Origin of the sequence: Hyphomonas sediminis (genome assembly GCF_019679475.1) — a bacterium.
GTDB classification, from domain to species: domain Bacteria; phylum Pseudomonadota; class Alphaproteobacteria; order Caulobacterales; family Hyphomonadaceae; genus Hyphomonas; species Hyphomonas sediminis.
Window position 1 is genome coordinate 112,787 of the sequence record NZ_JAIEZP010000001.1, and the last position, 225,271, is coordinate 338,057.

Annotated in this window: 217 protein-coding genes, 1 tRNA gene, 1 other RNA gene and 1 pseudogene (2 of these 220 cut by a window edge); 100 read left to right on the top strand and 120 right to left on the bottom strand. The window is 63.1% G+C overall.

Annotation, left to right across the window (positions count from 1 at the left end):
* Positions 1-644 carry the final stretch of an Rne/Rng family ribonuclease gene (locus K1X12_RS00555; RefSeq protein ID WP_220985693.1) on the top strand. It extends 2,125 nt beyond the left edge of the window, so the window shows 644 of its 2,769 coding nt (coding positions 2,126-2,769); the start codon falls outside the window, past its left edge; its stop codon occupies positions 642-644.
* Between the two features lie 95 nt (positions 645-739).
* On the opposite strand, the gene K1X12_RS00560 is transcribed toward K1X12_RS00555, so the two are convergent.
* From K1X12_RS00560 to K1X12_RS00590, 7 genes are all read right to left on the bottom strand, one after another.
* Positions 740-1,072, bottom strand: a complete 333-nt coding sequence (locus tag K1X12_RS00560; protein ID WP_220985694.1) for a hypothetical protein — start codon at positions 1,070-1,072, stop codon at positions 740-742.
* Between the two features lie 186 nt (positions 1,073-1,258).
* Positions 1,259-3,490 (bottom strand): 3-hydroxyacyl-CoA dehydrogenase NAD-binding domain-containing protein, encoded by a 2,232-nt coding sequence (locus tag K1X12_RS00565; RefSeq protein WP_220985695.1) that lies wholly within the window; start codon positions 3,488-3,490, stop codon positions 1,259-1,261.
* A 29-nt stretch (positions 3,491-3,519) separates the two neighbouring features.
* On the bottom strand, positions 3,520-4,725 hold the full coding sequence (locus K1X12_RS00570; protein WP_220985696.1) for an acetyl-CoA C-acetyltransferase: 1,206 nt from the start codon (positions 4,723-4,725) through the stop codon (positions 3,520-3,522).
* A gap of 19 nt (positions 4,726-4,744) precedes the next feature.
* Positions 4,745-5,185: a PaaI family thioesterase gene (locus K1X12_RS00575; RefSeq protein WP_220985697.1), complete on the bottom strand. Its 441-nt coding sequence runs from the start codon at positions 5,183-5,185 to the stop codon at positions 4,745-4,747.
* Between the two features lie 7 nt (positions 5,186-5,192).
* The gene (locus K1X12_RS00580) at positions 5,193-6,359 is read right to left on the bottom strand and encodes an acyl-CoA dehydrogenase family protein (RefSeq protein WP_220985698.1); all 1,167 of its coding nucleotides are present in this window, start codon (positions 6,357-6,359) and stop codon (positions 5,193-5,195) included.
* A 110-nt stretch (positions 6,360-6,469) separates the two neighbouring features.
* Positions 6,470-8,254 carry an acyl-CoA dehydrogenase C-terminal domain-containing protein gene (locus tag K1X12_RS00585; protein ID WP_220985699.1) on the bottom strand — a complete coding sequence of 595 codons (1,785 nt, stop codon included), beginning with the start codon at positions 8,252-8,254 and terminating at the stop codon, positions 6,470-6,472.
* A gap of 109 nt (positions 8,255-8,363) precedes the next feature.
* Complete coding sequence (locus K1X12_RS00590) at positions 8,364-8,843, bottom strand: MerR family transcriptional regulator (RefSeq protein WP_035593225.1); 480 nt, start codon at positions 8,841-8,843, stop codon at positions 8,364-8,366.
* Positions 8,844-9,114: 271 nt separating this feature from the next.
* Here K1X12_RS00590 and K1X12_RS00595 point away from each other — a divergent pair, with 271 nt between their 5' ends.
* Entirely contained in the window at positions 9,115-12,837 is a 3,723-nt protein-coding gene (locus K1X12_RS00595; RefSeq protein WP_220985700.1) for a peptidoglycan-binding protein, read from the top strand.
* 11 nt (positions 12,838-12,848) lie between these two features.
* On the opposite strand, the gene K1X12_RS00600 is transcribed toward K1X12_RS00595, so the two are convergent.
* Positions 12,849-15,011: a beta-propeller domain-containing protein gene (locus tag K1X12_RS00600; protein WP_220985701.1), complete on the bottom strand. Its 2,163-nt coding sequence runs from the start codon at positions 15,009-15,011 to the stop codon at positions 12,849-12,851.
* 130 nt (positions 15,012-15,141) lie between these two features.
* On the opposite strand from K1X12_RS00600, the gene nudC reads away from it, so the two are divergent.
* Together nudC and K1X12_RS00610 are read left to right on the top strand one after the other, a co-directional pair.
* Positions 15,142-16,059 (top strand): NAD(+) diphosphatase, encoded by a 918-nt coding sequence (gene nudC / locus K1X12_RS00605; RefSeq protein WP_220985702.1) that lies wholly within the window; start codon positions 15,142-15,144, stop codon positions 16,057-16,059.
* Between the two features lie 103 nt (positions 16,060-16,162).
* Complete coding sequence (locus K1X12_RS00610) at positions 16,163-16,387, top strand: hypothetical protein (RefSeq protein ID WP_220985703.1); 225 nt, start codon at positions 16,163-16,165, stop codon at positions 16,385-16,387.
* A 242-nt stretch (positions 16,388-16,629) separates the two neighbouring features.
* Here the strand turns inward: K1X12_RS00610 and K1X12_RS00615 are convergent, their stop codons facing one another.
* Positions 16,630-17,088 carry a YHS domain-containing (seleno)protein gene (locus K1X12_RS00615; protein ID WP_220985704.1) on the bottom strand — a complete coding sequence of 153 codons (459 nt, stop codon included), beginning with the start codon at positions 17,086-17,088 and terminating at the stop codon, positions 16,630-16,632.
* 77 nt (positions 17,089-17,165) lie between these two features.
* Positions 17,166-17,693: a hypothetical protein gene (locus K1X12_RS00620; protein WP_220985705.1), complete on the bottom strand. Its 528-nt coding sequence runs from the start codon at positions 17,691-17,693 to the stop codon at positions 17,166-17,168.
* Positions 17,694-17,834: 141 nt separating this feature from the next.
* On the opposite strand from K1X12_RS00620, the gene K1X12_RS00625 reads away from it, so the two are divergent.
* A complete protein-coding gene (locus tag K1X12_RS00625; protein ID WP_225907818.1) occupies positions 17,835-18,737 on the top strand; it encodes a LysR family transcriptional regulator in 903 nt (300 codons plus the stop codon).
* On the opposite strand, the gene K1X12_RS00630 is transcribed toward K1X12_RS00625, so the two are convergent.
* Complete coding sequence (locus tag K1X12_RS00630; protein WP_220985707.1) at positions 18,721-19,557, bottom strand: prephenate dehydratase; 837 nt, start codon at positions 19,555-19,557, stop codon at positions 18,721-18,723. The genes K1X12_RS00625 and K1X12_RS00630 overlap by 17 nt on opposite strands.
* A 163-nt stretch (positions 19,558-19,720) precedes the next feature.
* Here K1X12_RS00630 and K1X12_RS00635 point away from each other — a divergent pair, with 163 nt between their 5' ends.
* Complete coding sequence (locus K1X12_RS00635) at positions 19,721-20,485, top strand: c-type cytochrome (protein WP_220985708.1); 765 nt, start codon at positions 19,721-19,723, stop codon at positions 20,483-20,485.
* Positions 20,486-20,566: 81 nt separating this feature from the next.
* Here the strand turns inward: K1X12_RS00635 and K1X12_RS00640 are convergent, their stop codons facing one another.
* Complete coding sequence (locus K1X12_RS00640; protein ID WP_220985709.1) at positions 20,567-21,442, bottom strand: C40 family peptidase; 876 nt, start codon at positions 21,440-21,442, stop codon at positions 20,567-20,569.
* Between the two features lie 31 nt (positions 21,443-21,473).
* The gene (locus K1X12_RS00645; RefSeq protein ID WP_220985710.1) at positions 21,474-21,857 is read right to left on the bottom strand and encodes a MarR family transcriptional regulator; all 384 of its coding nucleotides are present in this window, start codon (positions 21,855-21,857) and stop codon (positions 21,474-21,476) included.
* 129 nt (positions 21,858-21,986) lie between these two features.
* Here K1X12_RS00645 and K1X12_RS00650 point away from each other — a divergent pair, with 129 nt between their 5' ends.
* The 3 genes from K1X12_RS00650 (at position 21,987) to K1X12_RS00660 (ending at position 23,774) form a co-directional block, all read left to right on the top strand.
* Positions 21,987-22,484, top strand: a complete 498-nt coding sequence (locus K1X12_RS00650; RefSeq protein WP_220985711.1) for a transcriptional repressor — start codon at positions 21,987-21,989, stop codon at positions 22,482-22,484.
* Complete coding sequence (locus tag K1X12_RS00655) at positions 22,481-23,407, top strand: thioesterase family protein (protein ID WP_220985712.1); 927 nt, start codon at positions 22,481-22,483, stop codon at positions 23,405-23,407. Before K1X12_RS00650 ends, K1X12_RS00655 begins: the two co-directional genes overlap by 4 nt.
* Positions 23,408-23,486: 79 nt before the next feature.
* Positions 23,487-23,774 carry a DUF1330 domain-containing protein gene (locus tag K1X12_RS00660; protein WP_220985713.1) on the top strand — a complete coding sequence of 96 codons (288 nt, stop codon included), beginning with the start codon at positions 23,487-23,489 and terminating at the stop codon, positions 23,772-23,774.
* A gap of 30 nt (positions 23,775-23,804) precedes the next feature.
* On the opposite strand, the gene K1X12_RS00665 is transcribed toward K1X12_RS00660, so the two are convergent.
* The 3 genes from K1X12_RS00665 to K1X12_RS00675 all read right to left on the bottom strand — a co-directional run bounded on the left by K1X12_RS00665 (position 23,805) and on the right by K1X12_RS00675 (position 27,038).
* Complete coding sequence (locus tag K1X12_RS00665) at positions 23,805-24,995, bottom strand: amino acid aminotransferase (protein WP_220985714.1); 1,191 nt, start codon at positions 24,993-24,995, stop codon at positions 23,805-23,807.
* Positions 24,996-25,085: 90 nt separating this feature from the next.
* Complete coding sequence (locus K1X12_RS00670) at positions 25,086-25,685, bottom strand: TetR/AcrR family transcriptional regulator (protein WP_220985715.1); 600 nt, start codon at positions 25,683-25,685, stop codon at positions 25,086-25,088.
* A 384-nt stretch (positions 25,686-26,069) separates the two neighbouring features.
* On the bottom strand, positions 26,070-27,038 hold the full coding sequence (locus K1X12_RS00675; RefSeq protein ID WP_220985716.1) for a M48 family metallopeptidase: 969 nt from the start codon (positions 27,036-27,038) through the stop codon (positions 26,070-26,072).
* Positions 27,039-27,141: 103 nt separating this feature from the next.
* Between K1X12_RS00675 and K1X12_RS00680 the strand changes: the two genes are divergently transcribed.
* The 5 genes from K1X12_RS00680 (at position 27,142) to K1X12_RS00700 (ending at position 30,346) form a co-directional block, all read left to right on the top strand.
* The gene (locus K1X12_RS00680) at positions 27,142-27,867 is read left to right on the top strand and encodes a hypothetical protein (protein ID WP_220985717.1); all 726 of its coding nucleotides are present in this window, start codon (positions 27,142-27,144) and stop codon (positions 27,865-27,867) included.
* Between the two features lie 55 nt (positions 27,868-27,922).
* Positions 27,923-28,657, top strand: coding sequence for an MBL fold metallo-hydrolase (locus K1X12_RS00685; RefSeq protein WP_220985718.1), 735 nt, complete (start codon positions 27,923-27,925; stop codon positions 28,655-28,657).
* A gap of 85 nt (positions 28,658-28,742) precedes the next feature.
* Positions 28,743-29,339 (top strand): TetR/AcrR family transcriptional regulator, encoded by a 597-nt coding sequence (locus tag K1X12_RS00690; RefSeq protein WP_220985719.1) that lies wholly within the window; start codon positions 28,743-28,745, stop codon positions 29,337-29,339.
* 105 nt (positions 29,340-29,444) lie between these two features.
* A complete protein-coding gene (locus tag K1X12_RS00695; protein ID WP_220985720.1) occupies positions 29,445-29,930 on the top strand; it encodes a hypothetical protein in 486 nt (161 codons plus the stop codon).
* 71 nt (positions 29,931-30,001) lie between these two features.
* Entirely contained in the window at positions 30,002-30,346 is a 345-nt protein-coding gene (locus K1X12_RS00700; RefSeq protein ID WP_220985721.1) for a YMGG-like glycine zipper-containing protein, read from the top strand.
* A 177-nt stretch (positions 30,347-30,523) separates the two neighbouring features.
* On the opposite strand, the gene K1X12_RS00705 is transcribed toward K1X12_RS00700, so the two are convergent.
* Complete coding sequence (locus K1X12_RS00705) at positions 30,524-31,765, bottom strand: hypothetical protein (RefSeq protein WP_220985722.1); 1,242 nt, start codon at positions 31,763-31,765, stop codon at positions 30,524-30,526.
* Positions 31,766-31,769: 4 nt separating this feature from the next.
* Positions 31,770-32,948, bottom strand: coding sequence for a hypothetical protein (locus K1X12_RS00710; protein WP_220985723.1), 1,179 nt, complete (start codon positions 32,946-32,948; stop codon positions 31,770-31,772).
* A gap of 359 nt (positions 32,949-33,307) precedes the next feature.
* Between K1X12_RS00710 and carB the strand changes: the two genes are divergently transcribed.
* From carB to K1X12_RS00725, 3 genes are all read left to right on the top strand, one after another.
* Positions 33,308-36,586, top strand: a complete 3,279-nt coding sequence (gene carB / locus K1X12_RS00715) for a carbamoyl-phosphate synthase large subunit (RefSeq protein ID WP_220985724.1) — start codon at positions 33,308-33,310, stop codon at positions 36,584-36,586.
* Positions 36,587-36,656: 70 nt separating this feature from the next.
* Positions 36,657-37,130, top strand: coding sequence for a transcription elongation factor GreA (greA, locus tag K1X12_RS00720; RefSeq protein ID WP_220985725.1), 474 nt, complete (start codon positions 36,657-36,659; stop codon positions 37,128-37,130).
* Positions 37,131-37,181: 51 nt separating this feature from the next.
* Positions 37,182-38,246 carry a mitochondrial fission ELM1 family protein gene (locus tag K1X12_RS00725; protein ID WP_220985726.1) on the top strand — a complete coding sequence of 355 codons (1,065 nt, stop codon included), beginning with the start codon at positions 37,182-37,184 and terminating at the stop codon, positions 38,244-38,246.
* A gap of 1 nt (position 38,247) precedes the next feature.
* Here K1X12_RS00725 and K1X12_RS00730 read toward each other — a convergent pair whose 3' ends face one another.
* From K1X12_RS00730 to K1X12_RS00775, 10 genes are all read right to left on the bottom strand, one after another.
* Complete coding sequence (locus tag K1X12_RS00730; protein WP_220985727.1) at positions 38,248-38,799, bottom strand: chloramphenicol phosphotransferase CPT family protein; 552 nt, start codon at positions 38,797-38,799, stop codon at positions 38,248-38,250.
* Complete coding sequence (gene mnmA, locus K1X12_RS00735; protein WP_220985728.1) at positions 38,799-39,983, bottom strand: tRNA 2-thiouridine(34) synthase MnmA; 1,185 nt, start codon at positions 39,981-39,983, stop codon at positions 38,799-38,801. Before mnmA ends, K1X12_RS00730 begins: the two co-directional genes overlap by 1 nt.
* Before the next feature lie 85 nt (positions 39,984-40,068).
* Entirely contained in the window at positions 40,069-41,679 is a 1,611-nt protein-coding gene (locus K1X12_RS00740) for a SulP family inorganic anion transporter (protein ID WP_439649730.1), read from the bottom strand.
* A 153-nt stretch (positions 41,680-41,832) separates the two neighbouring features.
* On the bottom strand, positions 41,833-42,669 hold the full coding sequence (locus K1X12_RS00745) for a CheR family methyltransferase (protein WP_220985730.1): 837 nt from the start codon (positions 42,667-42,669) through the stop codon (positions 41,833-41,835).
* Between the two features lie 69 nt (positions 42,670-42,738).
* Positions 42,739-43,104 (bottom strand): response regulator, encoded by a 366-nt coding sequence (locus tag K1X12_RS00750; RefSeq protein WP_220985731.1) that lies wholly within the window; start codon positions 43,102-43,104, stop codon positions 42,739-42,741.
* A 90-nt stretch (positions 43,105-43,194) separates the two neighbouring features.
* Entirely contained in the window at positions 43,195-43,842 is a 648-nt protein-coding gene (locus K1X12_RS00755) for a histidine phosphotransferase family protein (RefSeq protein WP_220985732.1), read from the bottom strand.
* A gap of 100 nt (positions 43,843-43,942) precedes the next feature.
* Entirely contained in the window at positions 43,943-44,173 is a 231-nt protein-coding gene (locus tag K1X12_RS00760) for a hypothetical protein (protein ID WP_220985733.1), read from the bottom strand.
* A 171-nt stretch (positions 44,174-44,344) separates the two neighbouring features.
* Positions 44,345-44,689, bottom strand: coding sequence for a YdbL family probable chaperone protein (locus K1X12_RS00765; protein WP_220985734.1), 345 nt, complete (start codon positions 44,687-44,689; stop codon positions 44,345-44,347).
* A gap of 24 nt (positions 44,690-44,713) precedes the next feature.
* A complete protein-coding gene (locus K1X12_RS00770) occupies positions 44,714-44,905 on the bottom strand; it encodes a YnbE family lipoprotein (RefSeq protein WP_220985735.1) in 192 nt (63 codons plus the stop codon).
* Between the two features lie 76 nt (positions 44,906-44,981).
* Entirely contained in the window at positions 44,982-48,239 is a 3,258-nt protein-coding gene (locus tag K1X12_RS00775) for an intermembrane phospholipid transport protein YdbH family protein (protein ID WP_220985736.1), read from the bottom strand.
* A 252-nt stretch (positions 48,240-48,491) separates the two neighbouring features.
* On the opposite strand from K1X12_RS00775, the gene K1X12_RS00780 reads away from it, so the two are divergent.
* Complete coding sequence (locus K1X12_RS00780) at positions 48,492-49,862, top strand: M23 family metallopeptidase (RefSeq protein ID WP_220985737.1); 1,371 nt, start codon at positions 48,492-48,494, stop codon at positions 49,860-49,862.
* Between the two features lie 121 nt (positions 49,863-49,983).
* The gene (locus K1X12_RS00785; RefSeq protein ID WP_220985738.1) at positions 49,984-51,360 is read left to right on the top strand and encodes a M23 family metallopeptidase; all 1,377 of its coding nucleotides are present in this window, start codon (positions 49,984-49,986) and stop codon (positions 51,358-51,360) included.
* Positions 51,361-51,402: 42 nt separating this feature from the next.
* Here the strand turns inward: K1X12_RS00785 and clpB are convergent, their stop codons facing one another.
* From clpB to K1X12_RS00815, 6 genes are all read right to left on the bottom strand, one after another.
* Positions 51,403-54,021, bottom strand: a complete 2,619-nt coding sequence (gene clpB / locus K1X12_RS00790) for an ATP-dependent chaperone ClpB (RefSeq protein WP_220985739.1) — start codon at positions 54,019-54,021, stop codon at positions 51,403-51,405.
* A gap of 194 nt (positions 54,022-54,215) precedes the next feature.
* Positions 54,216-54,950, bottom strand: coding sequence for a DUF4167 domain-containing protein (locus tag K1X12_RS00795; RefSeq protein WP_220985740.1), 735 nt, complete (start codon positions 54,948-54,950; stop codon positions 54,216-54,218).
* A 222-nt stretch (positions 54,951-55,172) separates the two neighbouring features.
* On the bottom strand, positions 55,173-56,030 hold the full coding sequence (gene prmC / locus K1X12_RS00800; RefSeq protein WP_220985741.1) for a peptide chain release factor N(5)-glutamine methyltransferase: 858 nt from the start codon (positions 56,028-56,030) through the stop codon (positions 55,173-55,175).
* Positions 56,027-57,103, bottom strand: coding sequence for a peptide chain release factor 1 (gene prfA, locus K1X12_RS00805; RefSeq protein WP_220985742.1), 1,077 nt, complete (start codon positions 57,101-57,103; stop codon positions 56,027-56,029). The genes prmC and prfA overlap by 4 nt, the downstream gene beginning before the upstream one ends.
* A gap of 61 nt (positions 57,104-57,164) precedes the next feature.
* Positions 57,165-57,596, bottom strand: coding sequence for an MAPEG family protein (locus K1X12_RS00810; RefSeq protein WP_220985743.1), 432 nt, complete (start codon positions 57,594-57,596; stop codon positions 57,165-57,167).
* A 37-nt stretch (positions 57,597-57,633) separates the two neighbouring features.
* Positions 57,634-58,911 (bottom strand): glucuronyl esterase domain-containing protein, encoded by a 1,278-nt coding sequence (locus tag K1X12_RS00815; protein ID WP_220985744.1) that lies wholly within the window; start codon positions 58,909-58,911, stop codon positions 57,634-57,636.
* Between the two features lie 122 nt (positions 58,912-59,033).
* Between K1X12_RS00815 and K1X12_RS00820 the strand changes: the two genes are divergently transcribed.
* Together K1X12_RS00820 and K1X12_RS00825 are read left to right on the top strand one after the other, a co-directional pair.
* Positions 59,034-59,636, top strand: coding sequence for a DUF1214 domain-containing protein (locus tag K1X12_RS00820; protein ID WP_225907819.1), 603 nt, complete (start codon positions 59,034-59,036; stop codon positions 59,634-59,636).
* Positions 59,633-60,166, top strand: a complete 534-nt coding sequence (locus K1X12_RS00825) for a DUF1254 domain-containing protein (protein ID WP_220985746.1) — start codon at positions 59,633-59,635, stop codon at positions 60,164-60,166. The genes K1X12_RS00820 and K1X12_RS00825 overlap by 4 nt, the downstream gene beginning before the upstream one ends.
* An 11-nt stretch (positions 60,167-60,177) precedes the next feature.
* On the opposite strand, the gene ispG is transcribed toward K1X12_RS00825, so the two are convergent.
* The 4 genes from ispG to K1X12_RS00845 all read right to left on the bottom strand — a co-directional run bounded on the left by ispG (position 60,178) and on the right by K1X12_RS00845 (position 66,007).
* Positions 60,178-61,317, bottom strand: coding sequence for a flavodoxin-dependent (E)-4-hydroxy-3-methylbut-2-enyl-diphosphate synthase (ispG, locus tag K1X12_RS00830; protein ID WP_220985747.1), 1,140 nt, complete (start codon positions 61,315-61,317; stop codon positions 60,178-60,180).
* A 79-nt stretch (positions 61,318-61,396) separates the two neighbouring features.
* Positions 61,397-62,365, bottom strand: coding sequence for a helix-turn-helix domain-containing protein (locus K1X12_RS00835; protein WP_220985748.1), 969 nt, complete (start codon positions 62,363-62,365; stop codon positions 61,397-61,399).
* Between the two features lie 101 nt (positions 62,366-62,466).
* Positions 62,467-64,701: a phosphoenolpyruvate--protein phosphotransferase gene (gene ptsP / locus K1X12_RS00840; RefSeq protein WP_225907820.1), complete on the bottom strand. Its 2,235-nt coding sequence runs from the start codon at positions 64,699-64,701 to the stop codon at positions 62,467-62,469.
* Positions 64,702-64,759: 58 nt separating this feature from the next.
* Positions 64,760-66,007 (bottom strand): aspartate kinase, encoded by a 1,248-nt coding sequence (locus tag K1X12_RS00845; RefSeq protein WP_220985750.1) that lies wholly within the window; start codon positions 66,005-66,007, stop codon positions 64,760-64,762.
* Positions 66,008-66,101: 94 nt separating this feature from the next.
* Here K1X12_RS00845 and ubiG point away from each other — a divergent pair, with 94 nt between their 5' ends.
* Together ubiG and K1X12_RS00855 are read left to right on the top strand one after the other, a co-directional pair.
* Positions 66,102-66,878: a bifunctional 2-polyprenyl-6-hydroxyphenol methylase/3-demethylubiquinol 3-O-methyltransferase UbiG gene (ubiG, locus tag K1X12_RS00850; RefSeq protein ID WP_220985751.1), complete on the top strand. Its 777-nt coding sequence runs from the start codon at positions 66,102-66,104 to the stop codon at positions 66,876-66,878.
* Complete coding sequence (locus K1X12_RS00855) at positions 66,875-67,486, top strand: DUF924 family protein (protein WP_220985752.1); 612 nt, start codon at positions 66,875-66,877, stop codon at positions 67,484-67,486. Before ubiG ends, K1X12_RS00855 begins: the two co-directional genes overlap by 4 nt.
* Before the next feature lie 15 nt (positions 67,487-67,501).
* On the opposite strand, the gene K1X12_RS00860 is transcribed toward K1X12_RS00855, so the two are convergent.
* Positions 67,502-68,908 (bottom strand): MFS transporter, encoded by a 1,407-nt coding sequence (locus tag K1X12_RS00860; RefSeq protein WP_220985753.1) that lies wholly within the window; start codon positions 68,906-68,908, stop codon positions 67,502-67,504.
* A gap of 86 nt (positions 68,909-68,994) precedes the next feature.
* Between K1X12_RS00860 and K1X12_RS00865 the strand changes: the two genes are divergently transcribed.
* Positions 68,995-70,488 (top strand): M20 family peptidase, encoded by a 1,494-nt coding sequence (locus K1X12_RS00865; RefSeq protein ID WP_220985754.1) that lies wholly within the window; start codon positions 68,995-68,997, stop codon positions 70,486-70,488.
* A gap of 73 nt (positions 70,489-70,561) precedes the next feature.
* Here K1X12_RS00865 and K1X12_RS00870 read toward each other — a convergent pair whose 3' ends face one another.
* Both K1X12_RS00870 and hslO read right to left on the bottom strand, forming a co-directional pair.
* Positions 70,562-70,927: a hypothetical protein gene (locus K1X12_RS00870; protein WP_220985755.1), complete on the bottom strand. Its 366-nt coding sequence runs from the start codon at positions 70,925-70,927 to the stop codon at positions 70,562-70,564.
* Between the two features lie 541 nt (positions 70,928-71,468).
* Entirely contained in the window at positions 71,469-72,389 is a 921-nt protein-coding gene (gene hslO, locus K1X12_RS00875) for an Hsp33 family molecular chaperone HslO (RefSeq protein ID WP_220985756.1), read from the bottom strand.
* A gap of 174 nt (positions 72,390-72,563) precedes the next feature.
* Here hslO and yidD point away from each other — a divergent pair, with 174 nt between their 5' ends.
* Both yidD and K1X12_RS00885 read left to right on the top strand, forming a co-directional pair.
* A complete protein-coding gene (gene yidD, locus K1X12_RS00880; protein WP_220985757.1) occupies positions 72,564-72,926 on the top strand; it encodes a membrane protein insertion efficiency factor YidD in 363 nt (120 codons plus the stop codon).
* On the top strand, positions 72,923-73,111 hold the full coding sequence (locus K1X12_RS00885) for a hypothetical protein (protein ID WP_220985758.1): 189 nt from the start codon (positions 72,923-72,925) through the stop codon (positions 73,109-73,111). The genes yidD and K1X12_RS00885 overlap by 4 nt, the downstream gene beginning before the upstream one ends.
* 20 nt (positions 73,112-73,131) lie before the next feature.
* On the opposite strand, the gene argF is transcribed toward K1X12_RS00885, so the two are convergent.
* On the bottom strand, positions 73,132-74,058 hold the full coding sequence (gene argF, locus K1X12_RS00890; protein WP_220985759.1) for an ornithine carbamoyltransferase: 927 nt from the start codon (positions 74,056-74,058) through the stop codon (positions 73,132-73,134).
* A 223-nt stretch (positions 74,059-74,281) separates the two neighbouring features.
* Here argF and K1X12_RS00895 point away from each other — a divergent pair, with 223 nt between their 5' ends.
* Positions 74,282-74,659, top strand: coding sequence for a hypothetical protein (locus tag K1X12_RS00895; protein ID WP_220985760.1), 378 nt, complete (start codon positions 74,282-74,284; stop codon positions 74,657-74,659).
* Between the two features lie 9 nt (positions 74,660-74,668).
* Here K1X12_RS00895 and K1X12_RS00900 read toward each other — a convergent pair whose 3' ends face one another.
* A complete protein-coding gene (locus K1X12_RS00900; RefSeq protein WP_220985761.1) occupies positions 74,669-74,989 on the bottom strand; it encodes an antibiotic biosynthesis monooxygenase family protein in 321 nt (106 codons plus the stop codon).
* 152 nt (positions 74,990-75,141) lie between these two features.
* On the opposite strand from K1X12_RS00900, the gene K1X12_RS00905 reads away from it, so the two are divergent.
* Genes K1X12_RS00905 through nspC form a run of 3 tightly spaced genes read left to right on the top strand, consistent with a single transcriptional unit; the run spans position 75,142 to position 77,733 of the window.
* Entirely contained in the window at positions 75,142-76,356 is a 1,215-nt protein-coding gene (locus K1X12_RS00905) for a saccharopine dehydrogenase family protein (RefSeq protein WP_220985762.1), read from the top strand.
* 2 nt (positions 76,357-76,358) lie between these two features.
* Positions 76,359-76,613, top strand: coding sequence for a hypothetical protein (locus tag K1X12_RS00910; protein WP_220985763.1), 255 nt, complete (start codon positions 76,359-76,361; stop codon positions 76,611-76,613).
* Positions 76,603-77,733: a carboxynorspermidine decarboxylase gene (gene nspC / locus K1X12_RS00915; protein WP_220985764.1), complete on the top strand. Its 1,131-nt coding sequence runs from the start codon at positions 76,603-76,605 to the stop codon at positions 77,731-77,733. Before K1X12_RS00910 ends, nspC begins: the two co-directional genes overlap by 11 nt.
* Before the next feature lie 128 nt (positions 77,734-77,861).
* Here nspC and K1X12_RS00920 read toward each other — a convergent pair whose 3' ends face one another.
* A complete protein-coding gene (locus K1X12_RS00920; protein ID WP_220985765.1) occupies positions 77,862-78,707 on the bottom strand; it encodes a carbon-nitrogen hydrolase family protein in 846 nt (281 codons plus the stop codon).
* Between the two features lie 103 nt (positions 78,708-78,810).
* On the opposite strand from K1X12_RS00920, the gene K1X12_RS00925 reads away from it, so the two are divergent.
* Entirely contained in the window at positions 78,811-80,019 is a 1,209-nt protein-coding gene (locus K1X12_RS00925) for a lipase family protein (RefSeq protein WP_220985766.1), read from the top strand.
* A 6-nt stretch (positions 80,020-80,025) separates the two neighbouring features.
* On the opposite strand, the gene K1X12_RS00930 is transcribed toward K1X12_RS00925, so the two are convergent.
* From K1X12_RS00930 to hisS, 7 genes are all read right to left on the bottom strand, one after another.
* Positions 80,026-82,659, bottom strand: a complete 2,634-nt coding sequence (locus K1X12_RS00930; RefSeq protein WP_220985767.1) for an ATP-binding protein — start codon at positions 82,657-82,659, stop codon at positions 80,026-80,028.
* A 251-nt stretch (positions 82,660-82,910) separates the two neighbouring features.
* A complete protein-coding gene (locus K1X12_RS00935; protein WP_220985768.1) occupies positions 82,911-83,459 on the bottom strand; it encodes an AAA family ATPase in 549 nt (182 codons plus the stop codon).
* 42 nt (positions 83,460-83,501) lie between these two features.
* Positions 83,502-84,341, bottom strand: a complete 840-nt coding sequence (locus tag K1X12_RS00940) for a thioesterase family protein (RefSeq protein WP_220985769.1) — start codon at positions 84,339-84,341, stop codon at positions 83,502-83,504.
* Between the two features lie 126 nt (positions 84,342-84,467).
* The gene (locus K1X12_RS00945) at positions 84,468-85,655 is read right to left on the bottom strand and encodes an aspartate aminotransferase family protein (protein WP_220985770.1); all 1,188 of its coding nucleotides are present in this window, start codon (positions 85,653-85,655) and stop codon (positions 84,468-84,470) included.
* A 398-nt stretch (positions 85,656-86,053) separates the two neighbouring features.
* Positions 86,054-86,764 carry an ATP phosphoribosyltransferase gene (gene hisG / locus K1X12_RS00950; protein ID WP_220985771.1) on the bottom strand — a complete coding sequence of 237 codons (711 nt, stop codon included), beginning with the start codon at positions 86,762-86,764 and terminating at the stop codon, positions 86,054-86,056.
* On the bottom strand, positions 86,761-87,882 hold the full coding sequence (locus tag K1X12_RS00955) for an ATP phosphoribosyltransferase regulatory subunit (protein WP_220985772.1): 1,122 nt from the start codon (positions 87,880-87,882) through the stop codon (positions 86,761-86,763). Before K1X12_RS00955 ends, hisG begins: the two co-directional genes overlap by 4 nt.
* Positions 87,879-89,372 (bottom strand): histidine--tRNA ligase, encoded by a 1,494-nt coding sequence (gene hisS / locus K1X12_RS00960; RefSeq protein WP_220985773.1) that lies wholly within the window; start codon positions 89,370-89,372, stop codon positions 87,879-87,881. The genes K1X12_RS00955 and hisS overlap by 4 nt, the downstream gene beginning before the upstream one ends.
* 311 nt (positions 89,373-89,683) lie before the next feature.
* On the opposite strand from hisS, the gene chrA reads away from it, so the two are divergent.
* Together chrA and K1X12_RS00970 are read left to right on the top strand one after the other, a co-directional pair.
* Positions 89,684-90,982, top strand: coding sequence for a chromate efflux transporter (gene chrA / locus K1X12_RS00965; protein ID WP_220985774.1), 1,299 nt, complete (start codon positions 89,684-89,686; stop codon positions 90,980-90,982).
* Between the two features lie 152 nt (positions 90,983-91,134).
* Positions 91,135-92,190, top strand: a complete 1,056-nt coding sequence (locus K1X12_RS00970) for a TerC family protein (RefSeq protein WP_220985775.1) — start codon at positions 91,135-91,137, stop codon at positions 92,188-92,190.
* Positions 92,191-92,208: 18 nt separating this feature from the next.
* Here the strand turns inward: K1X12_RS00970 and K1X12_RS00975 are convergent, their stop codons facing one another.
* Positions 92,209-92,679 (bottom strand): PaaI family thioesterase, encoded by a 471-nt coding sequence (locus tag K1X12_RS00975; protein ID WP_220985776.1) that lies wholly within the window; start codon positions 92,677-92,679, stop codon positions 92,209-92,211.
* Positions 92,680-92,775: 96 nt separating this feature from the next.
* Here K1X12_RS00975 and K1X12_RS00980 point away from each other — a divergent pair, with 96 nt between their 5' ends.
* A complete protein-coding gene (locus tag K1X12_RS00980; RefSeq protein ID WP_220985777.1) occupies positions 92,776-93,540 on the top strand; it encodes a phospholipase A2 family protein in 765 nt (254 codons plus the stop codon).
* Between the two features lie 4 nt (positions 93,541-93,544).
* Here K1X12_RS00980 and K1X12_RS00985 read toward each other — a convergent pair whose 3' ends face one another.
* Both K1X12_RS00985 and K1X12_RS00990 read right to left on the bottom strand, forming a co-directional pair.
* The gene (locus K1X12_RS00985) at positions 93,545-93,721 is read right to left on the bottom strand and encodes a rubredoxin (protein ID WP_220985778.1); all 177 of its coding nucleotides are present in this window, start codon (positions 93,719-93,721) and stop codon (positions 93,545-93,547) included.
* Positions 93,718-94,416: a TetR/AcrR family transcriptional regulator gene (locus K1X12_RS00990; RefSeq protein WP_220985779.1), complete on the bottom strand. Its 699-nt coding sequence runs from the start codon at positions 94,414-94,416 to the stop codon at positions 93,718-93,720. Before K1X12_RS00990 ends, K1X12_RS00985 begins: the two co-directional genes overlap by 4 nt.
* 116 nt (positions 94,417-94,532) lie before the next feature.
* Between K1X12_RS00990 and K1X12_RS00995 the strand changes: the two genes are divergently transcribed.
* Positions 94,533-95,807: a cytochrome P450 gene (locus K1X12_RS00995; protein WP_220985780.1), complete on the top strand. Its 1,275-nt coding sequence runs from the start codon at positions 94,533-94,535 to the stop codon at positions 95,805-95,807.
* A 342-nt stretch (positions 95,808-96,149) separates the two neighbouring features.
* Here the strand turns inward: K1X12_RS00995 and K1X12_RS01000 are convergent, their stop codons facing one another.
* Entirely contained in the window at positions 96,150-97,514 is a 1,365-nt protein-coding gene (locus K1X12_RS01000) for an ABC1 kinase family protein (RefSeq protein ID WP_220985781.1), read from the bottom strand.
* A 256-nt stretch (positions 97,515-97,770) separates the two neighbouring features.
* Between K1X12_RS01000 and K1X12_RS01005 the strand changes: the two genes are divergently transcribed.
* From K1X12_RS01005 to K1X12_RS01055, 11 genes are all read left to right on the top strand, one after another.
* Positions 97,771-98,553: an enoyl-CoA hydratase-related protein gene (locus tag K1X12_RS01005; RefSeq protein WP_220985782.1), complete on the top strand. Its 783-nt coding sequence runs from the start codon at positions 97,771-97,773 to the stop codon at positions 98,551-98,553.
* 117 nt (positions 98,554-98,670) lie between these two features.
* Entirely contained in the window at positions 98,671-98,934 is a 264-nt protein-coding gene (gene rpsT, locus K1X12_RS01010) for a 30S ribosomal protein S20 (RefSeq protein ID WP_220985783.1), read from the top strand.
* Positions 98,935-99,457: 523 nt separating this feature from the next.
* The gene (locus K1X12_RS01015; RefSeq protein ID WP_220985784.1) at positions 99,458-100,945 is read left to right on the top strand and encodes a chromosomal replication initiator protein DnaA; all 1,488 of its coding nucleotides are present in this window, start codon (positions 99,458-99,460) and stop codon (positions 100,943-100,945) included.
* Positions 100,946-101,134: 189 nt separating this feature from the next.
* A complete protein-coding gene (gene dnaN / locus K1X12_RS01020) occupies positions 101,135-102,256 on the top strand; it encodes a DNA polymerase III subunit beta (protein ID WP_220985785.1) in 1,122 nt (373 codons plus the stop codon).
* Between the two features lie 2 nt (positions 102,257-102,258).
* The gene (locus tag K1X12_RS01025; RefSeq protein ID WP_225907821.1) at positions 102,259-102,651 is read left to right on the top strand and encodes a putative quinol monooxygenase; all 393 of its coding nucleotides are present in this window, start codon (positions 102,259-102,261) and stop codon (positions 102,649-102,651) included.
* Positions 102,652-102,656: 5 nt separating this feature from the next.
* Entirely contained in the window at positions 102,657-103,769 is a 1,113-nt protein-coding gene (gene recF, locus K1X12_RS01030) for a DNA replication/repair protein RecF (protein ID WP_220985786.1), read from the top strand.
* 72 nt (positions 103,770-103,841) lie between these two features.
* Entirely contained in the window at positions 103,842-104,948 is a 1,107-nt protein-coding gene (locus tag K1X12_RS01035) for an S-(hydroxymethyl)glutathione dehydrogenase/class III alcohol dehydrogenase (RefSeq protein ID WP_220985787.1), read from the top strand.
* A gap of 12 nt (positions 104,949-104,960) precedes the next feature.
* Positions 104,961-105,407 (top strand): hypothetical protein, encoded by a 447-nt coding sequence (locus tag K1X12_RS01040; RefSeq protein ID WP_220985788.1) that lies wholly within the window; start codon positions 104,961-104,963, stop codon positions 105,405-105,407.
* Positions 105,408-105,419: 12 nt separating this feature from the next.
* On the top strand, positions 105,420-105,797 hold the full coding sequence (locus K1X12_RS01045) for a VOC family protein (protein WP_220985789.1): 378 nt from the start codon (positions 105,420-105,422) through the stop codon (positions 105,795-105,797).
* Positions 105,798-105,838: 41 nt separating this feature from the next.
* Positions 105,839-106,189: a DUF2314 domain-containing protein gene (locus K1X12_RS01050; RefSeq protein WP_220985790.1), complete on the top strand. Its 351-nt coding sequence runs from the start codon at positions 105,839-105,841 to the stop codon at positions 106,187-106,189.
* The gene (locus K1X12_RS01055) at positions 106,189-106,470 is read left to right on the top strand and encodes a hypothetical protein (protein WP_220985791.1); all 282 of its coding nucleotides are present in this window, start codon (positions 106,189-106,191) and stop codon (positions 106,468-106,470) included. Before K1X12_RS01050 ends, K1X12_RS01055 begins: the two co-directional genes overlap by 1 nt.
* A 131-nt stretch (positions 106,471-106,601) precedes the next feature.
* Here K1X12_RS01055 and K1X12_RS01060 read toward each other — a convergent pair whose 3' ends face one another.
* On the bottom strand, positions 106,602-107,693 hold the full coding sequence (locus K1X12_RS01060; protein WP_220985792.1) for a glutathione S-transferase N-terminal domain-containing protein: 1,092 nt from the start codon (positions 107,691-107,693) through the stop codon (positions 106,602-106,604).
* A gap of 140 nt (positions 107,694-107,833) precedes the next feature.
* On the opposite strand from K1X12_RS01060, the gene fghA reads away from it, so the two are divergent.
* Positions 107,834-108,679, top strand: coding sequence for an S-formylglutathione hydrolase (gene fghA, locus K1X12_RS01065; RefSeq protein WP_220985793.1), 846 nt, complete (start codon positions 107,834-107,836; stop codon positions 108,677-108,679).
* 4 nt (positions 108,680-108,683) lie between these two features.
* Here fghA and hemN read toward each other — a convergent pair whose 3' ends face one another.
* Positions 108,684-110,000 carry an oxygen-independent coproporphyrinogen III oxidase gene (gene hemN / locus K1X12_RS01070; RefSeq protein ID WP_369426044.1) on the bottom strand — a complete coding sequence of 439 codons (1,317 nt, stop codon included), beginning with the start codon at positions 109,998-110,000 and terminating at the stop codon, positions 108,684-108,686.
* Positions 110,001-110,164: 164 nt separating this feature from the next.
* Here hemN and K1X12_RS01075 point away from each other — a divergent pair, with 164 nt between their 5' ends.
* The 4 genes from K1X12_RS01075 (at position 110,165) to K1X12_RS01090 (ending at position 115,964) form a co-directional block, all read left to right on the top strand.
* The gene (locus tag K1X12_RS01075) at positions 110,165-112,273 is read left to right on the top strand and encodes a DEAD/DEAH box helicase (protein ID WP_220985795.1); all 2,109 of its coding nucleotides are present in this window, start codon (positions 110,165-110,167) and stop codon (positions 112,271-112,273) included.
* 173 nt (positions 112,274-112,446) lie between these two features.
* Entirely contained in the window at positions 112,447-114,894 is a 2,448-nt protein-coding gene (gyrB, locus tag K1X12_RS01080; protein WP_220985796.1) for a DNA topoisomerase (ATP-hydrolyzing) subunit B, read from the top strand.
* Positions 114,895-114,911: 17 nt separating this feature from the next.
* Complete coding sequence (locus tag K1X12_RS01085; RefSeq protein WP_220985797.1) at positions 114,912-115,712, top strand: hypothetical protein; 801 nt, start codon at positions 114,912-114,914, stop codon at positions 115,710-115,712.
* Positions 115,713-115,781: 69 nt separating this feature from the next.
* Positions 115,782-115,964 (top strand): DUF3008 family protein, encoded by a 183-nt coding sequence (locus K1X12_RS01090; protein ID WP_220985798.1) that lies wholly within the window; start codon positions 115,782-115,784, stop codon positions 115,962-115,964.
* A gap of 124 nt (positions 115,965-116,088) precedes the next feature.
* Here the strand turns inward: K1X12_RS01090 and K1X12_RS01095 are convergent, their stop codons facing one another.
* Both K1X12_RS01095 and K1X12_RS16850 read right to left on the bottom strand, forming a co-directional pair.
* Entirely contained in the window at positions 116,089-116,814 is a 726-nt protein-coding gene (locus tag K1X12_RS01095; protein ID WP_220985799.1) for a VOC family protein, read from the bottom strand.
* Between the two features lie 161 nt (positions 116,815-116,975).
* A complete protein-coding gene (locus K1X12_RS16850; protein WP_225907822.1) occupies positions 116,976-117,128 on the bottom strand; it encodes a hypothetical protein in 153 nt (50 codons plus the stop codon).
* A 33-nt stretch (positions 117,129-117,161) separates the two neighbouring features.
* Between K1X12_RS16850 and K1X12_RS01100 the strand changes: the two genes are divergently transcribed.
* Positions 117,162-118,013: a cation diffusion facilitator family transporter gene (locus K1X12_RS01100; RefSeq protein ID WP_225907823.1), complete on the top strand. Its 852-nt coding sequence runs from the start codon at positions 117,162-117,164 to the stop codon at positions 118,011-118,013.
* Positions 118,014-118,105: 92 nt separating this feature from the next.
* Positions 118,106-119,074 (top strand): thioredoxin-disulfide reductase, encoded by a 969-nt coding sequence (gene trxB, locus K1X12_RS01105; protein ID WP_220985801.1) that lies wholly within the window; start codon positions 118,106-118,108, stop codon positions 119,072-119,074.
* 9 nt (positions 119,075-119,083) lie between these two features.
* Here the strand turns inward: trxB and K1X12_RS01110 are convergent, their stop codons facing one another.
* The gene (locus K1X12_RS01110; RefSeq protein WP_220985802.1) at positions 119,084-119,848 is read right to left on the bottom strand and encodes a hypothetical protein; all 765 of its coding nucleotides are present in this window, start codon (positions 119,846-119,848) and stop codon (positions 119,084-119,086) included.
* A 49-nt stretch (positions 119,849-119,897) separates the two neighbouring features.
* Between K1X12_RS01110 and K1X12_RS01115 the strand changes: the two genes are divergently transcribed.
* The 3 genes from K1X12_RS01115 to K1X12_RS01125 all read left to right on the top strand — a co-directional run bounded on the left by K1X12_RS01115 (position 119,898) and on the right by K1X12_RS01125 (position 123,460).
* Positions 119,898-121,028: an NAD(P)/FAD-dependent oxidoreductase gene (locus K1X12_RS01115; protein WP_220985803.1), complete on the top strand. Its 1,131-nt coding sequence runs from the start codon at positions 119,898-119,900 to the stop codon at positions 121,026-121,028.
* A gap of 57 nt (positions 121,029-121,085) precedes the next feature.
* Positions 121,086-121,162 (top strand) — tRNA-Met (locus tag K1X12_RS01120).
* 60 nt (positions 121,163-121,222) lie between these two features.
* Positions 121,223-123,460, top strand: a complete 2,238-nt coding sequence (locus tag K1X12_RS01125; protein WP_220985804.1) for a patatin-like phospholipase family protein — start codon at positions 121,223-121,225, stop codon at positions 123,458-123,460.
* Positions 123,461-123,464: 4 nt separating this feature from the next.
* On the opposite strand, the gene K1X12_RS01130 is transcribed toward K1X12_RS01125, so the two are convergent.
* The 3 genes from K1X12_RS01130 to recQ all read right to left on the bottom strand — a co-directional run bounded on the left by K1X12_RS01130 (position 123,465) and on the right by recQ (position 127,800).
* Positions 123,465-124,634, bottom strand: a complete 1,170-nt coding sequence (locus K1X12_RS01130) for a hybrid sensor histidine kinase/response regulator (RefSeq protein ID WP_439649722.1) — start codon at positions 124,632-124,634, stop codon at positions 123,465-123,467.
* Between the two features lie 540 nt (positions 124,635-125,174).
* Complete coding sequence (locus K1X12_RS01135) at positions 125,175-125,777, bottom strand: ATP-dependent Clp protease proteolytic subunit (protein ID WP_220985806.1); 603 nt, start codon at positions 125,775-125,777, stop codon at positions 125,175-125,177.
* A gap of 187 nt (positions 125,778-125,964) precedes the next feature.
* The gene (gene recQ / locus K1X12_RS01140; RefSeq protein WP_220985807.1) at positions 125,965-127,800 is read right to left on the bottom strand and encodes a DNA helicase RecQ; all 1,836 of its coding nucleotides are present in this window, start codon (positions 127,798-127,800) and stop codon (positions 125,965-125,967) included.
* A 237-nt stretch (positions 127,801-128,037) separates the two neighbouring features.
* Between recQ and K1X12_RS01145 the strand changes: the two genes are divergently transcribed.
* The gene (locus K1X12_RS01145; RefSeq protein WP_220985808.1) at positions 128,038-128,769 is read left to right on the top strand and encodes a DUF8692 domain-containing protein; all 732 of its coding nucleotides are present in this window, start codon (positions 128,038-128,040) and stop codon (positions 128,767-128,769) included.
* A gap of 41 nt (positions 128,770-128,810) precedes the next feature.
* Here the strand turns inward: K1X12_RS01145 and K1X12_RS01150 are convergent, their stop codons facing one another.
* Positions 128,811-129,566 (bottom strand): hypothetical protein, encoded by a 756-nt coding sequence (locus K1X12_RS01150; RefSeq protein ID WP_220985809.1) that lies wholly within the window; start codon positions 129,564-129,566, stop codon positions 128,811-128,813.
* Positions 129,567-129,695: 129 nt separating this feature from the next.
* Here K1X12_RS01150 and K1X12_RS01155 point away from each other — a divergent pair, with 129 nt between their 5' ends.
* From K1X12_RS01155 to K1X12_RS01165, 3 genes are all read left to right on the top strand, one after another.
* Positions 129,696-130,391 carry a pirin family protein gene (locus K1X12_RS01155; protein ID WP_220985810.1) on the top strand — a complete coding sequence of 232 codons (696 nt, stop codon included), beginning with the start codon at positions 129,696-129,698 and terminating at the stop codon, positions 130,389-130,391.
* Positions 130,392-130,606: 215 nt separating this feature from the next.
* Positions 130,607-131,062 carry a peptide-methionine (R)-S-oxide reductase MsrB gene (gene msrB, locus K1X12_RS01160; protein ID WP_220988760.1) on the top strand — a complete coding sequence of 152 codons (456 nt, stop codon included), beginning with the start codon at positions 130,607-130,609 and terminating at the stop codon, positions 131,060-131,062.
* Between the two features lie 114 nt (positions 131,063-131,176).
* On the top strand, positions 131,177-131,647 hold the full coding sequence (locus K1X12_RS01165; protein WP_225907825.1) for a hypothetical protein: 471 nt from the start codon (positions 131,177-131,179) through the stop codon (positions 131,645-131,647).
* A 108-nt stretch (positions 131,648-131,755) separates the two neighbouring features.
* On the opposite strand, the gene K1X12_RS01170 is transcribed toward K1X12_RS01165, so the two are convergent.
* The 4 genes from K1X12_RS01170 to queC all read right to left on the bottom strand — a co-directional run bounded on the left by K1X12_RS01170 (position 131,756) and on the right by queC (position 134,952).
* The gene (locus tag K1X12_RS01170) at positions 131,756-133,120 is read right to left on the bottom strand and encodes a mechanosensitive ion channel family protein (RefSeq protein WP_220985811.1); all 1,365 of its coding nucleotides are present in this window, start codon (positions 133,118-133,120) and stop codon (positions 131,756-131,758) included.
* Positions 133,121-133,205: 85 nt separating this feature from the next.
* A complete protein-coding gene (locus K1X12_RS01175; RefSeq protein ID WP_220985812.1) occupies positions 133,206-133,634 on the bottom strand; it encodes a 6-carboxytetrahydropterin synthase in 429 nt (142 codons plus the stop codon).
* The gene (gene queE, locus K1X12_RS01180; RefSeq protein ID WP_220985813.1) at positions 133,589-134,236 is read right to left on the bottom strand and encodes a 7-carboxy-7-deazaguanine synthase; all 648 of its coding nucleotides are present in this window, start codon (positions 134,234-134,236) and stop codon (positions 133,589-133,591) included. The genes K1X12_RS01175 and queE overlap by 46 nt, the downstream gene beginning before the upstream one ends.
* Positions 134,233-134,952 (bottom strand): 7-cyano-7-deazaguanine synthase QueC, encoded by a 720-nt coding sequence (gene queC / locus K1X12_RS01185; protein WP_220985814.1) that lies wholly within the window; start codon positions 134,950-134,952, stop codon positions 134,233-134,235. The genes queE and queC overlap by 4 nt, the downstream gene beginning before the upstream one ends.
* A gap of 226 nt (positions 134,953-135,178) precedes the next feature.
* On the opposite strand from queC, the gene K1X12_RS01190 reads away from it, so the two are divergent.
* Together K1X12_RS01190 and K1X12_RS01195 are read left to right on the top strand one after the other, a co-directional pair.
* Positions 135,179-138,187, top strand: a complete 3,009-nt coding sequence (locus tag K1X12_RS01190) for a TonB-dependent receptor (RefSeq protein WP_220985815.1) — start codon at positions 135,179-135,181, stop codon at positions 138,185-138,187.
* 137 nt (positions 138,188-138,324) lie between these two features.
* The gene (locus K1X12_RS01195) at positions 138,325-139,479 is read left to right on the top strand and encodes a PQQ-dependent sugar dehydrogenase (RefSeq protein ID WP_220985816.1); all 1,155 of its coding nucleotides are present in this window, start codon (positions 138,325-138,327) and stop codon (positions 139,477-139,479) included.
* A gap of 116 nt (positions 139,480-139,595) precedes the next feature.
* Here K1X12_RS01195 and K1X12_RS01200 read toward each other — a convergent pair whose 3' ends face one another.
* The 3 genes from K1X12_RS01200 to K1X12_RS01210 form a co-directional block, all read right to left on the bottom strand.
* A complete protein-coding gene (locus K1X12_RS01200) occupies positions 139,596-140,009 on the bottom strand; it encodes a Fur family transcriptional regulator (RefSeq protein WP_220985817.1) in 414 nt (137 codons plus the stop codon).
* 46 nt (positions 140,010-140,055) lie between these two features.
* Positions 140,056-140,964: a dienelactone hydrolase family protein gene (locus tag K1X12_RS01205; protein ID WP_220985818.1), complete on the bottom strand. Its 909-nt coding sequence runs from the start codon at positions 140,962-140,964 to the stop codon at positions 140,056-140,058.
* A gap of 77 nt (positions 140,965-141,041) precedes the next feature.
* Positions 141,042-141,494: a GNAT family N-acetyltransferase gene (locus K1X12_RS01210; RefSeq protein WP_220985819.1), complete on the bottom strand. Its 453-nt coding sequence runs from the start codon at positions 141,492-141,494 to the stop codon at positions 141,042-141,044.
* A gap of 109 nt (positions 141,495-141,603) precedes the next feature.
* Between K1X12_RS01210 and K1X12_RS01215 the strand changes: the two genes are divergently transcribed.
* Complete coding sequence (locus K1X12_RS01215) at positions 141,604-142,899, top strand: Hsp70 family protein (protein ID WP_220985820.1); 1,296 nt, start codon at positions 141,604-141,606, stop codon at positions 142,897-142,899.
* Here K1X12_RS01215 and tsaB read toward each other — a convergent pair.
* From tsaB to K1X12_RS01260, 9 genes are all read right to left on the bottom strand, one after another.
* On the bottom strand, positions 142,896-143,540 hold the full coding sequence (gene tsaB, locus K1X12_RS01220; protein ID WP_220985821.1) for a tRNA (adenosine(37)-N6)-threonylcarbamoyltransferase complex dimerization subunit type 1 TsaB: 645 nt from the start codon (positions 143,538-143,540) through the stop codon (positions 142,896-142,898). The genes K1X12_RS01215 and tsaB overlap by 4 nt on opposite strands.
* 9 nt (positions 143,541-143,549) lie before the next feature.
* Entirely contained in the window at positions 143,550-144,149 is a 600-nt protein-coding gene (locus K1X12_RS01225) for a malonic semialdehyde reductase (RefSeq protein WP_220985822.1), read from the bottom strand.
* Positions 144,150-144,284: 135 nt separating this feature from the next.
* Positions 144,285-144,854, bottom strand: a complete 570-nt coding sequence (locus tag K1X12_RS17135) for a NifU family protein (protein ID WP_220985823.1) — start codon at positions 144,852-144,854, stop codon at positions 144,285-144,287.
* 66 nt (positions 144,855-144,920) lie between these two features.
* Positions 144,921-146,036 (bottom strand): hypothetical protein, encoded by a 1,116-nt coding sequence (locus K1X12_RS01235; protein ID WP_220985824.1) that lies wholly within the window; start codon positions 146,034-146,036, stop codon positions 144,921-144,923.
* A 95-nt stretch (positions 146,037-146,131) separates the two neighbouring features.
* On the bottom strand, positions 146,132-146,587 hold the full coding sequence (locus K1X12_RS01240) for a copper chaperone PCu(A)C (RefSeq protein WP_220985825.1): 456 nt from the start codon (positions 146,585-146,587) through the stop codon (positions 146,132-146,134).
* Between the two features lie 79 nt (positions 146,588-146,666).
* Positions 146,667-147,704, bottom strand: a complete 1,038-nt coding sequence (gene trpS, locus K1X12_RS01245; RefSeq protein WP_220985826.1) for a tryptophan--tRNA ligase — start codon at positions 147,702-147,704, stop codon at positions 146,667-146,669.
* A gap of 25 nt (positions 147,705-147,729) precedes the next feature.
* Positions 147,730-149,286 (bottom strand): murein biosynthesis integral membrane protein MurJ, encoded by a 1,557-nt coding sequence (murJ, locus tag K1X12_RS01250; protein WP_220985827.1) that lies wholly within the window; start codon positions 149,284-149,286, stop codon positions 147,730-147,732.
* Between the two features lie 22 nt (positions 149,287-149,308).
* Positions 149,309-152,152, bottom strand: a complete 2,844-nt coding sequence (locus tag K1X12_RS01255; protein WP_220985828.1) for a [protein-PII] uridylyltransferase — start codon at positions 152,150-152,152, stop codon at positions 149,309-149,311.
* Between the two features lie 35 nt (positions 152,153-152,187).
* Complete coding sequence (locus tag K1X12_RS01260) at positions 152,188-152,658, bottom strand: Lrp/AsnC family transcriptional regulator (protein ID WP_220985829.1); 471 nt, start codon at positions 152,656-152,658, stop codon at positions 152,188-152,190.
* 111 nt (positions 152,659-152,769) lie between these two features.
* Here K1X12_RS01260 and K1X12_RS01265 point away from each other — a divergent pair, with 111 nt between their 5' ends.
* Positions 152,770-153,972 carry a methionine gamma-lyase gene (locus tag K1X12_RS01265; protein ID WP_220985830.1) on the top strand — a complete coding sequence of 401 codons (1,203 nt, stop codon included), beginning with the start codon at positions 152,770-152,772 and terminating at the stop codon, positions 153,970-153,972.
* A 3-nt stretch (positions 153,973-153,975) separates the two neighbouring features.
* Here the strand turns inward: K1X12_RS01265 and K1X12_RS01270 are convergent, their stop codons facing one another.
* The 8 genes and pseudogenes from K1X12_RS01270 to K1X12_RS01300 all read right to left on the bottom strand — a co-directional run bounded on the left by K1X12_RS01270 (position 153,976) and on the right by K1X12_RS01300 (position 161,087).
* Entirely contained in the window at positions 153,976-154,344 is a 369-nt protein-coding gene (locus K1X12_RS01270; protein WP_220985831.1) for an EthD domain-containing protein, read from the bottom strand.
* On the bottom strand, positions 154,341-155,576 hold the full coding sequence (locus tag K1X12_RS01275) for an acyl-CoA dehydrogenase family protein (protein WP_220985832.1): 1,236 nt from the start codon (positions 155,574-155,576) through the stop codon (positions 154,341-154,343). Before K1X12_RS01275 ends, K1X12_RS01270 begins: the two co-directional genes overlap by 4 nt.
* A 72-nt stretch (positions 155,577-155,648) precedes the next feature.
* A complete protein-coding gene (truA, locus tag K1X12_RS17140) occupies positions 155,649-156,395 on the bottom strand; it encodes a tRNA pseudouridine(38-40) synthase TruA (RefSeq protein WP_369426150.1) in 747 nt (248 codons plus the stop codon).
* Between the two features lie 174 nt (positions 156,396-156,569).
* Positions 156,570-156,929, bottom strand: a pseudogene (locus tag K1X12_RS17145) (GNAT family N-acetyltransferase); the annotation flags it as partial.
* Complete coding sequence (gene fmt, locus K1X12_RS01285) at positions 156,926-157,867, bottom strand: methionyl-tRNA formyltransferase (RefSeq protein WP_220985834.1); 942 nt, start codon at positions 157,865-157,867, stop codon at positions 156,926-156,928. The gene fmt and the pseudogene K1X12_RS17145, both read right to left, overlap by 4 nt.
* Before the next feature lie 177 nt (positions 157,868-158,044).
* Positions 158,045-158,575, bottom strand: a complete 531-nt coding sequence (def, locus tag K1X12_RS01290; protein WP_220985835.1) for a peptide deformylase — start codon at positions 158,573-158,575, stop codon at positions 158,045-158,047.
* A 42-nt stretch (positions 158,576-158,617) separates the two neighbouring features.
* Positions 158,618-159,955: a DNA recombination protein RmuC gene (locus K1X12_RS01295; RefSeq protein ID WP_220985836.1), complete on the bottom strand. Its 1,338-nt coding sequence runs from the start codon at positions 159,953-159,955 to the stop codon at positions 158,618-158,620.
* Between the two features lie 154 nt (positions 159,956-160,109).
* Positions 160,110-161,087: an NAD(P)H-dependent flavin oxidoreductase gene (locus tag K1X12_RS01300; protein WP_225907826.1), complete on the bottom strand. Its 978-nt coding sequence runs from the start codon at positions 161,085-161,087 to the stop codon at positions 160,110-160,112.
* 325 nt (positions 161,088-161,412) lie between these two features.
* Here K1X12_RS01300 and K1X12_RS01305 point away from each other — a divergent pair, with 325 nt between their 5' ends.
* Positions 161,413-162,312 (top strand): HAD family acid phosphatase, encoded by a 900-nt coding sequence (locus tag K1X12_RS01305; protein ID WP_220985838.1) that lies wholly within the window; start codon positions 161,413-161,415, stop codon positions 162,310-162,312.
* Positions 162,313-162,317: 5 nt separating this feature from the next.
* A complete protein-coding gene (locus tag K1X12_RS01310) occupies positions 162,318-163,055 on the top strand; it encodes an alpha/beta fold hydrolase (protein WP_220985839.1) in 738 nt (245 codons plus the stop codon).
* Positions 163,056-163,093: 38 nt separating this feature from the next.
* Here K1X12_RS01310 and K1X12_RS01315 read toward each other — a convergent pair whose 3' ends face one another.
* Positions 163,094-165,694 (bottom strand): response regulator, encoded by a 2,601-nt coding sequence (locus tag K1X12_RS01315; protein WP_220985840.1) that lies wholly within the window; start codon positions 165,692-165,694, stop codon positions 163,094-163,096.
* Between the two features lie 192 nt (positions 165,695-165,886).
* Between K1X12_RS01315 and K1X12_RS01320 the strand changes: the two genes are divergently transcribed.
* Positions 165,887-167,746 (top strand): DUF885 domain-containing protein, encoded by a 1,860-nt coding sequence (locus K1X12_RS01320; protein WP_220985841.1) that lies wholly within the window; start codon positions 165,887-165,889, stop codon positions 167,744-167,746.
* A complete protein-coding gene (locus K1X12_RS01325) occupies positions 167,719-168,387 on the top strand; it encodes a YceI family protein (RefSeq protein ID WP_220985842.1) in 669 nt (222 codons plus the stop codon). Before K1X12_RS01320 ends, K1X12_RS01325 begins: the two co-directional genes overlap by 28 nt.
* On the opposite strand, the gene K1X12_RS01330 is transcribed toward K1X12_RS01325, so the two are convergent.
* Together K1X12_RS01330 and dksA are read right to left on the bottom strand one after the other, a co-directional pair.
* Positions 168,365-169,459 (bottom strand): FliM/FliN family flagellar motor C-terminal domain-containing protein, encoded by a 1,095-nt coding sequence (locus K1X12_RS01330; protein ID WP_220985843.1) that lies wholly within the window; start codon positions 169,457-169,459, stop codon positions 168,365-168,367. The two genes, K1X12_RS01325 and K1X12_RS01330, sit on opposite strands and share 23 nt — an antisense overlap.
* A gap of 288 nt (positions 169,460-169,747) precedes the next feature.
* Positions 169,748-170,194, bottom strand: a complete 447-nt coding sequence (gene dksA, locus K1X12_RS01335; RefSeq protein WP_220985844.1) for an RNA polymerase-binding protein DksA — start codon at positions 170,192-170,194, stop codon at positions 169,748-169,750.
* A 229-nt stretch (positions 170,195-170,423) separates the two neighbouring features.
* On the opposite strand from dksA, the gene K1X12_RS01340 reads away from it, so the two are divergent.
* Positions 170,424-171,764 (top strand): hypothetical protein, encoded by a 1,341-nt coding sequence (locus tag K1X12_RS01340; RefSeq protein WP_220985845.1) that lies wholly within the window; start codon positions 170,424-170,426, stop codon positions 171,762-171,764.
* A 26-nt stretch (positions 171,765-171,790) separates the two neighbouring features.
* On the opposite strand, the gene K1X12_RS01345 is transcribed toward K1X12_RS01340, so the two are convergent.
* From K1X12_RS01345 to K1X12_RS01355, 3 genes are read right to left on the bottom strand one after another with little or no spacing between them, the layout of a single operon-like run.
* Positions 171,791-172,441 carry a MarC family protein gene (locus K1X12_RS01345; protein WP_220985846.1) on the bottom strand — a complete coding sequence of 217 codons (651 nt, stop codon included), beginning with the start codon at positions 172,439-172,441 and terminating at the stop codon, positions 171,791-171,793.
* 12 nt (positions 172,442-172,453) lie between these two features.
* Positions 172,454-172,765 carry a hypothetical protein gene (locus tag K1X12_RS01350; protein WP_220985847.1) on the bottom strand — a complete coding sequence of 104 codons (312 nt, stop codon included), beginning with the start codon at positions 172,763-172,765 and terminating at the stop codon, positions 172,454-172,456.
* Positions 172,765-173,145: a flagellar biosynthesis repressor FlbT gene (locus K1X12_RS01355; RefSeq protein ID WP_220985848.1), complete on the bottom strand. Its 381-nt coding sequence runs from the start codon at positions 173,143-173,145 to the stop codon at positions 172,765-172,767. Before K1X12_RS01355 ends, K1X12_RS01350 begins: the two co-directional genes overlap by 1 nt.
* Positions 173,146-173,512: 367 nt before the next feature.
* Here K1X12_RS01355 and K1X12_RS01360 point away from each other — a divergent pair, with 367 nt between their 5' ends.
* Positions 173,513-174,397: an AAA family ATPase gene (locus K1X12_RS01360; RefSeq protein WP_220988762.1), complete on the top strand. Its 885-nt coding sequence runs from the start codon at positions 173,513-173,515 to the stop codon at positions 174,395-174,397.
* Positions 174,398-174,454: 57 nt separating this feature from the next.
* Here the strand turns inward: K1X12_RS01360 and K1X12_RS01365 are convergent, their stop codons facing one another.
* Positions 174,455-175,207 carry a DUF2270 domain-containing protein gene (locus tag K1X12_RS01365; RefSeq protein WP_220985849.1) on the bottom strand — a complete coding sequence of 251 codons (753 nt, stop codon included), beginning with the start codon at positions 175,205-175,207 and terminating at the stop codon, positions 174,455-174,457.
* A gap of 61 nt (positions 175,208-175,268) precedes the next feature.
* Positions 175,269-176,063 (bottom strand): hypothetical protein, encoded by a 795-nt coding sequence (locus K1X12_RS01370; protein WP_220985850.1) that lies wholly within the window; start codon positions 176,061-176,063, stop codon positions 175,269-175,271.
* A 119-nt stretch (positions 176,064-176,182) separates the two neighbouring features.
* Here K1X12_RS01370 and K1X12_RS01375 point away from each other — a divergent pair, with 119 nt between their 5' ends.
* The 4 genes from K1X12_RS01375 (at position 176,183) to K1X12_RS01390 (ending at position 179,724) form a co-directional block, all read left to right on the top strand.
* Positions 176,183-177,364: a vWA domain-containing protein gene (locus tag K1X12_RS01375; RefSeq protein WP_220985851.1), complete on the top strand. Its 1,182-nt coding sequence runs from the start codon at positions 176,183-176,185 to the stop codon at positions 177,362-177,364.
* 80 nt (positions 177,365-177,444) lie between these two features.
* Complete coding sequence (locus tag K1X12_RS01380; RefSeq protein ID WP_220985852.1) at positions 177,445-177,930, top strand: DUF2165 family protein; 486 nt, start codon at positions 177,445-177,447, stop codon at positions 177,928-177,930.
* Between the two features lie 86 nt (positions 177,931-178,016).
* Positions 178,017-178,922, top strand: a complete 906-nt coding sequence (locus K1X12_RS01385) for an alpha/beta fold hydrolase (protein ID WP_220985853.1) — start codon at positions 178,017-178,019, stop codon at positions 178,920-178,922.
* 22 nt (positions 178,923-178,944) lie between these two features.
* Positions 178,945-179,724 carry a crotonase/enoyl-CoA hydratase family protein gene (locus K1X12_RS01390; protein ID WP_220985854.1) on the top strand — a complete coding sequence of 260 codons (780 nt, stop codon included), beginning with the start codon at positions 178,945-178,947 and terminating at the stop codon, positions 179,722-179,724.
* A 99-nt stretch (positions 179,725-179,823) separates the two neighbouring features.
* Here K1X12_RS01390 and K1X12_RS01395 read toward each other — a convergent pair whose 3' ends face one another.
* The gene (locus tag K1X12_RS01395; RefSeq protein WP_220985855.1) at positions 179,824-180,078 is read right to left on the bottom strand and encodes a CBU_0592 family membrane protein; all 255 of its coding nucleotides are present in this window, start codon (positions 180,076-180,078) and stop codon (positions 179,824-179,826) included.
* 36 nt (positions 180,079-180,114) lie between these two features.
* Entirely contained in the window at positions 180,115-180,726 is a 612-nt protein-coding gene (locus K1X12_RS01400; protein WP_220985856.1) for a GNAT family N-acetyltransferase, read from the bottom strand.
* A gap of 101 nt (positions 180,727-180,827) precedes the next feature.
* Between K1X12_RS01400 and K1X12_RS01405 the strand changes: the two genes are divergently transcribed.
* Entirely contained in the window at positions 180,828-182,093 is a 1,266-nt protein-coding gene (locus tag K1X12_RS01405) for a TCR/Tet family MFS transporter (protein ID WP_220985857.1), read from the top strand.
* On the opposite strand, the gene K1X12_RS01410 is transcribed toward K1X12_RS01405, so the two are convergent.
* The gene (locus K1X12_RS01410) at positions 182,082-184,271 is read right to left on the bottom strand and encodes a putative bifunctional diguanylate cyclase/phosphodiesterase (protein ID WP_220985858.1); all 2,190 of its coding nucleotides are present in this window, start codon (positions 184,269-184,271) and stop codon (positions 182,082-182,084) included. The two genes, K1X12_RS01405 and K1X12_RS01410, sit on opposite strands and share 12 nt — an antisense overlap.
* A gap of 177 nt (positions 184,272-184,448) precedes the next feature.
* Positions 184,449-184,718: a hypothetical protein gene (locus K1X12_RS01415; protein ID WP_220985859.1), complete on the bottom strand. Its 270-nt coding sequence runs from the start codon at positions 184,716-184,718 to the stop codon at positions 184,449-184,451.
* A gap of 143 nt (positions 184,719-184,861) precedes the next feature.
* Between K1X12_RS01415 and K1X12_RS01420 the strand changes: the two genes are divergently transcribed.
* Positions 184,862-185,392 carry a D-glycero-alpha-D-manno-heptose-1,7-bisphosphate 7-phosphatase gene (locus K1X12_RS01420; protein ID WP_369426045.1) on the top strand — a complete coding sequence of 177 codons (531 nt, stop codon included), beginning with the start codon at positions 184,862-184,864 and terminating at the stop codon, positions 185,390-185,392.
* Positions 185,393-185,464: 72 nt separating this feature from the next.
* A complete protein-coding gene (locus K1X12_RS01425) occupies positions 185,465-186,199 on the top strand; it encodes a class I SAM-dependent methyltransferase (RefSeq protein ID WP_220985861.1) in 735 nt (244 codons plus the stop codon).
* Positions 186,200-186,247: 48 nt separating this feature from the next.
* Here K1X12_RS01425 and K1X12_RS01430 read toward each other — a convergent pair whose 3' ends face one another.
* The 5 genes from K1X12_RS01430 to K1X12_RS01450 form a co-directional block, all read right to left on the bottom strand.
* On the bottom strand, positions 186,248-186,685 hold the full coding sequence (locus K1X12_RS01430) for an EVE domain-containing protein (RefSeq protein ID WP_220985862.1): 438 nt from the start codon (positions 186,683-186,685) through the stop codon (positions 186,248-186,250).
* A gap of 30 nt (positions 186,686-186,715) precedes the next feature.
* Entirely contained in the window at positions 186,716-187,540 is an 825-nt protein-coding gene (locus tag K1X12_RS01435; RefSeq protein WP_220985863.1) for a heme-dependent oxidative N-demethylase subunit alpha family protein, read from the bottom strand.
* 11 nt (positions 187,541-187,551) lie between these two features.
* Positions 187,552-188,178 carry a class I SAM-dependent methyltransferase gene (locus K1X12_RS01440; protein ID WP_220985864.1) on the bottom strand — a complete coding sequence of 209 codons (627 nt, stop codon included), beginning with the start codon at positions 188,176-188,178 and terminating at the stop codon, positions 187,552-187,554.
* Positions 188,175-188,897, bottom strand: coding sequence for a hypothetical protein (locus K1X12_RS01445; RefSeq protein ID WP_220985865.1), 723 nt, complete (start codon positions 188,895-188,897; stop codon positions 188,175-188,177). The genes K1X12_RS01440 and K1X12_RS01445 overlap by 4 nt, the downstream gene beginning before the upstream one ends.
* A 124-nt stretch (positions 188,898-189,021) precedes the next feature.
* On the bottom strand, positions 189,022-189,816 hold the full coding sequence (locus K1X12_RS01450; RefSeq protein ID WP_220985866.1) for a sulfite exporter TauE/SafE family protein: 795 nt from the start codon (positions 189,814-189,816) through the stop codon (positions 189,022-189,024).
* A gap of 158 nt (positions 189,817-189,974) precedes the next feature.
* Here K1X12_RS01450 and K1X12_RS01455 point away from each other — a divergent pair, with 158 nt between their 5' ends.
* The 3 genes from K1X12_RS01455 (at position 189,975) to K1X12_RS01465 (ending at position 192,699) form a co-directional block, all read left to right on the top strand.
* Entirely contained in the window at positions 189,975-190,838 is an 864-nt protein-coding gene (locus tag K1X12_RS01455; protein ID WP_220985867.1) for an MBL fold metallo-hydrolase, read from the top strand.
* A gap of 224 nt (positions 190,839-191,062) precedes the next feature.
* Positions 191,063-191,965 carry a DMT family transporter gene (locus tag K1X12_RS01460; protein WP_220985868.1) on the top strand — a complete coding sequence of 301 codons (903 nt, stop codon included), beginning with the start codon at positions 191,063-191,065 and terminating at the stop codon, positions 191,963-191,965.
* Positions 191,965-192,699, top strand: coding sequence for an N-acetylmuramoyl-L-alanine amidase (locus K1X12_RS01465; protein ID WP_220985869.1), 735 nt, complete (start codon positions 191,965-191,967; stop codon positions 192,697-192,699). The genes K1X12_RS01460 and K1X12_RS01465 overlap by 1 nt, the downstream gene beginning before the upstream one ends.
* Here the strand turns inward: K1X12_RS01465 and K1X12_RS01470 are convergent.
* The gene (locus tag K1X12_RS01470) at positions 192,657-193,532 is read right to left on the bottom strand and encodes a YhjD/YihY/BrkB family envelope integrity protein (RefSeq protein ID WP_220985870.1); all 876 of its coding nucleotides are present in this window, start codon (positions 193,530-193,532) and stop codon (positions 192,657-192,659) included. The two genes, K1X12_RS01465 and K1X12_RS01470, sit on opposite strands and share 43 nt — an antisense overlap.
* 1,111 nt (positions 193,533-194,643) lie before the next feature.
* Between K1X12_RS01470 and rnpB the strand changes: the two genes are divergently transcribed.
* The 3 genes from rnpB (at position 194,644) to K1X12_RS01485 (ending at position 196,804) form a co-directional block, all read left to right on the top strand.
* Positions 194,644-195,037, top strand: an RNA gene (rnpB, locus tag K1X12_RS01475) — RNase P RNA component class A.
* Positions 195,038-195,108: 71 nt separating this feature from the next.
* Positions 195,109-195,726 (top strand): TetR/AcrR family transcriptional regulator, encoded by a 618-nt coding sequence (locus K1X12_RS01480; protein ID WP_220985871.1) that lies wholly within the window; start codon positions 195,109-195,111, stop codon positions 195,724-195,726.
* A gap of 25 nt (positions 195,727-195,751) precedes the next feature.
* A complete protein-coding gene (locus tag K1X12_RS01485; RefSeq protein ID WP_220985872.1) occupies positions 195,752-196,804 on the top strand; it encodes an NAD(P)H-dependent flavin oxidoreductase in 1,053 nt (350 codons plus the stop codon).
* Between the two features lie 18 nt (positions 196,805-196,822).
* On the opposite strand, the gene K1X12_RS01490 is transcribed toward K1X12_RS01485, so the two are convergent.
* From K1X12_RS01490 to hflK, 7 genes are all read right to left on the bottom strand, one after another.
* Positions 196,823-197,860 (bottom strand): threonine aldolase family protein, encoded by a 1,038-nt coding sequence (locus K1X12_RS01490; protein ID WP_220985873.1) that lies wholly within the window; start codon positions 197,858-197,860, stop codon positions 196,823-196,825.
* Between the two features lie 13 nt (positions 197,861-197,873).
* On the bottom strand, positions 197,874-198,626 hold the full coding sequence (locus K1X12_RS01495) for an SDR family oxidoreductase (RefSeq protein WP_220985874.1): 753 nt from the start codon (positions 198,624-198,626) through the stop codon (positions 197,874-197,876).
* Entirely contained in the window at positions 198,623-199,612 is a 990-nt protein-coding gene (locus K1X12_RS01500) for a calcium/sodium antiporter (RefSeq protein ID WP_220985875.1), read from the bottom strand. The genes K1X12_RS01495 and K1X12_RS01500 overlap by 4 nt, the downstream gene beginning before the upstream one ends.
* 263 nt (positions 199,613-199,875) lie before the next feature.
* A complete protein-coding gene (locus tag K1X12_RS01505; RefSeq protein WP_220985876.1) occupies positions 199,876-201,330 on the bottom strand; it encodes a Do family serine endopeptidase in 1,455 nt (484 codons plus the stop codon).
* A gap of 97 nt (positions 201,331-201,427) precedes the next feature.
* A complete protein-coding gene (locus K1X12_RS01510; protein WP_220985877.1) occupies positions 201,428-201,628 on the bottom strand; it encodes a DUF2065 domain-containing protein in 201 nt (66 codons plus the stop codon).
* Positions 201,629-201,646: 18 nt separating this feature from the next.
* Positions 201,647-202,543 (bottom strand): protease modulator HflC, encoded by an 897-nt coding sequence (gene hflC / locus K1X12_RS01515; protein WP_220985878.1) that lies wholly within the window; start codon positions 202,541-202,543, stop codon positions 201,647-201,649.
* Positions 202,543-203,691 (bottom strand): FtsH protease activity modulator HflK, encoded by a 1,149-nt coding sequence (gene hflK / locus K1X12_RS01520; protein WP_220985879.1) that lies wholly within the window; start codon positions 203,689-203,691, stop codon positions 202,543-202,545. Before hflK ends, hflC begins: the two co-directional genes overlap by 1 nt.
* A 155-nt stretch (positions 203,692-203,846) precedes the next feature.
* On the opposite strand from hflK, the gene K1X12_RS01525 reads away from it, so the two are divergent.
* The 4 genes from K1X12_RS01525 to K1X12_RS01540 all read left to right on the top strand — a co-directional run bounded on the left by K1X12_RS01525 (position 203,847) and on the right by K1X12_RS01540 (position 207,280).
* Positions 203,847-205,079 carry an Mrp/NBP35 family ATP-binding protein gene (locus K1X12_RS01525; protein ID WP_220985880.1) on the top strand — a complete coding sequence of 411 codons (1,233 nt, stop codon included), beginning with the start codon at positions 203,847-203,849 and terminating at the stop codon, positions 205,077-205,079.
* A 335-nt stretch (positions 205,080-205,414) separates the two neighbouring features.
* Complete coding sequence (locus K1X12_RS01530) at positions 205,415-206,086, top strand: hypothetical protein (RefSeq protein WP_220985881.1); 672 nt, start codon at positions 205,415-205,417, stop codon at positions 206,084-206,086.
* Between the two features lie 112 nt (positions 206,087-206,198).
* Positions 206,199-206,738, top strand: coding sequence for a 3'-5' exonuclease (locus K1X12_RS01535; RefSeq protein ID WP_220985882.1), 540 nt, complete (start codon positions 206,199-206,201; stop codon positions 206,736-206,738).
* An 86-nt stretch (positions 206,739-206,824) separates the two neighbouring features.
* Positions 206,825-207,280: a RidA family protein gene (locus K1X12_RS01540; protein WP_220985883.1), complete on the top strand. Its 456-nt coding sequence runs from the start codon at positions 206,825-206,827 to the stop codon at positions 207,278-207,280.
* 188 nt (positions 207,281-207,468) lie between these two features.
* Here the strand turns inward: K1X12_RS01540 and K1X12_RS01545 are convergent, their stop codons facing one another.
* Positions 207,469-208,392 carry an SMP-30/gluconolactonase/LRE family protein gene (locus tag K1X12_RS01545; RefSeq protein ID WP_220985884.1) on the bottom strand — a complete coding sequence of 308 codons (924 nt, stop codon included), beginning with the start codon at positions 208,390-208,392 and terminating at the stop codon, positions 207,469-207,471.
* Between the two features lie 101 nt (positions 208,393-208,493).
* A complete protein-coding gene (locus K1X12_RS01550) occupies positions 208,494-209,024 on the bottom strand; it encodes a dihydrofolate reductase (RefSeq protein ID WP_220985885.1) in 531 nt (176 codons plus the stop codon).
* Positions 209,025-209,167: 143 nt separating this feature from the next.
* Between K1X12_RS01550 and K1X12_RS01555 the strand changes: the two genes are divergently transcribed.
* Positions 209,168-209,830: a VUT family protein gene (locus tag K1X12_RS01555; RefSeq protein ID WP_220985886.1), complete on the top strand. Its 663-nt coding sequence runs from the start codon at positions 209,168-209,170 to the stop codon at positions 209,828-209,830.
* Positions 209,831-209,956: 126 nt separating this feature from the next.
* Here K1X12_RS01555 and aqpZ read toward each other — a convergent pair whose 3' ends face one another.
* Positions 209,957-210,637: an aquaporin Z gene (gene aqpZ, locus K1X12_RS01560; RefSeq protein WP_220985887.1), complete on the bottom strand. Its 681-nt coding sequence runs from the start codon at positions 210,635-210,637 to the stop codon at positions 209,957-209,959.
* A gap of 149 nt (positions 210,638-210,786) precedes the next feature.
* Between aqpZ and K1X12_RS01565 the strand changes: the two genes are divergently transcribed.
* Complete coding sequence (locus tag K1X12_RS01565) at positions 210,787-211,290, top strand: hypothetical protein (RefSeq protein ID WP_220985888.1); 504 nt, start codon at positions 210,787-210,789, stop codon at positions 211,288-211,290.
* Positions 211,291-211,322: 32 nt separating this feature from the next.
* Here the strand turns inward: K1X12_RS01565 and K1X12_RS01570 are convergent, their stop codons facing one another.
* A complete protein-coding gene (locus tag K1X12_RS01570) occupies positions 211,323-212,117 on the bottom strand; it encodes a thymidylate synthase (RefSeq protein WP_220985889.1) in 795 nt (264 codons plus the stop codon).
* A gap of 180 nt (positions 212,118-212,297) precedes the next feature.
* Here K1X12_RS01570 and K1X12_RS01575 point away from each other — a divergent pair, with 180 nt between their 5' ends.
* The 4 genes from K1X12_RS01575 to K1X12_RS01590 all read left to right on the top strand — a co-directional run bounded on the left by K1X12_RS01575 (position 212,298) and on the right by K1X12_RS01590 (position 216,988).
* Positions 212,298-213,683, top strand: a complete 1,386-nt coding sequence (locus K1X12_RS01575) for a vWA domain-containing protein (RefSeq protein ID WP_220985890.1) — start codon at positions 212,298-212,300, stop codon at positions 213,681-213,683.
* Between the two features lie 44 nt (positions 213,684-213,727).
* Positions 213,728-215,263: a TadE/TadG family type IV pilus assembly protein gene (locus tag K1X12_RS01580; RefSeq protein ID WP_220985891.1), complete on the top strand. Its 1,536-nt coding sequence runs from the start codon at positions 213,728-213,730 to the stop codon at positions 215,261-215,263.
* Positions 215,264-215,307: 44 nt separating this feature from the next.
* Positions 215,308-215,964: a CDP-alcohol phosphatidyltransferase family protein gene (locus K1X12_RS01585; RefSeq protein ID WP_220985892.1), complete on the top strand. Its 657-nt coding sequence runs from the start codon at positions 215,308-215,310 to the stop codon at positions 215,962-215,964.
* 259 nt (positions 215,965-216,223) lie between these two features.
* Complete coding sequence (locus K1X12_RS01590) at positions 216,224-216,988, top strand: L,D-transpeptidase family protein (RefSeq protein WP_220985893.1); 765 nt, start codon at positions 216,224-216,226, stop codon at positions 216,986-216,988.
* Here the strand turns inward: K1X12_RS01590 and K1X12_RS01595 are convergent.
* Both K1X12_RS01595 and serB read right to left on the bottom strand, forming a co-directional pair.
* Positions 216,976-217,446 (bottom strand): NUDIX domain-containing protein, encoded by a 471-nt coding sequence (locus K1X12_RS01595; RefSeq protein ID WP_220985894.1) that lies wholly within the window; start codon positions 217,444-217,446, stop codon positions 216,976-216,978. The genes K1X12_RS01590 and K1X12_RS01595 overlap by 13 nt on opposite strands.
* A gap of 8 nt (positions 217,447-217,454) precedes the next feature.
* Positions 217,455-218,354, bottom strand: a complete 900-nt coding sequence (gene serB / locus K1X12_RS01600) for a phosphoserine phosphatase SerB (RefSeq protein WP_220988763.1) — start codon at positions 218,352-218,354, stop codon at positions 217,455-217,457.
* 80 nt (positions 218,355-218,434) lie between these two features.
* Here serB and miaA point away from each other — a divergent pair, with 80 nt between their 5' ends.
* From miaA to K1X12_RS01635, 7 genes are all read left to right on the top strand, one after another.
* On the top strand, positions 218,435-219,385 hold the full coding sequence (miaA, locus tag K1X12_RS01605; RefSeq protein ID WP_220985895.1) for a tRNA (adenosine(37)-N6)-dimethylallyltransferase MiaA: 951 nt from the start codon (positions 218,435-218,437) through the stop codon (positions 219,383-219,385).
* Positions 219,386-219,638: 253 nt separating this feature from the next.
* Positions 219,639-221,372 (top strand): acetolactate synthase 3 large subunit, encoded by a 1,734-nt coding sequence (locus K1X12_RS01610; RefSeq protein ID WP_439649731.1) that lies wholly within the window; start codon positions 219,639-219,641, stop codon positions 221,370-221,372.
* A 37-nt stretch (positions 221,373-221,409) separates the two neighbouring features.
* The gene (locus K1X12_RS01615; RefSeq protein WP_220985897.1) at positions 221,410-222,108 is read left to right on the top strand and encodes a hypothetical protein; all 699 of its coding nucleotides are present in this window, start codon (positions 221,410-221,412) and stop codon (positions 222,106-222,108) included.
* Positions 222,105-222,671, top strand: coding sequence for an acetolactate synthase small subunit (ilvN, locus tag K1X12_RS01620; protein WP_220985898.1), 567 nt, complete (start codon positions 222,105-222,107; stop codon positions 222,669-222,671). The genes K1X12_RS01615 and ilvN overlap by 4 nt, the downstream gene beginning before the upstream one ends.
* Entirely contained in the window at positions 222,671-223,285 is a 615-nt protein-coding gene (locus K1X12_RS01625) for a hypothetical protein (RefSeq protein ID WP_220985899.1), read from the top strand. The genes ilvN and K1X12_RS01625 overlap by 1 nt, the downstream gene beginning before the upstream one ends.
* 51 nt (positions 223,286-223,336) lie before the next feature.
* Positions 223,337-224,356 (top strand): ketol-acid reductoisomerase, encoded by a 1,020-nt coding sequence (gene ilvC / locus K1X12_RS01630; protein ID WP_220985900.1) that lies wholly within the window; start codon positions 223,337-223,339, stop codon positions 224,354-224,356.
* 18 nt (positions 224,357-224,374) lie between these two features.
* Positions 224,375-224,941 (top strand): GNAT family N-acetyltransferase, encoded by a 567-nt coding sequence (locus K1X12_RS01635; protein WP_220985901.1) that lies wholly within the window; start codon positions 224,375-224,377, stop codon positions 224,939-224,941.
* Between the two features lie 4 nt (positions 224,942-224,945).
* Here K1X12_RS01635 and K1X12_RS01640 read toward each other — a convergent pair whose 3' ends face one another.
* A protein-coding gene (locus K1X12_RS01640; protein ID WP_220985902.1) for a GH25 family lysozyme crosses the window boundary here: on the bottom strand, positions 224,946-225,271 show its final stretch. It continues 349 nt past the right edge of the window; the window shows 326 of its 675 coding nt (coding positions 350-675); its start codon lies beyond the right edge, outside the window; it ends in the stop codon at positions 224,946-224,948.

Genomic DNA, 225,271 nt, shown 5'->3' on the forward strand with positions numbered 1-225,271 from the left:
ACGACGAGGATGGCGACGAGGCCGGGAACGACGCCCGCGCCGAAGACGGCGACTCGCCGCGCAAACGCCGCCGCCGTGGCCGCCGGGGTGGGCGCCGCCGTCGCCGGGGTGGCGAGGGCCGCGATATCCCGATGGTGGCCGATGGCGGCGCGCTGCTGGATGGCCTGTCGGTCAGCGCTGAGGTGATGCTGTCGGAAGATGAGCCTTCGATTGGTCTGCCGGCACCGGCAGACGTCGAAGCGGAAGCGGAGGCTGTTGAGGCCGCCGAAGCGCCACCGGAAGCAGATGCTCCGGCTGCGGAGGTTGCCGAAGCAGCTCCTGCAGAGGCGGCAACTGAAGCTGAGTCCAAGCCGGAAGAAGCTGAAGCACCCGCACCGAAGCCGCGTTCGCGCCGTGGACGCTCCAAGGCTGCGGCAGACGAGGCACCTACTGCCGCGCCGGCTGAAACGCCGGCGGAAGAAGCCCCAGTCGTTGCAGTTGTTGAGGAGGCTCCGCCTGCTCCTGCCGTAGTCGAGGAGCCGGCGACGGAACCAGAAATGGCTGCAGCCGAAGCGCCCGCCGAAGCAGCACCGGAAACACCTCCTGCCCCGGCGGAGCCGCCGGCACCCAAGCGCAATGGCTGGTGGAGCCGCGGGAAGAAATAACCTCCCGCTCCTCCGGCAACGGACAATCAGACAAACAAAAAGGCCGGAGCGATGCTCCGGCCTTTTCTTTTTCATGAGGAATCGCCCCCCACGCCTTACTCGGCGGCAGAGCAGGACTTCTTCATATACAGGTCCATCAGGTGCGCGCGGCGCTTCTCAACGAGCTTTTCCGCTTCAGACGCATTCATATAGTTGCCGACAGCGGCCGGCCAGAAGAACACAACGGCAGCGACGTTTGCAGTGTTCACACCCTTGTCGCCGGAAGCATCTTCCATGACCTGGTCGAGCTTGTCGAACTCACCTTCGATTTCTTCGCACGACATCTTCAGATCAGTCGGCTTTTCAACCGCAACTTTCTCGGTCGTTGTACATGCAGTCAAAACAAGTGCGCTTGCGGCGACGAGCACCGCAGTCAGAGTTTTCTTCAATGGGACCCCCAAGTTGAATATTTGCTCTCTTTGAGCGAGAGGATTTCAACAGTCTGAGGCATTTCAGATCAACCCAAAAGTGCCCCAGCGGCCATAATTTTCCACAGAATCAAAAAGGGAGACGCTACGCGCCTCCCTTTATCTGTATACGCTGAATTGAAACCAGTCTCAGCGCCGCAGGCGAGGTCAGGCGGCAGCTTTCTTTTCGCCCGCGGGCGGGAAGCGTCCGTAGAAGCTTTCGCCTTTTTCGGCCATTTCGCGCAGCAGTTTACCGGGGCGGAAGCGCTCGCCGTATTTGTCGGCGAGGCGGTCTGCCTCGGCAACAAAGGCGGGCACGCCCCAGATCAGATCCATGTAGCTGACGCAGCCGCCGGTATAGGGCGCAAAGCCCCAGGCGAGGATCGAGCCGATGTCGCCATCGCGCGCATCGGTGATCACGCCTTCCTCAAAGCAGCGGGCCACTTCGATCGCCTGACGGATCAGGAGACGGTTGGTCAGCTCTTTCTTCAGGGCGGGCGGGCACTCGTCGACCTTGATCTCGACTTGCTCGTTCAGGCCCGGCCAGAGGCGATCCGGCTTTCCCTGTTCGTTATAGTCGTAGAAGCCCTTGCCGGCCTTGCGGCCAACGCGGCCCTTGTCTTCGACAACCCAGGCCATGAGGCGGCCAAGTGGGGCTTCGTTGTAATCGAAGCCGGTGGCCTTGGCGGTTGCGCGGCCGACTTTGAGCGCCGTGTCGAGACCAACGGAGTCGGACACTTCGAGTGGGCCCATCGGCATGCCGGACTGACGGCCGACATTCTCAATGATCGCCGGCTTGATGCCTTCCGACACCATTTCCAGGCCTTCCTGGGTGTAGGTGCCAAAGCAGCGCGAGGTGTAGAAGCCGCGGCTGTCATTGACGACAATCGGCGTCTTCCGGATTTTCAGGACATAGTCGATCGTCTTGGCGAGGGTTTCCTGGCTGGTTTCCTTACCCATGATGATCTCGACAAGCCCCATCCGCTCGACCGGCGAGAAGAAGTGGATGCCGATGAACTTGTCCTGACGCTTCAACGGAGTGGAGAGCTGGGTGATCGGCAGGGTCGAGGTATTGGAGCCGACGATGGCGTTCTCGCCTACTGCGGCCTCAACATCGGTCAGCACCTTGTGCTTGAGGTCCATGTCCTCATAGACAGCCTCGATCACCAGATCGCAATCTTCCAGGAGCTTATAATCCGTGGTCGGCGTGATGAGCGAGAGAAGCGCATCGCCCTTCTCTTTCGTGCTCTTGCCACGGGAAACGGCCTTCTCGACGAGGCGGACGGAGTATTGCTTGCCCTTGTCGGCCGCTTCCTGCTTCACATCGACGAGCACGGTGCGGATGCCTGCGCGTGCCTGTTCATAGGCGATGCCAGCGCCCATCAGGCCAGCGCCGATGACGCCGACTTTCTTGATCTCCGCCTTCTCGAAGCCTGCCGGACGATTTGCACCTTTCGACAGGGCCTGCGTGGAAAGGAACAGCGAACGGATCATCGCCTTGGCTTCGGGGCGCTGCTGCGTGTTGATGAAGTAGCGCGTTTCAATGCGCAGGCCGGCATCGATCGGCACCTGAATGCCCTCATAGACGCAGGAGAGGATATTCTTCTGGGCCGGATAGTTTCCATACGTTTTGGCCGACAGCATCATGTTCGAGAATGTGGCCACCTGGCCAGCGCCCGGCGATTTGTGCGGCACGCCGCCCGGCACCTTGAAGCCCTTCTCATCCCACGGCGCTTTCGCCTTTGGATTGGCCTTCACCCATGCCTTGGCACGAGCAACTGTTTCCGCACCCGGAGCAAGCTCCTGAACGACGCCCATGGCGTGGGCTTTCTCTGCATTGAAGCTTTCGCCCTGCAGGATCAGCGGGAGTGCGGCCTGAACGCCGACGAGGCGCGGCATGCGCTGCGTGCCGCCAGCGCCCGGCAGGAGGCCAATCTTGGCTTCCGGCAGGCCGAACTGGATGCGCGGATTGTCATTGGCCGCAACGCGGTAATGACAGGCAAGCGCCACTTCGAGACCGCCGCCAAGGGCGAGGCCGTTGAGCGCAACGGCGACCGGCTTGCCGCAGGTTTCGAGCTTGCGCAGCGTGCCGTTGAGGGCAAAGCCCGCATCGAACTGTTCTTTCTTCAGCTCGGCTTCAGACTTTTTCTGTTGCTCGCCGCCGCTGCCGGCGCGGTCGCCCATCTCGCCAAGGTCTGCCCCGGCGCAGAAGCCGGTTTCCTTGCCCGACGAAATGACCAGGCCCTTGATGGCGTCATTCGTCGCCACTTCCTGGGTGATCGCGATGATGTCCGCCACGGCCTTGCCGGTGAGCGTATTCATGCTGCGGCCGGGCACGTCGAAGATCGCGTGGGCGATGCCGTCGGCATCGATGTCGAATTTGAAAGTTTCAAGTTTCATGACTGTGTTCTCAATATTCCGTAGTGTGATCAGACGCGCTCGATGATGGTGGCCGTGCCCATGCCGGCGCCAACACAGAGGGTGATGAGGCCGGTTTCCTTGTCGGAGCGCTCAAGCTCGTCCAGAACCGTGCCGAGGATCATGCCGCCGGTTGCGCCCAGCGGGTGGCCCATCGCAATGGCGCCGCCATTGACGTTCATCTTCTCGTGCGGAATTTCGAGCAGCTTCATCATCAGCATGACGACAGACGCGAAGGCTTCGTTGAGTTCGTAGATGTCGATGTCGCCAACATTCATGCCGGCTTTCTTCAGCACCTTCTGCGTCACATAGGTCGGGCCGGTGAGCATGATGCCCGGCTCCGAACCGATGGAGGCCATGGCGCGGACCTTTGCGCGCGGCTTCAGGCCAAGCGCTTCGCCCATTTCCTTCGAGCCGAAGAGAACGGCGGACGCGCCATCCACGATGCCCGAGGAGTTGCCGGCGTGGTGAACGTGGTTGATCTTCTCAAGCTCCGGATAGCGCTGCTTGATGACTTCATCGAAGCCCATCGCGCCCATGCCGGCGAAGGACGGGTCCAGCGCGGCAAGCGATTGCATGGTTGTGTCCGGGCGCATGTGCTCGTCATGGGCAAGGCGGATGCCGCCCATCTGATCCTTGACCGGAACGATGGATTTGGAGAAGCGGCCCTCCTTCCAGGCTTGGGCGGCGCGCTTTTGGCTTTCGAGGGCGAAAGCGTCCACGTCATCCCGGCTGAAGCCGTATTTCGTGGCGATGGTGTCGGCGCCGATGCCCTGGGGCGTGAAGTAGGATTTGAGCGCAATCTGCGGATCAGCCGACCACGCGCCGCCTGACGCGCCCATGGGCACGCGGCTCATCGATTCAACGCCGCCGCCAATGGCAAAGTCGGCTTCGCCGGCAATGACTTTTGCCGCCGCCATGTTGCAGGCTTCGAGGCCCGACGCGCAGAAACGGTCAACCTGCACGCCCGCGGTGGTTTCGGCATAGTCCGCGTTCAGAACGGCAACGCGCGCGATATCAGCCCCCTGCTCTCCCACCGGAGAGACGCAGCCGAGGACAACATCGTCAACCTTGGACGTGTCGAGGTCATTCCGGTCACGGATGGCCTGGAGGACCTGTGTGGCAAGGCTGAGCGAGGTGATCTCGTGCAGCGCGCCGGAGGATTTGCCTTTGCCGCGGGGTGTACGCACGGCGTCGTAGATATAGGCTTCGGGCATGGGGTGGCTCCTTTGGAAGTCAGGATCTTGGGGTTTGGGCCGGTGCTTTGGCCGGGTTGAGCGTGAGCGAGGCAGTGGCCCTCGCGGCTTCCTTGCCGCGGGAGTCGAAAAGGTCGGCCTCGGCGAAAACCATCGCCCGGCCGACATTGCGAAGCCGCGCGGCCACCTCGATGGGGCCAACGCGGACGGGGCGGAGGAAATGCGTGTGCAAGTCCACCGTGGAAGGGTATTTTGACGTGCCGGCCTTGATGGTCGTCAGCATGCCGATGGCATCATCCATCATGGCAACGAGATAGCCGCCCTGGATATAGCCGGCGGGATTTGTGAATTCCGGGCTGCCATTGAACCGGACGCGCGTGGTCATCGCCTTGGCGTCCAGCTCAATGATCTCAAAGCCAAGGGACACCGAGCTGCGCGCGGGCGTTGGGAAGACTTCGCGGAGCAAGTGCCTGTCTGGCATAATCCCTCTACATCGTCCTCGCGATCAGCATTTTCATCACTTCGTTGGCGCCGCCATAGATGCGCTGGACGCGGGCGTCGGCATACATCTGGGCGATGGGATATTCATCCATATAGCCGAAGCCGCCATGCAGTTGCAGGCACTCGTCGATAATCTTGCATTGCAGATCCGACACCCAGTATTTCGACATCGAGGCGGTGGACGCATCGAGCTCTCCCTTCAGGAGAAGCTCCGTACAGTGATCTGCGAACACTTTTGCGACAGTCGCCTCGGTCTTGGCTTCGGCGAGCTTGAACTGGGTGTTCTGGAAATCGAAGATGGTCTGGCCGAACGCCTTGCGGCCTTTGACATAGGCCACCGTCTCATGGATTGCGCGCTCGATCATGCCGACGCCCTGAAGGCCGATGACATGACGCTCCTGCGGCAGTTTCTGCATGAGCTGGATGAAGCCCTTCCCTTCTTCCCCGCCGAGCAGGTTTTCTGCAGGAACGCGGACTTCATCGAAGAAGAGTTCAGACGTGTCGGCTGCGTGCTGGCCGACCTTGTCGAGGTTGCGGCCACGGCGGAAACCTTCGGCCTTGTCGGCTTCGACAACAACGATGGAGATGCCCTTGGCGCCCTTGGTCGGATCGGTCTTGGCGCAGACGAGGATCAGGTCTGCGGTCTGGCCGTTGGAAATGAAGGTTTTCGAGCCGTTGAGGATGTAGCTGTCGCCATCCTTCTTCGCGGTCGTTTTCATGCCCTGAAGGTCGGAGCCTGCGCCCGGCTCGGTCATCGCGATGGCGGTGACGAGTTCGCCGGTGCAGATTTTCGGCAACCAGCGCTGCTTCTGCTCTTCGGTGCCATAGGCGGTGATGTAGGGGGCGATGATGGCGTTGTGCAGGGTGATGCCGAAGCCGTCGATACCCTTCCACTGCTGCTGCTCGATGATGATGGCCTCATGGCGGAAATCGCCGCCCGCGCCGCCGTATTCCTCGGGAACCGAAGCGCCGAGCAGGCCCATTTCGCCGGCCTTGGTCCAGATCTCGCGCGGAACGATGCCGGCCTTGCGCCATTCGGCGACATGCGGGGCGCATTCCTTCTCGAAGAACTGGCCCACGGCATCAGCGAAAATCTCGAGCTCTTCGTCCTGACGCCAGTTGGCTTTCGGGACGTTCAGCGGGCTCTCATGCATCGGTATCCTCCACTTCGTGTCGCGGCGTCAGGTTGCCGCTTACGTTCACGTCAGCATGTAAGCGTGGCGGCCCGGATTCTCCAGCCGTGCCGCCACGTCAGGACTGCGCCTCAGAACTCGGCTGCTTCCAGCGCCATCATGGCGCCAGCGCCGGTCTTCACCTTGGCGAGGTGGGCGGCCGCATCGGGCAGCATCCGCTCGACAAAATAGCGGCCGGTGGCAAGCTTGGCGGTGTAGAACGGGTCGCCCGCGTCCTTCTTCTCCAGCGAGAGTTTTGCCATGCGTGCCCACATATAGGCGAGCGCCGTGAGGCCCATCAGGTGCAGGTAGTCATGGCTGGAGGCGCCGGCATTGTTGAAGTCGCTCATGCCGTTTTGCATCAGCCACATTGTGCCATCCTGCAGCTGGGCGCGAACGGTTTTCAGGCCCTCGATATAGGGCTCGAGACCTTCCATCTTTTCGTTCTCGGCGATGAACTCGTCCATCTCGCCGAAGAAGGAGAAGACAGCGCGGCCGCCATTGGCGCCGAGCTTGCGGCCGACGAGATCGAGCGCCTGAACGCCGTTCGTGCCTTCATAGATGAGGGTGATGCGGCAATCGCGGACGACCTGCTCCAGGCCCCATTCGCGCGTGAAGCCCGAGCCGCCATGGATCTGCAGGCCAAGGTTTGCACTCTCATAGCCCTTATGGGTGAGATAGGCTTTCACCACCGGTGTCAGCAGGGCCATATAGTCCCCTGCCTTCTCGCGCACTTTTTCGTCCGGCGATTTGTGTTGCAGGTCCCCCTGGAAGGCCATCCAGTAGGCGAAGGCGCGGGCGCCCTCAATGAACGCCTTCTGCTCCAGCAGCATGCGGCGCACATCCGGATGGACGATGATCGGGTCGGCAGGTTTTTCCGGAGCCTGCGCGCCGGTCAGCGAGCGGCCCTGGACGCGGTCTTTGGCGAAGTCGAGCGAGTTCTGATAGGCGAGCTCTGCCTGCGACAGGCCCTGCAGACCGACGCCAAGGCGCGCTTCGTTCATCATCACGAACATGGTGCGCATGCCCTTGTGTTCTTCCCCGACCAGCCAGCCGGTGGCGCCGTCATGGTTCATCACGCAGGTCGCGTTGCCGTGGATGCCCATCTTCTCTTCAAGGCCGCCGCAGAAGACCGGGTTGCGCTCGCCGAGGCTGCCATCCTCGTTGACCAGGAACTTCGGCACCAGGAAGAGCGAGATGCCCTTGATGCCTTCCGGGCCGCCCTCGATACGGGCAAGGACAAGGTGAATCACGTTTTCGGTGAGGTCCTGCTCGCCGCCGGAAATCCAGATCTTCTGGCCGGTGATCTTGTAGGTGCCGTCTGGCTGCGGGACGGCTTTGGTCTTGATGAGGCCGAGGTCCGTGCCGCAATGGGGCTCGGTCAGGTTCATCGTGCCGGCCCATTCGGCAGAGGCCATCTTGGGGCCGTACTTGGCTTTCAGCTCGTCCGAGCCGCCGGCCATCAGTGCCTGGAAGGCGCCGTGCGTGAGGCCCGGATACATGCCGAACGCCATGTTCGAGGCCGAGACCATCTCAGTCCAGGCAATATTGACGACATGGGGAAGCCCCTGCCCGCCCATTTCCGGATCGGTCGCCAGCAGCGGCCAGCCATTCTCGACCAGCTGTTTGTAGGCATCGGGGAAACCGTCAGGGGTCTTCACGCTCGCATCGGCATTGCGCTTGCAGCCTTGCTTGTCGCCCACGGCGTTCAGCGGGAACAGGACGTTCTTGGCGAATTTCGCGCCTTCATCGAGGATCTGGTCGATCGTTTCTGGCGTCGCATCGGCAAAGCCGGGAAGGTTCGCATGGTTCTGCAGCTGCAGCACTTCATGAAGCACGAACTGCATGTCGCGGACGGGGGCGTCATAACGGGGCATCTTGGAAGGCTCCTCGATTGGAAAAGGTTTGACGCCTTAAATGGCAAAGCGTGTTGGAAAAGTCATTCCAACACGCTCCGTTATCTTCAAAATTGTCAGTAGTGAAGTATCAGACTTCGTCGAGCTGCTTCCGGGCGACCTGCTCGTAAGCGGCTGCCTGACGCTTGGTTTCTTCGGACGGGCCGGGATTTTCGACGATGCCCTGCAGCCAGTCGATGCCCTTATAAAGCTCGGTCAGGGCGGTATCGATGTCCTGGCGCTGGACTTCGAGTTCGCGGGCCTGCTTGCGGAACTTCTCCAGCATCATGCGCGTCTGGGCGCGTTTGCCGTCATTCAGGGCGTACAGGTCAAGGATTTCGCGGATATCGGCCAGCGGAAGGCCGAGGCGCTTCAGGCGGACGATAATGGTGAGGCGTGCGCGGTCGCGGTTGGAATACAGGCGCATCATGCCGTCGCGGGCCGGATGCAGCATGTCCTTGTCTTCGTAGAAGCGCAGGGCGCGGGGGGTAACCCCAAACTCGCGGGCAAGCTCGGAGATCGTGTAAGTACGTGATTCTGCAGCAGAAATCGATGAGGTGGGCTTGTGCATGGCTGTCTCCCTTGATGTGCAGTTTTTATTATTCTTATTATTAGTCAGGGCAGACTATCCGGGTTTCCGCGAACGTCAACGTAAATTTCCGCTTACGCGAACGGAAACTGTTGGCAGGGCACCTGTCAGCATTCCACAACTGCCCTAATCCCCGGAATTAACAGAATTAACGCGCCCTTAAGGGAATGCGCCGCATTTCTGGACAAGTATGAACAAATAGGCCGCTCGCCTTAACCTGGCTGGGCGGCTGACTGCGCAAGGAGTGGGCGCAATGAGCCAGACGGGACCCTGGAGCGTAAAGGGAATCGACCAGCGAGCCCGCGAGGCGGCGCGCGAAGCCGCCATGGCGGAAGGGATTACGCTGGGCGAATACCTGAACCGCCTGCTGATGGCGGCCGAGGATACTCAATATGATGAGTACCGCGCATCTTATGACGGTCCCAGCTATGGCCAACCGACCTACCGCAATCCGCCACGTCAGGCCCGCCCGGACTATCGCGGCGAATACCGCGCCGATCCCCGCCCCCAGCAGGACGCTGCCTCTGCGCTGGAACGCCTGTCACGCCGCATCGAAGCAACCGAGGCACGCTCGACCCTGGCCATCACCGGCATTGACCACACAGTGCTCGGCCTGGTCGCCCGCATCCAGAACACCGAACAGACCAATGCCGCCGTTGCAGGCCATGTCGAAGGCCTGATCGAAGAAATGCGCGCCACGCATGAGGCGCTGCAGGCCAAAGTCCGCCGAATGGAGCAGGATGAAGCAGGCAAGCAGAACCTTGACGCGCTCAAAGCGCTTGAGGCTGCGCTCGGGAAACTGGCTGACCATGTCTATGAAGAAGCCGAGCTGACGCAGAATGAGGCACTCGCAATCAAAGGCCGTGTGGAGTCCGGCTTCGGCGATCTCACCGAACGGGTTGAGAGCATGGAGACGAAAGTCTCCAGCTCGCTCTCAGAAACCGCCGCGCGTATCGACCGCGCTGTCGAGCAGGCAGAGCAGCGCGCCGAAGGCGTAACCCGCCACCTTTCCGAACGCCTCGGCAAGCTGGAAACCGATTTCGAGGACCAAGCCGTCCAGATCGAAGCCAGCGTCAACGCACGCATCGACGACCTTGAACTGCAGACCAGCGCACGCCTAGCTGATGCTCAGAAGGCGGAAGAGCGCCTGACTGCCGTTGAGGACGATGTTTCGGGCGCGCTGACCTCAATGGAAGCGACACTGCTGCGCGTGCAGGAACGGCTGAACCGCGCGGAAACAACAACAGATACGGCCCTCAAGGGGCTGGAATCGACCTTCGCATCGCTGGATGAGCGTATCGACGCTGTCGCCAAATCGGTTGATCCAGAACTGGCAGAGCGCCTGCGCAAGGAATTCGAGGCCCGCTTCGAAGACATCGCACAGATGGTCCGCTCGACCGTCGACAATGCGCGCGAGGAGATGGCGAGCGAAATCTCACGCGCCGCCGAACAGGACGCGGAAGCAGAAAATCTGCTTCGAACCGAGATCGGTGATCTCAAGGCCCGCCTCGCCGAAGTGGAAGCCCGCGATCCCGAAGACATGACGGCAGGCGTGCGCGAAGAGATCGAGCGCCTTGGCACGACTGTGACCGAGCGCATGGACGCGTTGGCTGAGCACGTCGAAACGCGGCTGGAAGAAAGCGAGATCCGCAGCGCTGAGGCCATCGAACAGGTGGGTGAGCAGGTGACCGTCGCGGCTGTGCGCCTGCAGAAACGTCAGGACGAAGCCCTGTCTGCACTGGCACAGGAAATTGAGGCCAGTCGCCAGACGACCGATGCGCGCCTCTCCGACGCGCTCGCCAGCGTCTCTGAACGTCTCGAAGAGATCCACAGTCAGTCGACCGAGTCGCTTTCGCCAGTGCAGCGCGCCATCGCCGCACTCGCCACACGCCTCGAGAGCCTGGAGGCTTTCACCGTGCCGCCCGGCACGGAGCTGCCGCCACCGCAATTGCTGCCGGAACCACCTTCTTCGTACACAGAAGAAGTCAACCCGACGGTCTTCGCGGAAGAGCCCCCCCCTCCCCCGGCGGATCTGGCCGAGGACGATGCCGAGGATTTCGAAGCGGGCGTCAGCTTCGAAGACCTGCTCACGCCCCCCGAGGCCTCCGCGGAGGCCGAGTTCAGCACCGGATTTGCCGACTGGGACAAGCCGCAGGAAGAAACCGTTGACAAGGCCCCCGAAGAAGAAAGCCCCTATGGCGCAGACTTCGATGCGATCCGGGCCGCCGTTGAACGCCTGAGCTCGGTAACGAGCGGCGCACAGCCTGAAGAAGCCCCAGAGGCAGAGGCTCCGGCCCAAGAGGAAGCGGGCAGCGCTTATGCCGAAGCAGCAGACGACCATTCAGAAGACGATGTCTTCGATGATGCGTTTGAAGATGACTTCGTCGCCGGCATCGGCGCGGACGATGCCTTCACGGCAGGCCCGCCGGACGCGTTTGCCGAAGACGAGGAAGACTACGATCCACTGGCCGAACTTGCCGGGCTGGAAGAGGCCCGCAGCGAGGCGCGCGAGTCCGATATTTTCGATAGCGAAGATATCGACACCGGCTTTGTTGCAGACGCCGCACCGGAAGAAGACGAAGCCGGCCTGATCGACACGCTCGACAATGCCGTGGCTGACCGCGACGCAGAGACGAGCGACTATATCGCCCGCGCTCGCCGCGCAGCGCTTGCCGCCGCAGACCCCCAGTCAAAAGCGCGCCTTCTGCCGGGCAATCAGCCCAAACAGAAAAGCCGCGGCAGCGCGCGTGCGCCGTTGCTGATCGCTGCATCTGCCGCAGTGCTGACCGGCGCAGCGGCGGGTGGCTACATCTATCTGCGCGGCAAGCAGCCCCATGCGCCCACAATTTCCGGCCCTATCGACACATATCTCGACCCGGTCTTCGCGGCAGCTCCGCCAGCTGAAGAAACATACACCGAGTTCGCCGCCATCGACGACATGGCGATGGGAGCCGTTGCCGAAGAAGAAGAGCTCTTCGACAGCGCCGAGGGCGCAATCGAGGAAGACATCTTCGGATCGCCGGAAGCTGGCATGCAGGAGGCTGCCGAGACGTCGATCCCGGTGGTCGAGGCTGCCGCCCAACAAGTCACCGCCCCCGCTACAGCGCCAGTCGAAACGCTGGCCTCGCTGAACCCGCCCAAGGCGGCAAGTTATCCGCAGATCCCGGCCGTCGTCACGATCGAGTCCGAGGCGAACGCGGGCAACGCCATTGCCCAATACCAATTGGCACGCAGCCAGATGGCAGATGGCGACCTTGACGCTGCCGTGCCGCTCCTGCGCCGCGCCGCGCTCAAAGGCATGGCGCCGGCTCAGTATGATCTGGGCAAGCTCTATGAGCAGGGTCTTGGCGTCGACCAGGACATGGTTGAGGCACGCAGCCTCGTCGCCAAGGCAGCTGACGCTGGCCATGTCGGCGCGATGTATGATCTTGCGCTCTTTATGGCGGAAGGCGAAGGCGGCGATCTTGACGAAGCCGGCGCCGTCCAGTGGTTCCGCAAGGCTGCAGATCACGGCTTCCTCGACGCGCAGTATAATCTGGGCGTGATGTATGCAGAAGGGATCGGTACACAGCAGGATCTCGCCGAGGCGCTTTACTGGTTCGATCTTGCCTCACGCGGCGGCGACAACGGCGCGAAGCTGGAAGTTGGCCATCTGACATCCCGCCTGCCCGCCGAGACGGTTGCAGACGTAGCGGAGGCTGCCAGCAACTGGACGGAGTTGCCGAGCATCGCGATTGCCAATGGCCGCTTTGGTGCTCAGCGCTGGAACACTGGCAATCCGCTCCAGGTGCAAGCCGTGCAAACTGCGCTGTCGCGCCTCGGCTTCCTTTCCGGGGAAGCGGACGGCGTACTTGGTCCGCAGACGGCAAACGCCATTCGCGCCTATCAGAACAGCGAAGCCTTGCCGGCAACGGGCACGGTTACGCCGGAGCTGATCGAACGCCTCAACGCCGGCGCCGTGCGCGGTCGGGGCTGAGGCGCTTCAGCCTAGTCGCCAATCGGAGCCGTGAGGTCGATCCGGCGCAGCTCGGTGACCTTGCCGCCCTCGACTTTGCCTTCGACAAGCTCAGAATTGATCAGCGCCAGCACGCGACCGCCCGTGAAGATGGGACGCGCATTGCCGTACCAATCGACGCAGGACACTTCGCACTCATAGCCAGAAGGCGATGGCAGATCAGGATCGACGCGGGTTGCGTCGAGCAGGCCAGCTTCGGAGAGGCTGCCATCGGGTGACGCGGTCAGATAGGTCATGTCTGAGCTTTCCGACCACCACCACCAGCGGTCGGCATCGTCCGAAAGCGGAACTGTAGGCAGGCCGATCAGACCCTTGCCGTCTGCATCGATCCGGCTGTTGAAGGCGTGGCTGCGGTTCTCGCTTTCAAAGCGTCCCTTCAATGTCAGCGTTCCAGACACGCGCGGCTCTGCGCGCAAGTCGATCAGCGACAGGCTGAGGCCTGCATGATCGTGGTAGCCGGTCACCGCCATGTAAGGCCCTGCCCGCTCGGCGCGGATCACATCGTGCGGCAGCTCCAGCGTGACGGGCTGTGACGGATCGGCGACCGGCACGACGATGGCTCTGCCATTGTCTCTCATTTCGTCATCAGAGGGGGGCCATCCGCCCCAGCCTTCGCGCGCGCCATAGACCAGATGCTTTTCAGTGAACCGCGCTTCGTAGGAAGAGACGCCCGGAGAAGGCAGATCGAAGTAGCGTCCACCTGCTGCATCCTGAAAGACGTAGCCAAGGTCACTGAGCGGTACGTCGAAATAGGTAAGATCAGCCGCGTCCTTCTCATACCAGGGCGAGCAGTCGCGGTGGCGCCAATCGAGCACGGCGCGGAAGGTGCCGGCATCCATGTCGAGCGAGAACTGGTTCTGAGGCTCACCGCGCACGCTCAGCACGGACGGCATCGCGCCATCAATCGGCAGGCGCACCAATGCCGAGGGCGCAATGTCTGCAAGCTGAGGGCGCAGACCTTCGGAACAATCGGGATAATCCATATCCTCGCCCAGTTCGCGCTCCAGCTCTTCTTCAGCCGGGCTCATCCAGAGCCAGAAGGCATCCTTCGTCACGAGGAACTCATGCGTCTCGGTGCCGATGATTGCCGTCGCCTTGCAGGCAGGCACCGCTACGTCGGTGACGCCTGCAATATCGCAGACCGTCACGGTATGGATCACCGGCTTGAGTGTGCGCTGAACCGGCATCCAGATGTCGGTTGCCGAGAAAAGCGGGCGGCCGTCTTCCAGTTCGGTTCTCTCGCGGAAGCCATCGCCGTCTTCGCGGCGCCATTCGCGGATCACCGGAATGTCCAGCTCATCCCACCAGCCACGCCCTTCAAGATAGATGGGCGTGTGGATGACGAGCTTTCCGCCGATCATGCGCGTGGCATAGTTCGATCCCGAATAGTAATCGTTGGACGAAATGTAGAAGGTCGCCTGCCGCGTCACCTTCCCGTCTTCACCGAGATTGAGCACAGTGTATTCGGTCGCCTCTTCCGCATAGGAATATCCCGTCACCAGGATCGTGCGGCCCGCGACCAGCACTTCATCATACCAGGTGTCTTCGTCGCTTGAGCGGTAGACATCAGCGCGGTCTGCAAGCTTCAGCCCCGGCGCCCCATCCGGCATAAGGTCCGTCACGAAGAGACGCCCATCCTGAAGCACGACGAGATATTGCCCAATCTGCTTGATGATGCCGCCTTCATCGACGCCGGCTTTCTGATTGTTGGTGATCTCCGGATTGTCGGCCGAGCCTGGAATGGAACTGCCGGTCACGGTGATCGTCTCTTGCGCGGCTTCGGCGGGCGCCTCAGCTGCCATCTCACCGTCCATCGAGCCGGGCATCGCCATCATCGGCATCGGTGGCGGGCGCACTACGCCGCGCTCGCGCGCAGCTTCACGTGTCAGCTTCAGCCAGCCAGAGAACTCTTCTTCCGAGCTGAACTTGGAAAGTGCCGGAGACCGCAGCGCATCAATCGCGGGATCTTCGAACACGGAGAGCGCTTCATCCATCTTCGGCAGAGCTAATTCCGCAAACCGGTTCTCGAGAACAACCGCTTGCTCAACAAGATCGTCCGGCTTCGTCGGTTGCGCAAAATTGCTGCACGCCGTCACCACGAGCGCGAGCAGCGGAAGGCCATAGATCAGTTTCATGATGCGCGTCCCCTCAAACGTATGCTCATACTAGCCCAACCAACTGCGGCAGAGTAGTGGCCGTGCCGGGGCAGAGTTGGCGCGGCGTCGGCAGTTCCCTTCCCCGCAAAACCGGCATACGTCTTCGCGCATGACAAACTCAAACGACATGCCGCTCGCCGCCAAGCCCATCAACCGCGCCGCCCATCGCCGTACGGACGAAGCCTGGCTTGAGCAGGCCATCCTGCGCGAAGACGCCCTGATACTCCTGCTGAAGGCCGGCGAACCTTTCGTCACGGCTGAAGGCGGCCTTTACTGGTTCGGACCTGAAGCGTTGCGCGTCTCGCCCGGCAGCCCGCGCCTCTTCCTTGGCGAAGACAAAGCAGGCGCGCCAATCTTTGCGCTCGACCTTCCGCCCAAGTTCGATCTTGCCGGTTCGCTCATCGCCGGCGCGGGAGAGTTCTCCGACTTCCGGCAGGCAGCAGCGGGCATGGCCGCGATGGATGCCAACTGCGCATCCACCGCGCGCAGTCTTTTCCTGTGGCATCAGAGCCACAGGTACTGCGCAAAATGCGGCGGCGCGAACGGCGTGGTCGAAGCCGGCTGGAAGGCACAGTGCGCCAACTGCGGCGCCGAACATTTTCCGCGTACCGATCCTGTCGCCATCATGCTTGCCGTGAAGGATGACCGCGCGCTGATAGGCCGGCAGAAATTCTGGCCACCAGGCTTCATGTCCTGCCTTGCAGGCTTCTGCGAACCTGGTGAGACGATTGAACAAGCTGCGGCACGCGAGTTGTTTGAAGAAGCCGGAATCCTCTGTGATCCCAGCAGGGCCGAGTATGTTGCCTGCCAGCCATGGCCGTTCCCTTCTTCGCTGATGATGGGCTTCATCCTGCCCGCTGACAACGAAGACATCACGGTCGACTCCAAGGAGCTTGAGAGCGCGCGCTGGGTCACACGCGCGGAGATGCGGGACATTATCGAAGGCAAACATGCAGAGCTCTTCTGCCCGCCGCCGACGGCCATCGCACATCACATCATGAAAGTTTGGGCGTTTCGGAGCGATTGACCGTGCACGGAATGCTCCAAGGATTCTCCTCATTTGTGAAAATCAGGAGTTGATTTCTCCCGAATCACGATATTATTGGCGGGCCATAGATAGGAGATCAGACATGGCAGTTGCAAAGAAACCCGCCGCCGCGAAAAAGCCGGCTGCTAAAGCTCCGGCGAAAAAAGCTCCGGTTGCTAAAGCTGCTCCGGCCAAAAAACCGGCCGCCAAAGCTGCACCGGCGAAAAAGCCGGCCGTGAAGGCTAAAGCTGCTCCGGCCGCTAAAGCTGCACCGGCGAAAAAGCCGGCAGCGAAGCCCGCTGCAAAGCCGGCCGCTAAGAAGAAGTAAGTCCACGGACGATCTTCGGACCAAACGGGCGGGCCAGTCTCGCCCGTTTTTTTGTGTCTGAAATCAAGGCATTACAAACTTCGCCAAACATGCCGCCCAGCACTCAAATCCGGAAGGTTTTCAGATCCGGTTTTACATACCGCGCTACTCAAAATCACCGCGCGCTCCACGCCACCAAGGCAATGCACCGGTTCCTTTCCGGAACCAGCGCCTCGCTTCGGCCTCGCTGAAGCGCCATAGCCCTACTCGTTCAGCGCAGGCCAGTTCGTGTCGGCGCGCGCGATGAAGCCAGGAATGTCCGCCTCCCATTTCTTCTGAACTGCGGCGCTGTAGTTCAGGTAGAGCTTCCCATCAATGATCTTCCAGAAACGCGCATCGCCCTTCGCGTGGTAGCCTTGCGAAACAGCCCATGCGCAATACCCACCATACTGAGGCGCATAGGTTTCAGGCGCAGCAAGAAACACATCGCGGTTTGCTGCGCTGGCGAAGCGGAAGGTCGCTCCATTATAGGACGCGGTGAACGCCCGCTCTCCTTTTACCGGCTTGCCTTCCCGGAAGTAGGCGACCGGATCGTAACCCTGCACCGCTACGCCTGAGAAGAGATCCGTATAGACAGGAGGTTCAGCGGCTGCCTGGGGCGCGAGCGCGGCCATCGGCGCTATCATGATGGCGGCTGCGAAGAGAAGAGGCCGGGGTTTCATCCGTGGAGGACCTTTCCTTTAGGTGATGGCTGGCGAGCCGCGGAAGCCAGAGGAGATCGACGCTTCTGCGGCTCGCATCATGCAGAGCCGGGAGAGGGCGGCGCCTGCTCCGCATGTTGCCTGGCGCCTGGCGCCACCAGGACATTGACGATCGCAACGGCCAGCGCGCCAAGCGTTGCGCGCCCTGCGATCACCATGGCGATAGATGAAAGCCAGACGACAACTGCCATCGCGAAAAGGCCGCCGCCATCCATGTTGGGATCAACGCCGAGCGGCGTGAAAAGATGGAAGCTGACTGCGCCCGTCATCACGGCTGAGGCGATCAGCGCCCCAAGCGTGCGCAGGCGTGCCAGTCTTGGCAAGAGGCTCGCCAGGAGCAGAGTGGACGCCACAAGCTCCGCCGATCCGATCACATACTGGCTGAAGAGGCCTGTCTGCGCGAAGAGACCACCTGCACCGAAGCTGGCCGCCCAGGCATCGAGCTTGCCAAAGATCGTCTGCGTCTCGGGCGCGTTGGTAAACTTGAAGCGCAAACTGTCCAGGAAGACTACAGAGGCCACCAGACTATAGGCAACGGGAACTAGACTGCTCAGACGTATCTTCATTGGCCTCCCCTTCTCCATCCGGCTTGTGTTGTGCCACCGCTTGGGTTTTCGGCACAAAGCAAGTAGTCGTGAGGAAGATACACAGCCGCGTGATCGCGGCTCTTCAGCTTCCGGAGGGATGGTTTGGACAGGATTGAAGCAATGCGGCTCTTCGTGCGGGTTGCCGATGCGGGCAGCTTCTCGCGCGCCGCCGCCGATCTGGAGCTCGGCCAGCCGACTGTCTCGCGGCGGATCCAGGATCTCGAAGCAAGCCTTGGCACAACCCTCTTCCAGCGGACGACACGTGCGCTAAGCCTGACCGAAGCGGGCAATCGGTTCTATCGCCGTGCAGTCGACATCCTGACGGAGTTTGATGAAGCGGAAGCCGAAGCGCGCGGCCTTGAGCATGCGCCGGTCGGACTCCTGCGCGTTTCCTGCTCGCACTCCTTCGGCCGCCGGGTTGTCGCCCCCGCCGTGCCGAGCTTCCTCACGGCTTACCCTTCAATCCGTTTCGACCTTATCTCAGACGATGCGATCACGGACCTTGTCGCCGATGGCGTCGACATTGCATTCCGGCTGGGCGAACTGCGGGACTCACGCCTCATGGCCAAGAAGCTTGGCGAGGCGCCTCAGGTGCTTTGGGCGTCACCAGAGTATGTCGCCCGCAAGGGCGCGCCGCAAACCGTCGAGGAATTGAAGGACCACAATGCAGTGGTGTTCCGTCATGTGCGCCAGACGAGCTGGGAACTTCGCCGCGCCAATGAAGTGTTCGAAGCGCGCGTCGATGGCCCGTTCCGCGCCTCATCCGGTGAAACGCTGCTGGAGGCGGCCGCCGGCGGCCTTGGCATCTTCCTCGCGCCGGCCTGGCTCGCCTCCGAATGCTATGGCGATCACAGGCTTGTCCGTGTGCTGCCAGACTGGGAAGGCCCTTCCCTGTCCATTCACGCGGTTTGGACCTCGGGCAAGCTCCGCGGCAAGGCGCGACTCTTCGTCGAGCATATCGAGCCCGCGATTGCGCACGCCTGCTCGCTCGCAAAACTGCAGACGGCTACAGACGCGCGCTGATCGCCTTGGGGAAAACGCCGAGAATCTTCAGCGACTGAGAAAAGAAGCCAAGCTCTTCCAGCGCGAGCTGCACCGGGCGCTCATCGGGATGCCCTTCGATCTCGGCATAGAATTGCGATGCTTCGAATGAACCGCCGACGAGGTAGCTCTCCAGCTTCGTCATGTTTACGCTATTGGTCGCGAAGCCACCGAGCCCCTTATAGAGCGCTGCCGGAATGTTGCGCACTTCGAAGAGGAATGCCGTCTTGGCGGGACCATCGCCCGCATCGATCTCTGCCGGCTCACGGGACATGATGACGAAACGCGTCGTGTTGTGCGCGGCGTCCTCGATATTCTCTGCCAGGATCTCTAGGCCATACACTTCAGCCGCAAGGCGCGGAGCAATTGCGGCGACAGAAGGATCGTTGAGCTCAGCAACTTCACGGGCGGCGCCGGCGGTATCTGCTGCAGTGACCGGATCGATCGAGTGCTTGCGCAGGAAGTTGCGGCACTGGCCGAGACCCATGATGTGCGAGCGTGCCTTTTTCACCTGATCCAGCGATGTGCCGGGCAGCGCCATCAGCTGGAAGCGGATCGGCAGATAATACTCGCCGACAATGTGCAGTTGGGTGGTGGGCAGCAGGTAGTGGATGTCGCCCACGCGGCCGGCAATGGTGTTTTCCACAGGGATCATTGCCAGTTCGGCATCGCCCCGCTCCACGGCCATGAAGCAGTCTTCAAAGGTCCGGCAGGCCATCGGTTCGAAATCCGGAAACGCCTCACCGCACGCAATGTGCGAGTTCGCGCCGGGTTCGCCCTGATAGGCAATTTTGCTGGTCATGCCGGAATTCCCTGTGTTGAAGAGCCCCCGGCATGCGTCTGATCGCCGCGACGGCGGGGGGAAGCGCCTGGAACAGGCACCGTTTATATTGTGCGCACCCGGTTAGCGTGCCAAAAGGCGCGCGCCAAGACGGAATAACGACACAGATTCGAAGGAATGCCCCATGGGAGAGCTCGGTCTAAACAAGATCATCGGAGCATTGCTCGCAACGGCGCTCGGTATCATGTTGCTCATGCAGCTTCCGAACGTTGTGTTTGCCAGCAGCGCCGGCGGTCACCATGGCGACGAGCATGGCGAAGCCGCCTCAATGTCGGAACAGATGTGCCAGAAGTTCCACTACTGCGTTGAAATCGCTGAATCTGCCGGCCCTGCTGTCGTAGAAGAAGTGTTCGACCTGGGCGCAGCCCTTGCCAGCGCGGACCTGTCGCGCGGTGAGCGTCTGTTCGCCAGCCAGTGCTCGACCTGCCATACCATTAATGCGGGCGGCGCCAATGGCACCGGCCCGAACCTCCACAACGTCGTGGGCGCCAACAAGGCTCACCTCGCTGGCTTCGCTTATTCGGGCGCCATGGCCAACGCTGGCACCAGCTGGACCTACGAGAACCTTGATTCCTGGATCAAAAATCCCGGCGCTTACCTGCGCGGCACGTCGATGTCGTTCGCTGGTATCCGCCGTGACAGCGACCGCGCGGCGGTGATTGCCTACCTGGCGGCCAACACCGAAAACGCCCCGGCGTTCCCGGAGCCGCTGCCGGCTGCGGATGAAGCGACCGATGAGGCGGCTGTCCCGGCTGAGGGTGAAGTGGTTGAGGGTGAGGCTGCACCTGCTGAAGATGCTGCAGTTCCAGCCGAAGGCGAAGCTGCACCGGCGGCGGAAGAAGGCGCTGCGCCTGCTGAGGCCCCGGCTGAAGAAGCCCCGACCGAGTAAGGCGAACCCGCCGCTCCAAAGAATGACAAACCCCGGCTTCGGCCGGGGTTTTTCTTTTGGAAACAAGGGGATGACCTGAGCTTACAGCCAGACCGGCGGCTGGGCGCGGGCAGCGGCGAGGTCGATGCGGCGGACCGACAGGACTGGGCCGACGATTTTCCCAATTCTTTCAACGGCTTCGGCGAGGGGTTCCTCGGCGGTCATCATGTGATGGGCGTTGGCGTGCAGCAGGTGGCCAGGGGCGGTGAGGATGCCGACATGGCCTTCCCAGAAGACCAGATCTCCGCGCCGGAGCGTGTCATTCTGTGCCCAAACCGTGTCATTTTGAGTACTTTTGGATACGGGCGGTGTCACTTCGGTCCCGCTCCATGCCATTTGCATATCGGAGTCGCGCGGGAGGAGGACGCCGCAAGCCTCGAAGGCCTGCTGGGTGAGACCGGAGCAATCAAGCCCGAGACTTTCCCGCCCGCCCCAGAGATAGGGCGCGCCCAGAAAGCGGCTGGCGACCCCGGCGGGGTCACCCTCGAACACGCCGAGGCCAGCCAGGTGTCTTTCATGAACCCAGCCTGCCCGCGCACACTCGACCCAGGCCCCTTCCCGGAGGCCCGTCGCAGTGACCCGCGCGCCGAGGCTGAGGGTCAGGACGGGCGGCGCTTTCACATCCGGCGCCGGGAAGGCGTAGGTGCGCAGGGCGGAGACCTTATGGGTGGGCGTCAGAATGGCCGGGGCGAGGCCTGCGGCGAGCGCCCAGCCGGTATAGCGATCGCGCCGGCACTGGACGCGGGCGAAGGCGCCCTCCTGCCCGAACACGTCCAGCGTTTCGCCGTGCAGGGCAAAGGTACCGGCTTCGGCATCGGCGCGCGGCGCCTTGCGGACAGCAACTGCGCCGGAAGCGACCTGGAATAGGGTGGCAGGACCAGCCGGGCGGGCAAGGCGCGGATCGTTAAAGTCCGGCATTGGCGGGCAGCTCCCTTAGCGGGCGCCCTGCTCAGGCCACCGCAGAATTGCGGCGGGCAGGTTTGCCCGAGCCTGCTTCTTCGCCGGAAGCTGCGGCGAGGACAAGGCGGGCGAAGGCGCGCAGATAGCCCATGCCTTCGGGCGTGCGTTCCACGAAGATGGAGCGCAGGTCCGTATCGTCCGGCAGACGGCGGATGAAGCCGAGGCGTTCGAGCGCATCCAGCGCGCGGGTGATGGCAGGCTTGGCGATGCCGAGATGTTCAGCCAGGCCGCGCACCGTATGCGGGCCGGGCGCGAGCGCGATGGTCATCAGAACGGCTTGCTGGCGCGCGGTAAGATCGGGCGCATCAGACCGCACCGATGCCGTGACCGCCTTGCGCCAGAGATCCAGCCCTTCCCGCTCCGACAACTGCATCCCGCCATGCCTCCTACGCTACGATCATTTCGCCTGAAAACTGAATCTCAGGTGATTTGCAGGCAGCGTCCAGAGCCTCTTGCCGCCTACCCCCTTCACATTCGGCTCAAAACACCAGACATAGGGAACATGGCTCGATCAGACGCCCATCCACACGGCCACACTCATGGACCGGCGAACACGCCCTGCGCTCCGCAGGACGCAGACGCCTTCCTTGCGGAAGCTGAAACGCTTGTCGCGCGCCGGGGCCAGAAAATGACGCGCATCCGCCGCAAGGTGCTTCGCCTGCTGCTGGAAAGCGAGGGGCCAGCAAAGGCGTATGACCTGCTGGCGAACCTAGACGGCGAAGGCGCCGCCAAGCCGCCAACCATCTACCGGGCGCTGGACTTCCTTCAGGAGACCGGCCTCGTTCACAAGATCGAAAGCCTCAACGCCTATGTCGCCTGCGGCCATACGAGCCACAGCCATTCGGCAGTGTTTCTCATCTGCGAGGAATGCCAGTCTGCTGAAGAGCTGCACGCAGTTGAGACAAGCAAGGCGCTTGAGAAAGAAACTGAAGCCGCCCGCTTCCATTTGACCCGCGCCGTGATCGAAGTGCGCGGGCGTTGCAGGAGATGTGCCGCATGATCCCACTCTGGCAGGGTAGCTGCAACCAGTGGGACTGCGACGAGATGGGGCACATGAATGTGCGCATCTATGTCGAGAAACAACTGGAAGGCCTGGTGACGCTGGCCCATGAGCTGGGCATGCCTGAAGCGTTCCGCCCGAACGCGCCGTCAACCGTCGTGCCCGTGGACCAGCATATCCGCTATGTGCGCGAAGTGCTGCCGGGCAAGCCGATTTCGATGCAGGGCTGCGTGCTGGAGATCGGGGAAAGCGACGCGGTAATCTATCAGGAAATGCGCCATTCCGATGGCCGCCTGGCAGCCGCCTTCCGCACACGAATTGCCCATATCGACACCGCCGAGGGCGAGCGTTTCCCCTGGACCGCCAAGACCCGCGCACGCATGGAAGCCCTGAAAGGCGAAACGCCTGAAGAGGCCCTGCCCCGCAGCTTCGATCCCGAAAAGCCGGGCATGGCACTGAAAGACATTACGCTGGACTACGCAAAATCCATCGGCGCACCCTATATCGGCATGGGCGCCGTTCCGCCCGCCCATTGCGGCGTGCACGGATGGATGGAAGCCTCCTGGGTGATCGGGCGGCTGTCCGACATGGTACCCAACCTTCTCTATGACTGGCGCCAGCGCGTGGGCGAAGCGAGCGCCGATAACAAGCGCATGGGCGCGGCCGTCCTGGAATACCGCCTGCGCTATCACCGCCTGCCGCGCGTGGGCGACCGGTTTGTGGCGTACTCTTCCTTTGGCGGGGTGAACGGCAAAACGCATTCGCTGGTCCACTGGCTGATGGACCCGGAAACCGGCCGCCCCTGGGCGACCAGCGAAGCAGTCGCCATCACACTGGACCTGGACGCGCGCAAGGCCGTGGCCGCGCCGCCGGAGATGATGCAGGAACTGGAAAAGATCGCGCCGCGCGGGCTGGGCATCTGAACCGCCGCAACGGCAGGGATTTACAAGCCCCGGCACCATCGCAAGGAATTCTTCCGGACAAACAACTGGAGGAAACCCAATGGCAGCCTATGTGATCCTGATCCGCGAACGCCTGCGCGACGCAGATGCCATGGCGCGTTATGGCGAGGGCGCCAAGAACGCCCGCGGCGACCACAACATCACGCCGCTGGCCTTTTACGGGAAACATGAAGTGACCGAAGGGGCCGAGGCGGACGGCATTGTCATCCTCTCCTTCCCCACCATGGCCGAAGCAAAAGCCTGGTATGACAGCCCCGCCTATCGCGAAGCGCGCGACCACCGTTTTCAGGCGGCCGATTATCGCGTCATCTTCGTCGAAGGCGTGTAAGGCGCCCCCGCACAGGCGGGGGCCGCCCCATCAGACCAGATAGCGGGCGAGGATTTCGCCAAGGCGCGGGATATCATCCGGGTGCAGACCGGCGATATTGATGCGGCCGGACGAGGGCATGTAGATGCCATCAACCTCACGCGCCTTGACCGTATCTTCCGCGCAGATGGGCAGCTGGGAGAACATGCCGTTCTGCTTCTTCAGCGCGCCGAGCAGGTTTGACCCGGTATGCGAAACGAGACTGTCGGCAAGCTGTTCGCGCAGCGAGATCATCCGCAGGCGCATGGCCGAAAGCTCGGCCTCCCATTCTGCGCGCAGCTCCGCGTCGCCAAGGATGGTGGCGACAATCCCTGCCCCATGGGCCGGGGGCATGGACCAGGTGGCGCGGCTCATATCAGCGACATGCGTGGTGGCCGCCGCAATGCCCTCTGCCGTTTCGCCGACGGCGAGGAAGCAGCCGGTGCGCTCCCGGTAAAGACCGAAATTCTTTGAGCAGGAATAGGAGATGAGGGCTTCGCCGGCTTCTTCGATGAAGGCGCGCACGCCGTCCATGTCCTTGTCCAGGCCGGAGGCGAAGCCGTGATAGGCAACGTCCAGCAAGGCGATAACGCCTTTATCCTTGCAGAGGCGGCCCAGCTCGCGCCAATCATCCGTTGACGGATCGATTCCCGTGGGGTTGTGGCACGACCCCTGGATGATGACGCCATCGCCGCGCTCCGCGGTGGAAAGGTCTGCCAGCGCGCCGAGCTTGTAGAAAGCGCCGTCGCGGGAATAGGCATATTCCTGCACTTCAAGGCCAAGCGATTTGACGACGTTGGGATGGTTCGGCCAGGTGGGCTTGGATACCCAGACGCGGCGCGCGCCCATGCGGCGCATGAGGCCGACGCCAAGGAAGAGAGCGCCGCAACCGCCCGGCGCCGTGAAGGAAAGGACGCGGCCTTCCTTCAGCGCGGGATGGTCCTTGCCGAACACGAACTGTTCGATATGGGCGCAGAAATCGGTGTTGCCGCGCGGGCCTTCATAAACCTTGGTGGTTTGGGCGGCGAGCATCTTGGCCTCGCCCTTGCGCACCGCCGAGAGGATCGGCGTTTCGCCATTTTCGTCCTTATAGACACCAACGCCGAGATCGAACTTCTCCGCGCGCTCATCTGCCCGGTAGGCAGTCATGAGGCCAAGAAGGGCATCCGGCGGGAGGGTGGACAGGGGCGAGAAATGGGACATGAGCTTTTGGCCTTCCGGTTCATTCTCGCTGACCCGTATCGGCTTTTGGACGCATAATAAACCCCGGCGGCTGGCTTCGCCGCGGGAAGATCAGGCCGGCGGCCGGAAGCTGCGCAGGATCTGTGCGAAGGTGGCGAAGATTTCTTCGCGTGTCACGTCCCGGTAGCCGGAGGACAGCGCGAAGCCCGCCCCGTTGAGCGCGGCCTGGAGGAGAATGGCGGCGGGGCGGATGCTGGATTCCGGCAGCAGACCCTGGCGGGCGAGCCAGGCGGCGCCCTGGGTCATGTTATCCATGCCGAGCTTGAAATCGAGTTCGTGCCAGCGCGCCATGCCAAACACCGAAGGACCATCGACCAGGACGATCGCCTGATAGTCCGGCCGGGTGGCCCATTCGAGATAGACCTCGCAACCGGCGAGAAAGGCCGCATAGGGGTCGGATTTCGAGCGCGCGGCGATGGCGGCTTCGCGGGCGGCGGTGTCCATTTCCAGCTGAAGCGCGGTCCAGACGGCGAGGAACAAGTCTTCCTTACTGCTAAAATAATGAAACAGCGCGCCCTTGGTTGTGCCTGCGGCAGCGGCCACGGAGGCGACGCTGGTGGCGCCAAAGCCCTGTTCTGCAAAGGATTTACGTGCGGCGCGCAGCAATGCTTCGCGCGTTTCCGCCGCCTGCTCTTTTGTGCGTTTCGGCATGTCCCACCTCTTGCGCACGATCATACCAGTGGTATGTAAAAAGCGTAACCATCTGGTTGCGGGCTTTTTCAAAAAGCCAAGCTGCTCACTTGAGACTATGCAGGCTGGGTGAACGCCGGTGGACGGCACGGACTGCATGTATTGCCGCGAAGCACTCTGGGAGGAGGAGTCTTCGCGGCTTTTTTTGCCCGCTTTTCTGCCAGGCCGGCGCGGACATTTTCACCGATTTAACTGAACGCACGATGCCAAAGCTGTTATCAGCCGTTCAGGCAAATACGAATACTCAGGTTTGAAAGGGCGGAAGGACGGAGGCTCGTTTCTCCCGAATTCCACGATGGGGAATGGCCCTTTGACGGCCCCCGCTCCGGCGGGGGCCGTTTCCATTTACAGACCGCCGCAGCGGCGCTCATATTCTGCAATGGCCTCTGGCATCCATTTCCGGAAATTCTCGGCGCGGGTCGAGGAAGCCGGGTGGGTGCTCATCCATTCGGGCGGGCGGGCCCCGCCGCCGGCCTGGCCCATGCGTTCCCACAGCTCTGGCGCCTCGCGGGGGTCGTAACAGGCCCGCACCAGCAGATCGAGGCCGATCTTGTCGGCCTGGGTCTCATGCTCCCGCGAGAAGGCGAGGAAACCGCCCTGCGCGGCCACGCCGAGCGCCTGGAGGACTGCCTGCTGCTGCATCGGCTCCATATCCGACACCCCGACCGAGAGGGCCACCTGCCCTATCTGGAGCATCTGCTGGGTGCTCATGCGGGCGGCGCCATGATGGGCGAGCGCGTGGCCGATCTCGTGGCCCATGACGACGGCGAGCTTGTTATCGTCGGCGATGTCGTCGAGCGTAACGCGGCCATCATGATTGCCGGTGATGTCGAGAATGCCGGTATAGACCGCCACATAACCGCCCGGCAGGCAGAAGGCGTTGGGCGTGGGCGAGTCGACGACATAGTAGGTCCAGTCGAAGGCTTCGACGACGCCGGGGATGTCGTAGCCGGCGGCGCGGTAGTCGTTTTCCAGCTCCAGCGCGGCGCGCTCCAGGCGCTGGCCGATCTGGCGGACCTTCTCCGTCAGCAGGCGCGCGTCACCCGTGCAGGATCGCTCCTCGGCGCAGAGGACGGTGTTTCCCTGCGAATGTTCCTGCTGGAGGATCTGCATATAGGCATCGGCGCCAAGCTTTACTTCCTGCGCGACGGAGATGGTGTTGAACTGCTTCTTGCCGGGGGCGAAGGGCACCTCTTTCTGGTTTGACTGCCAGTAGATGAACAGGCCGACCAGCGCGATCAGGATGATGCTGCCGCGCCCGCCGAGAATATCTCCGAGGCCATTGGCGCGAACGGGCGGGCGGCGATCCTGCATCAGACAATCCTCACAATGACCAAAGCGGCCTTTGCGCAGAGATTGCCCGCGAGCGCGCAACAGGCAAGGATGATTGACGGGACAAGGCAGTGGGGAATGCAAAATGGATGGGTCCGCATGGGGGAAACCGCGCAGCAGCGTCTACATCGCACTGGGCGTGACGGGCCTGCTCGTGGCGGTGACGGGCTTTTCGACAACCTATTTCTTTCCCATCGCCGGCGGCAGTTTCCACGCGCCGCTGATCGTGCACCTGCACGGGCTGGCGGCGTTTTGCTGGGTGGCGCTGTTCCTGCTGCAACCGACGCTGATCCGGCTGAACGCTTTCCCCGCGCACCAGCTGGCCGGCATGGCGGCCATTCCGGTGGCAGGCATGGTGCTGATCGGCGGGGCGGGCACGGGCGTGTTTGCCGTCAGCCGCGACCTTGCCGCCGGGATGGGCGACTTCGCCTATGCCAGCATTGTGGGCACGGTGGCGGGGCTGGTGATCTTCTTCTGCCTGGTGGTCGCAGGCATCCTCAACCGGCAGCGGCCGGAGACGCACAAGCGCCTGATGGTGCTGGCGACGATCATCCTGCTGTGGCCCGCCTGGTTTCGCCTGCGCCACATCTTTCCCGGCATCCCGAACCCGGAAGTGACGCTGGCCTTGCTGGCAGCCGACTCGCTGATCCTGATCGTAATGGCGCGCGACAAGCTGGCCGAGGGGCGCGTGCATCCGGTTTACCTCTGGCTTGGCCCGGCGATCATTGCCGAGCAGACGCTGGAAGTGCTGCTTTTCGGGTCGCCCGGCTGGATTGACGCGGGCAAGGCGATCTACGGCGCCCTGAGCTGAGGCCCACCCCAGCGGCAGGGTTTGCAGGGGGCGAGCCAGTCGCTATCTATCCAGCATGACCGATGCGACCCCTGCCCCCAAACTCGAGATCCGGATCATTCCGGTGACCCCGCTGCAACAGAACACCTCGATGATCTGGTCCACCGAGACCAAGGAAGGCGTGTTCGTCGATCCGGGCGGCGAGATCGACAAGCTGATGCAGGCAGCCGACCATTTCGGCGTGAAGATCGTGGGCGTGTGGCTGACCCATGGCCATCTCGACCATGTGGGCGCGGCGATGGACGTGAAGGAACGCACCGGTTGCGAGATCATCGGCCCGCATGAGGACGATCAGTGGCTGCTGGATGAAGTGGAAGCCAGCGGCGCGCGCTATGGCATTCGCGACGGGAAGAATGTGACGCCCGACCGCTACCTGCAGGATGGCGACGAGCTGGACCTTGGCGGCACCAAGTTCGGCGTGGCCCACTGCCCCGGCCATACGCCGGGCCATGTGGTGATCTACCAGCCCGAAGGCGCGCTGGCCTTTGTCGGCGACGTGCTGTTCCGCGGCTCTGTGGGGCGCACGGACTTTCCGCGCGGCAACCACCAGCAGCTGATCGATTCCATCACCGGCAAGCTGTGGCCGCTGGGCGACCAGATGCGCTTCGTGCCCGGCCATGGCCCGATGTCCACCTTCGGGCAGGAGCGCCAGGACAACCCCTTCGTGGCCGATGCCGTGACCGGATATAATGGCGCGGAAAAAGGCGACGTGGACCTCGTCAGCCAGCGCCTTTCCAAACGCTACACCTGACAAAAAGTCAGTTCCGATGAAAACGTGTCAGTTTTCATGACATGAGCCATTGCGTGCGAATTTCTTTCGTGTCATATGATCTGACATGTCGTCAGAAACACTGTCTCTCCGTGAAGCCCAGCGCGAACTCACCCGGAACCGCATTCTCGATGCGGCGCTGGACCTGATTTCCGAAGAACCGCTGGACGCCATCACCCTCGCCAACGTCGCCGCGCGCGCTGCCGTGACCGAGCGTACGCTCTACCGATACTTCGCCACCCGCGACGAGCTGGTCGAAGCCCTCTGGCCCCGGATCAATGACCGGGCCGCGCATGGCCGCACCTTTCCAGAAACGCCCGAAGCGATGATCCGGCAGCCTTCTGAAATCTTTCCCGGCTTCGACCAGGAAGAAGGGCTGACGCGTTTCGTCTTTACCCGGCAGGGGCAAGAGCTGCGCCTCTCGGTGAACGACAAGCGGCAGGCCGCATTCCTTCAGGCGGTCGCCAAAGCGCGGCCTGACCTGGGTGAAAGCGACCGCCGGGAACTGGCCGCGATTTGCCAGCTGCTCGACTCGTCCTTCGCCTGGGTATCCCTGAAGGATTACTGGGGCATCGAAGGCAACCAGTCCGGCCCGCTCGCCTCAGAAACGATACAGCTGCTGCTGGCGCAATTCCGGCGAAAGGGCGCAGGCGACACGTCCTGAGCCCGGCCTCCCTCGCACACTGACCAATTTCCAATTACAATAACGGGCGCCGGAGGACCGGGCCCGGACGGGCAGAGTTTGCCCGTTACCCCAGGAGTGAACGCAATGATGATCGCACATGTTTCCCTTCCCGCGGACGACACGGCCAAAGTGGCTGAAACGCTCGCCCGGATCATGAATGGCACGGCCGTGCCCATCCCGCCGGGCGGCCCCGGCGCGTGGATGGCCTGGTCGGGCGATGAGCTGGTCGAGATTGAAGTTATCCCGCGCGGCGCCGTGATGCAGCCTGCCGAAGGCGGCGGCAACTGGCAGCCCCAGGCGGAGGCCGCCAGCACCTCACGCCGATCCGAATGCCACTTCGCCCTTTGCGTGGATCGTCCGGCCAAGGAGGTTATCGACATCGCAGAAGCCGCCGGTTGGCCAAGCACGATCTGCGACCGGGGCGGGTTCTTCCATGTTGTGGAAGTATGGATTGAGGACGCCTTCCTGATGGAAGTGCTCGATCCGGAATATACGGCGGCTTACAAAGCCTCCATGTCTCTGGCCAATTGGCACAGCGTTTTCGGCACGGCGCAGGCGGCGCTGAAATAGGGCGAGAATTGGGCCGGAACCAAGACCGCATGCGGGCGTTCCCTTTCCACGAACAAGGAAAGGAACGACCCATGATTGGATACCTGAAAATCGCCGCGATTGGCGCAGGCGCCCTCGCTATGGCGGCCTGCACTTCATCTGGCACCGCAGAGCGCAATGCCGCCGTTGGCGCCGCCGTTGGCGCAGCTGCGGGCGCTGCCATCGGCAACAATGTCGGCGATGGCGACGCGAAACGCGGCGCAGCAATCGGCGCAGCGGTTGGCGGTGTTGCCGGAGCCGTGCGCGGCTGTAACCAGGCCGGCGATTGCGGCAGCGGCAAACGCCCCGCCAATTACGATCCGTACAACTACGATACCGACGGTGACGGCGTGGTTGACGCCCGCGACCGTTATCCCAACGACGCTCGCAGCTGGTAATCCACGGTGACGCAGAACAAAGAACAGGCCCCCGCTCCCTCCCTCAGGGTGACGGGGGCCTATCTGATGGCCACACGGAAATGAAATCCCGCAATGAGCTCCGGTTCTGAGCAAAGGCGGCTGAACCCAGTCCTTTCCGGCGATGGTTGGAGCACGTGAACGATACAGGCTGATCCGCTAAGGCGCCTCACCCTGCAGTTCGGCGATCTTGTTCGCGTGAACCCCGAGCATAAGCTCATACAGCCAGTTCGGCATGCCCGGAAGGTCTGCGGTTTCGGGCGTACGGATATCCCCTGACTGGAAGAGGGCGAGCGCATCGTTGAGCATCAGGCGCCCGGCAATACCCTGTCCGGCGGCGTCTGCCTCGGTTGTCATGACGGCAACCAGGGCCCTGAAGGCAGCCCGGGCCGGAGCTGTTTCCTCCGCTGGCGGATTACCAACCCCCGCAGCCAGGGGCGTCCAGTGGCGGCTGAGTTCCAGGGCAATGGAAACTGTCGCAGCCTCCGTGCCGACTTGGCCGGGCGCGAACCAATCGGCCCTTGGAACCTCCGTGAACGCCGCACCGTCAAAGAGACGCCGGCTGACGCCATGCTGTTCAAACAGCTTGTCGAGATTTGCCTGATCCGTCTTTTGCCACAGGCCATATGGCGGCTCTTTCTCACCGAGATATTGCGAGACGTCACGGAGCGCTTCTCGCAGGTAGAAGTGGACATCCTTCTGTCCAGTTATCTGTCCGCCCTCGACTTGCCGCATGATGGCCTTGGCGCGCTGGGCCAGAGGGTTCCAGTCCGTGAACTCCGCAGACCCGCGGCAAGCGTCGGCCAGCGTGCTGAGCAGCCTGAGCGATGAGGGGCGCCTGATGGTATTGTAGGCCGATGCGCCGGTCGCCATCGTCCGGGTGACATAGTTGCAGCTTAGCGTGGGCGGCGCGTCCGAGACGAGCGGATGAACATCATGCCCCGCTTCTGCATAGCTCGTCAGGGCGTCGGTTCCCTCCTTTACGATGCCGGCCCAGTCATCATAGGTCAGATTGAAGCCGCCATGGTTCAGGCGCTCCGGAATATCCTGCTGCGCGGCGAGAATATGATCGATCGCCCGGGCGATATATCGGGCGTGCGAGGCCTTGCGGCCTTCACCTGGCGGTGTCGCGGCTTCAAGTCGCTTGACCCATTTCAACTCTACTCCCGCCGCGATGATCTGAACCCAGCCCGTTTCCGGGCAGCGTTTGGCATCCAGGCGGATTTCCGCGAGATGCTCGCCAAAGGCCTGGTCAGACACCGTGGACTGGCCGAGAGCATTGTAGGCCTTTGCCCCTTTCACGATGCGGTTCGGCCCGCAATCGAATGGCGAGGCCAGCGCCGGGCCTACCCCCAGCATCGCAACAAGCACCAATCCGGCGATCCTTACAGAACAATGCATCTCGCTACCCTTCCTTCTGGGGCCCGTAGGTGTTTTTCAGCACGTCAAACAGCCACTGGGGAGGCAGGTCGTAGCCGCCCATCCTGTGCGTGCGCACGCGGCTTTCCTGCACATCGGACAGGGCATGGAGAATGACCATGCGCGTCTCGCCTTCCAGCCCCGCTTCCCGGCCCTCGGCCAGAATGCCGGAGACGAAATTGGTATAGACCGTGGCTGCAGACGCGACCGTTTTGTCACCCGCTTCAATCTCGGCGGCGAGGCCTGCCCATGTATCACTGAGCGTCCAGGCCAGGCTGAACGCCACCTCCTCGCCGCGTATGTGTTCCGCCGTAAACCACTGCTGCCGCGGCAGGAGACCGGCCTGCGCATCGACCCCATGCTTGCGCAAAAGGCCGTCGAGCTCTTTTGAAGTGATCTTGGAGAGTATGATGCCGAACCGGCCCCCATTCATATAGAGATAGGTGTCGCGCGCATCTCGTGCGGCGTGCAGCAAGCCGGCGGCCTGCGCCGGATCGGTGACCCCACCTGTCCGCACAAGATGGGTATAGGCGTAGGCTTTGACGGCAACGGGCGTATCGTCTTTCTTGACCGGGTCATCGCTGCAGGCGTCTGCCGCAGCATCGAGGAAGGGCCGGAAAATCAGATCCGCCTCTGTATCCATACCATAGCCGACGGTCTGCGAATCCGGGGCCAGCCAGCCTGTGCAGGCAGGCGGTGTTTCAGCCGCGATATAGGGATGCACGGTGCCCAGCCTGGCGAGGGTCATGAGCTTGGAGACGATGTCCTTCCGATTTTCAGCCGCAGCGCTGTAAGTCAGACTTCCTCTTCCTGAGCCTGTCTGGACAGCAATGCGGTCGGCGCGGCTTTCGGCAGGCGCGGCGATATACTTGTTGGACCGATCGTATGCGCGGACCAGATAGTTCAACGCCGACTGGTTGATCTGGTTATTGTTGCCGCGGACCAGGACATCATAGGCACGCATGTCCATGACTGCGCCCATCATGTTGATCCATGGATGGTCAGGGCAGCGCGAGACCTGCCCGTCTATTTCCGTCAGAGCCTGCTGGAACTGCTCGGCCGTATTGGTTGGCCGCAGGCTGGCCTCCAGCGCCTTCGGGAGGTGGTCGGTCTCGCAGGCATCTTCAGCACGCGCCACGCCCCCTGCCAGGGCCAATACCAGCATGGACAGCACCCCGAAGCGGAATGCGTCTACCCCGCTGATTTGACTTCCGGAATGAAGGGACTCAGCGGCGCCGGCCAAAGGCATAATCTTCATGGATCTGTTCCCCCTCCGAGCGTTCCGAAGGAAATCACTCCGCCTCCCCGCCGCCCCTCCTCCTCCATGCGGCGATAAGGCAGGTCACAAATGCGGCGCAGGGCGAGCGTTTCATCTGGATTTCTTTCACTACAGCCCGTAGCACCGCCCGAAGCAGGATGCCTCCCCCTGTATGGGGGTATATCGTACACCTTGCGCCTTGCCCCCCGGCCCGACTCCCTGCTATCGGGCAGCCGTTTGACCGCCTGTGAGGAGACCACAAACCCATGCCCAAGCGCACCGACATCTCCTCAATCCTCGTTATTGGCGCCGGCCCGATCATCATCGGCCAGGCCTGCGAGTTCGATTATTCCGGCGTACAGGCGGTCAAGGCGCTGAAAGCCGAGGGCTACCGGGTGATCCTGGTGAACTCGAACCCCGCCACCATCATGACCGACCCGGAACTGGCGGATGCGACCTATATCGAGCCGATCCTGCCCGAAGTGGTCGAAAAGATCATCGAGGCCGAGCGCCCCGACGCCCTGCTGCCGACGATGGGCGGGCAGACGGCGCTGAACTGCGCGCTGGACCTGCACTATGCTGGCATCCTGGAAAAATACGGCGTCGAGCTGATCGGCGCGAAGGCCCCGGCCATCGAAATGGCTGAAGACCGCAAGCTGTTCCGCGAGGCGATGGACCGTCTTGGCCTCGAAAACCCGCGCGCCGCGATCATCTCCTCGCCGGAGCTGCCGTCCGAGCCGGGCAAGCCGAAGCGCTATGACCGCCTGGCGGGCCTGCGTGAAGCGATGGACGCGCTGGAGACCGTCGGCCTGCCGGCGATCATCCGCCCCGCCTTCACCCTTGGCGGCACAGGCGGCGGCATCGCCTACAATATCGAGGAATATGAAGAGATCTGCCGTTCGGGCATCGCGGCCTCGCCGAACGCCCAGATCCTGATCGACGAAAGCCTGCTCGGCTGGAAAGAGTATGAAATGGAGGTCGTCCGCGACAAGGCGGACAATGCCATCATCATCTGCTCGATCGAGAATATCGACCCGATGGGCGTGCATACCGGCGACTCCATCACCGTGGCCCCTGCCCTGACCCTGACGGACAAGGAATACCAGGTGATGCGCAACGCCTCGATCGCGGTGCTGCGCGAGATCGGCGTGGAGACGGGCGGCTCGAACGTGCAGTTTGCCGTGAACCCGAAAGATGGCCGCCTTGTCGTCATCGAGATGAACCCGCGCGTGTCGCGCTCCTCGGCGCTGGCATCGAAGGCAACCGGCTTCCCGATTGCCAAGGTCGCCGCCAAGCTCGCCGTCGGCTACACGCTCGACGAGCTGGACAATGACATTACAGGCGTGACGCCGGCCTCCTTCGAGCCGACCATCGACTATGTGGTCACCAAGATCCCGCGCTTTGCCTTCGAGAAATACAAGGGCGCCGAAGCGGTACTGACCACCGCGATGAAATCGGTGGGCGAGGCGATGGCCATTGGGCGCAGCTTCCAGGAGAGCCTGCAGAAGGCGCTCTGCTCGCTGGAGACCGGGCTTTCCGGCCTCAATGAAATTCCGTTCGAGGACGAGACCGCGCTGCGCCAGGCGCTGGGCATTCAGTCCCCGGACCGTCTGCGCGTGATTGCGCAGGCTTTCCGCATGGGCCTCAGCGTCAGCGATGTGCAGGCGATCACCTCGTTCGACCCCTGGTTCCTGCGCCAGATTGAAGACATCGTGAAAACCGAGGACGCCATCCGCCAGAACGGCCTGCCGGAAACGCCGGCAGAGATGACCGAGATCAAGGCGAAGGGCTTCTCCGACAAGCGCCTTGCCGAGCTGACCGGCCATACCGAGGACGGCGTGCGCACGACGCGCCACATGATGGGCGTGCGCCCGGTCTACAAGCGGATCGACACCTGCGCGGCCGAGTTTGCGGCCAAGACGCCTTATCTCTACTCGACCTACGAACACGCCCCTTTCGGTCAGGACGCGCCCGACTGTGAGGCGATGCCGTCTTCGCGCAAGAAGGCGATCATCCTGGGCGGCGGCCCGAACCGGATCGGCCAGGGCATCGAGTTCGACTATTGCTGCTGCCATGCGGCCTTCGCGATGGAAGACCTCGGCATTGAATCGATCATGGTCAACTGCAACCCGGAAACGGTGTCCACGGACTATGATACGTCTGACCGCCTGTATTTCGAACCGCTGACCATCGAGCATACGCTGGAAATCATCCGCAAGGAGCAGTCTTCCGGCGAGCTGGCAGGCGTCATCGTCCAGTTCGGTGGCCAGACCCCGCTGAAGCTGGCAGGCCCGCTGTTCGACGAGCAAGTGCCCATCCTCGGCACAAGCCCGCAATCGATCGACCTGGCCGAAGACCGCGAACAATTCGCCGCCCTGCTCGACACGCTGAACATCCAGCAAGCGCCCTCGCGCACCGCGCGCAGCGTCCCCGAAGCCGAAGTGAAGGCGAACGAGATCGGCTATCCGGTCATGCTGCGCCCCTCTTTCGTGCTGGGCGGCCGCGCGATGGAAATCGCCCGCAATGACGAAGACCTGCGCAAGTTCGCTGCCGAGGCCCTGAAGGTTTCGGGCGATGCGTCGCTGTTTATCGACCGCTATCTGGCCGACGCCATCGAAGTGGACGTTGACGCCCTGTGCGACGGCAAGACCGTGCATGTGGCCGGCATCATGGAGCATATCGAGGAAGCGGGCGTACACTCGGGCGACTCCGCCTGCGCCCTGCCGCCCTTCACGCTGTCTGCCGAGATGCAGAAGCGCCTGGGCGACCAGGCCGGCGCGCTTGCCATGGCGCTGAACGTCCGGGGCCTGATCAACATCCAGTTCGCCGTCAAAGGCGAGGAAATCTACGTTCTGGAAGCCAACCCGCGCGCCAGCCGCACCGTGCCTTTCGTGGCCAAGGCCGTCGGCGCGCCGATTGCCGGTATCGCAGCCAAGGTGATGGCAGGCGAAGCGCTTTCGGGCTTCGACCTTTCCAATGCCCGCCCGCGCCGCATCGCCATCAAGGAAGCCGTCTTCCCGTTCGCCCGCTTCCCCGGCGTTGATCCGCAACTCGGCCCGGAAATGCGCTCGACCGGCGAAGTGATGGGCTGGGACGATGATTTCGGCATGGCCTTCCTCAAGAGCCAGCTGGGCGGCGGCATTCGCCTGCCGTCTGAGGGCACCGTGTTCATCTCCGTGCGCGATGGCGACAAGAAGGCCGTAGAAGAGGCCGCCCGCGGCCTGGTGGACCTTGGCTTCACCATCCTGGCGACCAGTGGCACGGCCAACCACCTCGAATCGCAGGGCATTCCGGTCAAGCGCGTGAACAAGGTGCTGGAAGGCCAGCCACATATCGTCGACGCAATGATTAACGGCGACGTGCAGCTGGTGTTCAACACCACCGAGGGGGCCGCCTCCCTGTCCGATTCCGGGTCCATTCGGCGGACGGCTGTGGCGCGGAAAATTCCTTATTTCACAACGCTGGCGGCCTCTTTGGCAGCCGTTAGAGCCATCGCCAGCATGAAATCACAAGAAATCTCCGTACGCGCCTTGCAAAGCGCCTGACTGGCCACCACTTGACGCCCTTAGTTTTTGCGACAACGGTTTTTGCCGCTGAAGATGAGGGACACTCACGATGGAACGCATTCCGATGACTGCCGAGGGGCATGCAGCGCTTCAGGCTGAACTGAAGGTGCTCAAGTCTGTTGAGCGCCCCAGTATCATTGCCGCCATTTCCGAAGCCCGCTCGCATGGCGACCTTTCGGAGAACGCCGAATATCACGCGGCCAAGGAGAAGCAGAGCTTCATCGAAGGCCGCATCAGCGAGCTGGACGACAAGCTGGCCCGCGCCGACGTGATCGATGTCTCCAAGCTTTCGGGCTCGAAAGTGCGCTTTGGCGCGACGGTCACCATCGTCGATGTCGATACCGAAGAAGAGCAGACCTACAAGATCGTCGGCGAAGACGAGGCGGATGTGAAAGGCGGCAAGATCTCGGTCACCTCGCCCATCGCCCGCGCCCTGATCGGCAAGGAAGAAGGCGACGAGGCCGAAGTGGCCGCGCCTGCCGGCGCCCGCGCCTATGAAGTCGCCAAGGTCGTCTACAAGTAATTCCCGCCATTTCGGCCCGCCTACGGCCGGCTAACGGAAGGACCGGCCAGCATGGCCACCCTCGGCCCCTCTATCTGGGCGGTCTCCGATGGCCGCGCCGGCAACGCCGCGCAGGTGCGCGCACTGACGCAGGCGCTGGGCGCCACGCATCGCTGGATGCGCATTGCTCACATCGCGGGTGAAGGCCACCGGCAGGCGCCGCTGGTCTTCACCCCGAAGGCGCCGTGGCGGTGGCTGCCGGCAGACCGCTGGCCCTCAACCCTCAGTGCCCTGCCGAAAGACCAGCGCGCCCAGCTGGCCCCGCCCTGGCCGACCCTATGGATCGCGGCGGGAAGGCGCTCGGCAGCGCTGACGAAATATGCCCGGCGCGCCTCGGACGGCAAAACCTTCACGGTGCAGATCCTCGATCCTTATATCGCGCCATCGAATTTCGACCTTCTGGTCGTGCCCGAGCATGACGCCGTAGACGGACCAAATGTGATCCGCACGGTCGGCTCGCCGGCCTATTTCGCCCCGGAGATGCTGGAAGACGCCGCGCAGAATTTTGCCAACCTTGCCGACGAGACGCAGCGCTCTGCGATCGTGATCCTGGGCGGGGATTCGCGGGTGCATTCCTTTACCCAGGCAGCCGCCGACAGGCTGGAAGACCAGCTGCGCGGGCTGGCCGCCGAAGGCTGGCGCCTGCGCCTGACGGCTTCACGCCGCACGCCTGTGCCGATTGCGGCGCGCTTCCGCCAGATGGCAGGCGACATCGGCTCGGCCTTCTGGGCGGGGCCGCAGGACGGGCCGAACCCCTATCTCGCCTGGCTGCTTTTCTCCAACGCCGCTATCGTGACCGAAGACAGCGCCAACATGCTGTCGGACGCCGCCTGGCATGGACTGCCGGTGCATATTGCGCGGCTGGACGGCCGGGCGGAGAAGTTCGACCGGCTGCATGAAAGCCTGATCGACCGGGGCATCGCCCGCTGGTTTACCGGCAAGCTCGATCAGTGGACGTATGAACCACTGCGCGAGGCAGACCGGGTGGCCGACCTCATCGTCGAGAAGCTGCTGGAGCGGTATCCGGCGCCCGATTTCGGCAGCAGTTTCGTGACGCCCGACTGGATGCGCGACTGAACTAGAGGCCGAACGCCTCGGCGATCTGACGGGCGACGGTTTCGGGCGGGCTGTCGCTGGTATCGACTTCCAGATCGTACCGAGCGCCCTGATGCACGCGACCATGCTGCCAGCGGGTCTGGCCGATGTCACGATCCCCGCGCGCGTGTTCCCGCGCCTCGCATGCCGCCAGCGACGCGCGGACGCCGACATAGGCCACATCATGCCCCGTCAGCAGCTCTGTATAGGCCTGCTGCTCATTCCGGCCGAGCCAGACATCGTCAACGACGAGATCAAGCCCCGCGCCCGCCAATGCGGCGACGGAGCGGCGCATGCCCTCCAACACACGCTGGCCATAGGGGCCGCAGTCGATGGCGATCTCGGGCGGCTCTGCGCCCTCGACGGGGCGGAACACGAACGCATCGGGATGATTGTCCATGCGCGGGGGCTGCATGCCGAGGAAGGTGTCCATCTGAACATGCAGCAGAGGGCGCCGGGCAACCAGTTGGAGCGCGCGAGCGAGCGATGACTTGCCCGCGCTACTGGTCCCGTTGAGAATGATGACACGCGCCATCAGGCCGCTGCCACGCGTTCGTCCGCCGGCAGGGGCCGGGCGATGAAGCCGCCGCCGAGGATGCGTGTGCCGCCTTCCGGATCGTAGAGCACGGCGGCCTGGCCGCGCGCGACGCCTTCTTCGGGCGCATCGAAGAACACGGCCGGCTGGCCATCTTCCAGGCCGAGGCGGCCGGGAACGGGCGGACGGGTGGACCGCACACGGATGAGCACGCGCGCGCCATTGGCGGCGGCCTCTTCCAGGCTGCCCTGCCCGAGCCAGTTGAGTTCTTCCAGCAGCAGGCCGCGCGTCATCAGCGCCTCGCGCGGGCCAACGATGACCCGGCGGCTGGGCGCGTCGATCTTCACCACGAACAGCGGATCGCCCGTCGCGACGCCGAGGCCGCGGCGCTGGCCGATCGTGTAGTGGATCACGCCTTCATGACCGCCCAACACGCGGCCATCGAGATGCACGATCTGGCCGCCGCGCCCAGCGCCGGGGCGGAGCTTTTCGACGACCTTGGCGTAGGAGCCATCGGGCACGAAGCAGATGTCCTGGCTGTCGGGCTTGGCCGCGACTTCCAGGCCGAACTTTTCGGCCAGTTCGCGCACTTCGGTTTTCGGCAGGCCGCCGAGCGGGAAACGCAGGAAACCCAGCTGCTCGCGCGTGGTGGCGAACAGGAAGTAGGACTGGTCGCGGCTGGCGTCATGGGCGCGGTGAAGCTCCGGCCCGCCGGCGCCGTCCATGCGGCGGATATAGTGGCCCGTCGCCAGGCAATCGGCGCCCAGTTCCTTCGCCGTGGCGAGGAGATCGGCAAACTTGACCGTCTGATTGCAGCGGATGCAGGGAATGGGCGTGGAGCCTGACAGGTAGGTGTCGGCAAAGTCTTCCATCACCTGCTCGCGGAAGCGGGATTCGTAGTCGAGCACGTAATGGGGAATGCCGATCGCGTCAGACACGTTGCGCGCGTCGTGGATGTCTTGGCCCGCGCAGCAGGCGCCTTTCTTCTCGATGGCGGCGCCATGATCGTAAAGCTGCAGCGTGATGCCGATGACATCATAGCCTTCAGCTTTCAGCATGGCGGCCACGACAGAGCTGTCGACGCCGCCCGACATGGCAGCGACAACGCGGGTTTCCGCGGGCGGTTTGGCAAATCCAAGGGAATTGACGCGGCCTTCGGGCCACGTGGTGGTCGTATCGGTCATCTCTCACTCCCACCGGGTTCAAGGCCCGGAGCAGCTGGTTGGAAGCGGGCCATATAAGCCAAGATGGCCTCAGATGCGAGGGGCTTCAGTGCGCGCCGGAAAAGACGCCCGTGCGGATGCCGTAATCCACGGCGACGCCATAGTCGGGATCATCGTCCTGCTCGACCACCAGCTGGCCGGCTTTCTTGAGCAGGCTGTGGCAGTCCGGCGAGAGATGGCGCAGGCGCAGCGTCTTGCCATGGGCTTCATAGCGGGCGGCCAGATCCTCGATCGCCTGCAGCGCGGACTGGTCGACAACGCGCGAGCGGCGGAAGTCCACGATCACGACATCCGGGTCGGTTGCCGGATGGAACAGGTCTGCAAAGCCATCGGTCGAGCCGAAGAAGAGCGGGCCTTCGATTTCATAAACATGGGCGCCGGGCTCGCGGACGCTGTCGCGCTCGATCACACGGATGCGGCGGGCATTGTTCCAGGCATAGGCAAGCGCCGAGACGATGACGCCGATCAGCACGGCTGTGGCGAGATCATAGGCCACCGTGGCGCAGGTCACGAGGATGATCACGAAGGCATCCATACGGGGGATGCGGCGCATGATGCGCAGGCTTTGCCAGGCGAAGGTGCCGATCACGACCATGAACATCACGCCGACGAGGGCGGCGAGCGGGATCATCTCGATAAAACGTGAGCCGACGAGGATGAAGGTGATCAGCAACAGCGCCGCGGTGATGCCGGAGACGCGCGTGCGTCCGCCCGATTTCACATTGATCATCGACTGGCCGATCATGGCGCAGCCGCCCATGCCGCCGAAGAAGCCGGTGACGACGTTTGCCCCGCCCTGCGCAAGGCATTCCTGCGAGGCGCCGCCCTTCCGGCCGGTAATCTCGCCGACAAGGTTCAGCGTCAGCAGGCTTTCGATCAGGCCAACCGAAGCCATGATGAAGGCGTAGGGGAAAATGATCCGGAGGGTTTCCAGATTGAACGGAACCATCGGTACCGCAAATTGCGGCAGGCCGCCCTTCACCGAGGCCATGTCGCCAACGTTTGGCACGTCCAGCCCGAAGCCGATGACGATGGCGGCGACGACCGCGATGCCTGCCAGCGGCGCCGGGATGGCCTTCGTGATCTTGGGCAGGCGCCAGATGATCAGCATGGTGAGGCCCGTCAGCGCCAGCATCAGGTAAAGCTGGGTGCCGCGCAGCCATTCACCATTGGCAAAGCCGTGGCCGCTCGGATTGGCAGAGCCCGGCACCTGGAACTGGCCAAGCTGGGCGAGGAAGATGACCACCGCCAGGCCGTTCACAAAGCCGAGCATCACCGGCGTTGGCACCAGCCGGATGAACTTGCCGAGGCGCAGCGCCCCGGCGATCAGCTGCATGAACCCCATGAGGATGACGGCAGCGAAGAGATATTGCGGCCCCATCTCCCCGACGCGCGGATCATGGACCAGGCCGACGGCAACCACCGCCAACGCGCCTGTGGCGCCGGAGATCATGCCGGGCCGGCCACCGAAGATCGCCGTGATCAGGCAGATGATGAAGGCCGCGTAGAGCCCTGAGAGCGGCTCCACGCCAGCAACAAACGCAAAGGCCACCGCCTCGGGCACCAGCGCGAGCGCAACAGTGAGCCCGGCGAGCAGGTCCGTCTTCAACTGGGCCGGAGAGCTGGGGGCAAAATCCGTATCGGCCCATTTGGACATGGAAATCCGCTCAGCAAATGCCGAGAAGGCTGACTTGATCATGGCGTGCCCCAACTGCTGACCCTTGAGGGGCCGCATTACCGGACTGAAGCTGCATTGCAATGTCGGGGCTGCAATGGGCCGGCATGCCGGCCCGTGCCGCCTATGTCTGGATCAAGCTGCGACGCGGTTGGCGGTGCCGGCGGCGACCCAGCCCTGGCGGATGTCGCGGGCGGGTTCCAGCAGGTTTGTGAGGCCCTGGAAGGATTCCCCCTCCCCGAGCAACACAACCGCGCCCGGCGCCATCTGGGCGGCCAGCACTTCGGCGACGCGCATACGGGCGGCCTTGGACATGCCCGAGAGGACATGGCGGCAGAGGATGAGATCGAACTTGCCGAGGCCCGAAGCGCTTTCCATCAGATTGTGCTGGCGGAAGCTGACACGGGAACGGAGCGTCTCGTTTGCCTGCCAGTCGCCACTGTCCATCCGGTCGAAGTGTTTCATCAGGCGGAAAATGGAGAGGCCGCGCTGGGCTTCGTAGTGATTGTAGATGCCCAGACGGGCTTTCTCGGTCGAATACTTGCAGAAATCGGTCGAGAGGATCTCGATCTTGGCGCTGCGCAGGCTGGAGCCGGGCTCGTCTTCCAGCATCATCGCGAGGGAATAGGCTTCCTGGCCCGAGCTGCCGCCGGCACACCAGACGCGCAGGCGCCCGGCAGGGCTCGCCGCGAGGCGCTCGGGCAGGACGGAATTGATCACCGTGTCGAAGACGGGGCGTTCCCTGAAGAACCAGGTGTCATGCGTCAGCAGGGCCGAGGCAACCTCAGTGCGGAACACCGGATTCTGGCGGTTTTCGATACAGTAGACGAGGTCGGCCAGCGTGCCGAAGCCTTCGCGGCGCGCAATCGGGGCCAGACGCGCTTCCATGAGATAGGCCCGCGACGGCGGGATCGCCTGACCTGTGGCCTTCAGGGCCAGGTCTGCGAGCGCGTTGAAGACCGTCTCCTGCATATCCTGCTCCGCCGCGAGGCGCGGCGGCCCCAAAGGTTACCGTTAGGCCGCTTTTTATTAAGAAAGGCTTCAGATCAGCCCGACTTCTGCGAATTTGCTCTCCAGGATGTCTGCATCAAATGGTTTCATGATGAATTCATCCGCCCCGGAGCGCAGGGCTTCATTGATGTGTTCGGGATCATTTTCAATCGAGCAGAACACAACACGCGGCACCTTGCCGCCCTCTTCCCGGCGCAGGGCGCGCAGGAAGTCGATGCCGTTCATGGTCGGCATGTTCCAGTCCAGGATCACGGCGTCCGGCATGGATTCCCGGCACATTTTCAGCGCTTCAGCGCCGTCTCCGGCCTCCGTGACCGAGAAGCCAAGGTCGCGCACGATGCGGGAGGCCACTTTGCGGACCACGCGGGAATCATCGACGATCAGGCAGGTGCGCATGGGCGGTCTGGCTCCGGAAATGGCAGGACGCGGCTATTCAGCCACATGCCTGCCTGAAGCGCGTTAACAAAATCTGACCGGCGCGCCGACCTAGCCCTGGGACTTGATCCCGCTGGCCATGAAAACCACTGATCCGTCAGCGGTCTGGCGGGCGCTGAGCGTGCCGCCGAGGCCATCGCAGGTAAGCTTGGCGAACAGCGGCTGGATGTTTTCCGGGCGCCAGCCATGCTCGGGCTCATCCCCCTTGAGGCCTTTGACCACGTCTTCCTTGAGCTTCAGACGGTCGCCCCGGCAGGTCAGCGAGATCGTCTTGACGCCGGCTTCCTCACGCACGGTGACCTGGATGACACCGCCGCGGACGGTGGCCGTCAGCGCCGTCATGATGAGGTTCATGATCAGGCGGGCTTCGCCGAAGGAGAGCTCTGCGGTGCCCAGATCCCAGTCGATGCTGGGCTTCTGGAAGCGGAGATAGTCTTCCGTCAGCTTCTTGAACTGGTGAATATCGGCTGTGCCTGCCTGCAGGCCCATGGAGCCGAAGGCATAGCGAAGGAATTGCAGCGTGGCGGTGACCCCGTGCGCCCCTTCCCGCAAAGTGCGCTCGGAATGCTCCTTCTCCTCAGCACTGCCGGGGCTGTCGAGCATTTCCAGCGACAGGGACATGGTCGCCGCCGGAGAGACGATGTCGTGACAGAGCCGCGCGGAAAGATACGCGGCGAAGCGCGCATGATCTAGGTTCATTGGTTCAGCCCGTGTTGTCTCAGCTTATGCTGCAGGATCAGGTGAGCCGCCGGACCTGTCAATAAACGACCGATGACACTCTCGTAACGGCCAGCCGGCTTCACTTTCCGGGGGTATCGATATCATCATGCCCGTGACGGGCGCTGTGGAATGTCAGCAGGAACAGGCCAAACGACAGGCCGAGGGTCATCACCCCGCCGAGAATATAGGCAAACCAGCCATGGCCGCTGACATCGCTCCCGAGGCCCTCCCACAAATAGGTGATGCCCCAGAGGATGAGGCCGAGGGCGGCGAAGGCGCCGAGAATCCAGAAGACAAGACGAAGCGACATGGGGACAGACTGTGTATTTTTGAGGACAAAAGCGGACAAACAGGGACAGATCGGATCAGTTCAGGGACACTTCGTGCCATGGCGGGCACAAGAATGACACCCTGAAAGACAAGCCCCGGACAGCTTTCGCCATCCGGGGCCAATCTCATTCCGGCGGGGCCGGACGCCAGCTTACTTCTGTTTCCAGGTGCCGGACTCGTCCATGTAATACTCACCGGCCTTGACCCGCTGGGCGAGCTGTTTCTCGCCGGCGATGCGGGCGACCTGCTGAACCGTGGTGCCGGTCTCGCTCGCGGTTTTCTCATAGAGAGCGCGGCGGCGGTTGTTGATGTCCTGCACCTTGCGGGTGACATCGGCGTCCGCCGAGCTGACGACGCCAAGATAGCCGTCGATACGCTCACCGATGACGCCCGACGAACGGGCTGCCTCGATCTGCGGGTCACCGCCGCCCTGCGCATAGGCGAGGCCGCCGAAGACAAGAACGAGGCTCAGGATCAGGGTACGAAAAATGGTCATGTTGGTCTCCCCAGGGTCCGCTGCTCAGAACAGGTCAGGGTTATCGTCGATCAGCTCGGACACTTCGCGGTCGAGCTTGATGCGAACTTCCTGCGTGATGTTCACATTGAGGTCGATCTTGATCGGCTTGTCCGAGGGTTCGAGCTTGATGGTGTGTGTGCATGCCGCGAGCGCGATGGCCCCCGCTGCGGCAAGGATGACTGGCTGTAACCTCATAAGGCGGAACTCCTCAAATTACCTGCGGCAGAATGACATGCCCGCGCTTAACGTCAATCGAAGCTGGTGTTGCCTGTCATTCAGGTTCAGGCAGGGCATTGCCGACCTCCCCTTCCGCCTGTGAGACAAGATCGATGACGGCCTGGGCGTTGGCCGCCTGCAGGCCCTGCTCGATCAGCTGAGCGAGCGGCAGGTTGAAGCCCATATTGAACTCGAAGGCCTGGCCGGGCGGCATGGTGAGCCCATTGGTGACCGGGAGCGAGCGGATATTGCGGCCCGCCAGAACGACATCGGCCTGCATCTGGCCAGCGAGATCGCCGCTCAGGCCTACTTCCAGCACGTAGAACTCAAGATCGCGCAGGGCGTTGAAGGCCAGCGAGGCAGTCGGATCATTCTCCGCCGCCGCATTGACCGCGCCGCCTGTATAGGAAAGGCGCCCGCCCTCATCGGCGCGCAGGCGCGCGTCGCGGACGATGACAGAGGTGGGCGAAAATTCGACCGGGAACGACCCGCTGACCGTACCTTCAGCGGCCGTGTCCGGCAGCTTCAGCACTTCGATCAGCTGGGTGAGGCCGATGCGGCTGGCGGTGACTTCGACGCGCTGAGGCGTGCTGCCCTGAAGCGACCAGTCCATCGGCGCGAGCGCCAGCTCGCCCCCGGCAAAGGGGAAGGTGACCGAGGAGAGATGGAGCACCTCTCCATTCTCAAGGCTGAAGGCGACCTTGCCATCGGAGAAGGGCACGCCCGGATTGACGCTGGCGATGGCGATCTGCTGGTTGTCCGCCGTGGTGAGCTTCATCAGGTCGTTGAAGCGGACACTGCCGGTGATCCCGCCGACGCGGCCGAGCCGGGTCGTCTGGAAGCCGAAATCGAGCACGGATAGATCGGCCGTGCCCTGAATATCGCCGCCATCGATGGTGAAGGCCGCTTCGCCGGTAAACTCGCCCTCGGCGGCGGTGAAAAGACCGACGAGGCGCTGGGAAATCATCGTGGGCTGGAAGCCGCCCGGAATGAAGACCAGCCTCTCAGACGTGATGTTCGCCGTGCCTTTGAGATCGAAGATATCAATCGAGGCGTCGGCGCGCGCAACCGGCGTACCGGTGGCTTCTATGCGGAAAGGACCGGACGCGACAAGGCGCTGGCCTTCGATACGGCCTGCAAAATCGCCCACCACAGGCTGGTAGACGGCATCTTCCAGATTATCGGCAATGCGCACGCCGCGCGCCTCGACATCGCCCGAGAGGCCGCCGGGCGCGCTGGTGCCGGTAAAGCCGAAATGCCGGGCCGAGACATTGGCCGGGATCATGCCGCCGCCAAACTGCGTCTGGCCGAGGCCGGCCCTGATCAGCACCGGGCCGGCGCCGGTTTCGATGCGCACTTCAGGGGCGCCGCTGTCGATGGTGAGCGTATTTTCACCCAGCGTCATCGGCATACTGAGCGTATCGGCGCTGACGAGGAAGGAGAAGCCTTTGTCCGCCGTCCAATCCACCATCGCCCCCTTCAGGCCGACCGTGCCCGTGCCGCCCGAAAACGCGAGCGGAATATCGACATCGCCGAGACGGGCCGCGCCGCCCAGAACCCTGCCCTGGCGGATGAACCGTCCGTCCACGGGGCAGATGTTGAGATCGGCGCGCGGCACGGTGATGCCGCCGCTGGTGATGGCGCCGGAGGCAAACGCCAGGCATGGCGCGCCATCGGCCTGAACGCGCAGGCCGGTTTCATCCCGCACGGCGCTGAGACCGCCGGAAAGACGTGCGTGTTCCAGCGTGACACCTTCGAGCTCTCCGGTGAGGGTGAAATCGCCCTGCCCTTTGGCCTCGAAGCCTTCGGCGGCGCCGCTGAAATCGAGCGCGCTGAGCCTGGCAGAAATCGTGCGCCCGCCGGCAGACCAGGGGGCCAGATCAATCGAAGCCCCTTCCAGCGCCAGTGTTTCGCGCGTAAGCCGGGCCTGTCCCAGATTGGCGATCAGGTTTGGCGCGCCGCCACCCGAGAGGCTGAGGCGGCCATTCATTGAAACCTGCCCCTGCTGGACACGCAGCCAGGCGCCATCCTCCGGACCATCCGCCTCCAGACGAAAGCCGGACGCGGCAGCAAGGGCCGAGGGGCCATCGGCCTCGATCACCAGACCGCCGGGGCCGAGATTTGCCTGCAGGCCGAAGGCCGTGTCGAAATCCTTCGCGGCGCGGCTGAGCGCGCCGGAAAGCTGGGCGCCGTGGGCCTCCAGCACGCCGGGCAGTTTCAGGGCGTTGGTCGCAGGCGCGATGGCGTCATTCGTCAGCGTGGTGCCATTGAGCTGGACGCCGCCGGTGAAGGCAGCGCGCGCGTCAGCTGTGCGCGTGAGATCGCCGGCGAGGCGCAGCTCTTCCGCCCGGCCCGGCGCGCCTGACAGGGAGGCCGCTTCCAGCGAGACAGGCCCCTGAACATTGCCACCCTTGCCTTCAAGCTCGGTATTGAAGGCTGTGTTGCCAATCGACCAGCCGGAGGCCTCGGCGCTGTCGAACTCCACTTCGGCAACGGCGAGCGTCAGCGCGCTGAGGAGGCTGTCGGAGGTCATATCCGGCAGGACACTGAACTCCGCGCGGCCACGCGAGCGCAGGGCCGCGACACTGGCCTCCGGCGCCGCGCCGCTGGCAAGGCGGGCGGACCATTCGAGTGAGGAGGCCCCTTCCCCGTCCAGCGGGAAAGCCGCCTCTGCCGCAAGGCTGAAACCGCGTGCGGAATAGTTCGGCGTTTCGGCGCTGTCGGACGCCAGGCGCAGCTCGCCGGTGACTTCGCCATCCTCGATGCGCGCCTTGAGCAGCGCTTCGCCCAGAACCATGCGCGCATTGCCGAGCGACAGGCGGGCCGGATCGAGCGCCAGCGAGGCGGTCGCGTCAGACGGCAACTGGCCGGAGACATTCAAGGTCGCCGCCGCAGGGCCAAAGGGGGTCTGCAGGTAAATGCGGGCGTCGCGGATGTCGATCGGCGGGGCTTCCCCACCCCCGCCGCCCGACGGCGCGGCGAGGCGTTCAAGCCCGTAGAATTTGAGGCCAGAGGGATCGAGCGTGCCGCGCATTTCAAGGCCGGCGATGGAAATGCCGTCTATGCGGGGCGTGAACAGGCGCGGCCAGGAGAGGCGCGCGACAACCTCGTCAGCCTCTGCCGGGACATCGGCGCCCGAGCTGATGCGCACGCCCGTGAGCGTGGCGCCGCCAAGGCCGATGCGCGTGAACCGGGCGTCGCACGTCAGATCGCGCTCGGCGCACCAGGCCTCCAGGGCGCCCTCAGCGATAGGTTTTCGCAGTAACCAGACAAGGCCAGACGACGCTGCGAGCAGAATAGCCGAGCCGTACATTAACCTTCTCGGCCAGACGCGCTGGCGAGGGGACGCCTCTCCTGAGAGGCGTTTCATCTCGGTAGAGTCGACAGGTTTCAATGATCCGACCGGCTTGCTTCTTGCTTCTACTACGCCATAAAGTCCTAAAGTGGCATGTAATTCAGGCGCTCCAACTTCTCGAATCCTTAAGTTGATCAGGAGACGAAAATAGGGCGCTGAACTTTCAGGCTGGCCGGAAGGGCCGGGGGCGTCAGAAGACAGGATACCGACTTGACCCAGGACGAAGCCCATCTCTCTCCGGCCCAGCGGCCGAAAAATGGTCTCTCCCAAGGCATGAAAAGCCTGATTGTGCTGGGCGTTCTTGGCTCAGCCTCCGCCATTGCCGGCCTTGTGATGGCCGGGCGGCCGACCTCCCCCATCCTGCAGACCGCCGAGGCGGCAACGCCGCTGCCCCTGGCGGCGCGGCTGGTTTCCGCGATCGACATGACGGACGCCCCGGCGCCGTTGATCAAGGCGGATGGCAAGCTGAAGCGGAATGAAACACTGACGGGCCTTGTGACCCGGCTGGGGGCGCCAGCGGGCGAAGCGAATGCCGCGCTGCAGGCCGTTTACAGCAAAGACCTGATCGACCATCGCCGCCTGCGGCCCGGCCTGGAAGCGGAGACCTTCGTTTCCGACGGGCACCTGACGGCGCTGTCGATCAAGGCAGATGCTGGCCGCAGCCTGCTGGTGACGCGCACGCTGGAAGGCGGGTGGCAAGCCACCGAGCTGAACGCGAAACTGACGCCCAGCTACAAGCGCGTGGAAGCAGAAATCGACGGATCGATCTATAACGCCGCCCTGAAGCTGGGCGCGGACGATCAGCAGGTGGTCGATTTTGCCAGCGCCTTTGCCTATGACATTGACTTCCAACGGGAAATTCACCCCGGCGACCGGTTTGAGATCTTCTTTGAAACCTTTGTGGATGAACGCGGCACCCCGGTGCGCAATGGCGAGGTGCTGTATGCGGCGCTCGACGGGAAGGCGCTGAAGCGCGGCTTCTATCGCTACACGCCCAGCGATGACGGCGTGGCCGACTATTTCGACGAGAAGGGCGAGAGCGCCACGAAATTCCTGATGAAGACGCCGATCAACGGCGCCCGCATCTCTTCAAGCTTCGGCACACGGCGCCATCCGATCTCGGGCTATACCCGCCTGCACAAGGGCACCGACTTTGCCGCCCCAACGGGCACACCAGTCTATGCCGCCGGCTCGGGCACTGTGCAGCGCGCCAGCTGGAATGGCGGCTATGGCAACTTCATCAAGATCAGGCATACGCGCGGGTATGACACGGCGTACGCGCACCTCTCGCGCTATGCCAAGGGCCTGAAGCCCGGCATGAAAGTACGCCAGGGCGAGGTGATCGGCTATGTCGGCTCGACCGGCGCCTCCACCGGCCCCCACCTGCATTATGAGGTGTATGTCGATGGCAAGCCGGTGAACGCGATGTCGTTGAAACTGCCGACCGGGCGGAAGCTGGCGGAAGATCCGGCAATGCTTGCCGAGTTCACGAGCTACAAGGACAGCATCGATGTTCTGCGCCGGGGCGGCAACGGCCCAATGGCCCAGCTGGCACGCGCCGAAGTCGCTGTAAGCCCCTGAAAGCCTAACCCTTAGCGGGAACAGCTGCTGAAGAATCTCTCCTCAGGAGCGATTCTGGTCCCCTTCTTGCTTTGTCCCTGCCAGACCTCGCCCCTTGCCGGGCCCAGGATGGGAGATGGACATGAAAAAGACGCGCAAGCCGCCTCGCATTCCTGTCGCTGTCCGGCGGCTGGATGTCTCACCGCGCCTGATTGAGCGTGTGGCGGGCATCGCCGTTATCCTTGTTATTCTTGCGCTTTTCCTGCTGGTGCGGGCACACCCCGAGCCGCTGAAGGCAGGCGGGCTGCTCTCCTTCAACGACCTGCGTGCCGAAGCCGGAGAGGCCGACACCGTGACCCGGACCGGGACGGTGACGGCCAGTGTCTCGACCATGGACGTGCTGGAAGTGCTGGGCGCCAATCCGGATGATGCGGCCGCTGCTGCTGTCGCGCTGCGCCAGGCCTCACCGGCCAAGGGACAACGCCTGCGCGCGGGTACGCCGCTTTCGGCCTGGTTTGAGACCGGTGCCAATGGCGCAGACCGGCTGGCAGGGGTCAGCGCCAAGGTCAGCCCGACAGCGACGCTGGTGGCTTCCCGGCGCGCCGATGGCAGCTTCCAGGCCAACCTGCTGTCTGCGCGTACGACGACTGTGCTGCACCGCGTGGCGGGCCGCATCGACACCACGCTGGCCGACGCCATCATCGCCGGCGGCGGATCACGCCAGAATGCCGACATGTTTGCCGGCCTCTTCCCCGAAGACGCGACGCTGGGCAAAGGCGGGCGCAAGGGCGAGCGCTTTGATGCGGTGATCGAAATGGTTGCCGATGAGCGGGGCAATTTTCTGGAAGCGGGCGACCTCGTCTTTGCCGCGTTCAATGGCCAGCAGGCATCCGGCAGCTGGTACCGGTTCACGCCGGAAGATACCGGTCTTCCGGAGTTTTACAGCCGTAGCGGCATTGCGGGCGACGAATTCCTGCTGCGCGATCCTGTGCGCGGCGCGGTGGTGAATTCCGGCTTTGGAAACCGCGTCCATCCGATCACGGGCGAAATGCTGTTGCATGCCGGCATCGACTTCCCTGCCCCAACCGGCACGCCGATCCGGGCCGCGGGCTCGGGCATGGTGACCGATATGCGCTGGGGCGAAGGCTATGGCTGGTTTGTCCGCATTCGGCACGAGCGCGGCTATGAAACGGTTTATGCGCACATGTCCGGCTTTGCCGAAGGGCTGACGCCTGGCCGCACGGTGATGCGCGGCGACACGATCGGCTATGTCGGCTCGACCGGCTCCAGCACCGGATCGCACCTGCATTACGAAATCCTGCGCAACGGCTTCTATGTGAACCCGGTGACGCTGGCCCTGCCGACGGGACGCGATCTTTCTGTCAGCAAGGGTGTGTTTGCCGCCTTTGAAGCGCAGCGCGACACGATCGACACGTTCCGCAACCAGTCCTCCAGCGCGCCGCTACTGGCCGCAACGAGCACGACAGCTACCCGGATAGCAAGCGCCCCGGCGCCATAGGCACCGGGGCAATTTCCGTTTACGGATTTTCTTACCGTCCGCTTAGTTGAGCGCGGCGCGGCCCTTGGCGAAGTCGTTCGGGACGCCATTGATGGCGAGGACGCCGTTTTCGACACCGACATGGATGGTTTCGCCATCCAGGATGCGGCCTTCCAGCAGCAGCCGCGCGAGCGGGTCTTGCAGTTCCTTCTGGATCACGCGCTTCAGCGGGCGCGCGCCATAGACCGGATCATAGCCGCGCGCCGCCAGCCAGTTGCGGGCGTCGAGGCTGAGGTCCAGCTTCATCTTCCGGTCCTTCAGCAGCTTCTCGAGGCGGCTCATCTGGATATCGACGATATGGTCGATCTCACCGCGGCCAAGCCGCTTGAAGAAGACGATCTCATCGATCCGGTTGATGAACTCCGGACGGAAGTGCCGGCGGATGGCCGACATGACATGTTCGCGGGCTTCTTCGGACACGTCCCCCTCTTCCCCGCTCGCCAGCGCGTCGGCGCCGAGGTTCGAGGTCATGATGATGATCGTGTTCTTGAAGTCCACCGTGCGGCCCTGGCCATCGGTGAGGCGGCCATCATCGAGCACCTGCAGGAGCGTGTTGAAGAGGTCCGGATGGGCCTTCTCCACCTCGTCGAACAGGACGACCTGATAGGGCCGGCGGCGGACAGCCTCGGTGAGTACGCCGCCCTCATCATAACCGACATAGCCCGGAGGCGCGCCGATCAGTCTGGCGACGGAGTGTTTCTCCGAGAATTCCGACATGTCGAGCCGCAGGATGGCGGTGTCATCGTCGAACATGAATTCGGCGAGCGCCTTGGTCAGCTCCGTCTTACCCACACCCGTGGGGCCGACAAACAGGAATGAGCCGATGGGACGGTTGGGGTCCTGCAAGCCCGCCCGCGCGCGGCGCACGGCGTTGGAAACGGCCACGAGCGCGTCGGGCTGGCCGACGACACGTTTGATCAGCGCCTCTTCCATCCGCAGCAGCTTTTCGCGCTCGCCTTCCATCATCTTGTCGACGGGGATGCCGGTCCATTTGGAGACGACCCCGGCGATATGCTCTGGGCGGACGACTTCTGAGACAAGGCCGCCTTCGGCGTCGCCTTTGCTCTCAGTTTCCGCGATCAGTTTCTCAAGCTGGGGGATGGTGGCAAATTTCAGCTCCGAGGCCCTGGCAAGGTCGCCCTGGCGTTGGGCTTCGGCCATGTCGGAATAAGCCCGGTCGAGCTTTTCCTTGGCCGAGGCAGCACCTTTCAGCTTATCCTTCTCCGCGCTCCAGGCGGTTGTCAGCTCGCGCGAGCGGGTTTCGAGGCCGGCAATGTCAGTCTCAAGCGTTTTCAGGCGGTCCTGCGAGGCGGTGTCCTTCTCCTTCTTGAGGGCTTCGGCTTCGATCTTCAGCTGCAGCAGGCGGCGGTCGATCTCGTCGAGTTCCTCAGGCTTGGAGTCGACCTGCATGCGAAGGCGCGAGGCGGCTTCGTCCATCAGGTCGATGGCTTTATCCGGCAGGAACCGGTCTGTGATGTAACGGTTCGACAGGGTGGCGGCGGAGACGATGGCGGCGTCGGAAATGCGCACGCCATGGTGGGCCTCGTAGCGGCCCTTCAGACCCCGGAGGATCGAGATTGTGTCTTCCACCGTCGGCTCATCGACATAGACCGCCATGAAGCGGCGGGCGAGCGCCGGATCGCCTTCGACATATTTGCGGTATTCGTCCAGCGTGGTGGCGCCGACGCAGTGTAGCTCCCCGCGGGCAAGCGCGGGCTTCAGCAGGTTGGACGCGTCCATCGCGCCATCGGACTTTCCGGCGCCGACAAGGGTGTGCATCTCGTCGATGAAAAGGACGATTCCCCCATCGGCCTGCTGGACTTCGTTCAGCACGGCTTTGAGGCGTTCTTCAAACTCACCGCGGAATTTAGCGCCAGCGATCAGCGCGCCCATGTCGAGCGCGAGGAGGCGTTTGTCCTTCAGGCTTTCGGGCACATCGCCATTGATGATGCGCAGGGCGAGGCCCTCGACAATGGCCGTCTTGCCAACGCCGGGTTCACCGATGAGCACCGGATTATTCTTGGAGCGGCGCGAGAGAACCTGGATCGTGCGGCGGATTTCCTCGTCGCGGCCAATGACCGGATCAAGCTTGCCTTCGCGCGCATCCTTGGTGAGGTCGCGCGCATATTTCTTGAGGGCTTCGTAGCCTTCTTCCGCGTTCTGACTGTCTGCTGTGCGGCCCTGGCGGAGCTGGTCGATGGCGCCCTCGATGGCCTTTGGCGTGACGCCGGCGACTTTCAGCGCCTCGGCAGCCGGATCACCGGTGAGACCGGCGATGGCGAGCAGGAGACGCTCGGCAGTGACGAAGCTGTCACCGGCTTTCTTGGCGCCGGCTTCGGCTTCCTGGAAAAGCTTTGCGCCGGATTGTTCGAGGCGGAGGCCACCTGCCCCGGCGCCGGACACTTTCGGCAGACGGGCAAGCGCGGCGTCAACGCCCTGGATGGCAAGCTCGGGACGGCCGCCGGCAGCACGCACGAGATTGACCGCGAGCTGGTCACGATCTTCAAGCAGCGCTTTGAGGATATGGGCAGGCGCGAGGACCTGGTTTCCGGCAGCAAGGGCCGCCGTTTGGGCGCCCTGGACAATGGCGCGGGCGCGTTCGGTGTATTGTTCAAGATTCATGTGGTCATCCCCTTCTTGAGGCAGATTTCAGTCTTCTGGCCCAGCCCCGCTCAGCGGCAGCCGTTCCGTTATCCGGAATGTGGGAATGGAGGGCGAAAGCTGCAAGCGCCTACCGGCAAAACGAAACGCCCCGCCGGGTAAGGCGGGGCGTCGCAGTAATTCTACCTAGTGCCGCCCGAAGGCGGCAGGGTGGATCAATCGGTCGTCTCGGCCGAGGTGGCTTCCTCGCTGGACGCACGGCGGCGGCCACGCGACAGGGTCTTCATCACGCCTTCGGTTTCCGAGCCAGCCGAGGTGTCTTCCTTCGGCTCTTTCTGGCGCGGGGCGCGCTCTTCACGGGCGCGATAAGGCTTGCGGCGATTGCGGCTGCCCCGGTCTCCGCGCTCACGCGTATCGGGGGCGGCTTCTTCGGCGGTTGCCTCGTCATCTTCTTCGGAAACGGCGCTGCCTTCATCCTCATCGGAGGAGTCGATCACACGGAGCGAATCGGCGCCGTCATCTTCCTCTTCATGGCGCGGAGCGGTGGACACGACGACGGCTTCGCCGGCATCTTCCTCACCCATATCGGCGCCTTCAGAGGGCTGATTGCCGCGATAGTCCCGGTCCCCGTTGGGGCGGTTGTCGCGGTCGTCGCGCCGGTCGCCGCCATGACGGTTCTGGTTCTGGCCCTGTTGCTGGACGCGGGCTTCCTGCTGCTTGGCCACGATCCGCTGGTAATGCTCAGCGAACTGGAAATACGCTTCAGAGAGAATGCGGTCGCCGCTGGTCTGCGCGTCGCGGGCATACTGGAGGTATTTCTCAAGCACCTGCTGAGCAGAACCACGAATTTTTACATCCGGACCGACGCTCTCATAGTGACGGTTCGGGTTGTTGAAAGCGTTCTGCGGATTGCCGCCTGAGCGTCTGTTGCGCCCGCGTGAGCGTTTCATTCGGTGTATCCTGTATAAACAAATCTGTTTGCGATCACCGGCTGGCAGGTTTCAGACCCATCAGCTTCTGCTCGCAAGCGGGGCCTGATCTGCAATGCTGCCGTTTCTGCCGGTACACGACGGGAGCTTGCACCTGTCACCCGCAATCACTGCGGGCGGCCCCTCGCCGAACCCTTATGTAACGTGGATCGCAAGCACCGCCAAGGGAAAATGTAAGCAGAATTAACGGGCTTTCCAGCCTGCCACCCAGCGATCATTGCCGCCCAGATCCTGACCATCGGCCACATTTTCGAAGCCAGCCGCCTGTAAAAGCTCTGAAACAGCCGCCCGCTGGTCGTAACCGATCTCGAAAATCAGGCAGGCGCCGGGCTTCATCTGCGCGCCGGCAAGGTTAACGATCTGACGATAGGCATCGAGCCCGTCTGCCCCGCCATCTAGCGCGCTCAGGGGATCGTGATCGCGTACTTCGGGTTCCAGCTCCTCGATCACGGCGGACGCGATATAGGGCGGGTTGGAGATGATCATGTCCGCCTCGCCCCAGCCTCGCCAGTCGGCCCAGCTGCCCTGGAAGACAGTGGCGCGACCAGAAAAGCCAAGCGCTTCGAAATTCTCCCCCGCGAGCCGGGCGGCCTCGGGGCTTGCTTCGACCCCTACTCCGCGCGTCTCCGGGCGCTCCCGCAGCAGCGCGGCCAGGAGGCAGCCGGTGCCGGTGCCCAGATCGGCAAGGCGGAGCGGCTGGTCCTTCGGCAGACGGTCCAGCGCAGCGGTGACAACCGTTTCACTGTCGATGCGCGGGATGAGCGCGCGCCCATCGGAGCGGATCTCAAGGCCGTAGAAGGCCGTGTACCCCATGATATGCTGCACCGGTTCGCGCGCGGCGCGGCGCGTAGTCGCGTCCAGAAACTCGTCCTCAACGCCTTTGGGCACAGGCTCGCTGCCCTGCGAGATCAGCGCGACATGCGAACCGCCGAAAGCATGAAGCATCAGCATCATGGCTTCAGACTTCGGATTGCTTATGCCCGCTTCCCTGAGGCGGCGGGCGCCGTCCCGGATCAGATCGTCATAGGTTGGCGGCGTCACGCATTCGCCTCAAGCGCAGCGAGACGGCGGGACTGGTCTTCCGTGATCAGAGCATCGATCACATCGGAGAGCTTGTCGCCCGCGATGATCCGGTCGAGGGAGTAGAGCGTCAGGCCGATGCGGTGATCGGTGACGCGGTTTTCCGGATAGTTGTAGGTGCGCACTTTCTGGCTGCGGTCGCCCGAGCCGATCTGGCTGGCGCGGGCTTCGGCGCGGGCAGCATCCTTCTCCGAGCGCTCTTTCTCGTAGAGGCGGATCTTGAGCTGTTGCATGGCCTTGTCGCGGTTGACGTGCTGGGATTTCTCCGAGCTCGTTACCACGATACCCGTGGCAAGGTGGGTGATCCGCACGGCCGAGTCAGTCTTGTTGACGTGCTGGCCACCGGCGCCGGACGCACGCATCGTATCGATACGGATGTCTTCGGGGCGAACTTCGATCTCGATATTTTCCGGCGCAGGCAGCACGGCAACCGTCGCCGCGGAGGTGTGGATGCGGCCCTGCGTTTCGGTAGCCGGAACGCGCTGGACGCGGTGCACGCCGCTTTCCCATTTCATGCGGCCGAACACGCCGTCGCCGGACACGTTGGCGATGATTTCCTTGTAGCCGCCCGCGTCGCCGGGAGAGGCGTCCACGATCTCGACCTTCCAGCCCATGATCTGAGCAAAGCGTGTATACATACGGAAGAGATCGCCCGCGAACAGGGCGGCTTCGTCGCCGCCGGTGCCGGCGCGCACTTCGAGCACGATGTCGGCCTTGTCATCGACATCCTTGGGCAGGAGCAGGAGCTGCATTTCCTGCTCCAGCGCCGGGAGGCGCTCGCGCAGGTCTTCGATCTCCATCTCTGCCAGTTCGGCCATTTCCTTGTCGCCGGAGGCGATCATGGCTTCAGCGTCTTTCAGGCCCTGACGCGCGCCCATGACGGCACGCGCCTTCGCAACCACCGGGCTAAGCTCGGCGTGTTCCTTGGAAAGGGTGATGATCTCATTGGCATCGGAGGCGGCCCCCATACGGGCTTCAACCTCCTCAAACCGGTCGATCACCTGCTGAAGGCGTATCTGGGAAAGGGCTGACATGGCCCGTCCCTTAATCCGCTTTCAGGCTGCATGGAAGCCCGCCAGAGCGTTCCGTGGCGCCTCAGAGGAAGATGCGCAGCGCTTCCCGGACCGCCAGGAAGAACAGGCAGAACGAGCCGGCCGCAAACACCAGGAACCGCAACGCCACAGTGCCAATGACGATCTGCACGATGGAATGGACGATCCGCAGCGCCACATAGGCCCAGGCAACCATCGTCGCCAGATGATCGCCGCCACCTGTCAGTGCCGCCAGGAACATGACCGCATAGAAGATCGTCGGCTGCTCGTGCAGATGATTGTAATTGTCTGCCGCGGAGCGGACATGCGGGGGCAGACGGTCCGAATAGGTGCCCGGATGGCGCGCCTCGTCAGGCTTGATGCCGGCCTTGCTGAAAGCCGGCAGGCGCAGGGCATACATCCAGAACCACATGAAACAGGTCCAGAGGATCAGCACCATGACGGGCTTGAGGAATTCGATTTCAGGAATTGCCATTGTTGTTGCCTCCCACAGCAGTGTTGTGGGCGGGAGACTAGGGCGCGCTGACCGTGTTTGGCAACTGGCGCGGCTGGCCGAGATGGGCAGTCAGGAAAGCGAGGAATGCCTCGATGTCATCGTCGACGACGGAGTGGCCGCCGGGGCGCAGGAAATAGGCAATGTCGGCCTTCGGATCGAAATGGGTGATGTCGTCCTTGAGGCCGGTTTCGCCATAGCCTTTCCAGACCTCACTGGCCGCAAGCGCTGCGCGATAACTGGAATTGGGATCGGACCACACGTCCCGCCGCGCATTGCCGAGGAATAGCGGGCGCGGAGCAATCAGCGCCAGGAGGTGATGCTGGTCGAAAGGCAGCGTCTCGGGATTGGCCGCATATTTTTCCGCTGTTGGCGCAAGCCAGTGGGGATAGGACTTCACCATCCGGTCCAGCCGCTCACCCGATGGCGAGCGCGAGAGGGCCGCGCCGGCAAAGCCGGACTGGTGGGCAATCACCGTATCGATGCGATTGTCCCAGGCCGCCGCAAGCAGCGCCGCCTTGCCATGGCGCGAATGGCCGAGGACAGCGACATGATCATTGTCGATCCGGGCGTCGCCTTCCATCGCCGTAACGGCTGCGGAGAAAGCGTAAGCCCAGGCCATCAGCGTACTGCCGGGATTGGGCGAGCCGCCGAGCGCAGCAATGGCCGGGCCTGCCTCATCAGCATCATCGGGCACGAAGTCGCTGGCATGAAAGCTGGCATAAGCAAAACCGGCATCGAAATAGAGCTCAACCGGCGCCTCGGCGATATACTCTCCGAACACGGCGGACACAATAAAGCTGACAATCGGACCGTAGTCATGCACCGCACACGGATCTCCATCCATGCTTGTGACAGGCTGTTCCGGGAATGTGGCGCAATTGGTGCCGAAGGTCTGACTGATGACAACGGGCACAGCGGTAGCGATATGCGGGAAGGCACCGACAAGCTGGAACGTGCGCGCGCCGTCCCCTGCCCCGATGGTGATGTCCATCTCTTCCAGCGTACCGCGACCTTCAAGGTAGTCAGGGACGATCACACGCCAGTCGCTGAAGGACACCGGCATACCTTCGGGCCAGGCGCCATAGAGCGTTTCCTGGAGCAGGCCTTTGAGCCGCTCGCGCTCGGCAGGGTCTGAAATCAGCGCGCTGACATCGATGGGCGGGGAAGCGACAGGCTTGTTGTAGATGTCGAGGCTCGCATAGTTGAGACCCAGCATGGTGCAGCTGGAGCCGATCAGGAGCATCAGCCCGGCAAGCAGGCTGATGCCAATCCAGCGCAGAACTCGAAAAAACATGGGTAACTCTCAGATGCGCGCCCGCTGGAACAGACAGCTACCCCATCCGGGCGCAGCCTCCCAGCCCCCAGATGATTTCCTCTTGCTGTCTTGCGCGGTCACGATAGCGTGAGCCCATGAAAATGATCCTTTCCCTTTTGGCTGGCGGCATTCTCGGGATTGCCGCCGGGGCAGCCTCCGCCTTCTATGCGGCGGGCATCATTGGCTCTGGCGCGAGCTTTGGCGACCAGATCGACGTGAACAGCTGGAAAAGCGACTGGACCATCGGGTCGGCGGCTGCAAATCCGTGGACGCGGGCCCGGGTCGCGCGCCATGGCCTGCTGGCGCTGACGAAGGATGAAGCGGTGTATTTCACTACCGCCACCGATTCCGACGGCGCGCGCCTCAAGGACGACTGCACCTATGAAGTGAGCGGCGGGGAGATGCCCGGCCTCTGGTGGTCGGTAACCCTCTATGATGGCGAGAGCTATCTTCCGCGCAACAAGGACAATGCCCTCTCCTTCGACAAGACCAAGGCGGCTGCCAGCGGCGCGCCGGATGCCTGGAGCTTTGTGATTGCCGCAGACGGCCCGGAGACGGGTAACTGGGTGTCCAGCAAGGCAGGTGGCGCGTTTGACCTGACCCTGCGCATCTACAAGCCGGACCTCGCGCTGATTGAAGATCCCGAAGGCGTTCTGCCGGCCCCGACCGTCAAACGCCTCGCCTGCAAGGGAGCGGCATCATGAAAGCCTTCCTCACCGGCCTTGCGGCTTTTGTGGCAACATTCCTGATTGCGCATTTCGTGGTGCTGAATGCCCTGCCCGGCAAGATCATGTCGACCGTCCGTGGAAAGATGATGGACACAGGCATCGCGCCCCATAGCTGGACGATGAGCGCGCGGATCACGCCGGAGACGCAAAGCGTCGTGCGCCCCTCACCCGATCTTGCCTATGCCATCTGCCTGATCGACCTCTCGGATGGGCCGGTCGAGATCACAGTACCATCCTGGCCGGAATATGGCTCGCTCTCGATCTTCGAGGCGGACACGAACAATGTCTACGCCGGATCGCTCGACGCACGCGCCGAAGGCACGCCGGGCACGCGCCGCGTCGTAGTCGCGATGAAAGGCCAGGACATTTCCGGCGCGGCAGGCGCGGAGACGGTGACAGTGAAAAAGCCCGAAGCGCTGGCACTTGTCCGCCGGCTTGCGCCGACGCAGGCGTCTTATGAAGCGGCCGCGGCCCTCATTCCGGCGAGCAGCTGCGCGCCACTCTGACGCGGAAACGCTTATTCGGCGGGCACTTCGGCAGCTTCGGCCTCGCGCTGGGCGCGCAAGCGGTCTGCCTTGTCCTCAACCAGCTTGACGATGTGCTCGACCATGTCGGCATTCGAGACGTTATGGTCTGGCCGTCCGTTGACGAACATCTTGCCGCTTTCCTTGCCGCCGCCGGTGAAGCCGAGATCGGTCATTGCCGCCTCGCCGGGGCCGTTGACGACGCAGCCGATGATCGAGAGCGAAATCGGCTCTGAAATATGCGCGAGGCGCTGCTCCAGCGTCTCTACCGTCTTGATCACATCAAAACCCTGACGCGCACAGGAAGGACACGCGACGATGTTTACCCCGCGCGTGCGCAGGCCGAGCGATTTCAGCATCTCGAAGCCGACCTTCACCTCCTCGACCGGATCGGCCGAAAGGGAGACACGGATCGTGTCGCCGATACCGGCCCAAAGCAGCGCGCCCATACCGATGGAGGATTTGACCGTGCCTGTGCGCAGGCCGCCCGCTTCGGTGATGCCAAGGTGCAGCGGCGCGTCGGTTGCCTCCGCCAGCGCCTGATAGGCAGCGACGGTGAGGAACATATCGGACGCCTTCACCGAGATCTTGTAATCATGGAAGCCAAGGTCATCGAGGATGCGGGCGTGATCGAGCGCCGATTCCACCATCGCGTCGGGGCATGGCTCACCATACTTTTCCAGGAGGTGCTTCTCGAGACTGCCGCCATTGACGCCGATACGCATGGAACAGCCATTGGCGCGGGCCGCAGCAACCACTTCCTTCACGCGCGCGGGCGAGCCGATATTGCCGGGATTGATGCGCAGGCAGGCCGCACCTGCATCTGCCGCCTCGATGCCGCGCCGGTAATGGAAATGGATGTCGGCAACCAGCGGGATGGGGCTTTCCCGCACGATCTCGCGGAAGGCTTTCGTCGACTCTTCAGTAGGACAGGAAACACGCACGATATCCGCGCCAGCTTCGGCGCAGCCCAGGATCTGCGCGATCGTTGCAGCGGCGTCCTCGGTTGGCGTGTTGGTCATCGTCTGCACAGCGATGGGCGCGTCGCCGCCCACCAGCACATTGCCAACGCGCACCTGGCGGGACTTGCGCCGCTCGATGTTGCGCCAGGGACGGATCGGATTATGGCTCATTGCGCGCCTCGCATGCGGGCAGACCTTGCCTCAGCTATTGAGGGCAGATGTGGCGCTTATGGCGCCGCCCGTAAAGGCCTTAAGGTGTCGCCCCGCCGGGACCGTTCGCCGCGACAACCGGGGTGATCGCCTCAGCAGCCCGAACGAGCTGCTCATCTACCGACATGGAGAAGACTTGCGCGCCATCCGGACCGACAGGCCCGATCACGACATCGCCGACGCGCCACTGGAAGTCGCCGCCATTGCGCGCAGAAACCGTCCAGCCGGCGTTCAGCCTCGGGAAATAGGTCTCCCCTTCCGCCATCGTGCGGCTGAGGAAGATGGTGCCGTCAGCGCCGCGCACTTCCAGCCAGCCCTGACGGACCGTCACAATTTCGAGCGGAAGGTCGGCCGGCTTGGCCGCCTCGGTGCGCACATCCTCGAACAGGCTGTCGCGCGCGCCCGACACGGCGACGGGCGCTTCGCTCATCACCTCTTCAGCCGGGTCCTGGTTCATTACGAAATATGTCACCGCCGCAGCAGCAATGGCGGCCAGCAAAGCCCCGGTCACCGCGACCAGCGGCCAGTTGGTTGCCGGCTTCTGCAGCTGGCCCATTTTCGGCACGGGCGCAGCCGCCTTCACCTCATCCAGGCCGCCGCATTCGCGGGTATAGCGCTGGACAACTTCGGTTTCCGGCAGGCCCAGATAGCGGGCATAGGTCAGCAGATAGGCCTTCAGATAGCCCGGGGCTATATTTTGCACCTCCATCCGCTCGATCCCCATCAGGAAGTTCTCGCGGATGCGGGTTTCCTTGGCGATTTCGATCAGCTGGAGGCCCAGAACCTCGCGGACGCGGCGCAGCACCTGACCCATGCGAAGGGCTTCGCCTTCGTATTCGGAGGTGCGGAAAATCTCTTCGGCGCGAAGCCGGCCTTCACGGCCCTCTCCCTCGCGGCCAGTGCGCGCCGGGAATGGGGTTACATTCGAACGTTCCGTTCCGTTCTCAGTCACTGCTGCTTCGGACTTCTGTCCGTCCTCTACCGGTTCAGGCGTGATGTGCTGTGCCATATTCTACCAGTCTCTTCGACCGCTGCCATATGGGTACCAAATTAGGCAAAAAGCGGTCCAGGCCATGAAAAAATCAGCCATCAACCCGTTTTTACCCGGCTTCAGCTGTCCGGTATATTGGCACCATGTTCAATCGCGATCCCTAACACTTGGTTACGGAACGCATCGTTCGGTTTATCCAGCGCGGCCTCCAGCCCTGCCCGGAAGCCTGCCAGATCAATGGATCTGAGTGCCTGCTTGACCGGGCCGATGGCCGAGCCGGACATCGACAGGCTGCTGTATCCGAACGCCGCAAAACAGAAGGCTGCCAGCGGGGTTGCCGTTGCCTCGCCGCACACAGAAAGCCGGATACCGGCCTTCTGGCAGGTTTCGGCGACCATTTTGAGAAACCGCAGGGCCGCCGGGCTGATCAGCTCGTACCGGTCTGACACAGAAGGTGTCATCCGGTCGGCGGCGAAGAAGAATTGCAGGAGGTCGTTGGTGCCGACCGAGAGGAAATCGACCTCCCCGGCCAGATCGGCCAGCGAGAAGGCCAGCGCCGGGGTTTCCAGCATGACGCCGATTTCGAGCTTGGAAGGCCGCTGCCCGGTCCGCTGGAAGCTCCACTCAACTTCCTGATCGAGCAGCTCGCGGGCGGCGCGGAACTCCTCCGGCGTCGTCACCATCGGGAACATGACCGTCAACGGGCGCTCCCCGGCGGCCCGGACCAGTGCGCGCAGCTGGCGGCGGAACAGGCCTTTATGGTCGAGCGCAAAGCGGATCGAGCGCCAGCCGAGCGCGGGGTTTTCCTCGCGCAGCTGGTTGAGGATCGGCAGCACCTTGTCACCGCCCAGATCGAGCGTGCGGAACACCACCGGCCGGCCATCAGCCCGGTCCAGCACCTTGCGGTAGAGCCCGATCTGGTCTTCCAGGCGCGGCAGAGAGTCCGAAACGAGGAACTGGAACTCCGTGCGGAACAGGCCAACGCCGTCAGCGCCGGTCTGATCGAGCATATCGAGATCGAGATCGAGGCCAGCATTCAGCATCAGCGACAGGGTGGTGCCATCGCGCGTCTGGGCCGGCAGACCCTTGAGGGTGGCGTAAACAGCCTGCCGCTCGGACCGCAGGGCAACGCGGGTCTTGTAGGCATCGTAAACCGCGTCGTCGGGCCGGATGTGAACTTGCCCCTGCTCGGCATCGACGATCACATAATCGCCCTGCTCGATCATCGTGGTGAGGTCGTCAATGGCGCCGATGGCCGGAATGCCCAGCGCGCGCGCCACGATCGCCGCGTGCGAGGAGGCGGCCGCCTCCTCCATCAGGATGCCGCGCAGGCCTGCTTTGGCATATTCCAGCAACTCCGCCGGACCGAGCCGGCGGGCAATCAGGACGCTGCTTTCGTCAGAAATCTGCGGCTTGCTCTCATCCCCGCCGAGGATGCGCAGGAGGCGGTTGTCGAGGTCTTCCAGATCGTGCAGGCGCTCGCGCAGATAGGGATCGCGCGCCGCTTGCAGTTTTGCACGGTGCTCGCGGCGGGCGCGGTCAACGGCGGCCTCGGCTGACAAGCCGGAGCGGACGCCCTCCTGCAGCTTCTCGGCCCAGGAATTGTCATGCGCCAGAAGGCGGTAGGCCTCCATCACATCGCGCGGATCTTCCCCCAGAGCCGCGCCATCCACCAGCATCATCCGGTCGATCGAAGCGCGCAGGTCTTTGAGCCCCTCTGCGAGACGGGTGGCTTCCTGCTTCTGATCGGCAGCAAAGAAGCGCGCCGCCGGAACCACCGGATCGTGCAGCACGGCCCGGCCATAGCCGAGACCTTCGCAGAAGATGCGGCCCCGAAGATTGCCGCCATTGTTGCCACGCACGCGGCGCTCGGGCTGGGGCGCAGACTGGTCTTCCTCGATCCTGTGGACGATTTCGGCCAGTACCATGGCGATGGTCTGGAGGGTTTCGACCTCCTCATCGCGGTAGACCCGTTCGGTACGGTTTTGCACGACCAGAACACCGATGACGCCGCCCGTGCGCAGGATCGGCACACCCAGGAAGGCGTGGAAGGGGTCCTCCCCTGTCTCCGGACGGTAGGAGAAGGCCGCATGGCGGGGGGCGTCTTCGATCGCAATCGGTTCGGCCGTGCGGGCGACATAGCCAACAAGGCCCTCATTGGCGCCCATGCGCGTCTTGTTGACGGCTTCCGGCTTCAGACCTTCGGTGGCGATCAGCAGGAGCGAGCCATCGCCTTCGCGGTGATAGATGGAACACACATCGGCGACCATGGTGGACGCGATGAGCCGGACGACCTGATCCAGGCGCGAACGGGTATCCCCATCCTCCGCCATAACCTGGCGAAGGCTGTTCATCAGAACTCGGGTGGCCGGCAAGTTATACGGCATGCTCCCCCGGTCTTACGGTGACCCGTCAGTCGGCGTCCAGCCCGAATGCAGTATGCAGGGCCCGGACCGCCAGTTCTGTATAGGGCGCCGCGATCAGGACGGAAATCTTGATCTCGGAAGTGGCAATAACATCGATGTTGATGCCTTTTTCCGACAGCGCGGTGAACATCTTTTCAGCAACACCGGTATGGCTCTTCATACCGACGCCGATGATGGAAATCTTGGAGACATCGCGGATCACCTCGATGCGCTCATAGCCGACTTCCGCCTGGAGCGATTCGAGCGTCTCGCGGGCAAAGGGACTGTCCCGGTCCGTGCAGGTGAAGACGAGGTTCGCCTTGGAGGCTTCGCGGGAGGAAGCTTGGACGATCATGTCGACATTCACGCCGGCGCGGGCGAGCGCGGAGAAGATCTTGGCGGAAGAACCCGGCTTGTCCGGCACGCCGTAAAGCGTGACCTTGGCCTCGTCCCGCGAATAGGCAACGCCGCTGACGACCTGTTTTTCCACGATCTCTTCCTCTGAGCAGACGAGAGTGCCGGGGGACTCTTCGCCGGGTTTCACAAAACTGGACAGCACCCGCACGGGCACACCATGGTTCATCGCAAGCTCGACCGAGCGCGTCTGCAGCACCTTGGCGCCGAGCGAGGCCATCTCGAGCATTTCCTCGTAGGAAATCTTATCGATACGCTGGGCCTTGGGAACGATGCGGGGATCGGTCGTGTAGACGCCGTCGACATCGGTGTAGATGTTGCAGACCTGCGCGCCGAGGGCCGCCGCCACCGCGACGGCACTGGTGTCAGAGCCGCCCCGGCCAAGCGTGGTGACGCGGAACTCGTCGGTAACGCCCTGGAAGCCAGCAACGACAGCGATTTCGCCGCTATCAATCGAATCCGGCAGGGAACTGTCGTCAAAGCCCATGATGCGGGCGCGGCCATGGCTGTTGTCTGTCTTCAGACGCAGCTGCCAGCCAAGCCAGGAGCGGGCCTTGAGGCCGCGGCGGCGCAGCGCCAACGCCAGAAGGCCAGCGGTGACCTGCTCGCCAGAAGCGACCACAACGTCGTATTCGTCGTGATAGAGGCTACGCGGCAGTTCCTTGCCGGCAGCGCCATCCGCCAGGGCAACGAGCTTGTTCGTCTCGCCCGACATGGCCGAAACGATTACGGCCAACTTCTCGCCCTTAGCGGCCCGCGCCGCAACGATCTCAGCCACGTTTGCAATCCGGTCGAGATCCCCGACCGACGTGCCACCGAATTTCAGGACTGTACGCGCCATATCGCCCCAAATACCTTATGGGCCCTTGAGCCCCGCTCAATTTCCGGCCCCTCTAGGCGAAACTTCGCTGCGGATCAAACAGGATTGCTAAACAATGGCGAGAACAATTGACGCGCCCGGCGCCCCTCCAGTGACGCCGAGCATCGATCCGGCGGAAGTCGCCAAGTTCTCCGCCATGGCGGCAGACTGGTGGAACCCCAACGGCAAGTTCAAGCCGCTGCACCGGTTCAACCCCACCCGCCTGCGGTTCATCCGCGAGACGGCAGAGCGCCATTTCGGGCTGGCAGCGGGGCTGCGGAAACCTCTGGATGGCCTGCGCCTGCTGGATATCGGCTGTGGCGGCGGGCTTGTTTCCGAGCCAATGAGCCGGCTGGGCGCTGCGGTCACCGGCGTCGATGCGTCCGAAGCCAACATCAAGACCGCCCTCACCCATGCAGACGAGCAGGGTCTCAAGATCGATTACCGCGCAGGCACGGCCGAAGGGCTCCTCGCCTCCGGCGAAGCGCTGTTCGATATCGTGCTCAACATGGAAGTGGTGGAGCATGTTGCCGACCCGGCGCAGTTCCTCGCCGACACAGCCCGCCTTGTGCGCCCCGGCGGGCTGATGATCGTTGCCACGCTCAACAAGACGGCAAAGTCGCTGGCGACTGCTGTGATCGGCGCCGAATACATTCTGCGCTGGTTGCCACCGGGAACGCATGACTGGTCGAAATTCCTGGCGCCGGAAGATGTAACCGGCCCGCTGCAGGACGCCGGCATGGAAACCGAGCCGCCCGTTGGGGTTTCCTTCCAACCGGTCAGCGGGGAATGGAAACTCTCAAGCGACCTCAGCGTGAACTATATGGTCGTCGCCCGGAGACCCGCACCATGAGCGCGCTGCCCTCCCCCGAAGATGTCCTTGCCTTCTGGATTGGCGACGCATCGACCTCCCCGGAAGCCCTGGCGGCGCAGAACAAGAAATGGTTCCAGGGCGGCGACGCCTTTGACCGTGAACTGAGAGACCGTTTCCTGCCGCTACTCGAAACGCTCTCCGCCGGGCCGCTCGCCCGCGATTGGACGGCGCGTGGCGCGCGTGACCGGCTCGCGGCGATCATCGTGCTCGACCAGATGAGCCGGAACATCTTCCGCGGCAGCCCACGCGCCTTTGCGCAGGACATGCTGGCGCTCGCTCTGTGCAAGGAAGGCCTGATTGCACGCGAAGACCTGATCCTTTCCGAGGCGGAGCGCGTTTTCTATTACCTGCCGATGGAGCATTCCGAAGAGATGGGCGACCAGATCCGCTCAGTGGACCTCTTCACCGCACTGGCCGCCAGCGCGCGCGACGGCTTCAAAGGCTTCTGCGACATGACGCTCGACTATGCCCGCAAGCATCTGGACGTGATCGAGGAGTTCGGCCGCTTTCCTCACCGCAATGCCGTGGTCGGGAGAACCAGCACAGACGCTGAGCAGCAGTGGCTGGCCGAAGGCGGCGGGTTCTAGCCACCCAGGCGCGGGCTACCCGCCGGGCGCAATCTCAACCCGGGTTTCGAGCTGGCGGGCAGTTTCTTCCTGCACGGCGCGGGTGAGCGGATAGGTCCGCACGAGCAGACCGGCGCAGAGGTAAAGGATGCCAGGCAGCAAGCCAAAGACGATGACGAGGCCGAGGATGGAGGACTCCGAGTTCTCCTGCCCCGGCCGGAACTGGGCGATCTGGCCAACGATGAAATAGCCAACGCCAAAAGCCAGGCTGGAGCCGACCTTGTTGAAGCTCGTCAGCAGAGCATAGAGGATGCCTGCACGGTTCTCCCCCGTTTCGGCAGTCTGCAGCTCCACGATATCCGCCGTCATGGCACGAGCGAGGAAGATGGGCGCGCTAAAGGGAATGCCCGCGATCAACGATGCGATCAGGAAGCTGGTGAAATTGCCGAAGGGCGCCAGTGGAATGAAGCCGATGAAGCAGATGCCGGACATGGTCACCGCGACGCAATAGGCGGTCCGTTTTTCGGTCTTGCGCGCAAGCCACAGCCAGAAGGGCAGCGCAAGGATCGCCATCAGGAAAAACAGCATCAGCGTCATGCTGGTCTGACCATCACTGGCGCCGAAGGCATATTCGGCCACGAACAGGAAGTTCGATGCGGTGACTGCAATCGCCGTTGCGCCGAGCAGTTCGATCAGAAGGAGCTTGCCGAAATAGGGATTGCGCACGGCGCGGATCATCGGCTTCAGCTCGAACTTCTCGACAAGCTTGGACTCTCCCCGAAGCGGTGGATCGGGCACAAATACGCAGGCGAGAAAGCCAGCTATCGGCAAGGCGATAATCAGCACCCAGCCCATCACAGCCACCTGCCCGAACCGGTCTGTCTCGACGCCGGCAACGGCAAGGATGGCCGGGATTGCCAGAAGGATCAGCATCGAGAGAACAGAGATGATTTCCGGCCAGAGGAACAGGCGAGACCGGTCGTCATAATCCTTTGCAATCGCCGGCACCCATGAGGAGCGCGATGTCTGCAGCAAGGTGAAGCCGACATAGAAGATCAGCATCCAGAATATGAAGTATCCGGCGGTTGCGCCTTCGGGCGGCATGTAGACGAAGTAAGTCGCGATGCCGAGGATCGGCACTGACAGCAGGATCCAGTGGCGCACCCTGCCCCAGGGGCTGCGGTAGCGATCCACCATGTAACCCATCACCGGATCGGTGAAGATATCCCAGAAGCGCAGGAGCATGAACAACAGCCCCGTCATCTCCAGCCCGAGGCCGACCTCATTGGCATAGAGCGGCGCAAGGTAAACGCCGACCGGCAGACCGACCCCGGCGATGGGAATGCTGAGCGAGGCAAACGCCAGCACTCGCGGAAACGACAAGCGTGAAGAACCAGTTTGGGACATGGCGCGCACAGTGCCTTCACCAATGGTGACGGCCAAGTCATTTTTTATAATCTGTTCGCTTGACGCGGAGACTTTGCCACGCAAACTGCAGCCGCAAAAGCAGCGGGGGGAAATCTGACACCATGATCCGCAATCTTATCGTCGGGCTCGGCGCCATCTTCGGCATTCTTGTCGTCGTGGTCCTTTTCAGGACATTCAACTACGGCGCCGATCCGGTTGGCGGCCGCGTGGAGCTTCCAGAACCACCGGCGATTTCGGCTGAACGCGGCGCACAAAATCTTGCCCAGGCAATCCGCTTCCGCACCGTCACCGTAGCCCCGGGCGATCCTCGTCCGGGTCAGGAGGAACCGTGGATCGCGCTGCATCAATGGCTGGAGCAAACCTACCCCGCCGCGCATGCTGCAATGCAGAAAGAACTCGTGCCCGGCACCCTCACCCTGCTCTACACCTGGGAGGGTTCTGACCCCGGCCTGAACCCCATTCTTCTGATGGCCCACCAGGATGTTGTGCCGGTGAATATCGGCACGGAGGGCGACTGGACCGGCGCCCCCTTCGACGGCGATATTGTGGACGGTTTCATCTATGGACGCGGAACGATCGATGACAAAGGGTCGCTCGTTGCGCTGATGGAAGCGGCCGAAGCGCTTGCCACATCCGGCTTCCAGCCGAAGAGAACGATTCTTTTCATGTTCGGCCATGATGAGGAAGTTTCCGGATCGGGCGCCCAGGCGGGAATCGCGCTGCTGAAATCGCGCGGAATCGAGCCTGAAATGGCGCTGGATGAAGGCTTCATGATCGTCGATCCCTCCCCGCTTTCGGGGAAAGCCATGGGCTTCATCGGTATCGCCGAGAAGGGATATGTAACGCTGGAAATCACCGCGACCGGCGAAGGCGGGCATTCGTCCACCCCGCCGCGCGATTCGGCGGCGGTAAGGCTGGCCCGCGCGGTGGTTGCGCTCGATGAAAACCAGATGAAGGCGGACTTCACCAAACCTCCGGTGTCGGACCTTTTCCGCTCTGCGGCGCGGGACATGTCGTTTGTCCAGCGGATGGCCTTTGCAAACCTCTGGCTGTTTGAAGGCATGATCGAGAAACAGATGAGCGCCATTCCGAGCGCCAATGCGATGATCCGCACGACTACTGCGCCAACCATGCTGGCCGGTTCGGCGAAGGAAAACGTGCTGGCCCAGCGCGCTGTGGCCGTGGTCAACTTCCGTATCCATCCGAACAATACGGAAGAGGAAATCATCGAGCATGTGCGCGAAGTGACCGCCAGCATTCCGGGGATCGAGATCGCCGTTGGCCAGCAAGGCATCCGCGGCCAGGGCGCCTCGCCCGTTTCGCCCACGGACAATCTGGCTTACGCCGTTCTGGCCAGCGTTGCCGAAGCAACTGCCGGCGGCGCGCCGGCAGCCCCCGGCCTAGTGCTGGGCGCAACGGACGCGCGCTATGCCAGCGACATTACGCCGAATGTCTACCGGTTTGCGCCCTCGATCATGTCGCCGGAAGACCTGACCGGTTTCCATGGCACGAATGAGCGTCTTGCCGTGGAAAACATGGGCCGGCTGGCGCGTGGCTATTCACAGATCATCCTGGCAATGGACAAGGGCGCCTGAGGCCAGCGCCTTCGGCCGGAACGCACGCTTTGGGGCGTGGCCGGCGGGGCATGCGCTTCGGTTTGGTGGGGCTTCAGGACGTGTCGGGGGCGTGCCCGCTGATCCTTCGACTTCGCTCAGGATGAGCTTCGGGTGGTTGGGTGCCTGAGGCTTCCCAAACACTACAGGAGAACGCCAACGGGGCTTGGGCGAGGTTCGTCGGGAGATCGGATTCCCAGACGGGATCGCTCCATTCCGGTTTCGTGAGTTCGGGCTTTTTATAAGCGCGCCAGTGGTCGCCGACGCTGACGATGTGGATGCGGCCCCATTTGGTGACGGCGATGAGGAGGGAGCGAAGCTCGACATCCTGCCGTTTGAAGATCGCGCGCAGCTGCAGCCAGAGATATGGCCAGAAGATTGGCAATACATGGGCATAGAGGCGGGCGATCTGGGGTGTCATGGGGCTGAGTATATGTCAGCCGGCGGAGGGGGTGGATACGATTGCGGGTTGCGGTGTGTTTGTGGGCGATGAGTGTTGGATAGGTGAGCCCGCTCTATCCTTCGACTTCGCTCAGGATGAGCTTCTCTAGCGCAGCATTTCGGAGCTCATCCTGAGCGAAGTCGAAGGATGGGTGGGCTTCGCTGGGCTCAGGTCGAAGGATGGGCGTGTATCACTTCCTTCGGGCGTCTTCCCGGAATTTGCGGAGCAAATGTCCGGGACCCAGGGGGCTGGGGGAAGGCTGGGTCCCGGTCTTCGCTTGCAGCGAAACCGGGATGACGGGGGAATGGGGTGCGGATGGAGCGGAGGGGGCGGAGGCCCTCACCCCGGCCCTCTCGCTGAGGGAGAGGGGGCGCGTTGTGTCTGGGGGCGTCGTTGTGGGTACAAACCGTGTCAGACTGTGTACTTTTGAGGCATTTCGGGATCACTTTAAGCCCAAATGGAAACGGCGCGGGACAGCCTTGTGCCATCCTGCGCCGTGTCTGTTCGTTTCGCGCCGGGTTTAGTGGGCCGGGCCGGCCACGCGCTCGATGGGGAGGACGTAGTGGCGGGCGCAGAACTGGCAGTCGATGGCGAGGGTGCCGTCGGGCTCGACCAGGTCGCGCAGGGATTCTTCAGGCATGGCGCGCAGCGTGTGCAGCAGGCGTTCCTCATTGCAGGTGCAATGATCGGTAACGGCCCTTCCCTCTTCCATGCGGACGCCCTGTTCGTGGAACAAGCGGAAGAGAAGATCCGGCATCGGAAGGTTCGGATCGGCAAGCTCGGTCGGCGTCAGCGTGCCAAACAGGGCCTCGGCTTCGCGCCAGGCTTCATTCGTGTCACCGCGCTTCTCATCCCCGGCGATCCGCTGCACCATCATGCCACCGGCCACCCACCCGCCATCATTGGTCTGCTCGACTGCGAGACGGATACGCGAGGGCACCTGCTCTGACATCAGATAATAATCTTCCGCGCACTGGGCGAGCGTGCCTTTGTTCAGCGGCACGATGCCCTGATAGGGCTGAAGGTTCGGATTATCCTGAATGAGGATGAGGCCGAGACGGCCCGACGGGCCGAACAGCTGGGGCATGTGCGGCGGCCCGCCCTTGTTCAGGCGCTCCAGATAGGCCCAGGCCTCTTCATCATAGCGGGCATAGCCGCGCACGCCGCCGCCGGTGGTGTATTCCCCCACCAGCATGCGGACGGGACCATCGCCTTCTGCCTGCACCAGGATGCGGCCATCAAATTTCAGCGAGGCGCCGATGAGGGCAGCCAGCGAAACCGCCTCCCCCAGGATGCGGGCGAGATTTGGCGGATAGTCATGCCGCGCGAGGATCGGCGTGAGGCTGGCGGCGCCCATGCGCACGGCGCGCCCACGGATGGGGCGATCTTCGATCTGGAAACTGGCGGTGAAATCGCCGGTCTGGATGACGGTATCGGTCATGGCATGACCCTTTCGGAGAATGGGGCGTTCAAGGCGCCCCATGTGGCAGTGAGGCAGCCGGACCGCAAGGGGCGGGCTGATCCACGCCCCCCACCCGAACCTGCGAGGAAATTTGGCCCGCATTGGTTGACACCCCTGCCCTATCCCTCTTTTCTGGTTAATGGGGGCATCGGGATGCGGCAGACACTTCCTTCGACAGCGGACATTGAACTCGACGTGCCGGAAACGCTGCGTCCTTCCGCCATGCGGCGCCTGGGCCTGACACCGGAGCTGGACCAGCGCATCGACGCCCTGCGCCCGCCAGCAACACCGTGGTGGCGACAGCTTGCTGTCTCCCTGCTGCGAACCTATCGGCGCATACGACCCGGTAAAATCGGGAACCGGTGCGTCTTCGAACCCAGCTGCTCACGCTACAGCGAACTGGCCTTCCGCACGCGTAGCTTTCCAACCGCAATCCGCCTGACGCTGAGCCGGCTGCATCGCTGCAGTCCAAGGCAGGGCGGGATTGATCTCAAGGATCTGGAGATACCTGAATGAAATACCGAGTCATGAGCATAGGAAAAGTCTTCGACGACAAAGCCATCAAGGGCCTGGAAGCGAAGCTCAACGAAGCCAGCTCCGCCGGTTACCGGTTTCACAGCGTGATGGAAGTGACCCAGCCCGGCTGCCTTGGGATCGGCCAACCCTCCGTCACCTATCTTGCGGTTTTCGAACAAGTCTGAGCCGCTGACGGCGCCGGGCCTTATTTATCCAGGCACCAGCGCAGGATGGCTTTCTGGGCGTGGAGACGGTTTTCGGCTTCGTCGAAGATGAGGCTGTTCGGTCCGTCGATCACTTCCTCGTCCACTTCCTCGCCCCGGTGGGCCGGGAGGCAGTGAAGGAATTTGGCGCCCTTGCCGGCAAGTTCCATCAGCTCAGCGGTGACCGCGTAGGGCTCGAGGATTTCGAGGCGGCGCTCGGCGTCGGTGTCGCCCATCGAGACGAAGGTATCGGCGATCACCACATCGGCGCCGGCGACGGCTTCCTCAGCGGTTTCGAACAGGTCGATCCGGCCTTGCAGCTCGGCGGCGATTTCAAGGTCTTCCTCATCCGGAGCAAACCGCTTGGGCGTGCCTACGGCGAGGGAGAAGCCGAATTTCGGCGCGGCGTGGATGAAGCTGGCGCAGACATTGTTGCCATCGCCGACCCAGGCGATGCGCGCGCCTTTCAGATCAAGGCCATGTTCTTCCAGCGTCAGCAGGTCTGCCATGATCTGGCAGGGATGGGAGCGGTCTGTCAGGCCATTGATGACCGGCACGGAGGCGGCCTCGGCAAAAGCCTCGACATCGGAATGGTCATTGGCGCGGATCATCACCGCATCGACATAGCGCGAGAGCACCTTGGCAGTGTCGTCAATCGTCTCGCCACGGCCAAGCTGCATGTCGCTGGACGTGGCCGTGATGGACGAGCCGCCGAGCTGGCGCATGGCCATGTCGAAGGAGAAGCGCGTGCGGGTCGACGATTTCTCGAAGATCATCGCGAGCGTGTGGCCCTCCAGCGGGGCGCCGGCATCGACGCGGCCCTTGGGCCAGCCAGCGCGGGCCTTCTTCATACGGTGAGCCTCATCGAGGATGGCGCGCAGCTCCGCGCTCTCGACATGCCAGAGATCAATGAAGTGCCGGTAAGTCATGGGGACGCCCCCGCAAAAAGAAAGGGCGCCGCATAGCGCGTTTTGGCGGGGATCGCCAGCGTTTGTTAAGTTCGCGGCCTGGCGGGCCGGGCAGGAACAAAGCAGCGCCTCACCCGTTGGTTACAGAAACCTTCGGCCAACCGGCACCCCCAGAGGGCCGGAAACAAGCGTAAACACTACAGGAAACAGCAGAAAGACCAAACCAAAGACCCGGCAATGACCCATGAACGCGCGCGACCTCATCCCCCATATCGGCCGCAATTTTGGGTGGCACAGGCTGCGGCTCGACACAGGCCGCTTTGCCAGCCCCGCTGACTGCGCCGAACATTGCGTACCCGGCATAAGGGCCTGCGCCCACCTGTTCAGCAGCGACCGGGACGCGGGCGACGCGCTGGTGGAGGCCTTTCTGAGCGAGCTGTTCGATGAGGCAATCGGCGCCCCACCGCCGCGCACGCCGGAGGAAATGACCGCCGCGTTCGAGGCTTATCTGCGCGCCCGTTTCGGCGACATGCCGCGCCGGATCGTGCTCTCCACGGGGCCTGAGCGCGTAGACAATGTGTGGATGTCGGTGGACGAGTTCTTCCACGCGCTGACACATTGAGGCGCTGCGTCAGAAGCTGTAGGCGCGCTCCACCTTCGCCACGCGGATTGTGTAATGGGTGTAGAAGGCTTCGCGGCCCCGCTTCTGGGCGGCGATGTGATCGGCCTGGCGTTTCCAGGCGAGGATCGCCGCTTCGCTCTCCCAATAGGAGACGGTGATTTCCAGGCCGCCTTCGCCCTGCGCGGACTCATACCCCAGAAAGCCCGGCATCGTGTGGGCCAGCGCCACCATCGCCTCGGCGGTTTCGGCATACTCGGCCTCCTCCCGCCCGGAGAAGATGGCTGTGAAGATAACCGCCCAATAGGGCGCCTGCGGTGTCGTGGCGATCATGGTGTCCCTCGGGGCTGTGAACTGCCGTCACAGCCCCGTCATTGTGGCATGGCATGGGAGGGCTTATCTACCCCTCCCTTCTAGCAAACGCGGCAAAACTCCCCTAAAGGGAGGCCAATCCTTTCAACGCTTTTCCGGAGTTTTGCCCAGTCATGGACAATGTGCTCATCATCGGTGCCGGCGCTGCCGGCTCAGTCGTCGCCAAGAAATGCGCGATGGACCGTGACACGTTCAAACACATCACCCTCGCCTCGCGCCGTATCGAGAGCTGCGAGAAGGTGGCCAAGGACTGTGTGACGCCGATCGAGATTGCCCAGGTGGACGCTGATGACGTCGCCGCGACCGTGGCGCTGATCCGGAAGGTGAAGCCCGACCTCGTGATCAACATGGCCCTGCCCTATCAGGACCTGCCGATCATGGATGCCTGCCTTGAGGCGGGCGTTTCCTACATGGACACGGCCAACTATGAGCCGCGCGATGTGGCGAAGTTCGAGTATAGCTGGCAGTGGGCCTATCAAGACAAGTTCAAGGAAGCTGGCCTGACCGCCATTCTCGGCTGCGGGTTTGACCCCGGCGTCTCCAACATCTGGTGCGCCTATGCGCAGGAACACCTGTTCGACGAGATCGAATATATCGACATCGTGGACTGCAATGCCGGCGACCATGGCAAGACCTTTGCCACCAACTTCAATCCGGAGATCAACCTCCGCGAAGTGACGCAGGACGGCAAATACTGGAAGAATGGCGAGTGGATCGAGATCCCCGCCCTCAGCATCAAGACGATGGTGGACTATCCCGAAGTTGGCCCGCGCGCCTCTTACCTCATCTATCACGAGGAAGAGGAAAGCCTTGTGAAGAACATCCGTGGCCTGAAGCAAATCCGCTTCTGGATGACGTTTGGTGAGGCCTACATCAAACACCTAGAAGTGTTCAAATCCATCGGCCTGATCAGCCTGGAGCCGATCAAGCACAAGGGCATGGATATCATCCCGATGGAATTCCTGCGCGACCTCCTGCCCGCGCCCTCCTCTCTTGCCGAAGGCTATTCGGGCAAGACGAGCATCGGCGTGATCATCCGTGGCAAGAAGGATGGCCAGAAGATCGCCAAGATGCTGTTCAATGTGTGCGACCACGCCGAAACCAACCGCGAAGTCGGCGCGCAGGCCGTGAGCTACACGACGGGCGTGCCGCCGGTGTCTGGCGCGGCGATGTTCTTCCGCGGCATCTGGAAAGGCGCGGGCGTCTTCAACGTTGAAGAATTCCCGGCGAAGCCCTTCCTTGAGGACGTGGCAACACGCGGCCTGCCGACGACGATCATCGACATTAAGCCGGGCGACCAGGACGAGCTGTTCGAGGTGGTGACCTGAGTTTGAAACCGGCAAGGATCGCCCGCGCTTTCGTCAGGTCCACCCTGGCAACAGCGGCGATCCTTGGCGTGTTTGCGCTGCTTGCAGGGGCGCTGGCTCTCGGGATGTGGATTGCCACCGGAGACAAGTTGGAAAGCGCTGGCGAAATGCTCTCGGGCGCTCCGGGCTTTCTAGCGAAACTTGTCCTTCCATTTGTTTTGACTTGGGCCGTTATCTTCTTCAACGCCCTGAAGCGCGAGAATGCCAATGAGCACTGACATTCAAACCCCCTGCTTCGTTCTTGATGCCGCCCGCCTCCGGAAGAATCTGGAGACGGCGAAGCGTGTGCGCGAGGAGGCAGGCTGCAAGATCCTGCTGGCGACGAAGTCGTTTGCGATGCCGGCCGCCTTCCCGCTGATGAAGGACTACCTCGACGGGACGACCGCCAGCGGCGAGCATGAGGCGATCATGGGGGCCGAGGAATTCGGCAAGGAAGTCCATGTCTATTCGCCCGCCTACACCGAAGATGAAGTCCGCCGGCTGACGAAAGTTGCCCAGCATATCTATTTCAATTCGGCAGAGCAGCTTGGCCGGTTTGGCGACATTGCGCGCGACGCGGGCGCGCATATCGGCCTGCGCGTGAACCCCGGCTATTCCAATGCGACGCTGGGCGGAGACCTTTATAACCCCACCGCGCCGACGAGCCGGTTTGGCGAAGTGCCGGAAAAGCTCGCGCAGGTGAACTGGAGCGGCGTGGACATTTTCCATGTGCATGCGCTGTGCGAGAGCCTTCATGAGGGCTCGGTTGGCCTGATCGAGGCGGTGTCTGAAAAGTTTGCGCCTTATCTGGAACAGGTTTCAGCGGTGAACTTTGGCGGCGGGCATTTCCTCAACAAGCCGGGCTATGATGTCGACGCGCTGATCGCGGCGATCAAGAAGTTCAAGGCGCGGTTTGGCATCGAGGTGATCCTTGAGCCGGGCGCAGGGCTGGTGGTGAACACCGGCGAGCTGCACTCGACCGTGCTGGCGCTGCACTGGAACGAGATGGACCTTGCCATTCTGGATGCTTCGGCCTCCACTCACATGCCCGACGTTCTGGAAGTGCCTTACCGCCCCGACGTGATCGGCGCCGGCCAGGCCGGAGAAAAACCGCACACGTATCGTTTCGGCGGGAAGACCTGCATGACGGGCGATGTGATCGGGGATTACTCCTTCGACAAGGCGCTGGAGCCGGGCGACCAGATCGTGTTCACCGACCAGATGCATTACAGCTTCGTCAAGACGAACACGTTCAACGGAACCCCGCTCGCCAATCTCGCCATCCGCTGGGAAGACGGGCGCGTGGAACAGATTTCCGACTTCGGCTATGGCGAGTTCCGGCGCCGGCTGGGGCGTTAGCCCAGACAGGCAATCGCGAGAACGGCTCACCCTGAGCCAAGTCGAAGGGCGAGCCGGGGCTCGCTACGGTTCTGCTTGGCCCATCCTTCGACTTCGCTCAGGATGAGCGTTGCGAGTGAGGCAAGGCGTCAGAACCCGAACGTCTTCAGGCTGAAGGCTTGCTCATTGCTCAACGCCGGGATGCGCCCACGCGCTTTGGCAACCTCTGACAGGTCAATCTCCGCCATCACGATGCCGGGCTCCGTGGCGCTGCCCTCGGCGAGCACCTCGCCCCAGGGGGAGACGATGAGGGAATGGCCAAAGGTTTCGCGGCCATCCTCATGCTTGCCTGCCTGGGCCGGGGCGATGACGAAACAGCCGGTTTCGATGGCGCGGGCGCGGACGAGGATGTGCCAATGGGCCTGCCCCGTAACCTTCGTGAAGGCGGCGGGAATGGCGAGGAGTTCGGCGCCCGCCTTGGCGAGCGCGCGATGGAGATGGGGAAAGCGCACATCATAGCAGATGGTGAGGCCGAGCTTTCCGGCGGGCGTCTGCGCGAGCACGGCGGCCTCGCCGGGGCGGTAAGCGCGGCTTTCGCGGTAGGTCTGGCCATCGCCGACTTCCACATCGAACATGTGGATCTTGTCATAGCGGGCAAGAATGTTCCCATCCGGAGCGATGAGGAAAGAGCGGTTGGCGAAGCGATCGTCCGCGCCGTCTTCCAGCGCGATCGCCAGTGAGCCGATAAGCAGCGTGACGCCCAGCTCGGCGGCGAGCGCGCGGAAGGCCGGGAGGCTTTCATCGCGTGCCTCGGGCCGCACTTTCGGGCGGGCCATGCCGGGGCGGATGTCGAGCAGGTTGGTCATCTCCGGCGTGGCGATGAGGGCGGCGCCCTGCCCGGCGGCCTGCCGGATGAGCGCGGTGGCGGCGGCAAGGTTTGCTTCAGGCTCGGTGCCCGAGCGCATCTGAATGCAGGCGGCGGTCAGCTTGGTCATGAGGTGAACCTAGCGCGGCGCGCGGCGCGGCGCCAGCGACAGCGCGCCTGTTCATAAGCCATCACGTCTGGTAGCATCCCCTTGCTTTCCAGGGGGACAGGCGATGCCGGGTTGGCTGAAACTCGCACGCAATATCATCGGCGCTGCCGTTCTGCTTCTGCTGTTGACCACGATCGGCCTCTGGTTTCTTTCCTATCCCTCCCGGCCAGGACAGTTTTATCGCGCCGGGATCAGCGAGACGGCGCGGGCAGGACACCTGCTCAAGGCGGGGCCTTATCTGCGCGACCTGCCCGAAGGAGCCAGCGCGCGGCGGATACTCCACACCACCACACTGAACGGAGGGGTGCCGGCGACTGCGAGCGCGCTTGTTCTGTGGAAGGACGATCCTGCAGCGAGCGAGACAGCGCCGCGCCGCGTGATCGCCTGGGCGCGCAGCGCGAGCGGGGCGGCGCCCGGCTGTGGCGGCTCCATGCAAGGGGCGCCCTATGCCGGCATTCCGGCGCTTGATGCGCTGCTGAACGAAGGCTGGGTGCTGGTGGCCAGCGACTATGCAGGCTTGACCACGCCGGCGGCCCACCCCTACCTGATCGGCAATGGCGAGGCGCGCTCCGTGCTCGACGCCGTGCGCGCGGCGCATGACCTGCCAGACATCACGCTCTCGCTCGAGACGATCATCTGGGGGCATTCGCAGGGCGGCCATGCGGCGCTGTGGAGCGGCATTCTTGCGCGCAACTACGCGCCCGAGCTGCAGCTGAAAGGCATTGCGGCAATTGCTCCGGCAACCGACCTTCCAGCGATGGTGGCCGACATCGAGACAACGCCGGAAGGGCGGATCTTCTCGTCCTATGTGGCGCGCGCCTATGCCGACACTTATCCCGACCTCTATTTCTCCGGGATCGTGCGGCCCGAAGCGCGCTGGCAGGCAACCGAGATTTCCAAACGGTGTCTGGGAGGCATCGACGGACTGGTGCCGGCGCTGATTGCGGACAAGCTCACCAAAGGATCGATCTTCCGGGGCGGCGAGACGGGCACGAGTTTCCGCAAGCATCTGGCGGAGAACGTGCCCGACAAGCGCATCGCCTTCCCTATCCTGATCCTGCAGGGCAAGCGGGACGAGGTGGTGAGCGCGCGCGTGCAGGCAGGCTTTGCGCGCCGGCGCTGCCAGGCGGGCGAGACGATAGATTATCAGGCGTTCGACCAGCAGGATCATATGTCGATTATTGGGCCAGACTCGCCTGCAGTTCCCGAACTGCTGACGTGGACACGGGCACGCTTTGCCGGGCGGCCAGCGCCTGCCATCTGCCCGAAATAGACCTGTTTACGCCTCGGGCTGCAGCAACCAGGGATCGTTCTGCACACGCAGCATCACGGCCATCCGGTTTTGCGCGTTGAGCTTGGCCAGCACGGCGGAGACATGGTGTTCCACTGTACGGGGCGACCGGCCGAGGGTTTCTGAAATCTCACGGTTGGAACAACCGCGCGCGAGCAGGCGCAGAACTTCCTGCTCCCGTTTGGTGAGACCGAGCGGATGGTCCCGCGCCGCACTGTAGGCGCCGCGCCGGGGACGCGGCAGGCGGCTGGTGACGCCCAGCTCGGAGGCGCGGCGCCGGGCGTAAGCGGCGGCGGCCTCTGCGCCCATCGCCTGCAACTGGCCGACCGTTTCCCCAAGCTCAGCCTCATCATCGCTCTGCAGGCCGACCAGCGCCGCCGCATAAGGCATCGACAGCGCGCGCCAGGCGGCGGCAGCCGCCTCCATCTCTCCGTCGAGTTCCAACCGGAAAGGCTCCGGCAGGCTGCCCACGTCCACGCCTTCCGCCTCCCGCCCAAGGCGTTTTGCCCAGACGGCACGCTCACCAATGTTCCAGGGATGGCGATCCCCATCGGAGAGCGCAAACAGGGCGTCCAGATGTTCGATAGCGAGGGCACGATGGCCCGTCAGCCAGGCATGTTCGATCAGGGTAAGGCGCGCCGGCACGATATGCTGCAGCTCATCTGTTGCCATCGCATCGGCATAGGCCTGCTCCATCAGGGCTGCCGCATCCGGCGCTGCCATCCGCATCGCCGCGCGCGCCTGCACCAGAAGGGCCGGCAGGCGTACCACCAGCGTCAGCTTCTCGCGCGCCGTAACGGCGCCGGCGATGGTGGCGGCGTCGCCAAGGCGCCCCTGCTCCATCCGCAGCAGGGCGAGGCGGCCCGTCAGATAATAGGTCCAGGCGTCGAGATCATGCTCGACATCATAGGCAATGCCAGCCGCGATGATCTCTTCAGCGAGCGCAAAGTGGCGAAACTCCACGGCATATTCGGCGAAGTTCGTATAGGCGCGGGCAGCGTGCTCATGCAGGTTGTTGGCGAGGGAGACAGCGAGGCTCTCGCGCAGCAGCGCCTCCCCCTCCCTCCGCCCCCGGAAGATCAGGGCCGTGCCAATATTGTTCAGCGCATGGGCGCGCAGTTCGGGGTTTGGAAAATCCGCCTCCAGCGCCAGCGCGCGCTCGCCCCAATGCACTGCCTCCTCCATCTGATCGTTCAGCATGTGCAGCTGCGCCCGCAGCGAGTAAGCCATCGCCTGCTCTGCCGAAGGCGGAATGCTTTCCAGCACACGGATGGCCTGATCGGCATAGCGGGCAGCCTCTGGCGCCTCGCCGCGATACCAGTGCATGCGCGAGAGCCAGCGGAGATTTTCACCCACCTTGTCCTGCCGCCCCAACAGCCGCCACAGGGTGATGGCGTGGCGCCGCGCGTCCAGCACTTCATCGTCGATCCGGGCGGCCAGCGCGCTTTCATAGGCCCATCGCTCATGCAGCAGGGCGGCGGTTTCCGGCTCCGCCTCGTCCACAAACCGCAGCGCCGTGCCCAGATGCCCGGCTGCCTCCCGGTGAGCGCCGTTGGCGGCGGCGCGACTGGCCGCTTCCGGCGCAATGGCAAGCACGGCGCCCGCGTTCAGCGCGCCGGCAGCATGGTGCACCATCTGGTCCAGCGGCGCGGTGGCTTCCATCCCGCGCAAGGCTTCAAGGATACGCGCATGATGGGCGCGGCGCAGCTTCGCCGGAATACGCTCCAGCGTGGCGATACGGGCGATCTCGTGCCGGAAGCGGAAGTCTCCGGCGGCTGAGGCCTGCAGGATGCCGCCCGCAGTCAGGTCCTGCGCCATGGCGAGCGCCTCCTCGCCGCCCAGATGCCGAAGCAGCGCGGCGGGAACGGCCGCGGGGATGACACTGATCAGCTCAAGGAGTTCCAGCGCCCCGCCGGGCAACTGCCCCTGCCGCACGGTGACCGCCTCACGCACCGAACCGGGTAGCTTTTCCGCCCCTGTCTGGCCAGCGGCCAGCATCTCAGTCACACGGAAGGGGTTACCCTGCGATTTCTGGTACAGCCAATCGCCGGGCAGACCGGCCTTTCGCGCCAGAACGCTGACAGCCTTGGGGCTGAGTGCACGCAACGGCACCGAATGAAGAACGCCGCTGGGCAACTCGTCCAGCCCTCGCGCAAGCGGATGCTGCGCATCGACCTCATCATCCCGGTAGGTCAGCACCAGCAATAGCGGCAGAAAGGCGATGCGCCGCCCAAGAAAACGCAGAAGGTCCAGCGTCGCATGGTCAGCCCAGTGCACATCTTCCCAAACCATCAGCATGGGGCCGTTTCCGCGGCTGATCGCGTCAAGGATGGCATTGAAAAGTTGCGGCCGGTCGCTGCCTTCCAGCAGCGCCTGCACTTCGGGGCCAAGCGTGCCGCTCATATCCCGCACCGGCCCGAGGGGGCGCGGCGTATAAAGGGCATCGCACCCGCCGGATGCGGCGCGCCAGCCTTCGGGCAGGCGGCTCAGCAAGCGTTGGATCAGGCTGCTTTTGCCAATGCCCGCTTCGCCGCAAATCTGAACGGCAGCGCCCTGCCCCCGGCCGGCTGCCTCGATCAGCGCCGCCAGCTGGCCCAATTCCTTTTCCCGCTCGATCAGCACCGATCTGCTCCCACGCGCGCGCCGCCCCCTCCCGAGCCGCGCTGGCGGGAGCAAGCTTAACGGCTCGATCCGCCTCGAAAAGGCAAAAAATAGGTATGGAACCGCAAAAATTGGGTAGCTTCACGGAAGCGAGCGCTTTTCAGATTCACTAGCTTGCATGCTGCGAGTGTGGGGGACGCACGCGCATATCACAAGGGACAGGCGTTGCTCTCTCTGCCTGTCCCTTTTTCTTTTCTGAATAAAAACAACGCCTAACCAGAGATCCGGGCATTCATGAATGAGGCCCGTTCGCCAACAGGCGCGCGCGGCAATTCGATCAGGGCATATCCCAGCTCGCGATAGGTGCTCACCATCGCCTCATAGGTGCGCTCGGCTGTCTCCAGATCCTGCCGCCGCTCTGCATCCTGGACAAAAATCTCCGGCCAGGGCGGCGCGATGAAAACGGACGGGTTGTAGCGGAACGCCTGCGCGGCGCGGGAAATGTGCGCCGGCACACCCAGCCCTTCCAGCCTCAGATAGCCCACAATATCGGGCAGGCCCCGATCAAACAGAACCGGCCCGGACAGGCTGGCGGCGGCCTCATAGGACCGCAGTTCCCAGGCCAGCATCTGCTCGGCAAACAGCGCCCGGTCGCGCCAGGGCAAGGCCTGCCCGTCAATCTGGCTCTGCATGCGGATGATGCTGCGGCCCGCTTCCGGCATCACGGCGATGCCCTGCCCGCCAAGATGACCAAGCAGCGTGGTCTTCCCTGCGCCGGGGCCGCCGGTGAGGATGTAGCGGTTTGTCTTTTCCTGCGGCATGACAAGTCTCCGGACACCGGATTGCAGGCCCTGCCTGCACCGTTACTGGCCTGCACGCGGCAGGCACATCAATTGAGAAGACCCCGTGGCCAGCAGATACCCCTGCGCATCCCGGATCTCTCCATCCGTCGCCATCAGGCCGGCTTCGGTAATCGGGGCGCGCACGCGCATATGCAGCCAGTCTGCATGATGGGAAGGGCGTAGAAACCGATAGTGATAGTCAATATTCGGCGCCACCCAGGGTGACGGGTTGTCTTTCGGATGGGCCGGATACTGAGCGAGCCAGCCGAATGTGTCGAGCAGCAGCAGGATACGGGCGCTGTCCACGAAGGCGCTGTCGGCGCGTGCCTTTGGTGAGAAGCGGAAAAAGCCGGTCAGCTCTGGATCGCGAGGCGCCTCACCCTCGTTCGGCATTCCCTTTAGCGGGCGGTGACCAAACCGCTGAAAGAAAGGATGCTCGCGCTGATCGGGGTAGAGCTCCTCAAGCGTCGGAAGGTGTTCCGGATCGGGCAAGCCTTCCAACCGGGTCACATCATGGACGAGGCCGGGAACACTTTCGGGCACGGCCCAAACCATTGACGTCAGCAGCGTCTTTCCGTCCTGCCGGAGATCAACGCGCAGAAGTTCGCTGCGTCGGCCGGACCGAAGGCTTTCAACATGCAGCTCGGCGGGGGCGAACCGGCCAGGCCTCAGGAAATGACAGGTCATGCTGGCGGGGCGAGGAAACGCCGTAGCCTCTCCGGCGGCGCGCAGGGCAAGGGCGGCAATATAGCCGCCTGCTGGCCCCCAGAGGCTCCAGTCCTCGCGCAGGGGCGCGGTCCAGTCATACTCCGACACTCTTTCAAGCCGGGTTGCCAGCTCAAAATCATCTACCTCGGTCATCACAATGCTCCCTCCGATCTTCTTCTGTCGGACGCAGACATTAGCAACCAGAGGAAGAAAAAGAACACCCGCCATCTGGCGGGTGCTCAATCAAACTTCATGACCTGATATTGCGAACCGGGAGGTTCAAACCGTCCACTCGCTCAGCGCAGCGTCGATCATGCTGATGGCGTCGCGAACCTGCGTGTCATCGATGATCAGCGGCGGCGCGAGGCGCAGCACATTGTTGCCGGCAACGCCCGCGAGAAGGCCGCCTTCGCGGCAGAGCGTCTGCATGGATTTCGGGTCGGCCTTCAGGCGCAGGCCCGTCAGCAGGCCCTTGCCGGTAACCGCTTCCACCTTGTCCGGATGGCTGTCTGCCAGGCTCTTGAGGCCCTGGGCCAGCGTGCCGGAAACCCGGCGCACATTGGCGAGGAAGTCCTCGTTCGAGATGACATCCCAGACGACATTGCCAACGGCCATGGCCAGCGGGTTGCCGCCATAGGTCGAGCCATGGCTGCCCGGCTGCATCGGTTCGCCGACAGCTTCGGTCATCAGGCACGCGCCGAACGGGAAGCCGCCGCCGATGCCCTTGGCGGCGGCGAGAATGTCCGGCTCCACACCGTTCACCCACTGGTACGCCCAGAGCTTGCCGGTGCGGCCCATGCCGGACTGGACTTCATCGAAGATCAGGAGGATGCCGTGCTCGTCGCACAGCTTGCGCATGGCAAGCAGCTCGTCCTCCGGAACGGCGCGCACGCCGCCCTCGCCCTGCACGGGCTCGATCAGGATCGCCGCCGCTGTCGGCGCCGAGGCAGCCGCCTTCAAGGCATCGGTGTCGCCCCATTCCAGATGCACGAAGCCGGGGAGTTTCGGGCCGAAGCCTTCCAGGTATTTCGGGTTGCCGCCGGCATTGATCGCCCCGATCGAGCGGCCATGGAAGGCGCCCGTGAAAGTGATGATGTCGATCCGGTCGGCCTTGCCATTGGCCCAGTGATACTTGCGCGCCGCCTTGATGGCGCACTCGATCGCCTCGGTGCCGGAGTTGGTGAAGAACACCCGGTCAGCGAAGGTATCGCGGCAGATCTTGTCGGCCAGTTCCTCCTGCCCCTTCACGCGGAACATGTTGGAGGTGTGCCAGAGCTTGCCGGCCTGGTCGCGCAGCGCCTCAATCATGGCGGGATGGGCATGTCCCAGCGCGTTCACGGCGATGCCGGCGATGAAGTCCAGGTAACGTCGCCCGTCCTCGGTAAACAGGTACGCGCCTTCGCCCTGCACGAACACTTCCTCCGGCGGGCGGTAAACGGGAAGTATGTGCTGGCGGGGATCTTCCATCGGTAATCTCCTCTGACGTCTGGGAATGTATCCGGCTTTTTAAGGCGCCACGCATGAGGCCGGGGGGACGCCAAGTCAACACAGAGCTCTGGATTACAGGGATTTAATCGAAAAACGATAATTATGCTTGACGTTTATCGATAAGTGTATATTGTTATTCATGAAGACGGGAACAGCAGCGCGGTGAAAACGCCCTCGACTCCCCCTGAACCATCGCGTTCGCTGGTCCCGGTCTTCAATCCCGGAAATTCTCTCAACTCATCCGGAAATTAAAAAGAGGCGCAGTTCCGTCCCCGGATACTGCGCCTCTCCACCGTTTGCAGCGTTTCCTCCCAGAAACTTGCCTACCCATACGGCAACGATTTCGCGGATGTGTCAAGAATGTGTCCAAAATATTTTTAAAGGGGGCGTTTTGTCCCTGTGCGGGGCTGACGCATCAGGGTCTCCAGGATCGCGTTCGCCTCTGCGCTCCAGGGCGCGGTGACCGAGCGCGTGAGCGAGGCCTCGCTTTTCAGGATAACCCCGTCATCGAGCACCTTGAGCCCATTGGCCCGCAGGGTGGCGCCGGTGGTCGTGATGTCCACGATCACGTCTGCGCTGCCTGTGGCAGGAGCTGCCTCAGTGGCCCCGGCGCTTTCCACAAGGCGGTATTCCCCGACGGATTTCTGGGCGAAATAGCGCCGCGTGATGCGCAGATATTTGGTGGCAACGCGCAGGCGACGGCCATGCGCCTTGCGGAAGGCGGCGCCGGCGGCCTCCAGATCGGCCATCGTATCGACATCGAACCAGGCCTGCGGCACGGCGACGACGACATCGGCCCCGCCAAAGCCGAGCTGTTTGAGCACTTCGAAATCTGACGGACCTTCCGGGGCCAGATCATGCAACAGGTCCTCGCCGGTCACGCCCAGATGCAGAACGCCGTCGATGAGGCCCTGCGCAATCTCCCGCGCCGACAGCAGCCGCACTTCGGCGTCGATGCCTTCGATTTCGGCTGTGTAGCCGCGCTCGCCACCGATCTGGCGAACAGTGTGGCCGATGCCAGCGAGCCAGTCCTCGGTCTGTTCCTTCAGGCGTCCCTTGGAAGGGATCGCAATCGTGATCCGGCTCATTCCCCTACCCTCCGCACGCGCACCATCCTGTCGGGACGCACAACCCCGCCGACACCCGTGGCCGACGCCCGGCCTGCCGAAAGCCCAGCCAGCAGGCCATCATAGCGCCCGCCGGCGGCAACGGGCTGGGTTTCCGCCAGGCCCAGCGCCATGATCTCGAACACGAAGCCGTCATAATAGGTAAAGCGGCGGCCAAAGCCGGTGCGGAAGCGCGCCGTCTTTTCTGCCTGCGGCACGCGGGCGAGGATCGCCTCTGCGCGCGCACCGAAGGCGGCAATAGCCGCGCCCGCACCAGAAAGGCCGTGGGCGCTGGCAATCTCCGACAGGGCTGCGGCTGCGGAAACGAGCGGCACATCCACCTCGCGCAGGGCGAGCAGTGTATCGCGCGCGACCTGCGTCAGGCCGCCCGCCTCGATGGCGGCGCGGCGGGCTTCAAGGCCCTCGACGATTTCAGCAACGCTGCGGGCACCGGCGAGCGGGATGTTCCGTGCCGTGAGTACGTCTCCCAGCGCGGCCTCCGGGTCGGCTGCGTCCAGCGCGCGGGCGACATCTGTGTCGAGCGGGCGGGCGGCGGCATCGAGCACGGCGCGCACGCCGCCCTCCTGCCGGAAGGCGCGCTTCAAGAGGTCCGTCGTCACCCCCGGCAGGCCGAGCGCATCAATGAAGGCAGGAAAGATCGTGAGGTCGCCCATGACGATGCCGCTTGGCTGCACGCCGCAGGCTTCGACCGCGCGGTGCACCAGCGCGAAAAGGTCCGCGTCCGCTGCCGGGCCGGCCTCATAGCCAAAGCGCTCAAGGCCAACCTGCGTGAACTCCAGCTGATCGTCCGGCGCCACGGGAATGCGGAAGGCGCGGGCCGCGTAGGTGTAGGTTTTCGGCGATGCCTCACCCGCCTCGCGGCGGGCCGCTTCGCGCTGCGCCACCGGCAACGTCAGGTCCGGCCGCATTGCCATTTCGGCGCCGCGATAGTCCTGAAACACGCAGAGCCGCGCGCGGACGGCTTCGCCGGAAAGCTCCAGCGGAATGTCCGCCGGCAGAACATAATCGGGATCAATCGGCGCGCCGCCCGCTGCCTCGAAGACAGCGCGGGCGACCGCCACCAGGGCATCCTGTTTCATCGCTGGGCCTCGACGATGCGGCGCACGGCCTCAACCATTTCACTGCGCGGCACTTCGATCTGGCCGGGGCGGGCTTCGCGGTATTCCTCATTGGAGGAAATCGCCTTGGCCTTCTCCGCGCCGATCTCGAGATCCTTGATCGTGACGGTGCCCTTCTCGATCTCGTCGCCGCCGACGATGACGACAGCGGGAGATGACCGGCGGTCGGCATATTTCATCTGCGGGCGCATGCCGGAGGCGCCCATATAGGCTTCAGCCCGGATGCCGCCGCGGCGCAGCTCTGCTGCGATGCCGAGCGCGAGGCCCGGATTGTCCTTGTCCAGATTGAGCACGACAACCGGCCCGTCGAGCTTACCGCCCTCCCCCAGGATGGCGAGCGCGGCGGCGAGGCGCGAGATGCCGATGGAGAAGCCAGTGGCGGGCACGGTTTCTCCGGTAAAGCGCGCGACGAGATCGTCATATCGCCCGCCCCCACCGATGGAGCCGATGCGATAGGTTTTGCCGTCTTCACCGGTCACTTCTCGCAGCAGCTCGGCCTCGAAGACCGGGCCGGTGTAATATTCCAATCCTCTGACGACGGAGGGGTCGATCTTTACATCGTCCTCTGGCGCGCCGAGCGCTTCCAGCGCCAGGGCGATGGCTTCGAGTTCGGCAAGGCCGGCCTTGCCTTCTTCGGTGCTGCCGGTTGCCTTGGCGAGATTGGCGAGCGTCATGGCGCGCGTCTCGGCGCCTGCCTCGGCAAAGGCGAGCACGCGCTTGACCTCTTCAGCGCCGAGGCCCGCGCCCTTGGTGAAGTCGCCGCTTTCATCCTTGCGGCCTGCGCCCAGGAGGTCTGCCACGCCGGAAATGCCCAGCCGGTCGAGCTTGTCGAGCGCGCGCAGGATGGCGAGGCGGGTGTCTGCCGAAGATGCCCCGACGCCGTCGAGCACGCCGTTCAGCAGGCGGCGCGTGTTGACGCGGATGACAAACTCGCCGGGTTGCATGCCGAGCGCGCGCAGCGCTTCGGCGCCCATGGCGATCATCTCAGCATCGGCATGCAGGCCGGGCGCGCCGACCGTATCGGCGTCGCACTGCCAGAATTCGCGGAACCGGCCAGGGCCCGGCTTCTCATTGCGCCAGACCGGGCCAGCAGCGTAGCGGCGGAACGGGCGGCCAAGCCCCTGCCCCTGCTCGGCCACGAACCGGGCGAGCGGCGCAGTCAGGTCATAGCGCAGGGCCATCCATTGCTCGTCATCATCCTGCAGGGAAAAGACGCCGGCATTCGGGCGGTCGGAATCGGGCAGGAACTTGCCGAGCGCGTCGGCATATTCAAAGGCGCCGGTGTCGAGTGCTTCAAAGCCCCATTGGCGATAGACGCTGGTGACCGTCTCCACGAGCTTTGCCTGGGCATGGATCAGCCCTTCGCGCTTGTCGGGAAAGCCGCGCGGCTTGCGGGCCAGATCCTTGCCCGTGAGGGGCGCCGTGGAGGGCTGGGCGTCTTTCTTGCTCATGGTCTCTTCAGGTCCTGTGTTCCGGCTGGCTCCGCATAAACCCGGGCAGCCCGATTGGAAAGGCGATGCAAAGGCGCAGGCGCGGCCCGGTTCGGCTCCCACCTCTTCTGCTTCGGTTCTTCCTGGAAGGAACACTTGTCAGAGGCGCAGCCGGACCCGATCGCGCCTCTCCGGCGCTTCACGCGTGATGATGATGGTGGTGCGGCTTCGTGTTCATTGCCCGCGCCGATACGCAGCCAGGCAGGGAAAGTCAAGAAAGCCTCCAGATTTGCCCGCTTGCCTTGGCGGCAGGTTCTGCCAAACGACGGGGCATGACAGATGCTGCCACCCCTCCCAGCCTGAAAGACCTCGCCGGGGCGGGATTCCGCATCGGGTGTCTGGGGTTTGGCGGCCCAGCCGGGCAGATCGCGCTGATGCACCGCGTGTTCGTGGAGGAAAAACGCTGGATCAGCGAAGCTGAATACCTGCACGCCCTTAACTACTGCATGCTGCTTCCCGGCCCGGAAGCACAGCAATTGGCGACCTATGCCGGATGGCGCCTGCGGGGCGTGGCCGGGGGCATCATCGCCGGGCTCCTCTTCGTGGTGCCGGGCGCGCTGATCGTCTTCGCGCTCACCTGGCTTTACGCCGCCTGGGGCACGCTGCCGCTGGTCGCCGCGCTGTTCTATGGCGTCAAAGCCGCCGTGATCGGGTTCATTGCCGAGGCGCTGGTGAAAGTAGGCCGCCGCGCGCTCAAAGGCCCGCAGGATATTGCCCTGGCGCTGGCCGCCTTCCTGGCGCTGTTCCTGTTTCAGCTGCCCTTCCCCCTGGTGATCGCGGCAGCCGCCGCCATCGGCATTGCGCGCAGCCTGTCACTGCCGCCGCTTCCTGCGGCGCCTTCACCCGCGCCCGCCGCCCGCCCTCCTGCGCGCCGCGCGCTGTCAGCAGCGGCAGGCTGGGGCGCGGTCTGGCTTGCGCCGCTGGCCGCCGCGTTTTTGCTGCTGGGGCCAGACCATGTGCTGACCCGTGTTGGCTTTTTCTTTTCCAAGCTCGCCGTGCTGACCTTTGGCGGGGCCTACACCGTGCTGGCGTACCTGCAGCAGCAGGCGGTGGACGCCGAAGGCTGGCTAACCGCCCCGCAGATGATCGACGGCCTCGGCCTTGCCGAAACGACGCCGGGGCCGCTGGTGCTGGTCAACCAGTTCGTCGGCTTCATGGCAGGCTGGCAGGCAGAACATGGCGGCCTGATGTTGGCAGCTGCCGCCGCGCTGATGGCCAGCTGGTGTACGTTTGCGCCCTCTTTCGTCTGGATTTTTGCCGGGGCGCCGTTTTCCGAGAACCTGCGGCGCAGCCCTCTTGCCGCCGGCGCGCTGCAGGCGGTGACAGCGGCCGTGTTCGGCATCATTGCCAAGGTGGCGCTGGTGTTTGCTGCGGCGATCCTCTTTCAGGCGAGCCTGAAGCTCGCCCTGCCCGGCGGCGGACTGGTCACGCTGCCGGATATCGCAAGGCCGGACTTCCTGGCGATCGGCATCGCGGCGGCGGCCACAATCGCGCTGATCCGTTTCAGGACAAATATCGTTCTGGTCGTTGCCGGATGCGCGCTGGCGGGGCTGGCGAGCCTCTGGCTCTGAGGCTGCGCGCTTGACCTTCTGCGGGGGTAATTTACTTTAGGGGCTGTCAGTCGGTCCCGGGCCCCTCTGGCGTCTGCGGCGGCAGGCGTGATGTCGGAACCATGAAGCAACAGCGCGGACGCGGCGCACTGCTTTGACGGCAAACTAATCCCATGCCCGATTTCCTGTCCGTGGAATATGCGGCGCAGCCCTTATGGCTGTGGGCTGCATTCCTCTCCCTTATCTGTTTCCTGCTCTGGGTCGATCTCGGCCTGCTCAACAAGAAAGACGAAGTCGTCTCCCCGAAGAAAAGCGCCATCATGTGGGCCTGCTTTGCTTCGCTCGCGGTGGCCTTCGGTTTCTATATCTATTTCGGTTACCAGCCCGACCCGCAATTCTACAATGATCCGGAAAACCTGAACCAGCAGGCAGCGGTCCAGTTTGCCACCGGATACCTGCTCGAAACTGCGCTTGCCTTCGACAACATCTTTGTCATCGGACTCGTCTTCACTTTCTTTGCCGTGCCGCGCGAATACCAGCACAGGGTGCTTTTCTGGGGTATTCTCGGCGCGATCGTCTTCCGCGGCATCTTCATTTCGCTCGGCGCAGCGGTGGTCAACGAGTTCACCTGGGTGCTCTATATCTTCGCGGCTTTCCTGCTCTACACCGGCGCCAAGATGCTGCTTTCAGGGAATGGCGACGATGACGAGGAAGAACTCGACCTTGAGAAAAACCCGATCTTCCGTTTCCTGAAGAAACGCCTGCGCCTGACCGAAGAGATCACCAACCATAATTTCGTGGTGACCAAGCCAGACCCGGTGACGGGCAAGCTCACCCGCTATGCCACGCCGCTCCTGCTGGCGCTGCTGATGGTGGAGACGGTGGACATCATCTTCGCTGTGGACTCGGTGCCGGCGATCTTTGCGGTCACCCGCGATCCCTTCATTGTCTACACCTCGAACATCTTCGCCATCCTTGGCCTGCGCTCGATGTATTTCATGCTGTCGGCAGCTGTCGAACGGTTCAAATACCTCAAGTTCGGCCTCGCCGCCGTGCTGGTGCTGATCGGCATCAAGATCTTCTGGAACTTCCTGCTCTACAAGGAATTCCACCTTGTGCCCTATCTGGAGGCACACTGGTCGCTGATGCTCACGGTCACGCTGCTCGGCGGGTCCATCCTGTTCTCGCTCTGGAAGACCAGCGGCGAGCACAAGACGCAGGATAGCTGAGCCGAAAGGGACCCTTCGTCAGGCGCCCGCGGTGGTCCTGACGAAGGGTTTGCCTTCTTCCCGGCGCGGGATCACCTTGAAGATGCCGGTGCCGCGCATCAGCAGCTTGTCACCGGTCCAGATCCGCCCCTCGACGGTGAACACATCGTCCTGCCGGCCCACGATCTTTCCCTTGCCCTCGACAAAGCTGCCGACCGGCGCGCCGGAGAGGAAATCGCACATCAGGCGGACGGTCACCCACCAGGTGTCATCGTCCTTCTCCACCGCCGCGCCCCAGGCCATATCGGCAAAGGTCATCAGCATGCCGCCATGGGCATTCATCATGCCGTTGGTGTGGTATTCCTCCACGCGGAAAGCGCGCATCAGCGTACCCTCGTCGCGCTTCTCGAACAGCGGCCCGATCTGGCGGCCAAAGCCGCGATGCCAGGCAAGCTGGGTGTAGCCAGGCGGCAGTTCGGTGGTCTGATAGCGGTTGAAATCGTCTGTCATGGTGACAGCGCCATAGCCTCGGCCATGCAAGGTGGGCAAGTCCTGCCTTGAAATTGCCGTAACGTTCCCCGAACGATTTTCTTCATGATGCGCGTGGTGGCTGCTCTCATTCTCCTTTCCGGCTGCTCTGCCCTGCTGGCAGATGCCGAGCCGCGCGCCCGCGAAAGCACCCTTGCCAGCGCCGCTGTGCTGGCCGCGCAGCAGCCGCTGGACGCCTGCGGCGGACGCGACGTGCTTGACAGCATTGTGCCCGACGGGCCTTTCCTGCAGGCCTGCAAGTTTCACGATGCCTGCTACCGCTCCGGCGCGCTCGATCAGGGCCGCTGCGATGCCGATTTCCTGGCCGACATGCGCGGCGCCTGCGATACCGAATACCCCGCCACCTCAGCCACCGCCGCCAACATGGCGTGCCGGGTCGCGGCCGCGACTTACTACAAGGCCGTGAACTCGCGCTTCGGCTCGATGCTCTATCCGGGCGGCAAGACGGAGGGGACAATCAGGCGGGCCAGCCAGCGCCTTATCGGCAAGAGCGCGGCGCCCCATCTGGAAGCCTGCGCCGACGTGACCAACACGGCCAACCGCAAGCTGCGCTATTACCTCACCCTGCATGACGCCAAAGGCCAGTGGATCGCCACAGCGCCCGCCATGAAGTCCGCCCCGCTGCAACCGGGCGAAACCACCCGGCTCTGCGCCGGCACCGGCCTGTCCTGGTTCCGCAACGCCGGGAATATCGGCCCGGCCTATGCCCTGACGCTGAAGGCGGACGATCCTTCCACCCTCAACCCCTTCGGCGACCTTGTAAGCCTCGACCGGATAGATTGCGATACCGCGACAGGCGCCTGCCACCGCGTGGCGCCATAGCGTCTCAGATCTCAACCATGTCGAAATCGGATTTCGGCGTGCCGCAGAGCGGGCAGATCCAATCTTCCGGAATATCCGCCCACCGCGTACCGGGGGCGAGGCCTTCATTCGGGTCGCCCTCCTTCTCGTCATATATGTAGCCGCAGGTGCGGCACTGCCAGGTCTTGTAACTCTCGCTCATGTCGTCTGCCCCTCCTCCAGAGGCCGCGCAGCCAGCCGCGCTTTCAGGGATGCGATGAGCCCGTCGCGCACGGGCCCCGCATCAAATTCCGGGTCAACAAGGGCCTGCATCCGCATGCCCAGCAGCGAGCAGCCTGTCAGCAGCGCCTCTGCATCCGCATTCACATCGCCGCGCACATGGCCACTCTGCTGGCCACGCTCGATGAAGTTGCGGATCAGCGCCCGCTCGATCTCATGGGAGTCGCGGAAAGCCCCGCGCGTTTCCAGCCTGTCGGCAACAGCGGCGGCCAGCAGCATGAAATAGGTGTCGGCCTCTTCGGCCCCGCGCAGCGACTCGCAATGCAGGTGCACGAAGGCACACAGCGCCGTCAGGCCGTCCATGTCGGAAACCTTCGCCTCATCGAGCGCCTCGCCCTGCCATTCATGGAGGTGGGTGATCAATGCCCGGATCAGCCCCTCCTTTGAGCCGAACCTCTGGGTCACCAGCCCACGCGAGAAGCCGGCCTCCCGGCCGATGGCATCGAAGGTGGCCGCCGAAACGCCCTGCCCCGCGACCACGCGCACAGCCGCGCCCAGCAGCTCGCGCTCGGACCGGTCCCGCCGCTCAGCCTGCGTAAGGCGCCGCGCCGGGGCGTCTTCGCCCGCTGCAGCCTCGCCGCCCGCCTTTGTGCCCGCGCTGGTCCCTGTGTCAGACATTCGCACCCCTTAACATGTTTGTTGGCTGTATAGCAAGTTTGTGGTAGTCAGTTCGCAACCGGGATCGCGGCGCCCGCCAGCGACGCATATCCGGCAAAAGGGAGGAATCAGGAACCATGGCCATACCGGAACAGATTGCGCGCGATATTGTCGACCCCAAAGCCTATGCAGACTGGAAACGGTCTCATGACGCGTTTGCCTGGCTGCGCAAGAATGCGCCGCTCGATGTGGCCCAGCTCGACGGGTTCGATCCCTTCTGGGTGGTCACCCGCCATGCCGACATCCTGAATGTCGAGCGCCAGAACGACCTCTTCCACAATGAGGATCGCTCCGCGACGCTGACCAATATCGAAACCGACAAGAAAGTGCGCGAGATGATGGGCGGCTCGCCCAATCTTCTGCGCTCGCTGGTCCAGATGGATAACCCAGACCACATGCAGTACCGGCGCCTGACGCAGGCCTGGTTCATGCCGCAGAACCTGCGCAAGCTGGAAGACCGGATCCGCGAGATCGCCCGCGGCTTCATCGACAAGATGGCCGCCAAAGGCACCGAGTGCGACTTTGCCCGCGATGTGGCCTTCCTCTATCCGCTGCATGTCATCATGGAAGTGCTTGGCGTGCCGGAAATCGACGAGCCGCGCATGTTGAAGCTGACGCAGGAACTGTTCGGCGCGCAAGACCCCGAAGTGAACCGTTCAGGCAAGGAGGTTTCCGACACCGATACCGGCCTCGCCAACATCCAGGCCACCGTGGCAGACTTCTTCTCCTACTTCGTGGAAATGACCGAGGATCGCCGCCGCAATCCGCGCGACGATGTGGCGAGCGTGATTGCCAATGGCGCTGTCTATGGCCAGCCGCTCGGTCATCTGGAGGCCATGTCCTACTACATCATCGCCGCGACAGCCGGCCATGACACGACCTCCAACACAACCGCCGGCGCGCTGTGGGCGCTGGCAGAAAATCAGGACCAGTTCCGTAAGCTGAAAGATGACCTGTCGCTGATCCCGTCGATGGTGGAAGAGTCGATCCGCTGGGAAACCCCAGTAAAACACTTCATGCGCACAGCCACCGCAGACACAGAAGTCGCGGGCAAACAGATCAAGAAGAATGACTGGCTGTTCCTGGCCTACCCGTCGGGCAACCGCGACGAAGACGTGTTCGAGGATCCCTATTCCTTCAAGATCGACCGCTCCCCGAACAAACATGTCGCCTTCGGCTATGGCGCGCATGTCTGCCTCGGCCAGCACCTTGCGCGGATGGAGATGCGCGTCCTGTGGGAAGAATTGCTGCCCCGCCTGAAATCGGTGGAACTCAACGGCACCCCGACCCGCGTGCAGGCAAACTTCGTCAGCGGCCCGAAATCCGTCCCGATCCGCTTCCAGATGAGTTGAACCCCGCCCTATCCAACCCCCACATACCCTCCCTGCGTCATCCCGGAAATCGCGGAAGCGATTATCCGGGACCCAGAATCCTTCGAAGTTCAAAGCCTCACCCTCCCGAAGCTCATGGTGAGCGAAGTCGAACTATAGAGCGGGCTGGCCAGACTTATCCGGCGGGCAATAGCGCGGCGGGCGAAGCGCCCACACCGCACACACTTTTTCCTCAGGCGCCGCGGTGCCCGCCGCGCAGGCTCCACCTATTGAGCCATCCAAACTGCCCCACCCCCGGATGGCACCGCCAGTCCGGCCAAAGACGATCCGAACCCCTCCAGGCCGGGATCGGCACCGAGCCGTTCAGGAAAGCCCCGCGCGCTCCAGCGCCTCGCTCTGCCGCGCGGCCACGGCCTCGACCGAGAAGCCCTCAAGGCTCTCCTCGAACAGCTGGTGGAAATTGAGTTCCGCGCCGAGGCGCAGATAGGCGGCGCCAAGCCCGATGGCGGCGCGGTCCATGAACACGAATTCGCGCGGGATCTTCACCGGCCCCTTCTCCTTCAGCAGCTGGCGCACGCGGAAGGCTTCCTTGCGGCCATATTCACCGGGCGAGACGCCATCGGCCACAGTGCGCACCCGGTCGTCGATGATCGGCCCATAGATGAAGCGCGCCCAGACATTCAGCACCTCGGCAAGCTCACGCGAAAGGTTCTGGAAGCCCCATGCCTCATAGGCGGCATAGGCAGCGTCAAAATCATCGTGCAGCATCGCCCGGTAAAGATCGACGACACCGGCAACGAAGCGCGGCGGGAAGATGCGGATACAGCCGAAGTCGAGCAGGTTGATCCCCTCTCCCCCATCGGTCACCTGATAATTGCCAAGGTGTGGATCGCCATGGATCACGGCATAGGAGTTCATCGGCGCCCACCAGGTCCAGAACAGCATTTCGGCAATGCGATTGCGGGTCTCCTGCGGCGCGCCTTCAAAGGCGCCGAGGCGTTCGCCCTCCAGCCAGGTCATGGTGATCAGACGCCCGGTCGAAAGATCCTCGACCGGCGCCGGGCATGTCACGAACGGCTTGTCCGCCAGCATATCCCGGTAGAGGCGCATGTGTCTGGCCTCGCGGCCATAATCGAGTTCCTCGCGCAGCCGGTCCGTAATCTCCTCGACCATCTCGTCGGCATCAATCGAGCCATCCATGCGCTTGAACAAGCCCAGCAGGGTGCGCAGCTGGCCGATATCGGACTCCACTGCGCTCGCCATGTCGGGATATTGCAGCTTGCAGGCAACCTTGCGGCCATCATGCAGGGTGGCCGCGTGGACCTGCCCCAGAGAGGCTGCGTGGGAGGCTTCCTTGCCGAAATCGGCAAACTTCGCCTCCCAGTCGGCGCCCAGCTCTGCCCGCATCCGGCGTTTGACGAAGGGCCAGCCCATCGCGGGGGCTTCTGCCTGCAGCTTGGCGAATTCCTCGGCATATTGCGGGGGCAACAGGTCGGGCACCGTGGAGACCATCTGCGCCACCTTCATCAGCGGCCCCTTGGACTTGCCGAGCGCGGCAGCCATCGCCCTGGCGATGCGCTCGTCGCCCTTGTCGCCGCCAAACAGCGAATGGGCCGCAAAGGTCAGCCCCGCGCCGGAGAGGTTCGCTCCTACTTTCGCCGTCCGGGCCAGACGGCCAGACAGGCGGTTGCGCTCAGGGTCGGACGTGTCGGAAGGCGGAGGGCTCATGCCTGAAAGATATAGGCCGCTGGCGGGGGCTTGGACAGGTTCGGCAGCGCCGGGGTGACAAAGTGTTCACGCTGGCGTATAGCCCGCCCCGAGTTTGCCACAATTGCTGAGGCCCCGCCCTGCACCATTGCCGCCCGTTTTCCTGACCCGGCCCACCCCGTCAGACTGATGCGAGCCCGCAGCGCCCCTGTAGATACAGATACAAACGACAGTGGCGCCCCCATCCGGCGCCCGCCCCTCCCTCTAAGGACTCCCCATGGCCTACCAGACCCTGATTACCGAAGTGAACGCCGAAGACGGCTATGCCGTCATCCAGATGAATCGCCCCGACACGCTCAACGCGCTCAGCGAGGAGATGATGGGCGAGCTGACCCAGGCGTTCGACCGGTTTGAAGCTGACGACCAGATCCTCTGCGTGATCCTGACTGGATCGAAGCGCGCCTTCTCCGGCGGCGCGGATGTGAAGGAAATTGCCGCCAAGACCTTCCCCCAGTCCTATTATGAGGACTTCATCACCCGGAACTGGGAGCGGGCAGCCCGCGCCCGCAAACCGGTCATCGCGGCTGTTGGCGGCTATGCCATTGGCGGGGGCTGCGAGCTGGCCATGATGTGCGACATCATCCTGGCGGCGGATAATGCGCGTTTTGGACAGCCGGAGATCCGTCTGGGCGTGATGCCCGGCGCTGGGGCCACACAACGCCTCACCCGCGCCATCGGCAAGTCGAAGGCCATGGAACTCTGCCTCACGGGGCGCATGATGGAGGCCGAAGAGGCTGAACGCTGCGGCCTGGTGAGCCGGATTGTCCCGGCTGACGAACTGCTGGCCGAAGCCAAGACCCTTGCAGCCACCGTTGCCGCCATGCCCCGCGCGGCCGCCATGATGACCAAGGAGGCCATCAACGCGGCCTTCGAAACCCCGCTTTCTCAAGGCATTCAGTTCGAAAGACGCCTGTTCCACTCGCTTTTTGCCACCGATGACCAGAAAGAAGGCATGAAAGCCTATCTGGAGAAACGCTCGGCCCATTTCCGGGATCGCTGAAACCGCCCGCCAAAAAGGCTGCTTTTCCGTCACGATGGCGGTTGACGCCACAGGGCCGTTTATGTATCTCCGCGCCTTCTGCCCGAGGGAGATCCCGCCGGGCGCCAGGAGTTTGTTATGGCGAATACCCGCTCAGCCAAGAAAATGGTGCGCAAGATCGCTGCGCGCACGGATGTGAACAAAGCCCGCCGCTCGCGCGTGCGCACCTATGTTCGCAAGGTCGAAGAAGCGATCGCATCCGGCGACAAGTCGGCCGCTCAGGAAGCCCTGAAAGCTGCCCAGCCGGAAATCATGCGCTCCGTGACCAAAGGCGTTACGCACAAGAACACCGCTTCCCGCAAGGTTTCGCGCCTTTCGGCCCGCGTGAAGGCAATGGCATAAGCCTTTGACCTTGGCCCGCTGCCGGCCTTCGAAAGGCAGCTGAAAAGATAGCCCGCCAGGTTGTTCGCCCGGCGGGTTTTTCTTTTCCACGGCGCCGTTTTTCCTCGAGGCGCCGTTCCGCCAAAATTGCAACTCGCATCCGTTAGACTGACCCAGGAAACCGGTTGGTCTTACGGTAACAGAAGGCGTTGCCCAGCTATGTCGCACCCTTGCCAGACAAGCCTCAAAAAAAATGTATTCCACAGGCTAAATCCAGCCCTCCGTATTGACAGAACAGACGCGAACAAAAGTAAGCAAGTAATCACTCCAAACTTTTTTCACCTGTTCAATCAGATGAATTCCTGTCAATTTTTTTTGAGGGGAATGGGTGTCAACACGGGAAATGCGCCCGTCTTAAAAAAGTTGCACTTGCCAGAAAATTCCCCTCGGAATAACCTCCACAGACCAACCAATTTAGTCCCGGTACAGAGTATTTTTGTGTTTCAGGCGGGGGCCTGCCGGGGCGCGTCGTGTAAGGGTTGGGATGAGCGATCATAAAGAGAAACGGGGCTCGGTGATGGACCGAAACGGAATGACTGTCTCTCCTCTAGAACTGGAGGGGTCCGTAGACAGCGACGCATTTGAAACTACTGGCCAAAGGATCTGGGAGAACGTCCGTTCTGTCCTGCAGGACAAAATGGCGGAAACCGAGTTCAGCCGCTGGATCGAGGACCTGCGCCTCGTTGCCGAACACAATGGCGCCATGATTCTGGCGGCGCGCGACCTTCTGGCGTTTGACCGCGTCAGCAGCCAGCATCTGCGCGTTATCGAGAAGCTGTGGGCCTCCGGCGATCCGCTGGAACGACCGCTGAAACTGATCTGTTGGCGGAACGCCCCGGCGGACCTGCGCGATCTGGTTGACGACCCGTGGGCCGTCGTGGAAACAGCCCCGGCAGCTGAACCGCAGGCGCCTGTCGCCTCGTCGGGCGCTGGCCCGGTCATGACCTTCGACTCGCTGGTCACCGGCCCGTCCAACGATATTGCCGTGACGCTGGCGAAGCGTATTGCCGCAGGCCTTCCGGCCGGTACGGCGACGACGCTGATCTATGGGCCACCGGGCACCGGCAAGACGCATCTCATGCAGGCTCTTCGTCAGGAAGCTGCCCGCCGGGATACGGGGCGCCGGATTGTCTATCTGACAGCTGAGGAATTCATGTCCGCATATCTGGACGGGGTTAAGGCACGCGACACCAGCGATCTGAAGAAGCGCCTGCGCGCCGCTTCGATCCTGCTGATCGACGACCTGCACCGCATCGCCGGCAAGCCCGGCACGGAAGCCGAGCTCTATCAGAACATTCGCGAAGTCACCTCCAATGGCGGCCAGGTGGTTCTGGTCGGCGACTCTGCCCCTGGCGAAGCCAACGGTTTCGGCCAGCGGATGCGCAGCGAGATCAAGGGCGCGACCGCCGTCGAGGTTGAGCTGCCCGACACCGGCATGCGCCGCGAAATCCTGCAGCGTCTCTCGGCTCATATCGCCGAAAACCACCCGGCTTTCGTGCTGACCGAAGAGATGATGCAGCGCCTCAACACCGGTATCCGCGGCCCTGGCCGCGAGCTGACCGGCGCCGTCTGGAGTCTCTACACCGAGGCCGGCTTTGGCGAGCGCGCCCCGACGATGGAAATGCTCGAGCGCATCATCCGCCGTCATGCCGGCGAGCAGAAGGAGCCGTCGATCGAGGTGATCAAACGGGCGACATTGAAAGTCTTCCCGATTGCCAAGACCGACCTGGAAGGTCCGAGCAAGATGCGCGGCTTCGTCTATCCGCGTCAGATCGCCATGTATCTATGCCGGACAATGACGCGGAAATCCTTCCCGCAGATCGGTCGCGCCTTCGGCAAACGCGATCACACCACCGTGCTTTACGCTTTCCGCCGCATAGAAGGCGAGCTCGGCAAGGATCAGGATCTGGCGGCGGACATCGCCCGCGTTCAGGCTGTGGTCCATGAGCTGATGGAAAGCGGTCAGGCCTGAGGCAATCTCAGTCGCTGAACGAAGCGAACGCTTGGCTTTTGCTTCAACTTCGTTAAGTCTCTGCAGCCCGCTCCCGCCCGGAGCGGGCTGATTCCTGCCGATCCAGGCGGATCTGACCTTAAGAAAAACCCGGCGCAAGACTAGGAAACGGAGCCAAGGCTGGCTCCCTGATGGACGGAAAAGACGACGATGAAACTGACGATCGAACGCGGAGACCTTCTGGACGCCCTGAGCCATGTCCAGAATATTGTCGAGCGCCGGACGACAATTCCAATCCTCTCGAACGTCCTGCTCGAAGCGGCTGATGGCGCGCTCACACTCACCGCAACCGATCTCGACATCGAGGCCGTCGATTCCGCCGATGCGAAAGTCGCCAAGCCGGGCGCCGTCACCGCGCCGGCCGGCACGCTGTTCGACGTTGTCCGCAAGCTGCCCTCGGGCGCCGAGGTCGAGCTGTCGCTGAACCCGGAATCCCAGCGCCTGCTGATCACGGCTGGCCGCTCGCAGTTCGAGCTGCCTACCCTGCCCGCGACCGACTTCCAGACGATGCCCCCGGACGAAGGCGCCGTCAGCTTCTCGCTGCCTGGCAAGGAGTTCGCGCGCCTGATCGACAAGACACGCTTTGCCATCTCGACCGAAGAAACCCGCTATTACCTGAACGGTATCTACCTGCACGCCGCCAAGAATGAGGAGGGCGCCGCCGTGCTGCGTACCGTCGCCACAGATGGCCACCGCCTGGCGCTTGCCGAAGTGAAAGCGCCCAAAGGTGCCGACAAGCTCACCGGAGTGATCGTACCCCGCAAGACGGTCGGCGAAGCCCGCCGCCTCGTCGATGGCCTTGACGATGACGTCGAAATCGAAGTCTCGGACACGAAGTTCATCCTGCGCGCTGGCCGCGCCGTGCTGACCTCGAAGCTGATCGACGGCTCCTTCCCCGACTATGCCCGCGTCATCCCCAAGGGAAACGACAAGAAGCTGACCGTCGACAACAAATCCTTCGAAGCCGCTGTCGATCGCGTGTCGACTGTTTCGGCAGAGCGTTCGCGTTCGGTGAAACTGTCGCTGTCGGGTGGCCGCCTAACACTGGCGGTCAACCACGCTGAAACCGGCGCCGGCAACGAAGAGATCGAAGCCGAGTATGAGGCAGATCCGATGGAAATCGGCTTCAACGCCAAATACCTGCTCGACATCGCCAGCCAGATCGAAGCGCCCGACGTTGAGTTCATGTTCAACGATCCAGCCTCGCCCGCGCTCGTGCTCGACCCGTCCGATGCGTCGGCGCGGTTTGTGGTGATGCCGCTGCGGGTGTAGCCATGATGGACCGCCGCGTCTTCGTGGGCGGTTCGCTCGCAATCGCGGCGCTGACTGGATTGCCCGGCTGTGCGGAAACCAGGGAGACAGGCATGTACGGTCTGATCGGGAAATTCGTGGCGGCCGAAGGCAAGCGGGACGAGCTGATCGGCTATCTGCTCGAAGGCCTGCGCGATATGCCCGGCTGCCTCAGCTATATCGTGGCGAGCGACCTGGCAGACGCAAATGCCATCTGGGTTACCGAAGCCTGGACGGATGCTGAAAGCCACGCCGCCTCCCTTTCCCTGCCTCAGGTTCAGGCCGCGATCCAGAAAGCGCGCCCGCTGATCTCCGGCATGGAACGCATTGCCGAGACACAGCCTCAGGGTGGCCACGGTCTCTCTACTGGCGGCTGAGCTGCATGACTGCGCTTACCCGCCTCAGCCTGACTGACTTCCGCAATTATGCGAGCCTCACGCTGCGCCTCGATGGGCGCCATGTCTGCCTCTACGGCTCCAACGGCGCAGGCAAGACAAACCTTCTGGAAGCCGTCAGCCAGTTTGGACCCGGCCGAGGCCTGCGCAGCGCGCAACTTTCGGAAATGTCACGCCGCGACGGGCCAAGCGGCTGGGCGCTGGCCGCCACGCTGGACGATGAACAGAAGATCTCGATCAGCGTCGATGGCGGCGGCACATCCAAACGCACCGTGCGCATCGATGGCGCCCCCGCCGCGCCGGGGGACCTCGCAGAGCGCGTGCGCCTCGTCTGGCTGACGCCTGCCATGGATGGGGTATTCCGGGGCGGCGCATCAGACCGGCGGCGCTTTTTCGACCGGCTGGTGCTGGCCCACCTGCCCGCCCATGGCAAAGCCTCCGCGCGCTATGAAAAGGCCCTTGCCGAGCGCAACGCCCTGATCGAGCGGGGCCATGTCGATCCGGCCTGGGCAGACGCCATCGAGGCACGCCTGGCTGAAGCAGGCACGGAGATGGCGATCAACCGCGCCATCGTGCTCGAAGCGCTGCAACTGGCGATCGATGCTCGCCCGGAAGGGCACTTTCCGAAGGCCGACCTCACGCTGGAAGGCCAGGCCGAGGCCGCCGCCCTGCGAGGCGAGGATTTCCGTTCTATCTTCGACATGTTGGTGGACGCATACCGCGACGGCCGCCGGCGGGACATTGGCGCCGGGCGCACGCTCTCCGGCCCGCACCGCACAGACCTTGCCGTCATCCACCGCCCGACCGGCTCGCCCGCTGGCGAAGCTTCCACCGGCCAGCAGAAAGCGCTGCTGATCGGCCTCATCCTCGCATCGGCCACTGCGCTTTCGGCCGGCGGCTCCGGCCCCTCCCCGCTGCTCCTGCTGGACGAGGCCGCCGCCCATCTTGATGGCGAGCGCCGCGCGGCGCTCTTCGATGAGCTGTCCGCGCTTGGCGGGCAGGCATGGCTCACCGGCACCGAAGCCTTCCTGTTTGAAGCCTTTGGCGACCGCGCCCAGCATATCCGGGTGGATGAAGGCACCGCGTTGCTCGCCGATTGACAAGCGGGGTCGGGGGTTCCAAGGGGGGCATTGACCCTAGGTGTACCCTTACCTGATTTGGAGATGTGCCCCATGAAAACGCGCGCCGCCGTCGCCTTTGAAGCCAAAAAGCCGCTCGAGATTGTCGAGCTTGATCTGGAAGGCCCCAAGGCCGGCGAAGTGCTGGTCGAGATCATGGCCACCGGCATCTGCCACACGGATGCTTACACGCTCGACGGGCTCGACTCTGAAGGCATCTTCCCCTCGGTGCTCGGCCATGAAGGCGCCGGCATCGTGCGCGAGGTTGGCCCCGGCGTTACCAGCGTGAAGCCGGGCGATCACGTCATTCCGCTCTACACGCCTGAATGCCGCCAGTGCAAAAGCTGCCTTTCGGGCAAAACCAATCTGTGCACGGCCATTCGCGCGACGCAGGGCAAAGGCCTGATGCCGGACGGCACCACCCGCTTCAGCTATAAAGGCCAGCCGATCTTCCATTATATGGGCTGCTCCACCTTCTCGAACTTCACGGTCCTGCCGGAAATCGCCGTGGCGAAAATCCGCGAGGACGCGCCGTTCGACAAAGCCTGCTATGTCGGCTGCGGCGTCACCACCGGCGTTGGCGCGGTCGTCAACACGGCCAAGGTTCAGGTCGGCGAGAATGTCGTCGTCTTCGGTCTGGGCGGCATTGGCCTCAACGTGATCCAGGGCGCGCGCATGGCCGGCGCCGACAAGATCATCGGCGTTGACCTCAACGACACGAAGGAAGAATGGGGCCGCCGCTTCGGCATGACGCATTTCGTCAACCCGAAAAACGTCTCCGACATCGTTGCCCACCTCGTCGAGCTGACCGATGGCGGCGCGGATTATTCCTTCGACTGCACGGGCAACACCACCGTGATGCGCCAGGCGCTGGAATGCTGCCATCGCGGCTGGGGCACCTCGGTCGTCATCGGCGTGGCCGAAGCCGGCAAGGAAATCAGCACACGTCCCTTCCAGCTGGTCACGGGCCGCAACTGGCGCGGCACGGCCTTCGGCGGCGCCAAGGGCCGCACCGACGTTCCGAAAATTGTCGACTGGTACATGAACGGCAAGATCGAAATCGACCCGATGATCACCCACGTCATGACCCTCGACAAGATCAACGACGCCTTCGACCTGATGCACGAAGGCAAGTCGATCCGGAGTGTGGTTGTTTACTGACGGGATTTCAGTGTGAACATCTACAGGAACATAGCGATCTTTTTGTCTGCCGCGTTCATCCTCTACGCGCTCGCGCGTTTATCTGGAATTGGCATGCTGGCGGCGCAGGTCACGGGCGTGATCGACAACGCCTCCGCAAGGGGCGCTGTAGAATTGCTGCAAACCCAGTTGCCTGCAATGAATGAAAAGGCGTTCGTGGCGCTCCCCTTCAACGCTTACATTGGCGCGAGTGCCGTCATGGGCGTTGTGCTCCTGGCAGGCGCAATAGTGGGCCTCTTTGGCCGTGTGCAGGCAATGATCGGCGTATATGGATACTATGTCCTGTTCGCCCTGATGTTCATCAACTACCAGACCTTCAATGCAAAGCTCATCCATCTGGCTGTGGGGCTGGCATTGGCCATATTGCTGCATTTTCTTTTGATAAAAGGAAAGCAGAAACCCAGCGTTCAAAATCTATAGGAGGAAACACCCATGTTCAGTCACGTGATGGTCGGGTCTAACGACATCGGCAGATCCAAGAAATTCTATGACGCGCTGTTCGGCGCGCTCGGTGGCAAGCCGGCGATCGAAGATCCCAAGGGCCGCCTGATCTACATCCACAATGGCAGCATGTTCCTGGTCACCCCGCCGATCGACGGCCAGCCCGCCTGCCACGCCAATGGCGGCACTATCGGTTTCGCGGTCACTGCCACCGAGCAGGCCGATGCCTGGCACAAGGCCGGCGTGGCAGCTGGCGGCACCGCCATCGAAGACCCGCCGGGCTGGCGCGAAGGCGGCGGCATGAAGCTCTACCTCGCCTATCTGCGCGACCCCGACGGCAACAAGCTCTGCACCATGATGCGCGGCTGATCCGCGCGCGCCGGAAACATCAGAGAGGAAGGCATTCACCGATGAAAGCTGACCGTCTCTACGATGCCTTCCGGCGCCGCTTCGGCCGCTGGTGGATTGTTCCGCCGGGGGAGGATCTGGAACCCGGCGAGGAATTCACGCCGCTGACGCACAGTGAACTCTCCCGGCTGAAACCGGGCGACTATGCCTACCTTACTTTCAAAGGCTGGCCCAAAGGCCGCATCTATTATTGGGAACACCTCTGGGTACGCGTAACCGGCATCGACGGCAACGCAGTTACCGGCGAACTCGCCAGCGACCCGGACGATCTCCCCCAGCTGCGATGGCGCCAGAAGATCACCTTCCGCCTCTCCGACATCATCGAATTTGGCCCGGGGATGCCCGATCCCTGATGAACGAGCCACCCATCTCCCTTGCGCGTATTGGCTCCGATGCCATCCGCTGGATCGTGGAAGAAGCCCAGCGTGACGGTATCGAGCTTGTCTCGCTTGCCGAATGGTCCAAGGCCCTCGTCGCGCATATGCGCAGCGGACTTCCGCCTGCCCTCAAGGCAAAGATAGAAACCCGTTGGCCCGGACTCCCCTATTTCTGCGAACCCGGCACGCCGCATAACGAACCTGACGAAGGCTATATCGAAAACGGCTTTGCCGTCTCTTTCCCCCGCCCGCGCTGAACCGCACCGGACGGCTCATCCTGGGCGAAGTCGAAGGACGAGCCGGGGCTTGCCGCAGTTCTGTTTGGCCCATCCTTCGACTTCGCTCAGGATGAGCGCGGGTTGATGTTGCAGATCTTCCGCCCGGCGCCTTATGCCAGCGCCAGCCGGAAATTCGTCCGCACAAGGCGCTTTGGCAGGCGGAAGGTCTTCAACGGCGCCCCGCGCACGCGTTCCAGCAGCGCATCTGCCCTTGCCCGCGCGCCAGCATCCATTGCGTCATAAGCGTCCGTCACCGCCTGCAACCGGTAAAGCGGAAATGTCCGCGCCTGCGCTGGCCCGCGCGCGCCCTCTATCTCCACCCAGATCTCACCCAGCCCGCGCGGCAGGAACGTGCCCGGCGATGCCTCCGCGGCCCAGCCCTCGAAGAGGCGCATCGTCTCCACCAGCGCCGGAAACTGTTCGCGCATCTGCCGCGCCAGGATTGGCTCCAGTGTTTCGGGGATCGCGTCCCCTGCCAGCAGGTCACCCGTCCCCGTCTCGCCGGCATGCGTCCGCTCCACCCAGCCTGCCACGCGCGGCGCCAGGCGCTTCATCAGCTCGCCGGAAGCCGGGTCGCGGTAAAGATGGGCGTAGAGCGGCCCGATGAACGCGAAGTCTGCCAGGCAGGGCCGCGCGCCCAGAAGATAGGGATGGGCTTCAAGATGCGCGGAGAACTCCGCCAGGAAGGCCTCATAGGATGTCTCGATTCCCGGAATGGTTTCGGCATGCACGCCCAGAATGGGCAGCGCGCCCTTGAAGCGCTGGCCATTCTTCTTGCCAATTTCGTATTGCTCGGCCCGGCTCGCCTCGGGCGCGGAAAGGGCACCAAACTCGGCATAGGCCCAGTCCTCATTATAGCTCCAGCGATAATGCATCGCTGGCAGCGTCAGCCATTCATCCGCATAGAGATGGAGCAATTCCGCCACAAATCTTTGCACCGGCGTCTCCGGCAGGGCCGGCGGGCGCAGCTTCTCGCGCGCCTCCACGATGGCGATGATATCGGCAGTATCCTGCACCACCTCGCCGTCCGGCGTCGTCATCACGGGAATGACCGGCCAGCCGACATTCGGCAGGATCAGGTCGCGGTAAACTGCCTGCGTCGCCGGCAGCTCCTGAAACGGCACGCCGCGCCAGCGCAGATAGGCGCGCGCCTTGCCCGTAAAATAGCTGACCTCGGCTCCATATAGCGTGTATCCGCCCATTCTCCGTCCCTCTGTTTTCTTGTGTCATTTCAGATGCCAATATCTGGCGCAAGCCCTGCCAGTGCTTTCCTTGACTAGCCTGCCCGCCAGAGGCCACAAGGCCAAGCTATCCCGAACCGTTCTGACCCGAGGCCCCTCCCATGACGCAGCTCACCCAAGTCTCCTCCTGGAAATCCTTCGGCGGCGACCTCACCGTCTATGACCATGAGAGCCCCCTGCTCGGCTGCACCATGCGTTTTGCGGTTTATACGCCGCCCCAGGCGAAAGACGGCCCCGTGCCTGTCCTCTGGTATCTTTCGGGGCTCACCTGCACCTGGGCCAACATGATGGAAAAATCCGGTGTTCAGGAACACGCCGCCCGCCACGGCGTCATCATCATCGCGCCCGACACTTCCCCCCGCGGCGAGCATGTCCCCAATGACGAGGCCTATGACCTCGGCCAGGGCGCGGGCTTCTACCTCACCGCCACGCAGGCGCCGTGGGAAAAAAACTACAAGATGGATCAGTATATCACCGATGAGCTGCCCGCTCTCATTGCCGCAAATGTCCCGGCAGCAGACATGACGCGCCAGGGCATCTTCGGCCACTCCATGGGCGGCCACGGCGCCATCACGCTGCATCTCAAAAATCAGGACACCTACAAATCCTGCTCGGCCTTCTCGCCGATCACGTCCCCGGCGCGCGTGCCATGGGGGGAGAAAGCGTTTACGGCTTATCTCGGCCCGGTTTCGGTGGCGTGGGAGCAGTATGATGCAACCGAGCTGGTGAAAGAACGCCAGTCGAAAGCCCTGATCCTGATCGACACCGGCACCGCCGACAGCTTCCTCGAAACCCAACTGAAGCCGGAAATCTTCATCAAGGCGTGCGAGAAGGATGGCCAGCGGCTCGATTACCGGCTGCGCGAAGGCTATGGCCACGACTATTATTTCATCGCCACTTTCATGGACGAACACATCGCCCACCACGCCAAGGCACTGAAAGGCTAAGGCCTCAGACCGCCTTTGCGTGACGCTGCGGCGTCATTGCCGGGGAGCGGGCATCGAAACACTGCGCCACCGTGCGCAGCATGATGCGGGCCTCCTCCGGCACGGTCACCACCGATCCGGATACTGAGCAGAGACCATAGGGTTGCAGCTCGCGGGCGCTTTCCAGCGCCTCGTCCAGGCTGTCATCGGCCACGCCCATGATGGCGCAGATTTCAGATACGTTGACTTCCATCGAACACATCAGTGTTTCGATCGCCAACGCCCGCAGGCGGTCGTCTTCAGTCAGCGCGATGCCCCGCTCGACAGGCAGGCGCCCGGCGGAAATCGCCTCGCCCCAGGCCTTGCGGTCCTTCAGGTTCTGGCTGAAGCCCTCCCGGAACTGGGAAATTGCAGTCAGGCCCATGCCGATCAGCGTTTCGCAAGGGTCATCCGTATACCCCTGGAAGTTCCGATGCAGGCGTCCCTCCCGCGCCGCAATTGCCAGCGGATCATCTTCGCGGGCATAATGGTCAAGACCGATGGCGACATAACCGGCCGCCTCCAGCGTCATCGCCGCCACGCGGGCCTGCGAGAAGCGTTCCTGCAGGCCGCCCAGCGCCGCGTCGTTGATCGCGCGCTGATGTTTTGCAAACCACGGCACATGCGCATAGCCGAACACGGAGACGCGCGCCGCGCCCATCTCGGCTGCAAACAATGCAGCGTCAGCGACATCCTGCGTCGTCTGATAAGGCAGGCCGTACATCAGGTCCATGTTAATGGCATCTATGCCGGTCCAGCGCAGCTCCTCGATCAACGATACAACCATCTCGCGCGGCTGCACGCGGTTGATCGCATGCTGCACATCCGGCGCCAGCGTCTGCACGCCAAGGCTCACGCGGTTAACCCCGGCGCCCGCAAAAGCTGGGATCTGGCCCGGCTTCATCGTGCGGGGGTCCAGCTCAATAGCAATCTCTGCGTCCTTCCGGATGCCGAAGTGCCAGTTAAGCGCCTCGACGAGGCGGACAAAATCATTCGGGGTCAGAATGTTTGGAGAGCCACCGCCGAAATGCAGGTGGCCGATGCCACCATGGTGCCCCATCGCCTCGCCCCTCAGGGCAATCTCCTTCAGTAGCAGCGTGAGATAGTCCGAAACCCGCCGGTAACCATTGGGAACACTGGTGGCGCAGCCGCAATACCAGCAAAGCTTGTCGCAGAAGGGCACATGAACATAGGCAGAAATCGCCTCGTCCGCGTCCACCCCGCCAGACCACGCAAATGCGGCCGGGGCGCCGACGCCAGAGGTAAAATCCGCGGCGGTCGGATAGCTGGTATAACGGGGCACAGCCCGTGCTGCGAAGGGCATCCAGGACTCTAACATGGCTTGGAATTAGCATCGCATTCCGAGATTCGGAGTAGGTAGACCTACTTATCTGTCCTCACAGCATAGCCGCCGCCCTCAATATGTGCCATTGGCACCGATCCTGACGCCTGAAAGTCCCTTCCCCGATGAATCTGCCTGAAACCCTGCCTGCCGCCCTTCGCGCAGCGATCCTTGAACGTGGTTATGAACGCCTGACCGAAGTGCAGGCGTCTGCAACGCGGGAAGAACTCGCCGGACGCGACCTTCTGGTCTCTGCGCGCACCGGGTCTGGCAAGACGGTGGCCTTCGGCCTTGCCATCGCGGACGACCTTCTGGCTGGGGAAGAAACCTTCCTGGTCCGCGCCTCCGCACCGCTTGGCTTGATCATCGCGCCGACGCGCGAACTCGCCCTGCAGGTCGCCCGCGAACTGCGCTGGCTCTACGCCAACACCAATGCCGAAATCGCCACCTGCGTCGGCGGCATGGATATGCGCGACGAGCGCCGGGCGCTGGAACGCGGCGCCCATATCGTCGTGGGCACGCCGGGCCGCCTGTCGGACCACATCAATCGCGGCTCGCTCGACACCTCCGAAATCCGCGCCGTGGTGCTGGACGAGGCCGACGAGATGCTCGACATGGGTTTCCGCGACGAGCTGGAACATATTCTCGAAGACACGCCCGCCTCCCGCCGCACGCTGATGTTCTCGGCCACGGTTCCCAAGGGCATCGCCGCCCTCGCCGCGCGCTACCAGAAAGATGCCCTGCGCATCACCACCGAAGGCGAAACCGCGGCCCACACCGACATTGCCTATGAGGCCCTTCTCGTGGCGCCGGGCGATGAAGAAAACGCCATCGTCAACATCGTGCGCCATTCCGACACCGAAAGCGCAATTGTCTTCTGTTCGACGCGCGCCTCGGTGAACCATCTCGTCACCCGCCTCGGCAATCGCGGCTTCACTGTCGTCGCCCTCTCCGGCGAGTTCAGCCAGAAGGAACGCGCCAACGCGCTCTCCTCGCTGCGGTCGGGCCGTGCCCGCGTCTGCATCGCCACCGATGTTGCCGCGCGCGGACTGGACCTGCCCAAACTCGATCTCGTCATCCATGCCGACCTGCCCCGCGATCCGGCCACGCTGCTCCACCGCTCGGGCCGCACGGGCCGCGCGGGCCGCAAGGGTATCAGTGCACTGATCGTTGCGCCCAAAGCCCGCCGCCGGGTCGAGCGCCTGCTTTACGACGCGAAGGTCGAAGCCCGCTGGGCGCGCCCGCCCTCGGCAGAAGAGGTCAATGAACGCGACGATGCGCGCCTGCTGGCCGATCCGGCGCTGACCGCCGAGCCAGGCGAAGCTGAAGCGGTCCTGATCGCCAAGCTGCTGGCCGAGCGCACCCCGGAAGAAATCGCCGTCGGCTTCATCCGCAAGGTCCGCGCGGGTCGCTCTGCGCCGGAATATCTGCGCGAGGTGGAAGACCGCCCGGCCCGCAAACCGCGCGAGGAACGCGGGGATCGCGAATGGAAAGACCGTCCGCCCCGGGAGCGTTTTGAACGCGGAGAGCGCCCCGAGCGCGCGCCCCGTCAGCGTGATGCCATCCCCGATGCGATCTGGATCGCCCTCAATGTGGGCCGCAAGAAAAATGCAGATCCCAAATGGCTGCTGCCGATGCTCTGCAAATCGGGCGACATCACCCGCGACCAGATCGGCCAGATCCGCGTCAATGCTGGCAACACCCATGTAGAGCTGACGCGCGAGGCGGCCGAGCACCTGTTTGAAGTCACCGGGAATGGCCGCCTGGAAGGCAGCCTGCAGGCCTTCCCGATCGAAGGCATCCCCGATATCGAGGACGCTGGCCCGCCCGCGCGTCGCGAGCGCCGGCCAGAGCGCCCCGAACGCGGCGGCCGTGAAGAACGCGGCGAACGTCCCGAGCGCAGCTTTAAGCCCCGCCGCGACCGTGACGACGCCGAACGCCCCTCCTACGAGCGCAAGGAACGCGCGCCTCGCAGCGATTGGCACCCCGGCACCGACCGCAGCGAGCGCTCCGAGCGCCCAGAACGCCGCGAGAAGCCCGCCGGCAAACGCTTCGAAAAGCGGGACGACCGCCCGCGCGAAGAGAGCCGCGACCGCCCCGCCAAGCCGGCCTGGGACAAGCCCAAAGGCAAGGCTTTCAACGGCCCGGCCAAGGGAAAACCCACAGGCAAGCCCGCCTTCAAGAAGGGCGGAAAACCGGGCGGTTTCCAGGGAAAGAAGAAGCCCCGCGACTGACCTTTCAGCCGGGCATCCAACCGCCCGGCTTCTGCGGTCATAACAGCTTGATTTAAAAGATCTTTATTGCACCGCCACGGGACTGCAAAATGATCGCCGCTCCGGTTCCCAGCGGACCGGAAATCCCCTATATTTCAGGGGTATTTCCGAGAATCACCGAGAAAGCATTTCCCATGGCCGAAGACACAGCACCCGACTCGCCCGCACAGGGCGGTGAAGGCGAATATGGCGCGGGCTCCATCAAGGTCCTCAAGGGCCTCGATGCGGTGCGCAAGCGCCCCGGCATGTATATCGGTGACACCGATGATGGCTCCGGCCTCCATCACATGATCTACGAAGTCGTGGACAACGCCATCGACGAGGCCCTCGCCGGCCATGCCGACCGCGTCACGGTTTCGCTCTACCCCGATGGCTCAGCCGAGATCACCGATAACGGCCGCGGTATCCCGGTGGGCATGCACCCGACCGAGGGCGTCTCCGCCGCCGAGGTCATCATGACCCAACTGCACGCGGGCGGTAAGTTCGATTCAAACTCCTACAAGGTCTCCGGCGGCCTTCACGGCGTGGGCGTCTCGGTCGTCAACGCGCTGTCTGACTGGCTGGAACTGACCATCCACCGCGAAGGCAAGGAACACTTTGTCCGCTTCATTGATGGTGGCCGCGTCGAGGCGCCTCTGGAAACGCGCGGCCCCTCCCCGACGCGTGAGGATAACGGCAAGATCTATACCGGCACCGCGGTCCGCTTCCTCGCCTCCCCCAGCACCTTCACGAAGACCGATTACGACCGCAAGACACTGGAACACCGCCTGCGCGAACTCGCCTTCCTGAACAGCGGTGTGCGGATCATCTTCCGGGATGAACGCGAAGCTGAGCCCCATGAGACCATCCTGGAATATGAAGGCGGCGTGAAAGCCTTCGTCCAGCACGTTGACCGCCAGAAAACCTCCCTCATCGGCGAGCCGATCTACGTCATCGGTGAGAAAGACGGCATCACCGTCGAGGCCGCCATGGAATGGACCGACAGCTATCACGAATCCGTCCTCTGCTTTACCAACAACATCCCCCAACGCGATGGCGGCACCCACCTTGCCGGCTTCCGCGGCGCGCTGACGCGCATCATCAACAAATACGCCAACGAGACCGGCGCGGCAAAAAAATCGAAGGTCGAACTTTCCGGCGATGACGCCCGCGAGGGCCTGACCTGCGTTCTCTCGGTGAAAGTCCCCGATCCGAAGTTCAGCTCCCAGACGAAAGACAAGCTCGTCTCCTCCGAGGTCCGCCCGGTGGTCGAGAGCCTGATCAACGAAAAGCTCGGCGAGTGGTTTGAGGAGAACCCCAAGAAGGCCGTGATGATCATGGAGAAGATCGTCGAGGCAGCGACTGCCCGCGAGGCCGCCCGCAAGGCGCGCGAGCTAACCCGCCGCAAGTCTGCGCTCGACATCACCTCCCTGCCCGGCAAGCTGGCGGACTGCCAGGAGAAAGACCCGGCCAAATCCGAACTCTTCATCGTCGAGGGTGACTCCGCCGGCGGCTCAGCCAAGCAGGGCCGCAGCCGGGATAACCAGGCCATTCTCCCCCTGCGCGGCAAGATCCTGAACGTCGAGCGCGCCCGCTTCGACAAGATGCTCTCCTCCGATCAGGTTGGCACGCTGATCATGGCGCTCGGCGCCGGTATCGGGCGCGATGAGTTCAATATCGAGAAGCTGCGCTATCACAAGATCATCATCATGACCGATGCTGACGTCGACGGCGCCCACATCCGCACGCTGCTGCTCACCTTCTTCTATCGTCAGATGCCGGAGATTATCGAGCGCGGCTATCTCTACATCGCCCAGCCGCCGCTCTACAAAGTCACGCGCGGACGCTCCGAGCGTTATGTGAAGGATGACAGCGAGCTGGAAGCCTACCTCATCGAGGAAGGCACCAATGGCGAAACGCTAATTCTGGCCGATGGCACGCAGATCGCCAGCGCAGACTTGCGTGAGCAGGTCCACCAGGCCGCCGGCTTCCGCCTCAGCCTGAAACGCCTTGCCCTGCGCGCGCCGGCTGATCTCATCGAACATGCCGCCCTCTCCGGTGCCCTGAAGCAGGGCGCAGGCAAGGAAGAGGCTGAGGCGACCGCCATGCGTCTCAACCGTCTCGCAGAAGAAGGCGAAGACACCTGGGTCGGCCGCTTCGTGGAAGGCGCGCTCGTCCTGCAGCGCACGGTGCGCGGCGTGGACGAAACCGCCGTCCTGCCGCCTGCCCTCATCGCCAGCCAGGACGCCATGCGCCTCACAGAGCGCGCTGCCGGCCTGCACGAGCTTTATGCCCAGCCTGGGATCCTGCGCCATGAAAAGGGCGGGGAAATTGCCGTGAACGGACCAACCACCCTGCTCAGCGCCGTGCTCGAATCCGGCCGCAAGGGCCTGAAGATCCAGCGCTATAAAGGCCTTGGCGAAATGAACGCCGACCAGCTCTGGGAAACCACGCTGGACTCCAACGCCCGCACCCTGTTGCAGGTCAAGGTCGAACACGCCGACGAAGCCGACGAACTTTTCACCAAACTGATGGGCGACGTGGTCGAACCCCGGCGGGAGTTCATCGAAGAGTTCGCGCTCGAGGCCGAAGTCGACGTTTGAGGTAATCAGACCGCGTCATGAAGACACCTTCTGTACCATGGAGCTTGTTGTCGGCGTTCGGCAACACTCCATTGGCGAAGGCAGTTGTCTTTTCGCCTTTGGTCGCCGGGTATGTCTATTATTCGAGTGAGTACCTTCAAAGCAGATGGGGATTTGAAAATGCAATTTGGCTATATTGGAGCCTGATCCTTCTTTCGCTCGGACAAGCGCTTTATCTAATTTTTGCACCTCAAGAAGTTAGAAGATACGGCGACAACTTTGAGGACTACGCAAGCAAAGCGCTGGGAACGTGGAGTGAGGTGATATTCGAGTATCACGCTCTACGCTATGTTAGCTCATTCTTTGTGCCTCACAGAAATGGAACACTGAAGTTAAGCGAAGGCGCTGAGTTCAACGAAGACGAGTTCAGGCAAAGTTTGGAGCCGTTTGTACCCCAGAGCGGCGGTGCAGACCCGCATGCAAGTCTACGTTGGTTAGTCGAGTCGATTGCGTATAAGCGTCGGCTCCGTCCAAACTTAGCGGCGCGAAGAATCAATCCAGACGGTTTGGAGTTGATACTCTCAAAATTGCAAAAGAAGGAACTTAGTGAGGCCCAGCGCTTCGATGTAAGACGCGTTACAAACTTCATGAATCGTCAACACGATTCTCCGGAATGGAAGAAGGATATTCTTTCCTATTCATTTGAGGCTGCACAGCGTTCTAAATTGATTGTCAGATATTCTATTTTTTTGTTGTACCTCTTGGGCTCAGCTTATTTTGTCTACAATACAAGCCGAACAATCGCTCAAATGGTCGCTGTTACGATTAGAATTGAATAGCAACCATCCCCGCCCTTGCGCGTTAAATCCTCCCTAGGAGGACGTACGCCAAACGCAAGGAGCGAGACCATGAAAGCCCAGTCCGGAGCCCAGCAGAAGGCCGCCGGCGCGGCCCTTTCCGCCAAGCGCGGCGGCATGCCCAAGTCCAAACTCAAGGGCGCCTCCAGGGAAATGTACGAGACCATGACCGAGAAGGAACTCGAAGACATGGCCTCCACCAAGCACGACAAGATCCCTGAACGGAAGAGTTAAGGAAGCCGCGCGCGCCCATCCTTCGACTTCTCTCAGGATGAGCTAATCGGCAGACTCGCCCTCCAGAAGCTCATCCTGAGCGAAGTCGAAGGATGAAGCGGGCTCACAGCAAGGCGCCGCCGCCCTAAAGCGCCTCCAGCTCCAGCGCGACACCGGCAACCTTCATCACCTTGTCGACCACGCAGACATTCTTGCCGCGCGCCCGTTGCAGGGCGGCGCGAGGGTCTTTCAGCGCGATCTGGAACTGGATCAGCCTTTCTTCCGGGCCCTGACGGAACTCGATGCCTGCCTCATCGGCCACGCGCAGGTAACGCCGCCCCTTGGGCACTTCCAGGATCTCCGCCCAATGCGCCGCCATGCCTTCCGGGTCTGGCCCGGCGAGTACCGCCCCGCGCAGGGCGCCCGGTTTGGAGCGCTTCTCCCAGCCGGGCCCGGCCCAATGCCAGCTTGCCGCCGGGCGCGCTTCGTCAATCGAGACAATCGCCCCGCCCACATCCGCCGGGTGCAGATGGCTGGCGGCAATCATGTCGAGGTCCATGTTCCACACGCGGCGCACGCCCAGCCCGTCGACGCGCGCGCGGGCGGCGGCCAGGTCGTCTGTCTGGAAAATCGCCATATAGCCGCCCTCCCCGCCCCGTTCGATGAAACGGGCCGCCGGCGCCTTGCCGCTGGTGGGCACGACGATTTCCAGGAACTGGTCCCCGATCGGGAAGACGCGGTTGACGAGGCCGAACTCCTCGACACCGGGGTCAATATAGGGCTCTCCCAGGCCGAGCAGTTCGGCCAGCAGGTCAGCCGTGCTAAGGCTGCGGGCAGCGATCACCAATTGGCGCAGTCGCGGCAGGGTCATGGTTGCTAGTCTCCCCAAGGGTATTTTCTTTTGAGTAGACCCTAGCGGGCAGAATGATCGCCGCAACAACGACGCAAGGTAAACAAGGTTATGCTATCACGCACTGATTGCCTTCCCGTTCGGAAGGGGCGAGGTCTGGCGCCAAGATGACCAAATCCCGATCAGAATCCCTCCCCGCCAGCGTCTCCGCGCACGACCATGACCACGATCATGACCACGCCCATGGCGCCGCCGATGCCACCGGCTGCCCGCCTGCCGGGGCTCAGTCCCATGATCATGGCCATGACCATGCGCACGGTCATGATCATGGTCATGGGCACGGCCATTCGCATGACCATCAGGCCGATATGTCGAATGCCGATTCCCGCCGCCGGGTAGCCATCGCAGCGGTGCTCACGGCTGCCTTCATGTTTGCGGAGATTGCCGGCGGCCTGATCTCCGGCTCGCTCGCCTTGCTGGCGGATGCGGCCCACATGTTCACCGATGCCGGCTCGCTTCTGCTGGCCTGGATCGGCTACAAGCTCGCCGAGCGCCCGGCCGATTCCGCCCGCTCCTACGGCTTCGCGCGGATGAAGATCCTCGCCGCCTTCACCAATGGCATCTTGCTCATCCTTCTTAGCCTCTGGATTCTCTGGGAAGCGGCCCAGCGCCTCCTCGCCCCGGTCGAGGTGATGGGCAATCTGATGCTGGTGGTCGCCGCCGGTGGCCTGCTGGTGAATATTGCCGCTTTCTTCGTCCTGCATGGCGGCAACCAGGAAGACCTCAACCTGCGCGGCGCGCTCTGGCATGTCGCCGGGGACCTGCTCGGCTCGGTCGCCGCCATCGCGGCCGCAGGCATCATCCTCTGGACGGGCTGGACCCCGGCCGACCCGATCCTCTCCGCCCTCGTCGCCGTGCTGGTCCTGGTCGCCGGCGTCCGCATCATGCGCCAGTCAGGCCACATCCTGCTCGAAGGGACACCAGAAGGGCTCTCCGCGTCCTCAATCGTATCCGATTTGACACAGAATGTACCCGGCGTGACACGCATTACCCACGTCCATGCCTGGTCGCTCACCGAATCCCGTCCCCTCGTCACGCTGGAAGTCAGCGCCGCGCCGGGCGCCAATCCCGAAACGCTCCGCCGCGATGTGAAGGCCCGTCTCGCCAGCCAGTTCAATGTCTCCCATGCCACCGTCGAAGTCGTCTCCGCGCCTGAATAGCTGCCTTGCAGCCAGCGCCAGAGCGCTTTAACCCTCGGCCCAGACGCCCCATATGGGGCCGGACGCCAGAGACTGACGCATAGGAGCCCCGGATGGCCGAGACACAACACGCCGAAATCCTGATCATCGGATCAGGCCCTGCCGGCTGGACCGCCGCCATCTATGCCGCCCGCGCCCTGCGCAATACGCTCGTCGTTACCGGCATGCAGCCAGGCGGCCAGCTCACCATCACGACAGAAGTCGAGAATTATCCGGGCTTTGCTGAGATCCAGGGCCCCGAGCTGATGGAGAAGATGCAGGAGCACGCCGAGAAGATGGGCGCCAAGGTCGCCAATGATCACATCCTCTCGGTCGATTTCGACACCCGCCCCTTCAAGGCGGTCGGCGAAAGCGGCGTCACCTACACCGCGGATTCCGTTATCATTTCCACGGGCGCGCAGGCCAAATGGCTGGACCTTCCCAGCGAGCAGAAGTTCAAGGGCTTCGGCGTTTCGGCGTGCGCCACCTGCGATGGCTTCTTCTATCGCGGTAAGGAAGTTCTGGTGATTGGCGGCGGCAACTCGGCGGTCGAAGAGGCCCTCTTCCTGACCAACTTTGCCTCCAAGGTTACAGTCATCCACCGCCGCGACCATTTCCGCGCCGAGAAGATCCTGCAAGATCGCCTGTTCAAGAACCCCAAGGTCGAAGTGATCTGGAACCACACGCTTGAGGAAGTCGTCGGTGACGTCCAGCCTCTGGGCGTCACAGGTGCACGCATCAAGGATGTCACCACCGGCGCTGTCCGCGAACTACCCGTCCACGGCGTCTTCGTCGCGATCGGCCACGCCCCGTCAACAGAGTTGTTCGTGGGCAAGCTGCCGATGCGTGAGAATGGGTACCTGATCACCGAGCCCGGCTCCCCGCGCACTTCCATTCCTGGCGTATTTGCAGCAGGCGACGTGACGGACGAAACCTACCGTCAGGCCGTCACCGCCGCCGGCATGGGCTGCCAGGCCGCGCTGGATGCCGAACGCTTCCTGTCCGAACAGGAAGCCCATTCCGAGGCTGTTCCGGCAGAATAAGCTGCCCACTTAGAGCATCGCCAGCGCCACGCGCTCCACGTCGCGCGGCTTCTTGAGGCTGACGGCCTCCAGAAGCGCGGCGGCGCGTGCCTGCATCACTCGGTCGAGGTCCGTTGCGGGAACCGTCCCGACCGCGGCAGTCAACGCCTCTTCGATCTCATGGCGGTATTTCTTTGCGTCCAGCGCCGCCAGCGCCCGCGCCCATTGCCAGCGCAGGCCAATGTCCTCAGGCGCCAGATGCACAGCTTCGCCGTAATGCCTGCGGGCTGATTTCATGCTGGCACCCATGATTGCGGCGCCAATCATGCCGCCCCGGCGCTCCACCTCCACATGCCAAACAGCCAGAAACCCATGCGCGTAGAAGTTCGCCGGGTCATCGGCGAGCACGCCTTCGGCAAGGGATTTGGAAAGCTCGCCAAAGCCGGTGCGGCTCGCCTCGCCCACCCCCATTGGTCGCAGGATCAGCGACAGCGCGATCGCTTTTTGCAAGCGGCCTTCTTCATGGCGCGGGTCGAGCTTCAGGGCAGCGTCCGCCTCGCCGAGAGCCTGCTCGATCAGGCTGCGGGGTGGTTCTTGCTCCCCGCACACGGCCTTTGCCAGCAGAGCACGCGCTCTCAGCGCATAGGCATCTGCGGTCAGCTCGCGACCAGCTTCGAAATAGGCAAGATCATATTCGCCGGTTCGGAATGCTTCTGAAGCTGTAACAATATCAGCGTGTGCCGGCAGCGCGGCCAGCAGCAGGAAAGCCGGTAGAATCAACCTGCGCGCAAGCATTTCAACGCTATATTAGCGTGCAGACAGCCTTCCGGCGAGCGAGATCAGAATGGCAGACAGTTTCGATGCAGATGTGGTGGTAATCGGTGCAGGCGTGATCGGCCTTGCCAGCGGCCGGGCGCTCGCCCGTGCGGGCCGGGACGTCATCATTCTGGAAGCTGAAGACCAGATCGCGATACACACCTCCTCGCGCAACTCTGAAGTCATCCATGCTGGCCTCTACTATCCGACCGGCAGCCTCAAGGCCCACCACTGCGTCAATGGCCGGCGGATGCTCTACGCCTATCTGGAAGCGCGCGGGATTACGGCGAGGCGGTGCGGCAAGCTCGTCGTCGCCGTTGGTGCCGGCGAGGCAGCCGAACTCGGCACGATCCTCGCCAGAGCAGAAGCAAACGGCGTTGAGGACCTGCGCCTGATTGACGGCGCTGAGGCCCATGCCATGGAGCCCGCCCTCAGCCCAGACATCGCCGCTGCCATCCATTCGCCCGTCTCGGGCATTTTTGACAGCCATGGCTATTTCCTGGCGCTGCAAGGCGAGCTGGAAGACGCTGGCGGCTCCATCGCGTTTGGCACGCCGGTTCTTTCCGGCGCGGTTGAGACGGGGCATGTCCGGCTTGAGACAGGCGGCGACAATCCGGCAACAATCCGCGCCAGAACGGTGATCAACGCGGCTGGCCACCGCGCGGTCAATATTGCCAGCCTGATCGAAGGCCCTCACTCGGCCAACCTGCCGACCGCCTATTTCTGCAAGGGCAACTATTTCAGCGTCACGGGGCGCACCCCCTTCTCGCGCCTGATTTACCCCATGCCGAACACATCCAGCCTGGGCCTTCACCTCACGATCGATCTTTCGGGCCGTGGCCGCCTCGGCCCAGACGCAGACTGGCTGCCCGAAGGCGCATTCCCGCCCTTCGACTATACTGTTCACCCCGACCGGGCCGAGGTTTTCCACCAGCAAGTCACCCGCTACTGGCCAGGCCTGGAGCTTTCGCAGCTCACCCCGGATTATTCCGGCGTCAGGCCCAAAATCGTGCCGGAAGGGGCGCCATCGGGCGATTTCCGCATTGAAGGCCCCGAAACTCATGGCAGCGCTGGTTTGGTGAACCTTCTGGGGATAGAGAGCCCCGGCCTGACCTCTTCCCTGTCAATCGCAGATCATGTGTTGCAGCTAGCGGGATAGGGTGCTTGCGCGCCCCGCTTCCAATGTGTATCAGGCGCGTTCGCTGATGCGGCGTAGGGTTCGGTAGCTCAGCTGGTTAGAGCGCGCGACTCATAATCGCGAGGTCGAGAGTTCAAGTCTCTCCCGAACCACCAACGCCCTGCCGGCGATCCTTCCAGGCCCAGGCTGCAGCCTATTTGCCGAAGGATCGCCTGATGACGCCGACCAGTCCGAACGCCCCGGCCCGCAAGCCCCAGCGCCTGATCTACCTGGCCCTTGGCCTTCTGGCTCTCGCCTTTCCCTCCCTCGCCAAAGAGGCTGGACCGGAGCCTGCGCAGAAGCCCAAGATCGCGCTGGTCCTCTCCGGCGGCGGCGCGCTCGGCCTCTCCCATGTCGGTGCTATCCAGGAACTCGAAGCGATGGGCATCCGGCCCGACATCGTGGTGGGCACCTCGATGGGCGCGGTCATCGGCGGACTTTATGCCGCCGGCCTCAGCAGCGCGGAGCTGGAGACCGTGGTGGAACAGGCCAACTGGTCCGGCGTATTCAACCCCGCCCCGGAACGCGACAAGCTGACCTACCGCCAGAAGCAGCAGCAGGCAGACTTCCCCGGCACGGCAAGCCTTGGCGTTTCCGGCGCCGGCCTCCTTCTGCCGACGGGGGCGGTCTCCGACCAGGCACTGATGAAAGAGCTGCGCCGCTTCACCCCGGCAAAGATGGCGGTCAATGATTTTGACGATCTCGTCATCCCCTTCCGCGCGGTTGCCACCGACATCGCCACTGGCGAAGCGGTCGTCATCAGCTCGGGCGAGCTGCCGATGGCCATGCGCGCCTCGATGTCCGTGCCTGGCGTGTTCCCGGCCTTTGAACTCGACGACAAGCTGCTGGTCGATGGCGGCCTTGCCGCCAACATCCCGGTCAGCGTCGCGCGCGAGATGGGCGCAGACATTGTCATCGCCGTGTGGACACCGAACGAGCTCTTGCAGAAAAACCAGATCGGCTCGGTGGTTGATGTGCTCTCCCAGACCGTCAGCCTGCTGATCCTCGCAAACGAGCGCGCCGAGATTGCGGGCATGAAGCCGCAGGACGTTCTGGTCCGCGTCGACACCGGCAAGATCGGCCCGACCGCCTTCACGCGCGGCAAGGATCTGATCGCCGCAGGGCGGAAGTCCATCCAGGCGCAAGCGGCCCAGCTTGCGCCGATTTCCGCAGGTCAGCCACCAATCTCCTATGCGGGTATCGGCGAGCAGGCTGCGCCGGTCATTTCCTTCGTGCGGATCGAAAACTCTTCCCGCCTCAACCAGTCCCTGCTTGAAACACGCATGTCGTCCGTTCTCGGCAAGCCGCTGGACACTGCAGATGTCAACGAAGCGCTCGACCGCATCTATGCGCTCGGGCCCTTCGAGCGGGTGGACTATACGGTTGCCGAGCAGGATGGCCTGACGGGCCTTGTCGTGCGCGCGGAAGATTCGCGCCGCAATGCTGGCCGCGTGCGCCTCGGTATGATCGTCGATAACGACTTCAACACCGAGTCCGATGCTGCCGTCTCCATCGATTATCGTAGTGCTGCGCTCGACGCCTATGGATCGGAAATTCGCGCCATCGCAACGATCGGCGATATCAACGAGCTGGGCCTGGAATATTTCCGCCTGCTGGAGCCGGAACAGAGCTGGTTTGCCGTTGCCCGCGGCGAGATTAAAAGTCGCCCTGTAAACCTCTATTCCAATAGCGGCTTCAAGACGGCTGGTTACGACCTGACCTATGGGCTTGTCGGTTTCGACGCCGGGCGCCAGTTTGGCAGCAATGCCGAATTCCGTATCGGGACTGAATTTGGAACGGGTCGCGCCAAGCTGAACGAAGGCACTGCGCCGCTTTCAGAGGTCGACATCGACATTGGCCGGGTCTTTGCTTCGGCAGGCCTCGACACGCTGGACGATCCCTTCTTCCCGAAGACCGGTTTCCGCGCCACGGCGCGCTGGACACACGGGTTTGAAGGCCTTGGGGACAATGCCGACTACCAGACGCTTAGCGCCGCCGGCCTGAACGCCTTCAGCTTCGGCAAGAATACAGTGATCACCTCCTTCTCGGGCGGCACGCGACTGGCGGGTACGCCGCCGCTCGATACGCTCTACCGGATCGGCGGCCTGTTCAGCCTGTCGGGCTACCGGATGGAAGAACTGGCGGGCGAGAATTACGTGGCCGGGCGCCTGATCTACCGGCGCTCACTGGTCAACACTGAAGAGCTTCTGTTCGGCGTTCCTCTGTTCGTGGGCGGATCAGTTGAAGCAGGCGAAGTCTGGTCGCGCCCCGATGGGTTCGAATTTGATGACCTGCGCTTTGGCGGAAGTGTCTATGTTGGCGCCAACACAGCGCTTGGCCCGATCTACTTGGCTTTCGGGCGCTCCGAAGGCGGGCGCCAGTCGGCCTATTTGGTGATCGGCCGCTCGTTCTGAGCTGTCAGATCGCGTGAGCCTGCTTGCCAGGCGCGGCCGTCAGCAGCGTATCGGCCAGGGCTGCGACCAGCGTGCGTGGGCGGATCGGCTTTTCGATCAGGCCGGAAAAACCGAGCGCTTCGCAGGAGGCGCGCCGCTCCTCAGTTGCGTCCGCCGTCAGCGCCAGAACCGGGATCGGGGAATTTCGGCCCGGGCCAAAGCGCACGGCGCGCAGGACCGCCTCCCCGCCGCCACCGGGCATGTGAATGTCGGTTAGCACCGCCTGATAGCTGCGCAGGGAAAGGCGCTGGGCAGCAGCCTCTGCATCATTGACGCATTCGACGCGCCAGCCCGCCGCCAACAATGCCTCGCGGATCACGAAAGCGGTTGTCTCATGGTCTTCGGCGACGAGAATTTCTCCGAGGTCAAACTTCCTTGAGGCGACGTGAAAAGCAGAATTCTCGACTGCCAGCCTCGGACCGGCTTTCTGCACCGGTACCGTAACCGTAAACAGGCAGCCGCCGCCAGAATTGTCGGCTACTGCAATCTCTCCGCCCAGGCGCCGCGTCAGCGCGCGCGCAATACTCAGGCCAAGGCCGGTGCCGCCATGTGTGGTGGAGGTCGTATCGTCGGCCTGCTCGAACTCTTCAAACAAGCGGGCCTTGTCTGCGTCGGAAATGCCGCGCCCGGTATCGGCAACAGTCATGACCAGCGAGAGGCCATCGCCTGCCGGAACAGTCGCCAGCTGAACGGTGACATGGCCGCGCTCTGTAAACTTCACGGCATTGCTGACCAAATTGAACAGGATCTGACGCAGGCGTCCGGCGTCGCTCTCGATGCGCGCTTCGGCGTGGCGCGAGATAGCAATGCGCAGACCCACGCGCTTGGCGTCGAGCTTGGGCTGCCAGAGATCGCGCGTTTCAGACGCAAACTGCCGCAGGTCGAAGGGCTGCATCATCACTGGAAGCTTGCCCGCCTCGAGCCGGGAAAGGTCCAGCAGATCGTTCAGCAGGCGCTCAAGATGCTGGCCACTATGGGAGATGGTTTCGGCAAGGCGCTTGGCTTCCCCGCCTGTCTGATCCTTCAGCAGGTCTGCCACGCCGAGAATGCCGGTGAGCGGCGTGCGGATTTCGTGGCCGACGAAAGCGAGGAAACGGGCGCGGCCATCAGCCAGGGCCTGCATCTTTGTTTTCATGTCCTCAATGCGGCGATTACTTGCCTGCTGGGCACGGGCGCGTGAGGCGTTCTCTTCGGCGACCGCCTTCAGGATCGCGGCGGAAGAGACGAGGCCCCGATACTGCCCCTCTTCCGTGACGATGACGCCGTCGGTGAGTGCGCTGGTGCCCTGCTCCGCCGCCTGCTTGGCGACAAGAGCAACCGGCAGGCTGCCGGAGGCAATGACCGGGCAAGGCGTGATCAGATGGTAAACCGGGCGGGCGGCATAAACATCGCGGCCATTGGGACCAGCCAGCGCTTCGGTGAGGCGCGCGCGGGTAACAAGGGCAATTTCCGGTTCATCGCCATCTTCCGCCTCGATGCGGACAGGCAGCGCAAACAGCGCAGTATCCGACAGGAACAGAGAAAGCGCAGCCGCCCCGGTCGTGGTCGACGCAATGGGCGCTATGGGCAGGGCGATATCCTGAAGGCGTACGGGCATGGATGACCAGGCAATATGGTTAACGCCCGATCATCCCTAACAAGTGTTACCGTCCGGCAAACAATTCCGGTTTTGAGATCACTCGATCTCGCTGCGATTGCGGATGATCTTGTTCACAAGGCCGTATTCCACAGCCTCTTCAGCGCTCATCCAGAAATCGCGGTCAGTGTCTTTCTTGATCTGCTCAAGCGACTTGCCGGTTGCGTCGGCGAAAATCTTGTTCAGGCGCTCGCGCATCTTGATGATTTCGCGGGCCTGGATTTCCACGTCCGTTGCCTGGCCGCCGACGCCGCCGCGGGGTTCATGCAGCAGGTAGCGGGTGTTGGGCAACGAGTAGCGGTTTTCTTTCTTGGCCGCCGCATAGATCAGCGCGCCCGCCGAAGCGACCCAGCCGGAGCCGAGCACTTTGACCGGGGCAGTGACGAACTTGATCATGTCGTGGATCATGTCGCCGCTTTCGACGTGACCGCCGGGGGACGAAAGGATCAGCAGGATCGGATCGTCGCTTTCTGCCGAAAGTGCCAGCATCCGCTCGCAGACCATGCGGGCCTGTTTGAAGTCGATGCCGCCCGTCAGCAGGATCGTGCGCGATTTGAACAGCGCATTTTCGACCAGCGCAGCGGGGTTTGCCGCCGGGGTGGTTTCTTTTTCGTCTTCATCATCAAGGCGGAAGGGGGTCATGCAGGCTCCGGAAAGGAATCTCTTTGAATTCAGGTCGTATAGGTGCGGTGCCAAGGGCGCCGGGTCAAGGCGCGCGGCTCACTATTCCCCAGCCGGGGGACGTACAATTCAGGGCCTGAGCGTGTCGGTTTGTGTACTTTTGAGTACAAACGGGGACAAATCGGGTCATTTCGCGGACAGGGAGTGCCTATCCGGCGTCGGAAATGATCCGCGCAACGTCGCCCGCATAGGCCTGCGCCTTTTTCTCCCCCACCCCGCTGATTTCACGCAGGGCGTCGGCGCCGTCCGGACGCTCGCGGGCGATTTCGGCGAGGGTGCGGTCATGGAAGATGACGTAGGGCGGAACGCCCCGCTCCTTGGCGAGGCCCGTGCGCCAGGAACGCAGCGCCTCGAAGAGGGTGAAGTCGCGCTCCGACAGATCGGCCATGACGGCGACCTTGGCGGCCCCCTTGGAGCGGGCCTTGCGGCGTGTGGCGGCGGGGTCTTCCCGAAGCGAGACGGTGCGTTCCCCCCGGAACAGCGCCTTGGCGGCCTCGGCATCAGGCACGACGAGGACCGGGCGCATCGCTTCGCCGCCTTCGGCCACCAGATCTTCATAGAGCAGCGCATCGAACACACGGTTCCAGCCCTGACGGGGCAACTCCTTACCGATACCAAAGGTGGAGAGCGCCGAAAGGTCGGTATCGAAACTGTCCTTTGCCTCGCCCAGCAGATGCTGCACCAGCCGGCCCCGGCCAATGCGCTGGCCGCAGCGCAGGACGGCGGAGACCGCCATCTGGGCATAACGGGACACATCGTGGCGCTGCCCCAACTCTCCCTTGCAGGCATCGCACACGCCGCAGGGTTCGACCGCCTCTTCGCCGAAATAGCGGCGGACAGCGGCGCGGCGGCATTCATCGCCATTGAAGAAGGCGAAGAGCTGTCGCGTCTTGGTGAGCTGGACGCGTTTGACCTCATCGGGCGCGTCGCTGGCATAGGTCCACTGCAGCGAGCGGTTCATGTCTGCCGGGCCATAGAGGGCGACGCCCTCGGCAGGCTCACCATCGCGCCCGCCCCGGCCGACTTCCTGCCAATAGGCTTCCAGCGTCTTGGGCGGATCGGCATGGATGACGAAGCGCACATCGGGTTTGTCGACGCCCATGCCGAAGGCGACGGTGGCGCACATCACCAGCCCCTCTTCCAGCAGGAAGCGGCGCTGGCGCGCAGCGCGGACCTCGGCGTCCAGCCCGGCATGATAGGCGAGCGAAGGCACGCCGGCTTTTTCCAGCGCTTCGGCCAGATCCTCCACGGCATTGCGGGTGGCGGCATAGACGATGCCGCTGGCCCCTGCCCGCGCGCGGACGAGCTGAACGACCCGGGCCGTGCGATTGCTCTCCTTGGGCTCTGCCGAAAGGATGAGATTGGGGCGATCAAAGCTGGCGACGTGAACGGCGGGATTGGTGAGATCGAGCTGGGCGAGGATATCGTCGCGCGTGCGGTTGTCAGCTGTGGCGGTCACCGCAAGGCGGGGCACGCCGCTGAACAGGGATTTGAGCCGGCCAAGGGCGCGGTAATCGGGGCGGAAATCATGGCCCCACTGGCTGACGCAGTGCGCTTCATCGACTGCGATCAGCGAGACCTGCATCCGGGCGAGCCGGTCTGCCAGGCCCGAGCCGAGCCCTTCGGGCGAGACATAGAGCAGGTCCATCTCTCCGCGCGCAGCCGCATCCAGCGCGGCAGTGCGGGCGTTGAAATCCATCGAGCTGTCGAGGCGTTCGGCGCGCACGCCCGCAAGCTTCAGCGCGTCCACCTGATCGGCCATCAGCGCGATCAGCGGCGAGACGACAATGCCGACGCCTTCGCGCAGCAGCGCCGGGATCTGATAGCAGAGCGACTTGCCCCCGCCGGTCGGCAACACGGCGAGGCCATCGCGCCCGGCCAGCGTATCGGCAATCACCGCCTCCTGCAGCCCGCGAAAGGCATCATAGCCATAGACACGCTTCAGCAGCGCGCGGGCATCGGCAAGGGTGGGCGGAGACGACATGACCCCCGCCTTCTGAGGAGATGCGGGGGCAAGGGCAAGAGGCGGGCGACAGGACTGGCGCCGCCCCCCTCGCCTGCCGGCTCAGCCGGAAGGGCGTGTGGATCTGCACGGCCCAGGACCAGACCTGACCTCAACGCAGACATTTGACACCCTAAAGCGCAATAAATGCGTTGCACCACCTGACCTACAGAGTGAAATATGTTTAATGATGTTTTTCTGTCGGGAAGGGGACCCCGAATGACACACTCAGATTCTGTTGATGTAACACCGCGATTGTTGGCAAAAATCCTGATCGCCGGACTATCGATACTCTTCGCACTGCACGTCTTTGCCCTGATCCTCTATCATGGCCTGGGGCATGACTATGCGATGGGGTATGTGCCGCTGACGCATATGGACATGGAAGCCAACATTCCGACCATGGCGTCATTCATGATGATGGCGCTTTGCGCCGGTGCGCTTGGCCTGATGGCATCACGCGAGACGGACAACAAACGACACAAGCGTGCCTGGGCATTGCTGGCGATACTCTTTGTACTCCTCGCGATGGATGAAGTTCTCATGTTTCATGAGCAGGTTGCCTCGCCGCTCACGCATACGGTGATGCAGGAAAACGCGCCGAGATTTGCCTGGATTGTGGCCTATGGCCTGCTGGTCGCAGCGGTCGGCGCATTCTTCCTGAAATGGTTTCTGGAACTGCGCCGCGATCTCCAAATCTCTCTTTTCATATCTGGCGCCATCTTCCTGAGCGGAGCGCTGGGCATGGAGTTCGCCGCGTCGAAATATGTGGAATCGCTGCCTGCCGGATACACAGATATCCGGACACTCACTTTTGACCTGATGGCCACTGTTGAAGAGATGCTGGAGTTTTCCGGCCTCGCCTATTTCCTCTTCACGCTGGTGAAAGAGCTGGGCGGCATCAGCATCCGGACGCCCCGGCTGGCAGAACACGCAGGCACCAGACAGTAAAACGGGCTGCCGAGAGTTCTGATGACGCGCCCTGGCGCGCCTCAGGCAACAAAATCGATCCTGTTGTCGTGGATCTCCGCGCGCAGGCTGGGGGCCTGTCGGCGGCGGGTTTCTTCGGCAAGGAACGCAAGAATGTCTTCGCGGGCAGGCAGGGGCTGGCCGGTGGCGGCTTCCCATTTGTCCGGTGGCGGAACATCGATGCTGAACCGGACGCGTCCGGCGCACATCTCGTGATAGAAGCGCAGGCGCAGGTCGCCTTCGATATAGACGATCGTGCCGGCGCGGGCATTGCCTTCAAATTCGAGGCGGCGGCCAAAGCGCGCGGCAAGGCGGCGGGTGGCCTCCGCGCGCAGCTCCAGATCCATGTCCGGAAGCGTGTTGCCGAGGCCGTCGCGGTAGAGGATGGGGCCTTCGGAACGCTCAGGCTGGGGCGGCGCCGCGGGTGGCAGGGCAGCGCCCGCCTCCAGCTTCAGCAGGGGGAGGATGTGGGACCAGCCATCTGAATGGGTGACCTCCACCCTATAGCGCCCCGGCGGCCAGGGGAACGTGGCGACCAGGATCTGAATACGGCCATTCAGGCGGGCGGTGAGCGGGCCTTCCTCGATCACGCCGCCGGGACCCGTGATGCGGAAGGCGTCATAGCCCGACCAGCCATCGGCCGGGAGCCAGAGCGTAACCTGCTGGGAACCGGGATAGACGGCAGCCTTTGCGCGCAGGAGGCCAATGCCTTCCGGGGCGCCTTCATTCTGCGCCGGGGCGAGGACAATCTCGCCGTCAAAGCCTTCCTTGCCTGCCATGTCGGCCCTTCCGCGCCCCCCATTCATGCGCCGCCAGCATGAATGCTATCCCGCCTACCGGTCTGCCCTGCCCCCGGCTGCGTCCCATATACCTGTCAACAACAACACCTTGCCGACAGGAGACTATCCATGATCGAACTCCGCCCCTTTGAGAAGCTCGGCCGGTTTCGCAATGACTGGCTGAACGCCCATTATCACTTCTCGTTCTCGGGCTATCACGACCCTTCCCGCGTTCACCACGGCGCCCTGCGCGTGTGGAATGACGACGAGATCCAGCCCCAGACCGGCTTTCCCCCGCACGGGCATGAGTCGATGGAGATCATCACCTATGTTCGCGAGGGCGCGATTACCCACAAGGACTCGCTGGGCAATCATGGCCGCACGGAAGCGGGCGATGTTCAGGTGATGAGCGCCGGCGCAGGTGTTCAGCACTCGGAATGGAACGCCGAAGACGATGTGACCAAGATCTTCCAGCTGTGGATCATTCCGCGCGTGCGCGGCGGCAAGCCGAGCTGGGGCGCGCGCCAGTTTCCCAAGAGCGACCGCTCCGGGCAATGGGCGGTGTTCGCCTCGGGCACCGGGGAGAATGACAGCCTGCGGATCAACCAGGATGCCAAGGTGATGGGCGCAACGGTGAAGGAAGGCGAAACGCTGACCTATGAGCTGCCCAAGGGCCGGTATGGCTATCTTGTGGTGGCGGACGGCGACGTGACCCTGAACGGGCAACGGCTGAAAGCCCGCGACGGAGCGGCCATTTCCGGCGGCGAAACGCTCACTCTCGAAGGTGTGAACTCCGCAGAGCTGGTTCTGGTCGATACCGTGTGACGCCTCACACCCTCGTGACTTCTTCGCCCGGCGGGGGCCTGTTACGCCTATCGGCATAGCAGCGCCCCTTGCCGGGCGTTTCGTTTCTGACAGGAGCAGACGCCATGAACACCCGACGTACCGGAATTGCCGCCGCCCTTGCCGCCATGGCCGCAGCCGCCTGCGGCATGAACTCGACCGCCGAAGGAGAGGTCAAGTCCGCCACCTCCACGGGGATGGACGCTTCCCACCTTTCCGACCAGCAGAAATATGTGACCCTGCATGACGGGACCGAACCGCCCTTCGATAATGCGTACTGGGACAACAAGGCCGACGGCATCTATGTTGACGCGATCTCCGGTGAGGCGCTTTTCTCCTCCACCGACAAGTTCGATTCAGGCACGGGCTGGCCAAGCTTCACCAAGCCGATCCATGAAAAGCTGGTCTCCGAATTTCAGGACGACACGCTGGGCATGAGCCGGACCGAGGTGCGCTCCTCCGGGGCGGACGCGCATCTGGGCCACCTGTTCGATGACGGGCCGAAGGAAACGGGCGGGCAGCGATACTGCATCAACTCCGCCAGCCTGAAGTTCATTCCGAAGGAAGACATGGCCGCCGAAGGCTATGGCGAATATCTCTACCTGTTCGTGGGGCAGGACGACAAATCCAAGGCCCGCAGCAAGGCGCCCTGATCCCTCTCACGACACGTCTCACGCAGGCGTGACTTCTTCGGCGGGTCGCCCTGCCCTATATTGAAACCATGATCCGGCCGGGGCCTTACCCGGCGCCTATCCGGGAGAGATGCCATGAAGAAACTGTTTGCGACCGCGATGCTGGCCGCTGTTCTGGTTCCGGCAGCCGCGGCGACTGAAATCAAGGTCAGCTACGGCCCCGACTTCACCAAGAAGCTGGAAGAAGACTACGGCATGAAGGAAGGCGAGACGCTGAGCGGCGAAGTTCAGCGCGACCTGACGCGCGAGCTGGAGAAAGCCGGCGTGGATGTGGCGCGGGTGGATGTGACCATCCTCGATGCCCGCCCCTCGCGGCCGACCTTCAAACAGGCGGGCGACACGCCGGGCCTCGACATGTTCCGCTCCGTCAGCATCGGCGGGATGAAGCTGAAAGCGATCGCCTATGACGCGGCGGGCACGCAGACCGGCGAGATGGAATATGACTGGTACGAGAACGACATCCGCAACGCCGGCCTGACGACCTGGCATGACGCAAGCCGCGCCTCTGACCGGTTTGCCCGGAAGTTCGCCAAGTCGCTCGACTAGCGCCCACCACAAGACACCAAGTTGGCCCGCACCCCTGGGGCCGCTCCCCGCCGCTGCCGTCTACCTCCAAGGGCGGCAGCGGCATTCCTGTTTTCAGGCAGTTGTTTTTCAGGCCTTGAGGTCGCCGCCCTCGATCCGGACGCTGAGCGTTTCGGGGGATTTGATATGCAGATCGCGCTGCGGCATCGAGACGTGGATCTCGTGTTTCTGGAGCGCGGAGTGCACGGCCCAGACATAGTCTGCCATCACTTTTTGCGGGCGCAGAACGGCTTCATCGGTGAGCCAGACGATCAGCTCGAATTCGAGGCGGAACTCGCCGAACTTTACCAGCCAGACCTGCGGCGTGTGATCGCCCCGGTCGTCGAATGTCCAGGGCACGGCTGCCGCCGCTTCCAGGCCCGCCTTCTGGACGCGCTCCTTATCCGTGTCATAGGCAACACCGAAGGGAACGTGGATACGCCGGCGTGCCTCAGTCATCGTCCAGTTGATCAGCTGGGCCTTGATGAAGGCCTCGTTGGGGACGATGATGTCGACATTGTCGTTGGTCATCACCAGGGTGGAGCGGAAGTTGATCTCCTTCACCACGCCGGAGAGACCTGACTGAAGCTCGATAAAGTCGCCCACTTTCAGGGACTTTTCGGCCAGGATGATGACCCCGGACATGAAGTTCGAGAACACCGATTGCAGGCCGAAACCGATGCCGACGCCGAGGGCACCCGAGAAGAAGGTGAGCGCGGTAACGTTCACGCCCAGGAAGTTCAGCGCGAACAGGGCCGCGACGATCATCACGCCGATCTTGATGCTCTGCCCGAGCAGGCCGCCGACGGAGGCTGGCAGGTCCGGCGAGCCGCGCAGCTGGGACTGGGCGACATTGCCGATCAGGCGGCCAAGCCACAGCGCGAACCAGGCCAGCGCAATGCTGATCAGGATACGGAGGACAGAGACTTCGTGGTCACCAAAATCGATGAGGAGGGTGTTCAGCCAGCGCGTAAACGGGCGCAGCCAGCCGACGATGTAAAGCGCAGTCAACGCCCAGGCAAAATAGGCAATCACCTTCGACCAGAAGCCGCGCCGCATGCTGGCCGCGAAGATGCGCACGAGAATCCAGGCAAGCAGGAGGCTGGTGGTAATGTGCAGCGTGTTGTTGCCGACGCCTAACGCCTCGAAGCCCGCCGTGGCCGCCCCCAGCAGGATGACGGTGAGCACCGGCCAGACGATGCGTGAGAGGGAATGATAGGCCAGGAGGACAAAGTCGATCCGGCCGCGTTTCTCGGCCGCCTCCATCAGCTTCTTCTTCGGGAAGCGCGAGAGCAGGTATCCCAGAGCCGAGCAGAGCGCGAGCGCGCCGAGTTGCCAGAGCGTGTCCGGCGAGCTCAGCTCATGCCGCGCGGCCTCGATCAGCCGTGTGATGGACTCCTGGATTTCTGCGATCAGCGGGGCCGCAGCTTCCGGCTGCAGCAGATCTAGGCTCATTCCTCTGGCCAATCCTCAAAGGCGTTGAATCGACAAGGCGAAACCTTATCGGCCTCCCCTGCCCTTGCAACCCCGGCATTACGTCTCAGACGCGCTTGAGGACGAGTTCGCAGCGTTCGTTGAGGCTGGGGCGGGCGACGGCGACGCGGGCGAGGCCGGGGAGGGTTTGGCCGAGGTCGGCAGCCGCCCAGAGGCAGATGCGCTCCAGGGTCGGGACTTCCAGGCCTTCAATCTCGTTGAGGAGCTTGTGGTCGAGCTTGGCGGCGGTTGCCTCGAGCGTGGCGGTGAGGTGGCTGAAATCTTCCACCCATTGCTCGCCGGGCTTCACCACGCCGGCAACGGTGGCTTCCAGACGGAAGGAATGGCCGTGCACCGAGCGATAGGGATGGCCCTCAGGCTTGCCGCCCATGAAGTGAGCCGCCTCGAAGAACACCGCCTTCGAGATTTCGAAAATCTGGCCTTCTGCCTTCAAGGCAGCCCGGTCAGTTTGTGGGTTTGCAAGCTCAGTCGCCATTTCGGATTCTTCAAGCAATAATCTGCCACCGCCGCCACATGGCTGACGCTGGGTCCATCGTCCCTCGGTTGGAGGAAAAAGTGCTCAAAGTCCAGTGTTTCAAAGCATTCCGGTTGCGCCTCAGCCTCCGTTTGAGGGTAAACGAGCTTTAACTCGTTGCCCGTTTTCTGGGCGAGCGGAGCGTTGGCCTTGGGGCTGACGCAGATCCAGTCAATCGAGGCCGGTGCCGGCAGGGTGCCGTTGGTCTCGATGGCGATTTCGAAACCGGCAGCATGGAGCGCGTCGATCAGGGGTTCGTCGAGCTGCATCAGCGGCTCGCCGCCCGTGCAGACGACATAAGGCTTGCCCCCGGAGGAGGCGTTTGCCGCCCAGATGGCCTGCACATGGGCCGCCAGCAGGCCGGGTTCGCGGAACTTGCCGCCCCCTTCCCCATTCGTGCCGATGAAATCGGTGTCGCAGAAGCGGCAGACGGCTTTCTCCCGGTCCCGCTCCAGCCCGCTCCAGAGGTTGCAGCCGGCAAAGCGCAGGAACACCGCCGCGCGGCCAGTATGGGCGCCTTCGCCCTGCAGAGTGTAGAAGGCTTCCTTGACAGAGTAGGTCATGCCGCGCTGCCCCGGCCCGCCTGCCAGCGCTGCCAGCCACCGGCGCGCAACTCGCAGGCCGGGCATGTGCCGCAGCCATAACCCCAGCCATGCCGGGCGCCGCGTTCCCCCAGATAACAGGTGTGGGTTTCTTCCGTGATGAGGGCGACCAGCTTCTCGCCGCCCAGCTCCAGGGCGAGCTGCCAGGTGGCGGCCTTGTCGAGATACATCAGCGGGGCATCAATGCGGATGTCGGCGTCGAGGCCGAGGCGGAGGGTTTCTTCCTGCGCCTTGAGGGTGGCGGCGCGGCAGTCGGGATAGCCCGAATAATCCGTCTCGCACATGCCGCCGACGAGAACACCATGCCCGCGCCGGGAGGCCAGCGCGCCCGCCAGCGTGAAGAAGAGGAGGTTTCGGCCCGGAACAAAGGTGTTCGGCAGGCCCGCCTCGGTCATCGCGATCTCGACTTCATGCGTCATGGCAGTGGCGCCCAGCGCCTTCAGCACGGAGGCGTCCACCATATGGTCTTCCCCGAGCTTGGCGCCCCATGCAGGAAACGTCGCGCGAATCGCGGCGAGCAGTTTCGGCCGGCAGGCGAGCTCGACGGAATGGCGCTGGCCATAATCGAAGCCGATCGTCTCCACCCGGTCGAACCGGTCCAGCGCCCAGGCGAGGCAGGTGGCGGAGTCCTGGCCACCGGAAAAAAGCACGAGCGCAGAGGAAGGATCATGTGTCATTGCCGCGATTTATCAGCGGCGCCGGGCCTGGCCAAGGCTTGGCTGCTGAAGGCGTATCATTTTTGACACCCGTGCAAATAGTTTCGCATTCCCTTAGGAGAGGACAATTGACACAGCGCGCGCCATGGCTTTGTGATTACATCGAAGCCATCCCGCCAAAGAGGAAGGCTCACTAAAATCATTAATTCGGGACCGAATAATCGGCCCGAGGGGAGGAAAATCAGAAATGAGCCGGAAAACAGACTCGAAGTACGTCTTGTTGGCAGGCGCTTCGGCGCTCGCCATCAGCTTCTTCGGTGCAGCCCATGCCCAAGAAGAGACCGCGCCAGACAATGACCGTCGCCTGGGCACCGTCACCGTCACCACGCAGAAAGTCGAGCAATCCATTCAGGACGTTCCGATCGCCGTTTCGGCTTTCGACGAAGACGCCCTGAATAAATTGCAGCTTTCGGGCGGCCCTGATCTCGTCAAATCTATTCCGAACGTGTCGTTCACGCGCGGCCACTTCAACGGCTACAACTTCAAGATCCGCGGCATCGGCGCCGACCTTGTCGCCCAGTCGGGCGATGCCGGCGTCGGCATCCACCAGAACGATGTTCCGCTCACGGCAAACCGCCTGTTCGAAGCGGAATTCTTCGACATGGAGCGGATCGAGGTGCTGCGTGGCCCGCAGGGAACGCTGTATGGCCGGAACGCAACGGGCGGCGTGTTCAACGCCATTACCGCCAAGCCGGTTCTCGAAGAGTGGCAGGGCAATGCGTCCGTGACTCTCGGCAACTACAATACCCGCAAATACAAAGGCATGGTCAACGTGCCGATCGGCGAGAAGGTCGCTGTGCGTCTGGCCGGCTCCTACCTCGAGCGCAGCGGCTATGCGGACAACGCCGTCACGGGCCGCTCGATCGATGGCCGCGAGCTTTACGGCATCCGGGCCACGGTGCTCGCGGAGCCGACCGACCGCATTCGCGGCTGGCTCTCCTACGAATATTTCGAGGAAGATGATGACCGTCTGCGCGTCGGCAAGCAGCTGTGTAAGAAAGATCCGCTGGAAACCTCCTATGCGGGCATTCCAATCAGCTTCCTTGACCAGACTGTAACCTCGCTCGGCTGTCAGGCTGCACCGCTGTCGCAAATGGACGGCCGCGTGAACTCGGTCGGTACGCTGGGCGGTGGCATGGGTGTTCTGGCCGGCCTGCTGAGCGGCGACGCCTTCACGCAACCTGCCAACCTGAACCTGCGTGAAATCGAATCCGCATACGATCCGCAATTCTACGCGGACCAGGAGCTGATCACCGGCAAGCTGGAATTCGACCTGACCGACAGCCTGCGACTGACCTATCTGGGCAGTTACAGCGAAACCAGCTCGGTCTCGGTTGAGGACTACAACAAGCAATCGCCGACCATCGCCTTCAACGCCAATGGCGTGCCCCTCTTCGGCTCGCTGGACACAACCTTCGGGGCCGGCTTCAGCGCCGCCCTGTATCAGGGCCTGTTCCCCGGCGGCGTGGTGAACGATCCGATCCTTGGCGCCTCCAGCTTCTTCCGCACGTTCGACGTGGCCGGCGGCAGCTCTGAGCAGGTCTCGCACGAGCTTCGTCTGCAGTCAGACTATGATGGCCCCTTCAACTTCAACCTCGGTGTCATCGCGGTTGACTATGAAGCCATCGATCCGCAGGCGAACAACACCGACGGCTATTTCGTGATCTCGAACTCGCTGACGGCGCTTGCAATGCTCAACAACGCGCTGGGTGGCGCGCTGTTCTGTGCGGCGGGTACGCCTTGCGCCGCAGCCATCCCGGCGGGCCCTGGACGCGAAGTGCCGCTCGACACTGCCGGCACGATCGAAGGGCTCGACTTCTCCGGCCTCGGCGGTCAGTACTTCCGCTCGCTGTCACCGTATGAGCTGAGCTCGGTAGCTGTGTTCGGCGAAGGTTATTACGACATCTCCGACAATCTGAAGGCGACGGTCGGCCTGCGCTATACGCAGGATGAGAAGAGCCAGCAGAACGTCCCCACCTTCCTGTTCGTGCCGGCTGGCGTTTATGGCCCCGGGACTTCGCAGAACGGTGTTCCAATCAACCCGGCCTCCATCCCCGGCGCAGCCGCAGATGCAGGCGGCGATGGTACGTTCAACTCGAAGTTCGAGGAAGTGACGGGCCGCGCGGGTCTCGACTGGCGTCCGGACCTGGGCTTCACGGATGATACGCTGATCTACGGCTTCTATTCGCGGGGCTATAAAGGCGGTGGCATCAACCCGCCGCAACCAGCCGACAACCCGAACGCCTTCAACCAGTTCTTCGATCCGGAGTTCATCAACTCCTATGAAATCGGGACGAAGAACACGCTGGCCAACGGCTCGCTGCAGCTGAACGCCACCGGCTTCTACTATGACTACCAAGGCTACCAGATCACCCAGATCATCAACCGGACCTCGGTGAACTTCAACATCGACTCCAAGATCAAGGGCCTCGAGATCGAGTCGATCTGGAACCCGGTGTCGACCCTGGTGCTGAACACCAATATCGGCCTGCTCGACAGCGAGATCGGCGATGTCTACTCGATCGACGTGCTTGACCGCACGAACGGCCGCGCAGACCTTGTGGCTCTCAAGAACACGTCGAACTACACCAACTGTGTGATCTCGGCGCAGGGCTACGCTACGGTTCTGGGCGCCATTCAGGCCAACCCTGCCCTGACCGGCATCACCCGCAACCTGTGCAACAACCAAATTCCGGCCGCGCTCGGCGGACGGGCTGGACTTGAAGCCGCGCTCGGCCTGTCGGGCGTGACGGTCACCTACACCGATGCTTCCGGTACGGTGCGCACGGCTACGGCTCTCGAGCCGATCGAAGGCGACGCCGTGAACCTCAAGGGCAACACCATGCCGGGCGCTCCGGACACGACGATCAATATCGGCGTGGAATACACCTGGCTGCCGGGTTCGTTCGGCGACTGGGGCCTGACGGGCCGCGTCGACTATTACAACCAGTCGTCCAGCTTCAGCCGCGTCTACAACTCGGCGCGCGACGAGCTGCCGACCTGGGACAACCTCAACGCCTCGCTGGCATTCTACAATGACACGCACGGCCTGCGGGTTGAACTGTTCGGCAAGAACATCGCCAACGAGACAGCCATCACGGGTGCTTACCTGACCGATGACTCCTCGGGCCTGTTCACCAACATCTTCCTGACCGAGCCGCGCACCTACGGCATCGCGCTCACGAAGAGCTGGTAAGCGGTCATTCCGCACGACGATCAGGGGGCGGTCTTCCGGGCCGCCCCTTTTTCATTGGCGGAGACGCCGGAACACCTTATCTCTGGCCCACTCACAGTTCGCGCGTTCCCCCTGCACGCATAGCCACAGGAGCCGGCATGACCGCCCCTTCCCGCCTTAGCCTGATCACCCCGCTCGCCCTTATCCTCGCCGCATGCGGCGCACCTTCTGCGCCCGTCGGTGGCAACGCGGCGGCGCCTGCCGCCGAAGGGATGGTCAAGGGCGTTTCCCTGGAACTCGTCGCGCCGGCTGAGCAGCCCTGGGGCATGGCCTTCCTGCCCGATGGCGGCTTGCTGTTCACAGAGAAAGAAGGCGGCCTGAAATTCTTTGCCGCCGGCAGCGCCCCTGCCCCGGTCTCCGGCCTGCCGGAAGCCTATGTCGAGGGCCAGGCCGGTTATCTCGGCATCGCGCTGGACCCGGACTTTGCCAGCAACCGGCTTGTCTATGTCTCGATCTCGACGGGCACGGCAGCCGCAAACTCCACCGCCGTGTTCCGCGGCAGCCTCACGGCAGACAATTCCGCGCTGGAGAATGTTCAGCAAATCTTCAAGGCAGACGACCGCGACACCGCCTATCACTACGGATCGCGCCTCGTCTTCGGCAAGGATGGCAAGCTGTTCGTTTCGCTTGGCGAAGGCTTCAAATACAAGGACGACGCCCAGAACCCGCAGAACACGCATGGCACGATCGTGCGCATCAATCCGGATGGGTCGGTTCCGGCTGATAATCCGTTTGCAGATGGTGTGGACGGCAAGCCGGAAGTCTGGTCTTACGGGCACCGCAACGTGCAGGGCCTCTATTATGACGCAGAGACCGACACGCTGTGGGAAACCGAGCACGGCCCCAAGGGCGGCGATGAGCTCAACATCATCCAGCCGGGCGTGAACTATGGCTGGCCGAAGATCACCTATGGCGTAAACTACGATGGCACGATCATCACCAACGACACCAAGGCAGAAGGCCTTGCCCAACCGGAAATATTCTGGGTGCCGTCCATCGCGCCGGCGGGCCTGACCAAGCTGACCAGCGACAAATATCCCGGCTGGGAAGGCGACCTCTTCGCCGGTGGCATGAACGGCCCGGCAGGCCTCGTCCTTGTGCGGATCGATCTGGAAGATGGCAAGGCCATCGGCAAGGAAGACCTGCTGAAGGACGAGATGCCGATCCGCGATGTGGTGCAGGGCCCCGACGGCTATCTCTATGTCGCCAACAAGGATTTCGACGGCATCTTCCGCGTCGTGCCCAACGAGTAAGCCAATGCGCCTGGCGGGCCGCGCCCTTCCCCCAGGGAGAGCGGCCCCGCCCCAAAAAGAAACGGCCCCGCCATCTGGCAGGGCCGTTTTTCTTTGCCGGCAAGTCGCCTGGCCGCTCAGTCCTTATCGGTGAGCGGGACGCCGTAAAGCTCCAGCCGGTGATCCACCAGCCGGTAGCCAAGCTTGCGGGCGATTTCTTCCTGCAGTTTCTCGATCTCTTCGGAATGGAATTCCACAACCTGGCCGGTTTTCACATCGATCAGGTGGTCATGGTGCTCGGCTGGCACTTCTTCATACCGCGCGCGGCCATCGCGGAAGTCATGCGCCTGAATGATGCCGGCATCTTCAAACAGTTTGACCGTGCGATAGACGGTCGCCAGCGAGATCGACGCATCGAGGGAATTGGCACGCCGGTGCAGCTCCTCAGCGTCGGGGTGGTCATCCGCCACCGACAGCACGCGGGCAATAACGCGCCGGGGCTCCGTCATGCGGAGGCCCTTCTCAATGCAGAGTTTTTCTAGTCTATCCATGGCCCCTAAATGCCCTCGCCTTGGCAGCTTGTCCAGTTCAACCTTGTCATCCGGTCTTGAGGTGGCGGGCGAAGAATTCGAGCGTGCGGCCCCAGGCGAGGGCAGCGGCCTCCGGATTGAAGCGGGGCGTCGTATCATTGTGGAAGCCGTGCTGTGTGCCCTCATAGACATAGGCCTCATAGGGCTTTCCCGCCGCCTTCAGCGCGGCCTCATAGGAGACCCAGCCTTCATTGACGCGCGGATCGTCGCTGGCGAGGTGGATCTGCAGCGGCACTTCCAGCTGCGCAGCCGCCTCACCCGCCGGCCAGCCGCCATAATAGGGCACCGAGGCCTTCAGCCAGGGCAGGCTGACGGCGAGCTGGTTGGCCATCGCGCCGCCAAAGCAGAAGCCGGTAACCCCAACCACGCCATTGACCGCCTCATGCGTGCGCAGGAATTCCGCCCCGGCGATGAAATCGGCCAGCATTTCCTCGCGCGTGCGCTGGGCCTGCAGGGCGCGGCCATCATCGTCATTTCCCGGATAACCGCCGAGGGGATAGAGCGCGTCCGGCCCCAGCGCGACATAGCCGGCCTTGGCGGCGCGGCGCGTCACATCGCGGATATGGGGGTTCAGTCCGCGATTCTCATGGATCACCAGGATCGCCGGCAGCGGGCCGGTGGCGCCAGCTGGACGCACCAGATAGCCGCCCATCGTGCCGGCGCCATCCGGAGAGGAATAGGCGATCTCTTCTTCGATGAGGTCCGCTTCGCCGGTCGCCGTCTGGGCCCTGCCATAGTCCGGCATCACGCAGGCTGCGAGCATCGACACGGTGATCGCCCCGCCCGCATACTTGCTGAGACGCGCAAAGAAATCGCGGCGCGAAAGATCGCCATGGCAATAAGCGTCGTAGAGGCGGAACACCTCCTTCGGAATCTCGATATCGGTCTGGTTTCCGCTTTGGTGTCCGTCGGCCATGGCTGATCTCCCTGGAGGCAGGCAGGAGTATAGAGCGGGCGGCGGGGCGGGCCAGCCTCAACGGGCGAGCGTCTTGCCTAGCCGATGCCCCGCGACATCAAGATCGCGTCAACCGGCGCGGCGCGCCCGGCCGTGTAGTAGCGCGGGCGGTGGCCATCGGTGGCAAAGCCCAGCCGCGCATAAAGGCGCCGGGCGGATGTGTTGTCCTCCGCCACGTCCAGCAGCAGGCGCGCATTGCCGCCCGAGACCAGCGCCGGGATCGCCGCCTCAATCAGGCGCCCGGCGAGCCCCTGCCCGCGCCGCGCGGGGGCGGTGGCAATTGTCAGCAGCTCGCTGTCGCCCGCCGCCGACTGGAACAGCGCAAAGGCGAGCAGCGCGCCGTCTTCCTCCAGCCCGAGCGCCAGCACATTGCCGGCATCAATCAGCCCGCCGATGGAGCCCACGCTCCACGGATCGGCAAATCCCTCCGCATGCAGCGCAGCGGCTGCCTCTGCATCATCAGGCGTCAGAGGGCGCAGGGTTTGGGTCATCAGGGATCACGCAGACAGAGAATTCCAGCGCGGGCGGACATTCAGCATTGATCGCCGCGCCCTGCTTCTGTTACTTCGCCTGCCCTTTGCTCCAGCACAAGGCTGCAAGATGACCCAGGCGACTTCCACGCTCGGCCTCGACTTTGGCACGACCAACAGCGTTGCCTCGCTTGCCAATCCCGATGGCACGACCGAGGCGATGAATTTCAGCCATGCCGGCGAGACTTTCTCGGCCTGCCGGTCCGTGCTGTGTTTCTGGCGCGACGAGGATGAAGCGCGCGCGATGATGGAGATCGGCCCCTGGGCAATCGACCAGTTCCTGGAACTCGGCGGGGATTGCCGGTTCATCCAGTCGTTCAAGACCTTTGCCGCCAGCCCCCTCTTCGTGTCCACCGTGATCCAGAACCGCAACTGGCAGTTCGAAGACTTGCTGGCCGCCTATCTGCGCCGGCTGGGCGAGCGGGCGGGAACGCCCTGGCCTTCGCGCGTAGTGATGGGGCGGCCCGTGCGCTTTGCGGGGGCGCAGGCCGATGAGAGCCTCGCGCGCAAACGCTATGAAACCGCGCTGGAGCGCCTCGGCTTCGAGACGATCCTTCACGTCTACGAGCCTGTCGCGGCGGCCTTCTTCTATGCACAGCGCCTGACGGCGGCCTCGACAATCCTGGTCGCCGATTTCGGCGGCGGCACGAGCGACTTCTCGATTATCCGGTTTGATCCGGCGGGCGGCAAACTGCACGCGCAGGCGCTTTCCCATTCGGGCATCGGGATCGCGGGCGACGCGTTTGACCAGAAGATCATCGAGCATGTGGTCGCCCCCCTCTTCGGCAAAGGCAGCACCTTCCAGAGCAATGGCAAGACGCTGCCGGTGCCTTCCTCCTTCTACAGCCGGTTTGCGCAATGGAACCAGCTTTCGATCATGCGCCACACACGCGACTATGCAGATCTTCTGAAGATGGTGCATGTGTCCGACCAGCCTGCATTGATCCAGGCTTTCATCGACTTCCTGGAAGCTGATGCGAGTTACCTGCTCTATCGCTCGGTGGCGCGGGCAAAGTCGGATCTCTCGGCGGCCGATGGCGCGCGCTTCAGCCTGCAGGCCGGCAGCCTGAACATCGAGCGCGACATTACGCGGGCGGAATTCGACGACTGGATCAGCGAAGATGTCGGCGCGATCCGCGAGACGGTTGACCTTGCGCTGGCGCGCGGTGGTCTGCGCACGGATGAAATTGACCGGGTGTTCCTGACCGGCGGCACGTCTTACGTGCCCGCGCTGCGACGCAGCTTCGAAGACCAGTTCGGCGCAGGCAAGGTGGAAACCGGCGACCAGTTCGTGTCCATCGCGCACGGGCTGGCGCTGATCGCGCAGCAGGATGATCTGGAGCCCTGGCTGGCGCGGGAGGCCTAAGCCTTCGGCGTCGGCAGGGTCGCGTCCGGCGCGCGGGCATAGACCGGCGTAGGCGGATGATCTGCAGGATCGAAGCGGGCCGCTTTCAGCGCGGCGGTGACCGCGCTTGGGCGCATCGGGCGTATGTCGAGCTTTGCGGCCTGATCACCCAGCGCTTCGGCCCCATCCATGAAGATCGGCGCGTGGAAGCCTTCCAGCATGGCGGAAAGGGCGGCGAGGCCGACTTCCTGCACCGGGGCAATGCCGGCATCATTGGCAACGCCCTGCACCCACCAGGTCTGGTCCGGCGGGCGGCGCTGCGCCATCAGCGCGCCAAGGGCGGCCCCTTCCATGCCGGCGGGAATGGCCGCTTCAAGGCTGGTGACACCGACGGACGGCGCGCCGGTGACCAGCGACAGGCCGCGCACATAGGACACCCCGATGCGCAAGCCGGTGAAACTGCCCGGCCCGGTGACGACCGCAAACCGGCCGACATCGCCAAAGCCTGCCCCCTCTTCCCGCAGCAGCGCCTCGACAAAGCCGGGCAGCGCCTTTTCCTGTCCGCGCGGCAGCGTCTCCCGGGCGTCGGCAAGGATTTCTCCGTCGCGCACCAGAGCGGCTTCCATCGTGGTGAAGGCAGTATTCAGGGCAAGGATCAGCATCAGCGCCGGTTAGAGGATGCGGCAGGCCTGGTCAAACTCAAGACGCGGCAGACGCTCCATGATCTTGGTCTTGTCGCCATAGCCCAGATTGCAGATGAAGTTGGCACGCCAGTTCTGTTCCTCGCCTTCCTGGCTCTCGAAGAATTCGCGGTTGAGGCCGGCCACGTCGAAGCCGCTCATCGGGCCGCAATCGAGGCCCAGCGCGCGCGCCGCCATCATCAGATAGGCCGCCTGCAGCGTGCCATTCCGGAAGGCTGTCTCTTCGGCATTGTTGGCAAACCAGTTTTGCGCGTCCGGATTATGCGGGAAGAGCTGGGGGATCTTCTCGGCAAAGCGCATGTCGTGGGCCATGATGACGGTCCAGGGGGCGGCGGCGGTCTTGTCCCGGTTGCCGCTGCTCATGAACGGCAGCAGGCGCTCCTTGCCCTCGGGCGTGGTGACGAAGATGAAACGGGCCGGCGAGCAGTTGGCGCTGGTCGGGCCCATCTTGGCCAGGTCGTACACCGCGCGGATGAGAACTTCCGGCACCGACCGGTCCAGATAGCCATTCTGGCTGCGGGCATCGCGAAAGATGATGTCGAGCGCGTGGTCGTTGACCGGGTGGGCCATAGAGGCAGTTCCTTCCTTGCTTGCGGCGATGCCCCGCCGGTGGCGCGCGGGGTCAGGTCCGGAGTTCTCGCTGGAGACTCGTTAGAGTTTTATGCGGTGTCGTTGGAGTAACCGTTGGAGTTTTTCCAGCGTCTTTTATAGCGCTGCCTCGACAGCGGTCACCTCTGGCACATAGGTGCGCAGCATGTTCTCGATGCCCTGTTTCAGGGTCATGGTGGAGGACGGGCAGCCCGCGCAGGCGCCGCGCATGGAGAGGTGAACGATGCCGGTTTCCGGATCGAAGCGCTGGAAGGTGATGTCGCCGCCATCCTGAGCCACGGCAGGGCGCACGCGCGTCTCGATCAGCTCCTTGATCTCATTGACGATTTCAGCTGTTTCGCCTTCATATTCAATGTCGTCTGACTGGCTGGCGGCACCTTCTTCCACGACCGGCAGGCCGGACATGTAATGGTCCATGATAGCGGCCAGAACCATCGGCTTCACATACCGCCAATCCTTGTCCTGCGCCTTGTTAATGCTGACGAAATCGCTGCCGAGGAAGACCCGGTCGACGCCTTCGACCTGAAACAGGGCGCGCGCCAGCAGGCTGATGCGGGCGCTGGCGGCATCGGGAAAGTCGAACGGCCCCTGATTGCCCGCAACCGGTTGTCCCGGAAGGAATTTTATCGTGTCAGGGTTCGGGGTGGCTTCGGTCTGGATAAACATGGCGGGCCTTTATACGTCTGGCCCCTGACATGGCCCGCCGAGCCCTTCAGATCAAGGGAAGACAGATCAGCGTTGTGCCGTCGCCAGTTCCGCATCCGCCTGCGCTACCGAGGTTTCCTCGATGATCTCATCCTCGGCGCCCGGCCCCATCAGGCTCGCCAGATGCCGGGACGCTTCCTCCGCTTCCAGCAGGAAATACGCCATGCTGGCCAGGTGGTTCGGCATCAGCATCGCCGAGTCCGACTGGTTGGACACGAAGACCGGCTTCATTTCTGCCGCCCGCTCCCAGGCCGCATCGACCCGGTCAGCCGCCACGAGGATGGCCGTGTCAGAAAGGGTGTAGGCCTTGTCGCGGTTGGCGACGAACATTTCATGGGCCACATGCGCGCGCGCCTTGGCGCGGTAGAAGGCGGCGATGTCGTCCTTGCTGGCGGGCCAGCCGCCTTCCTGAACGGCGTTGATCCGGTCTGACAGCGCAGCGCGGTCTTCAGCGGCCCAGCCGGCAAAGAGGGCCAACTCTTCGGGCATGATCTCTTCCGGCATCGGGCGCATGGCAAGGCCACGCGAGGCGCGGGTGTCGAACCGGTTCAGCGCCTCGGCAGCCGCCGTGAGGCGCGGACGCATGGATTCGCCGGGGACTTCCGTCAGCAGGCGGGCAGCCGCCGCGAGGTCATTATCCGGCGCGCCTTCCCAGGGAGAGAGTTCGGAAATCAGTTTCACATGCTGGGACAGAGCGTCCGCCGTGCCCGCCTGCCAGGCCGGCAGCGCGGTGAGGCGCGCCTGCGGATGCCAGACCGGGCGGTTGGCCGCCCAACCAGCGCCTTCCAACTCGCGGGCGATCTTGTGGATGGCCACCGCGATGCCCGGCACAGCCCAGCTCTGCTCGGTAGGGATAAAGACCGGCTTATCGTTGATATGGCTGGTGATGACCATGGCCGCGGGATAGAGGCCGACCAGGGCCACGACCGCGCCAATCTTCAGCGTCCGCTTCAGCGTGCGCCAACCCTTCTGGAAACCCACCATGATCGGGCTCGGCTCGGCATAGTCCAATGAAATGAAGTGAGCCGGCTCGACCGCGGCGGGCACATGCTCCTGCTCCTCATACGCCCTTGGGAGTTTCGCTGCCGCTGCTGCCGCCATGCCTTTACGCCGCTTCTTCTTGGGTGCTTTGGATCTATCCATCCTGCATCCGTTATGAGGCTCTTAAGCGGTTATTAACAGGCGGTTTGTGCATGAAATTTCAGCAAGCCAGAGGTTGTGGTAAATTACGGCAGAATTCACTCGCCGGCTGGCACAATTTCAGCGGTTGCAAGCACATCCTGCTCTTTTCCTTCGGCTACTTTGAACGTCAGCACGATGTTAACCGTATCACCGACCTGGGGCGGCTTCTTCACTCCGTAGAGCATGAGATGATTCCCTCCCCTGTCGAGCGAAAGTGGTGCGTCCGCGGTGACCTCAAACTCATCGACCCTCCGCATCCGCATTATGCCGTCCTCATCTGACAGCGTATGCAGTTCGACGCGCGTGGCGATGGGCGTTGAGGCCTTGATCAGCCTGCGCGGTTCGCCCTTCAGGGAGATGTGCATTCCGGCGATTGCGTCAGTGCGCCCTTCGGCCGGTTGCGAGATATAGGCGTCGCGCACCTCGATCATCGCCGTGCCAGCAGGGATGTCGCCGCCAACATTGCAGGCAGCCATCATCAGCAACAGGCAGGCAGATAAAATAACGCGCATCGGCAAAGTCTCCGGATCCGCATTTTGTATAGGGTGATTTGGAGAGGGCCGGAACCTCAACTTCCGGCCTCACCTCGCCTTATCGACGCCAGAAGCCAACAATGCGGCGCACATCGTCCATGATCGGAGCAGCCACGGCATTTGCGCGGTCCGCGCCATCGGCGAGCACACGGTCCAGCCCGGCCTGATCGTCGAGGATCTCGCGATACTTCGCGGTGATCGGCGCGAGGTGATCGACGGTGACATCGGCGAGCGCCGGCTTGAACGCGCCAAAGCCCTTGCCTTCGAATTCGGCGAGGATGTCTGCCGCTGTACGGCCCGAAAGCGCCGCGAAGATGCCGACAAGGTTTTCGACCTCCGGACGGCCTGCCAGCTCTTCGACCGTACCCGGAATGACGCCGGCATCGGTGGTGGCTTTCTTGATCTTCTTGGCGATCGTATCGGCGTCATCGATCAGGTTGATGCGCGAGAGGTCCGAAGGATCGGACTTCGACATTTTCTTGGTGCCATCCTTGAGGCTCATGATCCGGGCGCCGGGGCCTTTGATCATCGGCTCGGGCAGCGGGAAGAAGCCGGGCACATCATAGTCGCGGTTGAAGCGGTCTGCGATATCGCGGCTCAGCTCAAGGTGCTGCTTCTGGTCTTCGCCGACGGGCACATGCGTCGCCTTGTAGACGAGAATGTCTGCCGCCTGCAGCACAGGATAGGTGAACAGGCCGACGGAGGCGCGCTCGGCATCCTTGCCTGCCTTGTCCTTGAACTGGGTCATCCGCTCGACCCAGCCCATGCGCGCGGTGCAGTTGAAGATCCAAGCAAGCTCGACATGCCCCAGCACAGAAGACTGGGCAAAGATGATCGACTTGGCAGGATCGACACCGGCAGCGATGAAGGCGGCGGCGATCTGGCGCGTTTGCGAGATCAGCGCGCCTTTTTCCACCGGCATGGTGATGGCGTGCAAATCGACGACGCTGAAGATGCAGTCATGGCCTTCGCGCTGCAGATCAGCAAACTTCTTGAGCGCCCCGAGATAGTTCCCGAGGTGAAGATTGCCGGTCGGCTGGACGCCGGAGAAAACGCGTTTGGGGCCTGTATAGGCGGGGGCGGTCTGTTCAGTCATGGTGGGGCGCCTTTAGCGCGTTTGATCAGCGCCGCAAAGCCTGCCGGATGTCGCTGATCCGGACCGCACCGGTCAGAAGCGCGGCGAAGGCATAGATAAAGCCCCCGGCAAAAACGATGGCCGCCGCCGAGAGCGCCTTGGAGCCGTAGAGCGCCGCCTCAATCGCCGGGAGTTGCCAGAGCATCACAAGGATCGCGGCCGTGAGGATCAGAGTGGCCAGCATGGCGCGGACAAGACCCGAAATGGCGCGCGGGCCGGGCGTGTACCAGCCCCGGCGGGCAAGCGTGAGGGCCAGGAGGCCAGCATTGACCCAGGAGGCCGCGCTGGTGGCGATGGCGAGGCCCTTAAAGCCCTGACCGGTGGTCTGCTTCAGCCAGAAGAACAGCCCTGCCCCGAGCGCCGTGTTGATGACCACCGAAACGAGGGCAAAGCGCATTGGCGTGCTGGTATCTTCCCGCGCGAAGAAAGGCGGGGCGAGCACCTTGATCAGCACAAAAGCAGGCACGCCCCAGGCGAAGTGAAACAGCGCGCCGCCCGCGGCCTGCGCGTCCGCAGCGGTAAACGCGCCGCGCGCGAAGAAGGCATCGATCAGGAACACCGGCGCGGCCATGAGCGCGGCTGCCGCCGGAAGCGTGAGCGCCATGGCGAGGCCGAGCCCCTCATCCATCGTGCGGCTGCCGGCTTCTGCGTCCCCTGCCCGCGCAGCGCGGCTGAGCCTCGGAAGGATGGCAACGCCGACAGCAACGCCGACAAGCCCGAGCGGCAGTTGGTAAAGCCGGTCAGCCGCGTAGAGCCAGCTTTTGGCGGAGACTTCGAAGCTCGCAAGTGACTGGCTGACGATGATGTTGATCTGCGTGCCCGAGGCCGCAATCGTTCCGGGCACGGCGAGCAGCAGCACCTTCCTGACAGCGGGCGTGAAGCGGGGCCAGCCGATGAGGCCGAGCCGAACCTTCTGGCGGCTGACACCCCACCACAGCAGCGCGCATTGCAGGAAACCGGCGATGCAAAAGGCGATGGCCGCATATTCGGCCGTGATCGCCGGCGTCGTGCCGAGGAGGCCCGCCGGAATGAGGCAGAGATTGAGCACAGTCGGCGCGCCCGCCGACAGAATGAACCGTTCGGCCGAGTTCAACACGCCGGAAAGAAGCGCGCCGATGGCCATGAAGGTGAGATAGGGCATGGTGATGCGCGTGAGCAGTACAGCGAGGCCGTAATGCTCCGGATCGTCCGCCTGCCCGCCATGAATGAGGAGCAGCACCCAGGGCATAAAAATTTGCGCAAGGATGGTGAGCGCTGCCGTCATGGCGAAAAGGACGCGCAACGCTTCTTCGGCAACCTTCTGCGCCGCTTCAGGCCCCTCTGCCTCCAGCGTGCGGGCATAGGAGGGCACGAAGGCCGAGGCGAAGGCACCTTCAGCAAAGATGCGCCGGAAAAGGTTCGGGAATTGCTGGGCTGTGGCCCAGGCGTCGCCCACGGGGCCAGCGCCGATCTTCGCCGCCAGGATCACATCCCGGATGAGGCCGAGGATACGGCTTGCCATGGTCAGAGAGGCCTGGACGGCAGTGTTTCTGGCGAGGCTCATGTATTCCCCGGTTACGCTGGTGTCAGAAACTGTCTACGGCGCGCGAGCGTTTCAGCTTGCGGGCCGGGGTGTGCGGTGCTTCGGGTTCTTCGCGTGAAAGTACGGCAAGAAGACGTTCACGGAGCGCCTCTTTGCGGGCTTTCGAAATCGGCGCAGCCCCTTCTTCCGGCTTCACATAGAAGGCATCGAACACACGCTCCCCATAGGAACCAACATGCGCTGAATGGATCGAGAGCTTCATGTCGGCCAGCACTTCGGCCACTTCATGCAGAAGGCCCGGTCGGTCGCGCGCGGCGACATCGATCACCGTATGCTCGGCGGATACTTCCTCTTGGATCTGAACCGAGGGCTGAACGAGGAAAGCAGCCTCGCGGCGACCAGCACGCGACTTCACGGCGCCCGATGCAACCTTGCCATTGAGCGCAGACAGGATCGCCTGCTCCAGCTTGGCAAGGCGCGGCGCGTCGCCTTCGCCGAAAGGAAGACCGCGGGCATCCTGCAGCATGAACACGTCAACGATACGGCCGCCTTTGGAAGTGAACACCTGCGCAGCGACGATGTTTGCCCCCAGACGGGCCAGCGTGCCGGCAAGATCGGCAAACAGGCCGGTGCGGTCTTTGCCGGAAACAAGCAGCGCCACCGCGCCGCCTTCCGGCGCCATGCGCGAGGTGACCACATCGCCGCCCTTGGCGAGAGCTGCGGCATGCCAGGCGATGTCATCCGGATCAAACCCGGTCCAGTACGCCGTTTCGAGCTCCAGCAACAGCGCCGGCACCGCGCCAATGCGCTCGACCAGCGCTTCGCGGCGCTTTTCCGCGCGGCGTTCAAGCTCGGACTGGACGGCGGACTCGTCCGTTCGCCCACCGCGCAAAGCGGCAGCCGTGTTGTGGTAAAGGTCTGCCAGGAGCTGCCCTTTCCAGGCATTCCAAACAGCGGGACCGACCGCCTTGATATCAGCCACAGTAAGGATGAAGAGCAGCCGCAGCCGCTCCAGAGAGCCAACAAGGCGCGAGAAGGTGGCGACTGTGCGCGGGTCGGAAATATCCCGCTTCTGCGCGGTTTCGCTCATCTCCAGATGGTGACCGACCAGCCAGACGACGAGGTCTGTCTCCTCATCCGGAATGCCAAGACGCTCGCATGCCTTGCGCGCTGTGAGCATACCCGCTTCCTGCTGGTCGCCTTTACCCTTGCCCGTGTCATGCAGGAGCATGGCGAGGTAAAGCGCGCGCCGGTTCTCTATTTGCTCGAAGAGTTCGGTGGCCAGCGGGGCCGTGTTGCCACGCCCGTGCTCCAGATCGGCGATCGCTTCAACCGCGCGCAACGTATGCTCATCGACCGTATAGTGATGATACATGTTGAACTGCGTCTGCGCGACGATGGCGCCAAACTCCGGAATGGCACGGCCGAGCACTCCAGCCTCGTTCATGCGCCGAAGGACTGGCCCCGGATCCTTGCCGCCAAGGATCGCATCAAGAATAAGTTCCCGTGCGTCGGGAGTCTCGCGCACGGACTCGCTTAGCCCGCGGAGGTTTCGCGTCAGCGCCGTGAGGGCGGCAGGGTGAATGTCTTTCTGCTCGCGCCGCGCAATCGTGAAGAGACGGATCATATTCAGCGGATCGTTTGCCATGACCACATCTTCGACGATGTTGATCCGGCCCGCCTCAATCAGGAAGCCCGGCTCCGGCATCGGCTGGGGTGGCTTGACTGGCAGGAAACGGCGGAATCCTTCCGGCTTCTTCTTATGATCAGCTTCAAGCTTGGCGGCGAGGATACGGGTGAGCCCGCCGACATCCTTGGCGATGAGGAAGTAGCGTTTCATGAAACGCTCCACCCCTTGCTGCCCCTGCCTGTCGCGGTAACCCATGCGCGCGGCGATTTCAGGCTGCAGGTCGAAACTCAGGCGGTCCTCGGCGCGCCCGGTGACAAAGTGCATATGGCAGCGCACCGTCCACAAGAACCGCGCGGCCCGGATAAAGACGGCATATTCATGGTCCGTGAACGGACCTGCCCGCATGACATCTTCAAGTGTGCGGCCACCATACATATGCTTGACGATCCAGTAGAGCGTCTGCAGGTCTCGCAGGCCGCCTTTACCATCCTTCACGTTCGGCTCGACGACATAGCGCGCGTCGCCCATTCGAGCGTGGCGATTGTCGCGCTCTTCCAGCTTGTCCGCAATGAACTGGGCGTCCTTGTTGCGGATGGCGTCCTTCTGGTAGAGCGCCATCATATCGTCGGCGAGGGCTTCATCCCCGCAAATGAAACGCGCGTCCAGCAGGCTCGTCTTGATTGTCACGTCTTCAGCGGCCAGCTTCACGCAATCAAGCGGTGTACGGAAGGCGTTACCCACTTTAAGCCCCATGTCCCATAGGGCGTAGAGCATGTATTCGATTACGCTCTCTGTATGCGGGCTGGCCTTGTAGGCGCGCAGGAACAAAAGGTCCGTATCCGAGGATGGCGCCATCACGCCGCGACCGTATCCGCCGGTCGCCAGGATCGCGAGGCGCTCAGCTTCGGTGGGGTTGGAAGCGCGGTGAACGTGGGTGACCGTGAAGTCGTAAAGGGCGTGGATCACTTCATCCTGCACAGCGGCCAGGAGACGAGCGGTATCGAGGCCATCGGCCCCCTGCTGGAGCCGCTCCTGAGCAATCAGGCGGCCGCGAAACATGGCGCCGTGCAGCAGGTTCAGTGCCGACTTCCGGGCCGCCGCGTCACTGCCGATATTGTCGAGCGCTGCGGCGGTAAGCTTCACCCTCAGCGCGCGGCCATCAATGATATCGGCTATGCGCCATTTACCGGGACGGCGGGAGGCGGGTGCACGGCCGGCAGAAAGCTGGGTCGGGGGAGATTTTGTCGGAGGCGTCATCGGTGCCTTACATAGCAGGTTTCCATCGCCAGCCGCTATGCACCCTTTTCCGCGATGACGGGAAGAATGCGCGACTTCTTGACCACGCCATAAGCAAAACTGGTTTCAATTGAGGCAATGCCGGGCAATTTCTGGATTGTCTGGCGCACAAGCTGTTCGTAATCATCGAGGCTGCGGGCGACGACGCGCAGCTCATAATCAGCCCCGCCGGTCATCAGGTAACAGTCGAGAACTGCGTCGGTTTCGGCGATTTTCTGCTCAAATGCGCGCACCGTATCCTGCGCGTGATTGGCGAGGCGAATGCGCACGAAGCAGGTGATCGGAAAACCGCAGGCCTTCTGATCCACCAGCGCCGAATAGCCCCGGATGATACCGGCAGCTTCGAGATTCTTCACCCGGCGCAGACAGGGAGACGGCGACAGTCCCACCTCCTCGGCCAGCTCCAGATTGGTCAAGCGGCCATCGCGCTGGAGCGCCCTGACAATCCTGGCATCGATAGCATCCATATCAACCCCCATTGGTACATTATGCCAATTATGGAGCATCAACTGAATGATTATGGCAAGTATTTCCGCCGCACTTCTGTTAAAATGCGTAGAAACTCAGGAGGATCTGCCATGGCTTTCGACGATTCCCGCCCGCTCGGCCCCGCAACGCGCGCCATCCATCACGGATATGACCCGGCAGACCATGAATTCGCGCTGACCCCGCCGCTGCACCTGACATCGACCTTCGCCTTTCCGGACGCGCAGACTGGCGGCGCCCTGTTTGCAGGGGAAGCCGAAGGACACATCTATTCGCGCATTTCAAACCCGACCGTTGCCCTTCTGGAAGCCCGCATTGCCAATCTGGAAGGGGCCGAGGCCGGTCTCGCCACGGCCTCCGGCATGGGTGCGATTTCCTCGCTGATGTGGACGCTGCTGAAGCCAGGCGACGAGATCATCACCGACAAGACGCTCTATGGCTGCACCTTTGCCTTCATGCGGGACGGGCTCGCCCGGTTTGGCATCAAGATCACGCATGTGGACCTTCGATCGCCGGAGAACCTCGCCGCCGCAATCAGCGAGAAGACGCGCGTCGTTTACTTCGAGACCCCAGCCAATCCCAACATGCGCCTAGTCGACATTCGCGAGGCCGCGCGCATTGCCCATGGCGCGGGCGCGCTGGTTGTAGTCGACAACACATACGCCTCTCCCCTACTGACCCGGCCGATCGAGCTCGGCGCGGATTTCGTCGTCCACTCGGCCACCAAATATCTGGGCGGGCATGGCGACCTGGTGGCCGGCATGGTGCTTGGCCGCGCAGACGCCATCAGGGAAGTGCGGATGATCGGCGTGAAGGACATGACGGGCTCGGTCATGTCGCCCTTCAACGCGATGCTGGTGATGCGGGGCCTGAAGACGCTGCAACTGCGCATGGCGCGCCATTGCGAGAGCGGCCTCAGGGTTGCCCGCTGGCTGGAAGCGCAGCCGGGCGTCGCGACGGTTTACTATCCCGGTCTTGAAAGCCACCCGCAGCATGACCTCGCCAAGCGGCAGATGCCAGGCTTTGGCGGTATGATCGCGCTGGAACTCAAAGGCGGCTATGAAGCCGGCATCGCCATGATGAACCGCCTGCGGATGATCCGCCGCGCCGTCAGCCTGGGCGACGCCGAAACGCTGATCCAGCATCCGGCCAGCATGACCCACTCGACCTATTCCCGCGAGGAGCGGATCGAGCACGGCATCAGCGACGGGCTCGTACGCCTTTCGGTCGGGCTGGAGGATGTGGAGGACATCCTCGCCGACCTGGCCGACGCACTCGGCACCAACGAAAGCTGAGCGCTAGCTGACGACTGAGTGAACGCGGCTGTACCAGAGGGGCGAGTTGGCAAGATCGATGAACTTGCGCTCGTCCTCCAGCAAGGCCCGCGCGGCGTCCGACACGCCGGGATTGCGTCCGGCGGCCTGCATCGCCGCTTCGCTTTCAAACCATATCTCGGCGATGCCATCATAGGGTTCGGGCGCGCCGCGCGAGGCGCGGATGGCCTCACTCATTGCGTCAAAACCTGCGTGCACCTGCTCGTAACGGACGATGCCCAGCGTGGCGGCGTGCTTCGCCACCAGCGGGGCATGCTGCTCCCGCCAGTAGCGCTGGAACTCTTCCCGGCTGAGATGCGGCAGGCGCCTCAGGCAGAAGGTCAGCTTGATCACAGAAGGTCTCCGCCCGCGGCAGCCGCCGTGGTGCCATCCTTCTTGTAAGCGCGGATGACGTTCTTGCCCGTGATCCATTTGTGGACTTCATCCGGCCCATCGACGAGACGCTGGGAACGGATGTGCGTGTACCAGGCCGCCAGCGGGGTATCGAGCGAATAGCCGAGCGCGCCGTGAAGCTGGATGGCCGTGTCCACCACCTTGTGAACCATATTGGCGAGGAAGACCTTGGCGATGCCGTTTTCCTGGCGGATGTCGAGCCCGTTTTCCGCCTTGTAAGCGATGTGCATCAGCATGAGGCGCGCGATATAGAGCTGGCTGGCGCATTCGGCGAGCATGAACTGGACGCCCTGGCGATCCTCCAGCCCCTTGCCGAAGGTGGAGCGCGTGGTCACCTGCTCCGTAGCCAGATCAAGCGCGCGCTGGGCCATGGCCACATTGTGCATACCGTGGCGCAGGCGGCCATAGGCGAGCCTGTGCTGGCCCATCGCAAAGCCCATCCCTTCGCCGCCCAGCAGATTGGCCTCCGGCACGACAAGGTTTTCAATCTTCACCTCGGCATGGCCGCCGCCCATCTCATGATAATGCGGCCCGTGGACGGCCATGGTGGGAATGTCACGGACGATGTTGTAGCCCGGTGTCGGCAGCTCCACGATGAAGGTTGAAAATTGCTGGTGGCGGGGCGCGTCCGGATTGGTCTTTGCCATGACGACGGCAATGTCGGCGGCGGTGGCCGCCGAAGAGAACCACTTCTCGCCATTGAGGACATAATTGCCCTTGCCATCCTTGACGGCCGTAGTCTGCATGCCGGTCGCGTCCGCGCCTGCGGCCTTCTCCGTCATCGAGTAGCAGACGCGCTTTTCGCCGTTCAGGATGGGTTTGAGGTATTTCTCTTTCTGGAAGTCCGTGCCGTGCGCCAGCAGCGTCAGCATGGTGGCATCGTCCGGCCCCTGAGAATTCATGGAAAGCGCGCCGAGATGGCTCTGGCCAAGCTCCATCTGGACCAGCGCATTGGCCAGCGGGCCGAGCCCCATGCCACCATGCTCTTTCGGTATAAAGGGAAGCCACAGACCCTGCGCGCGCGCCTTCTTGCGCAGCGCGGCGAGAACTTCCTTGTAAGGCTTGCCAGCGGCCATTTCCTTTTCTGCCGGAATACACTCCTCCTGCACCCAGCGACGTACACGCTCGCGCACTTCCTTGGCTTCTTCCGGAATCGTGAAATCGATGGCCATGGCGCCTTGCTCCCTCATCTGTTTGTGGGGAGGCTAAACGTGATTTCTGGCGCGGGACAGGGTGTCTTCGCGTCAGGTCGCCTGATCGTAATCGACCCGCTCAAGGAACAGGCCATCGGATGGCGCGACCGGGCCGCAGCGCTGACGATCGGTAGCGTCGAGGATTTCCTTCATCCAACGCACCGGCTCACGGCCGCGGCCAACTTCCACAAGGCTGCCCACCATGGAGCGCACCTGGCGGTGGATGAAGCTGGGCGCCGAGCAGGTGAACTCAATTCGGTCGCCATAACGGGCGACATCGAAGCGCCAGAGCGACTTGACCGGGGTGGCGGCCTGGCATTCGGTGTCGCGGAAGGTGGAGAAATCATGCGTGCCCACAAGGGCCTGCGCCGCCTCTTGCATCTTATCGGCGTCCAGCTTGGAGGGCACGCGCCACGCAATGCCGCGTTCAATCGCAAGATCGGCGCGTCGGTTGATGACAACATAGCGATAGTGGCGCGCCGTCGCCGAGAAGCGGGCGTGGAAATCATCGTCCACCCGCTCAGCCTTGAGCACCGCGATCGGATGCGGACGCAGATGGAAGTTCATCGCATCGGCCACCTTGTTGGGCCGGTCCTGTCGCAGATCCATATGCGCCACCTGCCCCGTCGCATGGACGCCGGCATCGGTGCGCCCCGCGCCATAGATTTCCACCGGGCCGCCATCGAGCTTGGCTGCAGCCTCCTCCAGCGCCGCCTGAACGGTCGGCTTTCCCGGCAGCTTCATCCAGCCCTGATAGGGCCCGCCATGGTATTCTATGAGGAGACGGTAACGTGGCATGGAAGCCGGGTGCCAAAGCCGGAGGCTGGGGTCAACTGGCCTCAGCCGCCGAATGCAGCCGGATAGGTCAGCCCCCCCCTGGGCGGGCGCTGCATCCGACAAGACCCGCGCCATGAAATGCGGTCCGCTCCACGGGGCCGAAAAAGGCTTCGCGGCAGCCTCGGCGAACCCGAACTTCGGATAATAGGCGTCGTGCCCCAACACGAAGATCACGCTTTCGCCAGATGCCTCAAGAATGCGCAGTCCTTCACCAATCAAAGCGCCCCCGATGCCGCACCGCTGGCGCCCCGGATGGACACACATCGGACCGAGCCCCGCCGCCACAGCAGCCCCGTCAACAAGGATACGAAAGAACTCGATATGACCCGCAAGCTCTCCGCCCTCTTCGGCGACGATCGACAGCAGGCTGTCGCCATCGGCCCAAAGCTGCCGAACAATGCGGCCTTCATCTGGGCCGCCAAAAGCGGCATCGTTGAGGGCTGCGATTGCGCCGAGGTCGGATGGCAGTGCGCGGCGAAGGCGAAAGTCGCTCACGCAAACACCTGACCTGCAGACACGGGCGTTCCGGCAAGGAAATCGCGGGCGTCGAGCGGTTTGCCGCCCGGCTTCTGCAGACGCAGCAAGCGCACGCAGCGCCCATCGCCGCAGGTCACGGAGAGCGCGCTATCTGCCAGCGTTCCGGGCTCAGCGGACGATGCGTCCCCCGTCAGTTCACTGAAGAGCACTTTGAGGCGGACCGGCCCCTGCCCCAGATCGACCTCACACCAGGCGCCCGGCGCTGGCGAAAGGCCCCGGATCTGGCAATCAACCTCTGCAGCGGGCCGCATCCAGTCGATGCGCTGATCGGCAGAAGTCAGCTTGGCAGCGTACGTCATGCCAACTTCAGTTTGCGGCACCGGCTTCAAGCTGCCATCGGCGAGGCCTGCCAGAGCGCAAGGCGCGAGTTCAGCGGCAAGCCCGGCGAGGCGGTCATGCAGACTGCCGGCGGTATCCTGCGCCGTGATGGGTGTACGGATAGACGCCAGCACCGGACCAGTATCAAGGCCCGCTTCCATCATCATCGCGTCAACGCCGGTTTCAGCATCACCTGCCATGATCGCCCGCTGGATCGGCGCAGCGCCCCGCCAGCGCGGCAGGATCGAGGCGTGCATGTTGAGACAGCCAAGACGCGGCGCGTCCAACACCGCCTGCGGCAGGATCAGGCCATAGGCGACAACCACAGCCGCATCGAGCTTCAGCGCGGAAAACGCCTCCTGCTCTTCCGGCTTCTTCAGCGATTTGGGCGTGCGCACCTCAAGGCCGCGCGCCTCGGCAAAGGCATGAACCGGCGTCGGCGTCAGCTTCTGGCCGCGGCCCGCCGGGCGTGGCGGCTGGGAATAGACACAAGCAATCTCGTGCCCCGCCGCAATCAAGGCTTCAAGCACGCCCAGCGCGATACCAGGGCTTCCCATGAAGGCGATACGAAGAGGCATTGCGGGGCTCCTTGAACTTGGCGGAACCGGAACACCATCAGCTCGGCAATAGCAAGCAGGCGGGGGTCAGAAGCCCGAACGCGCCGGGAGGCCATCGCCCCCCCACCAGCCAGACAATAACCGCCGCGACCAGCACTGCAAAAAGCCACCGGAACCGCATGTCCCGGAAAAAGCGCATCAGTTGGCGTCTTCGCGGATGGCGCGGATTTTTGCTTTCTTCACCCGGTCGATGGCGCGGTCGCGCTTCAGGCGGGAAAGATAGTCAATGAACAGCGTGCCTTCGAGATGGTCCATCTCGTGCTGGATGCACACAGCGTAGAGGTCTTCGGCCCACTCATCGATCTGGCTTCCGTTATAGTCCAGATAACGGATCCTGCATCGGGCAGGGCGTTCGATCTCGTTAAAAACGTCGGGAACCGACAGGCAGCCTTCTTCATAGGGCTGCTTTTCCTCAACCGTTTCAAGGATTTCAGGGTTCACGAAATAGCGCGGCTGACGCTCTTCGCCCTCACGCGAGAGGTCCATCACAATCACGCGCAGCGGCACGCCGATCTGGATCGCGGCCAGGCCAATGCCCGGCGCGTCATACATCGTCTCCAGCATGTCATCCATGAGCGCACGGATTTCATCGGTGACGCCGCCTTCGACGGGCTTGGACACCTGCTTCAGGCGCGGATCGGGTACGGTGAGGATTTCGCGAATAGACATGAGCGTCAGATATGCACCCCTCTCCCCAGCGTCAACGGGAGATCACTCTGCGGGCAGCTTTGGCGCGGGCTCCAGCGGCAGCTGGCCGGTGTCGGGCGTGTTGGCCCGCGCCTCGATCAGCTTGGTCTCCGGCGGCGCCTTGCCGGGCGGGGCAATCTGCATGTCCTCGAACTTGCGCAGGGTGGGCATCACCCGCTTGTCGATGGAGCCAAGCAAGCTGTTATAATGGTCTACCGAGGAATTGAGCGATTTGCCGAGCTTCTCGGTATGCCCGAGCAGCACGCCGATCCGCGTATAAAGCTCCGCGCCCAGCTCGGCGGCGGCCTGCGCGTTTTCGTTCATTTCATGCTGGCGCCAGAGATGGGCCACCGTCTTGGCCAGCGCGATCAGGGTGGTCGGCGTCGTGACAATCACGGACCGGTTCATCGCTTTCTCGATCAGGTCCGGCGACTGTTCCAATGCAGCGGCAAAGAAATTCTCCCCCGGAATGAACATGGCAATGTAATCAAACCGGTTGCCGAGATTGGACTGGTAATCCTTTGACGCAAGCGTTGTGACATGCCGCTGCACGCTGGCGGCGTGCTGCTTCAGATGCGCTTGCCGCTCTGCCGGATCATCCGTGTTGGTGGCGGCCATATAGGAGGCAAGCGAAACCTTGGAATCGATCACGATCTGCCGGTCGCCCGGCAGGCGGATGATGGCATCCGGGCGTTGGCGCCCCTCCTCGGTATCGTCGTGAACCTGCTCGCTGAAATCGCAATGGGCCGAAAGCCCCGCCTGCTCCATCACATTGCGCAGGGTCATCTCGCCCCAGCGGCCGCCGCCCTTTGGCGCAGTCAGCGCATTCACGAGCTTTCCGGTTTCGGCGGTATTGCGGTGCAGGCTCTCGGCGATTGCGCGCACCTGTTCGGAGAGGAGCGACTTGTCCTCGACACGGACTTTCTCGATCGCCTCCACCTTCTGGCGGAAGGTTTCGAAATTCTCGCCGATGGGTTTCATCAGCTCCTTCAACTCGCCCTGGGCCCCTTCCCGATGCCGCTTGAAGGTCTCTTCGGCCCGCTCCAGGAACATGGAATTGGCCCGCGCCAGAACGCCCTGCGCCAGCTCGGCAAACTTGCGCTCATCTTCGGCGCTGCGCGCCTCGGCGGCGGCCAGCTTCAGCTCGGCTTCGCGGCGGGCCGCTTCCACGGTCTGCTCGCGCTGGCGCAGGCGGGAGAGTTCGTCCTGAGCGGCGTTTCGCTCGGTCATCAACCGTTCACGTTCGACATCGCCGCGCTGGCGCATCTGCCAGACATAGATGCCGAGCCCCATCGCCATCAGCAGAAGGACAACGTGAACCAGGTCAAACCCGGCAGAGCCGATTGTGATTACAGGCGTCATGGCGGGGCCCTTGCGCAAACCAACGCCAGAACATAATCGGAACGGATATAAGCTGTCTACACCCGGCAGGCGAGCGGGCTGCGCTCCGCAGGCGAATTTCACAGCCTGCGGAGGGGATAGTTAACGCGCCCGCCTGAACGAAACGCGATCGCGCCTAGTCCTTGAGGAAGCCGGCAAGGCGTTTGGAGATGATCTCCTCGGCCTGGCTCATGATCCGGTCGATCAGTTCCTGAACCGTCGGGATGTCGTAAATCAGGCCCGCAACCATGCCGCAGGACCAGGCGCCCGCATCCATGTCGCCATCCTTGAGGATGCGCGGATAGACGCCGGCAACTTCCGGAGCGATGTCCTCGAACTTGATATTGGCGCCCAGTTCCTTCTCTTTCTGGATCAGGCGCTCAACGGCTGCATTCGTCAGCACACGTTCGGTGTTGCGCAGCGGGCGCATGACGAGGCGCGTGTCGAGCTCCGAAGCGGCCACCAGCGCCTGCTTTACATTCTCGTGGACCGGGGCTTCCTTGGTCGCGATGAAGCGCGTGCCCATGTTCATGCCTTCTGCGCCCAGCGCCATGGCCGCAACGAGCGAACGGCCATCAGCCATACCACCCGACGCGATGAAGGGGATTTCCAGCTCGTCCATTGCACGCGGCAATAGGATGAAGTTTGGAACATCATCCTCGCCCGGATGGCCGCCGCACTCGAAGCCATCCACCGAGACAGCGTCGCAGCCAATCTTCTGCGCCTTGAGCGCGTGGCGCACGGCGGTGCATTTATGGATGACCTTGATGCCGTGCTCCTTGAGGATCGGCAGCACCTGAACCGGGTTGTTGCCGGCGGTTTCAACCACCTTCACGCCGCCCTCGATGATGGCCTTCACATAGCCCGGATAGTCCGGCGCATTGACGACCGGCAGGAAGGTGAGGTTCACCCCGATCGGCTTGTCCGTCATGTCGCGGCAACGGGCGATCTCGTTGGCAAGATCAGCCGGCGTGCGCTGGGTCAGCGCCGTGATAATGCCGAGGCCACCAGCGTTCGATACCGCCGCCGCCATTTCTGCAAAGCCGACATAGTGCATACCGCCCTGCACGATCGGATGTTTGATGCCGAGCATTTCTGTGATGCGGGTTTTCATCGCGGATACTCCATGGGCTGTTTCGCTGGGTGGCATCCTTGTACGTGCAGGCAAGGTCCGGCAAGAGTGTCATTGGGGAAAGTGGAGGTTTGAGGAGCCTACAGACCTCGCAGGAACCGTACGGATCTGCTGGCAATTTCGATGGTTCGCTTCCTGCACGGCACACGCCCCCAGGCACCGGTGCACGGGGCACCGTGTTCATCGGTCATATCTGGGAACAGTTCGCCCGGCTGAGAAGCAGTTCGCCGGCTGCGCGCCCGCCCCGCATTGCCCGGCCTTCAAAACCGCTTTACGCCATGGTGCAGATTTGATCGACGGAGCCGACATGAAAACTGCCCTTCCCCTGATTACGCTTGCGATCCTCGCCGCATGTCAGACTGCGGCTCCGCCGCCCGCCGCGCAGCCTGAAAGCGTCGCGATGGACCCCAGCGCCCCGGCCATAACGGAGATCAAACCCAGCGCCGGCGAGCAATGGCTGCTGGGATCGGCAGAGGCGCGTATCGTGATGGTGCAGAGCTGGAACGAGATTGCTTCCTATGTCGAAAAACAGGCCGCAAGCCGCCCGAATGCCAGCGTCATCCTGGCGCCCGGCGCGACGCCGGACGCGCCGGAATTCCTCGCCTGCGGTGACAAGCCGCTCGCCGCCGTGTTCGATGCCGATGAAACACTGATCTGGAACACAGGTTCAACCGGCGCTTACCGGCGCATGGGCAAGGAGTATGATCCTATTACTTGGGGCGAATGGGAACGCACAGGCGCAGGCAAAGCCGTTGCCATTCCTGGCGCGCTCGACGGCGTTGCCCGAATCCGCGCAGCCGGCGTCGAGGTGATCGTCAACACAAACCGCGAAGCAGCCAACGTTGAAGGCAACATTGCTACGCTGGCACAGGCCGGCTTCGGTGAATTCGTCCACGGATCAACCCTCTTTCTCAAGGGCGACACGCCCGGCGGCTCCGCCAAGGACGCCCGCCGTTATGCAATCTCCGAGAATTACTGCGTGGTCGCACTTGTGGGAGACCAGCTCGGTGACATCGCCGACATCTTCAACGACAAGACGCTGAGGCCTGCCGAGCGGCGGTCGCTGTCGGCGGCGAGCGCGTTTGATAGCCTGTGGGGCCAGGGCTGGTTCATCCTGCCCAACCCGCTTTACGGTCCCTCCATCGCTGGCTCGATGGACGACATCTTCCCGGCTGAAACCTATTGGGAACCGGCGTCAAAGGACTAATCCCCATGATCCTCTTCGTGCATGGCGTTCCTGACACGCCTGTCCTCTGGGACCCGCTGATCGCCGCCCTTGGCCTGTCTCCCGGCGAATATCTAGCCCCCGCCCTGCCGGGGTTCGGGACAGGTAAGCCGCCAGCTTTCCGCAGCACGAAAGATGAGTATGCCGCCTGGCTGGTGACCCAGATGGAAGCTGCCGGCGGCCAAGTACATATCGTGGGGCACGATTGGGGCGCCCTGCTAACGCTGCGCGCCGCAAGCCTGCGGCCGGATCTCGTGAAGAGCTGGTGTGTCACGAACGCCGTGATCGACCCGGAATATTCCGGCCACAGAACAGCGCGCATGTGGGCAACGCCCCTGCTGGGCGAGTTTGTAATGCTGAACATGCGCAACAAGCCGCGGCTGATCGAAGGCCTCGTCCAGGGCGGCATGCCCCGGCCACTGGCGGAGATGGAAGTCCCCCACATCGACAAGCGCATGCGCCAGTCGATCCTCAGCCTCTACCGCTCAGCCATCGGCCTGCGCTTCAGCGGGCATTGGGTGGACGATCTCGCCCGCCTGCCTGAACATGGGCAGCTGTTCTGGGGCGAAAACGATCCCTTCGTGGAGCTTCCCGTGGCGGAACGCTTCTCCCGGACACATGGAACACCGCTGCATGTGGCGCGCGGCGCCGGGCATTGGGCGTGCCACGAGCGGGCTGCTGAGTTCGCGACTGTTTTGAAGGCCCTATGGCAAAAGGCCGGCTAAGTGCCGGCCTTTCTCGAACTTCCGCAATTTCAGACCTGTCAGGCCGCCTCCATACCGCCGATACCTGCGAGTTCCTGCTTGATGCGCTCCGAGAGCTGACGAACCGTAAAGGGCTTCGGCAAGAAGGAGACCGCCCGGTCGTCCAGCTGCTGCGCAAGATCCCGTTCGGCATAGCCGGAAATGAAGATGACGCGGGCATGGCCCAGCAGGTCTTTTGCTTCACGGATGAGCGTCGGCCCATCCATGCCCGGCATCACCACGTCGGAGATCACCAGGTCGAAGGCGCCCGGCATGTCCTCGAGGATTTCCAGCGCTTCTTCGCCGTCACAAGCTTCTTCTACCTCATAGCCGCGCTGGCGCAGATGCGTTGCCGCGATAGAGCGCACACCGTCTTCGTCTTCCACGAGGAGTATCCGTCCACGGCCGGACATGTCCATCGGGCGGACGGCCACCTTGGTGTTCTCGGCAAGATCGGACGGCTCGGGAATTTCTTCGGCCGAGAGCGCCGGCAGATAGATATAGAAGGTCGTTCCCTTGCCGACAGAAGACACGGGGCAGACATACCCGCCCGACTGCTTGATGATGCCGTAGACGGTCGCCAGGCCCAGGCCTGTGCCCGATCCCTGGTCTTTCGTCGTGAAGAAGGGCTGGAAGATCTTGTCGAGCAGTTCGCGCGGCATACCCGTGCCGTTATCCTCGACCTCGATCAGCAGGTATTCGCCATCCTCGACATAGTTGAAGCCTTTTTCGTGGGCTTCCTTGCCAGTCGACCGCGCGGTGCGGATCGTCAGCTTGCCGCCATTGCGCTGCGCGATCATGGCGTCGCGCGCGTTGGTGGCGAGGTTGATGATCGCCGTTTCCAGCTGGTTCTTGTCGGCCTTGATCCAGGGAATGTCGCGGCCATGCTTCACGTCCAGCTCAATGCGCTCATCGAGTACCTGTCGCAACAGAATCGAGAATTCAGACAGGAAGTCCGTGCAGTTGAATATCTCTCGCTTGAAGGTCTGCGCGCGCGCATAGGCCAGCAGCATACGGACGAGTTCACGGGCCCGCGAGGAGAATTCGTGGATCGACTGCAGGTACTCATAGGACGGGTCACCCACGGGATGGCGCGTCATCAGCTCCTCATAGTTGAAGATGATGCCCTGCAGCACGTTGTTGAAGTCGTGCGCGACAACTCCGGCAAGCTGGCCAATGGAGCGCATCTTCTCGCCATGAGCCAGACGCTGTTCCAGCTGGCGCTGCTCGGTCATGTCTATGATATAGGCCACCGAAGGCCGCCCGGTGGAATTGAGCGTCACGAAGACATTCACATCCCGCGCTTCATCGCCTGCCGTCTTCAGCGCCACGGGTTTGTCGATCGCATCGACCAGAAGGCTCGCCAGCGCGCCCTCCCCCTCTTCGGAAACGAACAGCTCGGCAAAGCGCGTGCCCGGTGTTGCCCGGCCACCCGTCATTTCCATCAGTGCGCGGTTGGCGTCGAGGATCATGGCGCCGTCTACGCGGTCGCCATCAAGGCGAACTGCGCCGAAGGGCGCGTCGTCAAACATCGGGTCGCCATCCGGACGTGGAGGACGCGACGCGGCCTGAAGCGCAAAGCGCTCTTCGCCGCCATTGAGAACCTGCGGGCTGGCAAGGATCACCGTCCGTCCGGCGGCATCTGCCCCGCGGCCCGTCCAGCTGGTGATTGCCTGAACCGGAATTTCCACGCCGTCGCGCGCGCGCAGCTGGATGTCCGCCCGGCCCGGCGCGCCGGACTTGCGGTCCCGCGCCAGCATCTTCACGAACTCCGGACGCATGATGTCGTCGGTGCGAATGTTCTTCGCCGATTCCGGCAGGCCCAGCAGTTCGCGCAGCCAGTTGTTGGCATAGGTGATCGAGCCGTCCGGCTTGGTCGCCATGAAGCCCATTGGGGCATCTTCGACATAAAGCGATTTGAGATCGGCAGCGCCTGTTGCCTCCAGCTCGCCGGCAATCCGGCGGATACGCCACAACACCCGGCCACGCGGCAGGGGCGACACTGTGACCTCGAATTGTGCAGGCACCTGCTCTGGGCCCAGCGCCAGCGGCGGAAGGACCTCACGGCGTTTGGTTTCAGCCTTCGCCGATTTCGAAAGCCTGTAGACCGGCGCGGCAAGGCCCGGATTGGCGCCGAACAGACGGTCCAGCGTAACCGGCCCGGTCTCGCCCGAGCCGACGATCAACGCCAGGCGTGTCAGCTCGTCATAGGCCGCGTTGGCCGCAACGGGTGCGCCGCCCGGATCGGTGATGAGCACCGCTTCGTCCAGCGAGTCGATCCACGGGAAGCGCGGGGCGCCGGCATTGGCAATGCGCGCCGCAGCGCCCTTCTCCGGGAAGAGGCCGATGAAGCGGCCCGCGCCGCGCACCGTCCACAGCAGGAAGACGAGGCCGCCGGACGCCATGGTGATCAGCAGGATGGAGCCGGTTGCGCCCGACGCATTCGGCCAGGCGAGCGAAACGCTCGCGGCGGCGATCGACAGCAACAGGCAGCCCCAGAAACCAAGCTGCAGGAAATCGATACGCCGGCTCTCCCTGTCTCCCGCCTTGGCGAGATCGGTATCGTCGCCGGGCCCTGAGGCCCCGACTGTCAGCTCAAGCGTGTCTGCTTCTTTACTCATGGTCTACCGCCATTCCATTTGGCCGGTTCCCTTCCCGGTCCGGCCATGCCTTATGCGAGGCGGGCATCACGCAACCCGATGCCCGGCCCTCACCCAGAATGCTGTTTGTCGCATGGCAAAGGTTAACGAACCCGAAAAAGCCGTTAATAGACACGCAGCAATCTCCAACAGTTGAACAGGATTCGGCAAACCATGGTATCTCGTCCGCACGCGCTGCTCGCGGCCCTTGTTCTGGTCACCGCCTGCGGCACGCCCGCCCACCGGGACGAACGCGTAACTGAGTATTCCGCCGAGATTGTGGCCGCCGAATCCGAACGTCTGAACGACTGGTTCGAACAGAAGTTCGAAGAGTCGATTGCCCGCAACCCCATGCGCCTCACCGCTCTCGGCCGGCGCGAGCGCTATGGCGAATGGCCCGACGCCTCCCCGGAGTTCGGCGAGGAAACCCTCGCCCTCGAACGCGCCAATGTTCAGGAAATGCAGGAGAAATTCGACTTCGACAAACTGGACGATCAATCCAGGCTCTCCTGGCGCCTGGCGATTTATGAGCTGGAACGGTCCGAAGCGAACGCCCCGTTCCAGGATCACAGCTACACTTTCAACCAGATGTTCGGGGTCCAGTCCTCCATCCCCGCCTTCCTGATCAACCAGCATAAGGCCACCAGCGCGCCCGATCTCGACGCCTATATCTCGCGTCTTGAAGGCGTCGCCGCCTATCTCGGACAGCATGTTGCCAACGCCAGGGCAGCATCCGAAAAAGGGATTCAGCCACCTGCCTTCGTTTACGAATATGTCCTCTCCGATGCACGCGGCCTGATCACCGGCTTTCCCTTCTCCGGCGCCAGCGATGGCAGTGAGGACAGCCCCCTGATGGCGGACTTCCGCGGCAAGGTCGGCGCTCTGGTCACCAACGCGACGCTTACCCAAGAAGAGGGCGCTGCTTTCCTCGCGCGCGGAGAAGAGGCGCTGAAGTCCTATGTTGGCCCCGCCTATGAGGCAGCCATCGAGGAACTCGCCCACCAGCAGCTAACCGCGACCGCCGATGATGGCGCCTGGAAGCTGCCCAATGGCGCGGCCTATTACGAGACCCGCCTGAAGGCGATGACGACCACCAATCTGACGGCCGACGAAATCCACCAGATCGGCCTCGATGAAATCACCCGCATCCATGGCGAGATGCAGGCCATCATGGCTGAGGTCGGCTTCGAGGGAGACCTGCAGGACTTCTTCCAGTTCATGCGGACCGATCCGCGCTTCTACAAACCGGAAACCGCCGAAGGCCGCGAAGAGTATCTGGCCGAAGCCCGCGACGCCATCAGCCGGATGGAGGCTGATCTTCCAAACCTCTTCAACACCTTTCCCAAGGCCGGCATGATCGTTCAGGCGGTCGAGCCCTTCCGCGAAAAATCAGCCGGTAAGGCGTTCTACAACCGTCCTGCCCCGGACGGCAGCCGCCCCGGCATCTACTACGCCAACCTCTACCGGATGGCCGACATGCCGACCTACCAGATGGAAGCCCTCGCCTTCCATGAAGGCATCCCCGGCCACCACATGCAGATCGCCATCGCGCAGGAGCTGGAAAACGTGCCGAGCTTCCGCAAGTTCGGCGGGTATACGGCCTATTCCGAGGGTTGGGGCCTCTATACGGAGCTGCTGCCGAAGGAAATTGGCTACTACGCTGATCCGTATTCGGATTTCGGCCGCCTCGCGATGGAAATCTGGCGCGCAGCCCGCCTCGTGGTCGATACCGGCATCCATTCCAAAGGCTGGACGCGCGAACAGGCCGTCCAATACCTCATGGAGAACACCCCCAATCCCGAAGGGGACTGCCGCAAAGCCATCGACCGGTATATTGTGATGCCGGGCCAGGCAACGGCCTACAAGATTGGCATGCTGAAGATCGTGGAACTGCGTGAACGCGCCAAGGCCGAGCTGGGCGACAAGTTCGACATCCGCGATTTCCATGACGCAGTCCTGAAGGACGGCGCCGTGCCGCTGGCAATCCTTGAGGAGAATGTCGACGCATGGATCGAACGGACAAACGACGCCTGAGTTCACGTCGTGCAGGCTGGATTGCCAGCGTCGCGCTGGCGCTCGGCCTGCTGGCGGGCTGCTCTTCCCTCGCCGGCGCGCTGCTGAAGCCGAAGGTCGATACTGCTGCCGTCACGCTGGATGGGGGCGATTTCGTCCTCGATCCGCATCACGCCGCCCTCCTCTTCAAGATCGATCATCTCGGTTTTTCAAACTATGCCGGGCGTTTCGACAGGTTCGATGCCACCCTCTCAGGTGATCCGGCCAATCCAGCTGGCGCGCAGGTCGAGGCAACCATCGACATGACCTCGCTCGACATTGCCAATCCGGAGTTTGCTGCCGAACTTATGGGGCCAGCATGGTTTGACGCTGGAACCCACCCTCAGGCGATCTTCCGCTCTCGTACAATCCGGTTGGCATCGCCCACAGAAGCAGAAATCGACGGCGACCTGACGCTCAAGGGAATTACGCGCCCGATCACTCTGATCGCCCGCCTCAACGGCAGCGCCTATGATCCGCTGAGGGGCAGCGATGTCGTCGGCTTTTCGGTAACGGGTTCCCTCAGCCGGTCCGATTTCGGCGTCGACAAATTCTCCGGCCTGCTGACCGATACCGTGAATGTCGAAGTGGAAGCAGAGTTTATTCGGCGTAAGCCGGATTGAGCGCCCGCAGCGCTGGGCCCCTGCGCGACACGCGAACCGCCATACGATTGCCCTTGCGCCCGATTTCGCCCTCTGCCGCTACGCCGCCATCCAGCCCGCCCGAAAGCAGCTCGACCGGCTGATCCGCCGGCACGCCAAGCAGCAGGGTCGCGCCGGGGCGCAGGCTCGTCAGTTTCGACAAAGGCATCTCGACCCGCGCAACCCGCGCCGTCATCAGTACCGTCAGGGCTCCGGCCGCCGATGCCGGCTTCCCGGCAGGCGCCTGCCCTGGCGAAGCGAGCGGCAGCAATGCCTCCGTGAGGATCAGTTTCGCAGGCCACTCTGCCCCGCCTGCACGCACAGACAGCATAATCTCGTAAGCGGCGCCCGGCGCAGCGATCGACGCAGCAAACAGCGGATCGGTCTCAACTCCTGAGAAGCCGAGCCCGGTCCCGATAAAAGGCGCAAGCGGGCGCGTCAGCCCCTCGATCAGCGCCAGATCAATCGGGCTCAGGGCTTTGGGGGCGCCATTGGGAACGGGACCGCCGCAAGCTGTCTCGATCATGATCTGCGTCAGCCCGGCGCCAAGCACCAGCATCGCGGCAACATCACCGTCGGCGCCTGCACAGCAGACAATCGCCTGCCCCTGCTCTTCGCGGTCCGAGACAGCCTTGGCAAGGCTGGTCGGCGACACACGGCGCACCGTGAACGCCGCCGGCAGGCCGCAATGCTCCCGCATCGCCCGGGACAGGCGCGCGGCAATCCGGCGGGCGGTTTCCTCGCGGCCATCGGTAGGCACCGGCATAGTCAATTCGGGTGTCTGGCGCGGCTGCGGCTGCTTTTGCAGCGGCGCAACTTCAATCTCTTCCGGCTCGTCCATGTCCGAGAGATCCGGACGCAACAGCATTTCGATCTCAGCCTGAGTGAGAACGCTGCGCCCCGTCGGCATCGGTCCTTCAAGATCCATCGGTTCACGCATGGGCGGCTTGTCCGTCATGATGCGGCGGCGAAGCCGGGGGGATACGTCCCAGCCATCCTCTGCCGCGTCTGGCAGGGGGACTCTCTGCGCGGAGGAGGCTGCAGGTGGGCTCATCCCCCCAGAGTCGCCCGGAAAAGGTTAATGGCGCGTTAGTGAATTCCGCAGCGCGGCAAATATTAACAGAGGCCACCTGTGGGATTCATCCAAGTCTGCAGATTTTTACCTTCTGCTCAGGGCTTGGTAAGCGGTGATTCGGAACTCGCAGGCATGATGTCCCTGCAGCCCAAAGAAGCTCGCTCAAAGACCGCCAAAGGCGTGGGGAAAGATGACTGGAAAAAAGGCGGCACTCCGATCTGGAGAGCCGCCTTTTTACTGTTCCGGGCGATAAAAAACGCGAGCGGACTAGTCGTCGCGCAGAGTGCGTTCCTTGCGCTCGTGGCGCTCCTGCGCCTCAAGGCTTAGAGTGGCCGTCGGTCGCGCTTCAAGGCGACGCAAGCCGATCGGCTCGCCGGTAGCCTCGCAATAACCGTAGGAGCCATCTTCGATCCGGCGAAGTGCGGAGTCGATTTTGGAGATCAGCTTGCGCTGGCGGTCGCGGGTGCGAAGCTCAAGGGCTTTATCGCTTTCGGCAGAAGCACGATCGACGATGTCCGGCAAGGAACCGGATTCGTCCTGAAGGTTATGAATGGTCTGCTTGGCGCCGTCGAGAATGTCGGCCTTCCAGGCTTCCAGCAGGCGCCTGAAATAGGCGAGCTGCCGCTCATTCATGAACTCTTCGTCTTCCGAGGGGCGATAATCGTCTGAGAGATCGATACTCACGGCAGACTCCTTCACTCGTTTGCGTGCCATATAGAGCGGACCTCGATTCCCTGCAATCTCTGAGACTGCGGTAGTAAACCCAGCATTTTCAGACAATTAAGACAAAAAGATGCCAAAACACTGTCAGTGACAGAATCCTAGCCTCACAAAGGGCCTTGTGGACAGTGCAAGTTGCACACCACCCCTTGATCTTTGTCCCCCTGGCACGCTCTATGGGTGTCGTCCCCTCCCTGTCTGCCCAAACGGTAATATCGTCGGAATGGCCCGCCAACGGAAAGTACATTCCCGCAAAGCCGGTTGGATGCTGGCGGTGATGTTCAACTCCCTGCTGATCCTGTTGCCTGTTATTGGCGCGCGCGCTGTCGCGAACGCCTATGACCAGGATCTGACCTCCCGCGAGGGCGCCGCGGAGGCGCTCCAGCACGCGCATGAAAAGCTGCTTGAGGAACTCGCCACCTTTGGCCCCAGGGATGAAGACCGCAAACTGCCCTACTGGCAGGACCGCATCATCGCCGAACTCGACACGCGCGACATGGCCGCCGTGCGGGGGTATCTGCTGGCCTCGCCCCAGATGCTTGGCCGCGACCTCGGGGAACAGATCCGCGTCCGCGCCGACGCAGAAGTGAGCGGCACGCCGGATGAACGCCTGGTCCGCGCCGCGCTCCAGAAACTGCCTGAATCGGTTGCCAACCGGATCATGGAGACCGAACGCTTCAATCCTCCAGGCATCGGTGCCGCCGAGGAGGAAGATCTCTCCCCTGCTCTGGATGAGGGCGCGGCGCCGACAGCCCCCAACGTCGAAAACCCTGCCGTGGGTGAGACCGCCGCTGTCGCCGCCGTGGAAGAGGCGCCTGAAGAACCCGTCGTCCTCCAGGCCAACGTTCGCAGCGAGGATGACCGTCGGTTTCAGATGCTCGGCAGCTATGCCGACCTTTCAAACATGTCCCTGCGCTGGCTGCAGGGCGACCGTTCCGACGAACTCGTCGTCAAGCTGACGGGCCTGGGCCTCGTCCAGCAAGATCATAGCGACGGCCTGTCGGATGCCGCCGCTCTGTCGGTGTCTATTCTGAAGTCCGCCCGTCGCTCCCAGCGCCTGACACCAAGCTTCTCGGATTATCTCACCGAGCGCGTGAACGCTGCGCTCCCCGACGCTGCTCTGGCCCCGGCGCTTGAAGACGCTTTCAGTGAGCTGGCAACCACGGAAGTGAGGGCCGACCGCGTCCGAGACGCCTATTCTACCTCGATTGACCGGGCGGGTCTGGCTGCCCTCGAAAGCGATCTCAACCAGATCCAGCGCCTCGCTGCCCAGACCAGCCCCGGCGGCGCGCTCACTGTCCTCTCGATCATCGAAGATGGCGCAGACCTTCAGCGCGCCCGTTTGCTTGCAGAGGCGGGCGGCGAACGGCTGATTGTCCTTGTGCGCGAACGCGGACTGGAATCGCTGAAGCTGGCTGACGCTGGCATAAGCTGGAACCGCAACACAGTGCTGGAAATCATGAGCCTGACGGCTGCTGGCATGCTGCTGTTCTGGGTCACGCTGTCGACTGTGCGTCTCTATATCCGGCTGCCCAAGCGCCGGGCCGAGCCTCAGGGCGCCTGACAGAGCAACGGCTCTGCCCAGAAAACTCAACCGAGATTGAAGGCGCCGCGAATACCGTCGATGATCAGCTGCGCCGACAGCGCCGCCAGGATCACGCCGAGGATGCGCGTCAGGGCGCCCGCAACGCTTGCGCCGATCAGGCGCACGATCGGTGCCGCTGCCAGGAAGATCAGCAGCGTGATGATGAGATTGAGCCCGATGGCCGCCAGCACAACGCCTTGATGCGCAATGCTTTCGGCTTCGGTCATGTAAAACATCGCCGTTGCGATTGAGCCGGGACCGGCGATCATTGGGATGCCCATCGGAAACACAGAGATATCATCCGGCTCCGGATCGTCGCGATGCTCTTCCAGCACTTCTTCGGCGCGGTGCTCGCGCCGCTCGGTTCGCTTCTCGAACACCATGTCGAGCGCGATGAGGAACAGGAGCACGCCGCCGGCGGCCCGGAAGGCGTCTATGGAAATGTGCATCGCGTCCAGCAGCCAGGCGCCCCCGAATGCGAACATGACCATGATGAGCGTCGCCACGAACACCGATTTGTAAGCCATCCGCCGGCGATAGGCAGGCGAACCCTTGGCCGTCAGCGTCGCAAAGATCGGCGCGACCCCCGGTGCGTCGATCAGCACGAAGAAGGTCACGAAGGTGGCAGTAAAAAGGGAAATCAGTTCAGGCGTCATGGCGCGCTGCCGCTAGGCCTTGCGAGTGGCCGCGTCAAGGATCTCCCGCACCGAAGGAGCCACCTGCACATCGCCCGGCACGGGCTTGAGCCGCGACAGGTCAGCACCGCCAGACGCAAGCGCCAGCAACATCTTGTGGCCCCGCAGGCGTTGCAACAGGCCCTCATTGCCGCGCGGGCTGTCAGCGCGGGCAATCCGGCCATTGCCGAGATCGACCGCGAGGCCCTCGCCTGCCCCGGCCTCCAGCTTGCGGATCGCGTCTTCAAGACTGGTCAGCGCCTCTGCCTTGAGAGCGCGCACCGGCATCTGGTGTCCATCGGCCATCATGAGGCCTCCGTTCCTGGCTGCGGCATCATCTTCCGGCACCGGCTGAGCGCCTTGTAGAGATCCCCGGCCACGACATCGGCGGAAATCTGTAGAACGTCTTCCCGCACTTCCGGCATCTCTGCCAGCAGGCCGGCCAGCGCTTCGGCAGTCTGGGTGTAGAGCGGCCCATCCACTTCCCCGAGCAGGTACATCTGCATCACGGCAAAATAGGCCCGGTCAATCGGGGTCGAAACAGCCGCCGCCGGAAGGATATCCTTCTCACGCAGGATACGCGCCTGGGTTTCAAGCAGCAGTACGCCGCGCCGGTCGCCATTGCGCACGACCGCCCCGTTCACAACGAAGGTTTCGCCAGGCTTGAGAGAGAGTTTGAGCGGCATACGTCCGGCCCCCATGGTGCGGATTGTCGCAAATTCACACAAAGGCGTTAACGGTTGCTTTCCGAATTTTTACGGGAGGTTGGGGGCCATGCGCCCCTCGTCCCATGGGGCATTTGGATCATAAGGTCTAGGCCGGTTCTTCGAGCCAACCGGACCGGCCAGCCTGCCTGCAACCGGCGCGACGCTTTTCGTGAAGCTTGAGCCTCTGTGGCGGCGCGCATGGCCATTCCTGTTTACCACGGCTTTGCCTTTCCCCTAAGGAAATTCGATTCTGCACCGCAGCACTTTCCTTGAGGTCAGCGCTTGCCCGCGCCCCCGTCGGCTTTATGCTGCCCACCAGCAAAACAAGATGAAGGGATCAAGGCGGATGCGGTTCGAGGGCACCAAGGATTATGTTGCAACAGATGACCTGCGCGTGGCCGTCAATGCTGCCATCACGCTGGAACGTCCCCTTCTGGTCAAAGGCGAGCCGGGCACCGGCAAGACCGTCCTGGCCATCGAAGTTGCCAAGGCGCTCGGCGCCGAGCTGATCGAATGGCACATCAAATCCACCACCAAGGCCAATCAGGGCCTTTACGAATATGACGCGGTTTCCCGCCTGCGCGACGGCCAGATGGGCGAAGAGCGCGCCAAGGACGTGAAGAACTACATCAAGAAGGGCAAGCTCTGGGAGGCGTTCACCGCCGGCAAGCGCCCCGTCCTGCTGATCGACGAGATCGACAAGGCCGACATCGAATTCCCGAACGACCTCCTGCAGGAACTCGATCGCATGGAGTTCTTCGTCTACGAGACGGGCGAGACCGTGAAGGCCATCCAGCGCCCGATCGTCATCATCACCTCCAACAACGAGAAGGAACTGCCCGACGCGTTCCTGCGCCGCTGCTTCTTCCACTTCATCAAATTCCCGGACGAGCCGACGATGCGCTCGATCATCGATGTCCACTATCCCGGCATCAAGAAGAAGCTCGTCGGCGACGCGCTCTCCACCTTCTACGCCATGCGCGAGCTGCCGGGCGTGAAGAAGAAGCCGTCCACATCAGAGCTGCTCGACTGGCTGAAACTCCTCATGAATGAGGACATCGACCTGGAAACGATGCGCGAGAAAAACCCCGAGGCCCTGGCCCCGCCGCTGCACGGCGCCCTGCTGAAGAACGAGCAGGACGTGGCCCTCTTCGAACGCCTCGCCTTCCTCTCCCGCCGTCAGGACGGTGGTGGCACAGGTGGCGGCGGCCGCCGCGGCCCGGCGGGATAATCCGTCAACGAACCAGAAACAAAAAAACCGGGCCAACGCCCGGCTTTTTTATGAGCCTCAGCCCAGCGCCGAGTCGTGCGCATTCACAACGCGTGAGAGGTTCACGTCTTCCCGGCTCTTCAGGAAGTCGGCCATCTTGGACTTGTCCTTGCGCTCGTCCCACCAGGTTTTCCAGGCCAGGAAAATCCAGCCGACATGGAACAGGCAGCCACAGCTGATGGCGACCCAGCCAGGGATCGGCCCGATATGCGCGCGCCGGAACAGCTGCTCCCAGGAGGTCACATCCACCGGGTGGATGGCAATCTTGGCGAAATAGGCCGCCCCGAGGATCGCAAACATCCAGCCATAATTGCGCCTGAGCCTTCGGCCCACGCACCGGATCATCGAAATCCTGTATTGCGGCTTTTCATAATCGTCCGACAACGCCGTACCCCGGTCGATGCGAATGCGCGTGCCCTCCCCGCGCAGGATCGGCACCATGAAGGCAATCTCCAGCACCCGCGCGCGGAACCGCCAAACATAGAAAAACCGGTAGCGCCGCGCTTCCAGCATCAGGAAGACGACGCACAGCGCGCCGACCAGAACGATCGGAAACGGCGAAGCCCGCTCATTCGCAAACGAGACGGACAGGCCGATCCCGGTGGAAATCACCGCCCAGTTCGTCGTCTGATCAAGACGCTGGCGCCAAACGGTCGAGCGGTAGACTTCAGCCCGGTAAAGGTGCGACAGCGCCGTCACCTCGGATGGTCCGCAAAGCCCTTCGGCAGGTGCCGGCATATGGTCGGCGTCGGTTTCGTCCATCGTGTCCATGCCCAGACCCTATGACTCAGGAATGTGACGGGGGAAAGACCTTGCGGCCCGGCAATCCCGTTTAGCGTTTGCAATACCCGAGCTTGAGCACCGGACCATACCCTTCCAGCGCCTGCCGCACGAAGCTGGTGTCGCTGCTGCCATCGCCAAGGCGCACGCGCGCGGCAAGGTTCCCGGCGCCGCCATTGATGCGCGCCGCCCAGAGTTGATAGCGGATCGCGTCGGGCGCCGCCGTCAGGCGCCGCGCGCGGGCAAATCCTTCCGCGTTGCAGTCCTTCATCATCCGCTCGGCCAGCACATGGCCAAAGTCTGCCCGCTCGAACATATCCGGATTAAATCCGCCAATCCCCCGGGGCGAGGCCGTCGGGCTGCCCGCCAATAGGAACATGAGCTCCGTCAGGTCGGCCCGCGCGGCCGCGTCCGGCGCCAGGTCGAGCGCGGCGGCCATGATCTCCGGCCGGCCGATATTCAGCGGCTGGGCCCCGTCGCGGGCGCGCGCAACAAATCCCTGCCAGCCATAGTCGCGCACGGCCTGCTGTGCGGTCTGGGCAGCGTAATCGGTGCCGGCAATCCTCGGCTGCGCATTGCCAAGCCGTGCCTGCCAGGCCGATTTGGAGGCCGCGTCCGGCAGATAGGCCGCCGCAGCGGCAAAATCAGGCTTCAGCCGGGCGCGCTTGGCCTCTGGCAGGCGGCTGGCGGCGGCCCAGATCGCGTCCAGCATGCAGGCCTGCTCGCCCGGCCCGGAACAATCGTCCCGGACCGGCGCACCAAACGGCGCCGTCGCCGGCGGCGGCCCGGCCAGGGCCGGCATCGCCGGTAGAACCAACAGAACTGAGAGTATAGCCGCCCGTATCATGGCCCCTCCCTAGCCCGGCCCGCCTGAACCGGAAATGACCACGCTTTTCCCAGCGTCAGCTTGGACATCGCCCCATATGATGTTTATCTTGAAGGGCGAGAAACAGAGAGGCCCGGCCGATGTTCCTGAATTTCTTCAACGAGCTGCGCGCGGCAAAAGTCCCGGTGACGCTGAAGGAATACCTCCTGTTGATGGAGGCGATGGACAAGCAGGTCATCGATATGGAGGTGGAGGAGTTCTACTACCTCTCGCGCGCCGCCCTGGTGAAGGATGAGCGCAATATCGACAAGTTCGACCGCGTCTTCTCCCATGTCTTCAAGGGCCTCGACACGCTGGCCGACGCCGTCAACGTGCAGGACCTGCCCGAGGAATGGCTCAAGAAGATGAGCGAGAAATTCCTCACGCCGGAAGAGATGGCCGAAATCGAAGCCATGGGCGGCTTCGAAAAGCTGATGGAAACCCTCAAGCAGCGCCTCGAAGAACAGAAGAAGCGCCATGAGGGCGGCAACAAGATGATCGGCACGGGCGGCACCTCGCCCTTCGGCGCCAATGGCTATAATCCCGAAGGCGTCCGCATCGGCCAGGACAAGTCGCGCCACCGCCGCGCCGTGAAGGTGTGGGACAAGCGCGAGTTCAAGAATTACGACGACAAGATCGAGCTAGGCACCCGCAACATCAAGGTCGCCATGAAGCGCCTGCGCAAATGGGCCCGCAAGGGCGCTGCCGACGAGCTCGACCTTGACGGCACCATCCGCAACACGGCCCGCAAGGGCTATCTCGACATCGAAATGCGCCCGGAAAAGCGCAACACGATTTCCGTGCTCCTTCTGCTCGATGTTGGCGGCTCGATGGACCCGCATGTCCGCGTGATGGAGGAGCTGTTCTCCGCCGCCCGCGCTGAGATCAAGAACCTCGAATACTACTACTTCCACAACTGCCCCTATGAGGGCTTGTGGAAGGACAACCGCCGCCGGATGAATAATCGCATTCCCACATGGGACGTACTGAACAAATATCCGTCCGACTACAAAGTGATCGTCGTGGGCGACGCCACAATGAGCCCGTATGAGATCACCTATACCGGCGGCTCGGTCGAACATTGGAACGAAGAAGCCGGCGGCATCTGGATCCAGCGCTTTGTCGAACGCTTCCCCAACCTTGTCTGGCTCAACCCCACCAAGGAAGGCGCCTGGGAATATACCGGCTCCATCAAGCTCGTCCGTGAGCTGATCGGCCCGCACCGAATGTTCGAGCTGACCCTCGGCGGCCTGGATGAAGCGATGAAGGAACTCAGCCGCTAGGCATCCGCCTCCTCCCCGGAACCTGCACACAAAGCCTGCCGCGCTTCCTGCGCTCAGGCGGTAATGTTCAGGAGGGGATAATGATCCGCTATTTCAAGATCGTTCTGATCGTACTGGTCGGGCTTCAGGGCCTGTTCTACTTCATCTCCAACGCCGTGAACTGGGAATATGCCCAGATGGCTGTCGGGGCCGTCTTCGGCCAGGCTGACAGTCCGGCCTATCCGAACCCGATCGTGCCAGCGATCACCTCCCCTGTCCTGATCCAGCTTGCCCTTGCGGGCATCATGACCGGCGAATTGCTGGTCGGCCTGCTATGCTTCAAGGGCGCTCATGACATGTGGAAGCAGGTTGGCAATGAGGCCATGGCGTTCAACGCGGCCAAGACATGGGCCATCGCCGGTTGCTGCACCGCCCTGATTGTCTGGTTCGGCATTTTCCAGGTCTTTGGCGCAGGGCTCTTCCAGATGTGGCAGAGCCAGGTGGGGGCCGGCTCGTTCGAAGGGGCGTTCATGTATCACGCTGCGAGCGCAATCATCCTGATCTTCGTCAATCAGGCCGATATCTAGGCGCCCTCGCCCCGTTCCCGCCAGAACCGCGCTTGTGCTTTGTTCTGCGGCTCCTAAGCTGCGCAAAAAATACATGGAGGAACGGCATGGCACGCATCAGGGCAAACGGCATCGAAATCGAGTATGAGGAGATCGGGGCGAAGAACGATCCCCTGATGCTCCTGGTCATGGGTTTTTCCGGCCAGATGACCGGCTGGCCAGACAGTTTCAAGCGGGGCCTGGCCGATGCGGGCCGGCGCGTCGTGGTGTTCGACAATCGGGACATAGGCCTCTCGACAGAGTTTACCGGCAAGACCGCCCCCTCCCCGCGCGACATCGTGAAGGGCATCACTGCGGGCGAGCCCATGCACGAGAAAGTGCCCTACGTTCTGAACGACATGGCCGCCGATGCCGCCGCCTTGATCGGCGAACTCGGCGCCGACAAGGCCGACATTCTCGGCGTCTCGATGGGCGGCATGATCGTGCAGCTGATGGCGCTTAATCATCCAGGCCGCGTGCGCAGCCTCATCCCCGTCATGACGACCTCGGGCGATCCGTCTGTGCCGATGTCGACCCCGGAGGCGGGCGCAGCACTAACGGCAGTGCCGGAGAACCGCACGCCGGAGGCGATTGCCGAACTCGCGGTCCAGGGGCGTGCCGTCTACGGATCGCATCCGGACGTGCGCGGATCTGACGATGACATACGGGCCGCCTCCATGGCTGCGACGCGCCGGTCGGACCGGCCCGAAGGGGTCGCCCGGCAATATGCCGCCATCCTCGCCCAACCGCGCTGGCACGACCGTCTCGCCACGGTGGCGCATCCGACACTGGTGCTGCATGGGGCGGCCGACACGCTGATCCTGCCGGCAGCCGGCGCAGACATCGCCCGACGCATTCCCGGCGCAGAGTTCGAACTCATCGAGAAGTGGGGGCACGACCTACCCGAGGCGATGATGCCGGCGCTGCTGAACCGGATCGTGCCCTTCCTCGGCCGCAACGTCGCAACCGCCTGACCTCCCCTAGCAGGACAATGACATGAGCCCTCCCGAGAACACCATCCGGACAAAGACGGATGGAAACATCCTCATTGTCACAATCGACCGCACGCAGGCCCGCAACGCCGTCGATGGCGCGACCGCCACGGCCCTCTATGAGGCCTTCAAGGCGTTCGACGCGGATGACACCCTGTCCGTTGCCATCCTCACCGGGGCGGATGGTAATTTCTGCGCGGGCGCAGACCTGAAAGCCGTCGCCATTGGCAAGGGAAACCCGTCGCACACCGAAGGGGATCTTGGTCCGATGGGCCCCTCCCGCCTCCAGCTTTCCAAACCCGTCATTGCCGCCGTCGATGGCTATGCCGTCGCTGGCGGCCTTGAGCTCGCAATCTGGTGCGACCTGCGGGTCGCCTCGCCCTCAGCGAAATTCGGTGTCTTCTGCCGGCGCTTCGGCGTGCCCCTGATCGATGGCGGCACGGTCCGCCTGCCCCGCCTCATCGGCGCCTCCCGCGCGATGGACCTGATCCTGACGGGCCGCGAGGTATCCGCCGAAGAAGCTCACACCATCGGCCTTGTCAATTATCTGACATCGGATGAAACCGCACTTCCCTACGCCCTCAAGATCGCCCGGGACATCGCCGCCTTCCCGCAGCTCTGCATGAAGGCAGACCGCGCCTCTGCGCTCTCCCAGTGGAGCCTCAGCGAGGAAGACGCCATCCGCGCCGAATTTGCCGGCGGGCTGAACGTGCTCAAGGCCGGCAGCGCAAAGGAGGGCGCCAGCCGCTTCTCCAAAGGCGAAGGCCGTCACGGAAAGTTCTGAGCGTCAGTCGGGAGGCGGATACTCGCTGCAGAACTCCGGATTGCTCTCCCCGTCCCCAAACCCGCAGCTTTCTGCGCCCGCCGCCACGTAAAAGCGTTTCTAGGCGGTCGCCTTGTAGATCCGCCACAGCGCAAACACGCCGATCGCCACCCACAGGATGTTGATCGCGACCGACGGAATGGCGCCGTGATAGCCGCTGTTGAGAATAAACCCCGCCGCCCCGATCACATTGGCCCACTGATAGGCCGGCGAATTGCCCTGCAGCCGCCCCATGGACAGCAGGATGTAAGCGCCAAGGATCAGCGCTGCCCCGGCCCAGCCAGCCACTTCGATGAAAAGTTCCGTGATCGTCATGGCGCGCCCGCTAGCCGGTCGCAGCACGCTTGGCAATCAGACTTTACCGTGCCGCGCTTCCCATTCCTCACGGGTGATCTCCCAGACGAGGCTCGCCCGCGTCGTCCCGTCATTGCGCTGGCTCACCACCTCGCCCATCCGCCGGAAACCAAGCCCGTCGAGCAGGCGCTGGGTGGGGATATTGTCGAGCGCCGCTGTCTCACAGATGAGGTGCAGCCCCAGCTCTCGGAACATCCAGGCAAAGCTCGCCGCAGCGCCGGCTCCGCCGCGCCCCTCGCCGTGCAGCGATGGGTGCAGCGCCCCGCCAAGTTCGCCCGCGCCCCATTCCGGCCAGAGCTGGATGTCGGAATAGCCCATGATCCGGCCATCCTCCCCCTCGCGTACGAACAACAGCCCGATGCCCACCTCCCGCTCGACGATATGCGTCTCCAGGAACATGTCGCAGGCCAGCTCCGTCAGCGGCTGGGGCAGCGTGTAGATCGGTGCATGTACCGCAGGGTCGGAGACGAGCTTGAAGAAGCCCGGCGCGTCCCCTTCTCGCGCAAGGCGCGAGTCGCCCATCGCAGTTGCCAGCCGCACAGCGCAGCGGATTGCTTCAGCCGCTTCGGGCGACACAGGATTTTGCGTGATCGGAATTTCGCCAGCCATCCCGCCAAACTCGCAGCTTTCCCGCCGCCCCGCCAGTCCCCGGCCCAGCCCCTTGCACAATTTCGTTTGACTGGCCGCCCGGCTTCCAATCAATCGCCGGCATGACTGAGACCACCGCCCCCGCCCATCCGGGCAAACGCCCTGGGCGCAATGCCTTCTTCTTCGTGCTGGTGACGGTCTTCATCGACCATCTTGCCTTCGGCCTGATCATCCCCGTCCTGCCCCAGCTGATCCAGGAACTGGCGCATGTCCCGCCCGAGGGCGCCCCGCTCTGGATCGGCGGGCTGGCCGCCACCTATGCGGTGATGACCTTCTTCTTCGGCCCGCTGATCGGCGCGCTGTCTGACAGGTTCGGCCGCCGCCCGGTCCTGCTCGTCTCGATGGCGACCCTTGGCATAGACTTCCTCATCATGGGGCTGGCGCCAAATATCTGGCTACTGTTCCTCGGCCGCGCACTGGCTGGCATATCCGGCGCCACCTTCTCGACCGCCAACGCCTATATCGCCGATACGACGAGCCCGGAGGAACGCGGCCGCGCCTTCGGTTTCATCGGCGCCGCCTTCGGTCTCGGCTTCATCTTCGGCCCCGTCGCGGGCGGCCTCCTGGGCGAGATCAGCATCCATGCGCCCTTCTTCGTCGCTGCCGGGCTCGCGTGCCTCAACTTTCTCTATGGTGTTTTCGTCCTGCCCGAATCCCTGCCGCAGGATCGCCGCCGCGCGCTCAACCTGACGCGCGCCAATCCGCTCGGCGCGGCCCGGCACTTCGCCAAGCTGCCCCACATCGCCTGGTTCCTGGTCACCAGCGTTTTCATCTTCCTTGCCGCGATGGTCTATCCGGCCACCTGGTCGGTCTATGGCGAAATCCGGTATGGCTGGAGCCCGCTTCAGATCGGCCTCTCGCTCGGCCTTGTCGGCATCGGTGCCGCCGCCGTGCAGGCCGGCCTCATGGGCCTCATCCTGAAACGCCTCGGCCTCATTCGCACAGTCCTGCTCGGCATCACCGTCTCGATGCTCACGGCCTTCGGCTTCGCGTTCGCGGGCCGCCCGGAAATCGCTTATGCGATCATTGTCGTCAACGCGCTGGGCGGGGTCACCATGCCGGCGCTGAACGCGGTCATGTCGCGCCTCACCCCAGCCGACGCGCAGGGCGAGCTTCAGGGCGCTGCGTCCAGTCTCAATGCCATCGGCATGATCATCGGTCCCCTGATTATGACCGGGGCGCTCTACGCCTTCACCCAGCCGGGCGCACCAATCTATCTGCCGGGTGCCGCTTTCCTCTTGTCAGCGGCTTTACTGGTGCTGGCGCTCCTGCCCTTCCGGGCGGGCGTCAACCTGAACCGCGACGCGCTGCCCAAATCAGGCGGCTGATCCGCCACCGGCCACTTTCGGCAAAGCCTCAGAGACTTCTGCTTCCGTGGTATCCGGGCGCTGTCGCGGTTCGGGCTTGGCAGGCTCGGGCTTCACCGTCAGCTGGCCGATATCAACGATCCGTTCGACTGGCAGCGGACGGCCGAGCAGGAAGCCCTGAACCTCGTCGCACCCTTCCGTAGTCAGAACAGACAGCTGCTGGGCATTCTCGATGCCTTCCGCCAGAACCGGGATTTTCAGGCTACGGCCCAGCGCCAGCACGGCACGCACCATCGCCGCCGTCTGCTCGCTCGATTCCACCTGCTCCACAAAGGATTTGTCGAGCTTGATCTTGTCGAACGGGAACGTACGCAGCGTGTCGAGCGAGGAATAGCCCGTACCGAAATCGTCCAGCGCGATGGTCACACCCATGCCCTTGATCTGGCGCAGCATGTGCAGCGAGCGTTCCTTGTCGGAGAAGATCGTCGACTCCGTCAGTTCCAGCTCCAGCCGGTGCGCCGGCAGTCCGGTCTCCACCAGCGTCTCGAGGATCATCTTGGGCAGGTCGGCATGGGCAAACTGCATCGGGGAGACGTTGACCGCCACCTTATACTGTGGCTCCCAGCGGGCCGCGCGCGCGCACGCATTGCGCAACACCCATTCGCCAAGCTGCAGGATCAGGCCATATTCTTCCGCAATCGAGATGAATTCGGCTGGCGAAATGCTGCCTCGTACAGGGTGGGTCCAGCGCAGCAGCGCTTCATATCCACGGATCTCACCGGTCGAAACCGATTTCTGCACCTGGAAATGAATGTCCAGCTCGTTGCGCTCGAACGCGATGCGCAGGTCATTGGCAAGGTTCTTCCGGTCCCGGACGATCTCGTCCATGGAAGGGTCATAGAAGGCAACCGCCGAATTCGGCGAAGATTTCGCGCGGTACATCGCAAGGTCCGCATTGCCGATCAGCGACAGCTTGTCGGTGGCATCATCAGGATAGATCGCCACACCAAGGCTTGCGCCGGGCGTCACATGGAACTCTTCCAGTGCAATCGGCTCATATAGCACCGCTTCGAGACGGCTGAGGAAATCAGAGAGCTCTGCCGCGTTCTGCATCCGCTTGACGGCGGCAAACTCATCCCCGCCGAGGCGCGCCACAAACTCGCCATCGCGCAGCAGGTAGGTCATGCGGTTGGCCAGCGTGCGCAGCACTTCATCGCCTGCCCCATGCCCGCGCAGATCGTTGATCTCCTTGAAGCGATCAAGGTCGATACAGATCAGGCCAACCTTCTGGCCCTGCGAGTGGGCGCTGTCGAGTTCATGGTCAAGGCGGCCATTGAAACTCACGCGGTTGGGCAGATTGGTCAGGCTGTCGGTCACCGCCATCTGGCGCAGCTGCTCATAGGAATCCGTGCGTACGCTCGCATCGATCAGGTAGCTGGCAATGCTCGCACCGATGATCAGGAAGCCGACACAGGCGATGGCTAGCGCCAGCGCCAGGATCGCTTCTCTCATCGGCGTGACGAGGGAAACGCCCAGCGGCTCATACTGGAAGGCCACCATGCCAGTGAAGTGCAGCAGCACGATCGCCAGCACGAATGTGCCCGCAGAAAACCATTGCTTCTTCATCGTATGCGCGCGGATCGCCACGGGCAGCGCAAGCGCAGAAAGGACAACGGCAAACACGATGGACAGCAGGAGAACCGGCACATTCCAGGTCACAATGCCGTTTACGGAATACCCCATCATGCCGGTGTAGTGCATCGCGGCAATCGCGAGGCCAACAACGCTTCCGCCAATGATCGGCGCAAAACGCAGCCGGCGCGAAGTTGCCAGCGCAAAGCCCGCCACGGCGCCCACCATCGCCACGATAAGCGACAAGATTGTCAAAACAGGCTCGAACGTGAAGGCAATTCCGGGGTCAAAGCCCAGCATGGCGATGAAGTGCGTACACCAGATTGCGGCGCCCGCCGCCACGGCGGTCAGGATGTGCCAGCCGATCCGCTGATAGCCCGAAACGCCTGCCGCGCGCCGCAAAAGTTGCAACGTAACCCAGGAACCGGCCAGACAGATCACTGCCGCCAGGCCGACCAGAACAAGGTCATGCTTCCAGAGATGCAGGCCCTGTCCGCCGTCTCCGGATTCGGGATAAATACCAAAATGTCCGCCCACGGCGGAACTCAGTGCGTATCGATATACCATCAGCCCAACGTCTCCTGCGTCTTGCTTTGGAGCGTTCGCATGGCAATGGTTACGAGCCTGTTATCCAAACAGCGGCCGGCTGTATCGCAATGTGTTAACAGATCCGGGCCGTTTGTTTGCCTACGGATCCATGCTGGCTGGATGATTTGGTGTATCTTCTGTAGCGGTTGCTGCAGATCAGCGCTTGCGCAGGACGATGCTCGCCAGAAGCCCCAGAACGCCGCCGCCTATGCCGCCTTCCAGGAAATTTTGGATGGCCATCATAGTCGATGAGGTTCCAAGCATCGGGCCGATGCCCGCTGCGTCGGCGCCGTAATGGGCCGCCACACCGCCCAAGATGCCGCCCACAACACCCATCGCGCCGCTGCCGCCGAGCAGCTTGGACAGGATCGGCCCAAGGATCGTTCCGCCAAGCGCGCTGATGATCAGGGGTATATACGGTTCCATGCATTTCCCTCCCAGGGTGATGCGGGATCATTCCCCGTCCCGCCATGGAGGGCAACTCTCGGGGAGTTTGCCTTGACTGTCGAGCGCTTTCCCGCCTCTGGATGAGGTTGCATCCGCCTCTCCTTCCCGCCATATCGAGCGCCATGAGCCTTCACCGCCCCGCCCTCTTCCTCGACCGTGATGGCGTCATCAATATCGACCGCGGCTATGTCAGCCGGGTTGAGGATTTTGAGTTCGTCGAGGGCGCTGCCGAGGCCATCGCCGCCTTCAACAAGCGCGGCTGGTATGTCTTCGTCGTCACCAACCAGTCCGGCATCGCGCGCAACTATTACACCGAGGCAGACATGCAGGCCCTGCACGAATGGATGCAGGCGCGCCTCGCTGAGAAAGGCGCGCATATCGATCGCATCTATTTCTGCCCCTATCATGAGGAAGGCGAAAACCCGCGCTACCGGAAAGCCAGCTTCGACCGCAAACCCAAGCCCGGCATGTTGCTGCAGGCCATGTCGGAGTTTCCGGTAAAGCGCGAAGGCAGCTTCCTGATCGGCGACAAGGATGCCGATGTCGAAGCCGCCCGCGCTGCCGGTGTCGCCGGCTTCCTCTTCAGCGGCGGCAACCTCGCCACCTTCGCCGAATGGACCCTTGCCAGCTTCGAAGACGGCAATCGCGGATAACCCCTCGCCCCCTTCTGCAATTTATGCTAGCAGGGCCTTCATGTTCTGCTCGTTTGCCAATCGGTTTTGCTGATGGAGGGCTATGGCCCCGAAACGTTCGGCCAGCTCAACGCGGCGGACTATGACAGGCTGCATGATCCGGGCACGACCGAAAACGCCGTCAATCTTCTGGCTGAAATTGCCGCAAACCAGCGCACGCTTGAGCTTGCCATCGGCACAGGGCGCGTTGCGCTGCCTCTGGCCAAGCGCGGATGCCAGATAGAGGGCATTGAAGCATCCCCGGGGATGATCGCAAAGCTGCGGGAGAAGCTAGGAGGCGGCGAGATCCCCATTAAACTGGGCGACATGTCGACCGCGCGCGCAGAAGGCTCCTTCGGCTTCATCTTCCTGATCTTCAACACGTTGTTCAATCTCACCCGGCAGGAAGACCAGATTCGCTGCTTCCAGAATGCTGCCAGCATGCTGGCGCCAGGCGGCGCGTTCCTGATCGAAGCCTTTGTGCCAGACCTTGGGCAATTCCGGAATCACACCAACCTGCGAACCCGCCATCTCGATTTCAGCACACTGACACTCGAAGCCGCCGTCCACGATCCGGTGACACAGCGGATCGAATATCAGTACCTTCGCTTCACGCCGGAAGGCACGCGCATGACCCCGCTGCCGATGCGCTATGCATGGCCTCAAGAGATAGACCTGATGGCACGCCTTGCCGGGCTCATCCCGGAAAGCCGCTGGGGCGGCTGGGATCGGGCGGCCTTCACCGCAGACAGCCGCATGCACATTTCCCTATATCGCAAACCGGTCTGAGCCCACCGATCAGGAACTTTCGCCGCCTCGCCGGCCGAATAACCGGCCTCAGACCGCCTTCAGCGTCTTGGGGTCCATCCCGCCCATGCGGCAGACCTCTTTCCACTCCGCCGCCGTCACAGGCTGCACGGAGAGGCGGAAGGAAGTCACGAGGCTCATCTCGGCCAGCTTCGGGTTTTCCTTCACATCCTTCAGCTTCACTGGCTTGGGCATCGGCGCCAGCGCGCGGAGGGTCACGCAGTCCCAGCGCGCGTCCTCTGTCGTCGGGTCTTGTTTGGAGAGCTCATTGACCTCGCACACGCCCACCACTTCGAGCCCCTGGTTGGAGTGGTAGAAGAACACCCGGTCGCCGAGCGCCATCGCGCGCATATGGTTGCGCGCAGTATAGTTGCGCACGCCCGACCAGATCTCGCCCGTCTCGCCCTTCTTCACCTGCTGCTCCCAGCTCCAGGCGTCGGGTTCGGATTTCACGAGCCAGTATTGCATCTGCCAGTCCTTCCAGTTTCGTCCCGGGTTCTAGCCGCCGATTCCCGCCTGCGCCAGCGCTGCGCGGACAAGCCGCTGATAATGCGGCCAGCCTTTATACTCCGCCAGAACCGGGTCGATCCCCTTCCACGCCGCGCGGAACGCTTCGGCATGTCCCGCCCCGGCAAGCGCCGCGCGCAAGGGGTCCACCGCCACACGGATGGTGAACACCACCGCGTCGCCCTCGGCCTGTTTTGAAATCGTCTGCCGCTCCACGCGCAGCCACAGCGCGTCCAGCGCGCCTTCCTCCGGCAATTGCGCGGCCAGCGCCTTGTAGGGCGCCTGCGACGGCGTGAACCGGTCCGCCCCCGGCTGCACAGTCCAGTTGAACCGCTCCAGCACCTGCCCCGGCCGCAGCGCGTCAAACATCCGGTGAATACGCCCCACCATGCCGGGGTTCGCCCCCGGCACAGGCTCATGCAAGCCCGAAAGCGGCGCGCCGATCTTCTCCGCAAGGCGCCAGAATGTCGGCGCCACAAGACTTGCCGCCATCAGGCGCCAAAGGCCGCCTTCATCTTTCGTCAGAATACAGATGTCATCGGAAACGGAGGCTGCCGCCACCTCCAGCGGCGTCTCCCATCCCGCCTCCCCCGGCGCCCCGGCCAGCACACGCCGGGCCACCCGCGCCATCAGGCTTTCATCGATACGTGAGGCAAACACCTCGCCCCGGCGCGCTTTCATGATCTGGCGTTTCTCGCCCAGCCAGGCAGCCGCTTCCGTATCGGGATGAAGCCAGCTTCCCGGATCAATCGGGCGCAGGCCCGGCGCAAGGCTCAAAGGCCCGTTCAGGAATGGCAGGTAAGGTGGCCGGCGCATCCTTCCGGCGCTCACGCGATCCGCGCGCCGCCCCAGCTCACAAAGCCGGCGATCTTCGGCGTGTTGGGCAGATACATCGTCTCGGCCCCCTCCAGCGCAAAGCCCGCCTCGGTAAGCATGGCGGAGGTATCGCGCGTCAGACGGCACCCGCCCGCCAGCGCCTTCCACACAGGCTCCACCCGGCGCTGCCATTTGGCCACGCCTTCATCGGGCGCAAGCCCATGTTCGGAGAAGAGCACGCGCCCGCCCGGCTTCAGCACGCGCCGGGTTTCTTCCAGCGCCGCTTTCCAGTCGGGGATCGTGCACAACACGAAGGTGATCACGGCGGTGTCGACGGATTTATCCGCCAGCGGAATTTTCTCCGCCCCGGTCTCGAGGAACTCGATCCCCTTGCCAATGCCCAGCTCATCGGCCGTGCGACGCGCTTTGACCACCATGCCCGGCGAAGGCTCCAGCGCGTAGAGCTTCTCCACCTTGCCAGCGTCATACATCTTGAAGTTCGTGCCCGAGCCGCAGCCGATCTCCAGCACAACGCCTTCCGCCTGCGGCACGACCTTGGCACGCTGCTTCATGATCGGGCGCGAGGAACAGGCACACGATACGAGGTTCGGAACGACATACCGGTCCCAGGGATTCATCGGTCTGTCCGCTTCGAGGGCAAAAAGCCCGGATAGGATTTCGACTGGATGGCAATCCGGGTCGCCTCGGTCGGCCGCGCGATCAGCGCGTCCTGCGTAATCGACACTTCATATTCAAAGCCGTCGCCCATCGGCTGATAGGTGGCCGAGCCGTATTCCGCGTCGATGCCAAAACGCGAGCCATAAGTGTCGGCCAGCTTGGAAATATCGATACCCGGCTCTTCGGTAACGATCCGTATGCCGTCGATCTTGCCTTCAGTCACCGCCTCGGAAGAAAACTGCATCGAGTTGGTCGAGCGCATATGCTCGATCCGGTAGACCGAATCATAACCCAGGATGTTGGCCATCGGTTTGAACTTGATCACGCGCGCGCCGATCTGCCATTCATCCCCGCGGAACACCGGCTGCGTGCCGTCGGCCTGTGTCAGGTGCGTGCCATCGGAGAAGGTCACGTCTGCGGTGTAGGAGGCGGCTTCTCCCGGCACGGCGGTAAACTTCACCACCGCCACCGGGCGTTCATAGGTGAGCCGCTTATAGGTCTGGAAGTTCAGCCCCGCGAAGGCCACCACGCCGGCCAGTCCGAGGAAACCCGTCCCGAAGGCAAGACGCGCTACTCCGGCAAACGGCTTCAGGTTCGCCAGCTTCCCAAATCCTGCGAACAACAGGATGAGACCGACCACCCCGGCAATCGATGGCAGAATCCACCAGATCAGGCCCATTCATGCTCTCCCTGCCCGGTCTTCTCTCCGGGGCGCTGTTAACCCTTTGAAGCAGCATATCAGCGTTTTGCGGCGCGGTTGGCAACCTTTCGCAGAGCCACTGCATATCGGCACGCGCCTGAAATCAGGGAGTTGCAGCAATCGCGTGCAGCGCATTCCATCCGACATAGACAGCAACGGCCACGATCATCGCCGCAAAACCTTTCCGGGCAAGGCCCACGCGGCCTGCCAGAAGGCGGGCAATCTGGACGCCGGCCAGCCCGCCTGCCGCCCCGCCGATCAGCACAAGGCCCACCAGCGGCAGGTCCACATGCCCGGCCAGCGCATAGTTTGCCGAAGTCGTCGCGCCAAACAGGGCCACCGAGACCAACGATGAGGCCATCGCATTCGATAGCGTCATGCCCGTCGCCATCATCAGGCCGGGCACGATCAGGAAGCCCCCGCCAATCCCGAAGAAGCCCGCCGCCATGCCGGTGACGAGGCCGAGCGGCACAATGCGCGCCATGATGGCCGGCGTGATATGCACATCCGGGTCGCCTTCGGCTTTCGGCTTGCGAAACATGGAAAGTCCGATTGCCGCCATCGCAAAGGCAAAGGCCAGCAGCAGCCAGGTTCCATCCACCCGCAACGCGACCTGCGATCCGGCGATGGAGCCAAGAATTCCTGCCAGCGCGAACATGCTCGCACACGGCCATTTCACCCGCCCTGCCCGCCAGTGCCCGGCAAGGCTCACCAGCGCAATCGCCGCCACCGCTGCCGCCGATGTGCCCAGCGCCACATGCGGGTCTTTCACGCCCACGGCATAGATGAGCAGGGGCGCAGCCAGCACGCTGCCACCACCGCCAAACGTACCGAGAAAAATACCGACAATTGCACCGCTCAGCAGCGCGGCCAGGATAACTTGTGTAGTAAGTTCCATTTGCGTCCCGTTCCCCGGCAAGACTGACTTGGCGCCCTTGTGATCGCTGCGTCTTTGTGACCACATATATGAGAACTTGCTAATTTAGCAATACCTCATACATTAGCAATGTCGCAGATACGCAATCGACATTGGAACGAATATACAAGGAGCCAGACATGCCCGCCATCAAAGCCTTCTTCGACAAGGCCACGAACACGGTCACCTATCTCGTCTGGGATACCGCGACGCGCGAGGCGGCTGTGATCGACCCCGTGCTGGATTTCGATCCTGCCGCCGCCCGCCTTTCCACGGTCTCTGCCGATGAAGTCCTCGCCGCCGTAAAGGCTGAAGGGCTTACCCTCCTTTGGGCGCTCGATACCCATGCCCATGCAGACCATCTTTCGGCGGCCAGCTATATCCGCGAAAGGACTGGCGCGAAGGTCGGCATCGGCGCGCTCATCACCGATGTGCAGAAAACCTTCCGCCCCATGTTCGGCCCGACCAGCGATACGCCCGATGCCGAAGTCTTCGATGCCCTCTTCAATGAAGGCGACGAGATAAAGCTCGGCAATGAAACCATCCGTGTGCTGCACACGCCAGGCCACACATCGGCCTGCGTCACCTATCTCATCGGCGACGCCGCCTTCGTCGGCGATACGGTCTTCATGCCCGACTATGGCACCGCGCGGACAGACTTCCCCGGCGGGGACGCCCACGCGCTCTACCGCTCGATCCGCAAGCTCCTCGCCCTGCCGCCGGAAACGCGCATCTTCACCGGTCATGACTACCTGCCCGAAGGGCGCGAGGCCTTCGCTTGGGAATCCACCGTTGCCCAGCACCGCGCCGCCAATGTCCATGTTCATGACGGCGTATCGGAAGATGAGTTTGTCACCATGCGCACCACCCGCGACAAGACGCTCGGCGCCCCGCGCCTCATCCTGCCCTCGCTGCAGGTCAACATCCGCGCCGGTAGCCTCCCGCCCGCCGAAAGCGATGGCCAGGTCTACCTCCGCCTGCCGGTAAACCGGCTGGGGAAGTAACGCTAAGCCCCCCTGCCCTTCAAGCACACCCGCCCATTCCGGCACTGTCGAGGAGATGGCGAGGTGATCATCCTCCCCCGCGAAGCGGGGGAGGTGGCAGACGGCGAAGCCGGCTGACGGAGGGGGGAAGCCACCCGGCACAAGCCCCCCGCATCCGCCCCTGCCGACCTGCCCCCACGCACCCCCTGCCCCTGCGGAGCAAAGCCTGTTAGGGGCAGTGCATCATGGCCATCCGCGATTTTGCCCTTCTCTGCGCCGTCTGCCTCGTCTGGGGTCTCAATCTGGTCGTCACGCGCTGGGTCGTGGCCGATATGGCCATTCCGCCGATCTTCTTTGCCGCGCTGCGCTTTCTCGGGGTGGCGGTCTGCCTCATCCCGTTCCTGCGGCCGCGCCCGGAGAATTTGCGCATCCTGTTCATCGTCTCGATGATGATCGGCTCGGTCCATTTCGCGCTGCTGTTCATAGGTCTGCGCCATGCCGATGCCTCTGCCGCCGCCGTCACCGGCCAGCTGGGCGTGCCCTTCTCCACGCTGATGAGCATGCTGTTCCTGGGCGAGGTCATCCACTGGCGCCGCGCCCTTGGCATCACGCTCGCCTTCCTCGGCGTGCTCATCATCGCGCTCGACCCGTCGAACTTCTCGGTCTCCTACGGCCTGCTCTACATCATCGCCTCGGCCTTCATCGGCTCGGCGGGCGGCATCGTGATGAAACGCATGCCGAAGCTCTCGGGCTTGCGCTTCCAGGCATGGGTCGGCCTGTTCAGCTTTGCGCCGCTATTCGCCCTCTCCTTCGCTGTCGAACAGGGCCAGCTCGACGCCTATATTCACGGCGGCTGGATGGTCTGGGCCGCCAGCGCCTTTGCGATCATCGGCGTCTCGGTGTTCGGCCATTCGGCCTTTTACACCCTGCTGAAAAAGTATGATGTTTCGCTACTCTCCCCGCTCACCCTGATGACACCGATCTGGGGCGTGATCTTCGGCATCGCCCTGCTGAACGAACCGCTAACCCTCCGCCTCATCATCGGCGCGGCCGTCTCGCTCAGCGGCGTGCTTGTCATCGCCCTGCGCGCGAACCAGAAAATGCCGGAAGCCGCCCTTGGCAAGAAGGTCGCCTCCGGAGACTCCTGATGCATATCGAAGACACCCCCAGCCCGAACCATGACGCGCGGAAACATCCCGTCTCCCTGCTCGTGCTGCACTATACCGGCATGGAAAGCGGCGACGCGGCGCTTGCCCGCATGCGCGATCCGGAGGCCAAGGTCTCGGCCCATTACATGGTCTGGGAAGATGGCCGCATCGCGCGCCTCGTGCCGGAAAATCTCCGCGCCTGGCATGCCGGCGTCTCCAGATGGCAGGGCCTTGAGGATCTCAACTCCCGCTCCGTCGGCGTCGAGATCGTCAATGGCGGCCACGACTACCGCGCCCCCGGCGGCGGCCTGCCGCCCTATCCGGATGCGCAGATCAGCGCCGTCATCGCCCTCTCGCGCGAAATCATGGCCCATCACGCCATCCCCGCTACCGGCCTCGTCGGCCATTCCGACATCGCCCCCACGCGCAAGATCGATCCGGGTGAGCATTTCCCCTGGGCGCGCCTGGCCGATGCCGGCCTTGGCCTCTGGCCCGACTTTGAAACCGGCGCCGCCTGCGTCTGGTCTGGCGGTGACGCCTCGCGCCTCAATGCCCAGCTCGCCGCCATCGGCTACGACACCGCTGACATTCCCGCCGCCCTGCGCGCCTTCCAGCGCCGCTGGATGCCCCGCGCCGTCACCGGCCTTGCCGACGCAGACACCCTCCGCCGCCTCGCCCAGATCGCGGCGGCCTATGCCTCGGCCACCTCTTCGTCATCCTCGCCCCAGGCGTGAGCCCATTCGGTCGCCAGCGCCGCGCCCAGCAGCAATGACGACACCGACGCCGACAGCCAGATAAAGCCGAAGATCACAGAGGCCAGCGCCCCATAGATCGTGCCCAGCACCGAATAGTGCAGGTAGAGCTGGAACAGGAACGTCACGCCCAGAAACGCCAGCGCCGCCGCCGCCGCGCCCGCCGCCAGCGCCCGCGTGCCCCGCCGCACATGCCCGCGAAGCGACAGCACCAGGATCAGGTAGAACACGCCAAAGCTCGCAATCCCTTTCGAGATCCACAGCGAGTCCACAATCGTCGCGATCTCATGGGCAAAGCGCAGCGCAATTTCGCCGGACTCCTGTACCGCCACCGTCACCACCAGCTGCGCCGCCCCCAGCAGCCAGACGATCAGGATCAGCAGCGCCGTCAGCAGCAGCGAGGTGCCCTGGAAGGGCGCAAACCGTGTCCGGTCCGCCGTGCCCGCGATCATCCGGATGCCGGTGATCAGCGCCTTGGCGCCCGAGGTTGCCGTATACATCACCAGCACCGCCGCCAGGAACGCCCGCAGGCTCAGCCCCGCCGGCGTCATCTGCTGGATGGCATCCACCTCCTCAAAGGTCAGCGGCTCGACGCTCTGGCTGAAGAAGTTGGCAATCGGCTTGGCCAGGTCATGCGCCAGTTCCGGCGGCAGGAAAAAGGTCAGCAAAGTCAGCGTCATGTAGATCAGCGGGAAAATCGCAAACAGCGCGTAGAACGCCACCCCGCCCGTCACGATACGCACATCCGGCCGCACGAGCCGCCGCGCGGCCCGGATCGCAGGATCAATAAAGTCGGGCCGCCATCGCTCGATCATCCCTTCTCTTCTGGCATGCTCCGCCGCAGAAACAAACCGTGCATTCACGTAACCCTGTCCACGCCGCATCTCCCGCCGCCATCGCAGCAGGCGCCTTCCCTATCCGCCCGGATTGGCCCCGCCCCTATCCTGCATGCGGCTTCCGGCAATCACACCTTGCCTGGCGCCACCTGCGGATGGAGTGAAGCCGGGACGCCGGGGACACGCCCACCATTCACACTACTTTCTACCGTCCCCGGATCAATCGAGCCGAATGCTCCATCCGCAGGACCTCCCAGCCAAGCGAAACCGGAAAGGATCTTCCTTGTCCGGCCTTTCCTGCTGGTGTTTTCACTGCCTGTTCCGGATTAATTCACAGGCGGAGCTGTTCCTGTGCAATAAATCGCCGCCTGCGAGAAAAAAGATGGACAGCCTCTCGACTCAAGCGAGCGCTTGTGAGATCGTTTCGGTAAGCCAACGGAATTCCCGGCGGGAGCAGACCCGCCAAAGGAACCGGAAGCCAAGTCCATCGCCCCCGGACGAAGCCGGGTCAGGAGCAAAGCCGGGAGACCGGCGGCGCAAAGGACCAGGTGGAGATGAAGGGAAAAAGCAGGCGGTGGCCGATATGGCAGGAGCTAGACCTGACCGATCGGGGCCGAATGCCGTGAACGGGGCGCGATCCGAAACACGGCGACCAAAAAGTGAGTGTCAGCAATGGCGCCGCAGGCGGTCGGCCGCACGCAACAACCCCCCGGTTGTGCAAAGCGGTCACGGAGAAGGAACGCGCGCTTGTCGAAGAGCGAACGTCCGTATCCGGATAGGGTGATGGTGGAGAGCTGTCCGTTAGCGCGGACGTCTTCAAGGAACCCGATGGTGATCGAAAACCGTTATCGAGTGCTAGCACAGTGTCTCGGTAGTCCGATTCGAAACACACGGGAAGGCACGATGCTCGCAAGAGGATCGTGCCTTCTTGCGTTTTAGGTTTCCCTCTGCGCTCAAGGCGAAGTCCCCGCCCCTCTCCCTCTGGGAGAGGAGGGGCCCGCGCTCGAAGAGCGTGGGAGGTGAGGGCGCGACGCGCAGAACTTCGCCCTATTTGCACTCCGCCCCCACTTCCCCTATATCCGCCGCCTGACCAGATGGCCGGGCAGCCGCTGGTATGGGGGTAACCCCATACTGGAGGAAAGTCCGGGCTCCAGGTGGACAGGGCGACGGCTAACAGCCGCCCGGCGCGAGCCGAGGGAAAGTGCCACAGAAAGCAAACCGCCTCCGGCTCATCCTGAGCGAAGTCGAAGGATGCCGGCGGTAAGGGTGAAAGGGTGGGGTAAGAGCCCACCGCAGCGCTGGCAACAGGGCTGGCATGGTAAACCCCGCCCGGAGCAAGACCAAGTAGGGGGCACATACGGGCTGTCCGCCGCTCGTGCCCCGGGTGCGTCGCGCCGAGGCGTTCAGCAATGAGCGCCCCAGAGGAATGGCTGCCAGATCCCGCAAGGGACGAACAGAACCCGGCTTACAGGCCATCTGGTCACATTATCTTGCGCGGGCGTTGCCTCGGCGGCCCCGCGCGCTAGTGTCCCGCCTCAGCAAGAGCGGAAAGCCCATGCCCAGACCAGCCGGCGCGCGCAATCACGACTTTGACGAGAAACGCGCCGCCCTGCTCGACGCGCTGACAGAGTTTGCCCTGTCGGCAGACCTGCGCCGCCCGTCCCTTCGCCAGTTTGCGCAGGCGATGAATGCGTCAGAGCCCACCCTGCGCCACTATTTCGGAGACCGGCAGGGCCTCATCCTCGAAATCCTGGAGAATATCGGCCGCAAGGGTGCGCCCCTCTGGGCCATGGTCGCCACGCCGTCGGCCGATCCGGCCACCGCCTTTGAGGAATATTTCCGCATCTCCGAAGCGGGCATGCAGCTGGGCGGTTTCATCCGGGCCCATGCCTTCGGCCTGATCGAGGGCCTTGCCGACGAAGGCATCGGCCAGGCCTATCTGGAAAAGGTGCTGGAGCCCGCCCTCGCCGCCGTCGCCGACAAGCTGCGCGCCACGCCCGGCGCCCCGCAGGAGGAAACCGCCCTGCGCGCCGCCGCCCTCGCCGCCCTCTCCCCACTCCTCGTGATGAGCCTCCACCAGCAACTCCTGGGCGGCGCCACCTCCGCCCCCATCGACACCAGCGGCGTCATCCGTATGCTGCAAGGCTGGCTGGGAAAGGCCGTCTCGGCCTGAGCCTGCGTTATCAGAAAGCCTCCCCATGAATTTCCTGCAACGCCTCGGCATCACGCTTCCCATCATTCAGGCGCCAATGGCCGGTGTCTCCACGCCTGCGCTGGCCGCCGCCGTTTCCAATGCCGGCGGCCTGGGTTCGATCGCTGTGGGCGCAGTCGATGCGGCAGGCGCCCGCGCAATGATCGAGGCCACAGCCGCGCTCACCCCGCGCCCGTTCAACGTGAATGTCTTCGTTCATAAGGACCCAGTTCCGAACCCTGACCGCGAAGCTGAATGGCTTGCCACTTTGCGCCCTCTTTTCGCCGAGCATGACGCGGCGCCGCCCGCCCGGCTGACAACCATCTACAAAAGTTTCGCGCAGGACGACGCCATGCTGGCGCTGCTGATCGAGACCGCGCCGCGCGTCGTCAGCTTCCATTTCGGCCTGCCCGATGAGAGCCGCATCAGAGCGCTGAAAGGCGCCGGCTGCCTGCTGCTCTCCACCGCAACAAATCTCGCAGAGGCCCGCGCGGCAGAGGCCGCCGGCGTTGACGTAATCGTCGCGCAAGGCTTTGAAGCGGGCGGTCATCGCGGCGTTTTCGATCCGGATGCGCCCGATGATCAGCTCGGCACTTTTGCCCTCACGCGCCTGCTCGCGGCGCGCTGCCGCCTGCCGATCATTGCTGCGGGCGGCATCATGGATGGGGCCGGCATTCGCGCAGCCCTCGCGCTCGGCGCCGTCGCCGCCCAGCTTGGCACAGCCTTCATCGCCTGCCCCGAAAGCAGCGCAGACGCCGCCTTCCGTCAGGCGCTCAAAGGACCGGGGGCGGAACACACGGTTTTCACCAACGCGATTTCCGGTCGCGCTGCCCGCTGCCTTGCCAACCGGTTCACCGCATGGGCGGCGGAAAGCCGGGCCGACCCACCCGCCTATCCCATCGCCTATGATGCCGGAAAGGCCCTGCACGCCGCCGCTAGGGCAAAGGGGGAAACCGGCTTCGGCGCCCAATGGGCTGGCCAGGGCGCGCCGCTGATCCGGGAACTCCCGGCGGCCAGCCTGCTGGCGCGCCTGCAGGAAGAGATGGAAAGTCTGCGCTAGATCTGCGCTGGATCTGCGCTAGATCCGCGTCGGCTTGCCCAGCGCCGCGCGCACGCCTTCGACATCCGCTTCTGTCGTTGCCCAGGAACAGACGAACCGGCTGAGGCCGCCCGGCCAGTCGGCATAGAAGATCACGGCATCTTCCTGCAGCTGGTTCAGGTCATATTGCTCCAGCCGCACGAAAACCTCATTGCCCTGAACATCGTAAGCGAGTTCAACGCCGCGCTCGGCAAACACGCCCGCCAGCTTCGCCGCCATCGCATTGGCATGCGCAGCCAGCTTCAGCCACAGCCCGCCTTCCAGCATCGCTTCGGCCTGCGCCGCCAGGAAACGCATCTTCGGCGGCATATGCCCAGCGCGCTTTGCCCGCGCGCGCAGTTCACCTGCCTTCGCCTTCGCCGCGCCGAACAGCAGGATCACTTCGCATCCCGCCGCCCCGGTCTTCGTCAGCCCCAGCGTCAGCACGTCCACGCCCGCTTTCCAGCTCATCTCGGCCGGCGTTGCGCCCGTATGTATCAGCGCATTGCCAAAACGCGCGCCGTCCATATGCACCGCCAGCCTGCCATTCTTCGCCCGCGCGGCAAAGCGCGCCACTTCTTCGGGCGTATAGGCCATGCCGCATTCGGTCAGGTTCGTCAGCGACAGCGCCGCCGGCGGCGTGCCATGCACGAAGCTGGGGTTCACCTCGCCCAGATAGTCCGCAAACGCATTATAGTCGATCTTCGCGCCCGCGCCCGGCAGCAGCTGCAAACGTCCGCCGCCGGTAAAGAACTCCACCGCCCCGCGCTCATCCATCTGGATATGCGCTTCGCTGTGGCACAGCACAGACCCGATCGGCGGGCAGAAGCAGGACAGCGCCAGCGCGTTGGACGCCGTGCCCGAAGCCGTCATCCAGAAATCAAAGTCGTCCGTCTCGAACACGTCCGCCAGCCGCGCCCGCAGCCGCGCCGTCACCTTGTCAGCGCCGTAGCTCGCTTCGATGCCGGAATTGACCCGCGCCATCGCGTCCAGAACGGAAGGATGCGCCGGCGCAGACGTGTCGGAGGAAAAGTTCATTTGCGCGGCCCCTTCAGACTTGCGTGTCAGGTGTCTGCCACATCAGGTGCTGCCCGCCATCGCAGGCAATCATCTGACCCGTCACGCTCGATGCGCCGATCAGGTAGCGCAGCGCGCCCACTACTTCTTCGGGCGAGCCGCCCTCCCCCGTCAGCGTCGCGGCCTTCTCGGCGGCAAATTGCTCTGGTGTCTGATGCACGCTTTGCAGGGTCGGCCCCGGCGCAATCGCATTGACGCGCACCCTCGGCGCAAAGGCCTGCGCCATCGTCTGCGTCGCCTGCCACAGCGCCGCCTTGGAAAGTGTGTAGGTGAAAAAGCGCGGGTCGAGTTTCAGGACGCGCTGGTCGATCAGGTTCACCACCAGCCCGCGCTCGTCGTCAGGCAGGCTCGCCGCGAAAAGCTGGGCGAGGTGAACCGGCGCGCGCAGGTTCGGCTCGAAATGATGGTCCCAATCTACGCGCGTGTGCTCGCCTGCGCTGTCTTCGGCAAAGGTTGACGCCGAATTGACCAGAAGTGTCACGGGTTGTCCCGGAAATGTATTCAAACGGCCCCAAAAAGACACACGTTGCGCCTCTTCGGACAGGTCACAATCGAACATCTCCGCCCGTCCGCCGCGCGCGCGAATAGCATCAACCACCGCCTGCGCCTGCCCCTCGGAGCTGCGGTAGTGCACCGCCACCGTCCAGCCGTCCGCGCCCAGCGCTTCGGCCATGGCCCGGCCAAGGCGGGTTCCCGCCCCCGTTACCAGCGCGCCCTTCGGTGTCATCCGGTCACCATCTGGGCCAGCGCCGAAATGTTCGTGCCTGAGACGAGACCATAGATATAGAGCGCATACAGCAGCAGCAGCAGCAGGCCGAGCAACCGGCCCATCTTGATCCGCGTCATGATCAGGATCGCCAGCAGCACCACGGAAGCGCCCATCGCCCAGTGATCATACCGCTGGAACATCGGCGCCACGTCGAACGGCCCGAACAGCGCCACAAGGCCGCCTGCGCCCAACAGGTTGAACACGTTGGAGCCCAGCACATTGCCAACCACCACGTCGCCGCGATGCCGGAAAGCTGCCGCCAGTCCCGCGCCGATCTCCGGCAGCGACGTGCCCAGCGCCAGGATCGTAAGCCCGATCCACTCGTCGGGCACATTGAAATGGCGCGCGACGCCTTCGCCCCCTGTAATGATGAAACCAGACGCGAAGATGAGACCCGCAATGCCCAGCGGCGCATAGAAGATCGCGCGCCAGAGCGGCGGGTTCATCGTCACGGCCTCTTCATTGCCCGTGCCCCGGCCAGCGATCTGATCGCGACGCGCGGCAAAGATCGAGAAACCCGAATACCCCACCAGCACCAGCAGGAAGCAGACCCCCATCACCGGATCGAGCGGCATGATTGCCGTCATGCCGATCCAGATGAAGGTCGCCAGCAATAGCATAAACAGCGCCCGCCCCTGCCCGGCGCCGCCCGTGCGATAAGTGAAGAGCAGCGCTGGAATAGCCGCCACCATCAGGACGTTTGCAATGTTGGAGCCGACAATATTGCCGATTGCGAGGCCGGGACTACCCGACAGGGCTGCATTGGCGGAGATGAACATCTCCGGCGCCGATGTGCCAAATCCAACGATGAAAATACCGGCGACCAGGGGCGATACGCCCATTGCACGGCCTATTCCCAGCGCGCCCCGCACCAACAGGTCGCCAGCGACCGCCATCAGCAGGAGCCCGCCAAACAGGTAACCAAGCAGGATGGGATCGGGCACCACCTGCTCCACGCCGATTAGTCGAGGCGCTTGAACTCGATAAGGTTCAGAATGCCAAAGACAACAACGATAGCAGCAATGGCGATCAGGGAAGGATGGATCATAATATCTGCCTCAGCCCGTCAAAAAGAAGGTCGATTTGCGCTGTCCTTAGCGCGCGTTGTCGCACTTGGCGAGCCAATTCGGCATCTTTTTCGTAATGTTTGACAGGGGCCTGACGCAGCGTAACCCAGCCAGAACCGGTAATCCGCCGGGGAATTCCCCTATTTCTTGATCTCGACCGACACGAACTGGTCGAACCACCCCCCCGTGTCCCCGCGCCGTTTGACGCGGATCAGGATCGGCTGGTTCGGCGACTGCATCGCCGTCTCCAGGCGCTTCAGCACATCACTGACCGCGCCAACGGACTGGAAGTTCACTTCCACGATCACGTCGCCGCGGCGCAGCTTGCCATAAGCGCGCCCGCGCGTGCTGACGCCGGTGACCGCCACGCCCGACATGTCTCGCGGAACGCCAAAGCGGCGGCGGACATCATCATCGAGCGCCACCATATCTGCGCCAAGATCGTTGGAGAGGCCGACCGCTTCGGTGGGAGCAGCTGTCACCGCTTCCTTTTCCTCCGGCAGCTCGCCCAGCGTGACGGCGACATCGCGCTGGCGGCCATCGCGCACGATGCTGAGCGTCACCGGCTTGCCGATCGGCTTTTCAGACAGCATCCGCGTCATTTCCCGCACGCCGGCAACGGACCGTCCATCGATGGAGAGGATGAGATCACCCACTTCCAGCTTTGCCTTGGCAGCGGGGCTATCATCGGTGATGCGCGTGATGATGGTACCGGAGGTGCCTTTGGCCTTGTAGGCCTTGATCAGCGACTCGTCCGCATCCTGCACATTCACGCCCAGCCAGGGGCGATGCACCCGGCCTTCCTTGATCAGCTGCTGCGAAATCCGCTTCACCGTGTTGGACGGTACAGAGAAGCCGAGACCGATGGAGCCACCAGACTGCGAGATGATCGCGGTGTTCACGCCGATCACCTGGCCGTTCAGATTGAACAGCGGGCCACCGGAATTGCCCTGGTTGATGGCCGCGTCGGTCTGGATGAAATTGTCAGACCGCCCCGTATTGAGGTCACGGCCCGTCGCCGAAATGATGCCTGCCGAAACCGAGCCGCCAAAGCCGAGCGGGTTACCGATGGCAATCACCCAATCGCCCACTTCCGCCTTGTCGCTGTCGGCCAGCTCTACAAATGGCAGGGGCGACTTGGAGCTGACTTTCAGGACGGCGATGTCCCCATCCCTGTCGCGCCCAACGATCTTGGCGTCGAGCGTACGGCCGTCAGAGAAGATGACTTCAATTGTGTCGGCCTTCTCGATCACATGGTTGTTGGTGATAATGTAGCCATCGGCGCTGATGACGAAGCCAGAACCCAGCGAGCCTTCGCGCTGAAAGCCATCATCATTACGTCCGAAATAATCGTTGAAGCGTTCCGCCGGAGAGCCTTCCGGGAAGGTTGGCAGGCGGCTGGCCACCACTTGCGAGGTGGAGATGTTCACCACCGCTGGCATCAGCCGTTTGGCCAGCACACTGAAGCTCTGAGGCGCCGATTTGGCATCAACCGGAGTGCCGGGGCGCGACAGGCTTCCGCCTGCCTGCTGCGCGAGCGCCACAGGCGCCAAGGCTGCGATCAGGGCGAGCGCCGCGGCGGCGGTCCGGTTCATGATGGCGGAGACTCCCTTCATGGTCGTTTCTGGTCTGCGTGAACAGACAGTCTTTCCGCCTTTGACTATGGCGCTTTGGCGACCGGTTGCAACAGATTCAGGCCGTGCGAACTGCAAGCATCAGAAGACCAACACCGACTGCCGCAACCACCAGCCCGCCAAGGGCGATGTCGCGGGGCGGCAGCTTCGAGAGAAGCTGACCGATCCGCCGCATATAGTCAGGCGCAACTGCGCACAGCACGCCTTCCATCAATAGCCAGACACCAAAGCCGGCGAGGGCGAGCGTAATCCAGCTCATCGCCCCGCCCGCTCCAGATCAGCGCGGCCCGCCCGCAGAACGGGCACTGTCGAAGAACTGGTCACACACACCGATCGACTCAGGGCTGACCACAAGCTGAGTGCCTTCCTGGATGGCCTTCTCGCACGCCACCAGCGCGCGCTGGAAGCGGAAGAACTCAGCGTCCTTGTTATAGGCGTTGGCATAGACTTCCGTCGCGCGGGCATCGCCCTCACCGCGGATCTTTTCAGCCGCTTCGCGGGCCTGAGCCTCGATGACGGTCTTTTCGCGCTCAGCCTGGGCACGGATCAAACGGGCCCGCTCCTCCCCTTCCGAACGGATGCGCTGGGCCTCCTGCAGACGCGCTGTGCGCATCCGGTTGTAGACGCCCTCGGCCACTTCCTGCGGAAGGTCTGCCTGACGGATACGCACGTCAATGATGTCGACACCGGCCTTGATAAGCTCGGCGTTCACGCTCTCGCGGATCTCATTCATCAAGGCTGCGCGCTGGCCGGAAATGATTTCCGGAACCGGCACATCCCCCAGCGTCGCCCGGATCGCAGCAACCGTGATCGTATTGATCTGGGTCGTTGCCGCGCTTTCGGTGCGGAAGCTCTGATAATAACGCAGCGGGTCGTTGATCCGCCAGCGGACGAAGGCATCCACCTGCAGGCGGCGCTGGTCGGAAGCGATCACCTGGATGCCTTCGATGTCGAGGCCAAGGTTACGTTTGTCGAGAATTTCGACCTGCTGATAGACCGGGATTTTCATGTGCAGGCCTGCTTCGTCGGTGCCCGGCGCATTGATGATGCGAACCGGCTTACCAACTTCAAGCACGATGGCCTGTTGCGACTGGCGCACAACGAAAAACACGTTCGAGGCAATGACCAGCCCGACGATGGACAGGATCAGGATGAGCCAACCAAAAGCACGCATCAGCGCTCTCCTCCACCATTCTGCTGGGTCCGGACACGATCAATCGGCAGGTAAGGCACTGCGCCGGATTTCTGATCAAGGATCAGCTTGTCGGAACGCTCAAGCACGCGTTCCATCGTTTCCAGATACATACGCTCCCGGGTGACGCGCGGCGCCTTGCGATATTCTTCATAGATCTGGTCGAAGCGGGCAGCCTCACCGTTGGCGTCAGCCACAACCTGGTCTCGATAGGCCTCGGCTTCCTGCTGCAGGCGGGAGGCCGTACCGCGTGCCTGGGGCACGATTTCGTTGGCATACTGCGTTGCCTGGTTGGTGCGGGTCTCGGCGTCCTGCTCGGCAACGTTCACATCGTTGAACGCCTCGATAACAGGTTGGGGCGGATCAGCCTTGCCGATCTGAACCTGAAGCACCTGAACGCCCGCACGATAATCGTTCAGCAGCGTCTGGGTCTGTTCGGCCACCTGGGCCTGCACGCGATCGCGCTCGGTGGTGATGATGTCTTGAAGGCGGGTCTTGCCGACAACTTCGCGCATCACCGACTCAGCGACCATTGCGACTGTCGTTTCCGGGTCGCGAACGTTGAGCAGGTAGTTTTCGGGATTCTGGGTGTCGACCTTCCAGATGACCGAGAAGTGGATGTCCACGATGTTCTCGTCCTGGGTCAGCATCAGGCTCTCGTCCTGCGTGCGGCCGATGGGCGTTTCATTGCGCGTTTCCACCTGGATCAGGCGATGGCTTTCAAACGGGGTCGGCAGATGGAAATGAAGGCCGGGGCCATAATTTGCCTGCCATTTGCCGAAGCGAAAAACGGCAGCCTGCTGGGTCGGGTCGACCACGACGATGCTGGTGGAGAGCCACGCCAGAAGGCCGACCCCAACAATGACCAGTACGCCCAGCGGACCAGCGCCGCGGCCAGCGCCCGCGCCACCACCGCCACCCTTGCGTCCACCGCCGCCGCCATTGCGGCGCTGACGAAAGCGCTCCTGCATGCGGCGCATCTGTTCTTCCAGATCGGGTTGATCCTTACCGGATTCGGGCTGTTTGCCCGGACGGTTCCAGGGCGAGCCGCCTTCGCCGCCGCCATTATTGCCGCCTGATCCACCCCCGCCCCACGGGCCGGAACCTTTAGTCTTGTCGTCCCAGGGCATTCAGCCTCCTGAAATCTGCGTTTCTCGCCTATATAGAGGCTCTGCCGCGCCTTGCACGCCAAATCGGCTTCCAGGTGCAGCAAAAATGCCGCATTCCGGCGGGCCAGAGCGCCTGCTTGAGGCCTATGATGGCCGGTTTTACCCGAGGAGTCTTAATGTTTGGATCAAAGCAGAAATCCCGGGAGAAGCTGGCAGCCGCCGTGCAGAAAGCGCTGGGGACGCCGGATTGGCTGGAGTCCGTCACCATAGGCGACGATGGCCGCGCGATCCTGGTGATCCAGGCGGAGGGCGAGGATGTTGCGATGGCAGAGGCCCGGCGAATGGAGGCGGAAAACGCCGCCTCGCGCATTGCCGGCATCACCAAGGTGACGACCGTTCTGACCGCGGAAAAGAGTGTACATTCGGGGCATTCTCATCCCCATCAGGGTCAAAACAGGGACAAAGAGGGACAAACCGGGTCACCTGCGCGACAGATTGAAACGCATCCGGTCCCTGCCGGAACGCGCCGCGTCACCAAGGGCGCGCGCCTTTCCGATGAAGCTCTCTCTCAGGGCGCCCCGCCGCCGGCGACCCCGATGCGCCCCCTACCGGGCATCGCGCGCATCCTCGTCGTCGCCAGCGCCAAGGGCGGGGTCGGCAAGTCGACCGTCTCGGTGAACCTCGCCGCTGCGATGGCCAAAGCCGGCATGAAGGTCGGCCTGCTGGACGCCGACATCTATGGCCCCTCGATCCCGACCATGCTGGGCACGGTGAACGCCGAGCCAGCGACTTCGCCGGGCAAGAAGCTGGTCCCGGTCGAGGCGCACGGGATGAAGACGCTCTCCATCGGCTACCTCTCCGATCCTGACGCGCCGATGATCTGGCGCGGTCCGATTGTGATGTCGGCGATTACCCAGCTGCTGAACGATGCCGAATGGGGCACGAAGGAAGACCCGCTGGACCTGCTCATCATCGACACCCCGCCGGGCACGGGCGACGCACAGCTCGCCATCGCGCAGAAAGTGCCGGTGACCGCGGCCATCATCGTGACGACGCCGCAGGAAGTAGCCCTTGCCGATGTGCGACGGGGCGCAGCGATGTTTGCCAAGACGCATGTGCCGGTGATCGGCATCGCCGAAACGATGAGCTGGTTTGAGGACGCGAACGGCAACCGCCAATACCTGATGGGCGAAGGCGGCGGCCGGAAGATGGCGCAGGCGCTGGGCATTCCCCTGCTCGCCGAAATACCGATGATCCAGGCCATCCGCGAAGGCGGCGACAAGGGCGAACCGGCGGCGCTCTCGAAAGGTCCGGCAGCGGATGTTTTTCTGAAACTGGCGCGGAACGTTGCCGTGGCGCTGGACGAGCTGGTGACAAAGCCGGCGCCGGAGATTGTGTTTGAGGATTGAGGGGCGCCACGCCCCTCCCTGTTTCGATACGGATTTTTCGACAAAAAATTTAAAATATTCAAAGTCCTTTAATCGACAGACACGCGCCCCATATAAAAGGTGCAGGATATTCTTTCTGCTTGCAGAAGGATGCATCCATGCCTCGCAAGAAAAACACACCCGCTGTAGAGGCTAAGCGCAAATACGCGGCGCCTTCGCCCCCGCGCATGATCCAGTCTGCGCGACCCGACGCTCCGCGAAGCCGCAACGCGACTTTGCCAACCAAGGCCTGAGCGCGAATCTTTCCTGCATTGCAACTTCACTTCCACTGCCCGCATTCGGGCGGAAAGACGCTCATGACCCATTCCATCGTTGCGCTTCGCAAATGGCTTGGCGGGCTGATCTGTGCAGGCAGCATTCTGCTTGCGGGCGCCGCCGCCGCACAATCACCCCCACCTGAGAATGCCAGCGCTCGCGTTTACGGTGACGGGTGGACCTGTGATGCGGGCTTCCGCGATACGGGGGGGAAATGCGAGGCCATCATCCTCCCTGATAACGCTTATTTCTATGGCAGCGCCTATGGCCGGGGCTGGGAATGCCATTATGGCTACCGCGCTCAAGGAAACGCCTGCGAGCCGATACCTGTGCCGGAAAATGCGTATCTGGACAGCTCAGGCAGCCGCTGGCAATGTGTGCGCGGATACATCGCCGCGAACAATCAGTGCGCGCCTATCCAGGTGCCTAAAAACGGATATCTGACGAGTTCAGGCTATGGGACAGGATGGACCTGTGAGCGCGGCTATCGCGCGTCAGGCAATACATGCGCCCCCATCCACGTGCCGGCTAATGCCAATTTGACCAATAGCGGGTCAGGCACCGGTTGGGCTTGCGACCGGGGATATCGGGCACGGGGCGAAACCTGCGAGAAGGTGGAGCTACCGGAATTTTCCCATCTCAACTCTTCCGGCGACGGATGGCAGTGCAACCGCCCTTATCGTCAAGTGGACTCAAGTTGCGTCGCCCCCTGACCGGAAAGACGCATTATCCCTTGGAGGGGTGAACGAACCCTCTTAGAGGTGCCACCTCGTCAGACGGGGGCGGCCAAAGGCTACGCCGCCAAATTCCGGAGGCCCGCCCCATTTGACTGCGCCGCATGAGCTTCAGGAATTTGTGGTGGTGGACCTTGAGACGACGGGGTTCAGTCCGCGGTCCTGCCAGATTATTGAGGTCGGCGCGTTGCGCGTGGATATGGCGACGGGCGCGCGGGAAAGCTTTTCGAGCTTTGTGCGGTGTGAGGCGGCCCTGCCCTATCGCATTACACAGCTGACCGGGATAAGCGATGATATGCTGGACGGGGCGCCGGAGGGCGCGGAAGTGATGGCGGACCTTGCCTATTTCGTCCGTGGGCTGCCGATTGTGGCGTATAATGCCGGGTTTGACATGAGCTTTCTGCGCGCGGCGGCGCCGGAGGTGTTTGAGGCGCATGCCTCGGTCTGCGCCCTGCAGGCGGCGCGGCGTTACCTGAACCTGCCGGACTACAAGCTGGCGACTGTGGCGCGGCATTTCGGCGTGAGCCAGGCCGCCGCCCACCGGGCACTGGACGATTGCCAGACGACGCTGTCGATCTTTGAAGGCATCCGCGCGATCAGCGGGGCGCGCGGGCAAGGCAGCCCGAGGTAATTTTTCTCTGACGGCGATTTGGCGGGTTACGCCTTTGGCTAACCCGCCCTACGGTATTGCGTGATGATGAGAAGGAACGCTGCCCCATGAAACATATTTCCCTGATGGCCCTGCTTGCGGCGCCTCTGCTGGGGGCCTGCGTCAGCATTCATGACGACCGGCCTGCGCCGAAGGAATTTCCGCTGCCGCCGCCTGAGAAAGTGGTGCTGGTGCCGGGCAATGCACTTTACAGCGCGGCGGTGGGCCATGGGGACGCCATTTACCTCGCTGGCGTGATCGGGCGGAGCGAGACGGGCGATGTGAAGGAGGCCACCCGCCAGGCGATGGACACGGTGAAAGGCAATCTGGAGAAAGCGGGCCGCACGATGGGTGACCTTCTTAAATGCACCGTATTCATGACCGACATTGAGCAATACGGCCCGATGAATGAGGTGTATACGGAGTATTTTTCTGATACGCCCCCACCGGCGCGGACGGCGGTGGCCGTGTCTGCGTTGCCGTTTGCGGCGCTGGTGGAGGTGGAGTGTGTTGCGGCAAGGTGAGCGGCCCTCACCTCTCACGCCCTTTTCTACCGCTCTCTCTTCTGCCGTCACGCTCGATGGCCGCAAGGCCATCTGAGCGCCCACCTCCTGACGTCACCCCTGAGATAAACGGCAATGGCAGGAGATGGGCCCCCTGACGGGCTTTGCCCGTCGAGGGTGACGAAGGTGGAGCGGATGGGGTTGGCGCTTCAGGCGTTGTAATTCAGCTTCAGGCCGGGCTCGGTCCACCGCGTCTTGATCAGCTGGCCGGTGCCGGAGGCGCAGATATAGGCGTCGCGCATATCTGCCCCGCCGAAGGCGATGTTGGTGACGAAGGGGTCCGGGATTTCGGTGAAGTTGGACTTGCCGTCCGGCGTGATTGTGGTGATGCCGCCGAAGCCGCCATTCTTGAGGATTGTCGCCACACAGACGTTTCCGGAGGCGGCGACCGCAAGACTGTCGAAATAGCAAAGCTCTGTCTGGCCGGTGACGACGCGGCCACGCAGGAAGGGCGGCTTGTGGGGCGTGTATTCGCCCGGGCCGGTGAGCGCGAAGGACCAGAGGCGCGCGGTCATCGTGTCAGCGAAGTAGAGCGTCTTGCCATCAGGCGAGAGGCCGCAGCCATTGGGCGAGATGTGGTGGTAGTCGACTTCCTTGATAAAGGAACCGTCCGGCTTCGCATAATAGACGCCGCCATGATCGCGGTTGCGCGCGAAGCCCTTGCCGAGATCTGTGAAATAGAAGCCGCCTTCGGTATCGAACACGATATCGTTCGGCCCACGGAGCTTGTTGCCGTCAACTTCATCATAGAGGCGCTCGACCTTGCCTGTGGAGAGGTCAATCCGCTCGATGCGGCCGCCGGAATAATCGGGCGGACAATTGCCGGGGATCGTGAGGCCGCCGACCTCGTGATATTCGAAGCCGCCATTGTTGCAGCAATAGAGGGCGCCGTCCGGGCCGATGGCGAGGCCGTTGGGGCCGCCGCCGGGGGTGGCAATCACCTCGCGCTTGCCCCCGCCCCAGAGGCGGGAGATGCAGCCGCGCTGGATTTCGACGATGATGACCGAGCCGTCTTGCATGACGACGGGGCCTTCGGGAAAGCCGAGCCCCGAGCCGATGACTTCAAAATCCATGATTGTTCCTCCCGATTACCTTTATCGGGCGGAAGCGTAGCGCTGGCGGCGGGCGAGTCTATCGCTGCCGCCGGGTGAAGTATTATGAGGGAGGAGGCGCCTCAGACCGGCGCAGTGACCCGGTCGAGCTGGCGAATCGTGAAGGCATGATCGTTGGTTTCACCCGCGGCGTGAACGGCAAGTTCCTGCGCGGCCCATTCGCGGGCCTCCAGCACCGGGAAGAAGGTGTCGCCTTCGACCTCGGCATCGACTTCGGTGAGGTAAATCCGGTCCGCAAAGGGAAGCGCCAGATTGTAGATCTCGGCGCCGCCGATGACGAAAACTTCGTCCTTGCCTTCGCGCGCGGCGATGGCGCGGGCCGCGTTCATGGCCGCCGGGAAGCTGGAATAGACGCGGGCAGCCGCAGCATCATAATCCCAATCGCGGGTGAGAACGATATTCTCGCGGCCGGGCAGCGGGCGTTTGGGGAAACTCTCCCAAGTCTTGCGGCCCATGATGACCGGGGCGCCCATGGTGGTCGACTTGAAGAACGCCATGTCATCCTTGAGCCGCCAGGGGAGCGCCCCTCCGGCACCAATGACCCGGTTGCGGGCCTGCGCGACAATCAGGCAGAGTTTTACATGAATAGACATATCGCTGTTATTATCTTTCGAATCTGTCCGTCAGGCGTTCGTCCCGGTACAAGCGCGCTTCCTCGCTCCTCCCCCATAGTTTAAGCAAGCACCCAACGCAGCGGCAACTGTATTAAATTGGATCAGCGGGGGAACGCTCATATATGTCAGACCTGATCGGAATATTGACCAATGCCCAGCCTCAGCTGATCGGTCCGGCGCTGTTCGCGCTGCTGCTCACATTCTGCGCGATCTGGTTCCTGAACGGACGGATCTGGGCGTTTATTTATGTGGCGCTGATTCCCTTTCTCAACTGGTCGTTCAGCGTGATTCCGCAGGCCGAAATCATCGCGCCGGGGGGCGCCTATCCACCTGGCGTGGCACTGCATCCGATGACGATGGTGACGGGTATGGTGTTCGTGATCCGCGATTTCGTGCAGCGCGAGATGGGGCACAAGGTGCTGATCCTGATGGCGATCGCCGTGGCGTGGTCGTTCTTCTATTCCTGGCCGGTGATTGCGATGGCGAGCGGGATTGCCTTCGCGGTTTCCGAATTTGTGGACTGGCTGGTTTACACCTTCACCAAATACCGGCTGTCGACACGCATTCTGATATCGAGCGCGCTGGCCTCGCCGGTGGATACGACCGTGTTCCTCTATGGCGCAGACCTTGCCCAGCAGATGCAGCTGGGCGCGGAGCCGGGCAACATGCTGCATCCGATAAACTGGATCGTTTTCGTCATCGGCAAGATGGTTGGTGCCGTGATTGTTTCACGGGTCATCCGCTACCGCGAAGACAAGGGCTTGATCTCGCCACATGAGGCGTAACTAATTTGTTCGTGGCTGTTCTCACACCTCTGGCGTGAGGCCGCTGTGCCTGCGCTTTGCTTGCGGGGATGGCAGATCAAGCGGTTGGGATGGCCCCGCCCCTTTTGGGGCGAGGCCTGATGGCGATTATTCGGTTTCGAGCAATTTCTGCTTGAACAGCAGGCCGGCGAGCGCAGCGCCGACCAGCGGGGCAATCAGGAACAGCCAGAGCTGCGAGATCGCGGCACCGCCGACGATGACGGCAGGGCCGAAGCTGCGGGCCGGATTGACCGACACGCCCGTGACCTGAATGCCAACAATATGGATCACCGCCAGCGTGAGGCCGATGGCGAGACCAGCGAGCATGCCGGGCGCAGATTTCTGGGTGGAGCCGAGGATCACAACCAGGAAAATGAAGGTGGCGACGACTTCGAAGACGAGCGCAGCAACGAGGCCGTATTCGCCCAGATAGCCAGGGCCCCAGCCATTCTGCCCAAGGCCATTGGCGGCGAGGTCGTACCCGGCCTTGCCCGAGGCAATGAGGTAAAGCACGGCGGCGCCGAGGACGGCCCCGATGAACTGAGCGATCCAGTATTGGATCATCGTGCCGGCAGACATGCGCCCGGCAATGAAGGCGCCGAAGCTGACCGCCGGATTGACGTGACAACCCGAGATCGGACCGATGCCATAGGCCATGGCGACAATGGCAAGGCCGAACGCGAAGGCGATGCCGAGCTGGCCGACTTCGCCGCCCGCCAGGACCGCCGAGCCGCAGCCCAGCAGGACAAGTGTAAATGTGCCGATAAGTTCAGCAATCAGGATTTTCATGGATACCCTCCCTGTAGGTCTGCGCTGCCGTAATGCCGCCCCAGACCTCGCTCAGGATGCAGAGCTTCTCAACCTGCAGCAAGCGCATTTCTGGGGGTTGCCAGATGCTGCAGTGGCCGCAACAGTCTGGACAACAAGGAGTTCTGCCGATGACCCGACTTGCCACCCTTCTGATGTCCGGCCTTCTGCTGGCAGCCTGCGGGCATACGTCCGAGCCTGGCCTGGCAGAGGCGGCGCCAGACGATGCCGTTCCCGGCATTGGAACGGGCGCCGATTACAAGCCGCGCATGGTGGCCCTGCCCTTCCGGCTGGACGTCACGATTTCGGCCGATGTCAGCCGGGCACTGGAGGCAGCCGGCCGCCCCCTGCAGGTGACGGCGAGCTATTATGGGAATGCACGCCAGACCGGAGACACGGTGGATTTGGGCACCGAAGAGCGGGATATCAGCCCGCGCGCGCAATCGATCACGCTGGCCGGTCGCTATGACGCGGCACAGGTGGCGCGGGAAGTGAGCGGCGATGCGCGGGTGCGCGTCAACGCCGCGACCGGCGGCGCGGGCGGGCCGCTGCTGCATTGCACAGAGTTTGAGGAATCCCTCTCCATCGCGGTCGAAACGGGCGGCTTCCTGCATTGCGAGCTGATCCGGGAGTAGCCTTCCGGTCGGGCTGGCAGTCCAGACGGCACCTAGACTGCGACGGGCGCCTTGATGTGCGGATGGGGGGTATAGCCCTCGACCTTGAAATCCTCGTATTCCCAGCTGAACAGGTCGGTCTTTTCCGGGTTCATCTGCATCACCGGCAGCTCGCGCGGGTCGCGGGTGAGCTGAAGCTCGGCCTGTTCGAGATGGTTGAGATAGAGGTGCGCGTCGCCCAGCGTGTGCACGAAGTCGCCCGGCTGCAGCCCCGTGGCGCGGGCCATCATCATGGTGAGCAGCGCATAGGAGGCGATGTTGAAGGGCACGCCGAGGAAGACATCTGCCGAGCGCTGGTAGAGCTGGCAGTTGAGCTTGCCGTCCATGACATTGAACTGGAACAGGCAGTGGCAAGGCGGCAGGGCCATATCGTTCACGTCTGCCGGGTTCCAGGCTGACACAATGAGACGGCGGGAATTGGGATTGGTGCGGATCTCGTCCAGAACCCATTGGATCTGGTCGATTGTCTTGCCGTCGGGCGCGGCCCAGCTGCGCCACTGCTTGCCATAGACGGGACCAAGATCGCCGTTCTCGTCAGCCCATTCATCCCAGATGGAGACGCCGTTCTCCTTCAGATAGGCGATATTGGTGTCGCCCTTCAGGAACCAGAGCAGCTCAACGATGATCGAGCGCAGGTGTAGCCGTTTGGTGGTGACCAGCGGGAAGCCTTTGGAGAGATCAAACCGCATCTGCCGGCCAAAGACGCCGATCGTGCCAACACCTGTCCGGTCACCGCGCTGGTGGCCATTTTCGAGAATATCTCTCAGAAGTGCCTGATATTGCAGCATGACCGGTCAGCCTCTCGATTCGGGTTGGGTCAGGTTACCAGAAGACTAACCCATCCGGCAAATTCGCGATCATGCACTCACCGTCCGGAAACCCAGACCTGCGATAAGGGCAGGATGGCCGGGGTGTATAGGGGGCAGTGTGGCCCTGGTTCCGGCCGTTTGGATGGGACAGAGGTTACGATGTTTTGGGGCAAACGGGACTTTGCGCGCGAGGAATCCGGCAACATTGCCATGATCGCCGCGCTGTCGATCATTCCGATCGTGACGATCGCCGGTTTCGCGATCGACTTCCAGGTGACCACGACCCAGAAAGCGCGCGTCCAGCAAGCTGTCGACAGCGCGGTTCTGGCGGCTACCAAATCCATGCAGGACGGCAAGGACCGGGCCTATACGCTTCAGGAAGCCAATGACTATTTCGCAGGCATCCTGAGCGACAATGGCAGTTCGGGCCTGACCTGCTCGCTCGTGGCCCTGACATATATCGAGGAAACCGAAGAACTGGAGGGGCGCGTCGGCTGTTCCCAGACGACAACGCTTTCCCAGATCGCGGGCATCCAGAAACTTTCCTTCAACGTTGCGTCCGCCGCCACATACGGCATCGGCAAACTCGAGATCGCCTTCGTGTTCGACGTTTCCGGCTCGATGGGATCGAACAGCCGGATGGAAAACCTCAAGGTTGCCGCCGTTGAAGCCGTCAATACGCTGTTGCCTGTAGAAGGCTATCCCGGCGACCCTGAAGACGTGCGCCTTGCCATGGTTTCCTATGACACCATGGTCAATGCTGGCCCCTATTTCAAAGCCGTGACGAATGTGGACCCGACACGGACATATTCCTATTACGGCAATATCTATGTTCGGACGACCTGCAGGACCTACCGGAACAATGGCAGCTGCCGGGAATGGAATTACGAATGGCGTGGCCCCTACAGCCGCAGCACCACCATCACGTCCACCTGCGTGTGGGAGCGCGAGGGCAGCGAGCGCTATACCGACGCCGGACCGGGCAGCAACCGCTGGCTGACACCCATCACCGCAACGTTTGATCCGTATAACGACAGATGGACGACCGATAACGGGACGAATACCTGGTGCAACTATGACCAGCCGGTTCCGCTGACCTATAATCGCCGCGACCTGCTCGACTTCATCGACGATATGCGCCCGATGAGCAACACGGCCGGTCACATCGGCACCGCCTGGGGCTGGTATCTGATCTCGCCGGAATGGAACAATGTATGGCCCAACGGCTCCAAGGCACTTCCCTATGACGAGCCGGACGCAACCAAAGTTCTGATCATGATGTCGGACGGTGAATACAACCAGGTGCGCCCCGGCAGCGGCAACCCGAGCTCGCCGACGCAGGCGCGCGCAATCTGTGACCAGATGAAGACCAAGGGTGTTGTGGTTTACACAGTAGGCTTCAACGCGCCGACCAATGGCCAGGCCGTTCTGGACTATTGCGCCACCAACCCGGCCTTCGCCTATCGCCCCACCAACGGCCAGGAGCTGACGGAAGCGTACAAAGCCATCGCCCGCTCGATTTCCGACCTCCGGATCTCGCGCTGACGGACAGGCCCTCATAAACTCCGCTTACGGACCGGACCAGAGACATGGCGCCCACGAAACGCCCTTCCCCTCTCCAGGCGCTTGCGCGCGCAGAGAGCGGGAATGTGGCCATGCTGGCCGGGTTCCTGATCCCCTGCATCCTCGCCATGGCGGGGATAGCGATAGACCTTCAGAACACGGTGCGCCAGAAATCCAAGGTGCAGGCGGCGCTCGATTCTGCCGTGCTGGCCGGCGCGCTGGGCCGGCAGGCCGGGAACTTGCCGCAGGAGGTGGTGCTCGACGTTCAGGGGTATGCCGCCAGCCTGCTGGAAGAACAGGGCGGCGGCCTCGATTGCGAGCCGGTGAGCGTCACCTTCGACGAAGCAAATTATGACATCTATGGCCGGGTTCGCTGCCGCCAGAAGACATATATATCCAGCCTGATCGGACATGACGAACTGACGTTCAATGTGCGCTCGACCTCTACCTATGGTGTGGGCCAGCTCGACGTTGCGTTCATATTCGACGTGTCCGGATCAATGAACAGCTACAACCGGCTGGCGCAGCTGAAAGTGGCGGCAAGCGCTGCCGTCGACGAGTTGCTGCCCGACAATCAGCAACGCGACGGCTCCGTACGCCTTGCAATTGCCAGCTACAACCACTCGCTCAATGCCGGCCCGTATCTGGATGAAGTGACCGAGACTGTGACACTCTCCGCTGACGGATCGAACTCGACCGCGCAGAGCCGGTATAGCAGCCACAATTCCAAGCGGATGGTCGATGCCGCAACCGGACGACGCTTCTTCTATTTTCAGAGCGGCACCTGTTCGAGCTGGAGCTGCGGGCGCAACTCGACCTGGACCTGGAGCGCGGCGCGGAAATTCTTCAGCGATACCGACCTTTCCGCCAGCTGCGTTTATGAGCGCACCGGGACGCAGGCGGCAACCGACGCCTTGCCGGGCGATGGCGCCTGGCTTGGCACAGGCAATCCGCGCTGGAACTTCTCAGCTGGCAGCCCCAGCAAATATGATGGCTGGCGGAACATCGAGAACAATGGCGCGACCGGCTACGGTGTCGGCGCCTATGAAGGCCGCCACGGCACTTGCATGCCTTCAGGGCCTGTGCCGCTGACGGACGACAAGATTGCCCTCAAAGCGCATATAAACAGCCTGGTCGCCGAAGGGGGCACAGCGGGTCATCTGGGCATCGCCTGGGGCTGGTATCTGGTGTCGCCGGAATGGGCCTCGATCTGGCCGGTCGCCTCCGCGCCCCTGCCCTACAGGGAACCGCAGACATCCAAGGCCGTGATCCTGATGACCGATGGCGACTTCAATATCGAACACCCGACCGCCACCAAGAGCTCCTTCCGCCAGTCGATGGACCTTTGCGACAGCATGAAGGCCTCCAGCCGCCGCATCCAGATCTATACAGTCGGCTTCCAGGTGCCCTCCGGGGTACAGCGGACGGGCGACGGGCGCACGATCCTGGAATATTGCGCGACCTCGCCGGCCCATGCCTTCAACGCCGATAATGGCGAGGAGCTGATCGAAGCCTACCGGGCAATCGCCCGCTCGATTTCGGACCTGCGCCTGAAACAGTGAAGACGGCCATTGCAGCCACCGCGCCGGGCTGGCAGACGGGGCGCATGTTTTCCTGGATCCCCAATGCCCTGACGATTTCGCGCTGTGTGTTTGCCGGGCTTGTCCTGTTCGGCGCCCTCAAGGCGACGGGCTTCGACGCGGTGCTCGCCGAGGCCGGCATGGCCGATCTCGAGCGCCAGCGCTCTGCGGCGCTGCAGCAGCTCTGGTACCAGTTCACCCTGCTGGCATTCATCTCCGGCATGCTGACCGACTTTCTGGACGGCTGGGCGGCGCGCACCTTCAAAGCGGAGAGCCGGTTTGGCGTGTGGCTGGACCCGATTGCCGACAAGCTGCTTGTGGGCGCGGCGCTGATCACGCTGAGCCTCGCGCTGAAGACCTGGCTGATCTACATCCCCGCTGCGCTGATCCTGGCGCGCGATGTGTTCATGACATGGCTGCGCACGCGGCCTGAAGCGGCGGGCGTCGTCGCGCCATCGAACCTTGCCAAATGGAAGACCGCGATCGAGATGATGGCGATTACCGGCCTGCTTCTGCCAATGGCGATGTGGCCGATGCCGGAGACCGTTTCCGAAGTCGGCCTGCTGCATTGGAGCCGGGTGTATGCCGCGCTGCTGGTGTTGGGCTTGTGGGTCGCTGCAGCGCTCTCGCTGTTCACCGGCGGGCAGTATGTGATGGCAATCAAAGGCGGCGGAAAACGCTGAAGCCCGGATACGAAAACGCCGGTCTGGGGAAGCAGACCGGCGCTGACGTCGATGGGCGGGCTTACGTGCGGGAGAGTGCGCGGCCGCCGATTTGCAGGGTCGTCATCATGGCGGGAGGGGATGGCCCGACATGTGCCCAGATTACGCCTCAATCATTAATCCCGGCTTAATGCCAGGCTTTCGGACAATTAACCTAAAATCTCAGGGCTTTCCCGATTGTGCCCGGCTTCAGCCACATTCGGGGTGAACTTCTGGGCGCATGAGCCAGCGCCGCCCGAAGTATCGCCGCCGTCCGAGGCCGAACATTCTTGCGATCCTAATCGCAATGCTGGGCTTCCTTTGCCTGCCGGCGCTGTTTGCCTTTGCCCATTCCGAAACCGTGCCGGAAACCGCCCGCTCGCGCGCCGCCTATACCGCGCAGGAGGCGCTGCTGAAGACCGCGCTTTCGGAAAAAGGGCTGGCCCTTGGCAGCCCGGTGTTCCTGCAGGTAACGAAGGAGCCGGCCCAGCTCACCGCTTATGTTCAGGACACAGAAGGCCGCTTCCAGCCCTTCCGCAGCTGGCCAGTCTGCGCCGTTTCAGGCGGGCTGGGGCCGAAGATGCGTGAGGGCGACGGACAGGCGCCCGAAGGCTTCTACGCGATCAAGCCGGGCCAGATGAACCCGGCCTCCAGCTTCCACCTCTCCTTCAATCTCGGCTATCCCAACGCCTTTGACCGGGCGAACGGGCGCACCGGCAGCTTCCTTATGGTGCACGGGGCGTGCGCCTCGATCGGCTGCTTTGCGATGACAGATCCTGTGATCGAAGAAATCTGGACACTGATGGAAGCGGCGCTTGAGAAAGGGCAGACTTCCGTGCCGGTCCACATCTTCCCCTTCCCCATGACTGAGGCGAATATGGCCGCCCATTCGTCAAGCGAGCACGCCGCCTTCTGGCAAAGCCTGAAGCCGGCCTGGGATGCCTTCGCCAACAGCGGCAAGGTGCCGACCGTGAGCGTTCTCAACGCGACATATCAGGTACGGTGAGCCCAGAAGGGCGAGACAGGCAACCCGCCATAGAGTTCCTCGAACCGCATGCGGGTGCCCTTGTTGATGCCTTCAGGCGGGGCATTCGGATCAACCCAGGCCGTCTCGGCGATCTCGCCCAGCGAAGTGGCCTTCACAGGTTCCCAGCTGCCCCAGGGCACGCGGTAGAAGATCACGTGATCATTCGGGAAGTTGTGGTGGTTGGAATAGATACTGATCAGGCGCGGCTCTGAAATCAGGCGGACGCCGGCCTCTTCCACCAATTCCCGGTGAAGGGATTCCAGCGCCGGTTCGCCCCGCTCCACCCCGCCGCCGGGCATATACCAGCCCTTCACATAGGTATGGCGCACCATGAAGACATGGCCGGCCTCATTCTCCACAGCGGCGCGCACGCCGAGCGTCATCGGCCGGCTGAAGCGAAACCAGGACTGGAAAATACGGGTACGGATCTTGGACACTTGCGGGATTATCCCGGAACGAATTCAGATGCCTTGTATCCTTGGAAAAACAGCGCCGCCGTCAAGTCCGTATGGCGGATGGAACCGGCCGCTTCAGCCGCGACGACCGGCTTGGCCCGGTAGGCGACGCCGAGGCCAGAGGCGCGGATCATGTCGAGATCGTTGGCGCCGTCGCCCATGGCGATGGCGTCTTCCGGGCCTGCGCCGAGGGCGGAGGCGGCTTCAAGGAGGGCTGCGCGCTTGGCTTCGCGGCCGAGGATGGGGCGGCCGACTTCGCCTGTGAGCGCGGCGCCATCGTCGATCAGCGTGTTGCCCTGATGACTTTCGAAACCTGCGCGTTCTGCCACGCGCGCGGTGAAATAGGTGAAGCCGCCGGAAACGAGCAGCGTGCGTGCGCCATGCGCCTTCATGGTGGCAAGCAGGGTGCGGGCGCCGGGATTGAGGGTGATGCGCTCCTCCAGCGTGCTGGCCAGCGCGCCGAGCGGCAGACCTTTCAGCATGGCGACGCGTTCGGTGAGCGCCGCCTCGAAATCCAGCTCGCCGCGCATCGCGCGCTCGGTGATTTCTGAGATCTTGGATTTGAGACCCATAGCATCGGCGATTTCGTCGATGCATTCCTGGCCGATGATGGTGGAGTCCATGTCAGAGATGAGGAGGCGTTTGCGACCAAAGCGAGCCGCGGGCATCACGGCGGCATCCACCGGGCCGGCTGCTTCGATGGCGCGGCGCAGCTCGGTTGCCCCCTCCCCGCTGGCCGTGAAGGGCAGGAAACCGGCATTGAGGGGATCACCATCAGCAAGAGACACCCAGTCTCCCGCCTCACCGCCAGCCGTCTTTACAGCCGATGCAGCCAGGCCCGAGAGGCCAATATCTGCCGCACCCGTGACGGCCACCAGAACCCAATCCATCGTCATGCCGGAGGCCCTCTTTGAAGCTCGCCGTCTCTAGGTGGCTTTTCTCAAGGCCTGCAAGTCCTTAGTTGTAGTGGATGCACCCTGCGATCCTGATTCATGGCCCGACTGCCAGCGGAAAGTCCGCCCTTGCAATAGAAGTGGCGCGCAAGCTTGGCGGCGAGGTAATCAATGCCGATTCCATGCAGGTTTACCGTGACCTGCAGGTAATTTCTGCCCGCCCGACCGAAGAAGAGATGGCCGGCGTGCCCCATCACCTGTTCGGCTATGTCGACGCCGGCACCCGCTATTCGACCGGCGAATGGCTGGAAGCGGCGCGCGGAATCCTCAAACGCCTGCAACGCCAGAACAAGCGGGCGGTGATCGTGGGCGGCACCGGGCTCTATCTTCTGGCCCTGACACAGGGCCTTTCCGACATTCCGCCCGTGCCCGACGACATTCGCGCTGAAGTGAAAGCGATTGCCGAGGCGGAAGGCGCCGACGGCCTGCGCGCCCGGCTGATGCCGCACGATCCGGAGCTGGCAGAGCGGCTGGGCACCGGGGACAAGCAGCGCCTGGCGCGGGCCTATGAAGTGTGGTTGGCGACCGGGCGGCCGCTGAGCGACTTCCAGAATGAACGCCAGCCACCCGTGCTGAAAGACGGCGAATGGGTCGGCTTTGCCCTGACCCCGCCGCGCGCCGCGCTCTACAAGAAAATCGACCGGCGCTTTGAAGGCATGCTGATGCAGGGGGCTATGGCGGAGGCGCGCGCACTGGTCGCACGCGATCTTGATCCCGAGCTTCCGGCTATGAAGGCCCATGGTATGCCCTGGATTGCTGCCTTTGTGAGGGGCGAAATCAGCGCCGAAGAGGCCGCTGAGAACGCCAAACGGGACACAAGGCGTTATGCCAAAAGGCAATTTACCTGGATCGGGCGCCAATTTCCCTTCTGGCCACGCATTCCTTCGCCAGAGATTGCAGATCGCATGAGGGTTATTTTTGCCCTCTATCGTGAGATTGACACAGCCACCGCGGAAGATTATTCCTGAGCGCCTGTATTTGAGGAAACGCAGAGTGCGCGCGAATAGAAACGTAGTAATCCTTAAGTGCCCGTAGCTGCCCTTCGACCAGGCAGTTGCGGGTGCGCGTACAAAAGGGCTTCCTCCGGAGGCCCTTTTTCTTTTGGCCGAACCACCGCCCTCCCACTGAAATGACCCCCTCCGGAAGCTGAAGCCCATGAACACGAAGACCAAGGCCAAGCCCGCCGCCGAACCGGCAGCACACTCTTCCACCCCGCGCACGATGACCGGCGCCCAGATTGTCGTGGAAGCGCTTCGCGAGCAGGGCGTAACGGAGATGTTCGGCTATCCGGGCGGGGCCGTTCTTCCGATTTACGACGCGCTCTACACGGCCAACGACATTCGCCACATCCTGGTGCGCCATGAACAGGGCGCTGGCCATGCCGCCGAGGGCTATGCCCGCTCCACCGGCAAATGCGGCGTGGCGCTGGTGACCTCCGGCCCCGGCGCGACCAATATGGTGACGCCGATCACCGACGCGATGATGGACTCGATCCCGATGGTCGTGATCACCGGACAGGTGCCGACCCACCTGATCGGCACGGACGCCTTCCAGGAATGCGACACGACGGGCATCACCCGCACCTGCGCCAAGCACAACTATCTGGTGACCGATGTGAACCAGCTGGCCCGCACGATCCATGAGGCATTCTACATCGCCACGCATGGCCGCCCCGGCCCGGTTGTCATCGATATTCCGAAGGACATCCAGTTCGCCACCGGGCCTTATGTGGGCAAGGAAGGCATCTACAAGCCCACCTATGTGCCGCAGACCGAACCGCAGCCTGAAGCGATCCGGGCGGCCATCGAGCTGATGCTGAAAGCGCAGCGCCCGGTATTCTACACCGGCGGCGGCGTGATCAACTCCGGCCCGCGCGCCACTGCCCTGCTGCGCGAGCTGCAGGCAGCAACGGGCTTCCCGGTGACCTCGACCCTGATGGGCCTGGGCGCCTTCCCCGCCTCCCATGCCGACTGGCTGGGCATGGTGGGCATGCATGGCAGCTTCGAAGCCAACAACACGATGCATGACTGCGACCTGATGATCTGCGTCGGCGCCCGGTTTGACGACCGGGTGACGGGCCGGATCGACGCCTTTGCGCCGCATTCGAAGAAGATCCATATCGATATCGACCCCTCTTCGATCAACAAGATCGTCCGCGTCGATGTGCCTGTGCTGGCCGATTGCGCGAGCGCGCTGGAGGCGATGCTGAAGGAATGGAAGGCCCGCAAGGGCAAGCGGCCGGACCTCTCCCCGTGGAAGGAACAGATCGACACCTGGCGGGCGCGGGACTGCTTCTCCTATGCAGGCTCCACAGAGGTGATCAAACCGCAATACGCCGTCGAGCGCCTGTATGAGCTGACCAAGGACCGCAATTCCTACATCACCACCGAAGTGGGCCAGCACCAGATGTGGGCCGCGCAGTTCTACCGCTTTGACGAGCCCAATCGCTGGATGACTTCCGGCGGGCTCGGCACCATGGGCTATGGCCTTCCCGCCGCCGTTGGCGTGCAGGCTGCCCATCCCGATGCCCTCGTGATCGACATCGCCGGGGAAGCGTCCATCCAGATGATGATGCAGGAACTTTCCACAGCCGTTCAGCACCGCCTGCCGGTGAAGGTGTTCATCCTCAACAATGAGTGGATGGGCATGGTGCGCCAATGGCAGGAATTGCTGCATGGGGAACGCTATTCGCACTCCTATTCGGAGAGCCTGCCAGACTTCGTGAAACTGGCCGAAGCAATGGGCGCTTATGGCATCCGGTGTGACAAGCCCGAGGAACTCGACGCCAAGATCGTCGAGATGATTGACCATAACGGCCCGGTCCTGTTCGATTGCCGCGTGGAGCGGGCAGAAAACTGCCTGCCGATGATTCCGTCGGGATCAGCGCACAATCAGATGATTCTCGGCGAGATAACGGGTAACGAGATCGGAGAGGCGGGCCGGAAGCTGGTCTGAGGCCTCGCCGATCTGCACCGGAGCACGGGTTATCATCATGGACGCGGCAAGCATCTTTGACTGGCTGAAGGGGAATACCGAGATCATCATCGGTATTCTCTCGGCGATCGTCGCAGCGATCAGCGCGCTGATTGCCCGCGGCGAGACAAAGAGACAGCGCAAACTGGCGACCGAACGCCTGCGCCAGAGCATCGATGCGGCGAGCCTAGAATGGGGCGGAGCCGCCATCGACGTGCTGGTACGGTGCGCCACGTTCGTCCGCACGCGCCACATGCACGCCAATGACGGCGCGTTCATGGCCGCCAAGACGAACATGCTGATCATGCTCTCAACCCTTGTGGACCGCGGCCGGATGTTCTTCCCCAACATCGACCCGGATGGAAAAGGCATGGAAAAGGAAGGCGCCTATCGCGGCTCCCGCCCGCCAATTCTCGATGCATTGATGTTTGTCTATCACGAACTGGAAGCCGTACCGCGCGAAGGCGGGCTACCATCGGAAGACTGCGGCGAGTTCATCGACGAATGCCGCCGTCTGCTGGTTTCCGAACTGCAGGCGCATCTTGACCCGCGCCGCCTCGACGAGGTGGTCGAGCGGTATGACGAACGATCCAAGGAAAACAGAGCCGGCGCCAGGGAACGATCGGGCGCGCTGCGTGGCAAATTGCTGACCCGGCGCCCCAATACAGCCCTTGATCGCGGCTTTGCAAGCAACAACACACCGGAGCGCCCTCAATGAGCGATGGAAACATTACGCCCGGCCAGTCGCCGAAATCCGCCTACTTCCTCTCGCACGAGGATGAAGCCGTGGAGAAACGCACGCTGGCCGTTATCGTCGACAACGAACCCGGCGTCCTGGCCCGCGTTGTCGGACTGTTTTCCGGACGCGGATACAACATCGACTCCCTTACGGTGGCGGAGGTGGACGCGAGCCAGCATCGCTCGCGCATTACCATCGTGACACAGGGTACGCCGCATATCCTGGAACAGATCGAAGCTCAGCTACTGCGCCTTGTTCCGGTGGCGGAAGTGTTCGACATCACCAATTCCAAGCGCGGCATTGAACGTGAGCTGGCCCTTGTGAAAGTCGCAGGGAGCGGCGAAAAGCGTGTGGAAGCACTGCGCATCGGCGAGATCTTCCGCGCCCGCGTGATCGACACGACCAATGAGAGCTTCATCTTTGAAGTGACCGGCGCCTCGGAAAAGCTCACCCAGTTCATCGACCTGATGCGCCCGCTCGGCCTTGTCGAAGTGAGCCGCACAGGCGTCCTTTCAATCAAGCGCGGGAAGGAAAAGGGCTGATGTCCCCTCGCCCGGTCTTTGCGGCATGCCTGCTGGCGGCCCTGCCCTTCGCGGCAGCGGCGCAGCCGGCTGCGTGCCCGCCGCTGGTCAGCGACCAAGCGAGACTGGATTGCGACCTCCTCCGCGCAAAGACCATTTCCGCTGACGGCGAACGCCTCTTCGGCCCCGCCGCTGGCGAATGGCTGACAATCGTCGACACCGGCAGCCCCAGCGGCTTGTCCTATGTTTACCAGGTAACCGAGGAAAAGCCGTATCTACTGCTCGAAGCGCGCGCCATTCCAGGGGACGACAGCCAAAGCACGACGCCGGCCTGCCGCCTGAGAACGACACTGCCGCTCGATACGGCAGACGCCATCAGAGCGGCGACAGCCAACCTGATCTCCAATCCGCCGATGGGCTATGGTTCGCGTGAGGAGGTCCGCCTGAACCCGGACGGTTCGCGGAGCATTCGCCTTATCGTCGACAGCCGCGACATCGTAACCCGCATTCAAACCGGTGACGCCGTCTTCAGTTTTTCGCGGCTCGCAAGCGCGACTGACGAAGTCACCCATCTCAACAATCTCGTTATCGGCGTTGCCAATTTCAGCAGTGACTGGAATTGCGAAAGCCGTTGACCTGACATCCCCCTCCCTCAACTTCCATCCACCGGAGCGTACGCAAAGCCCATGAAAATCTACTACGAAAACGATGCAGACATCACACTGATCCAGAAGCTGAAAGTGGCCGTTGTCGGCTATGGCAGCCAGGGCCACGCACACGCGCTGAACCTCAAGGATTCCGGCGTGAAGGAAATCAAGGTGGCGCTGCAGGAAGGTTCCGCTTCGCGCAAGAAAGCCGAAAGCGCCGGCCTAGAAGTCGTTACGCCGGCTGAAGCGGCGAAATGGGCCGACGTGCTGATGATCCTCGTGCCTGACGAAAAGCAGGCCGTTCTGTATGCCAACGAAATCGAACCGCACCTGCGCGCGGGCCAGCACATCATGTTCGGTCACGGCTTCAATGTGCACTACAACCTGATCCGCCCGCGCGCCGATGTCGACGTGTCCCTGTCGGCCCCGAAAGGTCCAGGCCACACGCTGCGCGCACAATACCAGATGGGCTTTGGCCTGCCGGGCCTCATCGCCATCCACCAGGACGCGACCGGCTCTGCCCAGGCAGTCGCCCTCTCCTACTCCAAAGCCATCGGCAACACGCGCGCCGGCGTCATCGAAACGTCCTTCCGTGAAGAAACCGAAACCGACCTCTTCGGTGAGCAGGCCGTTCTTTGCGGCGGCATCGTCGAGCTGATCAAGGCTGGCTATGAGACGCTGGTGGAAGCAGGCTACGCGCCGGAAATGGCTTACTTCGAGTGCCTCCACGAGACCAAGCTGATCGTTGACCTGATCTATGAAGGCGGCATCGCCAACATGAACTATTCGATCTCCAACACGGCCGAGTATGGCGAATACGTCTCCGGCCCGCGCGTCGTGAACGCTGAAGCCAAGGCGAACATGAAAAAGGTTCTCGAAGACATCCAGAACGGCACGTTTGCCCGCAACTGGGTTCTGGAAAACCAAGCCGGCGCGCCGGGCTTCAACGCCATGCGCCAGCGCATGAACGCGCATCCGATCGAGGAAGTCGGCGAGAAACTTCGCGGCATGATGCACTGGGCGCAGAACGACCGCCTTGTGGACAAGAGCCGCAACTAGGACTGGCTGAATACCAATATGAACAAACGATCTTCGCCTCAGGCAGGCTTCACGCACCGGATTGCGGTGCCTGCAGATGAGGCGGAGATCAGCGCCCTGATGGATGTGGCGATCAGCGAATTGCAAAAAGGCTTCCTGAGCCCGGAACAAATCGCTGTGTCCCGCACCATCATGGGGCTCGACCGGAGGCTGATTGCCGACGGCACCTATTTCCTGATTCACGACATTGAAACTGGCGCTCTTGCTGCCTCTGGCGGCTGGAGCCGCCGCGCTACGCTCTATGGCGGTGACCACACAGCATCCCAGCGCAATGACGCGCAGCTTCGTCCGGGAACGGACGCGGCCCGTATCCGTGCAATGTATACCAACCCCGCCTTTACGCGCCGCGGGTTGGGCAGAATGATCCTGTCCCTATGCGAAGAAGCCGCCCGCAAGGAAGGCTTCGACCGGCTCGAAATGGGCGCAACGCTGGCCGGCGTACCGCTGTATGAAGCGTGCGGATACCGCCTGATCGAACATACAGTGGGCGCCTCTGTTGACGGCGTCGACGTGCCCGTTCTGCGGATGGGCAAACAGATCGCCTGACCGATCAGGGCTCCGCCGCACGGTTCAGGTCTACCGGGCCTTCGACCCCCGGCAGCCTTCCTTTCATCGAATACTGCCAGATGGCATGTGGCAGAGAGGGCGGCGCGTCGAGCGAGCGTACCCAGAGCGGGTAGCGGTCAAACCCCTCCCCCTCGATCCATTCGGTGTGGAAAGCTGGCGTCGTGTAAATGACGGGTACGGAACGATACTCTTCCTCGATCGTGACGAGGAATTCCCGCAGGCCTGCGAGCGCCTCTGCCCGGCCCGCCCGCGGCGCGCAATTATGCGCATGTTCGAGATCAACCGCCGGCGGCAGCGCATCTGCGCGCA

Coding starts and splice junctions, on each gene's coding strand:
- K1X12_RS00565 (WP_220985695.1), bottom strand. CDS start 3,490: ATGAAACTTGAAACTTTCAAATTCGACATCGATGCCGACGGCATCGCC.
- K1X12_RS00570 (WP_220985696.1), bottom strand. CDS start 4,725: ATGCCCGAAGCCTATATCTACGACGCCGTGCGTACACCCCGCGGCAAA.
- K1X12_RS00575 (WP_220985697.1), bottom strand. CDS start 5,185: ATGCCAGACAGGCACTTGCTCCGCGAAGTCTTCCCAACGCCCGCGCGC.
- K1X12_RS00580 (WP_220985698.1), bottom strand. CDS start 6,359: ATGCATGAGAGCCCGCTGAACGTCCCGAAAGCCAACTGGCGTCAGGAC.
- K1X12_RS00585 (WP_220985699.1), bottom strand. CDS start 8,254: ATGCCCCGTTATGACGCCCCCGTCCGCGACATGCAGTTCGTGCTTCAT.
- K1X12_RS00590 (WP_035593225.1), bottom strand. CDS start 8,843: ATGCACAAGCCCACCTCATCGATTTCTGCTGCAGAATCACGTACTTAC.
- K1X12_RS00595 (WP_220985700.1), top strand. CDS start 9,115: ATGAGCCAGACGGGACCCTGGAGCGTAAAGGGAATCGACCAGCGAGCC.
- K1X12_RS00600 (WP_220985701.1), bottom strand. CDS start 15,011: ATGAAACTGATCTATGGCCTTCCGCTGCTCGCGCTCGTGGTGACGGCG.
- nudC (WP_220985702.1), top strand. CDS start 15,142: ATGACAAACTCAAACGACATGCCGCTCGCCGCCAAGCCCATCAACCGC.
- K1X12_RS00610 (WP_220985703.1), top strand. CDS start 16,163: ATGGCAGTTGCAAAGAAACCCGCCGCCGCGAAAAAGCCGGCTGCTAAA.
- K1X12_RS00615 (WP_220985704.1), bottom strand. CDS start 17,088: ATGAAACCCCGGCCTCTTCTCTTCGCAGCCGCCATCATGATAGCGCCG.
- K1X12_RS00620 (WP_220985705.1), bottom strand. CDS start 17,693: ATGAAGATACGTCTGAGCAGTCTAGTTCCCGTTGCCTATAGTCTGGTG.
- K1X12_RS00625 (WP_225907818.1), top strand. CDS start 17,835: ATGCGGCTCTTCGTGCGGGTTGCCGATGCGGGCAGCTTCTCGCGCGCC.
- K1X12_RS00630 (WP_220985707.1), bottom strand. CDS start 19,557: ATGACCAGCAAAATTGCCTATCAGGGCGAACCCGGCGCGAACTCGCAC.
- K1X12_RS00635 (WP_220985708.1), top strand. CDS start 19,721: ATGGGAGAGCTCGGTCTAAACAAGATCATCGGAGCATTGCTCGCAACG.
- K1X12_RS00640 (WP_220985709.1), bottom strand. CDS start 21,442: ATGCCGGACTTTAACGATCCGCGCCTTGCCCGCCCGGCTGGTCCTGCC.
- K1X12_RS00645 (WP_220985710.1), bottom strand. CDS start 21,857: ATGCAGTTGTCGGAGCGGGAAGGGCTGGATCTCTGGCGCAAGGCGGTC.
- K1X12_RS00650 (WP_220985711.1), top strand. CDS start 21,987: ATGGCTCGATCAGACGCCCATCCACACGGCCACACTCATGGACCGGCG.
- K1X12_RS00655 (WP_220985712.1), top strand. CDS start 22,481: ATGATCCCACTCTGGCAGGGTAGCTGCAACCAGTGGGACTGCGACGAG.
- K1X12_RS00660 (WP_220985713.1), top strand. CDS start 23,487: ATGGCAGCCTATGTGATCCTGATCCGCGAACGCCTGCGCGACGCAGAT.
- K1X12_RS00665 (WP_220985714.1), bottom strand. CDS start 24,995: ATGTCCCATTTCTCGCCCCTGTCCACCCTCCCGCCGGATGCCCTTCTT.
- K1X12_RS00670 (WP_220985715.1), bottom strand. CDS start 25,685: ATGCCGAAACGCACAAAAGAGCAGGCGGCGGAAACGCGCGAAGCATTG.
- K1X12_RS00675 (WP_220985716.1), bottom strand. CDS start 27,038: ATGCAGGATCGCCGCCCGCCCGTTCGCGCCAATGGCCTCGGAGATATT.
- K1X12_RS00680 (WP_220985717.1), top strand. CDS start 27,142: ATGGATGGGTCCGCATGGGGGAAACCGCGCAGCAGCGTCTACATCGCA.
- K1X12_RS00685 (WP_220985718.1), top strand. CDS start 27,923: ATGACCGATGCGACCCCTGCCCCCAAACTCGAGATCCGGATCATTCCG.
- K1X12_RS00690 (WP_220985719.1), top strand. CDS start 28,743: ATGTCGTCAGAAACACTGTCTCTCCGTGAAGCCCAGCGCGAACTCACC.
- K1X12_RS00695 (WP_220985720.1), top strand. CDS start 29,445: ATGATGATCGCACATGTTTCCCTTCCCGCGGACGACACGGCCAAAGTG.
- K1X12_RS00700 (WP_220985721.1), top strand. CDS start 30,002: ATGATTGGATACCTGAAAATCGCCGCGATTGGCGCAGGCGCCCTCGCT.
- K1X12_RS00705 (WP_220985722.1), bottom strand. CDS start 31,765: ATGCATTGTTCTGTAAGGATCGCCGGATTGGTGCTTGTTGCGATGCTG.
- K1X12_RS00710 (WP_220985723.1), bottom strand. CDS start 32,948: ATGCTGGTATTGGCCCTGGCAGGGGGCGTGGCGCGTGCTGAAGATGCC.
- carB (WP_220985724.1), top strand. CDS start 33,308: ATGCCCAAGCGCACCGACATCTCCTCAATCCTCGTTATTGGCGCCGGC.
- greA (WP_220985725.1), top strand. CDS start 36,657: ATGGAACGCATTCCGATGACTGCCGAGGGGCATGCAGCGCTTCAGGCT.
- K1X12_RS00725 (WP_220985726.1), top strand. CDS start 37,182: ATGGCCACCCTCGGCCCCTCTATCTGGGCGGTCTCCGATGGCCGCGCC.
- K1X12_RS00730 (WP_220985727.1), bottom strand. CDS start 38,799: ATGGCGCGTGTCATCATTCTCAACGGGACCAGTAGCGCGGGCAAGTCA.
- mnmA (WP_220985728.1), bottom strand. CDS start 39,983: ATGACCGATACGACCACCACGTGGCCCGAAGGCCGCGTCAATTCCCTT.
- K1X12_RS00740 (WP_439649730.1), bottom strand. CDS start 41,679: ATGTCCAAATGGGCCGATACGGATTTTGCCCCCAGCTCTCCGGCCCAG.
- K1X12_RS00745 (WP_220985730.1), bottom strand. CDS start 42,669: ATGCAGGAGACGGTCTTCAACGCGCTCGCAGACCTGGCCCTGAAGGCC.
- K1X12_RS00750 (WP_220985731.1), bottom strand. CDS start 43,104: ATGCGCACCTGCCTGATCGTCGATGATTCCCGCGTGGTCCGCAAAGTG.
- K1X12_RS00755 (WP_220985732.1), bottom strand. CDS start 43,842: ATGAACCTAGATCATGCGCGCTTCGCCGCGTATCTTTCCGCGCGGCTC.
- K1X12_RS00760 (WP_220985733.1), bottom strand. CDS start 44,173: ATGTCGCTTCGTCTTGTCTTCTGGATTCTCGGCGCCTTCGCCGCCCTC.
- K1X12_RS00765 (WP_220985734.1), bottom strand. CDS start 44,689: ATGACCATTTTTCGTACCCTGATCCTGAGCCTCGTTCTTGTCTTCGGC.
- K1X12_RS00770 (WP_220985735.1), bottom strand. CDS start 44,905: ATGAGGTTACAGCCAGTCATCCTTGCCGCAGCGGGGGCCATCGCGCTC.
- K1X12_RS00775 (WP_220985736.1), bottom strand. CDS start 48,239: ATGTACGGCTCGGCTATTCTGCTCGCAGCGTCGTCTGGCCTTGTCTGG.
- K1X12_RS00785 (WP_220985738.1), top strand. CDS start 49,984: ATGAAAAAGACGCGCAAGCCGCCTCGCATTCCTGTCGCTGTCCGGCGG.
- clpB (WP_220985739.1), bottom strand. CDS start 54,021: ATGAATCTTGAACAATACACCGAACGCGCCCGCGCCATTGTCCAGGGC.
- K1X12_RS00795 (WP_220985740.1), bottom strand. CDS start 54,950: ATGAAACGCTCACGCGGGCGCAACAGACGCTCAGGCGGCAATCCGCAG.
- prfA (WP_220985742.1), bottom strand. CDS start 57,103: ATGTCAGCCCTTTCCCAGATACGCCTTCAGCAGGTGATCGACCGGTTT.
- K1X12_RS00810 (WP_220985743.1), bottom strand. CDS start 57,596: ATGGCAATTCCTGAAATCGAATTCCTCAAGCCCGTCATGGTGCTGATC.
- K1X12_RS00815 (WP_220985744.1), bottom strand. CDS start 58,911: ATGTTTTTTCGAGTTCTGCGCTGGATTGGCATCAGCCTGCTTGCCGGG.
- K1X12_RS00820 (WP_225907819.1), top strand. CDS start 59,034: ATGATCCTTTCCCTTTTGGCTGGCGGCATTCTCGGGATTGCCGCCGGG.
- K1X12_RS00825 (WP_220985746.1), top strand. CDS start 59,633: ATGAAAGCCTTCCTCACCGGCCTTGCGGCTTTTGTGGCAACATTCCTG.
- ispG (WP_220985747.1), bottom strand. CDS start 61,317: ATGAGCCATAATCCGATCCGTCCCTGGCGCAACATCGAGCGGCGCAAG.
- K1X12_RS00835 (WP_220985748.1), bottom strand. CDS start 62,365: ATGGCACAGCACATCACGCCTGAACCGGTAGAGGACGGACAGAAGTCC.
- ptsP (WP_225907820.1), bottom strand. CDS start 64,701: ATGAACAGCCTTCGCCAGGTTATGGCGGAGGATGGGGATACCCGTTCG.
- K1X12_RS00845 (WP_220985750.1), bottom strand. CDS start 66,007: ATGGCGCGTACAGTCCTGAAATTCGGTGGCACGTCGGTCGGGGATCTC.
- ubiG (WP_220985751.1), top strand. CDS start 66,102: ATGGCGAGAACAATTGACGCGCCCGGCGCCCCTCCAGTGACGCCGAGC.
- K1X12_RS00855 (WP_220985752.1), top strand. CDS start 66,875: ATGAGCGCGCTGCCCTCCCCCGAAGATGTCCTTGCCTTCTGGATTGGC.
- K1X12_RS00865 (WP_220985754.1), top strand. CDS start 68,995: ATGATCCGCAATCTTATCGTCGGGCTCGGCGCCATCTTCGGCATTCTT.
- K1X12_RS00870 (WP_220985755.1), bottom strand. CDS start 70,927: ATGACACCCCAGATCGCCCGCCTCTATGCCCATGTATTGCCAATCTTC.
- hslO (WP_220985756.1), bottom strand. CDS start 72,389: ATGACCGATACCGTCATCCAGACCGGCGATTTCACCGCCAGTTTCCAG.
- yidD (WP_220985757.1), top strand. CDS start 72,564: ATGCGGCAGACACTTCCTTCGACAGCGGACATTGAACTCGACGTGCCG.
- K1X12_RS00885 (WP_220985758.1), top strand. CDS start 72,923: ATGAAATACCGAGTCATGAGCATAGGAAAAGTCTTCGACGACAAAGCC.
- argF (WP_220985759.1), bottom strand. CDS start 74,058: ATGACTTACCGGCACTTCATTGATCTCTGGCATGTCGAGAGCGCGGAG.
- K1X12_RS00895 (WP_220985760.1), top strand. CDS start 74,282: ATGAACGCGCGCGACCTCATCCCCCATATCGGCCGCAATTTTGGGTGG.
- K1X12_RS00900 (WP_220985761.1), bottom strand. CDS start 74,989: ATGATCGCCACGACACCGCAGGCGCCCTATTGGGCGGTTATCTTCACA.
- K1X12_RS00905 (WP_220985762.1), top strand. CDS start 75,142: ATGGACAATGTGCTCATCATCGGTGCCGGCGCTGCCGGCTCAGTCGTC.
- nspC (WP_220985764.1), top strand. CDS start 76,603: ATGAGCACTGACATTCAAACCCCCTGCTTCGTTCTTGATGCCGCCCGC.
- K1X12_RS00920 (WP_220985765.1), bottom strand. CDS start 78,707: ATGACCAAGCTGACCGCCGCCTGCATTCAGATGCGCTCGGGCACCGAG.
- K1X12_RS00925 (WP_220985766.1), top strand. CDS start 78,811: ATGCCGGGTTGGCTGAAACTCGCACGCAATATCATCGGCGCTGCCGTT.
- K1X12_RS00935 (WP_220985768.1), bottom strand. CDS start 83,459: ATGCCGCAGGAAAAGACAAACCGCTACATCCTCACCGGCGGCCCCGGC.
- K1X12_RS00940 (WP_220985769.1), bottom strand. CDS start 84,341: ATGACCGAGGTAGATGATTTTGAGCTGGCAACCCGGCTTGAAAGAGTG.
- K1X12_RS00945 (WP_220985770.1), bottom strand. CDS start 85,655: ATGGAAGATCCCCGCCAGCACATACTTCCCGTTTACCGCCCGCCGGAG.
- hisG (WP_220985771.1), bottom strand. CDS start 86,764: ATGAGCCGGATCACGATTGCGATCCCTTCCAAGGGACGCCTGAAGGAA.
- K1X12_RS00955 (WP_220985772.1), bottom strand. CDS start 87,882: ATGAAACAGGATGCCCTGGTGGCGGTCGCCCGCGCTGTCTTCGAGGCA.
- hisS (WP_220985773.1), bottom strand. CDS start 89,372: ATGAGCAAGAAAGACGCCCAGCCCTCCACGGCGCCCCTCACGGGCAAG.
- chrA (WP_220985774.1), top strand. CDS start 89,684: ATGACAGATGCTGCCACCCCTCCCAGCCTGAAAGACCTCGCCGGGGCG.
- K1X12_RS00970 (WP_220985775.1), top strand. CDS start 91,135: ATGCCCGATTTCCTGTCCGTGGAATATGCGGCGCAGCCCTTATGGCTG.
- K1X12_RS00975 (WP_220985776.1), bottom strand. CDS start 92,679: ATGACAGACGATTTCAACCGCTATCAGACCACCGAACTGCCGCCTGGC.
- K1X12_RS00985 (WP_220985778.1), bottom strand. CDS start 93,721: ATGAGCGAGAGTTACAAGACCTGGCAGTGCCGCACCTGCGGCTACATA.
- K1X12_RS00990 (WP_220985779.1), bottom strand. CDS start 94,416: ATGTCTGACACAGGGACCAGCGCGGGCACAAAGGCGGGCGGCGAGGCT.
- K1X12_RS00995 (WP_220985780.1), top strand. CDS start 94,533: ATGGCCATACCGGAACAGATTGCGCGCGATATTGTCGACCCCAAAGCC.
- K1X12_RS01000 (WP_220985781.1), bottom strand. CDS start 97,514: ATGAGCCCTCCGCCTTCCGACACGTCCGACCCTGAGCGCAACCGCCTG.
- K1X12_RS01005 (WP_220985782.1), top strand. CDS start 97,771: ATGGCCTACCAGACCCTGATTACCGAAGTGAACGCCGAAGACGGCTAT.
- rpsT (WP_220985783.1), top strand. CDS start 98,671: ATGGCGAATACCCGCTCAGCCAAGAAAATGGTGCGCAAGATCGCTGCG.
- K1X12_RS01015 (WP_220985784.1), top strand. CDS start 99,458: ATGAGCGATCATAAAGAGAAACGGGGCTCGGTGATGGACCGAAACGGA.
- dnaN (WP_220985785.1), top strand. CDS start 101,135: ATGAAACTGACGATCGAACGCGGAGACCTTCTGGACGCCCTGAGCCAT.
- K1X12_RS01025 (WP_225907821.1), top strand. CDS start 102,259: ATGATGGACCGCCGCGTCTTCGTGGGCGGTTCGCTCGCAATCGCGGCG.
- recF (WP_220985786.1), top strand. CDS start 102,657: ATGACTGCGCTTACCCGCCTCAGCCTGACTGACTTCCGCAATTATGCG.
- K1X12_RS01035 (WP_220985787.1), top strand. CDS start 103,842: ATGAAAACGCGCGCCGCCGTCGCCTTTGAAGCCAAAAAGCCGCTCGAG.
- K1X12_RS01045 (WP_220985789.1), top strand. CDS start 105,420: ATGTTCAGTCACGTGATGGTCGGGTCTAACGACATCGGCAGATCCAAG.
- K1X12_RS01050 (WP_220985790.1), top strand. CDS start 105,839: ATGAAAGCTGACCGTCTCTACGATGCCTTCCGGCGCCGCTTCGGCCGC.
- K1X12_RS01055 (WP_220985791.1), top strand. CDS start 106,189: ATGAACGAGCCACCCATCTCCCTTGCGCGTATTGGCTCCGATGCCATC.
- K1X12_RS01060 (WP_220985792.1), bottom strand. CDS start 107,693: ATGGGCGGATACACGCTATATGGAGCCGAGGTCAGCTATTTTACGGGC.
- fghA (WP_220985793.1), top strand. CDS start 107,834: ATGACGCAGCTCACCCAAGTCTCCTCCTGGAAATCCTTCGGCGGCGAC.
- K1X12_RS01075 (WP_220985795.1), top strand. CDS start 110,165: ATGAATCTGCCTGAAACCCTGCCTGCCGCCCTTCGCGCAGCGATCCTT.
- gyrB (WP_220985796.1), top strand. CDS start 112,447: ATGGCCGAAGACACAGCACCCGACTCGCCCGCACAGGGCGGTGAAGGC.
- K1X12_RS01085 (WP_220985797.1), top strand. CDS start 114,912: ATGAAGACACCTTCTGTACCATGGAGCTTGTTGTCGGCGTTCGGCAAC.
- K1X12_RS01090 (WP_220985798.1), top strand. CDS start 115,782: ATGAAAGCCCAGTCCGGAGCCCAGCAGAAGGCCGCCGGCGCGGCCCTT.
- K1X12_RS01095 (WP_220985799.1), bottom strand. CDS start 116,814: ATGACCCTGCCGCGACTGCGCCAATTGGTGATCGCTGCCCGCAGCCTT.
- K1X12_RS16850 (WP_225907822.1), bottom strand. CDS start 117,128: ATGACCATGATCATGACCGTGCGCATGGTCATGGCCATGATCATGGGA.
- K1X12_RS01100 (WP_225907823.1), top strand. CDS start 117,162: ATGTCGAATGCCGATTCCCGCCGCCGGGTAGCCATCGCAGCGGTGCTC.
- trxB (WP_220985801.1), top strand. CDS start 118,106: ATGGCCGAGACACAACACGCCGAAATCCTGATCATCGGATCAGGCCCT.
- K1X12_RS01110 (WP_220985802.1), bottom strand. CDS start 119,848: ATGCTTGCGCGCAGGTTGATTCTACCGGCTTTCCTGCTGCTGGCCGCG.
- K1X12_RS01115 (WP_220985803.1), top strand. CDS start 119,898: ATGGCAGACAGTTTCGATGCAGATGTGGTGGTAATCGGTGCAGGCGTG.
- K1X12_RS01125 (WP_220985804.1), top strand. CDS start 121,223: ATGACGCCGACCAGTCCGAACGCCCCGGCCCGCAAGCCCCAGCGCCTG.
- K1X12_RS01130 (WP_439649722.1), bottom strand. CDS start 124,634: ATGAAAACAAAGATGCAGGCCCTGGCTGATGGCCGCGCCCGTTTCCTC.
- K1X12_RS01135 (WP_220985806.1), bottom strand. CDS start 125,777: ATGACCCCCTTCCGCCTTGATGATGAAGACGAAAAAGAAACCACCCCG.
- recQ (WP_220985807.1), bottom strand. CDS start 127,800: ATGTCGTCTCCGCCCACCCTTGCCGATGCCCGCGCGCTGCTGAAGCGT.
- K1X12_RS01145 (WP_220985808.1), top strand. CDS start 128,038: ATGACACACTCAGATTCTGTTGATGTAACACCGCGATTGTTGGCAAAA.
- K1X12_RS01150 (WP_220985809.1), bottom strand. CDS start 129,566: ATGGCAGGCAAGGAAGGCTTTGACGGCGAGATTGTCCTCGCCCCGGCG.
- K1X12_RS01155 (WP_220985810.1), top strand. CDS start 129,696: ATGATCGAACTCCGCCCCTTTGAGAAGCTCGGCCGGTTTCGCAATGAC.
- msrB (WP_220988760.1), top strand. CDS start 130,607: ATGGACGCTTCCCACCTTTCCGACCAGCAGAAATATGTGACCCTGCAT.
- K1X12_RS01165 (WP_225907825.1), top strand. CDS start 131,177: ATGAAGAAACTGTTTGCGACCGCGATGCTGGCCGCTGTTCTGGTTCCG.
- K1X12_RS01170 (WP_220985811.1), bottom strand. CDS start 133,120: ATGAGCCTAGATCTGCTGCAGCCGGAAGCTGCGGCCCCGCTGATCGCA.
- K1X12_RS01175 (WP_220985812.1), bottom strand. CDS start 133,634: ATGGCGACTGAGCTTGCAAACCCACAAACTGACCGGGCTGCCTTGAAG.
- queE (WP_220985813.1), bottom strand. CDS start 134,236: ATGACCTACTCTGTCAAGGAAGCCTTCTACACTCTGCAGGGCGAAGGC.
- queC (WP_220985814.1), bottom strand. CDS start 134,952: ATGACACATGATCCTTCCTCTGCGCTCGTGCTTTTTTCCGGTGGCCAG.
- K1X12_RS01190 (WP_220985815.1), top strand. CDS start 135,179: ATGAGCCGGAAAACAGACTCGAAGTACGTCTTGTTGGCAGGCGCTTCG.
- K1X12_RS01195 (WP_220985816.1), top strand. CDS start 138,325: ATGACCGCCCCTTCCCGCCTTAGCCTGATCACCCCGCTCGCCCTTATC.
- K1X12_RS01200 (WP_220985817.1), bottom strand. CDS start 140,009: ATGGATAGACTAGAAAAACTCTGCATTGAGAAGGGCCTCCGCATGACG.
- K1X12_RS01205 (WP_220985818.1), bottom strand. CDS start 140,964: ATGGCCGACGGACACCAAAGCGGAAACCAGACCGATATCGAGATTCCG.
- K1X12_RS01210 (WP_220985819.1), bottom strand. CDS start 141,494: ATGACCCAAACCCTGCGCCCTCTGACGCCTGATGATGCAGAGGCAGCC.
- K1X12_RS01215 (WP_220985820.1), top strand. CDS start 141,604: ATGACCCAGGCGACTTCCACGCTCGGCCTCGACTTTGGCACGACCAAC.
- tsaB (WP_220985821.1), bottom strand. CDS start 143,540: ATGCTGATCCTTGCCCTGAATACTGCCTTCACCACGATGGAAGCCGCT.
- K1X12_RS01225 (WP_220985822.1), bottom strand. CDS start 144,149: ATGGCCCACCCGGTCAACGACCACGCGCTCGACATCATCTTTCGCGAT.
- K1X12_RS17135 (WP_220985823.1), bottom strand. CDS start 144,854: ATGTTTATCCAGACCGAAGCCACCCCGAACCCTGACACGATAAAATTC.
- K1X12_RS01235 (WP_220985824.1), bottom strand. CDS start 146,036: ATGGATAGATCCAAAGCACCCAAGAAGAAGCGGCGTAAAGGCATGGCG.
- K1X12_RS01240 (WP_220985825.1), bottom strand. CDS start 146,587: ATGCGCGTTATTTTATCTGCCTGCCTGTTGCTGATGATGGCTGCCTGC.
- trpS (WP_220985826.1), bottom strand. CDS start 147,704: ATGACTGAACAGACCGCCCCCGCCTATACAGGCCCCAAACGCGTTTTC.
- murJ (WP_220985827.1), bottom strand. CDS start 149,286: ATGAGCCTCGCCAGAAACACTGCCGTCCAGGCCTCTCTGACCATGGCA.
- K1X12_RS01255 (WP_220985828.1), bottom strand. CDS start 152,152: ATGACGCCTCCGACAAAATCTCCCCCGACCCAGCTTTCTGCCGGCCGT.
- K1X12_RS01260 (WP_220985829.1), bottom strand. CDS start 152,658: ATGGATGCTATCGATGCCAGGATTGTCAGGGCGCTCCAGCGCGATGGC.
- K1X12_RS01265 (WP_220985830.1), top strand. CDS start 152,770: ATGGCTTTCGACGATTCCCGCCCGCTCGGCCCCGCAACGCGCGCCATC.
- K1X12_RS01275 (WP_220985832.1), bottom strand. CDS start 155,576: ATGGCCATCGATTTCACGATTCCGGAAGAAGCCAAGGAAGTGCGCGAG.
- truA (WP_369426150.1), bottom strand. CDS start 156,395: ATGCCACGTTACCGTCTCCTCATAGAATACCATGGCGGGCCCTATCAG.
- fmt (WP_220985834.1), bottom strand. CDS start 157,867: ATGCCTCTTCGTATCGCCTTCATGGGAAGCCCTGGTATCGCGCTGGGC.
- def (WP_220985835.1), bottom strand. CDS start 158,575: ATGTCTATTCGCGAAATCCTCACCGTACCCGATCCGCGCCTGAAGCAG.
- K1X12_RS01295 (WP_220985836.1), bottom strand. CDS start 159,955: ATGACGCCTGTAATCACAATCGGCTCTGCCGGGTTTGACCTGGTTCAC.
- K1X12_RS01300 (WP_225907826.1), bottom strand. CDS start 161,087: ATGAAAACCCGCATCACAGAAATGCTCGGCATCAAACATCCGATCGTG.
- K1X12_RS01305 (WP_220985838.1), top strand. CDS start 161,413: ATGAAAACTGCCCTTCCCCTGATTACGCTTGCGATCCTCGCCGCATGT.
- K1X12_RS01310 (WP_220985839.1), top strand. CDS start 162,318: ATGATCCTCTTCGTGCATGGCGTTCCTGACACGCCTGTCCTCTGGGAC.
- K1X12_RS01315 (WP_220985840.1), bottom strand. CDS start 165,694: ATGAGTAAAGAAGCAGACACGCTTGAGCTGACAGTCGGGGCCTCAGGG.
- K1X12_RS01320 (WP_220985841.1), top strand. CDS start 165,887: ATGGTATCTCGTCCGCACGCGCTGCTCGCGGCCCTTGTTCTGGTCACC.
- K1X12_RS01325 (WP_220985842.1), top strand. CDS start 167,719: ATGGATCGAACGGACAAACGACGCCTGAGTTCACGTCGTGCAGGCTGG.
- K1X12_RS01330 (WP_220985843.1), bottom strand. CDS start 169,459: ATGAGCCCACCTGCAGCCTCCTCCGCGCAGAGAGTCCCCCTGCCAGAC.
- dksA (WP_220985844.1), bottom strand. CDS start 170,194: ATGGCACGCAAACGAGTGAAGGAGTCTGCCGTGAGTATCGATCTCTCA.
- K1X12_RS01340 (WP_220985845.1), top strand. CDS start 170,424: ATGGCCCGCCAACGGAAAGTACATTCCCGCAAAGCCGGTTGGATGCTG.
- K1X12_RS01345 (WP_220985846.1), bottom strand. CDS start 172,441: ATGACGCCTGAACTGATTTCCCTTTTTACTGCCACCTTCGTGACCTTC.
- K1X12_RS01350 (WP_220985847.1), bottom strand. CDS start 172,765: ATGGCCGATGGACACCAGATGCCGGTGCGCGCTCTCAAGGCAGAGGCG.
- K1X12_RS01355 (WP_220985848.1), bottom strand. CDS start 173,145: ATGCCGCTCAAACTCTCTCTCAAGCCTGGCGAAACCTTCGTTGTGAAC.
- K1X12_RS01360 (WP_220988762.1), top strand. CDS start 173,513: ATGCGGTTCGAGGGCACCAAGGATTATGTTGCAACAGATGACCTGCGC.
- K1X12_RS01365 (WP_220985849.1), bottom strand. CDS start 175,207: ATGGACACGATGGACGAAACCGACGCCGACCATATGCCGGCACCTGCC.
- K1X12_RS01370 (WP_220985850.1), bottom strand. CDS start 176,063: ATGATACGGGCGGCTATACTCTCAGTTCTGTTGGTTCTACCGGCGATG.
- K1X12_RS01375 (WP_220985851.1), top strand. CDS start 176,183: ATGTTCCTGAATTTCTTCAACGAGCTGCGCGCGGCAAAAGTCCCGGTG.
- K1X12_RS01380 (WP_220985852.1), top strand. CDS start 177,445: ATGATCCGCTATTTCAAGATCGTTCTGATCGTACTGGTCGGGCTTCAG.
- K1X12_RS01385 (WP_220985853.1), top strand. CDS start 178,017: ATGGCACGCATCAGGGCAAACGGCATCGAAATCGAGTATGAGGAGATC.
- K1X12_RS01390 (WP_220985854.1), top strand. CDS start 178,945: ATGAGCCCTCCCGAGAACACCATCCGGACAAAGACGGATGGAAACATC.
- K1X12_RS01395 (WP_220985855.1), bottom strand. CDS start 180,078: ATGACGATCACGGAACTTTTCATCGAAGTGGCTGGCTGGGCCGGGGCA.
- K1X12_RS01400 (WP_220985856.1), bottom strand. CDS start 180,726: ATGGCTGGCGAAATTCCGATCACGCAAAATCCTGTGTCGCCCGAAGCG.
- K1X12_RS01405 (WP_220985857.1), top strand. CDS start 180,828: ATGACTGAGACCACCGCCCCCGCCCATCCGGGCAAACGCCCTGGGCGC.
- K1X12_RS01410 (WP_220985858.1), bottom strand. CDS start 184,271: ATGGTATATCGATACGCACTGAGTTCCGCCGTGGGCGGACATTTTGGT.
- K1X12_RS01415 (WP_220985859.1), bottom strand. CDS start 184,718: ATGGAACCGTATATACCCCTGATCATCAGCGCGCTTGGCGGAACGATC.
- K1X12_RS01420 (WP_369426045.1), top strand. CDS start 184,862: ATGAGCCTTCACCGCCCCGCCCTCTTCCTCGACCGTGATGGCGTCATC.
- K1X12_RS01425 (WP_220985861.1), top strand. CDS start 185,465: ATGGAGGGCTATGGCCCCGAAACGTTCGGCCAGCTCAACGCGGCGGAC.
- K1X12_RS01430 (WP_220985862.1), bottom strand. CDS start 186,685: ATGCAATACTGGCTCGTGAAATCCGAACCCGACGCCTGGAGCTGGGAG.
- K1X12_RS01435 (WP_220985863.1), bottom strand. CDS start 187,540: ATGCGCCGGCCACCTTACCTGCCATTCCTGAACGGGCCTTTGAGCCTT.
- K1X12_RS01440 (WP_220985864.1), bottom strand. CDS start 188,178: ATGAATCCCTGGGACCGGTATGTCGTTCCGAACCTCGTATCGTGTGCC.
- K1X12_RS01445 (WP_220985865.1), bottom strand. CDS start 188,897: ATGGGCCTGATCTGGTGGATTCTGCCATCGATTGCCGGGGTGGTCGGT.
- K1X12_RS01450 (WP_220985866.1), bottom strand. CDS start 189,816: ATGGAACTTACTACACAAGTTATCCTGGCCGCGCTGCTGAGCGGTGCA.
- K1X12_RS01455 (WP_220985867.1), top strand. CDS start 189,975: ATGCCCGCCATCAAAGCCTTCTTCGACAAGGCCACGAACACGGTCACC.
- K1X12_RS01460 (WP_220985868.1), top strand. CDS start 191,063: ATGGCCATCCGCGATTTTGCCCTTCTCTGCGCCGTCTGCCTCGTCTGG.
- K1X12_RS01465 (WP_220985869.1), top strand. CDS start 191,965: ATGCATATCGAAGACACCCCCAGCCCGAACCATGACGCGCGGAAACAT.
- K1X12_RS01470 (WP_220985870.1), bottom strand. CDS start 193,532: ATGATCGAGCGATGGCGGCCCGACTTTATTGATCCTGCGATCCGGGCC.
- K1X12_RS01480 (WP_220985871.1), top strand. CDS start 195,109: ATGCCCAGACCAGCCGGCGCGCGCAATCACGACTTTGACGAGAAACGC.
- K1X12_RS01485 (WP_220985872.1), top strand. CDS start 195,752: ATGAATTTCCTGCAACGCCTCGGCATCACGCTTCCCATCATTCAGGCG.
- K1X12_RS01490 (WP_220985873.1), bottom strand. CDS start 197,860: ATGAACTTTTCCTCCGACACGTCTGCGCCGGCGCATCCTTCCGTTCTG.
- K1X12_RS01495 (WP_220985874.1), bottom strand. CDS start 198,626: ATGACACCGAAGGGCGCGCTGGTAACGGGGGCGGGAACCCGCCTTGGC.
- K1X12_RS01505 (WP_220985876.1), bottom strand. CDS start 201,330: ATGAACCGGACCGCCGCCGCGGCGCTCGCCCTGATCGCAGCCTTGGCG.
- K1X12_RS01510 (WP_220985877.1), bottom strand. CDS start 201,628: ATGAGCTGGATTACGCTCGCCCTCGCCGGCTTTGGTGTCTGGCTATTG.
- hflC (WP_220985878.1), bottom strand. CDS start 202,543: ATGCGTGCTTTTGGTTGGCTCATCCTGATCCTGTCCATCGTCGGGCTG.
- hflK (WP_220985879.1), bottom strand. CDS start 203,691: ATGCCCTGGGACGACAAGACTAAAGGTTCCGGCCCGTGGGGCGGGGGT.
- K1X12_RS01525 (WP_220985880.1), top strand. CDS start 203,847: ATGTTTGGATCAAAGCAGAAATCCCGGGAGAAGCTGGCAGCCGCCGTG.
- K1X12_RS01530 (WP_220985881.1), top strand. CDS start 205,415: ATGACCCATTCCATCGTTGCGCTTCGCAAATGGCTTGGCGGGCTGATC.
- K1X12_RS01540 (WP_220985883.1), top strand. CDS start 206,825: ATGAAACATATTTCCCTGATGGCCCTGCTTGCGGCGCCTCTGCTGGGG.
- K1X12_RS01545 (WP_220985884.1), bottom strand. CDS start 208,392: ATGGATTTTGAAGTCATCGGCTCGGGGCTCGGCTTTCCCGAAGGCCCC.
- K1X12_RS01550 (WP_220985885.1), bottom strand. CDS start 209,024: ATGTCTATTCATGTAAAACTCTGCCTGATTGTCGCGCAGGCCCGCAAC.
- K1X12_RS01555 (WP_220985886.1), top strand. CDS start 209,168: ATGTCAGACCTGATCGGAATATTGACCAATGCCCAGCCTCAGCTGATC.
- aqpZ (WP_220985887.1), bottom strand. CDS start 210,637: ATGAAAATCCTGATTGCTGAACTTATCGGCACATTTACACTTGTCCTG.
- K1X12_RS01565 (WP_220985888.1), top strand. CDS start 210,787: ATGACCCGACTTGCCACCCTTCTGATGTCCGGCCTTCTGCTGGCAGCC.
- K1X12_RS01570 (WP_220985889.1), bottom strand. CDS start 212,117: ATGCTGCAATATCAGGCACTTCTGAGAGATATTCTCGAAAATGGCCAC.
- K1X12_RS01575 (WP_220985890.1), top strand. CDS start 212,298: ATGTTTTGGGGCAAACGGGACTTTGCGCGCGAGGAATCCGGCAACATT.
- K1X12_RS01580 (WP_220985891.1), top strand. CDS start 213,728: ATGGCGCCCACGAAACGCCCTTCCCCTCTCCAGGCGCTTGCGCGCGCA.
- K1X12_RS01585 (WP_220985892.1), top strand. CDS start 215,308: ATGTTTTCCTGGATCCCCAATGCCCTGACGATTTCGCGCTGTGTGTTT.
- K1X12_RS01590 (WP_220985893.1), top strand. CDS start 216,224: ATGAGCCAGCGCCGCCCGAAGTATCGCCGCCGTCCGAGGCCGAACATT.
- serB (WP_220988763.1), bottom strand. CDS start 218,354: ATGGATTGGGTTCTGGTGGCCGTCACGGGTGCGGCAGATATTGGCCTC.
- miaA (WP_220985895.1), top strand. CDS start 218,435: ATGCACCCTGCGATCCTGATTCATGGCCCGACTGCCAGCGGAAAGTCC.
- K1X12_RS01610 (WP_439649731.1), top strand. CDS start 219,639: ATGACCGGCGCCCAGATTGTCGTGGAAGCGCTTCGCGAGCAGGGCGTA.
- K1X12_RS01615 (WP_220985897.1), top strand. CDS start 221,410: ATGGACGCGGCAAGCATCTTTGACTGGCTGAAGGGGAATACCGAGATC.
- ilvN (WP_220985898.1), top strand. CDS start 222,105: ATGAGCGATGGAAACATTACGCCCGGCCAGTCGCCGAAATCCGCCTAC.
- K1X12_RS01625 (WP_220985899.1), top strand. CDS start 222,671: ATGTCCCCTCGCCCGGTCTTTGCGGCATGCCTGCTGGCGGCCCTGCCC.
- ilvC (WP_220985900.1), top strand. CDS start 223,337: ATGAAAATCTACTACGAAAACGATGCAGACATCACACTGATCCAGAAG.
- K1X12_RS01635 (WP_220985901.1), top strand. CDS start 224,375: ATGAACAAACGATCTTCGCCTCAGGCAGGCTTCACGCACCGGATTGCG.